This is a genomic window from Paenibacillus sp. MT86, from assembly GCF_058792535.1.
The window spans coordinates 6,635,856-6,866,541 of record NZ_CM179499.1 but is presented as its reverse complement, the minus strand read 5'-3'; the positions used below and the strand labels follow the sequence as shown (position 1 = coordinate 6,866,541).

The following is a 230,686-nucleotide window of genomic DNA, read 5'->3' as shown; positions in this document are numbered from 1 at the left end:
GGAGGATTCGCGAGCGGTTTACGCTCACGGAGCTCCCTGTGCTGCTGCTTACTGCAAGAAGCCAACCGAAAGACATCCAAAGCGGGTTTCTGGCGGGGGCTAACGATTATGTGACCAAGCCGGTGGAGGCCTTGGAAATCAGGTCGAGGATTGAGGCCTTAACGACGATTAAACAAACGGTCCGGGAGCAGCTTCGACTGGAAGCGGCATGGCTGCAAGCGCAAATCCAGCCTCATTTTTTATTCAATGCTTTAAATGCGGTGACGGCCCTAAGCGACGTTAATTTGGACAAGATGCGGAATCTGCTTGAGGAGTTCAGCAACTTTCTGAGATATAAATTCAGATTCCAAGACACGGCTGGACTTGTACCGATCGAGGAGGAGCTGAGCCTGGTGCGCTCGTATCTTTATATCGAGCAGGTTCGGTTTGAAGAGCGGCTGCAGGTGGTTTGGGAGGTAGACGACTGCGGAGCCTTGCAAATTCCGTTCCTTTCGATCCAGCCCTTGATCGAAAATGCGATAAGGCATGGCGTCATGAAGCGCACTTATGGGGGAACCATACATATTCGAATTTCCGTCCATGCCACGCATGCCGAGATAATCGTTCAGGACGATGGGATCGGGATGGATGAAGCTCAATTGCAGCGAATCCTAGAGAGAACAGCAAATCATCAGTCCGGGGTCGGATTGATCAATACGGACCAGCGATTAAAACGGCACTTCGGAACAGGGCTTCATATTCAGAGCAGGTTAGGCGAAGGAACCCGGGTTACTTTTCATGCACGCATCTAAACCTCGGGATAAAACGATATCAGGCGGTGAGATGAATGGAGAGATTGAAAAACAGCGGATTTTATAAACTGAAATTTTTAATAACGCCGGAAGAATTCAACCAAATGTTGGCACGCTTTGAGCAAAAACAGGCCAAATTTCATCGTACGAACCATGACATGACCCAGCATGATCTGGATCAGGTGCTTGAGGCGTATCGTATCTATTATCAGTATTTTACGGCGCAGGACCGGCCCGATTACCACCCTTTCTTTGTCTATTCTATTTCGATTGCTGAGGGGGATGAAAGCTCCGGATTCTTTGTCAGAAATGAAGGTGTCTCATTCCCCTACCGGGGTCAGTGGGCAGAAGATGAATTACCCTATATCTTGCTCTCCCTTCCAAAGGGAATTCGAATCGATGCAGAGGATGAACGAGGAAAGTATTATCTATATGAGGATATTCGGGGACACCGGCCGTTGACGTATGTTTTTTTCGAAGAAATGGCAGCATCCATGAAAAAAATGACCAAGCCGCTTCGTTTCTCGGTACAAGCCGCAAACGCTATGCAAGAGCAGAAGCCGGCTGTTCGCATAAGTCAACAAGAAGTGAATGATCTGATTGACTCGTGGGTCGTTAAGAAATATGGGCTGGTTATGAACAACTAGAGGGACATGTCAGGCACGTATAGAGCGTAAGGCAATCTAGCCTTCCAGAAACACCCGGTCCGGATACTTCACTTCCGGGTATTCCTCCGAGGGAACGGTTAGAAGCTTACTCTCCATTCCGCGCAAATGCTGATTAAAGAATTCCAGCACGTAGCGGTTGACGATCTCGGCCCCCCTTGATCCATTCATGCTTCCGGTCATGCCGGTCAGGCGGGTAAGCGGAGAATACAGCTGAAGATCGGTGAAATTATAGTGTCCTGCGCCTTCGATATAAAGGGTCCGTCCTAGTCCCTGTTGAGATAAGCGATCCATCAGCTTCAGTTCCAATTCCCGATTCGCCAGAATCATGTCGAATTGTTCTCGCGTTAACCCCAGTGCTTGGAGCTCGGCTTCCGTAGCCGGGGTTTGGCGATACTTCGCCTGCTGTTCGTTCACCTTCATAAAATCCTCCGATTCCATGAACATAAACGGTTTCTCCATGTCGTCCCGGTCCTTCGTTATGAATAGCGTTCCGTCCATATTCACGCCGGCTTTGATCCGCGGGTTGGAATAAACGGCTTCAAAGGCTGCAGCCCCGCCGAAGGAATGGCCCATCATGCCGATGTTGTCCAGATCTAAGGCTCCTTTAAACTTGCTGGCGACGGCGCCTGATTGAAGCCTCTCCAACTGATCCGTGACAAAGGCGATATCCTCATTCCACACCTTCAAAATAGTGCGGCTGTCCTCGAATAATCGCTCCTGGGATTGTTCCGTAAGAAAACCGGTTACGCGCCCATCGGGAAATGCGGTGGCGGCCGTGCTGTACGTATGATCGATGGCAAATACGATATAGCCGTGGCTGGCAAGATGTTCGGCCTGGGACGAATGCAAAATTCTGCCGACCCCCATGCCGTGCGACAACAGCACCACCGGATACGGATTCTCCGCCAGCCGCAAACCGGCATGGCCGATAGCGTTGGCCCGGCTGTATTTCCAATAGTCTAACGCGGACGCGGGAAGGCCCAGATATTCGGAATATGCTTGCATATAGGTGTGAAAGAGCCTTTTATCCTTCGGAAACAACGTAGCTTTCTCGGCGCCTTGGCCAGACGCCGCGGCCGGATACCATACCTGAACGATAACCTCACGTTTGTCGCCTTTTTGTTCGGTAAACGTTTCTTCCCGGTCCGCATCAACGAAATGGAGCGTATCCGTTCCCACCCTGAACTCGCCCGAGGGCGTCGGTAAATGGAAAACCGGCAGCAGTGCCGATAAGGCAGCCGATCCGCCCAGCAAAACGACCGAAAGGCCCCATATCGTGTACCGCAGCGGTTTCTTGACCGTTCGGCGTCTGAACAGAACCAACACAAAGAGCAAAGCGGTGACGATGTAGGCCGGAATCATCTGCCACCTGTATCCCTCGACCAGCAGCTGCACGGCGAACAGCAAACCGCCAGCGATGCCGACGATCGCGCCAGCCTTCCGATTTATTGTGTTACGGCTCAACAGTATTATCAGCATCGCAACGCAGGCTGCAACCAACAACATTTCCAGAACTCTCATACGCACGCTCGCTCCTTGTTATCGCAATTATTTGTATGATAACCGATCAAGGTTAAAACGAGCGGAGGGTTCCGTTTAAAAAAGGTTTAAATCCGTGCTGTCCTATGTAGGATTCTCCGGTGTCGGTACCGGAGGCTCGCGCTTTTTGCCGAACCTGCATGTTTCTACATATCGGCATCTTTCGGCTCGAGCAGTGCCAGCAGCTCCGAAATGGAGTCGGCATGCTGATCGCTGCTGTTCATGATCGCTCGGAAAACAGGAGCCGCTTCCTGCAGCAGCACATAACTGAAGTAATAATAACTGATGAAGATTTCCGCTTCATAACCGGGGGGTTCCTCTTCTTCCCATCGCAAATCGTCTTCTTCGTCGTCTTCCGGCCATAAGTATCTTTCGTCCAGCAGCTTATCCATCGTTTCAACCGTTTGTGCCGAATCCATATATCCCACGGTTATGGCTGAAGCTACGGATAAGTATAATTCCATTTCTTCTGAAGAGACCTGCTCCGGTTTCTGTTTAGCAAGCTCCCGCAGGAGCATAAGCAGGGCCCATGGCGTCGTCTGCCACAGGGTGCCTTGGTGCTGGATCAGGCTGGCCAATTCTTTATATTGTCGTGTTTCCAATAGCAGAGGAATATCCGTGCCTCTTCCATAGGCTGTCGTCAACCGCTGCCACGGCACGCTGGCTGTCGTATGGGTCAAAGCGTTCATCTCCTTCACCTCCTACATATGTATCCCGGGGAGTTTACAGCCACCCTTTATCTTCAGCGATCGTGACGGCCTGCTGCCGGGAATCCGCCTCCAGCTTCTGGATGGCGGAGGACAGGTAGTTGCGCACGGTTCCCCTTGTCAGAAACAAGGCTTTGCTGATGTCGCCGGTAGTCATGCCTTCCTTGGTTAACCGGAGCATTTCGATTTCCCGTTCGCTGAGCGGATTCTCCTCCTTCATGAAGAGCGCGGCCGCCAAGTCGGTGCTCACGACCCGCTCGCCCTTCATGACCCGCCGGATGGCCTCAATCAAGAAATCGATGGGCTCGTCCTTTAACAGATAGCCCTCCACCTGCGCATCCATCGCTTTTTGCAAATAACCGGGACGTGCGAAGGTCGTGACGATCATGATTTTGCAGGATAGGCCTGCTTGACGTATGGACTCGGCCAATTCCAGGCCGTTAATATGAGGCATCTCGATGTCGAGCAGGCACACGTCCGGCTGATGCTGCCGAATCGCGTCCCAGGCGCGCTGCCCGTCCGGCACCTCGGCCACCACCTCGATGTCGTCTTCGAAATTGAGCAGTGAGGCGAATGCGCCGCGAAGCATTTGCTGATCTTCTGCAATGACGATTCGAATCATGATGCGTCCTCCTTTTCATGCCGGCGAAGCGGGAGTTTCAGGTACACATTGGTGCCCCCCTGAGGCAACGGGTCGATGGCGGAGGACCCGCCCAGCGTCTTCATCCGCTCCATGATCGACGGAAGGCCGTTTCCGCCGGCGTTCCCCGCAAGACCCACGCCGTCATCCGCGATATGGATCCCGAAGGCATGATCCTTCGTTTCCAGTTTGACGGTGCACCGCTCGGCCCGGCTATGCTTGATAATATTGGTCATGGCTTCCCGGACGCAGAGCGCCAGCATCGTTTCTTCCACGCTGGATAACAGTGGAGGCTTCTCCGGATTCTCGATGCTCAGCGATATTCCTGCCGTATGCAGCAGCTTGGCCGAATGCTCCAGCTCGCTTGCCAGCGAGATGAACTTCATATCGGATACCAGCTCCCTTACCTGCTTGAGGGCGGTTCTGGAGGTATCCAGAATCTCGCCTAACTCCCGTTTGGCCTGGCTCGGATCCTTATCCACCCATTTCGTTGCCAGTTCGCTCTTCATTTTGATCATCATGAGGGTCTGCCCCAAGGTATCGTGGAGATCCCTGGCGATTCGCTGCCGCTCCTCCTGCTGGATATACTTTGCGATCTGCTCGTTGGCTTCATCCAGCTCCCCCTGCAGGCTTTTTGCTTTCTCCTTGATGTAGATGACGATCGGATATACCGACTGTATGATCATGATCGGAAGGTAAATGGCATTGGACGTTTCGAGCAGCGGTTCCTTTCGGAAAACGAACACGAGCAGGAATGATAGGGCAATGGCCGCACAGCCGATGGCGATATGTACCTTGGACTTGGACCGGCCCAGCAAATCGGCAAAAATGATCCCGAACAGCAGGGTGCTCGGCCCCGTATACACCCCGAGTACGCCTACAGCGAACAGGCCCGCCAGCACGGCAGCCAGCAGCCAGCCGCCCCGACGCCATAATGTGACATAGAATGAAACAAGGAACAGCAGGAGCAGCAAAAGGCTGCCCCACAGTCCCAGCGCCGTATCCGAACGAAACACCTGGTAGCATAAGAATACGGTCAGTATGATATCGATGAGCAAATAACTTTTGATCTGATCCCTCGGGTACAACTTATAGAACATATCAAGCCTCCAATTTCGGCTATCTTGATTCGAAGAAACCTATCGCCTGTTTGCGGGCGGTCTCCATGGGCCCCAGCTTAAAGCGGCGGAGCCATAGGGACGCCATGCCCAGCAGAAATGCGGAGATAACCAGCCAGATGGCGATAGTGGCCGCTGAATTCAGCTTGCCGGCAAGCCCCAACCCCCAGCCGTAAAAGATGGTGGATGCGATGATGTTCTGGAGTACATAGCAGCTCAGTGACATTTTTCCGACGTTCTCCAGGCGGCACCATAGCCATTCCCATTTCGTATATTGTATCATTCTCGCAATGATTGCTATATACCCCATAGACATAAGTGGAGCGAATAAATAGCGCACCGGTAGATCGAAAGCGCCGCCGGGAACGAATATGAGCAGGTTGAGCGGCACGCCGACATATATACCCAGCTTGAATAGCCTTTTTCGCAGCCTTTTGCCGTTGTCGTCCGGGGCGAATACGCCTGAGCGCATAAAGCGAACCCCTAGCAGAAACAGAAACACGTTCGTCGGGATGACGAGGATGGCCTCCGCTCGCAACGGGATGAAATTCGCCAGCCGGTACCGGACCTGCTCGATCCAAGTGCCTTCCTGATAGAGAGCAGCGACATCGTCAAAGCTGCCCAGCGATACGCTGGCCCCGCTTGCCAGCATGAGTCCCGCAAGGGCCAGGATCGCGATGGCAAAGATACTGCCGATTACATACATCGTGCGGGCGATGAGCCGGTCGCCGCCCTTTACGATAAAGGCTGCAATGATGGCGGTAATCCCGTAACTCATCAAGATGTCATACTCCATGACTAATATAAAATGCAGCAGGCCTTCGAGGATTAAAAACAAAACGGCCCATAAATAAACGCCAGGCCACGGCTTTCCTTTGCGCTTGGCCTGCCGGTACTTCATTTCCAGACCGACCCCGAACATGATCGTCAGCAGTCCGAGCAGCTTCCCGTTTACCAGAAACAAGACGATCATCCGGAGAAGGTCGTCCGCTCCCCACCAGCCGGAGTGATCAAAGGTGGTAATGTAGCGTAGATCCCCCGCATGTGCGAAGATCCAAATATTCGTCCCGAGCGTTCCCAGGATCGCGAAGCCCCGCAAAATATCCAGCAGGCGAATTCTGCCCGTACGTTGTTCCATTCTTCCATTCCTTCTTTCTTCTAGGTTCTCTTGTCTTTTTATTGTAGGTACGATCTCCCTGGCGCAACATTCACACCTGTAAAGAGATCCGTATGACACGTGTCATAAAAGCAGGGAGAACGAACGGAAGAAGTCGGATGGGGTTCTCGTCATGGCTTGAAAATTGTGGAATAATAGAAGAAAACAGGAGGAGTGATCATGTACATCGTATCGGGACCGAGGCCGCTGTCGGATGGCCAAAGTCAAGTGCTTGGAAGAGAGGAAGAGGGGGTTTATCCGCCGGGCTACGTCCGGTTTATGCAGCAATTCGGCGAAGGGACTTACCGCGGGTGGATGAATGTCCAGCAGCCGGATAGGGAGGTGCTGCAGCCTTTTGCCGAGTACGGGTTATGGGAGCATGACGATGACAGTCCCATTACGGAGCCGCAGATTGCAGAGTGTATCGCTATAGGCACAACGGTGGACGGTGATTTTCTGGCGGTGCATCCCCAGACGGCTCAGTTGCTCTGGCTGCCTCGGCATGCGGACCATATACAGGCAATCTTGCTGCAGTCACGGGAGCGGAACGATGAAGGCCTGTACGCCGCGGTGCTGGATGAAATATACCGTCAGGTGTATGGAAGCAGCCAAGAGGGAGTCGTCTATTACGAACCGTGGACGGGTACGCGGAGCCATCTCTTTTTGCGTTTGCCGCCAGGGGAGGAACAGCCTTCGCTGCCCGAGCTGGCCGGTATGTGTCAAGCGTCCTTTTCGCCGGATCTGTGCGTGGAAAACGAATATACATGCAGCTTGTTCTACCGGGAACTGGGCGGATATGTACGATTCAATTATGCTTATCAGCAAGAGGTAGCCGTCTTCTATGAACAGGATGCAGGGCAGGCATTTGCCGTTATAGAGGCATGGCTCCTGTCGAAAGGGTGCGAAAGGGTATCATAACGCTTAGATCCATATCGGTACTCATCAAGTGGGGAACTGCGTTTAAGATAAGGGGGGACATGGGATGAAGCTGGCTTTTTCGCTGGATGCACACGGAACGTGCGTAGGTCAATTAAGGGACGAGCTGCTGCCGTTAGGGGAACTGGCTGCCGCCTGGAAGTTTCCGTTCGATATCTTTGTCGTATTTCGCGTTTTGCCGGAAAGTTATGGCCGAAAAACATCCAGACGTTTTGATAGCTGGGATGATACCCTCGACTTGGATATCAGTTTAAGTTATGAGCAGTACCAACGAATGTCCAAACACGAGCAGCGCGAGGCACTGGGGAGTTATCTCTACGACTATCTGTCGGAGTCCGTTGCTAAATATAAAAAGCACGCAGATGCGGAGACCCAAAAACAGCTTCTGGACCGCGTGAAAGAATGGATGCTCGAACACGGTTGGCTGCATGGAAAAATCCATCAGGCACGGGAGCTTCTGGCGCAGGACATCGACCTCTATGAAATCAGCCGAACGCTGCAAATGCCGCTGGAAGAAGCGGAATATATGTATCTCCGCATGAATGGACATGAGCCTGCAGACGTTCATCCCGATAACATCGCAGCAGGAAAAGCCCCGCCATATCCTTTGTAGGCGCCTAAGGAGCGAAGCTGTTCGTGTGATAGGAGCGTATCAAGCGGCAGGGCTAGAGCTGTCCCAAATCTCGAACTGCCGTCTCCAAGATCAGCCGCGTATCCTCTTTAGGCTTGTCATTCAAATGCTCCCCGATGTAAGGGACAGCCGTTTCGCCGAGCTCAATCAGCCAATTATTGAAATAAGGAAGAAGCATACATACACAGGATTTACGCAGGGAGGAATATCGATGATCGTTCTGAAAGATATCGGCAAATTCGAGGAATTACCGGAGATTGCGATGCACATCTACCAAGGGAACATTCCGGCTTTGCAGGAGGCAATAACCGCAGGCTGGGATATCGAGGAGGGCATCGTATTAAGCAGATATACGACGTTAAGCCCGCTCGATCTGGCGTTGGTCTCGCAGCGAACGGATGTGGTGAAGTTGCTGGTCGAGCACGGCGTTAACCTGAATGTCCATCATAATCCGGCTTTTTTGCGAGCGGTGCGGTACGGCAAGGAAGATATCGTTCGTTATATCGCAGCGCAGGGCGCCGAGCTGGATAAACTCAATCAAACCGGTTCAGGCGCATATGAACAGGCCTATTACGGCAACAAAAAAAACATCCCGCTCATTCATGAGCTGGGATTGGATCTCAAGCTGCATGGCAGCGCGGTGCTGCGCCAAGCCGTGTCGGACCATGATTATAAGACACTCGATTATCTACTCGATCATGGGGCGGACATCAATTATAATCAGCCCGATATGGTCTATCCTTATCAAGCGACTCCGCTAACCGTGGCCACGCGGATGGGGAATCAGCGCATGGTCAAGCATCTGATTGAGCGCGGCGCTGACGTGACGTTGGCGGAAAAGGACGGCGAGCGGCCGTATACGATTGCGGTCGGCAATAAGGATACCGTCCTGGCCGACTACTTGAAATCGCTGGAGCCGGCCGAGTTTCATAGCTTAGAGAACAAGAAGTATGCGCTGAAAAAGTATAAATTGACCGATGAATTGGTCCGTTTTCTGACAGGAGACCAGCTGCGGCTTAAGCTGCCGGAGAATGAATATGAAATCGGGTATATCGATTTCTTCACCCTGACAGATACGATCGAGATGAAAGTCGGCCGACAAAAGTTTCTGCGCCTGTCAGCCGACATTGACAATTACTCCGATCTGCAGCTCGTATGGAATCCGAAGAAAAAGGGACTGATTGGCTGTTACGATGTGGAGCATCAGACGTATGCCGATCTATGCAGCTTTACCGAGTTCCTTGCGCAGCCTGAATCGTACCTCATCCGTTTTCTTGAGGGAGAGCTGTAATCGAGAATTCAGGGTCAAGGTATATAGGCGCCTACGACCTCGAATTTCAACTCATTGTCTATGGTCATATGCCTTACTTCGATGATATTGCCTCGTTGGAACGTGGGGATGCTTATGATCGGGATAACGGTTCTTACGACGGTATGGATCGTCTCGCCATCCGGTTTGGTGACGCTTAGGTCCAGCAACACTTCGGGTTGATCGTCAACCTGCACATTCGTTTGCCGGATCGAGTTGATCTGTGCTTGAGCGGGCGTACCGCTCGCGAGAATCGCCTTGCGCTGCACGTTTCGGTTGTTGTTCGCCCGTAATTCCTTGGTGAATTTCGCGATGAAGAAGGACGGCGTGATCAGTGAGAAAATGACGATGATCACAATAAGGGTCGTCAATGGCTGCACCTCGCTTTCCAATCATGATCGGGAATTCGAAAATCGTACGGCTTCCATTTTAAGTTTATTTTAGCAAAAAAGATAAGTCTAGGGGTTTCGCTTTTTTTGTTCTAGTCCATTTCTGCAGGACTGGCTATTAAGCCGAAATCACTTGGCATTGCATGAACTAAATCAGCAGGAGGAACGGGTCCTTTAACCGGATTCATATCATATGTATGGAAAATTACGAGAATATTTTAGCTGAGCGCGAGGACTGTATACTGTATGAGGCCGGTCGAGGTCCATCTACAGGACAAAGTACGGGCTGGATCGGCGGCAATGCCCCGGCCTATTTCGACGACAAAGCGGATGTCATCCAAGAAGGTGACCTGGGCTATTACTTCTATTTAAGTCTTATTCATCCTTTCAAGCCTGCCTCTATGATCTCTATTTTCATCCCTAATGACTATGAAAAATACGTAGAGCACAATCAATATCCTGATTGCTCTATCAAGGTAATGGAGCACCCAATGACTGGCGAGAGCTTGAGCGATCATTTTGCGCACCCGGACCTGATCAAGCATCTTATTTCGCATCGAGAGACATGCAGCGACCTCCATTCGATGGATCAGTCTTTCCTGATCAAATTCGGCGGGAGCCCGAGACTGGTCCAAGATGAAGCTTATTATTCGGCCAAGCTGAGGGAGGAAGGATTCTCCTTTTTGTTTCAGGTGGACGAAGATGGGTATCCCGAGACACTGCTCCGAGAGGACAGCAGTTATCCTTTTGGCTTTGGAGCTCTGTATATTTACGCCAAAATCACCCCAAATGACGTTCAGGACCCGGTAGCGGGCTTCTGGCAGTTCTCATGAAAATGAATAACACTAACCAAGGAAGCGATTGCCGGGACTGCGGCGGTCGCTTTTTCATCATGATGAAGAGTGAAATCATTCCTCATTTTCCAAAGTCGTAATACTTTCGCCCTGTTGGCCGGCTGCAAGGTATGGGATGATGGGTTCATCAAAGATTTGAGGTCATGGACTTTGAACCTTTGGCCTTCAGGCTATTGCGATCCTTCCTTCTACTTCATTTGGCGAACCTAGGGTCGCAGCTTTCCTGAGGGAGTTTGTTTCAAGAGAGGAGGCGTCCAGGCTATCATATTCCTTCCTTCTATAATTCTTTCAATGACATTAGGGATATGGCTTTCCTGGACTCTTGATATGATGAACTCGATTTATTTACGAAGAGCGAACAAATTGATGGTTGATGCAGAGAATGAATCGGATCGTCTCCCAAAAGCTTATCTGGCGACGGCCGTGAAGAATATCGAGCAGCTTGGGTATACGTTCTCGTATCCATTGCTGCACGCCGTGCGAGCCTTATCCAAAGAGCAGTTGGAAGCGCTTTATCAACCGCTGATTGACGATCTAAGGGTGATGGTAGGCGCGCATGTAAAATATGTGCCGATGTATCCCGCGTTCCCGATGCAGGTGATGGAGGAGGACGATGCGGAGCTGTACCTGAATGCCATCTATCATGATCTGACTTGGGATTTGCCTGCATATGAGCATGAAGAGAGACCTCCGCTGCAGGATGACATCAACCTGAAAACCATTGATCTGGGAAGCAAGGCGGATTTCTATGCCATGATACGCCAGCTGATCCAAGCTAAAGGCTCCATCTCCCCAACGGATAAAGGGGATATTGAGGCCGTTATTGAGCTTGTCGACCCCGAGGAACTGGATGTCATTCTCCCTTCAGAGATTCCGTTCAAGGAGAATGCGGGATTCGTGGCAGCTGCGTTAATGAAGCATGACAAGGGGAACGTCGAGCGGATCGGGCGTTATTTCAAAACCGCAACCGATGTCCTTCGTCTAGCGGTGGCTTGGTCAGGCGGAGATGTCAGCCTGGCGGAAGCCACCCGGTTTCGCAAATTTAAGCGGCGCGAAAGACGGCTGCTGCTGGGGTTGCTGGAACGTTGTCATCCGATAACGGAGGATATGCTCAGATTTAAGGACCGCTGGATTCGTTTGGGCGAAATCCTCCATCCTTCCGAATATAAGCACCGGTATAAACGCTGCGAGGAAGCCTTTGATATTTTGCGGAATCACAAGCCCTTTACCACCTATAACGGGAGTGTCGAGCTTGCATTTCAGTACGGCCAGGTCTGGAACTTGATCGATTTGTTGATGCAGCGTCCGGGCGAGTTTGCCCGTAGATTGGATCAGTTGCTGCGATCCACCGAACATACGGAGTATGTCGTTCTGGCGTTTGGCGAGGTGGCGAATCAAGTATCGACGCCGGTCTTGCTGCAAGTGAAGAATCATTTTGCCCGCCGCCGCCAGCCTCAAGAGCTGCGCGTCTTTTTCCCGAAAGGAAATGTGGCTAAAGCCTTTGCCGTACCCCATACGCTTCCGGAGATCGATGAAGCGGCATGCTGAGATATCGTGCAGGTATGCGAGCAGGCGTTGATCCAGCGGTTCGCCGCGCTGCCGCCCTTGGGGAAGGCCTATGTCGATAAGCGATTGAAGGACTATCATGTGCCGTTCTCGCAGAGATCGGCAAGCAAAGCCCTGCATACGTTGGTTCGGGGAAGCAGCGTGCCGATGGCGGAAGGGGATACCATCCGTTTCTTCAGCTGGTGGAAGGAAGGACGCGTGAACGGAGAGCCTACGGGCCGCGTGGATATTGACCTGTCCGCCGTCATGTATGATCACGACTGGCAGTACGTCGAGCATATTTCTTATACGAATCTGCGGTCCTCCCATTACAGGGCCGTGCACAGCGGGGATATCGTGTCAGCTCCTCAAGGAGCATGCGAATTCATTGATCTGCATATTCCAACCATCGTCCAATACGGCGGACGTTATATTGTGGCGACTCTTCATTCGTATACAAATCAACCGTACTGCAACCTGCCGGAGTGCTTCGTGGGCTGGATGATGCGGAAGAAACCCGGTTCCGGTGAAATATTCGAGCCCTCGACGGTGGCAAATAAAATCGATGTCGCCGCCGATACGCAGATCGCTATTCCCGTTATCTTGGATTTGGTGGAGCGTACGGTCATCTGGACCGATCTGTCCCTAACCAGACATCCACACTACTACAACAATGTAGAGGGGAATCAGAAGGGGATGGTCTTGATGGGCAAAGCCATGACAGCCCTGCGGAAGCCCGATCTGTATGATCTGTTCATGCTGCATGCCAAGGCAAGAGGAGAGTCCGTAGATCATGCGGAACAGGCGGAAACGATCTTCTCGGTGGAACATGGGGTGACCCCGTTCGATATCGAGCATATTATGGCGGATTATGTTGTGTAAGTTCATGCGGATGCCATGTAGATGGATAAGGAGCAGCTTAGGCTGCTCCTTTTTTGCTGGATCGAAGAGTGAAGTAGCATGCTTCTGGTTACCCCTGGATTCTGGAATTCAGTATCTCTAGGTAATGAGCATTGTACATGATGCCTAGTATGTTGCCGAAGGGGTCGGTGACGGATGCCGTAATGAATCCCTCCCCGCGGTGGGTGAGCGGTTCGTATTCTTGGGCACCCATGGATTTCAATCGGCTGAGGGTGGCCTCTATATCATCGACATGCCAGTACATGATCGCTCCGCCGAGGCCGGACGTTGGCTGACCAGGGGCAAAACGGCGATCGATGAGACCCAGCTCGTGCTGGTAGTCCCCAATCCGAAATTCGGCGTAAGCCAGTTTCCCGTCGGGACCTGACCTTTCGAAGTATGGCGCAATACCCAGCAGGTCGGAAAACCAAGCCTTTGCCGCTTCCATATCATCTGCCCAGTAACTGATGGTCGCAAATCCCCGCAATGTTTGGTTTGTGTTTATCATATATTTCCTCCTAAGACGTTTAAGATTGGTTTTATGGCTATTATGAGCGGTGATGACTGACGTCTTTATGTCAGTGTTTTGGTTTTTTTCTAAGCGTGGGAGTTTTTGGTTAACACGATAGGAGCTATCATTTTTATGATATGGGGATGTAAAATGACGATTTTCATGACAGCAGTCACTATTTTGAAAGAAATGGACGATATACAATAGAAGGCGGTTGGAATTTGTCGATAAAAGTAATTCACATCATATGGAATATGGCGTAAACTGCGATAATTCCGACGGTACGTACATAATTTGATAGATTGAGGAATTTATCCACTATTAGGGGAGGCACATATGCATTTTGCCAAGAAAATAGGGCTGTTATCTCTAATCGTATCTATTGTAGCGGGGTTGTTATTTCTCAAGCCGACCGGTGTAGTCTATGCATCGTCTCCAACATCCACGATCATGGTTGCCGATACGTCGCTATCGATTGGAGAAACTTCATTGGTAATGATCACGTTCTCGGAAGCGGTAACAGGCTTTACGCTAGCAGATCTGACAGTAGCGAATGGCACATTAAGCGGTTTGAGCACGTCCGACAATATCACGTATACGGTGACGTTAACGCCAGACGCCGGCATCACAGATGCAACCAATGTCATTACGCTGGACAACACGGGCGTACAGAATGCGGCAGGTAATGCGGGAGTGGGTACCACGGATTCTAACAATTACGCGATCGATACACAGCGGCCGACCGCCACCATTGTAGTAGCCGACACGGCGTTATCTATTGGAGAAACTTCATTGGTAATGATCACGTTCTCGGAAGCGGTAATAGGCTTCACGAATGCAGATCTAACGGTGGCAAACGGTACGCTGAGTGCCGTGAGCTCGTCCGATGGTGGGATCACCTGGACGGCGACGTTGACGCCAACTTCTGGCATCATAGATGCAACCAACATCATCACGCTCGATAATACGGGCGTGGCCGATTTGGCGGGCAATGCGGGTGTTGGTATCACTAGCTCCAACAATTATGCGATTGATACGACACAGCTGACGGCCACGATCGTGGTTGCCGATACGGCGCTATCGATTGGTGAAACTTCATTGGTAATGATCTCGTTCTCGGAAGCGGTAACAGGCTTTACGCTAGCAGATCTGACGGTAGCGAATGGCACATTAAGCGGTTTGAGCACGTCCGATGGCGGGATCACCTGGACGGCGACGTTAACACCAACTACTGGCATCACAGATGCAACCAATGTCATTACGCTCGACAATACGGGCGTACAGAATGCAGCAGGTAAAGCGGGTAAGGGTACCTCCGATTCGAACAATTACGCGATCGATACACAGCGGCCGACCGCCACCATTGTAGTAGCCGACACGGCGTTATCTATTGGCGAAACTTCATTGGTGACCATTACATTCTCGGAAGCGGTTAGTGGCTTCGCCAATGGGGACCTGACGGTGGTAAACGGTGCGTTAAGCAGCGTTAGTTCATCTGACAACATCACATGGACTGCAACGCTCACGCCGAATTCCAATGTAAATGCTGCGACGAATAACATCACGCTTGATAACTCGGGGGTGACCGATTACGCAGGCAATGCGGGAGCAGGCTTGACGGAATCCAATTCGTACTCAGTGTTCACGGTGCCGGCATCTGCGGATTTGAGCAGTGTGGCGTTATCGAACGGGACACTAAGCCCTGTCTTTGCTTCTGGAACTGAAGTGTACACGTCAAGCGTGCCTCACTCCGTTTCCGTATTAACCGTAACGGCGACTGCACTCGATAGTCATGCTACGATAACGGTTAACGGTACTTCAGTACTAAGCGGGCAAGCAAGCTCCAATATACTGCTAAACGTGGGATCGAATACGATCACGATTGTTGTAACGGCAAGCGATCAATCGACCAGAATCTACACGATTACTGTGACCCGCGAGAATAGCTCCTCTAACGGTGGCGGTTCTTCTAATGGGGGAGGTACAGCCAGCGAGGGCGGTTCGTCCAAACCATCGGCTCCCATGGACAATACAGTTACCTCATCCGATGGAAAAATCACGCTGCCAACAGGAAGACCTGGGTTGGTTAGCCTGGGGAAAGAAATCATCATCTCCATTCCGTCAGGCGCCACACCTCAGGAGCTGAAATTATCGATAGAGAAAATACAACATACCGAAGCTCTCTTAAAGAATAACGAGGTTTTGGCAAGCCCGGTATTTGAAGTTCTAACAAACATCTCGGGGAATTTTAACAAACCCGTGAAACTGAGTTTAGCTTACGACGCCGCAAGCTTAAAGAGCGATCAAACAGCGGCCGTCTTTTACTTTAATGAAGTGAAAAAGGCATGGGTGAAAGTCGAGGGCAGCATCATACAGGAGAATTATATATCCGTAGAGGTCAATCACTTTACGAAGTATGCAGCACTCGTAGTAAATAAAGCCAACGGAATGCCCGTTGTCGACAAACCAACAGACCCGTCAACGGAAATTTCCTTTACCGATATTTCCGGACATTGGGCCGAAGTAAGCATTAAGGAAGCGGTGCGTGAGGGTATCGTGACGGGATATCCGGATGAAACGTTCAAGCCGGGCAACACCGTGACGCGTGCAGAATTTTCCCTCATGCTGATGAATGCGCTGAAGTCGACAGATGCTGGAGCGGAGTTGATATTCACAGATACAGCTTGGATCGGTGAGCTAAGAAGGCAGTTTCGCAGGCCGTCCAGGCTGGCATTATTCGAGGCTATCAGGATGGCTCTTTCCGTCCAAATGCAAAAATGACGCGTGCTGAGATGGCAGCAATGATTGCGAATGCGCTCGAGCTATCCATCAAGGACATCCCCACAACCTCTTTTTCAGATGACAAGGCAATTCCTGATTGGGCGAAAAGCTCTGTTGAAGCGCTGAAGGAACTTGGTATTGTTAAGGGAATTGGCGCAGGCGAGTTTAATCCAAGCGCTCAAACCACGAGGGCAGAGGCCGTAATCGTTCTGATGAACATGTTAGGTCAATCCAAATAAAGTTTAGCGATGAATACAGAGGACGCCGAAAAAGTGTCCTCTGTATTTGTATTGAACGTAATAACCGCAGGTGTGCTTGCTTGTTGTCATATACTCGATCAGTTCTGTAGCTTCCATGCTGGAGAGGGCTATGCTGGAATGGTATAATTTCAGAAAGGATGAATAGAGTGGGAGGCATGAACGATGAATGAGGAGCTTTTGGAGCAGCTGGAAGAGTGGCATGAAGAGGACGAGTTTGAAGAAATCGTAGATGCGATTTCGGAGATCCCGGAGGAAGAGCGGGATTATGCGCTGATCAGCCATTTGGGCCGGGCGCTGAACAATCTCGAACGCTACGAAGAGGCGGTTGAGCAATTTCTGTCCATTCAGGAAGAGGGCAAGGACGATCCGCTGTGGCATTACCGCATTGGGCTCGCATATTACTATTTGGATCGTTACGAAGATGCTCGCAAAGCGTTCGAAGTGGCCGATCATTTAGAACCTGGAGATGAGGATACGCTGGAGTTTCTGGAATGGATCCGGAACAAAACGGCTCCGAAGCCAGCAGAGAAGTCCAGTGCCGCCGTGTCTTATACGGATCCTGACGTACTGAATTTCTGGGATGACGGCGCCCCGGAGGCCGATAAATACGTCTCTGCTCCGCCTACGGACGAGCTGATCGAATCCGTGGAGGAAGCGCTGGTCTTCAAGCTGCCGGCATCTTATATTCAAGCCATGAAAGTACATAACGGGGGGATTCCCCGAAACCGGAAATTCCCTATAGAGGGTGGAGCACAGGATTTTATTGAAATATCAGGTATTCTGGGAATCGGACGAGACAAGAAAAAATCCTTGTGCGGCAGCCTGGGCAGCCGCTTTATGATCGAGAACGGCGGATATCCTGAGATTGGCGTGGTGATCTGCGATTGTCCTTCCCCGTCCGAGGTCGTGATGCTGGATTACCGTTCATCGGGGAACGATGGAGAGCCGGAGGTTATTCATGTGGACAAGGCCAGCGATTACAAAATCACCCGTCTTGCCGCGAACTTCGAGGCCTTCATTAGTGGATTGGAGTAAAAGATAGGCAAGGCGAATTCACGATCCATGATCTCGCTTCTAACAAAGAAAGCATCCCCTGCAGGAGATGCTTTTTTTCTTTTTGCATACCGTTAGTTTCTAATTCGGTTGGATTCGTCCGTAATGCAATATTTTGCGTATCCTAAAATATTCCAACCTATGTTAAAATGGATATAAAACAGACTGTTAGGGAGGCAATTTATTTGATAGGGCGCAGTGGAAATCCGACACTCAACGAAGAAACCTTTGAGAAGAGTGGGTATTACAACAATCAAGAAACGATGACGATTGGCGGAACGGTGAACAAATCGTTCATGCTGCTCGCGCTGCTGATCGGGGCAGCGGTCATTTCTTGGGTTATGTTTTTTAACGGGTATGAGGTATTCCCGTTCATGATCGGCGGAGCGATCGGCGGTTTTGTCCTGGCGCTGATCATCAGCTTCGTGCCGAAGGCAGCGCCGTATCTGGCGCCGATCTATGCGATCCTGGAAGGCTTCTTCCTGGGTGCATTATCCGCGCATTACGAATATCTGTACTATGGCATTACTTTGCAGGCGGCTTTACTGACGATGTGCATATTCCTGGGCATGCTGCTCGCGTATAAGACGGGTCTGATCCGGGCGACGCCAGGCTTCAAAAAGGGGATCATCGCGGCAACGATCGGCATTGCGCTTGTCTACCTGTTTAGCATGGTTCTCGGCCTGTTCGGCGTAACGGTACCTTACCTGCATGACAGCACACCGATCGGTATCGGAATTTCCGTTGTGATCATCATCATCGCCGCTCTCAATTTCGTGCTGGATTTTAACTTTATTGAAGAGGGCGCGCATCATGGCGCACCTAAGTATATGGAGTGGTACGGCTCGTTTGGTTTGCTGGTAACACTCGTCTGGCTGTACATCGAAATTATCCGGTTGCTGGCGAAGCTGGCGAATCGGGACTAAGGATTCGTATGAACCAAACATCGCTGTCGAGGATTCTCGATGGCGATTTTTTTATGAATGCAGCAATTAACCAGCAGAATAATAAATTTCCTTCAGTAAACCCTACAAAGAGCGACTTGTGTTTAAATAATAGGTAGATACCGTCATCATCAAACTGCTTGAAGAAGGAGATCCCATGACCAACCGGAAAGCTTTGAACGATATAGGATGGAATTTTGACAATAGTTACGCGTTATTGCCGGCATCTTTTTTTACCAAGCAAGATCCCACGCCGGTGCGCTCGCCGGAACTGATTGTTCTAAACGAACCGCTGGCAGCGTCGTTGGGATTGGACGCCGATGCCCTGCAAAGCCCGGAGGGAGCGGCAATGCTTGCTGGCAACGAGATACCCGAGGGGGCCGAGCCGCTCGCTCAGGCATATGCCGGGCACCAATTCGGATATTTTACGATGCTGGGCGACGGCCGTGCGATTCTGTTGGGTGAACAAATCACGCCGCAGGGAGATCGCATGGATATTCAGCTCAAGGGCTCGGGCCGGACGCCGTATTCCCGGGGAGGCGATGGCCGGGCTGCCCTGGGTCCGATGCTGCGCGAGTATATTATCAGCGAAGCCATGCATGCGCTGGGCATTCCGACTACCCGAAGCCTGGCGGTTGTGGCGACCGGCCAGCCTGTCACCCGTGAAAGAGATTTGCCGGGCGCCATCCTGACCCGCGTGGCCTCAAGTCACGTAAGAGTGGGGACGTTTCAATATGTTAGGGGAGCGGGGACAACCGAGGATTTACGGGCTCTGGCGGACTACACCCTGCAGCGGCATTACCCGAAGGCAGACCTTGGTGACGGTGCCAACCGTTATCTGGTGTTGCTTCAGGAGGTCATCCAGCGTCAGGCGGTCCTGATCGCCAAATGGCAGCTTGTCGGTTTTATCCACGGGGTGATGAATACCGATAATATGACCCTCAGCGGCGAAACGATAGATTATGGGCCTTGCGCCTTCATGGATGCCTTTGACCCGAATACGGTATTCAGCTCCATCGACTCTCAAGGGCGCTATGCCTATGTCAACCAACCGTATATTGCAGCTTGGAATCTCGCAAGATTGGCGGAAGCCTTGCTTCCGCTGCTGCATGAAGAGGAAGAGCAGGCAATCAAGCTGGCCGAGGGGGCGATTGGGTCCTTCACCGATCTGTATCACGAGCAGTGGCTTGCAGGCATGAGAGCCAAGCTGGGGATCTTCCATGAAGAGGAGGACGACGAATCCCTGATCGAAGACCTTCTCAAGATGATGAAAAATTATCAGGCAGACTATACCAATACCTTCCGTGCGTTAACGTTTGACAAACTCGAGGACACGCCTCTAAACGGCACGCCGGAATTAGCTTCCTGGTACGAGCGCTGGCAAGCAAGACTTGACCGCCAGCAGGAATCCAGGGACCAATCCCATCAGCTGATGCGCAGCAGCAATCCTGCGGTCATTCCGCGGAACCACCGGGTGGAGGAAGCGCTGGAAGCCGCGGAGAACGAAGGGGACTACAGCGTGATGAAAGAGCTGCTGAACGTTCTGTCTGATCCATACGCGCATTCCCCGGAACAAGAGGAATATGCGATCGTGCCCGAGCGTTCCCGTCCTTACCGTACCTTCTGCGGCACGTAAGGGAAGGATTGCCACCCGTGGAACGTCCCGAAGATGATGGATGGATAGTTGATCATCGTGTACCACGGGCAGCGGATGCGAGATCCGATATCCGAGATGCATCAAGACCAAGCAAGAATGACCTTGCTTGGTCTTTTTTATATATAAAACACATCAAAAAAGCCCCTGGACCAAGCGTCCAAGGGCTATAAATCGTATGGCTGTTTTATTCGAGACCTAATTCAACATCATAGCAGAGCCGAAAGAAATAGTCTATATTTTTGCCCGGAAATGCCATAGAGTGGGGGAGCCGGCAAAAACAATGGAATGGAGCGTGTTTTCATGAGTTGGACTTGTCACCTCGATGAAACAGATGTACAGGAGCATGTCAGGAAGGTTTTGGGTACCGGATATATTGTCGCGGATGTAAAGAAGATGCATGGCGGAGCGCAAAAGGTGGTCTATAAAATTCACTGTCGCAATGGATTTGCCTGCGTGCTGTATGTGTGGGATTTGACGAAGAATTATTTTCAGGAAGAAATAGCGAACGAGCGTGTGCATGAACGATCCTTTGGCGGACATTCGTTCGAAACCAATAACCGATGGTTAAGGAATCATGGTATTTCTACGCCTGCTCTATATGATCTTCACACGGGACAGGAACGTTACCCGTTTGACTATGCTCTTGTTGAATGTATTGAAGGACAGAAGGCAGAAGCTTGCCTTCAGGACCCGGACCAACGGGTCCGGGATGAGGTCCTGGAACGGATAGGCAGCATGATCGAACGCATGCATGCAAACCACAGGCAGAGTTACGGAAAGCCCGATCAAAGCGGGAACCAACGGGAGCGATGCCATCTTGTACAGCTGGAAAATGCCAAGGAACAGCTGTCCTACATCGTCCTGCATAACGAGAGTATCCGGAAGAATCACGACAGGCTGCTCGCTGTGTTGCATGAACTGGAATCCAGGATAGATTCACGCAAGCGATATGGCTTTATCCACGGCGAGTTGGGACCCGACCATGTCCTGGTCACAGACCGTTTAGAGCCCTATCTCATTGATATTGAAGGTGCGCAATTCTTCGACATCGAGCATGAGCATACATTTCTGGAGCTGCGATTCGGGAAGCATTATCGGTATTTCCAACAAAACGGGCTTGATCCGAATCGGATGCTATTTTACCGTCTGCATCACTATATCTCATTAACCTCGGGCGGCTTGAAGCTTCTTCACCGTGGATTTCCGGATCGGGTCTTTGCTTCGAATTTGGCTGATTATCATGCTCGCAACACCCTGCGATTCATGGAGGAATGGCAGCTCGATAACTAGACTTCATGAGCTAGGCTGGAAACATCACGAACCCTCCGCTGCATAGGTTCTAAGATTTGACTGCGAACTCTTGCTTATAGATTAGCTCGATCGTGCTAAGCAGCTCTGCACCTTGGCTTGAGAATTTTAAAGGCGTTGCTTTACCCTTGTTGAGAAATGCCCCCGTCGATTGTCGGGATTGACCTAGCGCTGCTTCATACAGGCGTGAAGCTCCTTCACTGGGATGGGAGAAGAACAGGTTACGGATCGGGATCATAAATTTTGGCATCCCGGCGTTTGTGGTCATGGTTGTTTTATTCCCTCCCGGACAGACGCTTCGGATCGTAATGCCATCTGCCTGCATGGAAGGGGCGATCTCCTGAGTCCACAACGATAAGGCTAATTTGCTCGCAGCATAAGGCCCAATCAGCTTCTTGAACCCGACAGGGGACGCCAAGGTACGGTGATCGAACTGTTTGAGATACAACAACGCATTCGAAGACGTATTGATTACCGTCTTGAAGCTGCCCTTCTCAAGAAGCTCCTTCAGTTCCATCAAGATGATATAAGGGACGATAGAGTTTACTTCAAAATGCATCTCCCGTCCTTGTTGGGAGTAGGATAATTCGCCGAAGGAGACGCCTACGCCTGCGTTATTGAACAGCAAGTCAATATGACTCTCGTGTTTCTTGATCTGATCCAGCGAGGCTTGGAGATCCGTGAAATCCGATAAATCAGCCTTGTACGTTCTGAGCTGCCGCAATCGCAGTGCATCTTGAATCCGTGCATCGTCTGTTGGAAAGGCAGAACGGATCAAAGCGAGGACTTGCCAGCCTTCGGATAACAATCGCTTGGTTAACTCCAAGCCAATGCCGGAGCTTGCTCCCGTGATCAAGGCGACGTTATTCATTCTTTTCTCTGTCATGTGTAAATCTCCTATACTTCAGATTCTTTGCTGGCCGCCTTTTCGGGATTAAGCAGGGACTGATTTTGGTTCAACTTGTCATCGATGAAACGCAGAATGCGCTGCAGGTCCGAAATCTGACCGGTAATTTTTTGACGGTAATTCTGGAGCATGGCATTCAGCTCCGGAACGGATTGAATATTTTCCTTAAAGGGAAGATGCACATAGGCTTTCATATCCTCCAGCGACATTCCTGTCTTCTTCAGGCATGTGATCAACTCCATAATTTCGGCATCCTCTATGTGATAGACACGATGGCCGTTATCCTTTCTTTTGGGAGAGGGGAGGAGCCCGATTTTTTCGTAATAGCGAATGGCATCCTCGGTCAATCCGGTTCGTTCAGACACTTGCTTGATGGAGAATGTTTCTCCCATGTTGGAGCCGTCGTTGATGATCATGATCTCATAGTTGCGGTAGCGCAAGCCCGCCATGGCATCGATGCAATTCCGGATGGTCAGCTCTTCGTTGTAAGCGGGGACGAGCACCGTGATTGATTTTTCGGCGAGATCGGAATTCAGTTTCTTCACCTTGCTGCATAGCAGCGGTATGAATGTGTAGAGGGCCTGAAACACGAGAAATACGCCGGCTAATCCATAAAAAAAGTACTGCAAACTCCTCACTCCTCTCTTCTCTGTCTTTTTGTGATGAAGACCAGTATGGTGCGCTGTGGGCCTGCTCTATGAGTTGCGGATTAGGCGAGCGCTTTTTCTGTCCATTCGATGTCAAGGGATAAAATCGGGCATAGAGGGATAAAATCATATATTTATAACCTCTAATTCCATATAAATACAAATGACATCCTATGTAATAAACTATCGCAATCGTGCTAGAAATGTAAACCCGCTCCATGGATCAAGAAAACGAATACATAGATGCTTTTCGAGAACAGTCTCTGTATAGGTTCGTCTTTCTATATTTTAGGCGGCTAAAGCGATTAAGCATCTATGTACATGGAGCCCGTTCATCTTTCGCCTAACTTCGGTTCAACTCGTCTTAAATCGACAAACATTCGGCAAAATGACTTGAAATTTACATAGGGTCCCTTAGAATGGAGAGAAAGAAGGAAGAGCATAGAGGAGTTTATGTCATGAATGAGGTTATTGCACGGAATCACGTGAAGGTGCTGGGGACAGGGGAGCGTACGCTCGGGCGGTTCTAATTTGTCGGCGTATACATCGGAGAGGTACGGCAGCCTTCGCGGTTATGTGCAGGATGTGCTGGACATTGTGGAGGCGCTGGAGCTTCGGGACGTGATTTTTATAGGCCATTCGGTCAGCTCCATGATCGGGATGTTGGCATCGATCGAACGTCCGCAGTATTTCGCTCAATTAATCATGATCGGGCCATCTCCGCGATATCTGAATGATGACGGGTACGTCGGAGGATTTGATAAAAGCGATGTGACGGAGCTGCTGGATATGATGGAGATGAATTTTGCCGGATGGGCAAGCTTCCTCGCGCCGATCGCGATGAAGAACCCGGAGATGCCGAAGCTGACCCAAGAGCTGGAGCGCAGCTTTATTTCGGCGGATCCGGCGATTACGAGGGAGTTCGCCGAGGTCACCTTTTTCTCGGACTGCCGGCAGGCGTTATCCCAAGCCACGGTTCCCTCGCTGATCCTGCAATGCTCGGATGACAGCATCGTCCCTATTGCCGCAGGCGAGTATTTGCACAGTGGATAACAGTACGTTCCGGTTGATGGAGGCGAAGGGGCATTATCCGCATATCAGCCATCCCGAGGAGACGATTGCGTTGATCAATGACTATCTGAAATCTGAAGCGGCGTATACAGGCTAGCGGGAATGTATTTGGAAAGGATCGATCGATAAGCAATGGATGAACGATTGAACTATGCGCCATGCGGATATGTCTCCATCACCCACGAAGGCATGGTGGCGGAGGTGAACCAGACCTTCCTCGACATGATGGGATATCGGCTGGAAGACGTGGTGCAGAAGCATTTTGAAGCTATGATGTCGACGGCGAACAAGCTTATATTCCACTCTTACTTCTATCCGCATATCAATCTGGACGGGCATGTGGAGGAGCTGTTTATCCGGCTCAAGAACAGCCGGGGAGAATCGGTGCCGTTTATATTGAATGGACGTAAATTGGAGCGTGAGGGCCAGGAACGGCTGGACTGCGTATTGGTGCAGATGGGCAAACGCATCGATTATGAAATGGAGCTTCGGATGGCCAACAAGCAGATTGAGAAGGCCTATTGGGAAAAAGACCAGGCATTGGCCGAGCTGCAGCAGATCCATGCCGAGATTGAACGGAAGCAGACGGAGCTCATGGAGATTAACGCGGTTCTGTTGGAGCTGTCGAATACCGACAAGCTGACCGGATTGAAGAACCGGAGATTCTTACAGGAGAAGCTGGAAGAGCAGCTGATGCAGTATAACCATAACCGGATTCCGCTCTCGTTGTTCATCATCGACATTGATCATTTTAAGCGCGTGAACGATACTTGGGGACATGGGTATGGGGATGAGGTTCTGTTTAATGTAGCAACCATTCTGAAGACCTACGCCATCGAAGGGGAGACGGTGGCCCGCTATGGCGGAGAGGAGTTTGTCATGATCCTGCCGGAAACGGATGCGGAGAAGGCAAAGGCCGGCGCGGAGCGGTTACGGCGGGCAGTCCAGGATTTCAGCTGGAAAACGGGCAGCATGACGATCAGTATCGGCATCATCACGGCCACTCCGGACGCCAATGAAGCGACGCTCCTGCAAAAAGCGGACGAAGCCCTCTATGCCTCCAAGCAAAACGGACGAAATCAGGTTTCCCATTATGAGGATTTGAGGCTCCAGGGATATTCGACTTAATACGTTCTATTCATGAAAAAGCCATAACCAAGTTGAGCCTAAGCTCGCATGGTTATGGCTTATAGAGGTTCAGGCTCCTGAGCCTTGTTAACCTATTTTTTGCGTGAGAGGCGAAACTACATAAAATCGTAAAAGTAACGGATGAAATGAAAAAAGATCGGCGAGGTATACGTCAGGCTGTCGACGCGGCTCAGGTAACTTTTCTTCAAAGCATCGAATCGTCCGTCATCCCCGATTAATAAATCGCGCTTCAGCACGGAAACCGTCAAGCTGCCGAAGAAGCCGGCGAGGCTGATCAGCATGCCGGACAAGAGGCCAAAGGTCGGGCTTAGCGGCGTCAGATAGGGATAGATGAGATAGGAGCATCCGGTGGTAACGAGAAACGCGCACGCAAAGCCTTCCCAAGTGAGATTCGGGTTCGATGTCGGCACGATTCTCCGTTTGCCGAAATAGAGGGAAGCGATCGTGTGCACCACATCGTTCAGCTGCGTTAAGACGACGAGAAACAGCACGAGCCCAGCTCCATACTGGGGCGTGGCAAATTGAAAATAGGCCAGGTGGCTGAGACCGAATACCATGAGCATGAGTCCCCACTGGGTCGAGCTGACGCTGCGCATAAATCCGACGGTGCCCTTGTTGATCAACCGTGGAAGCGGCAGCACCAAGAATACATAGATTGGAATGAACACGATGAACATCCCGTACCATTCGATATAGATCCAATAGAATTGGACGGGGATGGTTAGATAAGCCCACAGAAATAAACGGCGATCGGCCTTCCGGGTTTTGATCATCGAGAAATATTCTTTGAGCGTAAAGAAGGTCAGCACCATAAGGGATATCAGGGATACGACGGGATTCAAAAGGGTCGCCAAACAGAAGATGACGAGCATGCCCCACCAGGTTTTGATGCGGAATCCTACTTCGGTATAGTCGATATTCGGCTGCGTCTTACTCATCACGTAATACAGGAGCTGGATGACCGATAAGACGGAGAATATAAGGATCAAGGTTAAAAGCGAGCTTTCCATATGCCTGTCATCACCAACTTGTCACGGGGTACGATTCTTGTTCTACTAAAAGAATCATATGTTATTATGAAGGAATAATTCAATACGGATAAGGGGAAATTTCGTAAATGGTAGACGATCAATCGGTCTTTATATTGCTTACCAATACCGGAACGCTCTTTACGAAAGTCATTCAGGGCTATACGAGAGCGCCTTATAATCATGCCTCGATCTCCTTTAACCGGGAGCTGTCGGAGTTATATAGTTTTGGGAGGAAGAATCCGAACAACCCCCTGAACGGCGGGTTTGTAAAAGAGGATTTGAAGACGGGAACGTTCAGCAAGTACCCCAACACGACCTGCGTGATCTATGAGCTTCACGTATCCGAACGCGACATCGCGAAGATGAAGCGGGTTTTGCAGGCTTTTATCCGAAAGGATAAAAAGTATTTCTATAACATATTGGGCGTCCTGGGCATCGCCCTGAAGGAACCGATCGAATTCAGCAATTCCTATTTCTGTTCGCAATTCGTGGCCGAGATTCTGCAGCGTTCCGGAGTAAGGTTATGGGATAAGCTGCCTGCCTTGGTGACGCCGGACGATTTTCGCCAAAGCGAGCGCCTGCAGTTGATATATGAAGGGAAGCTGAGCGAGTATGAGCCTTGAACTTCACAAAGCATTGTCGGCATCCTACGGACATGACCAACTTGTAAGGCGCACGGTTGCTAAGACATTCAGCTTCAAGCGCATCCATTTATGCTCGGCAGTGTCAGCTTGTTCCATTCGAATTACCTTATTACGAAATAAGGAAAAAGCCCGCTTAGTCTGCATCCAGATGAGGCTGGGCTTTTTGCAGTTCGTGGATGATGAAGGTCGGGAGCCCCTCCCAGCAGCAAGTACTGGAGATTAAACAGCATTTGCTATAAAATGGAGTTATGAAAATGAAATGAAGTTTCATCTAATGAAACGAAAGGGTGTCGTAGTCAGGATTCGCTTATATCTTGGATGGGAGCGTGGTTTAGGATGAACAGCAAGGAACGGTTTTCGAATCGCGTGGATTCGTACACGAAGTATCGCCCTAGTTATCCGCAGGAGGTCATGGATTATCTGTATGACACGGTGGGACTGCATGGCGATATCGCCGATATTGGCGCAGGGACGGGGATATTCACGAAGCTGCTGCTGAAACGGGGGAGCCATGTGACCGCCGTGGAGCCCAATCAGGCGATGCGGGAAGCCGCCGAGTCGGACCTTGGCGGCGAGCCCGGCTTCCGCATGGTTTCCGGTTCGGCCGAAATGACGGGGCTGCCCGATCAATCGGTGGATCATATCGTGAGCGCCCAGGCTTTTCACTGGTTTGACCGTCATGCGGCCCAGTCGGAGTTTCGGCGGATTCTGAGGCCGGGCGGGAAGGTTGCCCTGATATGGAATTCCAGGCTCACGGAGGGAACGCCGTTCCTGGGGGCATATGAGCAATTACTCCTTACCTATGGCACCGACTATAAAGAAGTGGACCAGAAGAATATTGGGCATGAAACGCTGGCGGCCTTTTTCCGTTCAGGAGATATGAAGGAGGCGAAATTCTTCAATCGGCAGACATTCGATTATGAAGGCTTATGCGGTCGCCTTCACTCGTCATCTTATGCTCCCCTGCCCGGGCATCCGAACTACGAGCCGATGATGAAGGAGCTCCAAACCATCTATGAGCGGAATGAGCAGGATGGCTGCGTGTTTTTTGACTACGAGACGAAGGTGTACTGGGGAGAGGTTTAAGTCCTTTCGGAGGTAAACATAGAATGAACAAGACCGATCGATTACTGGCCATCCTGCTTGAGCTGCAGCAGCGCAAGGTTATGCGGGCCGAAGATTTGGCATCCCTATTCGAAACGAGCGTCCGGACCATCTACCGGGATATTCAGGCTCTTAGTGAAGCAGGCGTACCCGTGATCGGAGCCCCCGGGCAAGGATACTCGTTAATGGAGGGGTACTTTCTGCCGCCCATCATGTTCACGGCAGAGGAAGCCGTGGCGCTGCTCATAGGAACGGATTTCGTCGAGCAGCGCTTTGACGCAGACTATGGCGAGAAGGCTAGGGCTTCCCGCAAGAAGATAGAGTCCATTCTGCCGGACCGTGTCCGCGCAGACGCTGCCCGGGTTCGAAAGACCATGAGGCTCCTTGCTCCCGGCAGCAAGGCAGCTTTAGGAGAAGAGAGGGATTATCTGGAATTGGTTCGTAGGGCCATACTTGAGGAACGGAAGATAGAATTCCATTACGCGAAGAACATGCCGGATTCCAAAGGCAACCGAAAGAGCTTTCGCTCGGCGGCCCCTTATGGCCTCGCCTTTCTTCAAGGCTCATGGACATTGATTGCCTGGTGTGACCTCCGGCAAGGCATTCGTCATTTTCGGTTGTCCCGCATGAAGGACCTGGCGATCCTTGAGGAGCGCTTTGAGATGCCGCCGGATTTTCATCTGGAGAATTATCGGCCACCGGATGACCGCAATCTGCTGGTGCGGGTTCTGGCAAGTCCTGGCATCGCGGATCGAGTGAAGGAATCCGGCAACTATTATATGGAGAATTTAGAGGAATGCGAGGAAGGACTGCTTGTGAGCTTTCGCGTCCGCCGTCCGGAGGAGATCCTGCATTGGGTGCTCGGCTGGGGATCGGATGTCGTTGTGCTTGAACCGCAATCCTTCCGAGACCGAATCCGTGACGAAACGGAGAAGATGTTTAAACGCTACTGACATGACGTTGTCAGTAGCGTTTTTGTATATTCGGTACAAAGACGATGAAGGGGTTGTTGATATGAATACAAAGGAAGCATTGCAGCGCTTGGAAGAGACAGTAAAGGTATATGTGCAGGAGCTGGATGGATTCAGCGAGGAGCAATTAAGATATAAGCCAGCGGAGGACGAGTGGTCGATCGGGCAAATGTACCAGCACTTGATTCAATCCGCACTGTACATGCATCTGCGGAACATCGACCAGTGCTTGAACATGAATGGAGATGCGGCAGCTTCCCCGGCCGGAAAAACGGAAGTGGGAGCGGCGATATTCGAACAGGGCAGTTTCCCGCCCATCCGCATTCAGGTTCCGCCGTCTCCGCAGTATACCCCGGAACAGCCCGCAGACAAGGAGCAGCTGATTCAAGGCTTGAACGCCGTCCTCCATCGGGTGAAAGAAACCGAACCGAAGCTTGGTGAGGCATCCTTGCAGCATACCGTCCCCCATCCGAGTTTCGGAGGATTGCATGCCAAAGAGTGGTTTTTGCTCATTGAGATGCATTATCGTCATCATGTTCGGCAGCTGAATCGGTTGAAACAGGCGTTAGAGCAGCGGGGATGATGACATATCAAGAATATCGTTTTTCTTGCAGGAAGATTGTTTGAGACACGCTCGGCCCGGGTACTGGTACACGAGTGAACAATGAATCGAAAGGAGCGGATGACCGTGGAAGTACATGTCAGATCATTTTTCGTGAATGACGATGGAGAGGTTCCCAACAATCCCGACCTGCCCGTCATTGTGTACAATGGGGTATTCGCGGATGACCCGAGCGGGTTGGAGGCAGCCTTTAACCGGCATCGCTGGAGCGGCAGCTGGTCAGGCGGCGTATACGATTACCATCATTATCACAGCAATACGCACGAAGTCCTTGGCGTGCGTTCCGGAAGCGCGACCGTCCTTGTGGGCGGGGATGCAGGGGAGCGGCTGGAGCTTGCTACAGGTGACGTGATCGTCTTGCCGGCGGGTACTGCACATATGAAGCTTACCAGTACGCCCGACTTCGAAGTGATTGGTGCCTATCCCGAAGGGAATACGCCGAACATGAGGGAGCGGAATCCGACGGATCGGGCCCAGGCGATCAACGAAATCCAAAGCGTGCCTGTACCGGAAACGGATCCTGTCTTTGGAGAGGAAGGGCCTCTGCTGCATAAGTGGGTGAAATAACCTAAGCATGCGACATTATTAGAAACGAAAAGACTCCCGTCTGCCGCAAGCAGACGGGAGTCTTTCTGCGCGTTACAACAGCACGTTAGCATCATGCCGGTTCACGCACGACCTCTATAATGCTTCCTGCTCCACACTCTGCTCAAAGTCTTGTGCGGGTCAACCCTTTTTGGAAATTGTAATGCACCCGTGCCCATGCTATGGTAAAGGATAGAAGGTCAAGTTGCAGTCAGTCTTCTCATTATTGCTACCGGAGGTGCAGTTTATGAAAGCGTTGTTTATTGGAGGAACCGGAACGATCAGCACGGCGATTACGAAGCAGCTGCTTGAACAAGGCTGCGAGTTATACTTGCTCAATCGAGGGAACCGAAACGACACGTTGCCCGAGGGCGCACATATTTTGCAAGCCGATATTCATGACGAAGACCAAGTAGCGAAACTGATTGAGCATCTCGATTTTGATGTTGTGGCCGACTTTATTGCATTCGAGCCCGCCCATCTGGAAAGGGATTACCGCCTGTTTGCAGGAAAAACCAAACAGTTCATCTTTATCAGCTCGGCCTCAGCCTATCAAACGCCCCTATCCGATTATCGCATTACGGAAGGGACGCCTTTATCCAATCCATACTGGGCGTATTCCCGAAACAAAATAGCCTGTGAGGATTATCTGATGAAGCAGTATCGGGAGCATGGCTTCCCGGTGACTATTGTAAGGCCAAGCCATACGTACGATGAGCGGTCCATTCCGCTCGGCGTGCACGGCAGCCAGGGAAGCTGGCAGGTCGTAAAACGCATGCTGGAGAATAAACCGGTCCTTATTCATGGAGACGGGACGTCGCTGTGGACCCTGACGCATAACCGCGATTTTGCTAAAGGCTTCATCGGCCTGATGGGCAATATCCATGCCATCGGGGAGTCGGTGCATATTACCTCTGACGAGTCGCTTACCTGGAATCAAATTTATGAAATCATTGCGGATGCCCTTGGCGTACAGCTGAATGCGGTGCATGTCTCTTCCGAGTTCCTGGATGCTACCAGCACGCAGGATTTCCGCGGGTCGTTACTGGGAGACAAAGCGAATACGGTGGTGTTCGATAACAGCAAGCTGAAGCGGCTGGTCCCTGAATTCGTGGCAACCATCCGTGCCGATCAAGGGATCAAGCAGACCGTGGACTATATTTTAGCCCACCCGGAACATCAGCGGGAGGACGCAGAGTTTGATGCGTGGTGCGATAAGGTCATCTCCGCGCTGGAGAAGGCCAAGTCGATCATTACGGGGTAAGGCTTAATCTTTCAGGGGCGGAAGTATATAGCGGACATCTGTTTCGAATATAGGGTATAGTTAATGTAAAACGAATGGAGAAACGAAACGATGTCTACTTTGCCGAATTGCCCGAAATGTAATTCAGAATATACGTATGAGGATGGGAACCTCCTGATTTGCCCCGAATGCGCTCATGAATGGACCCCGGGGTCCCAAGCGGAGCATGAGGAAGATGCGAGGGTCATTAAAGACGCGAACGGAAATGTATTGGCCGACGGCGATTCCGTAACGGTAATCAAAGATCTTAAAGTAAAAGGCAGCTCATCCGTATTAAAAATAGGCACGAAAGTGAAAAATATACGTTTGGTCGACGGCGACCACGATATCGATTGCAAGATCGAAGGATTCGGGGCCATGAAATTGAAATCGGAATTCGTTAAAAAGAGTTAAGATGTGTTAGCACGGTTCCATCATGAATAGCAGCAGCAAAAACCCTCCATCAAGGAGGGTTTTTCTCGTCTAACCAGGGTTTTTGCAGCCTATTGCGGCAACAAATGAGGAGCAGTCTTGTGATGGCCTTATGGTACAATGACAGGATGGCCTTATGGTACAATGACAGGATGGGCTTGCTTCGTATAGGAGCTCCCCGAATAGGTGAAGAAAGCAGGTGCAGCGTGGATATCATACTATTTGCGGTTATCATATTCGTGGCGTCGATTCTCCAGACCAGTACCGGTTTTGGGTTCTCCATCCTGGCTACGCCGTTTCTGCTGTTGTTGTTCCGGCCCGCCGAGGCCATTCAGATTAATCTGATTCTATCGCTTGTCATATCGGCTGCCCTGATTGCCAAAATCCGCAAGGACATCGACTACGGCATCCTTAAACGATTGGTGATCGGAAGCGCGGCAGGTCTCCCTCTGGGCATCGTTATTTTTTCGCTCATCGATATCGGCTATCTGAAGCTGGGCGTCAGTCTGATCATATTGGCCCTGACCGTCATGCTGATGCTGAAGTTTAGAATAAACCAAAGCCGCGGCAGGGACTTGGCGGTGGGAGGACTCTCAGGCTCTCTAACGACGAGCATCGGCATGCCGGGTCCGCCCCTGCTGTTATATTTTTCGGGCACCGATACGCAAAAGGCCAAACTGAGAGGGACGACCCTGGCCTTCGATTGAACGCCTTCAGCAGGGCATCGAGGATTCGCAGATCATCGCCTAACGCATTGGTTGTGACTTCGGATTGACCGTCCGGTCTGAGCTTCCATTGGATATAAGGCTCTTGCTCCTGATTAAGAAAATAGGTGGTAAGAAGCTGGACGCTGTCGTCGAACCGGGCTCGATTGCCGGATACCACGGCAGTCTGCATCCAAAGCCCGAGCGACTCGGATAACGCTTCCCGACCGGCAACGATGTCCGGATTCTCGGAAGCAGCGGGTTTAAGATAGGTGGCAATGGTACCGTTATCGTTTGTCATATGCTCTTCAATGAACGCTGCGGTCAAATCAGGATGTCTCCTTGTTCTGGATGATCCAGCAGGCTAAGAGGACGATGCCGGCAAGGGCAAGAACGACGATGATTGCAAGAATGGATTTCTTGCGCGTTGGAATCCGGTTTGTCATAGGTTCACCTCGACCATACTATTTCGATATTCAACAGGTTAAAGCCTTCAAGAAAGACTGGGCGGCGGTGAACATAGCCCCCGGCTGTAGGAACGGTTATACTTCACTAAAAAAGGCTGTACCTGATGTTGGAAGCTCCAAATCATCAAAGGCACAGCCTTTCTTGTATAAGCGTATAGCGATTATTGCAGACTGACGATGGTTAGTCCTTGATCCTGCAGGCTCTTAATGATCTTCGGTAACGCATCCACGACCGCCTGGGATTCATGCAGGAGAATAATGGAGCCGGAAGCTTCGATGTGCTGGACATAATCCAGGATTTTGTACTCGTCGCGGGTCAGCCAATCCTCGGGATCCCGGTTCCAGAGCACCACTTTATTGCGTTGCTGGCGGCTTAACGCCTCGGTCCGGTCATCAAAGGCACCGTAAGGCGGACGGAAGAGCACCAGCTTCTCATCGGTAATATGCTCAATGAGATCGGCTGCGCGGGTCAGTTCCGCCTTTTGTTCTTCATAAGTAAGGCTTGGCATCTGGCTATGGGTCATCGAATGGCTGCCGACGGAGTACCCGTTGGCATGGATGGCCCTGACGTAGTCCGGATGTTTTTTCACATTGGTGCCGACAAAGAAGAACGTCCCGCCAACCTCGTGTTTCTTCAAGACGTTCATGATATCCATGGAATGCTTGGATGGCCCGTCATCGAACGTAAGGGCGACATACCCTTTGGGGATGCTGTAGGAGATGAAATCCTTAAGCTCCAGCTGTGGAACGGCAGCCGAAGTCTTGATCTCCTTCCTCGGTTTGCTATCCGCTTCCTTCTCCACGGAGGCGGCTACAGGTTTGGCGATCATCGCATTCCGGTTCTCGGCAAGCAATTGGATGACCGTTTCGACCTCCGCTGCGGCGGTTATAGCAGCTTCATGCCGGATGTCACTCGGATACGAGTAATTAAATGAACTTAGCAATACCACAAAAATCAAGCTCATCAAGGTTGCGCTTGCCAGCTTAAGCGGAAGACGATGCGGCTTCCTTGCAGAGCGCGTGGTGTTTCGATTTCCATCGGTCTGCACCTCTTCGGCCGGACCCGGTTCGGATGGAGGCGCGGACAGGAAGGACAGGGTAGATACATCGTCCAAATGCCGGATAGCCTTGATCGCCTCTAATTCGTTCCTGAAGTGAACGGAGCAAGCAAATGAAAGTCGCTCGCCGTGGTCACGATATGTACGCGTAATGGAGCCTATGTATTGCTGTTGGATGGCATCCCATGTTGTATGTAAAGATAATCGGTATTTGTGAACCCCGTTAAATTCCGACACGGTCGTTATATTCGCTATGGTTTCATGATCGGTTAACCACAACAGCTCCGCCGATTCCGAGAAGGATAGCTTGATTCGCAGAGCGAAAGCCCCGGTATCCGTCTCGATCGCCAGCAGCTCAATGACTTTTCCATAGGAGTCAGACATGACGGCCCTCCTTTCTCTAGATGTTCATGCAGTGATTATGCTTATTCCGATGGTGTGTTGGGAGCCGATGTTTTTGGCGAGAAGGAGAAGGACATCTTCTCGGTAAAATCATTGATGGTCTGCATCAATTTGGCTTTATCGTCCAGAATGTTCTGGTACTGCTCCGCATACTTCTGGTTTGCAATCTCCAACTCGCGCACCTTCTCTTCAAGCGCGTTGATCTTGAGCATGCTCTGATATTGGGTGTTGTTAGACTCTTCGTAGAGCTTGTTGTACTTGGCGGTTTCGGTCTCCAGCTGGTTGGAGAGCTTCTCGTACGCCAGGTTCGATGTCAGCTGGTATTCCTTGTAATCCTCCAACAGCTGGTCGTAACTCATCTGTTTGTTGGTCAGCACGTTCTCGAGCTCGCGGATTTCCTTGTTCTTCTCCTGGACCAACTGATCGCGCTTGATCTGCTCATGCTTATACCGGTTGATCGTTTCGTTGGCGGTAAATAGCTGATCCTCCAGGCCCTTGTTCTTATAAGACAGCAATTGCCGCTCCTTCAGCATGTTCTCGATCGAAACGATGACGTCGAGGCCGATTTTGTCCTGGTTGTCCTTGGAGAAAAGATGTTTGCTGCTCTCCGCGGCGGGCAGTTCAGGCTCCGCGGAATATGCCGGCTCTTCTTCGACGGTTACGGCAATTTCCTGGTGTTCGGCACTGTTCTTCTCGGGTTGGTTCTGGTTCGAGCGGGCATTCTTAAACCAGGCCATTCCCTTTTTCTCTGTTTCCCTGGCCAAAATATCAACTCCTATATATTTCAATGAATACAGCATGAATTTAGGATAAAAGACCCTATTAATAGTCATCGGTAAAAACACCCTAAAAACTTTGCCCTTTGACCCTATGAAAATAAAAAAAAGCCCCGCAAGCGAGAGGGGGCTTTTTAGAGGGCGGATCTTCCGGTTTATGCGGCCTTTCGACCCGCCTATATTCATGAATTGAAACGAACGCGATGCTTCGACTTATTCCCTCTTCTTTATGGTCAGCTCCGGGGCGATAACGTCGACCCGGTTCGTCCAAATCCCGCCGCTGTAGTCGTCCGGCAGCCTTTCCAAATCCGCTACGGAGTCAAAGCCTTCCGACCAGCCGCCGTCCCCGGCCACGAGGATGACCCGCGTATTGATGCTGTCCATCCGGTTTAGGAATTTATCCGGCCATCCCCATAAGTAACGGGCATATTTCTCTGGTATATGGAGCTGGGTGTTGCGGCAAACCGATGGAAGGTAGCCGCTCCAGCCGGCCCCGGCGTAGGATACGAGACAGCTTTTGAGCGTATTCATGGACATGACGCGCAGCGAGGGGAGCTGCGATTTTAACGTGCGGATCGGCTGGTCATCCCCGTAAACGGTCAGCTGGCTGAGACGCTTCACCGGCAGACCGGACAGATAATCGGCCAGTTGTTTTCCTTCTTCAGGGTCCGTGCTTTTGATATGGATCAGAAACGCGCCGTCCGGGAACGCCTCCAACACCTCGCCTAACGACGGAATCAGCCCGACTCCCTTTCCCCGAAAAGGATAAGTCGCTCCCTGGTCGGCCGTGTAGCCGTACCCGATGTCTATGTTTTTCAGCTCGTCCATGGTATAATCCTTGACCGAGCCCTCCACGTTGGTGCGGCATTCCAGCGTCCAGTCATGGAACACGGCGAACTGGCCGTCCTTGGTCGGTTTGATATCCAGCTCCACAATATCGGCACCTGCCTCGAAGGCGGCTCTCATGGACGGTATGGTGTTCTCCAGGTAAGCGTGCTCCGGCACATAGATGCGGGAGGCGGTACACGTGTCGGCTTCAATGCCTTCCATCGTAAAGGTCTGCCCAAGCCCGCGATGCGCCAGCAGAAGCGGCTCGCCGTCACGGTCTTTGGTGAACAGGGATGAATTGTTAACGAACAAAAACACGAGCAACACAACAAAAAACAGTATGATTTTCTTCCATCTTTTTAGTTTTCGCATGATCCAATCCCCCAAAATCGTATACAATATGCAATAGTAGATTTATATTTTTCTCTTTCTCTAAACGAAGTTCTCTATTTATATCCTTCTTTATTCAATCTTAGTGATTTTGGGCGCATACTCAATGGCTGGAACATAACAATTGCATAATAACGAACTAACAAATACGAATGAGCGAGTATATGGGAACAGGAGGGAGCATGATGGACAAATCCTCCTTTTTGATGGTGGAGCGGGGAAATCCCTACGAACGCGGGGACGTTATAGCTTTGACCAAACCGATCACGGTGCTTGGCCGCAAGGGCCAGCATTTTGATCCGGATATCGCGTTTGACAATATTTTTGTGTCCCGGCGGCATGCGGCGCTGCTGCATCGAAACGGGAAGTTCAGCATCAAGGATCTGAACAGCAAGCATGGCACCTTCGTTAATCAGGCACGGCTGGCTCCCCATGATGAAATACCCCTTCAGCATGGAGATACCATCGTGCTTGCGGGAGATCTGATCGTGCTGTCCTTCTCCATCCTCAGCATGGATGAGACGATGGACATTACCCCGCTGATCAAGCAGCTGGCGGCGGTTGAGGGCTCCGGCGGGCTTAAGCTGAATCCTTTCAAGCAGGAGCTGGTATACGGCGAGGACGTGTACGTTTTTTCGGAAAAAGAGTACAAGTGCATGGAGCTGCTCGTCAATCACCAAGGACAGTTCGTGTCCAAGGAGCAGCTCAAGGCATACGTTTGGCCCGAGCGAAGCCACGGGACGGACGAAGTGCCCGATGTGAGCTCGGAGGAGCTGAATGCGCTGATCTACCGGGTCCGCAAGAAGACGAGGGGTATTTTGGCCATTGAGAGCATCCGGGGAAAAGGCTATATTTTGCAGTCGACGGCTGAATGACGATCGCAAAAACGAAAACGCAATGAAATCCAAGGAACCATACAAACGGCAGGCCCTTCCTCCATGCAGGAAGGGCTTGCTTGCATGAACAGGACAAATTCGATGGCGGTGAGAGGGAAATGGCAGGCCCCAGCGAACTGTTATAGCATGGAAGTTTCGAATGAAACGACAATCGAAAGGGATGTGCAGAGCAGATGAACATGGAGCAAGTGCAGCAAAACGGCATTGCCGTTAACCAGTTAGGTTATCGGGGCCGGGACGCCAAGATTGCCGTCATTGCCGGTCAGGGCGGACGGTTTCGCATCGTCAATGCGCGAAATGGCGAGGTCGTATGGCAGGGGCAGACGGCGCCTGCCATAGAGGATGCGTCCAGCGGACAGACGGTAAGCAGAGGGGATTTTACGGCATGGGAAGCACCCGGTACCTATCGAATCGAGACGGAGGATGGGCAGTCGTCGGTACCATTTGCCATTGCCGACGATGTATATGAGGATGCCCACCGAGCAATGTTGAAAGCGTTTTATTACTTCCGGTGCGGGACGGCTTTGGATGAGCCGCATGCGGGGCCTTGGAAGCATGAAGCCTGCCATCTCACGCCGGCCATCGTTCATGGACATGAATCGCGGCGGGTGGATGCTTGCGGAGGATGGCATGATGCCGGGGATTATGGCAAGTACGTCGTGCCTGGCGCCAAAGCCGCCGCCGACTTGCTGCTGGCCTTCGAGCTGTACCCCGAAGCGTTTGCCCAGCCGCTGCCGCTGCCTGAAAGCGACGGCTGCATGCCGGATGTGCTGCATGAATGCAGGTATGAGCTGGACTGGCTGCAGCGCATGCAGGATGAGGAATCGGGGGGCGTGTTCCATAAGCTCACGACGCTGCGGTTTCCAGCGGGAGACGTCATGCCGGAGGACGATACGGCCCCGCTGTACTTGTCGCCGATCTCCGCAACGGCAACCGGATGTTTTGCCGGTATCATGGCCATGTCGGCACGGATCTATTCTCCCTATGATGAAGCCTTCGCCGCGAGCTGCCTGAAGGCAGCGGTGCGGGCTTGGGCATGGCTGGAGGAGCATCCCGACGAGCCGGGTTTCCGCAATCCGGCTGATATCGCTACAGGCGAGTATGGCGATGGCCAGGATGCGGACGAACGGTACTGGGCAGCGGCAGAGTTATACCGTACAACGGGGGAGACGCCATATCATGAGGCTTTCCAAGCTTTAGCCAAGCAGGACTCTTTCGGAAAGTACGAGCTGGGATGGGCGGACATGGGCGGTTACGGGACGTTTGCCTATCTGATGTCGGAGCGGGAAGAAGAGCCCGAGCTGGCGCAAGAATTGATGGCGGGCCTGTTACGGCGTGCGGATGAGCTTGCTGCTGTCAGCGATCGGGACGGCTATGGCCTCTCGCTTCTGCCGGATCAATATATCTGGGGCAGCAATATGCTGGTCATGAACCACGCGATGCTCCTGCTGGTGGCGGGAAGACTGTCGGGTTCCGAGAACTTTGAGCGGCATGTGCACGAGCATGTGCACTATGTATTCGGGGCGAACGTGATGGGGACAAGTTATGTTACCGGATATGGGGCGAGGCCGATTCGGCATCCCCATCACCGTCCTTCCGAAGGCGACGGCGTGGAGGAGCCGGTTCCGGGCCTCGTCTCCGGCGGTCCGAACAAGGGGCTTCACGACGATTATGCGCGTGAGCACTTGGCCGGCAGGGCGCCCGCAGCCTCTTTTGCCGATGTGATGGAGAGCTATTCCACCAATGAGGTGGCTATTTATTGGAACTCGCCGGCCGTGTTCGTGCTGTCTCATTTTGTATAGAAGGATAGAGAGCATTACATAGAAAAAGAAACGCCGAGAGATTCTTGACGTTTCTTTTTTTGTAATGGACTGAGGATTCTTCCATCTCCAAAGAGTCGAGTTAAGCATGGGCTTAATTTATCGTGATCGCTCGGTGAGGCTTGCTGTAATGGCTTGTTCCGCCCCCGCCGACCAGAACTTTTCCTCCTCTTCTAAACACCAGCAGCTTGGTCAGTCCGCCTGCCAGCAGCACCTCGACTTTGGCATGGTTCGAAGTAGCGATATAAACGACATAACCGCTTTTCGAAAGCACGGTTCTCCAGTTGCCGTCAAACTCTGATCTCAAGACGCGGCTCGAGTATACCTGATTTTCAATTCGACCCGATGACGTTGTTCTCAAGGCGTACACCTCCACTTCATTCATGAAAAACGTGGGAAATGACCGTGCTGTCGCTGCATCATCTCCTATCTATTCTATGCAGCTGCAGATGATAGGTTTGGATGCTAGCCTCTTAATTTCCCCTTCACCAGCGTATGAAGCAACGTAGCAGCAATGCCGCAGACGCTGCCGACGACCGTACCGGTCACGATGCTGCTGATGAAGGCGAAGGTTCTGGTCAAAAAGCGGTTGGCTGCTGCAGGGAGGTCGGCCAGATTGCCCCCTAGAGCCGGCGGCGTTTCGAAGGCCATATTCCATAACAGCTGATGCGTAATGCCAAGAAAGAGCCCATAGACGGCTCCGATGGCCATTAAGGGCAGAAAAGGATGTTGAACGTGATGCCGCTTGCCGAGTACATAGAGTATCCAGACGATCGGGGGAATGAAGACAAGCAGCCGATTGATGATCCCGTGGGGATCGACCCATTGCAAATCGTGGGCAATGACGCGGGGAACGCCGAGCAATGCCAGCAGTATGATTGAGAGCATCGGCAAGCCGTTGTTATTTCTTCTTTGTATGTTCATCTCGCAATTTACCTCCGTAACCTTGAATTTAGATTCCCGATGTTAGCCGAGATGGTTTTAGTTTACCGAAGGCATGTTGTGAACTTATGACGAGGGTATACGCAATCCGTGAAATTACGCCGCTTCGGCTTGAAACTTGGAATATACAGGATCAAGGGGCGGGCTTGTTCTACGAATGAAACCGCGTCAGGACTGCATTTTCATAATGATGACATGATCCATTTAAAATTTGTCAACAATATTCTTGACGAAACCCGCTTTTCCTTTCGTTGAGCCTTTTGCCGGGCTGACTTAACATAGAGGTGTCAGATGAAAGCAACACTACAACATTCAGCTTTATTTTCAAATATGACTAGGAGGTCAGTACGATGTCCAACGAGACAAATACAAACGCTTCCAAAGGCATTCGCGTAAGGGTTCAGCAGCTCGGCCGGCTCCTTAGCGGCATGGTGATGCCGAATATCGGTGCGTTTATTGCTTGGGGCCTGATTACGGCTCTGTTCATCCCGACCGGCTGGTTCCCGAACGAGAAGTTGGGAGCTCTGGTTGACCCGATGATCAAGTATCTGCTTCCGCTCTTGATCGGTTATACGGGCGGACAGATGATCCACGGCAAACGCGGTGCGGTTATCGGTGCGGTTGCCACGGTCGGCGTTATCGTCGGTGCAAGTATTCCGATGTTCCTTGGCGCCATGATTGTCGGCCCTCTGGCTGCATGGGTATTAAAGCAGTTCGACAAGCTGATCGACGGCAAAATCAAATCCGGCTTCGAGATGCTGGTGAACAACTTCTCGCTGGGTATTATCGGCGGTGCGCTGACGCTGCTGGCCTACACCGGAATTGGTCCCCTTGTGCAGGGCATTACCAAAGTTCTTTCAGCCGGCGTTGACGTACTGGTCGATGCCAACCTTCTGCCGCTGGTCAACATTATCATTGAACCGGCGAAGGTATTATTCCTCAACAATGCGATTAACCACGGGATTTTCAGTCCTCTCGCTACAGAGGAATCGGCTCGGATCGGTCAATCCGTCCTGTATATGCTGGAATCCAATCCGGGACCCGGGCTGGGCATTCTTCTCGCCTTTTGGTTCTTTGGACGCGGTTCTGCCAGATCCTCTGCTCCGGGGGCGGTTGTGATTCACTTCCTGGGCGGTATCCATGAGATCTACTTCCCGTATATTTTGATGAAGCCGGTCCTCATCCTGGCCGCTATTGCGGGCGGCGTGGCCGGAACCTTCACCTTCCAGATTCTTGGAGCGGGACTCGTGGGACCTGCGTCGCCAGGCAGTATCCTTGCTTATTTCGCCATGGCGCCTAAGGGCGGCCTGGTTCCGGTGCTGGCCGGTGTCCTTGCTGCGACGGTCGTTTCCTTCGTGATTGCGGCACTGCTGCTCAAAACGGGTAAACAAACAGAAGAAGAGCCGAATTTGGAAGAAGCATCCGCCAAGATGAAAGAAATGAAAACCGGCGGCATGAACGACCAAGTTGCCCCAGCTTCTGCGGCTGTGGCCAATCTGGACAAAGACAACGTGAACAAAATCGTGTTCGCTTGCGATGCCGGCATGGGCTCCAGCGCGATGGGCGCCTCGGTATTGCGTAAGAAACTTCAGCAGGCAGGCGTCAACATTACCGTTGTGAATTCGGCGGTAAGCGAAATACCGGATGATGCGGATATCGTCATTACCCAGAAGACTCTCACCGAGCGGGCCATCGCCAAGAATCCGAATGCCGAGCATATCTCGATCGACAACTTCCTGAAGAGTCCGAGATATGACGAGCTGGTGGAACGACTCAAAGACTAACATAAGCTTGAACCATATGACACGCTGGCGTAATCACGCCGGCGTTGTCTCCATTTCATGAAGAAGGGAGCCATGGATCTGGGACACATTACTGCCCGCCAGCGACAAATCCTTCTGCTCCTCATGAGCAGGACCGATGGCATGACGGCTGCAGAAATAGCCGCTGACGTTGGGGTCAGCGTCAGGACGGTTCACCGGGAAATGGAGGAGATCGAGAAAGACCTGCAAGGTACGGGCGTTGTGCTTCTCAAAAAGTCGGGAACGGGCATCCGGCTGGAAGAAGAGAAGCCCGAAGGGATGTCCCTGCTGCGACGATCCCTGCTTGCGGGGAAGCCGGCCGATTATTCCGTGGAAGAACGCAAAATCCTCATGCTGTGCGCTTTGCTTGAGGCGGATGAGCCCGTCAAATTGTTTGCTTTGGCCCATAGTTTGAAGGTAACCGTCCCGACGGTGAGCAATGATCTGGATGAGCTGGAGCCGTGGATGAAGCGGTTTAACCTGAAGCTCATACGGCGCCGGGGCTACGGCATCGAGATCGACGGCGCGGAAGGGGTAAGGCGAAGGGCGATTGGCAGGCTCGCCGAGGAATATCTGGATTATTCCGATCTTGTCGGTGACGGATACAGCGACACGCGGGAGCCGGTGACGGCCCGGCTGCTGTCCATGATCGATAAACCGGCTCTGCTGGATGTAGAGAAAACGTTGTGGGATATGAATTGGGATTGGACGGAGGATCTTAGCGAAAGTGCCTACACTTCCACGCTGATCGCGTTATCGGTTTCCGTAAACAGGATCAAGCGGGGACGGGACATGGAAGCTGCCGATATTGCGAGCTACCCTCCTTCCTCTGTTTCCGTCGAGGAGGCGCGGGATTTTGTTGGTCGCCTCGGCGAGAAACTGGAAATGAATTTCCGCGAATCAGAATTGATCTATATCGCCCAATTGTTTGAGGCGGCAAAGAACATGTCCGAGGTCAGCGAGCTGGTTCATGCGGACGTCGAAATGGTGGAGATCGCCCATCGCCTGATTGAACGGGTTCAGGGGCGCACCGGCATTCCGTTCCAGGAGGACCGCACGCTGCGGGCAGGTCTGGTGGAGCACATCGGGGCTGCACTGAATCGGATTCGGGAAGGGACCCGGATCCGAAATCCGCTGCTCAGTCCGATTCGGAAGGATTATGAGGAATTGTTCGGGATCGTCCGGCGCTCGGTCGACGAGCTGAAGCTGGATTTAAGCATCCCGGATGAAGAAATCGGGTTTCTGGTTATGCATTTTGGAGCATCGAGCGAACGGCTGAACCAGCCGGAACACCATCTGAAGGCCATCCTGGTATGCTCCAGCGGTCTCAGCTCCTCCAGACTTCTCGGGACAAGGCTGAATAAGGAGATGCCGCAGATCGAGGTGCTCGGCAACGTATCGTGGTATGAAGCGGCTCGGATCCCGAAGGAGCAATACGATCTCATCATATCGACCATTGATCTGCCGCTGCCGAAGGATCGATATGTAAGACTAAGCCCGCTGCTGACGGCGGATGATAAAGAGGCGCTGCTTCGATTCATCCAGAGCACATCCTTCGAGCCGGCCAGCAGCAGGGCTGCCGTCAGCCGAATCGAGGAAGATCGTAAAGCTGCATCTTTCGAGCGGCTCCGCATGCAGGCCGCCCTGATGAACGAAATCGTATCGCTTCTGGACGGCTTCCATGTCTACCATCTGGATAATCTTCAGAATGATTTGCAGGGAACTTTGAACGAGGCCTTGGCCAAGGTATATGAGCAAGGGGCTCTCCGTGATGCGGAGATGGTGAAGGAGCGCCTGCTTGAACGCGAACGGATGGGTACCCAGCTTATTCCCGACACGACGCTGGCTTTATTCCATACGCGAAGCCGCTATATCACCTGGCCTTCGCTGTCCCTGTTCAGGCTGGCGCATCGAGCGCCGCTTGAGGATGGGGCCCAGGCGGGCGTCATTCTGCTGATGCTGGCACCGAAGCAGCTTCCGAAGGAAAGCCTGGAGGTGCTCAGCGAAATCAGCGCCATGCTGCTTCGCTCCGAGCTGATCGAGCTGATGGAGCGGGGCGGCGAGGAAGAGATTCGATCCTATTTGGCGGAAGAGCTTCAGCATTTTTTCAATCACAGACCATAGAAAGAGGGAGACTAACATGAATAACATACTGTCCAAAGATAAAGTCGTACTGAACGCAAAGGCTGACAGCAAGAGTGAAGCCATTCGCATGGCGGGGAACCTTCTGGTACAGGCAGGCCATGTATCGGCCGATTACGTGGATAAAATGCTGGAACGCGAAGAAATTGCGTCCACTTATATGGGCGGAGGACTTGCAATTCCCCATGGCACCAAAGAAGCGAAAGGCATGGTCATCTCCACGGGATTGTCGATCGTCCGCTTTCCGGAAGGCGTGGATTTCGGCGGAGACGAGCCGGCGTTCATCGTCATTGGCATCGCGGCTGCCGGCGGCGACCATATGGAGATTCTGACGAATGTGGCCATGATTTTCACGGATGACGAGAGCATCGAGAAGGTCATGAACGCTTCCAGCGAAGAGGAGATTCAGGCCATCTTCGAGGGAGGAATGGGCGCATGAAGGCAGTCCATTTCGGCGCGGGCAACATCGGACGCGGTTTTATAGGGCTCTTGTTGTCACAGGCCGGTTATGAGGTTTGTTTTGTCGACGTAAACGAAGAGCTGGTTTCAGAGCTGAAGGCGCGCGGGGAATATCCCGTAACCCTGGCCAGCGAAGGGCAGGAGACCACGGTGGTCAAAGGCATCACCGCTCTCAATAGCGCCTCGGAACCGGAAGCTGCCGCGCGCGCGGTAGCGGAAGCGGATCTCGTCACGACGGCGGTCGGCGTCAACATCTTGAAATTTATCGCCGGCACCATTGCCGAGGGGCTGAAGCTTCGGCTGCAAACGAACTCGGCATCGCCGCTTCATATTATTGCATGCGAGAACGCCATCGGCGGCAGCTCGCAGCTGAAAGAGCATGTCTATGGGAAGCTTGATGACGAGACGAAGCGTAAGGCTGATCGGCTCGTGGCTTTCCCGGATGCAGCCGTAGACCGGATCGTGCCGCTGCAGCAGCATGAGGACCGTCTGAAGGTCGTGGTGGAGCCGTTCTATGAGTGGGCTGTGGATCGCTCGCAGATGTTTGAGGATTATGTCCCCGTTGAAGGCATTCACTACGTGGACCGCCTGGAGCCGTACATTGAACGCAAGCTGTTCACGGTGAATACCGGACACTGCTCGGCTGCGTATGTAGGCTTTCTGAAAGGCTATGAAACGATCCAGGACGCCATGAAGGACGAGGCGGTGGCAGGCCATGTCCGCGCGGTGCTCGAAGAAACGGGAGCTGCGCTCATACACAAGCACGGCTTCGGTCCTTCCGAGCACCAAGCATATATTGACACCATCCTGGAGCGGTTCCGCAATCCCGCGCTGACCGACGAGGTGTCGCGCGTTGGCCGCTCCCCGATCCGGAAGCTGTCCCCGGGCGACCGCCTGGTCTCGCCGGCCATGCTGGCTTTCGAGAGCGGACTGGCGTATAAGAGCCTGGCGAAGTCCATGGCGGCAGCCCTGTTGTTCGATGTTCCGGAAGATCCGGAAAGCGTGGAACTCCAAGCCTCCGTTCGGGATATCGGCGTAAGCGACACGGCTTCCCAATATACCGGCATTGCCGGAGAGCATCCCATCATGGGTGAGGTAATGGAGCAGTATGAGGCCTTGAAGGCCGAGCTCGAAGCGAATGCATAATCATTGGAAATATAATGATGAGCCCCTGATCCTCTTCGCGGAGATATCAGGGGCTTTATGCATAGCGGGGAGTTCCTCATGCTTCAGGATGTTGTGCGCTTTGTTGGCGCTTATCGTTGGAAACTACAATATGGAACCAAATTCCAAATATTCCATCCATAATATTTCAGAAAATTTTCGCTAATTTTCGAAATAAAGAGTACACTAGAAGTAAGAATCTACAAATTGGATGTGATGAGCATGGCAGAAGAATTGATCTTGACCCAGGAGGGCTATGACAAACTCCAGGAGGAACTTGACGATCTCAAGTATGTAAAACGCAAAGAATTAGCGGAACGGATCAAGCTCGCGATCAGCTATGGTGACTTGAAGGAGAACAGCGAGTACCACTCAGCCAAGAACGACCAGGCATTTATGGAAACGCGCATCATCATCCTGGAAAAAACGCTTAACAGCGCCCGGATCGTCGACGCTAAGGATGTAAGCTCGACCACGGTTAACGTCGGTTCGAACGTCGTCCTGAACGACATCGAATTTGGCGAGAAGCTTGAATATCAGGTGGTAGGCCCCGCAGAAGCCGACGTATCCAATAACAAAGTTTCCTATGAAAGCCCGCTCGGCAAAGCGCTGATGGGCAAAGCGGTAGGCGACCAGGTCCATGTGGAAGCGCCCATGGGCATCGTGAAATACGAATTGTTGGAGATCAAGGCGCTGTAATCGCCGATGGATCAACGAATATATAGATGCAAAAGGCGTAACCGGGTGCTACATGTCCGGTTACGCCTTTCTTATGCTCGTCCCGGTTAAGGGATCGCCTTTTCATGCCTGTTGGAGCCCTTTAAGCATTAGCCGTCACAGCCTTGCGCTCATACATATAGCAGGCTGCTCCCAGAATGAAGGCGAGCCCTACCAATCCGGCGCCCACCCAAGGCAGGGCCGTTAAGCTTAGATGCGTAATGACCAATCCCCCGATAAAAGCGCCCGCCGCATTTCCGAGATTGCCCGCGGAATGGGTTGCTGTGGAGGCCAGTGCAGGAGCGGATTGGGCCAGACTCATCACGCGCACCTGCATTCCCGGCATAACGGCGAAAGAGGCGGCCCCCCACAGCACGATGGTCAGCACAGCCGTGACCGGGTGATGGATGGTCACCGTGAGGATGGTCAGAATGACGGCCGTCGCAAAGTAAACGCCCAGGATGGAGGGCAGCAGTTTCCAGTCCGCCAGCCTGCCGCCTACGATGTTGCCTACGGTCACGCCGATACCGAACAGGATCAGAATCCAGGTGACGCTGGGTTCCGCTAAGCCCGTGATCTCAATCAGCAGGGGCGCGATATAAGTGAAGACGGCGAACAGGCCGGCATTGCCAAGCGCGCCGATCAGCAGGAAGAGAAGAAGCTGGGGTCTAATGATGGCCGTGATCTGCTGAACGATGCTTGTCGCTTGCTCCTGCCGGATCTTCGGTATGAAGATCAGGATGCCGATCAATGCCAACACGCCCATGACGGCAATCGCGCCGAATGAAGCGCGCCAGCCCATCGTTTGGCCGATGAAGGTACCGATCGGAACCCCGATGATATTGGCTATCGTTAATCCCGCCATCATGATGGACACCGCTCCGGCACGCTTGTCCGGCCGCACCAGATTGGATGCGATGACAGCGCCCACGCCGAAGAAGGTCCCGTGCGTCAGCGCGGTCAGCATCCGGGCTCCCATCAGAACGGCATAGTTCGGAGCGAAGACCGAGATGCCGTTGCCCAGGATGAACAGGCCCATGAGCAGCAGTAACAGCTTTTTCTGCGGAATTTGGTTAGTAAGGACGGTCAGAATAGGGGCTCCTACGGCTACCCCGAGGGCATACATCGTAATCAGCTGCCCGGCAGACGCGATGCTGACATTCAGATCATCGGCCACATTGGGGAGGATCCCCATAATGACAAACTCCGTCATGCCAATGGCAAATGCACCCACGGTGAGAGAGAGTATCGAGATGGGAAAGGGTTCTTTGCCGCTTTTTTCCCCAGTGGCATGTTGCGAAATATCCATGGTGTTCAAGTCAACCTTTCTGCTCTGTATGTTAAAGATATAATCCCAATCTTCATTATCGGTTTTATAGAGGGACTGTTACATATTATTTAACGTGGCGGGAGGATAATCAAGAACTTTATTTTTCGTAAAACAGGGGTATCCTGTTAAGGTAGACTCTTCCATGAACAGGAGCTTGTCCGTCATGTAAGAGCTTAAGAGCGCCATTGCAGGCGCTCTTCCCATAAGCAGGCGCTATAGAGGTGCCTGTGGGAGCGGATTGACCCATTCCTTTTGATATAAGAACATCAGAAACAGGTGAACGACTCGATACTTCTTAAGTCGAGCCCTGAATATACCCACATCCATCCCGTCCAGCGGAAGCCGGCCACCGAGGTGCGGCCCACAAAAGTCGGGTAAAACCAGAAGCCGGGTCCACGTGTGGGCCAAATATAGGTATTTCTGAACAAACAGCCCCTGATCGCTCCAGGATCAACTGCGAAGGTACTGGCCATAGGCTGTTGGGGGACAGATGTTGGAGGCGGGGATGAGGGCCCTTGCATCGGTCCCTGGGGTCCTTGCGGCGGCATAAATGCCATGAGGATTCACTCCTTAATCGGGTTTTTAGGTTTGGAAGTGCGCGGGAGACTTGCCGAACTACAATGTAAAGCCCTTCTTCTAGATGTAAAGCAAGGTGATGACAAGCAATTCGAAGAGGACAAGTGGCAGGATTACATTGTTATAGTAACTGGGACCGAAGCCGCGCTGGTTTCCGTATCCGGGCATGCTCAAATACAGAATCCCTTTCTCGCAGTGCATAATAGTGCCTTCAAAGACATCGCCGTCAAGCGTTTCGACGCGAACCAGCTGATTCGCATGCTGCTTGCATAGATGGTGGATATGATCGCGAACCGATTTGATGTTGTGCTTCATGCTGGGTTCAGCTTGATATAAGGTTTGTTCCTGGTGTCCGGGATATTGAATGCTCATATGGAAAAGACCCCCATCGTGAATTAGTCATACATAATCCCATCCTATGCAAATGCCCAGAGAAGGGTGTTAAGGGTCTGTTGAATTTCCCGCATGGGCAAATGAGCCGATCAGTGATACGATTTAGGTCAATACATTGAATAGAGGAAGTGAACGTTAGCCATGATCGATATAACCATCCCCAAGCCGGACGTCACCATAACCAAGCAGGATGCTCCGGAACTGAGCCATATTTACGGATTTACGGATTTCCACCTGATTCCGAGAGACCGGGGTGGGATTTTCATGTTCTACAACAGCAAGGAGGAGCTTCTGTTCGTTGGCAAAGCTAGAAAGCTGAGACCTCGGATCAAGAAGCATTTTGAAGATAGCGTCTCCCCGATCAAGGAGCATCGGAATGAAGTGACGAGCATCGAGGTTTGTGTCATTGAAGACGCGGTGCATAGAGAGATATATGAAACCTATATCATTAATGAATTCAAGGCCAAATACAATGTGGACAAGGTGTTCTTTCGATAAGGAATACGAACGGTAAAGCGAAGAGGGGCAATAAGCGAGGTCAGGTAAGGAGCCGCGTTTGTTGCTTTTTTTGCGCTGTAATAAAAATAAATTGAAAAAACATCTAAATATTCCTTTACAGGAATATTCCCTTTGTGGTATATTTAAAACAAGAAAAACGGCAGCAAAAAAAGAAGCCGAAAAAAGAGGTGATGATGGTGACGGGAACAGAGAGAGTTGACAATCGCCGTAAACGCCATAACAGCGGGTCTGTACCGGTCATCACGACAAGATGGAACTGACAACATTTAACGCATTAGCCGAACCAAGCCGTTTTCGTATCGTGAATCTCCTGCAGAAGGGGCCGCTTACGGTAGGGGAAATCGCCGAACGTCTCGACATTCGGCAGCCTCAAGCCTCGAAGCATTTGAAGGTACTGCTGGATGCCGGACTGGTCGAGGTAAGGGCGGATGCGAACCGACGGAATTACATGCTGCGGTCGGAGCCGTTTCAGGAATTGGACCGTTGGCTCGATAATTACCGCCGCATATGGAACGAACGGTATGACAACTTGGATGATTACTTGGAGAAGCTGCAATCGGATATGAAGAAACAGGAGTAAACACCATCTAATTCGAGGAGGAATATATAATGACAAGCAAAATGATTACACGGGTAGAAGGTCAAGTGATCGTACTGGAGCGCGTATTTAATGCACCAAGAGAGCTGGTATTCAAGGTGCTTACCGATGGAGAGCATCTGAAGCAGTGGTGGGGGCCTCGCGGATGGGACATTACGGTATCCGACATGGATTTCCGTCCTGGCGGCCAATGGCATTACTGCATGAAGTGCATGGATCAGAATCAAGGGGATTTCTACGGCATGGAATCCTGGGGCAAATCGGTCTACCAGGAAATTGAGGAGCCGGAGAAAATCGTCTACATCGACTATTTCTCGGATGCGGAAGGCAATATTGCGGAGGGCATGCCCGCAACCACGGTGACGATGACGTTTGAGGAAGTGGATGGAAAGACCAAGCTGGTCAATCGAGGTGTATATGAATCCGCTGAAGCGCTCCAATCGGTATTGGATATGGGAATGGAAGAAGGCATTACCCAAACCTGGGATCGCTTGGAGGAATACCTGGCATCGAAACAATAAGCCCATTTCAAATGCATCGTTAAAAGGTAAAATGCATGGCCGGAATCCGTATGGATCCCGGCCATTTTTGGATTCCATATGCATCGAATCCACCGATTTCACGTTATCAGTTAACTTGTAACTTGAAAAATCCGAACCAAAAGTTCAATATAAAGATAATTGCAAGATGATTAACGATATGGACTGCCCTAGGCGGGAAGCATCGATAACCTTTGCCGGCGGTTCTGACCGCGGCAAAGCATAATAGGAGGAAATCATAATGGAGATTGGGGTTAGCTAGTTCGTGGAGACGTGGCCGGATGTGAAGACCGGCGAAGTGATAAGCCATGCGCAGCGGCTGCGCGAGGTGGTTGAGGAAATCGTCCTGGCCGATCAGGTGGGATTGGATGTGTATGGCGTAGGGGAGCATCACCGCAAGGATTATGCGGCGTCTTCGCCTGCGGTCGTTCTTGCCGCGGCTGCGTCGCAGACGAAGTGGATTCGGCTGACCAGCGCGGTGACGGTGCTGTCTTCCGCTGACCCGGTACGGGTCTTTCAGGATTTTGCTACCTTGGACGCGATTTCGAACGGACGCGCGGAGATTATGGCCGGCAGGGGTTCGTTCATCGAATCGTTCCCGTTATTCGGCTATGATCTGAGTCATTATGACGAGTTGTTCGAGGAGAAGCTGGAGCTGCTGCTCAAAATCCGCGAGTCGGAAAAAGTCACCTGGCAGGGCGAGCATCGTCCGGCGATCCATAACTTAGGCGTCTATCCTCGTCCGGTTCAGAACCCGCTGCCGGTGTGGATCGGAAGCGGAGGCAATTCGGAATCGGTCGTGCGGGCAGGCCTGCTCGGCCTCCCGCTGGTGCTGGCGATTATCGGCGGCAGTCCCCTGCAGTTTGCGCCGCTGGTCAAGCTGTATAAAGAAGCGGCAGCTCATGCCGGGCATGATGTGTCGAAGCTGCCGATCGGCTCGCATTCCCACGGATTCATTGCGGAAGAAACCGAGCTGGCCGCGGACAAGTTCTTCCCTTCGACCCAAGCCAGCATGAACGTGCTGGGACGGGAGCGGGGCTGGGGGTACTATGACCGGGCAAGATTCGATGCGGCCCGCAGCTTCGAAGGTGCGCTGTACGTAGGGGATCCTGAGACGGTCGCCGAGAAGATCATTCACCTGCGCAAGCATGTGGGCATTACCCGCTTTATGCTGCATGTGCCTGTGGGAACGATGCCTCACGACGAAGTCATGAGAGCCATCGAACTGCTGGGAACCGAAGTCGCCCCTCGGGTCCGGAAGGAAATCGACCGCTGGGAAGCGGCTGGCGAGCCTGCGGAGTAAGCAGAATTACTTTTTGACGATATGAAATGAAGACGCATGTAACTTTTTCCGGCACGAGTTCGTCTATGACATAAACAGGCGGGGCGGTGTACATCTTGCGGGTGGCCAGATATTTTGTGTTGTGGTTCGTCTTTATGTTTCTGTTTACCGGAGCTGTCGTAGGCTTGGAGTATATCGAAGGATACAAGATCACGACGACGGAATATTTCGGCCTTCGTAATGCGGGTTTTGTTCTGATGATCATTCCGATTCTCATATCCTCGCTACTATACCCGGTGATCGTGCTCCCTTTATCGTGGCTCATGGGCATGATTCGATGGGTCAGAGCTTCACTCATCCTGTATGCCCTGCTGTATGCCGTGATGTGGGCTGCGGTCGGGACAGTGCTGTTCTACGAAAGCTATGATGACCGATTCATACAGGAATATGAACTTCATGTCAGCACCGCAGTCATTCTGTTTGGTGTAATCGGCTTGATCTACGGCGGGATCGAGCGGAAGGTTCTGCGTAATCATCCGGCCGGCTCGGTTAAGGTTCAAGAAAAGACCATGGGAAGCCATTAGGGCATCCGATGGTCTTTTGATTAAAAATATACTTATTCGTCTCTCCTGAACTGCATCTCGACGGACTCGCTTGCCGGCGGCAGCTCCATGCCTTGTTCCCAGATCAGAACCCGGTCATCCGGCGTCCCCAAATAGAGGGCCTTGATCTGAACGCCGTCGCCAAAGCTCTTCTCGTAGGCATTTCGTTCTTCAATATCGTTCGTATAGTACATATTGGACAGTCCCATATCCGCGAATTTTTTAGATTTGATGATGGGACGCTTGGGTGTCACATAGAAGTTTCCTTCCTCATCCGTATCGTAGCTGGCTTGGTTGACATGATAGCCGTCGGTCATCTTCACGTGATAAGCAATGCGCCCATCCTTCAGCTGGCTGATATCGGATACCTGCATCACGCGGGTCGGCACGCTTGTAATGTTCCATTCGAACAGACCCGCATATGCCAGGAACAAGAGACCGACTGCTAAGCAGCTGATCAATAGACCTTTGGTAAACGAGATCCATTTGGTGCGCGACCACTGGGCTGCAACTTGCCTCAATCCGGCTCCTTCATCCTTGTTTTGCTCCATCGTTTGGGTGGGCAGCGACATTGGGGAGCTCATATGGCTCAGCACCTCCCGGCATTCCGGGCAATCCGCCAGATGCTCTTCTACCAAGGTTTTGGTGTCTGCGCTGCACACATCATCATGGTACAAAGGCAGCAAATCCTGAATAATCTCGCACGATATTCGGCTCACGATTGATTCCCCTCCTTGTACAGGCTTTGGATTTTTTGCTTGGCTCGAAAGAAGGTGACTCTTGCCCAGCTCTCGGTTTTTCCAAACAGCCGGCTGATTTCGCCAAAAGACAATTCCCCGAACACTCGGAGCGTAAACACCTCTTTATACGGCTCGTCCATCCGGTGCAGGATTTGATGGATGCGAAAAGCCTCAGCCCTTTCCACGGTTTGCCATGCGATATCCTGACCGCTGCCGTGGTCGATCTGCGGGGCCGGCTCATACCGCTTTTGTTTATCAAGATAGGAGAAGTATGTATGTTTAGCGATTTGGCATAGCCACACGCTCAGCTTGCATGTGCCTTGAAACGAATCGATATGCTTCAGCGCTTTGAAAAACGTCTCCTGCGTGAGTTCTTCCGCAACATGCTCGTCTCTGCTGAGCGACAGCAGAAACCGATACACGTCTTGAAAGTGTTGATGGTAGATCTGGTGCAAATCCGTCACCTGTTCACCTCCTTGCCTATATGACCGGGTCATGGCCGATTCGTTACAATAATCCGCGAAAAAAGTTTCGGCCGGGCGATCTACTCATAGCGGATGCCGTTCGAGGCCGTCTCCATCGCGTTCCAGTCCAGAATGCGGAGAGTCTGTCCGTTTCGTTCCAGGATCCCCCTTTGGGCGAAGGCATGCATTACCCTATTCAAGTGTCGGTGCGTGGTGCCAAGCAAGGTGGAGGTAAAGCGGGCGTTCGTCATTTCATGCTGCCTAATATAATCAAACGACAGCCCGATGAACAGGCATTCGATAAGGGCTTCAATCTGGGATTGGACAGGAACGTCTCGAACAATGCTGCATCATGAAGTCGTTTCATGGGTTTCTTTTGCGCTCCCTTCTCAACTGGACAATTGTCCTTCTCATTATACGATCAACTGCTATGATAAGAGCAATGAGAAGATACAGAAGGAAATGGACATGAAATTCGTATGATAAATGGATTTTACTTAGGGTGGGGGCATTCCTCATCCTTTTTTGCTTAGGCCGGAATTAACAAAAAATGTTTAATATTCCGCGATCGTACACAGGAAATCCATGATTCTCGTGTAATTATTTATATTAACTCGCGAGTAGGTTCGACCGATAAATTAATTATTCCATGATCGATAAGGAGGTAATGGTGTTGAAGAAAAAACGGCTGTATTTTGCGGCAGCAATGTTGCTCACCTTGAGTTTAGCGATCGCACCCGTCACGCAAGCGGCAGGCATCACGATGCAAGTCAACGGGATAACCAAGCCTGTGGATGTTGCCCCGGTTATGGTTAAAGGCAAAGTGCTGGTGCCCATTAAGCATGTAACCGAAATATTGGGCCTGTCCATTCGGTGGGATGCTTCTGCCAAGAAGATCACAGCCGTTCGAGGCGATGTCTCTGCCGAGCTGGTTCTGGGCAGTGATGTGGCTACGGTGAGAAACGACACTATCGTCACAAAAGTGAAGCTGGACCAGCCTGCCAGACTGTTGGATAACAGGGTGATGGTTCCGCTTCGTTTTTTGGCGGAAGTGTTTGGGGCTAAGGTGCAGTGGAACCAACAAAAGCAGCTGGTTAGCATTGCGTATGGCAGTGGCGGGGGAACTCAGGAGCAGGGGCAGCCGGGTCCGGCAGGCCCGCAGGGTCCAATAGGCGACCCTGGCGAAATGGGCCCGCAGGGTCCACAGGGGCCTCAAGGGCCCCAAGGTCCGCAAGGTCCGTCCGGGTCTTCAGGATCTTCGGGCTCCCAAGGCCCAGCTGGCCCAGCCGGGCCTAAGGGCGATCCAGGCCCCGCGGGAGCCCCGGGTCCGAAAGGCGATAAGGGGGATCAAGGCGAACAAGGCCCGGCAGGTCCGCAGGGTGAAAAGGGGGATCAAGGGGATCCTGGACCTCAGGGAATCCAGGGCGATAAGGGCGACCTCGGCCCGGTAGGGCCCCAAGGTCCGCAAGGGATACAAGGATCTCCGGGACCCCAAGGCCCCGCAGGTCCAGCGGGGCCTGTTGGACCTGCCGGAGGGAGTTCAACAGGGACTTATGCTTATGCAGGGAATATGACAGGGGCTACGGTGGCAGTACTTCTCGGTGGGACCCTGGTTCCTCTGCCGGACAATCCGAAGGCAGCAGGAATCACAATAAATGGAGCTACAGCAACTTTTACGGTTCATGAAACAGGGACTTACTATATTTCTTACACGATTAATTTAATGTCAGATTTGCTTATGGGCTCAAGGATTACTCGAAACGGTATCCCAATTATGCAGAGTGACGAAGCTCCAATTAAGTCGAAATCGCATTTTCAAGCCCAATTTATAGAACAATTGAATGCAGGCGATGCGCTTAATCTTCAATTGTATGGTGTATTAGGTGCTGCTACCCTTGCACAAGGCAACGGCGCCTCCTTAACGATCATCAAATTAGCCGATTAGAATTCGGGTCCAGCCAACCACCGGCTGGGCTCTTTTTTATTTGCGTGGATGGTGGTGCGCAGAAGGATAATCCGCAGCCTTCGAGAATATCATGTGGCATAGGCGTGAGGGAAACGGGAAGGTGTTGATGTAGGGGTGTCGACATACGAGTATTATAAAGAGATTTTCGCGGAGATTCCGAAGCCGTTCGCTTTGGTGGATCTGGACATGCTGGACGACAATGCCGAAGCAATTGCACAAGCGGCTGGGGGGAAGAAAGTGCGGCTGGCCAGCAAGTCCATCCGCTCCGTGGACGTGTTGAACCGTATCCTTCGTTCGAACCCGATCTTTCAAGGAATCATGTGTTATACGGCAGCGGAGGCCGTATTTCTGGCGGAACAGGGCTTTGACGATCTGCTGCTGGGATATCCGCAGTGGGAGCCGGAAGCCATTCGCTCCATCGTGAATCTGGTCGGCGAAGGTCGCAGCATTACCTTCATGGTGGACAGCGTGGAGCATGTCGAGCACATCGAACAGTTCGCCAAACAACAGCGGACCGTGATTCCACTATGCATCGATGTGGATATGTCGGTCCAATATCCAGGTCTGCACTTCGGTGTATGGCGATCGCCCGTCCATTCGTGGGAGGGCATGTACCCGATAGTGGAGCAGATTATCCGCTCTCCATGGCTCCACCTGGACGGCATCATGGGGTACGAGGCGCAGGTAGCAGGCGTTGGGGATAACGCAAACGGTAAGCATATGAAGAATACCATGGTCCGGTGGCTGAGAAGCCGCTCCATCGTTGAAGCGGCCAAGCGGAGGAAAGAAGCCGTGGAGCGGCTTGCCGCCATGGACCTTCGGCTCCGCTTCGTGAATGCAGGGGGAACCGGAAGTTTGGACAGCTCCCGGGAGGAAGCTTGGGTAACCGAAATTACGGCCGGCTCAGGCTTCTATGCGCCGGGTCTGTTCGATCATTATGCCTCGTTCCGTTATAAGCCGGCAGCGGCCTATGCCGTAGAGGTGGTTCGCATCCCGAAGGCAGGGATCGTGACCTGCATGGGAGGAGGCTACACGGCATCGGGTACGGCAGACAAGGATAAGCTGGCGAAGCCTTACTTGCCTTCAGGATTGAAGCTGTTCCCGCTTGAAGGGGCCGGGGAAGTGCAGACGCCGCTGCGTCTGCCTGCCCATGTGGAGCTTGGCCTGGGAGACCCGGTGTTCTTCCGCCATGCGAAGGCCGGCGAGCTGTGCGAACGGTTCAAGGTGCTGTATGCGGTCTCGCAAGGCCGCATCGTAGGCGAATATGCAACCTATCGCGGAATGGGGGAGTGTTTTCTATGAAGCAGGTCCAGTGGTCGAATTGGTCGGGATCGGTACGAGCCAATCCAAGAACGGTGTTGTATCCTGCCTCCATAGCGGAAGTCGAAAAAGCGGTCCGGATGTGCCGGCAGGAGGGCAGGCGGCTGCGAGTGGTCGGTTCAGGGCACTCTTTTACCCCCATTGCGGCATCCGAGGACTGCCTGATCTCCTTGGACAGGATGCAGGGCCTGGTCCATGTCGACGCCGAAGCCCGAACCGCCACCGTGTGGGCAGGGACGAAGCTGAAGCTGTTGGGCGAGCTGTTGTTTCGGCAGGGGCTGGCCCAGGAGAACCTGGGGGATATTGATGTTCAGTCCATTGCCGGCGCCATTAGTACAGGGACGCATGGTACGGGCCGGGCCTTCGGGAATATATCCACGCAGGTTGTCGGAATGACGGTGGTCACCGGTACGGGCGAGGTGCTGGAGTGCAGCGGGGAGTCGCACCCCGATTGGTTCAAGGCGCTGCAGGTATCCTTAGGTACGCTCGGCATTATCGTGCAAGTGACGTTGAGGCTTGAGCCGGCTTACAAAATCGAATATGAAAGCCGGAGAATACCGCTCGACGAATGCTTGGAACAGCAGGCGCGATTGGCGGAGGAGAACCGTCACTTCGAGTTTTATTGGTTTCCTTACGCAGAGCCGTGCCAGATCAAGCTGATGAACAAGACGGACCAAGAGGTGAGGGAGCATCGGATCAAGGATTATATCAGCGACGTGTTGGTGGAGAACACCTTCTTTGGTCTGATCTCGGAGCTGTGCCGCAAGCTGCCCAAAGCAAGCCCGCATGTGAGCCGTCTCTCGGCGTCGCAGGTTCCGCTGGGTCGCAAAGTGAATTACAGTCACCGGTTATTCGCGACCCGGCGGCTCGTTCGTTTCAACGAAATGGAGTATAACATTCCCGCGGAGTCGATGAACGCGGTCATTGAAGAGATGCGTGAAGAAATGTCGCGAAACAAGTACCATGTGCATTTCCCCGTAGAATGCCGTTATGCCAAGGGCGATGATATTTGGTTAAGCCCCGCCTACGACCGGGATTCCGCCTATATTGCGATCCATATGTACAAAGGCATGCCGTATGAAGATTACTTCAGTGCGATGGAGCACATCTTCCTGCGGTACGGCGGCAGGCCGCATTGGGGAAAAATGCATCATCTCGAGGCTGCTCAATTGAAGGAGCTGTATCCCATGTGGGAAGCATTCCGCGCGGTTCGGCAAGAGCTGGACCCGGACGGTATCCTGCTGAGCGATTATACGGGCAGACTGCTTGATGTATCCGGGCCGATTTCCGATTCGTTCAGTGATATTGGATAGAATTCACAACAGATTTGATACCCAATTGAAATTGCCGCATAGATCGCATGCCTGGTTCGAATCGCCCTTGAGATGGCAGCACCACCTTCCAACGCCCCAGGGCGATTTTTTTTGTCCACCGCTACTTGTAATAAGCGGCAGAAACGTGAATAGAGCCATTCCTAAACAGGGAGAATAAGCGTCGGTATGCTGTCCGCATCAGTTCGAACTTGGATTTGGAAATCCATTCCGGATGGACAAGCAGAAGGATCTTCTTTATAATCAATAAATAGTTACCCAAGGTAACTAATTTGAACGGAGGTCTCGAATGGACGCCCACAGACACTTTTTTCATAAATACTTTACGTTGTATCGCCCTTTCGTCAATGAGCTTAATCGTAAGCTCGAAGACTACAACCTGTATTATGCCCAGTGGTCCATCATGTACTATCTGGATTTTTATCAGTCGATGACTTTGGTGGAGCTGTCCAGAATGCTGTACGTGGAGAAGCCCACCGTCACCCGAACCGTCAACGCGCTGATCAAGCTGGACTATGTGGAGCAAATCCCGGTGCGGGATAAACGGGAGAAGCGCATTCAGCTATCCAAGGCCGGAGCTGACGTCTTCCTGCAAATTCGCAAGATATTTGACCAATATGAACAGGAGATTATGGAAGGCGTTTCTGAAGAGGATCAAAGGGCGGTCATCCGCGTGATGGAGACGGTCAGGGACAACATTATTAGAAAAGGTGATTAACTTGGAGCAAGCAGACTCGCGAGAACGATTGTGGAGCAAGGACTTTTTGATTGTGTTCGGCGTCAATTTCCTGCTCTTTTTATGTTTTTACTTATTAGTGGTGATCATGTCCTCATATGCAAAGAATGAGTTTCACGCATCGACGGGAATGGCTGGCCTGGCTTCCAGCATTTTTGTCGTCGGCGCATTGATTGGACGGTTGGTCGGAGGCAGCATCATAGAGCGGGTCGGCCGCAAAAAACTGCTGTTTACCGGTCTGATCGCCTTCAGCGTTCTCATCGGTTTGTACTTCGTCGTAAACAGCTTGAGCGTGCTGCTCGTTGTCCGTTTCTTTCACGGTATCGCCTTCGCCCTTGCCTCAACGGCAACAGGCACGATTGCGGCCAGCCTGATTCCGAATTCGAGAAGAGGCGAGGGTACAGGCTACTATGGCGTGAGCATTATTATCGCTTCGGCAATTGGCCCTTTTATCGGCCTGATGATTAACGAGCATGCTTCGATGATGGCAAACTTTACGCTGTGCGCCGCGCTAGGGGTGCTTTCGCTGCTGGCGGCTTTCTTTATGAACATACCGAAACTGAAACTGACCGCGGAGCAGAAGAAGGATCTGCAAGGGTTGAAGCTATCCAACTTTATTGAGCCGAAGGCGGTGCCGATTTCGCTGGTCAGCTTTGTCATGGGGTTCGGGTATTCCAGCATTTTAACGTACCTGATGATTTTTGCCGGGCAGATCAGTCTGGCCCAAGTGGCAAGTTATTTCTTTATTGTCTATGCGATTGTGGTCATTCTGTCGAGACCGTTCACGGGTCGCTGGTTTGACCAGAGAGGGGCCAATGTGGTGATGTACCCGGCCATTCTATCGTTTGCGATCGGGATGGTTCTGCTCAGCCAAGCCCATCAGGGCCTGACCTTGCTGCTCTCGGCCGTATTCGTCGGTCTGGGCTACGGCACGACGCAGTCCAGTGCTCAGGCCCTGGCCATTAAGCGTTCGCCGGCGCACCGGATCGGGCTTGCGACATCGACCTTTTATATTTTCGTGGACGTGGGCATCGGGTTTGGCCCCTTTATACTCGGCTTCCTGACGCCGCTTGTCGGTTTCCGGGGCATGTATATCGCGATGGCGGTCCTGCTAGCAGCGGGAATCGTCCTCTATCATATCCTGGTTGGGAAAAAGGAAAACGACGGGAACGACGGACATGCGGTCGTGCATTCATCAACGATTTAAACCCATGAAAGACTGCCTTTGGGCAGTCTTTTTTTGTATAGGCAGGTACGAGGCTGCAATCGGATTAAATAGGATCGAAAAGGAGACTCTAAATAGAAAAAACGAAAAAGGTGAACGCGTATGAAGCCACGATTCTTCATCTGCCTGCTGCTCTCAGGCGGATTGATTCTATCAAGCCCGGGAAGCAGCACAGCTTATGCAGGGCCACAGGACAAGCCTAGAGAGCAGCAGCTTGAGAAGGCCATGCTGCAGCAGCTATATCCGGTTATCCGGTCGTCCCTTCAAGACATATATAAGGAGACGTATCCTGTCTTTGGCTGCGAACGGATTCTATCGATTAACGAGCGGACGACGATGAAAGAGGATAACCAACAGGCCAGTCCGGTTGATGCGGTGCACGGGGCAAGCTATTTTGAGATTACGGTGGGCCTATGCAAGGGAAGCGGGGAGAAGATCGAGCTGCGTTTCAAGAACGATACGCCAACGGCGCAGTATTATTTGGATTTGTTCCATGTGAGGTAGAAGTTATTCCAGACGTGGCGAGCCGAGAAAGAATGATTTTAATCATTTTTTGCGAATCACAGGGCTTCATCCTATAGTAAAATTAGTCATGATTTGTGATGCTGCCCATTACCGGGCGCATGAAGGAGTGAATGACCCATGGCGCATGCAAATGATGTATTAATGAATCAGCTGTTAGCGAACGCGAACGATCCCAGCTGGCACGTCCCGTTCCAGCAATCCGTGGAGGAACTGACGGAGGACGAAGCGTTTTGGACGCCGGCCAATGGCAGCCACAGCATTGCAGAGATCATACAGCATCTGTTGTATTGGAACGAAACGTGGCAGACGCGGTACCGCGAATCGCAAGTCGATGCCGTTCCTTCGATTGGAGACAACCATAATAGCTTCATGATTCCGGATAACGCGACTTTTGCCGAGTTAAGGGACCGGCTGCTTGAGGTTTTGCTTCAATGGCAGGAGCTGTTGTCGGCGGCCAAGCTTGAGCAGGAAGTGAACGGATTCCCAGTACCGGCCAAGTGGTGGGAATTGGTGAGTAATGCGGCCACGCACAATGCTTATCATATCGGTCAAATCGTGTATATCCGGAAGCTGCAGAAGAACTGCAGCCCGTTGGAATGGTAACCGCGTTTTTTTCACGCCTGCGCACGAAAAAATGCATGGATGGTACCCGAATCATCCCTGGGCCCAACCATGCACCTCGTTTACAACGCTTCTTTAATTACCCGTTTATAGAACATGACCGACAACAAACCGAATATGGAGTACAGCGCCGTATACAGGAGCATTACCATAACCATCGGCAGCCACAGCTCGGTTCCGAAGAAGAACCAGCCGGATTTCACGGCGAAGTAACTGTGGGACAAGCCGACGACCAGCGGTATGCCGAAGTTGAACAGCTGCTTGATCTGAATCCCCGTAAGCAGGTTCCCTTGAGTGAATCCCAGTTTTCGAAGGATCGTGTAATTCGGCTTCTCCTCTTCGCCTTCGTCCATCTGCTTAAAGTACAGGATACATCCTGAAGTAATCAGGAAGGTGAGTCCCAGGAATCCCACAATAAACATCATCAAGCCCATATTGCTCTTCTGATTGAAGATCATTTCCGCCTGAGAGAGGTTCCCTGTTCGCTCGCTAATGCCGAGATCTTTAAAAATTTGATTCGCCTGATCCATGGCGATCGGATCCACGATATCGATGCCGTGATAGACATTGGTTTTCTTCTGGATCTTCGGATCCAGATCCTGAACCAGCTGATCGAATACGGTCTGGTCCACAATCGCCGTCGGCAGCCCGCCGCTTGCATAATAATAGGATACGTAGGCTTCCTTGTCCAAACCGATCAGCTTCTGCTTAAAGCTTTGTTTAGGGCTTATGAGCTCAATTTCCCCTGTGGTCTGAATCGCCATGAATTGCTGGATCGCGTCACTGTATCCCGTGAACAGCGTCTCACCGGGGGAAACATCCTTGCCCTTCACGCTGGCATCACTGATTACCGGGATGATCATGGAACTGGAATCCACTTGCCCAGATACCTCCAGGCTGGCCCCAATAATCTGGGATATGTCAGCACCTACCTGAATCACGTCGCGGTTGGTCTGCTTAAATTCGATATCTTCGTCGGTTAGCGCCTGCATGAAAACTGCGAGATCGTTTTGATCCGCTACCGCAAAATGATTGGGCACGCTCTGCTCGGCCGATTTCTCGGCGGAATAGTACGAAATATAACTAAGAGACAGCAGTCCGATCGCGAGCGCGGACACGGTCGTAATGATCGTTAACAGCAGCGCGTTCGATTTCATGCGGAACATGATGGAGGACAGGGACAGCACATTATTCAGGGACAAGTAACCGCCCTTGCTCTTCCGGATCGCGTTGAATATAAAGCTGACCGACCCTTTATAGAACAGATAAGTCCCGATGATCACCGCCCCCAGGATCAGGATCATGGCCATGAACAGCTCGTTCATGGTGGTGAAATCTCCGCTGAACAGCTTGGTCGACACATAGTAGCCAAGAAGTATGAGTCCGATGCCGAGCAGGCCGAGCAGCATTTCGGCGAAGGACATTTTCTTAATTTGGTTCTCGGTCGTCGATACCGCGCGGAAGAGGGATAGAATGCTCTGCCTTTTGATGAACGTATAATTCATGATCATGATCAGCACATAGATGACGGCAAACACAATCACGGTCTGGATGAGGGCCTCGGTCGAGAAGGAGAGGGCTGCTTGGGTGTCTACGCCGGTCACCTTGAACAGGATCATCAGAATTAAGCGCGAAGCCGCGAAGCCGGCAAAGATGCCGATGACCATGGAGCCGAAGTACAGAATCAGGTTCTCCGCACTGAGGATCCGGAAGATCTTGCCCTTGGTCAGTCCGATGAGCTGAAACAGTCCGATTTCCTTGCTGCGCCGTTTGATGAAAATCGTGTTGGCATACAACAGGAAGATCGCCACGATGGCCACGAGCAGCACGGAGGCGGCTCCAAGCGCAGCAGCTCCCTTTATGGAGCCTTTCGCTTCATCCATTGCGGGATCATATTGCAGCGTGACAAACGCGAAGTACAGACCCACGCTGAAGATCAGCGCAAATACATACAGATAATAGTTCTTGATATTCTTCTTCAAATTCCGGTAGATCAGATAATTAATGTTCATTCTGAACACCGCCTAGCACGCCTTGAGTCTTGATGATGTCGTTGAAGAAGGCCTGCCGGGATTGCTCACCCTTGTTCAGCTGGGTGTAGATCTGTCCGTCCTTAATGAAGACTACCCGGGTGCAATAGCTGGCCGCTACGGGGTCATGGGTAACCATGATGATCGTGGAGTCGATCTTCTGATTTAATTCGCTCAGCTTGTTCAACAGATCGGATGCGGACTTCGAGTCCAGCGCTCCCGTCGGCTCATCGGCAAAAATAATGCTCGGATCGTGGATGAACGCGCGGGCCGCGGAGGTCCGCTGCTTCTGTCCCCCGGAGATTTGGTTCGGATATTTATCCTTGAGTTCGTAGATGCCAAGCTCGGTCGCGATTCTTTGGAATTTCTGATCGGCTTCTTTTTTGGATACCTTCTTAATGGAGAGCGGCAGCAGGACGTTTTCTTTGACGGTCAGCGTATCCAGCAGGTTATACTCTTGGAAAATAAACCCGAGATGATGCTTGCGGAACTCGGCCAGCTCCTTCTCCTTGAGGCCCGTAAACTCTTTGCCCTCGATTTTGATGCTGCCGAGGCTCACTTTATCGATCGAGGAGAGCACGTTCAGCAGCGTGGTTTTCCCGGAGCCCGAAGCGCCCATGATGCTGACGAACTCGCCTTTGTCCACGCGGATGTCGATGCCCTTCAGCACTTCCTGTTTATTGAATTTGTTGCCGTAGCTTTTATGAATTTGGTTTGCTTCAAGAATTGCCAATTTCACTCACTCCTTTGTTGTCTGTCCTTATCATAAAGGAGTCGAGGGCCCTTTTCCTTCGATTCGCCGAACAAAGCGCAAAAGCATGTGACATTGTTGTCACATGCCGGTAATGCTTACGAAATCATTCCGTTTCGGAAAGATCAAGGTAAAGGTTGTGCCGATGCCCGGCTTTGATTCTACCTGGATCCGGATCATCAAGGCCTCGGCTACTTTTTTCGTCAGATAGAGCCCCATGCCGGTTGCGGCACTATCCTGATGCGAGGTGGTGGACGTGAAGCCTTTATCGAAAATCCGGGGCATGTCCTTCGGATCAATGCCGCGTCCGGCATCCCGAATGATGAGTCTGACATGGTCGGCCACGAGATCGCTCTCGATGCTAATGTCCGAAGCGGAGCTGTATTTGACCGCGTTGGTCAACAGCTGGCGGATGATAAAGCCCAGCCATTTGGCGTCGCTCAGCACTTCCGCTGCCTGCAGGGAAACGTCAAAGCCGATGCCCTTTTGCATGCACCAGGTTTTGAGCCCGCGGATCTCCTGAAAGATGATCGGCTCCAGGGCGGACACCTCGATCAGCAGATCGTTCTGGATAAAAGGGATGCGCTTCTGGTGCAGCTGCTGGTCAAGCAGCAGGTGAATTCGGAGCCATTCATACTGGAGCTGCGCTTTCAACGTTTCGTCTTCCATGCGTTCGATCATCAATTGCATCGTGGTGAGCGGCGTTTTCACTTCATGAATCCAGGATAACAGCTCGTCCTTCTCCCCTTGCATCTCCATCAGGCGCATGGAGGATTCCTTCTTGAAACGCTCGGTCTGCAGGGAGAGCATGTCCATGGCGATCGCCTCAAAGGGGTGCTCCGGCTCGCTGATGGCGGCTAAGTCGTAGGTGTCGTCCCATGCCTGGAGACTTTTGTAGAACTTGGTTTCCCGGTTGTATCTGACGAACAGAAACACCAGGAAGAACAGCGTCGACAGAAACACGATATAGAGGATGGGCAGGAACGGGATTTGGGCGTCCACCGCGGCTATAAACAGAAGCATCACCTGCAAGAACACGAATAACAGAATCCAGCTTAGCCGTTCCCGGATATAGGCCATCATCATGCGTGGGCCTCTTCCGTGGCGATGTAACCTTGTCCCACCTTGGTTTCGATGTAAGGGTCAAGTCCCAAGGGCTCCAGTTTCTTGCGAAGACGATTCACGTTGACCGTTAACGTATTATCGCTGACAAAATGCTCGTTGTCCCAAAGGCTCTTGATCAGGTCCTCCCGGCTGACGATCTTGTTCTTCCGCTCCATGAGGATCTTCAGAATGAACATTTCATTCTTTGTCAGTTCAGCGGTGCCCTGAGGGCTGCTTATCGTATTTTTGCCGAATTCGACGGTGGCTCCGCGCCAGGTTCTCAGCTCGGTCCGCTCGGTGTTGTAATTGTATACCCGGCGCAGGGTGGCCTGGATTTTGGCAATCAGGACATCGAAGTGAAACGGCTTCTGAATGAAATCGTCGGCGCCCAGCTGCATCGACATCACCATATCGGTGGGATGATCCCGGGAGGACAGGAATATAATCGGGACGTTGGAGTGGGAACGAATCATTCGGCACCAATGGAACCCGTCGAATTTCGGCAGCTGGATATCGATAATGACCAGGTCGGGCTGAATCGCCGTGAACTCCTGGAGTACGGCGCTGAAATCGCGGACGCCATAAACGTCATACGACCATTGCGAGAGACGCTCCTGCACTTCATGGAACAGGGTCACGTCGTCTTCGATCAGCATAATTTTAAACAAGAGATTCACCACGCTTTAAAAGGTTGTTCAAACCGCACTTCATGAATGTGCGCTGTTCCGTCATGATTTTCATTCCCCAGTGTATAGCAAAAAGTCGATATATGCTATCTTGAGGCGCCTTCCCATGCGCATACATGACGAGGCTTAAATACCTATTTACAAACATTTCCTCCCTTCCCATAATAGAAATGAGCCTATGACCTGGGAGGGGACGAATATCAAAATGTATAAGAAGTTCAAATGGTTGACCTTACTCATTGCAGCCGTGTTGGTCGTTATGACAGGATGTCAGGCCGTCGGGGGACTGGATATCAACAAGGCGATGCTGACCAGTCTTGATGTGAAATCCAGCGAATCCAGCGCAAGTATTCGATTCGAGGTGGTGCCTGCGGACAAGGCCCTATCGTCTGAAGATAAAGAAGCGATTGATCTTATTAATTCCTTATCCTTGAATATCGACCATGCCATCGTGGAGGATAGCAATACGGTGTCCATTCAAGGCAGCGTTCATTATTCGGACAAGAAGATTCCGCTTCATCTGTCCATGGATGCCAAGGGAATGGCGATTCAATTGGACGGCGCCAAGCAGCCGTTCTATCTGTCGATGGATACAACCGTTCCGGGAATGCCGGACACCAGCCAGTATGAGCAGGCGATTCAAGATGTCGTGAAGAAGGCGGCAGGACTTGTGCTGAAGCATTTCCCGAACCCGTCCAAAGTTTCGGTGAAGCCGGTCCAGGAGAAGGTGAACGGAGAGAGCTTGAACCTGACGCATCTTCAGATGGAGCTTACGGGCGAAGAGATTTTGAACATGGTTAAGCCTTTCGCCGAAAGCCTGCTTAAAGACGAAGCCGGCTTGAAGCAGGTAATCGGTGATGGTTATGACGCCATTTATCCGATGATAACCAGCATCGGCGAGGCATACGGCGAAGACGTTGAACTCCTGCCGCAGGAATCCAAGGAAGAGGTCGTCGCGTCGCTCTACGAGATGGTGCATGGCGCACTGACCAAATTTACGGAGAATTATGATGAACAGAAGGAGCAGTTATTGGAGGAGCTTCCGGGATCCGAAACCGTCTTCGGCAAGGATACGATCCTCAAACTGGACTATTACTTCGACGAGCAGCTGAATACGCGCAAGAATGCGCTGGAGCTGACCGTCGCGCTTCCGGCATCCGAGGACCTGCCATTGAAGGCCTTCAAGGTGTATTCCGAAGGTGAGGTCTGGAATATCGGCGGCGCAGTGAAAGCCAATAAGGTCGACACGTCCAAAGGCGTGCTGGACGTCCTGAATGAATCCGTGACGCCGGGTCAAGTGCTGCGGAACTTCGAGAAGGATTCCCTCATTTATAACGTGCTGAAGGATGACCTGAAGATTACGCAAAAGTCGATGTATTTGAATATCTCGAACGAGGATTATGGATACGGCGCCATCAAGAAGAACCATCAGAGCTTCGTTCCGCTCCGTTACTTGGCAGATCAGCTGGATGCCGAAGTGAAGTGGACCAAAGGCTCGAATAAAATTAAAGTCATCAATGATTTGACGGGAGAAGAAATCGTGGTGACCGTAGGCTCCAAAAAAGCCAGCGTTGGCGGTAAAAGCGTGACGCTGCCGGAAGCGCCATTCGTTCATAGCAACGGATCTACCTACGTTCCGCTCCGGTTTATGGCCGAAGCGCTCGGCGCAACGCTTCATCTCGAGGGCGATGGCTGGATTTCGGTCGAACGCGATTAACGGTTTTTATATCGATAACGGGGTCGGCAACGCCGGTGACTGTTATGAAAGAATTTGAAGTATAACGGGGCTGTTTCCCGTCATCCCCGGATGACGGGAAACAGCCTTTTTGTTGTTACCCTCCTTCATCGCGCTAACTGTACCGGTACAGTTAGCGTTATTTCAAATCGTAACGAAGTCTTTCCTGCCGTAAGATAAGTAACAAATGCACCGGCCCTCTAGGTTAGACATAAAAAAGAGAAGATGAAGGAGATACACAATCATGAATATACCGCATACAAGCCGTGCCTATGCCGCCGCTTTGGGATATACGGCCATCATTGGTTTTTCGTTTATGTTCGTAAAGCTGGCCCTGGTCCATGCTAACCCGCTGGATACGCTGGCGCATCGGTTTACCATTTCGTTCTTAGCCGCATCGCTGGGGCTCCTCATCGCCCGCAGAAAGGTCCCGATGGATCTGAAACGGCTGCTGACCATCGTGCCGCTGGCCATATTCTATCCGTTCCTGTTCTTTACGCTGCAAACCTTCGGGTTAGTCTATACCAGTTCGGCCGAGGCCGGAATTATCCACGCTACCGTACCGATCTTTACGCTGATCTTGGCGTCGCTGTTCTTGAAGGAGTGCTCCAGCTGGGCACAAAAGCTGTTTACCGTGTTGTCGGTAACGGGAATCATCTCCATCTTTGTGTTGAAAGGCGTGTCCTTCGAGCAATCGAGCACGCTCGGGATTGTGCTGATTCTGCTCTCTGCGCTATCCAATGCCGTTTACAGCGTGATGGCCCGCAGGATGACGCAGAAGCAGTCGGTACTGGATATCACCTTCATCATGTCGATGATCGGATTTGTGCTGTTTAACCTGATGTCGGTCGCTCAGCATGCGGCGCAAGGGACGCTCGTCCATTATTTTGACCCGTTTATGCACTCATCCTTCGTGTGGGCGGTTCTTTATCTCGGCGTCTTGTCATCCCTGGGAACATCGCTCCTGTCCAACTATGCCTTGTCCCAGATCGAGGCGTCCCGGATGGGCATCTTTAACAATCTGGCTACCGTTGTCACGATTTTTGGAGGCGTCGCCTTCTTGAATGAAAAGCTGGCTTACTATCATGTCATCGGAGCAGCGCTCGTCATTGTCGGCGTGATCGGGACCAGCCTTGCAGGCAGAGCCGGGAACGCTAAGAAACAGCTGGCCCGGAACGAATCCAAGCCTGCTTAAAATATCTCTTCCGATTAAGTGTAAGCGAAGGATCATCAGGACCTCTAGAGCACCACTGTTGTCAAACCCCAAAGAAATGGGCTTGAGATATTAGGCATTACCTAATAAAATTAGGTATGAGCTAATATTTTGAGAACGGGAGGGTGACCCTTTGCTCGAATGGATGTTACGTAACGTGATGGCAGAGAGAGGGATATGGTCGGGAGCGGCTTTGGCGCGGCTGATGAAAGAGAAGGCGGATTACAGCCTGTCGGCTGCTTCCATTAGCGCATTGCTGACGAACCAGCCCAGGCAGATGAAGGCAGAGACGTTAGATGCCCTTTGCACAACCTTAGAGTGTACTCCAAGTGACTTATGGGTGCATACACCTCCTTCCAAAACTAAGGGGGCTTAAGTGAATGACGGTAAAACCTATTGTGCCATTCGGCGATCCCATCCTGCGCAAGGTGGCCCGGCCGGTCGATTCCGTGAATGCCAGAGTATTAAAGATACTGGATGATATGGTCGAGACGCTGTACGACAGCGATGGGCGCGCCGGCCTTGCAGCACCGCAAATCGGCATTTTGCGAAGGCTTATTGTCATGGACTGCGGAGAAGGGCTGATCGAACTGATTAATCCTGAAATCGTGGAGATGGACGGGGAACAAATGGGCCCTGAAGCGTGCCTCTCCTATCCGGGCTACTACGGATACGTGAAGAGAGCCGACAAAGTGACGGTGAAGACATTGAACCGGCAAGGCGAGACGATAATCCTGAAAGGCGAGGATTATCTGGCCAGATGCATGCAGCATGAGATTGATCACCTGAACGGCATTTTGTTTGTGGACCATGTTCGGGATGGATGGTTGTATCATGAGGAGACGCATCGACGCATCGAGCTGCTGCCCGTCATTGGTTTATCCAATACAGGCTCATAGGTCCATAGAGACCAAGGGCAAAATGAATAGAACGGCCGGATCGATATCCGGCTGTTTTTTTATTGGTTATGGCTGAGAATGTTGATGCTTGACGGAATAGGAAAGCCGTGATATTATTATCTTAAATTAAAGATGTTTTAAATCGAAATAATAAATGAATCAGATTCGACACACACTTTACAATATAAGAGACGGAGGCGTTTAACTATGAACGGATTAAAAGGAATTCACCACGTAACAGCCATTACGAGCAGTGCCGAGAAGAACTACGAGTTCTTCACCTATGTGCTGGGCATGCGGCTCGTGAAGAAGACGGTTAACCAGGACGATATTCAGACATACCATCTGTTCTTTGCGGATGACAAGGGCAGTGCAGGCACGGATATGACCTTCTTCGACTTCCCGGGTATTCCGAAGGGCAGACACGGTACGGACGAGATCTACAAAACCTCGTTCCGTGTTCCTAACGATGCGGCGCTGGAATATTGGGTCAAGCGATTTGATCGGATGGACGTGAAGAATCAAGGCATTCAAGAGTTATTCGGCAAAAAAACACTCGCTTTTGTTGATTTCGACGATCAGCAATATCAACTCATCTCCGACGAGAACAATGAAGGCGTGGCTTCGGGAACGCCTTGGCAGAAGGGGCCGATTCCCTTGGAGCATGCGATTACAGGACTTGGCCCGGTCTTTGTGCGGGTGTCCAATTTCGATCATTTCAAAGAAGTGATGGAGAAGGTGCTTCAGTTTAAGGAAATCGGCAAGGAAGGCTCGCTTCATCTGTTTGAGGTTGGTGAAGGCGGCAACGGCGCGCAGGTGGTTGTCGAGTACAACGCCGTGCTCCCACGGGCCCAGCAGGGCTTCGGTACCGTTCACCACGCGGCCTTCCGGGTAGAGGACCGTTCGGTGCTGGAGCACTGGATCAAGCGTCTGGACGACTTCCAATTCCATACGTCGGGCTTTGTCGACCGCTATTTCTTCCAGTCCCTGTACGCACGCGTCGCGCCGCAAATTCTGTTCGAGTTTGCCACCGACGGTCCGGGCTTCATGGGGGATGAGCCGTATGAAACGCTGGGCGAAAAATTGTCCCTGCCTCCATTCCTGGAGCCGAAGCGCGAGCAGATCGAGAGCATGGTTCGCCCGATCGATACGGTGCGCAGCACGAAGGAATTCGTGAAGGAATGATGCAATGAATCTCAAGAAGCAATCCGCTTGTTCATGACAAGGGCGGATTGCTTTTTTTGTGCCACCGAAATAACGGATCTTACGGTCATTCCCATGTATCCGAACCGAAAGGATGGTCCACGATGTACAGCCAGCTTCCATCGGGCTGTTGTCTCACGATCTCGGAGGTATGTCCTTGCAGCACCAGCGGTTGGCCGTCCGGGTCGGTCGTTTGCAGGGTGAACCGAGCGCGCAGCATAGCGATATTTTCAAACGGGATACAGTATACATTGGTGGAGACCATGGCGCCTTTGAGCCGCAGCAGTTCCTCCAACGTATGGCGGAAGGAATGGGTTCCGATTTCCAGGCTTCCGTTTCGGTGGACATGAACGCCGTTCGGTTCATACAGTGCCAGCAGTTGATCGATATCCCCGCTATTATACGCGTCTGCAAAAGCTGCATTCATATCTTCCGGCCTCCGGACTGGTTTTGAAGGATTTGATGGTTTCATTGTATCTCCTCTTTCTGTAAGATGATAATCAATAGCCTATCTGAAAAAGAAAGCCATGGTAAGTACGCAGAATATGGTGACCTAGTCATCTATTCATGACCAAGGGAGTTGAGGAATAGCAATATGCCCTATCAGGATGAGAGTTTTGGGTGTCGGCTGAAGTCGGCCTGCACATGATTAGCGGAAAGTGGAAGCCTCGAATACTATATGAGCTGTTTCAGGAAACCCGCCGTTTCGGTGAGCTACACCGGAGAATACCTGAAGTATCACGTCACGTGCTGACCTTGCAATTACGGGAGTTGGAGGAGAACGGCATTGTGAAGCGGACGGTGTTTCATGAGCTGCCTCCCAAGGTGGAGTATTCGATAACGATGTTTGGCCGACAGTATGAAGCGGTGTTGGAGCAGATGGTCATTCTGGGCCAGCGGTATATCGGATCTCAACAAGATTCTAAGGGGAAATAACAAACGATAGCTTTGATCGGATGAGTATCCGATGCAGCACGCATTCAGCGATTAAGTACATCAATTCTGGTTTAAATACAAATACTGTATGGGAAAACGATGACTTATTTGCTGAGGTGGGGCTTGTGAAAGGAAGTTTACTGAAGAATATCGTGTTTTCGGTATCAGCTGTCATTATTGCCGTGTTGGCTATTCTGGGGGCCGTCAAGCCCGGGGCTTTCGGTGAAGTGGTGGGGCGTGGCCGAACCCATGAGCCACTTTTTTAAGACGCCCTTCGGAGGCGTCGAAGCACAAGGCGTCGAAGCGGCACGCGTGGCTATGGGCTATTCCTTTTTTCACTGGGGGATAAGTCAATGGTCCGTGTTTGCCCTAGTCGGGCTTGTGATTGCGTTTCTACAGTTCCGTAAGCAGAAGGATGGGCTGGTGTCTACCGCGCTGGAGCCTGTTACCGGTTCAAAGCGCAGCGTCAAGAATATGATTGATATCCTGGCGGTCATTGCAACGGTCATGGGTATCGCTACTTCGATCGGACTTGGCGTTCTGCAAATGAGCGGCGGGTTGAATACCATTATGGGAATTAACAATGGCGTAGGGCTGCAGTTATTGATGCTGGGGATTATTTTTGTCGCTTACATGATCTCGTCGACGACGGGATTGGACAAGGGGATTAAATACTTAAGCAACCTGAACCTCGGGATGGCGCTAGCCTTTTTATTGTTTGTGTTTATCTGCGGCCCCTCCGTATTCATCTTGGAGACGTTCACATTAGCGCTTGGCGACTACATTACGAATTTCGTTTCGTACAGTTTAAGGCTCCAACCCTATGCGGAAGGCACATGGGTACGGGAATGGACGATATTCTACTGGGCGTGGGCCATTGCTTGGTCGCCGTATGTGGGAGCCTTCGTGGCGAGGGTATCCAAGGGAAGAACGGTTCGCGAATTCATTGTGGGCGTGATGGTTGTACCGCCGGTCATTGCCTGTCTCTGGATCGCCGTGTTCGGCGGAACGGCCATCTGGTTTGACCTGCACGAGAACACCGGGATAGCGGCAGCCGTTAACGCGGATGTCACGTCGGCGCTGTTCCAATTGTTCAACCAACTGCCTTTCGCTTCCGTCATGAACGTGCTGGCGATTATACTTATACTGACGTTCCTGGTAACGTCCGCGGATTCGGCAACGTATATATTAGCCAGCATGACCACTTATGGCAGCTTGAACCCTCCCCAAACGGCAAAAATCGTGTGGGGCACGCTGATGGCAGCCATTGCCGGCGTCCTGCTGTATGCAGGTGGCCTTGAAGCCTTACAGACCGCTTCGCTGATTGCGGCATTGCCGTTCACCGTACTGCTGCTTCTGATGATCGTTGCGGTAGTGAAACTGCTGAGCCGAGAGCCGCTTCCGATTCGCAAAGCCGATCTGAAACGGTTTCGCCGTCTCGAAGAGGCAGCAAACCGTGGGAAGAAGTGAGACAAGCGCGAGGTACAGCAAAGTTCAGAAGAATTGGATTCAAGAGGGCACTCATGCGGTGTCCTCTTTATTTTTATGAAAATGAGCCCGGATATGACAGCAGCCATAACCAAACCCATATAACACAGAATCGAAAAAGCCCCCATCACACCCGCGGGCGTGCAATGAGAGCTTTGGAAGTTCGGCATAAAGTATCCGTAAATCCATGTTGACCCGAGTGCAAGCAGATCGCCCGCGTTGGAGGTTAACACAATCTCACGCGCGGCGAATTGGCGGGCACCTCAAGCGGGGCCGTTCTCGGACTCATATGTAATGGTTCCGGGATTGCCGCAGACGCTAAGAATGAACAGCAGTGCGATAAACGGGGTGAGCAGCTTCTTCGTAGTTGTCGTTATGTTCCGCCGTTTTGAGGATGTCCTCTTTTTCCCCTTTTAATAGATTGTAAGTGATGCAGATCGGCTTCGCCGTGCGCGGATCGCGGCCGATCTCTGCGTCGATATGGAATACTTTCTTTAATACTTCGTGCGAAATGACGGATTCCGGATCGCCGGCCTGAATGATATCTCCATCCTTCATTGCGATAATGTAATCCGCGAATCGGGCAGCCTGGTTCAAATCGTGCAGAACCATGACGATGGTCCGCTCTTGTTCGATATTGAGCCTCTCGAGCAGTTCCAGAATCTCCAGCTGATGCGCCATGTCCAGATACGTGGTCGGCTCGTCGAGGAAGATCATTTCGGTCTCCTGCGCGAGTGCCATCGCAATCCATACCCGCTGGCGCTGTCCGCCGGACAGGGCATCCACCGAACGGTATTTATAATCCTGGGTGCCGGTAACCTCGAGTGCCCAGTCGATGACGTCCATATCCTGCTTGGTCAAGCGGCCAAAACCGCGCTGATGGGGATAGCGCCCGTAGGATACGAGTTCGCCCACCGTTAATCCGCCCGGACCTTCCGGAGTCTGGGGCAGAATGGCCAGCTTCTTCGCCAGAAGCTTGGTGTTCATCTTGGCGATTTCTTCCCCGTCCAGAATGGCTGCACCGGATTGATAAGGAATGATGCGGGTAACAGCCTTCAAAAGAGTGGATTTGCCGCAGCCGTTAGGCCCAATGATGGTCGTGATTCTTTTATCGGGAATATCTACGTTAAGACGATTCAATATCAGATTCTCGCCATAACCGACGCTTATTCGATCTGTACTTAGGCGAATCATCATTTCACCTCCAGAGTAGTTAGCTATCAAACGATAATGATTCTCAATTTCATCCATAAATATAATGTGAGGCCGCACCGTTGTCAATAAATATCTTAATGGAAATTTCAAATAATATTCATGTTTCAGCCGAAAAATACCCATATATAGTTCAGTGGAATATTACAGGCCTACATCTAGGCGAAATTGTGACAAAATGAATTTTTTCTAAATGTTTGATTGTAAAAAGGGCAAAGGCAACGTATACTAATTGATAATGATAATCATTTACGTTACAAGGTGATCACAAACAGCCTTTTAATTTATAGACCGGGAGTGAAACGCATGAGTGGGAATGAGATATTTGATGTAACGGTTATTGGCGGAGGACCAGCGGGATTGTATTCCGCTTTTTATAGTGGACTGCGTGGCATGAAAACCAAGATAATAGAATATCAGCCCATGCTTGGCGGAAAGGTTCACGTGTATCCGGAGAAAATGATATGGGACGTCGGCGGATTGACGCCGATTCCGGGCGCGAAGCTGATCGAGCAAATGGTTCAGCAAGGCCTGACGTTCAATCCCGAAGTGCTGCTGAACGAGAAGGTTGAATCGATCGCCCGCAATGAGGAAGGACTGTTCGAATTACATACCGCGAATTCCGGCGTGCATCTGTCCAAAACGGTCATCGTGGCGGTCGGCGGAGGCATCTTGAATCCGCAGAAGCTGGAGATTGAAGGCGCCGAGCGGTTCGAGGTGTCGAACCTGAACTACACCGTGAAATCCCTGCAGCATTTCAAGGGCAAAACCGTCATTGTGTCCGGCGGAGGGAATTCAGCCGTAGATTGGGCGAACGAGCTGGAGCCTGTGGCGAAGAAGGTCTACCTGGCCTATCGCAAGGACGAATTGTCAGGCCATGAAGCCCAGGTCGAGCAGTTGATGAACAGTAAGGCGACCTGCCATCTTAATACATCGATCACGAAGCTCATTGCTTCGGATAATCATGAGGTGATTGAGCGGGTAGAATTGACCAATAATGCGACAGGGGAAGTTTCCTATTTAGCGGTAGACGAGGTCATCATTAACCATGGCTATGAACGGGATATGTCGCTATTGGAGAACAGCAACCTTGATATTCACCGGGTGGATGACTACTATATCGCGGGCAACGCAAGCTGTAATTCTTCCATACCTGGACTGTATGCTGCCGGCGACATCCTGCATTTTGACGGGAAGCTGCACCTGATTGCGGGCGCCTTCCAGGATGCCGCGAACGCGGTGAACAGCGCGAAGCAGTTCATTGAGCCGGATGCCAGGAAGTACGCGATGGTCTCTTCGCATAACGAGGTATTCAAGGAGCGCAATCGCGAATTAGTGAAGCAATTGATCAATTAGAACACGGGCATGCGTGTACATGCATGTAACGATAGAAGAGAAGCGAGGGAATCCCCGCTTCTCTTTTTTGCGTGCCCTTATTGTTTTTGGGTAATCCCAAATCCCTGAAGTGATCAACGGGCCGTAATTGATCAGCTGCGTCATCATGATGCCCATCTCTCTTGCGGACTTGTTCATCCCGGACTCGATCCAGTGTATGACCAAGCCGATATTGGCGGAGATCATATAAGCGATCAGGTAATCGCTCGGAATGATCTGATTCCCGCCTGTGGGCATTCTGAACGCATGCTTGGCAAACATATGCTCCTTCATGAACTCCCTGAATTGCCGAACGAAGGAAATGTCCCCATTCGGGCCGACAATAGCCTTGAAGAAGTCGGCATGCCGGACGAGCTCCTCGAATATTTGTTCTGACGCCGGATAAGGCTCTCCCTTTTCCGCATAGTCCCTGGAATCCCTGGGATCGATATGAACCACGATGTTCTCAATCTTTTGAAGCACCTCTTCTTTGATCTTATCCAGCATATCCGGCACATCCCGATAATGCAGGTAGAAGGTACCACGGTTGATATTGGCGCGATTGGCGATATCGGTCACGGTAATGGCATCTATCCGTTTCTCCTCCATAAGTTCAAACAGGGTTTGCCGCAACAGCTGATTGGTCCGGATTTGCCGGCGATCCGTCTTTTTGGTCAAGGAATTCCCCCCAGTACGAATGTGAAGACTTAATCAACAGAAGGCTCGTACACTGATGAGTAATGAACACTCCGCTGAAAGCTGATGATTGAACAAATCACTCCCTTCATTATAATTAACGCTGTGATCATTAATCAACAGTCTGTTCATTAACGAGGAGTGGTGGATATGGGGTTCTTAAGACAAAAAATGCTGTGGATCGGCGCATTGGCTGTCCTTCTGGTGCTGGCCATCTTCGGCGTAGCCATGATGGGGTCGATCGCGGGAGCGAAGCCGAAGTCGCTTCCCGTTGCGCTTGTCGCCTTGGATCAGCCGGTTGAGTTGCCAAGCGGCGAAACCCTCGCTGTCGGTGACATGATGAAAGGAATGCTGCAGGCAAACTCGCAGCTGCCCATTCATTGGGAGATCGTGAATTCGGAAGCGGAAGCGCGGGAAGGGCTCGACAGCCAGAAGTATTACGGCGCCCTTGTGCTGCCTGAGGACTTAAGCGCCGGCATCTTGTCGCTGCAGTCGCCTGCTCCGAAGCCCGCTGTGGTGCAGGTGCTGGCGAATGAGGGGATGAGCACGCAGGCATCCACTGCGGTGAGACAGATGCTGGGGCAAGCGATGAAGATGGCGGGAGCGGAGCTCTCCAAGCAGGCGTTGACCATGATCGGCTCGCAGACGGATATGCTGCCGGTCACAACCGCGCAGGCTCTGCTCATCCCGTTCGAGGTTCATGAGGAAGTCGTTCATCCTGTAGGTGCGAACCACGCAAGCGGCAATGCGCCGGGAATGCTGATACAGATTCTATGGATCGGCTGCCTGATCCTTAGCGTGTTCCTGTTCCAGGCGCTGCAAAAAGCAGTGAATGACGGCAGCAGCAGGGGAATCGCGATTGTGCTGCAAGGCGCTGCCGGTTTGCTGCTGGCGGGTCTGGTCTCCGGTTTTCTGGTATGGATGGCTTCCTCCTGGTATGGCATGGAGCTTGCGAACGGAGGCAGCGTATGGCTGATGCTGTGGCTGGCCGGGTCGGCATTTTTCCTTCTTCAGTCGACCTTGCTGAACTGGATCGGGCTCCCGGCCATGGGCATCTTGGTGCTCCTGATGTTCTTCTCGATGCCGCTTCTCAATATGGCGCCGGAGTTTCTGCCGCAGGCGACGCAGGATTGGCTGTACTCCTGGACGCCGCTGCGTTTTGCCGCTTCCGCTCTCCGGGATGTGATGTATTTTGACGGGTACGCGCCATCTTCTTCGCATTCTGCGGTAATGTGGTTCATAGCCGGAGGTTTTCTTGTTCTGCTGCTGGCCTCGACATTCAAGAAAGGGAGTCATTCAGACCCAAGAAAATCGATGGCCGCTTCTTAATAGAATAGGTTGGCGCCTAAGCAGTGCGGGGTTTATCCCTGCACTGCTTTTTATAGTTTGCTCAAGCCGACCGGTTCATGTGGAAGGGATCATGGCCAAAGTCGCAGCATCAGGACGTTGCTCCCTTTATTCAAGTGAATAAAATACTATCGTTCTTCAGGATGGCAGCCTGTATAATCCTGAATAAGGGAGCGTGAGCGTAAATTGAAGATTAAAGTGATCATTGCGGACGATAACTCATTTATCAGGGAAGGCATGAAGATCATTCTGGCGACGTTTGATGAGTTCGACGTGGTGGCGACCGTTGAAGACGGACAAGAAGCGGTCGCCTATTGCAAAGCGCATGAAGTGGATGTGGCGCTGATGGATGTCCGGATGCCGAACCTGAATGGCGTTGAGGCCACGAAACAGCTCACGGAGCTTACCAAGACCAAGACGCTGATCTTAACGACGTTCGACGACGATGAATACATTACCGATGCGATCCTGAATGGCGCCAAGGGTTATCTGCTGAAGAATAACGACCCGGAACGGATTCGCGATGCGATCAAAACCGTATACCACGGCCATCATGTGCTGCAGGACGTCGTACTGGATAAAATCAAATCCGGGCTGTCTCCCGGAAATCCTGATAAGACAGACAAGGCAGACAAGTTCGACCGAAGCCTATTCACCGAAAGGGAACTGGATATTATGGCGCTCATCGCCAAAGGACTCGCCAACAAGGAAATTTCGAAGAAGCTGTTTATTTCCGAAGGCACGATTGCCAATCATATTACTTCGATTCTTAGCAAGACGGGTCTTGAGCATCGGACCCAGATTGCGATTTTTTATCTGACGGGGGAAGTGAATAAGTGAGCGAACGCCGAAATTATGCCGAATCGTGGATCATCGGGTTAAAAGCCATACTGTTCCTGTATGTTATCGGCCAGTCTTATGCATCTGGCCATGGGATAACCCCGTGGTATATATTAGTCGTTCTTCTCTACCTGTCCGTGAATGTATCCGTCTATATTTTCAAGAACCGGAATATACAACCGTACCTCATGCTGCTTGCTGTTCTTGTCGTCGCGGCTTCCTCACTCTACATCCATCCGCTGTTGTTCATGCTGCTTCCCGTGAATCTGTACGAGCTGTTGTCGCTTTACGTCCGCAGGAGCTGGATGATCCTGATCCCCTTGCTGGTTCCAGCGTTTATCGTGCCTCAGTGGCTCGTCATGCCCTATGTTTATACATCCGTATTATCCTATATTTATCTTACGATGCTCAGAACCTTTGTTAACCGGGCCGCATCCTACCAGGAGCAGAACGAGCAGATGCATCGCGAACTGGATCGGTTGACCCAGCGGCTGAGCGAAAATAATGAGTACATTCGGCAGTTTGAATATATGTTCAAGCTGGAAGAGCGAAATCGGCTGTCCCAGGAAATTCATGACAAGATCGGGCACTCGATGACGGGAGCGTTGATTCAGATGGAAGCGGCCAAGCGCTTGATGACATCGAATCCGGACAAATCCGCCGAGCTGCTGCAAAATGCCATATCCATCTCCAAAGAAGGCATTGAGAGCATCAGGCTGGTTCTAAAGAACGTAAAGCCTCCGACGGAGCAGCTCGGAATCAACCGAATGCGTTTATTTCTGGAGGAGTTCTCCGACCAGCACTCGATCAAGACCGTACTAACGCATGAGGGCAATATGGATGTGATTACGCCGCTTCAGTGGAAAATCATTCAGGATAACACCCAGGAAGCGTTAACCAATACGATGAAGTATGCGAATGCAACGGCAGTCTCGTTACATATCGAAGTTCTGGGCACCATGATCAAGGCCAAGGTCAGCGACAACGGCAAGGGCATGCAGAAGGTAATCAAAGGCCTTGGGATCATAGGCATGGAGGAACGCGCCGCGGTCGTGAATGGAACCGTGATCGTGGATGGCTCCAGCGGCTTCTCGGTGACCACTCTAATTCCTTATAGCTAAAGCTGGTAAGCGCATTTGGCGGGTTAGGGATAACGGGTCAAACAAGACATTCCCCACAAGGGTGAAGATTTGGATCATCAATAACATGAATATTCTCATGGGTAAGGATGAACTTGTGCACTATCGCAAGGGCATCCTTTTTTCGTACGATAAATGCAGATCAAGTCCACCGGCTGATGCGTGGATGGAATATGGAGGCGAAAAACGTATGAACGTGCTGGAGATCAAAGGGCTCACGAAGAAGTTTGGGGATTTCATAGCGGTAGACCAGCTGTCGTTGAACATACGGGAAGGCGAGATTTTCGGCTTCCTGGGCGCGAACGGAGCAGGCAAGAGCACAACCATCAATATCATATCGTCGCTCATGCCCATGACCAAGGGAGAGGTTCATGTCCTGGGCAAGAATCTGACGAAGCATCGAAAGTTCGCGAAGCAGCAGATCGGCATGGTTCCGCAGGAGGTTGCGATTTATGAGGATCTGACCGCATATGAGAATGTTCATTTTTTTGCCGGATTGTATGGACTGAGAGGATCGGAGCTTAGGAGCAGGACCGAAGAGGCGCTTACCTTCGTCGGACTTAGCGACAAACATAAGATGTACCCGAAAAGCTTCTCCGGCGGCATGAAGAGACGACTGAATATCGCTTGCGCGATTGCCCACAGACCGAAGCTGATCATCATGGATGAGCCGACCGTCGGCATCGATCCCCAATCGAGGAACTATATCCTGAACTCGGTCAGGAAGCTGAACGAGATGGGCAGCACGATCCTGTACACGAGCCACTACATGGAGGAAGTGGAGGAGCTCTGCACCCGGATTGCCATTATCGACCACGGCAAGATCATAGCGGAGGGCACGAAGGCACAGCTGAAGGCCATTATTACGGACCAGAAGGATATCGGGATCGAAGTGCAAACGGCCGCCCATCTTGAAGCGAACAAGTTGAAGGAGGTCGCGGGCGTCAAATCGGTTGAAGTGAAGGAGAATGTCGTGCACATCAGCTCCGACGCAGGGGTCAATAACCTGAATAAAATCATTCAGCAATTCATGGCGCAAGGCATTGAAATTCGTTCCGTTCAAGCGTCAGAACCGAATTTGGAAACGGTGTTCCTGACGCTGACCGGCCGGAGCCTTCGGGATTAGCAGACTTAGGAAGAGGGAGGTGGAAGTACATGAACGTGCTGAGAATCGCGCTGAAGGAGATGAAGATCGTCCGGGAGCCACAGATGCTGGTATTTATGCTGGCAACCCCGGTGCTGCTCATTCTGATCCTAGGGACGGCGCTTTCGAATGCTTTTAACGGCAGTACCACGATTGGAGGCATTCGGGTGCTATACCATAACAATGGAGCAGAACCCGCGCTTACGGAGCAATGGCAGGCATTCATGCAGGAGGCGGAGCGCTCATCGGGCATGGCCTTTGAGCAGATCGAGGAAGGCATGGACGGAGGGCGGGAAGTGAGAAACAACCGGTACACCGGTTACGTGGAAATAGACGGCCAAGGCATCCGATATGAGGGAAACAGCCGCAGCAGCCTGGAGAACGGGATTGTGCAGGGGATGCTGTCCGCCTTTGCCGACCGGTATCGGCTGTCAGCGGAAGCCGCGAAGATCGATCCGGAATATGAGAGCAAGCCGCTTGTTGATGATGGAGGGAGCTATGTGCTGGAGTCTTCCATTCAGGGAGCGAGGCAGCCGGGTTCGCTTGATTATTTTTCGATTGCGGTCACCACGATGATCATCCTGTACAGCGCCTTGACGGCAGGCGGACTCATCGATAGTGAGCGAAAGCGAAACACCGCACAGCGCCTATTGGCTTCACCGGTGACGAAAGCCGAGATTTTTGCCGGAAAAATAACGGGCACGCTTGCAATCAATGCCGTATTTGTCATCATCGTCGTGCTGATCAGCAAATATATGTTCAATGCCTACTGGGGGGAGAACCCCATCATGGTATTCCTGGTGTTGTTCACCGAGATCCTGTTTGCGCTCAGCCTCGGGCTCGGCATCAGTTACGTGCTGAAGGGCAATGCAGCCGGAGCTGTCATCATGGTCATTATTCAACTGGCTGCGTTCTTTGGCGGAGGATATACGCCGGTTGCAAGCACAACGGGATTCATGAGGGAGGCGGCAACGTATTCTCCCTTGCATTGGTCCAATGAAGCTCTGCTGCAGCTCATTTATTCAGGCAGTGGGTCGGCAGCCATGCATGCGATGATGCTGAATATCGGTTTTTCCATCCTGCTGCTGGCGGTAGCCATGATTTCGATGCGAAGAAGGGAGGGGCTGTAATGTCGAAGGATATGCTCTGGCTCATTCGAAAGACGATATTGACCTCGTTGAAGGATTATAAAAATCTGCTGCTCGTTATTGCGCTTCCCATTGTCGGCATTCTGCTATCCACCTTAATCTACAAGGGCTCCGGCGATACCTCCGTTACCATTGGCATCGTGAATCACGATATTGAACAGAAGGTCACGCAAGATACGATCGATTTTGTTGCTCAATTGGAGCATACCGAGGCATCGGTCATTAGGGAATCGGAAGCGGATGACTTGGTTGTGTCGGGTGAGCTGGATGCGGTGCTGATCTTCCCCGAAGGGTTTGCGAAAGGCGTAATTCAGGGGACACCCGAGCCGGTCCGGATCGAGTCGATTAAGGGCGCTCAGGTTACGGGATATGTCAAATCGTATCTGAACGCGTACGTCCAGAATATTTCATCCATGGGGGTTATAGCGGGTGGCGACGCCGCCGCGTTTAACGAATTATACAGCGGTTACCGCAGTTCTACGTTTCAATTGTCCACGACTATGGTTGCGGATCAATCGGCCAATCATGATATGACCAACCGGACGATCGGTTACTTGGTTGTGTTCATGCTATTCTCCGCCGTGAATCTATCGGCATTGACGATCCGGGATCGCGAGAACCGTACGTACTATAGACTCTTATCGTCGCCTATTACGGCCCGCAGTTACGTCTTCTCGAATGCCATCGTGAACATCATTCTGATGATGATCCAGATTGCGGCCACCTTGTTCGTCATGACCCGGTTCTTTCATATCGAGCCAGGCATTCCATTATGGCAGATGTTTCTGATTCTGTCGCTGTTCGCTCTGGTCGCGGTTAGTTTATCGCAGGTCATTGTCGCGTTCTCGGACAGCACCATGATGGCTAACGGAATCCAGACGATGGTGATCATGCCGACATCGCTGCTGGCGGGGTGTGTATTCCCGCTCTCCGTGATGCCCGAAGCGATTCAGCGAATCGCCGATTTCCTGCCGCAGTATTGGCTGCTCGATACGTTCGGCAAGCTTCAGCAAGGAAGCGGCCTGACCGACGTGATTCTGAACGTGGCGATTCTGCTGGCTTTTGCCTTGGCCTTATCGCTGATTGCAACCTACAAGTTCGCAAGAAACAGAGATACGCAGAGCTATATTTAAATTTAATGGCAGGGTCTCCTTGTACTGCACATAGGATGGCCGGCTATAAGCGATCAGGGGCTTGCTTGAACAGCAAGGCTCCTTTTTTCATTAGTCTAGAACCCGTTCTTCCGTCGAAAAATCTATTGGAAAAAATGAACAAAGCTATTCCATCTGGAGTTACTCCATGGTTTACAATGAGTTCAAGATACAGGATCTGGTTGAAACGTTGAACGATCGGGGGATGGTAAATGTTAGGTAAAGCGCGAAGTGCCTTGCGGCAAGCCTTTCGCTTCACTGCTACCGGACTGACTCTAGGGGAGAAATGGCGTCTGGCTCTTCCTGGTCCGATCCTGTCAGTCGGAGGAGTGCTCATCCACAATGTGTTCTTGAAGTATTACACGGATATCATCGGCCTCAGTCCGAAGTATGTCGCTTGGGTGTACATTATCTATAACATCTGGAACGCGATTAACGACCCGGTGCTTGGCGTATGGATCGACCGAATGAGGCATCGAGCGCAGCGTGGGAAATACGTCTATATCATGAGAGTGACGGTGCCGTTCATGATCGTTTCCTCCTTCCTCATGATGCTGTCTAATCCGGCATGGGATCAGTGGTTGATCTTTCTGCTGTATACCGCGTTGTTATTTATTTACGACACGGCTGCAACCGCTTACAGTATAGCCTATCAATCGTTTATGCTGATCGCGGCTCCAACCAAGGAGGAACGCATCGATGTTGGTGTGATCCAGAACTACTTATCCCAGGGGATGTCATTTCTGATCACCTTGATTCCGACGCTGCTCCTCGTCGGGGACGGAAAGCAGGAGGTGATCATCCCGATCTTCTCTGCCGTAATCGTGGCGGAAGCGATATTCTTCACCTGGGCCCTGAGGGGACTGAGAGAAGATGCGTTAATGTACGAATCACTGGATAAGCAGCATACCGATACAAAAGAGGTTTACAAAGAAGCCTGGCAGATCATCAAGTCCAGACCTTTCCTCACCTTCGTTATATTTTCCATTGTCACCGGCCCCGTGTTTTTCTACTTTACGCCGTTTCTCTACTACATGGACAGCGTAGTGCAATCAACGGGTATCGAAGCTACCGTCATCGATGTGAGTACGCATGTGATCGCGCTCCTGTTCTTGCCGGTCATGGGATCTATCGTCAAGAAAAATGGAACGAAGAAGAGTGTATACCTGGGGACCATCTTTGTGGTGCTCGGATACGGCGGGATCTTTCTTGCTGACGGCATATGGACCGCGGCCGCATCCTACGTTCTGATCGTCTTCACCGTGAACTATCTTCGAACGGCAATATCTCCGGTCGGGGCGCTGCTCATCGACGAGAATGAGCGCACGACCGGCGTGCGGAAAACCGGGCTGTTCAACGGATTGTTCTCGTTATTCACGGTCGCCTTCTCCAGCCTGCAGACGGTTATCTTCATTAATGTGATCGGGGCATACGGATATGACGGTCTTGCGGCGGAACAGTCCGAGTCCGCCATGCTCGGCATTCGGGTAGCAACCGGCTTGATTCCATTAGCCGCTTTTCTCCTCGGATTAATTCCGCTGGCGTTGTATCCTTTTGATAAGAAAAAAGAGGATGACATCTCCGCGTTCAGCAATAATGCCAGAAGAGGGGGGGTGAAGATGTGAAGGAACCGGCGTTAAATTTGAATTTTACGATTGGCGAAGTGTCCAAAATTCTGGATATCCCGATCGATACCTTGCGTTATTACGATAAGATCGGACTGCTTCATTCCCGCAATCGGGACGCCAACAAGTACCGCTATTATGATCTTGAGCAGTTCGATTCACTTATCACGATTCGAATGCTGCGGGCAATGGATGTGTCGATCGAGCGAATCCAAGCGCTGCTTCGGGACAACAGCCTAAACGCTATGCGCAGGCTGCTCTCCGACAAGCGACAAGACATCGATCGCCAGCGGACTTATTTGAAACATTTGTCTCACAAGCTGGAAGTGCTTAATGTTCAGCTGCAACGGTTCGATAACACGGAGGTCATTGAGCTTGTACTAAGCCATCCGTGCTGGGTGCTCCTTACCGATTCAATCATGGAGAGCGGTGATCAGGGACTCGGGAGCAAAGTGCAGCAACAGATACGCAGAATCAATGCCAAGGAATGGCTTGCATTCTGCCATACCATATCGATTGTGTCCCAAGATAACCTTAACGCAGGCCGTTATCACAATTACCTGTACAATGGCATTCTGTCCACCTTCCCGATGGAGGATGACTCTTCCGTCTTTCAGAGACTGGAGCCTCGCTACTGTGCCAGAAAATGCGTGATTATCGGCAGGGACGACTACGCCAAGATGGACCATCACTATGATCAGATGAAAGCTTTCATTCGCAATCGCGGACTAACGATCGCAGGCCATTCTCTTGAAGTCAATCTCTATAACCAGTACGACAATCATTACATTGAAATTTACATTCCGGTAGAAGAACGGTAGGGGGAAGCAGACATGAAAAAAATAGTGGTCGACGGACAACGATTCTTGAATGAAGACGGCGCTCAAGTGATCCTGAACGGCATCAATCTCGTATGCAAGGACAAGGCAAAAGGATATGTTGAGCCCTGTGATGCCTCTTTGTTCGCCTGGTTTCGCGAACAAGGCTTTAACGTTATCCGTCTAGGTTTAATATGGGATGGCGTCGAGCCGGAGCCTGGGGTCTACGACGATGCATATCTGAGCAGAATCAAGCAGCAGGTTGTATGGGCTGAGCAGCATGATCTCTATGTTTTTCTGGATATGCATCAGGATTTGTACAGCGTGCACTATGGCGATGGGGCTCCGGCGTGGGCGACCCTCTCCGATGATCTTCCTCATGTTACCGGACATATATGGAGTGACGCCTACCTGGAAAGTCCGGCTGTGAACCGTGCTCTGGATCACTTCTGGCGGAATACGCCCGCTTCCGACGGGATCGGCCTGCAGGATCACTATGCAGCGATGTGGAAGCATGCGGCACAGTTTATGGCTGATTGCCCGAATATTATCGGTTATGACCTGATGAACGAGCCGTACCCCGGAACAAGCGGACAGGAGGTGCTCGGCACCATTATTGCCGCATATGCGGGTCATGTGATGGGAATAGCCGACCCGAACATGGAGCAGCTTGCCGGACTCTGGTTTGACGAGGAAAAGAGGCTGGAGGTTCTTGCCGGGATGGCAGAGATGGATACGTACCGCATACTCGTCGACAGCGCCAGAGAAGTATCGCAAATCTTCGAACGGGAGGTTCTCGCGCCCTTTTTCAACAAGACGGCGGCAGCCATTCGCTCCGTTTCCCCGGACGGATTTTTGATGCTGGAAACGAGCTATTTTTCGAACATGGGGATCGAGTCCGGCTTGCAGCTTGTGCAGGATCCAGCCGGTCAAACCTTACACCATCAGGTGTTCGCACCGCACGGCTATGATCTGGTGGTCGATACGGAGCATTATGACATTTATAATCAGGATCGCGTCGAGCTGATTTTTGCTACCCATCGCAAGGTGCAGGAACGGTTGAACGTGCCGGTCCTGGTCGGGGAATGGGGAGCTTTCTCCCAGCATCCGGCAACCTTTCAGCTTTCCAGGCAGATCATTGCGATATTGGAGCGGTATCTTTGGAGCAATACATACTGGTGCTGGTGCGACGGCTTCAAGGAAGCCCCATATGCCAAGGCGTTGAATCGCGCGTATCCGCAAGCGACAGCCGGCGTGCTCTCAGCATACCGTTATGATCATGATACCGGCAGTTTAAGTATAGATTTCGTTTCATCCGTTGGAGAGACATTGATTTACCATCCCCATCTGGAGTCGATATCCAGGAGCGACGTGGCGGTCGCCGGTACGGACGCCAATCAAATCGAGCTGCGTCCTTTCCCGGATTCGAAGAGCGGCATCTTGGCGATCACCGTTCCTGATCAAGGGAATAAGATTACGGTTACGATAGGGAGATGATGTCAAGGGGGCGACAGCGACATGGCAGGCATCTCAATAAACAAGTCGGGAATCAGAAGAACCATGGGTTTATAGCGAGGCAGGACAGACTAAAGCGGTGAGACGGTTATGTACAACATAAAAAGGCCAGCCGACAAAAATAAGCAGGGCGTCCCTTGTTCTGATTCCCGATAAGGATCAGTAATTAAGGGGACGCCCTCTCGGTTCTTTCAGAACGTGACCAATCCCATCGCTTTCTTGGCGGCAAGCAGTGTCGGGACTGCGGTTTCGGAAGCCCGCTTCGCTCCGTCCATCAAAATGCGATCAAGCTCGGAGGAATTCACGATTTGATGGAACCTCTCCTGGATCGGTTGAAGTTTCTCGATGACCACTTCGGCTAATTCCTTCTTGAACGTACCGTATCCTTGGCCTTCATACCGTTTCTCGATGACGGAGATGGCTTCCTCGGAGAATACGGAATATATTTCAATCAGATTGCTGACCGCCGGCTTCTGCTCCCAGTCATGCCGGACCTGGCCATCGGAGTCGGTAACGGCCCTGGAGAACTTCTTGCGGATATCCTCCGGCGTATCCATCATGTGGACGCAGCTGTTCTTATTCGGGTTGCTTTTGCTCATCTTCTTGGACGGATCATCAAGCCCCATGACGCGGGAGCCAATATCCTGAATGATCGGCTCAGGCACCGCAAACGTGCGGCCATACCGGTTGTTGAAGCGCTCGGCCACATCGCGGGTCAGCTCCAGATGCTGCTTCTGGTCGTCGCCGACAGGCACGTGCGTTGCCTGGTAGAGCAGCACATCGGCAGCCATCAGGACCGGATACGTAAACAACGCGGAGCTTACGGTATCCTTTCCGTCCGATTTCTCCTTGAATTGGGTCATGCGCTTTAATTCACCAAAATGCGCCTGCGTCTCCAGCAACCACCCGAGCTCTACATGCGCGGGGACCTGCGATTGCAGAAAGATCGTCGCTTTATCGGGGTCAATGCCCGACGCAATGTACAGCGCGGCAATGTCGCGCGTGCGCTGGTGCAGCTCCATGGGATCCTGATAGACCGTGATCGCATGCAGATCCGGCACGAAGAAATAGGACTCATACTCATGCTGCAGCTTCACATATTGACGGAGGGCACCTCCATATCCGCCAATATTCAAATCTCCGCTCGGCTTGATGCCTGACAATAATCGTTGCATAATAACCACCTCCTAATTTGTTTGCGAACAACACAAAAACACCTCATCCCTCTATGGGACGAAGTGTAACTTTCGCGGTACCACCCAAATTCGACTGTACGGTCGCTCTTTAGCATGACGCGGAAATGGGGAAAAGCACCATTATCCCTGCCATATCTCCCAAAGTAACGGTGGAGAGCCGTCAAGGCCTACTGTTCCGGCACAGATCGGAGGTTCGGGTTGAAGCGAGAAGATCCATTCACTTATTCCGGAGTACCGGGCCTCGCACCAATCGCCGGTTCGCTTGGACCTCAAGAGATAAGCTACTATTTCTTCTCATAGCCGTGTGGTATGTTGTTCTTAAATTCATCTATGCAGCTCTGTTCGAATGTGAATAGAGAACAAGATGATTTGATGAGTATCATCACACAGATGTTAGGTGAATGTCAAGAGGGATCGGGGGGGCAGGATGAGCGATAAGGACAGAGCGATTCTTGGGGACGGATTATCCATACTGTCGCAGTGCAGAATGCTAACAGGGGATATTTGGCAGGCTCATTACGGAGCGGCCGCGATCGCGGGTTATTTTTTTGTAAAGGCAAACCATTTGCCCGGGAAGGTCGAGGAGGCCGTTATGGCGGAGAACCAAAGGATGATCGCCAAGTATTTGCAGTCGGGAACGGTGACAGGGGAAAGCTTGAGTGTGAAAAGTGCCGAATCAAGGATTCTTGCGGCCCTTGACGATACGATTGATGGGCTGCACTGGGTCGGGCACAATGTGATCTATGCCGCAATAAGCCTGGCTGCACTCCACGAGCTTGGAGGCGGTCTACGGCATGAAGCAGCCGATATCGCGGAATTAATAGCCTCTTTCACGAAGACGGTTCCGGGAAGGTCCTGGATCGGATATTCTGCTGCCGAAGTCAAACGGTTGACCCTGGATGAACTTGACGGGATATCGGAAATAACGGACGGCGATCAGCTGTCGGCCTTCATTTTAAACGAGCTGGCCTCTTATTCGGTGATCTACCGCGCAGAAGCCCATCATGACTTGATAGGGCATATGCTGACGTACTCGCATGCCTTAAACATCTTGTACGATCTCGGCCATCATGATTATTTCCACAGAGGCTTGCCGGGTCTGCTCAAAATCGTGAAGGTGCTCCGTGCCAGCCGCCAGCTGGATCCTGCAGAGCCGATCCGAATCGTGTCTCCGGTGGATCGGCTGCCACTCGTGGAGGCTCCAAGATCGGCTTGGCTGCCGCATCACCCGGAGTACTGGACGGGTATAGACGGGGATGTAATCGACTGGGATTTCGGCCATCTATTTAAATTCCCGTTCAGTTTCTACCATCATTGGAACCGTGTTTCGGAGACTCCGGCGAAGGCCATGGAGAATTTTCGATATATCATCCATCCGGTGCAGACGATCATTTCCTGAAGAGAGGTAACCTTTTTCATTTAGATCGGCACTTAAGGGATAGAGACACCGGAAGGGAGGTGAAGTGAGCGTGATCCAGTGGATTGAGGAAGCCCGGAGAGGCAGTGCCGAAGCTCAGGAAAGCCTGGTCCGGCATTTTACCGGCATGGCGCTGGCCGTGGCCTACGATAAGCTGCAGGATCCCCATTTGGCGGAGGACGCCGTGCAGGAGGCCTTTACGGAGGCCTTTGCGAATCTGCATAAGCTGCAGGATCCCCGGCGTTTCCCCGGATGGTTCAAAGTGATCGTGGAGCGGCAGTGTTACAGAGACTTGCGCCGCAAGCAATTGCAGACGTTTCCGCTGCATGAGATAGAATTGCCGATGGGAGATCCGCGAAGCTTGGAGTCGGTCGTGGAAAAGAGAGAGCTGATCGGTCAGCTGCATGCCACGATCGCGGACTTGCCACCCGGCATGAGGATTGCGGTCCAGCTCTATTATTTTCAAGGCTACAGCCTGCGTGAGATCTCGCAATATTTGGACATTTCCTTGCCGGCTTTGAAGAAACGGCTTTTTGATGCCCGGCGGAAGCTCAAGAACACGCTGCACGTAGCCGACTTTGTATCGGTGTTCACCGATCTGTATGAGGGGGGAAAACGCATGCTGCATATCGTTAACGGGGATTCGGTAGGGGATAAGCTGAAGCAAGGGAACATTCAAGGAGATATCCTGGTGTGGAGGGAGCTTTATTCGTTTGGTCCGGTCTATACGAAGATGGACGAGCCGGATCATCGGAGAACAAGAGCTCAGTATTTGGAGCAAACGCTGGGGATTCCACAGAATGAATATATCGGGACCTGCGAGTCGCAGGAGAGGAAGCTCCAGGATTTTCGAAAATATGACGAAGTTGTGCTCTGGTTTGAGCATGACCTGTTTGACCAGACCATGCTGGCCTACTTGCTGCATTGGTTTAAGGAACAGTCACTGGGGAATACGAAGCTGAGTCTGTTGTGCATTGGCGCATACCCGGGCATCGAGCTTTTTCGCGGGCTGGGGCAGCTTAGCGCAGAGCAGCTCGAGACTTTGTCGGGCACATGGCACGCGATTGGAGACGAAGAGCTTATGCTGGGCAGCATGTTGTGGGAAGCCTATACCTCGGATCTGCCGGTGAAACATCAGCGCATGCTGGAGGTGGATTCCTCGGTGCTGCCTTTTGCGAAGGATGCATTCGAGGCCCATCTGGCACGGCTGCCCTCTGTGAGCCATGGACTCGGGATCATCGAGCAGACGACGTTAGAGGCTGTAGCGGGCGGAATCCATACGCCGTATGAGTTATTTCGCAATGTAGGTGACCGGCTTCATACACTCGGAATGGGAGATCTTGAATTCTGGCACTATTTGAAGAAGATGACGGAGGGATCGGATTCCTTGCTGGTTATCGATGGCACAGCGTCGTTTCCTGACTTCAAACTGGCTGTACCCCATTTTCAAGAGCGGGTGCTGCAAGTGACGAGTTTGGGGCATGAGGTGCTGGCCGGTAAGACCGACTATGCTTGTACCGGATCGATCGATAAATGGGTAGGAGGCTTGGAGGTGAGGGGGAAGGATCCGTTATGGCGCTGGAACCCGGAGCGGAAGACGGTTGTGCGGATAGCTGAAGCCGATTAACCGAAATAGGAAAAGAGCGATATTGAGCAGAGTGACGAATCCGATGAACAGTAGAATACAGCAAAAGAGCTATCCTTTCTGGCGTTAATGCCAAGCAAGGATAGCTCTTTTCATAGTTACAGATGAGAGCCGCCGGTTGCATCGACCATCTGTCCCGTGACCCAGCGCCCGTCACTTGATGACAGAAACGCCACGACGTCCGCAATATCCGACGGCTGACCGATTCGGCCAAGCGCTGACATCTCTGCGGCATGCTGCTGCCCTTCCGGAGTATGAAGCCATGCAGCATTCACGTCCGTATCCACGATGCCCGGAAGAACCGCATTCACCGTGATCCCGCGTGGACCCAGCAGCTTGGCGAGGTGCAAGGTGAACGTATTGATGGCTCCCTTGGTGATGTTGTAAGCCATAATATGCGGATAGGCGATACGCGTCACACCGGAGGAGATGTTGACGATGCGCCCGCCGTCACGCAGGAGCGGCAGAGCCTGTTGGACCAGAAAGAACGGTGCTTTTACATTAACGGCAAGCAGCTCGTCGAAGCTCTCCTCGGTCGTCTCTTCAAAGGTCTTTGAGGTTCCGATGCCTGCGTTATTCACCAGAATATCAAAATGCTGGTCCCCCGTTACATGCAGCAGCTCCTCCTTCAGCGAATGAATAAGCCCCTTGGCTCCATCTACCGATTCCAGCCCAGCACCTAAGGCGATTGCTCGCCCGCCTTGAACCTGTATGGTCTGCACAACCTCAACCGCAGCATCCCGGCGGTTTCCGTAATGAACAACGACCAGTGCCCCTTCTTCCGCCAACCGAAGCGCGATTCCTTTGCCGATGCCTCGGCTTCCGCCTGTAACCAATGCAACTTTGTTTTCCAATCGTTTCATGAAACTCCACTCCTCTTGTTTGATTTAAAGCTACTGTACACTCTCCGGTTAGGGGGAGAGTCAAGAGGTTGATTTAGAATTTTTCGAGAGTTATTCATGAACAACAAAGACATGGCGATAACTGCTGCTGCAAGTACGGATGGAGGCGATGGAGGCTGGGCAGAGGCCCGCTCCGACAGCCTATCACGATAAGGATGGGTTACAACGCGTTGCCTTGTAAGGGGATAAGCAATTCCGCGGGGCGCTTCTTGCCATAGATATCTTTATCCGAGGTGAGATAGATTTCGCGGATCGGCTCCCGATCCGATTGAACAAGGCCTTGGGACGAAATCCATGCTTTGAGCTCGGGTGCAACAGGACAGCTATAACCGTACGGATCACAACGATGTACAAGAGATGCGGCGGATTGAAGCAACGGCAGGTAGACCACACGAACACGGCCATTAACAGGTATGTCCCTGGTTATGGGGATTGCGACTTCGATGTCGGCGATGTCGGCATTCTCGCTCCCGTGATCATGCCAAAGGATGGTTAATTGGCTAGCTTCCTCTTCTCCATAAGAGGTCGCATATTTGGTAATCTCATCAAGCAAGAGACATAGCTGGCTGCGGGGGACTTGGTCGCGAATCGATACGGCGAGCTGGGATGGGACTTCCCGGATACGGATGAAGCCTGCCGGATCACCGGCTTCCGATGGCTCCAAGCGCGACATTCTGCTGTTCACCTCATCCAGCTGCAGCTGGAGGGTCTGCATCGCATGTCGAAGCTCCGTCATTTTATCCGCAAGTTTGTTCTTTACGGCATCGGTTCCTATATCCTCTTCAAAAAAATACTTGAGCTGTTCCAAGGTAAACCCCTGTTCCTTGTAGGCGGCAATCCGCTTGACGGTCAGAAGCTGCTCCTCGGAATAGTAACGGTATCCGCTTTGCTCATCAACATGGGCCGGCCTTAACAGGCCCAGCTCATCATAATAACGCAATGTTTTGATGGAAATGCCGCTGACCTTGGCAAAAACGCTGATCTTCATCATACCGTTTGCTACCTCCTTTACGATTCGGTCTCTCGTGGATAACGATATCATATCCCGCTCTCCTGCCTACGTAAAGAACGCAACTCGCCGGATCAGAAGGAACAACTCGGTCCCAAGACCGAGTCTGTTTTCATCCCGGGGCGGGAATTCAGTTCGGCCGGATTATCGTACAATGTGTTCAAAGAAGATTCGTGATCACGCTTAAGAGCAAGAAAGGAGATAAGGCTGATGAACGGAACGCACGAGGATCGTCAGGCGATCCTAAGATTATTCGATTCGCTGTCCAAGGCGTGGGGAGAAGGGAATGGCCGGGCTTATGCGGAATGCTTTACGGTTGATGCGGATTACGTAACGTTTAGCGGGCAGCACTTGAAGGGCCGCCAAGAGATCGATGAGGTTCATCAGAAGCTGTGGGACGGGGTGCTCCGCGACTCCAAACTGGTAGCGGGACCGACCCCGACGCAGCTGCGTTTCCTGACCCCGGAGCTTGCGATAGCCCAGGCTACGGGAGCGGTGCAGCTCAGATTCCATAAGAAGCCGCCCACCAGCCGCTTCTCCATTAATACCAACGTGCTGGTCAAAGTGAACGGAGAGTGGAAGATATCGGCATTTCATAACTGCCGGATTCAGAAGCCAGGCTGGATTCAGCGGATGATGATGCGTTCGAATTCAAAATCCAGCTGACATAAAGATGTGGAGGATGAGCTTTTGAAGAAGGGTGCGCTGATTGGAAAAGGCAGGAGTGCAGAGGTCTATGAATGGGGAGAGTCTCAGGCACTAAAGCTGTATTATGAAGGGTATCGCCCGGAATGGGTGACGTATGAGGCGGAGATGGGACGCATCGTTGCGGAAGCGGGGGTTCCCGCCCCTTCCGTCTTTGACATGGTGGATATTGAAGGACGTACGGGGCTGGTATATGAACGGATTACGGGCCCTTCGATGCTGCGTCAGGTTCAATCGGCACCGTTTCAGCTAACGAAGTGCGCCCGGGATATGGCGCAGCTCCAACATGCGACGCACAGCTGCACGACCAGCCTGCTGCCGCCGCAAAAAGAAAAGCTGGAACACGCGATTCTTGATGCAAGCGGCATCCTGCAAGAAAAAGCGCAGGCCATATGCAAGGTGCTGGATTCATTTCCGGAAGGCGATTCCATCTGCCATGGCGACTTTCACCCGGACAATGTGATCGTCGCGGAGAACGGATGCCGGGCGATCGACTGGAACAATGCCCATGTGGGTAACCCGCTATGCGACGTCGCCAGGACATCGCTCATGTTCCAATCGCCGTTTAACCCGGTCGATCAGCCGGGCATCCTGGTGCTTCCGCTTCGGATGGCCCGCATGCTGTGGAATAGAGTATACCTGAGCGAGTACTGCCGATTATCCCGTGCGAAGCTGGAGGATATCGACCGGTGGATGCTGCCCGTAGCGGCGGCCAGGCTGAGAGAGGATGTTCCCGGGGAAAGAGATTGGCTGCTCGGGCTTATTGAAGACCGGCTCCGTGCTTATGCTTAATGAAATTCCTGCGGAGGGAGAGCAGCTTCCATAATATAGGGCAAGTTCCCCGGTCGCCGCATCCGGATTTACATGCCTGTCTTCGCATGATATACGGCGGATGAGGTTCCCGTCCGGTAATAGGGGTAGCTCATATCCGTCTGGACCCGTTCCGCCGTCGCTGCATCGGTTAGCCTTTCGAGCACATATAAGCCCAGATCAATGGACGATGACACTCCGCTGCCCGTAAAGAGACGGCCGTCCTGTACAATGCGTGCTTGAACAACTTCCTTGCAGTAGGGTGTCAACAGCTCGTAAGCCGAAGCGTTGGTGGTAGCCCGCTTGCCCTCCAGCAAGCCGGCCGCGCCCAGAAGCAGCGATCCGGTGCAGACGGATACGAGATGTTTGGCTTCCCGGGCGGTCTGCAGCCAAGTCAGCACATCGGGGTCGCACCTCAGCTCCCTCGTGGTAAAGCCGCCAGGCACGAAGACCAGATCGTATTCCGAAAGATCCGGTTTGACCCGGGATACGACATACGCCAATCCGCGATCATCGGTAATTTGCGTGCTCAGCGCGCAATAATCCCAGGATATATCCGCTTCGGGACGGATGCGGGCAAGCCGGGTCATGACTTCGGTGAAGCCGATCAGGTCCAGGGCCGTCATGCCATGGAATAGAATGAAAGCCATTTTCATCAAAAACACCTGCCTATAGTGATTTTTTTAAGTTGGCGCCGCCCGGCTGACCTGGAACGGAACGCCTTCGATTCAGCGCACGATGAATCCGGTAATAGCCCATGGCCGACAGAGCGCTGAATATCAGGTTGATCCCGATCAGCGCTTGGTAGCTGTTCGTAAGGTCATACAGGAATCCGCCGGAGAAGGAGCCGAGAACGGCGCCCGCCTGATGGAAAATAAGCAGCGTTCCGGCCTGCAATCCAACGGAGCGATGGCCCATGGCCTCGCCGGCTACCAGAATACCGCCCGGAATGGCTCCTAAATAGCTGGCTCCGAAGATGATCGAGAAGAGGATCGGAGAGGCGCTGAAGTGCAGATACAGCACCATAAAGGCCACGATTCGAAATACGTACAGGAAGGACAAGGCCAAACTCCTCGACATCCGGTCCAGGAGGAAGGCAAACAGCAGTCCGCCTGTCAGCTCAAGCAAACCGAGAATACTCAGTGAGGACGTGAACATTACCGAACTGATCTGATGATGGCGATGGATGGCCATCAGGTGCATTTCAACCGTTCCCATGCTGAAGCCGCATGTGAACAAAGCGAAGACCACCAGAAGCACGGTGCGGCTGGTTACCATCTCCTTGGCGATCGGGAGGATCCGTGGCCTCCCAGCCGATGGGGGCGATTCAGCAGCGGAGGGGTCGGCCTCGTGCTCTTCGCGCTTTCGTTCTTTCATGATAAGCAGGGTGAGCGGTATGGATACAAGCGTGATCCATAAGGTGAACGTGAATGCCGTTGTCCAATCGAGCCAGTCCCGGTTGCTTACAAATAGAGGCGTCAGAATGGCCAGGCCGAGCGAGCTCGCGCTGGTCATGATCATGAGTGCCTTCGCTTTATGGCGGCTGAACCAGCTTGTAACCACGACATAACCTGTACTTGCAGCCATGCCGGAAAGGCCGGAGAGCAGCCCGAGCCCCAGGAAGAATCCCGCCGGATGACGAAACGTAAGCACGGTCAGCATGGACATCACGCCAAACAGGGCGTTCAGGAGCATCATTTTTTTGGGACCGTATCGATCGGTCAACCATCCGCCGAGCGGAGAACAGATGGCGGCAACGGCAATGTTAACGGACCAGGTGAAGCTGATAAAGGTAAGGTCGACGCTTAAATCCTTTGCCATTTCGTGCTGGTAATAAGACATGACAAACCGGCTGATGGCCGCCGCAAACCCTAGCATCCATAGAAATATGAGAATGACCCATGCATAACCCCGGTCTCTTTTCATCGCAACCCCGTCAGCCCCTCTCCCAAGTCTTTACTTCCGCTATGTCATGCAATAAGCTAATTTTAATCATGGAATCGGAAATGAACAGGACAATTTAGAGCAACTGTATCAATACAGGGGGAGAAGCGGGATGGACACGAAGCACGAACAAATTGTTGCCCATATGATCCGTGAAGTGGAGAGGGGGCATATCCGATCAGGTCATAAGCTTCCATCGGTCAGAGCCTTGGCCAAAATGTTCTCCTGCAGTCCCAATACGGTCGTTCGTGCGTATCAGACCTTGGAGCGCGATGATATCATTTACCCGGTGCCCAAAAGCGGATACTATCTCGTGGAGGGGAGGGGCCGAGCCTCTGCGCGGACGGAAAGCGGGCCGATTGATTTCGCCTCAACGACGCCCCGGGGCGATTTTTTGCCGTTTCAGGAGATGGAGCACTGCCTGCGCAAGGCGATTTCCTTATACAAGGAGGAGCTGTTCGGTTACACCGATCCACAGGGGATCTTTTCGTTAAGGCACGAACTGAGCAGGTATTTTCACGCGCAGCAAATGTTCGCTAAACCTGATCAAATCGCTGTGGTGACCGGGGCTCAGCAGGCCTTCTCGATCCTGACGCGCATGCCTTTCCCGGGTGAGGAGGGACGGGCGGTTCTGGTGGAGCAGCCGACGTATTTCGGTTTCTTGGCGGCGGCGCGCGTTGCAGGCTGTCCGGTGATCGGCATCCATCGGGATGAGCATGGTATCGACCTGGAGGTGCTGGAGTCTTATTTTCGCAGCGGACAGATCAAGCTGTTCTACACGGTGCCGCGATTCCTCAACCCGTTAGGCACCTCGTATTCGCTGGAGCAGAAGAGGCGTATCGCGGATCTCGCCCGGCAGTATGATGTCTATATCGTGGAGGACGATTATCTGGCGGACCTGGAGGAGGATTCGAAGGCGGACCCGTTGTACGCACTGGATCAGTCGGACCATGTCATCTATGTCAAAAGCTTCTCGAAGACGATCCTTCCAGGCATTCGGATGGGCGCCGTCCTTCTTCCGGATCGGCTGTTGGATCCATTTATTAGGCATAAAAACGCCGCAGACATATCGTCGCCGATCCTCTCCCAAGGCGCGCTTGAACTTTATATCAAGAGCGGCATGTACAACCGCCATGCAGCCCGCATCCGGGAGCATTACCGGGAGAAGATGCGCTATGCCATCGAGGTATGTGCCCGTGTCTTCGGCAGCGGCATTCACTATACGTGCCCCTCCTCCGGCGTGTTCATCACCATCCGGCTGCCCCAGTATGTAAAGGCATCCGCACTTCAGGATCGCTTGCTGCTGAGAGGTATCTCGATTACGAACGTGGATCAGCATCTGCTGCCTGAGTATCAGGGCAACGACCGGATTCGGTTATGTATCATCGGGGTGGAGAAACCCCGAATCGAGGCGGGTATGATTGTGATCGAGGAGGAAATACGGCGTTTAGAGCGGCGGATGAGGTAGAAGGAATGACGGATCAAGCTGGGCAGCAGCTTGGGGAGAACACTTGGAAAACCTGCAGCACGGCTGCTTCCGGAATTAAGGATTATCATCGATTCCGTCATCGGGCAAAGACAAACCAAACAAACAGGAGACCTATAGGTCTCCTGTTTGTTTGCGAATCGGCACGAGGGTCCAATAGGTACCGCATCGCCACAACCATTCCAAAGGTCCGTATTGGAACCAACGCATCCACAGTTGGCTGGCTATGATCTGGAATATCACAATACCCAGGGAAACGAGCGAGGACACGACATAAGTCGTCGGTGTGGTGTTCAGCATGAAGCGCTGAATGCCTACCAGAAAGACGGTTTGCCCAATGTAGTTGGTAAGCGCCATGCGCCCGTATGCCTGTAACGGATACAGCATCTTCGCACCTACGCGGGTACGTCCAAGCATTAAGAGAGAGCTTAGATAAAATACGGATACGAGAGGGCCTGTCGCCACCCCGATATGTGCCAGAGTGAAGGCGGCTTCCATGGTTGGCGACGGCGACTCGCCTGCTACCTCGAACAGAAACGATGGCATCGGCTCGGAAGGCGCTACCCACCACATGATACCGATGACCAAAATCGTTCCTAACAGAGACGGTATCCAAATCATGCGCAACGAGCGTAATCTTAATCCCTTGTTGATCGCATCGAGTAATCGATATTGGCCAGCAGCTAGACCTAATACGATCAGGAAAGGGATGGTGAGGAGTTTGACGCCCATAACGGCCGCCAGAACAAACCCCGCCGATCCGATGAGAAGGTTAACCCTCCGCGGAGCCCAGTAGAGAGGAACCGTAAGAAGGCCAACAACCGCGTAATAGAATAATGCTTCCCCCGATTGATACTGCTGATGGATGAAGCCGATCAGCACCAGAATCGCTAACCGGCGAATATACAGCCGAAGTCTTGGCTTTCCGCCCGTTGTAGCGCTTCGTGATAGAAACATGTAGAATCCAAGTCCGAACAGAAACGTGAAGATGGTATAAAATCGGGCTTCCACAAAAAAGTTAAGTCCTCGCTGAAGCCAATAATCAGCTGCCGTTTCGGGTGTGGCGATGAGCCAGAGTCCCAACACGTTGACAAACGGCAGTCCAAGGAGGGCAAATCCCCTGAATTGGTCCAAAGAGTACAAGCGCGTCTTTTCAAGGGAAGGGCCATACCGAGTCGCGGCGTCGTGTTGTCCTGCATGCATGATCACACCATCATCCTGTTCACTGATTTAATATAACGGGCTCTGGCGATCAGGAAATAAATCATTTGGGCGACTAAGAATGCCGATGAGGCTGCCATTACAGGTCCGTTTACATTCGGGACATCCAGGTAGCCTAGAATCGGGTCGAGCACGACCAAGGACTGCAGGGCTGCAACCAGGATGGGAATAAAGAACAGCACGGCAATCTGAATGGTTGCGGAGATGTTCATCTCTCGCGCGCTGAGTCCGATCTTGGACAGGGAACGGTACATCGCCTGATCGGCCGAAAGCTCCGTATGCAGTTTGAAATACAGGAAGCTTGCGGTTGAGATCGAGAAGATCAGGGCGACAAACACCCCGATAAAGCTGAATAACGAAAATCCCTGTTTATTGACGTAATAGCTCTCCGCCCTGGATTCAATATAGCCTTCGCTGATTGCACTTCCGTTCCACTCCGACAGCTCGAGACCGAGCTTGGTTTCGGGATCATCCTTCTCGGGGAGTCCTTGGGAATCGGGAAGAATAAACGGATACGTATGATTCACACTGATTTCATTTGCTTTGTTCCCGCCCCTCAACTCTTCAAACATGGTGTCCGTAACGACCAGCAATCTGCCGCTATATACCAAAGCCGCAATCCGGTCTGTGCGGTTCTCCAGGATGAAAGAGTAGGGTTGACCGGATAATTCGATATCTGCTTCCGTTAGCTTCCCTTTACTCTTCTTCGCTGCATTCGGGGTTTCCGTCAATAAGGCTTCATTCTCGCCGAGTGTCCCGGCCGGCTTGGTATTCATCATAGCAGCCAAACGGTCGTATTGGGATTGCGGCATGATGTGTAAGGAATCCTCCCCATTCGCTGACAAGCGATAGTAGATGGTTTCGACCTCCGCCCGTTTATACTCCAGCCCTTCTGTCTGCAGGCGATTGTCAATCAGGGCCAATTCTTCCTGCGCCTTAATCTCGTCGGTATTGTTATAGTAGGTGTAGCTGAGCGCGTACGGGTTATCCAAATATACCGATTTGATCGATTGCTGCATGGCCAGTACGAAACCGGTGCTCATGGAAGCCAGCGCTACCACAACCGTGACCAGAAACAGCATGCGGGCATTATCCTTAATCTTGTAACTCATTTCGGAAATCCACAGCAGGTTTGTTCCTTTCCAGGTGGTCCTGCGACTTCGCTGCAGCATGCGGACAATCCACACGGACAGCTGGGAGTAGAAGAAATACGTGCCCATAATTCCGGTTGCCGCAGCGATTATCAATCCCGCAGGGTCTAACGCTTTGACACGAAGGACGGAAAAGCCGATGGTAAGCAGCACCACGCCTAAGAGGGCCAGGAACAGATTGGCTTTCGGTTCGGTTTTCGGTTTGCTGGTGCCTTTGAGAAGCTCCAGAACTTGATTCTTCCGGATAAATAACAAGGTAAAGAGCGAAATGACGAGAAACAGCGCAGCGAACGCACCTGCGGTCAGCAGCATCGCTTTGACCGGCCAATAGAACGGCAGCTCGTCCATATCGATCACCTTGGTGCTGATGAGCAGGAACACCTTGGATAACAGCATTCCGCTGGCGATGCCCGTTACGATGGCAATGGCGCCAATCAGAATGTTCTCCAGGAAAATCAGCCAATTGATCTGTTTGGCTTCCGCTCCCAGAATCGTCAGAATGCCGAATTCCCGATTTCTCGACTTCAGGAATACGCTGATCGAATACAGCACGAACAAGAAGGCAAACACATAGACGATCACCGTGGCAATTGTCATTCCCGTACGCGTCATCGCGCCCATGGGCGAATTCTCGATGGCCGGATGGTAGATGAATACCGCGTACGTAAAGAAAATCATGACCATGAATGAGCTGCTCAGCAGGTAAGCGAAGTATTGGCGAGCATCCCGCCGGACGTTATTAAACGCGAATTGAGGAAAGCTCACTTGTATTCCCTCCCCAGAACGATAGCGTATCGATGATTTTTTGAAAAAAGGCCTGCCGGTTCTCTCCGCGGTGAATCTCGGCGGCAAGCTTGCCGTCTTTAATAAAAACGATGCGGTTGCAATAGCTTGCGGCCAGGGGATCATGCGTAACCAGCATTAACGTGGTACGATCCCGCTCATTGATCTCGGCGAGCGACTCCATCACGATCCGAGAGGAGTTGGAATCGAGCGCTCCCGTAGGCTCATCCGCAAGCAGCAACAGGGGCGAGCCGATGATCGCCCGGGCAATCGCGGTGCGCTGCCTTTGGCCCCCCGAAATTTCGTACACGCGTTTATTCAGAATTTCCCGGATGCCAAGCCGCGAAGCGGTTTGCTGCAGCAGCGATTCCATGTCCTTGAGCGGACGGCGGTCCAGCGTAAGCGGGAGCACGATATTCTCGGCAACCGTTAGCGTGTCGAGCAGATTGAAATCCTGGAACACGAAGCCGAGCTGCCTCCGGCGGAAGTGGGCAAGCTCGCTTTTTTTCATTTGGTATGGATTGCTGCCCCCGATCTTGACCTCGCCCGAGCTTGGACGGTCGATGGTGGATACCATGTTCAGCAGGGTGGTTTTGCCGCTGCCGGATGGCCCCATGATGCCGACGAATTCTCCTTCTTTGATGGTGAGATGAATATCGGTAAGAGCTTGTGTCGCCACTTTGCCCGCATATACTTTGTTTAAAGCCTTTACTTCAAGAATATCCATAAATCCATAGGCTCCTTTCTATAACCTCAGTGTAGCCTAACTCTACCGCATTCCGACATGCTCCTGCTATGGATTTAGGTGAAACGGAGCTTACATCTGCCATAAGGTTATGTTCGCATATTCTGTTCGTATCCTGAGATGCCGGCATGAAGTTTAAGCTTAACCGCCCATGAAAATAAGGCACACCTATGAAAAAGATGTGCCTTGGATTGCTGCAGTGCGCAGCGTTAAGATAACGGTGGTTCCCTCACCGAGCGTGGATTCCAGTTCGACGGAATGGTCAAGCTTATGGGCGATTTCACGGACTAGATACAGGCCCATGCCGGTGGATTCATGATATTGCCGGCCGCGCTCGCCGGTGAAGTAGGGATGGAATACCCGGTTGATGTCCTCCGGTGCAATGCCGATCCCCTCATCGCGGATACGAAGTTTGATGTGTTTCCCTGCTTCTTCTGCAGTGAATTGAATCTTCTTGCCGGGGCTGCCGGAGTAGTTCACGGCGTTCGTCAGAATTTGACCCAGCATAAATCGAAACCATTTGGCATCCGTGTAGACGGAGATCCGATCATCGATGCGAAACACCGGGGTAATCCCTTTGCGAATGAATAGCTTTCGATTCTCCACGACGGATTCGCTGACCGCGGCACGGAGTCCGACGGCTTCTACCGCGAAGTCCTGCTCGAACCGGTCCAGGCGTGCAGTATACAGCACCATTTCGAGGCCTTTGCGTATTCGTTCAAGCTCTTCCCGTATATGTTCGGCGGGTGCTTCTTCGACTTCATCGAGCGTTAATTGAATCACCGACAGCGGGGTCTTCATCTGATGAACCCAGCGGTTGACGAAGGCCAGATGCTGGTCGGTTCCGCTTTGATGCCGATGCAGCTGTTCCCGGTATAAGCGTTCATAATGGCTGATCCGCTCGTGGATCGCTTCCGGCAGCGGCGCATCGCCCAGAGGAGGATTGGAGAACTCCTCCGAAAGTTCCTGGCTGGAAAGCTCTTGATACATCGTGCGATGAGAGAGATACCGGTACACCAGATAGACCAGCAGCACGACGCTGCTCAACAGTACCCCGTATAGTACGACAGTAAAGGGTCTGCCTTCACCGGTAAGCCAGTACAGCAGGGGGACAAGCAGCATTTGAACGGCAAAAAACAGCATGAGCGGGAGGTGCTCCCTCAAAAAAAGTTTCATAGGGTCTCCTTGCCTGCCATGAACCGGTAGCCTGCTCCCCGGACGGTTTCGATGAGATCCCCGGCTCCGAGTTCACGAAGCTTGCGGCGAACCCTCGTAATATAAACATTCAACGTATTGTCGTCAATGAAGTGCTGATCTTCCCACATGAGGTCCAAGAGCCGCTCGCGGCTGACCACGCGGCCGTCTTTTTCCATGAGCATCGTCAGCAGGGCAGCTTCCTTCTGGGTTAACTCGGCCGACCGGTCTCCATAGGTCACGAGGAGTCGCTCTGGATACAGGAGGAGACCGGCGCTTTCAACGGTAGGCTCCTCCTCCTGGCCGGAGGCATAGGCGCCGACCGCGCGGCGCAGGTGGCTGCGGACTTTGGCCAGGACAAGCTCCATGTCAAACGGCTTCGTAATATAATCATCGGCCCCGTTTTCGAGCGCCATGATCTGGTCCATGCCGCTGTCGCGTGCCGAGATGAAGATGATCGGGCAGTGGGATTGGGTGCGGATTTGACGGCACCAGTAGAATCCGTCGTATTTCGGCAGATTGACGTCCAGCAGAACCAGATCCGGCTTCGTCTCCGCAAAGATGTCCATCACGCGGTCGAAATCTTCGATGATCCGTACGTTGAAATCATATTTGGAGATCGCTGACCTTAGTTTATCCGCGATTCGTTCATCGTCTTCCACAATCAGAATGGTATACATGTCATCAACTCCTTTAACGCAAAGCAGGGGCTTGCATTCACTATACCACACCCTTCCCGGAGATCCGTAAGCGTATGATAAGTACGGGGCATGAACCCTTGCCCAGGCCCATGCATAAGATGTAGTCACACAAAACCTGCTGCCTGGGAAAGGGCGTGGCTTCATATGGGAATTCATCTAACCGCGATTCACTGGGTTTACCTGGCGTTTATCGTATTGATCATGACGCTGTTGATCCGGCGGCGCGATACGACGCTGGTTTGCATTACCGGAATATTCGCGCTCGGCATTCTGGCAACGGAGACGCTGAGCGGCTCGGTCTCCGGCGTATTTAATTCATTTATCTACGCGACCAAAGAGCTGATGGGCACGATCATGATTATTTCCATTATCGTGGCGATGAGCCGGGTCTTGATCAAGACGGGGATCAACGAGACGATGGTAGCCCCGTTAACCCGTTTTCTCCGAACTCCGGCTATGGCTTACTGGGGCATCGGCATCATCATGATGGTGACCTCCTTTTTCTTCTGGCCGTCACCGGCGGTAGCGTTAATCGGGGCGGTCCTGCTTCCCGTTGCCATCCGGGTCGGCTTGCCTGCTCTGGGAGCAGCCGTGGCGATGAATCTGTTCGGGCACGGCATCGCGCTATCGGGGGATTATATCATTCAAGGCGCGCCTAAATTGACTGCCGATGCAGCCGGATTGCCTGTAGCCAGCGTCATGGCCGCGAGTGTGCCGCTCGTGATCGTGATGGGGCTGGTGACGACCGTGGCGGCATTTTGGATGATGAAGAGAGATCAGCGCAATGGCAGCTGGAGGGATGGATTGGTCTCCATCAAAAGCACGGGAGACGCGCTGACCACGCGAACCGATGAGGATGATACCGTTGCAACCGTTTCTCCCGGCATGAAAAAATGGCTGGCCATCGCGATCCTGCTCCTGTTCGCGGCAGACGTCGCGGCCATGTTCATCTTGAAGCTGCAAGGCGGAGATGCGACGGCCCTGGTAGGCGGAACAGCCGTCCTGATCCTCGGCGTCATTGCGCTGGTCGCTCATCGCAACCGCGGTTTGGAGAAGGTCACCTCGTATTTGATCGAGGGCTTCATGTTCGGATTTAAGGTGTTCGGTCCCGTCATTCCCATTGCGGCTTTCTTCTATCTGGGGGATGCTGCGTTCAGCGATCTGTTCGGCAAAGTGCTTCCGGAAGCATCCCATGGGATCGTGAACGACCTGGGGGTTGCCCTTGCGAATGCAGTACCGCTGAACGGCGCCGTGGGTTCGGTGACGTTGACGATCACCGGTGCCATTACGGGTCTGGACGGTTCGGGCTTCTCCGGCATATCGCTCGCCGGCTCGATCGCGCAGTTGTTTGCCACGGCCATCGGCTCAGGTGCGGCTACCTTGACCGCGCTCGGCCAGGTTGCCGCCATCTGGGTAGGCGGCGGGACGCTCATTCCATGGGCACTGATTCCGGCCGCAGCCATCTGCGGGGTCAGCCCGTTCGAGCTGGCAAGACGGAATCTGAAGCCGGTGCTGCTAGGCCTTGCCGTGACGACGGTCGTTGCGATGTTTTTGGTGTAAGCCAAGGCAAAAGAGCGCTGACGATATTGCGTCAGCGCTCTTTAATCCGTTGAGGAACCGAAGTCCGTGATCTTCATGTCGACTTCATACGTAATGGGGATATGGCTAAAGGTTTCATCCCAATCCTTCTCTACTTTTTTCCACAATTTTGGATATTTGATTCGGATCTGATCGGCAAAGCCCCCAACGTCTACATGATAGACATGCTGCATTTTATCCAAAACCTGTTCGATCTGTTTACGGGCTTCTTCTTCAAACAGTCGTTCCAACTCTCTCATATATTGCTCGGTTGTGGGAATCTCCGGAAAGCTCCAATCCTCAATTAATCTGCCTTCCGAACGGACCTTGATATGAAATGATATTTCGTCTCCCTGAACCTTGGGGATAATGGTGCTGTGGGAATTCTTGGGCTCATAAATAACGGTATGTCCGGTTTTATGCGCGTACGTTTTCAGCGCCCCTCCCTTCACGTCCTCCTTGATCCAGGATAAGCCTTCAAGATCATATTGGCTTAGTTCCCCGATAAATTTCTTGGTATTGCCTTTGAATACGGCGGCACCCGAGAATTTATGCTCGCTTTGCGCGGTAACGACATTTTGCAGCAGGAAGCTCTCTCCCGACTGCATGGTGCTATCCAGCTTTATGAGTGACATCGGGGGAAGGATTTTGTTGGAACGATAGCGGTTATCCACAAGACCCATCAAGTAGAAAGCTGGGATCTCCCCAGGTTCGGTGGAGCTCAACGCTTCAAGTGCACTCCGGTGGCTCACCACTACCAGGCAGCTGGGGCGGATATCATTATCCCGGAGAATAAAATCAAGAATCTGCTCCAGGCTGTACCGTTTGGCGAGTTCGCTTGAGACGACGATGACCTTGAGATGATGGCCGATCAGCGGACGGTCTCTTCGCAGAGCAAACTGGCGGAAGATCTGAATAAGGGAATCTCCCGTTAATTGTTCATTCAGATAGGCTTTGCTGGGTGAAGACGAGCTGGATCCGCCTTGTTTCTCGCTCTTGCTCGTAATCGGGGGCACGATCTGAACCGTCGCCGTCAGCACTTTCCTTTTGGGGTAGGTCGCCCCTTGTTGGTTGATCTCCCGTTCGAATCGGGATTCATTCGCTGCATCCAGTCCTAAACCTACATAGACGCTGACATCCTCGATCTCGTTGCTGCTCCAGCATCCGGTTGTCAGCAGCAGCAGGACGCTGGCCGTTACTATCGACACGCATCGTTTATATCTGTTCATTTCGGCTTCCCCCCTTTCTTGCGGGCCTTACTGATCAATAATAGGATGAGCGGCAGTCCCCCGAATAAATATATCGACATATAACCTACGGTATCTCCCAGCTTGAATGTCTCCGACACATCCTTCGGCACCATGGCGATCAGGAAGATCACCGGAAGCATGATGAAGAGGATGGGGCGTATATTCTTCTTCAGCAGCTGGGAGAGCCCTAGCGAGGCTGCGTAATGCGCGACCGTAAAGGTCGAGAATATTTGCATGATCCAGATGACAAGCAGCAGGGATTCAAAGCGCTCGAATATCAAGCCCTGCATCTCGAAACTCCGCATTAAGTCCAGCGTGGGCCAGGTTCTCTTCTGTACGCCGTGAATGGAGAGCCCGCCAATGACCATGATGACGGTGATCAAATAGATCACCATGGGAACCGTAATACCGACGAGCATAGCCTTGGTGCCTTTCTTGGGCGACTTCATGAACGCCATGGCAACAAACATGATCTCGTAACCGGTGAACGATAACAGCGAGGGTTTAATCCCTTGCAGCACGGGCATGATGCCCGAGCCAAGCACCGGCCTTAAATTTTTGACGTCGAATATGTTGCTGCTCAGCAGAATTGCAATAATGAAGAACAACAGCGTAATGGGCAAAATGATCTCGTACATTCTAGCGATGCAGTTGATCCCTCCTGTGGTCAAATACAGACCGATCCACATAAACGTCATCACGATGATCCATACGGGTGTGCCCTCAAGCAGGTATAGCCCCGTAACTTCCGCCATCACCCGGATTTCAAAAGCAGAAATGGTAATGAGATAAGCAATGACCAGCAAGCTCAACAGGAAGGCCACCCATTTACCAGTGATTTCGGGCACGAATTGAAAATAGGTTTTTCCCTGAAATCTGCGGCATAGCGTTACGACGATGAATCCGGCCAGCATGATGATCATGCCGGAGATTAGAATGGATATCCATACATCCGGGGTTTTGGCAGCCTCTACCGTCGTTCTCGGGAGCGTGAGAATACCGGCGCCCAGCATGTAGTTAATGATCATGACGGCAGCCTGGGAAGTGGTAATTTGGTCTTTGGTCTGTAAACTGGAGCTGCTCATGGTCCTCACCTCGTTTCGTGCTTGAAATGATTAGTTTCGACGATCGGGATCCTGCGGTTTTAACAGTTGGGGGCGTTTCTTCATCACCTTCAAGGGGAAGCGGATGAGGAAATCCTTCAAGTCGTTGATACCGTAAGGCACCATGGGGCTTGCGTAAGGCACGCCAAAGCTCTTCAATCTGACCAGATGACTGCACAGCAAAAGGAAGAACATCACGACGCCGAACAAACCGAGCACTGCCGCAAAGAACATCGCGGTAAACCGGAGGACGCGCAGTGTAATGCCGGCACTGTAGACCGGGATCGTGAAGGAGGAGATCGCGGTTACAGCTACGACAATAACGAGAAACGGACTGACAATTCCGGCATTTACGGCAGCATCGCCAATAATCAGACCGCCCACGATGCCCATCGCAGGTCCAATGGGTTTCGGAAGCCTGATCCCGGCCTCCCGCAAAATTTCAATGGCGATCTCCATGATGAGCGCTTCGATGATCGAGGGAAAGGGCACGCCCTGCCTCGTCCCGATAATAGTCAACGCCAGCTTGGTGGGTATCAGCCCGGGATTAAACGAAATAAACGAAATGTACAGTGCGGGTGCCAGCAGCGCCAGAAGGGCGGAGAGAAAGCGCAATAAGCGGACAAAGGAGCCCGAGATCCATCTCTCGTAATAGTCTTCAGGCGATTGGAGCAGCATGCTGAACGTGACCGGCACGATTAACGCGTAGGGCGTGCCGTCAAGAAGGATGGCTACCCGCCCCTCCAGCAAAGCGCCGATGACCCTGTCCGGTCTCTCGGTATTTTGGATTTGCTGAAAAGGACTCATGACGTTTTCTTCAATCAATTGCTCGATGTATCCCGATTCCAGCGGGTCGTCGATTTCGATTTTCCGGATGCGCGTAACGACTTCATCCACCAGATTGGGGTCGGCGATGTCCTTCATGTAGGCGACGACCAGATCTTTTTTTACCCGGTTTCCGACCTCGAATCGGGTGAGCTGAAGACTTTCATTTTTTCCATGAAGCCTAAGCAGGCCTGTATTGTCTGACAATCTTTCGGTAAATCCGATACGGGGACCTCGAAGAAGGGCTTCCGATAGAGGCTCTTCTACGTTTCGGCTTTTTCCCTTGGCCGACCCCACCAAAAAGGCTCCTTGCATTCCATCCACCAATAAACAGGGCGTGCCTGCAAGAACGGCTTGTACAAGGTCCAATAATTGACGAACATGCTTAATCTCACATACCGGCAGCATCTGGCTGCTGATGTAGGCTTTGATGGCATCGCTCGAATCATTAAAGTTGTCGTGCTCCGTTTCCGGAACCCCCTCCAGCATCAGGGGTCTTATAAGATGGGTGTCGATGAGGTCGCTATCCAGCAATCCGTCCACATATACGACGACCGCCCGCGTTCGCGTGCCCCGTATCGTAAATTCCCTGAATTCCACGTCCGCATTGTCACCGATCGCTTGGCGAACCGACGTGATATCCGTGTCGTAAAGTCCCGTTAGGGAAGCGTCTGGCGAAACGCTATCCTCCCTCACGGGTGAAGAGGGGATGTTGGGCTTTAGGGAAAAGCTTGAGTTGATTGACTTGTGAAACCATTTGGAGAACAACAGCATCACGACGGGGACAAAAAAGAGCAGAAAGGCTTGGAAAAATATCGTCCACTTCGGAATATAAGACGCAATGACGGACCACACCGATAATCACCCCGCAGTTTCTTAGCAATTGGGTCATAATGCGAATCATGTGTATTGTTACCCGAGGCGATCTTGAAAATTCCTGTATTTTCAATATTAGTGAAGGGGACCCACGGGTCTGCCTTCCAATGATGACGAATGGGCGCTGGAAAACTGGATACGCAAAAAAAAGGCATCCCCCAGGCCGCTGACCTGATGGGATGCCCTTATGATGCGAGTTAAGCTGAAGCTCTTACTTCTTCGATATCGAGAACGGCAGTTCCTCCGCACTGTAATGACGGTAGCTTGGAGCCAATCCAAGACGGAAATCGAGGGATTTGCCTGCCAGAATATCCTCATGCGTAATGTACAGTTTAGTGTAATCCTGTCCCTCCAATTGCACGTTCGCCACGAAATTGGACTGCGGATTGTTGTTGTCGGTATGAATCAACATCTGTTTGCCGTTTGGCAGCTCAATGCTCACGCTGTCGAACAGCGGGATGCCGAGCACATATTCATTGCTGCCCGGACATACCGGATAGAAGCCCATGGAGCTGAACACATACCAGCCGGACATGCTGCCGTTATCCTCGTCGCCCGGGAAGCCGTCAAAGCCGCTGTTGAACAGGTTCGACATCAGCTGTTTGAGGATCACCTGGGATGATGCGGGCTGCCCTACATAGTTGAACAGATAAGGAATATGGAAGCTCGGCTGGTTGGAAATCGCCAGCTGGCCATAATCGATGGCGGCCATCTCGCTCATCTCATGAATTTCAAAGCCGTAGCCCCTGACGTCGAAGTCTGGCGCTTTGTTGCACAATTCGGTAATTTTGTCGAAAAAGCGTTCTTTCGAACCATACGCTTCGATCAAGCCTTGGAAATCCTGGAATACGGCAAAGCTGGTTTGCCAAGCGCTTCCCTCGGCATAATCGAGTCCCCAGCTCGTGTCGTTGAAATTCGGACGGAACTGGCCGTTCTGATCCTTGGCCCGCATGAAGCCGGTCTCCGCATCAAAAATATTCTGATAGTTGAGCGCGCTTTGTCTGTACTGAGCGGCTATGTCCGACCGGCCCAACACATCGGCCACGCGGCTGATGCAATAGTCGCTGTATGCGTAATCCAGCGTGTGGTTTACGCTCTCATGATAGCTGCTCGGAACGTAACCGTACTTGATGTAGTCCAGCGTTCCTTGACGTCCATAACAATTCTGTCCGCTCTGCGTGGTGGCTGCGGTCAGCATGGCCTCCAGCAGTTCCGGCAGCAGATGCTGGGCGAGTCCCTTTGCCGCCGCATCCGCGATGACCGCGTCAATAAGCGTGCCCGGCATCAGTCCGCGCTCATCCGGGGACAGCCATTTTGGCAGGAAGCCGGTCTCGCGGTAAGAATTCAGGAAACCTTCCAGCATTTCCTCATATTCCTTCGGCGCGATGATGGAATAGAGCGGATATACGGTTTTGTAAGTATCCCAGAAGCCGTTATTGGTATAGAGCACGCCCTTCTTGACGGATCGGGCCGTTGTGTCGTAATGAACCGGCTTCATATCGGCATCGAGCTCATAGAATTTTTGCGGGAACAAGAACATGCGGTAAAGGCAGGTATAAAAAGTGCGCATATATTCCTCGTTCGGGTGAGTGACCCGGATTTTGTTCAGGTAATGATTCCAGGCTTCCGCCGCCAATTCTTTCTGTTCGTCCAAGGTTGTGTCGAGCTCGCGAGTCAGATTAAGCTCCGCTTGCTCCTGGCTGATGAAAGAGGTCGCCAGCTTAACATCCAGGGTGCCCTTTTCACAGTCCTTGAAGCGAATGACGACATGCTGGTCCGCATTGACGAAAGCGACCTCCGGGAAGAACTGGCCTTCGGCGTCGTAGTAACCGGTCGCAGAGAGATCCATGTCCTTGCTGAAGCTCATGGCCACGTACATGCGGAATCCTTTATCGTGACAGTCTGCGAAGTTGCTGACATAACCGGTCATTTTGCGCTGGGCAGCATCCACCCGGAACTCGCTTTGGCTTTGGACGTTTAGCACAAGGCCAGCCTGCTGCCCGGAATTGTATTTGATGCGCAGCGACGCGCCATAGCAGCTCGGTACCAGCTCCGTGGTGATGTTGTAGCGCTGCTGCTTCACTTTTAGATAATGAGGCTTGAATATCGCTTCCTCCGGCCGGTACGAGCTTTGGCAGGTGAAGACGGAGCCCCTGATTTTGTCGTCTGCGATCGGAGTCATCAGGAAGTGGGCGAAGTCGCCCATCCACGGACTCGGCTGGTGCGTCAGGCGAATGCCTTGGAAGATGCGGTCATTGGGGTTGAAGAACCAGCTTCCTTCGTTTTTGGTCTGCACGACATAGTGGTTCATACCGAACGGCACACCCGTGTAAGGGAGTGCATTCCCGTTGGAAAAGGTATATTGGTTGTTGGTGCCCTGTCTGGTATCGACATAGTTCAGCATGTAAAATTCTCCTTTGTTATTGAGGAATAGGCGGATTATAACTTCTTCACGGTCTGGCGTTCCATGAGGCGAACGGGAATCACCACATTCTCAAGAGGGTGTTCCAGAGGGTGCTCTATGAGGGATATGAGGTTCCGTGCAGCCTGATATCCCATCTGTCCAAAGTCCTGCGATACGGTGGTCAGCTTGGGTTCAACAAAGCTCGCGAGATGAATGTCGTCAAAACCGACCACGGAGAAATCGTCCGGAACGGACAAGCCCAACTCCTTGGCGATTTGAATGATTTCGATCGCAATGAGGTCATTCTCTGCCACAATCCCCGTAATTCCTTGGTTCACGACGGACTGAATAAACTGAATATAGTATTCTCTGCCGTTGTCGTGGTCATGGGTTAAGTAACGGTCGGTCAAGTCATTGACGCTGTAATCGATCAGGCTGTAATCATACAGAGCCTTCAAGTAACCGAAATACCGCTCCCGGATGGAAGAGGAATTCTCTACCTTCAAGGAGGAGATAAAGGCGATTTTTTTGTGATTGTTCTCGATCAGATGTTTGGAGGCTTGGTATCCGCCGCCAAAGTTATCGGAGACGACCGACAGGAAGGGGATGCCTTCAATGCACTTGTCGATCGTCACAAGCGGGTACTTTGCCAGGTGATATTGATACAGAATGCCAAGGTCCGAGATGCTGCTGATCGGGTAGAGGATCAATCCGGAATGGGCGCTTTGAAGCGCAGACTCCAACAGCTTGCGCTGCCCGACAATCGTGTTGGACTGAATGTTCAAGCTATAGTCGGTCGTTGCGAGATATTCATTGATGCCTTTCTCGTAATCGCCGAGTCCCGGATTATGGGCGAACGGGAGAATCAGCAGAATCTCTTTGCCGGTCTTGCTCAATGGTCGGTGATCAACCTTAGCGTCGCTTACGAAGCTCCCCTTGCCCTGGATCCGGTAAATCAGCTTGGCATTCTCCAGCTCGTTCAGCGCTCTCTTCGATGTAATCCGGCTGACCTTATATTCCTTGGAAATCTCGGCTTCGGTCGGAAGCTGGTCTCCAGCCTGAAGCTCCCCGGATTCAATCTTGGCTGTTAGAGCGTTGACGATATGTTGATATAGTGGAATTTGTTCCATATGAGATCACCTCGCTAAATTTGATATATCATTTTTCAGGGGGAATGTCAAAGTTTAAAGATGCATTTGAATAAGATGATACGGTTGTTATGGTTGAGCATACGGAAAGGCTGGATTGGAAATTCCCGATATGTGTCAGACGGGATTATTAAAGTATGGTTGTTATTATAAGGATAGTCTCCCTGGTTATACTTCGGAATGAAACGTCCGCCGAGCCGCTAAATAGAGAAGATGAGCACTGAAATATCGATTAAATGATATGTCATTTGATCAAAAATCAGGGATATTTGATATATCAAATATAAAGTTGTATGTATTCAGCGGGTAGGACCTGCATCCGGCACATTTATTATTCCCGTAATCCTGCTGACCCTCGGCATATCGCATCTTGGCAGCCTTGATGCTGGCTGGTATCAGCTTTATGTACATGATTTGACAGCATATCATTTGAGTGATAAATTGACTGTGATTACGATAGAGGAGGTCAATGGAATCAATGAAGCAATTGGGATTTCATCAGGAGAACCGGTTAGCCATGCTGTCATGGATTCGGATCACCCGGTTTCAGCAGATCGGCAATCACATCTCGAATGAGTTTTTGCAGCCTTTCTGCATTACCGTTGCCCAATTCGACGTGCTGATCCAGGTCATGGCCCACCAACCTCTATCTCAGCAGGAGCTGGCCGAATATCTGTCCATCAGCGGCGGCGGCGTTTCCCACATGGTGAAACGGCTGGAGAAGCTGGGCCTGATTGTCCGCAAGCAGGATTGGAAGGTGAAGTACATCTCGCTAACCGAGAAGGGACAAGCCTTGCTGGAAGAAATCATCCCGCTGCTGTCGGATTTTCAAACCTCCATGTTTGATGTTTTGGATGACCAAGAATTACAGCAGCTTTACAAGACCATGAGAAAGCTCCATCAGTATAACTTAAAGAAGAAGTCGGCAAACCCTCGGATTCGCGTCGAAGAAGAGTAGCGGAGAGGAACCATCACTGCTCTTATAGCGATACCCGGATGGGCGATCAGCCATGATAAGGAGTCCCCTTAAGAGCGGATTCCTTTTTTTGCGTGGAAGGGAACTCCCTCCTTAAGAATGAGACACAAATTTTGATATACAAGTCGGGAACAAACGTTCTATAATGGAAAGGGATGATTATGATCTGTACGGGAGGTTGTTATAGTTGAAGAAGAGCGCGCTGTTGGTCATTGATGTACAGAATGAGATGTTTCAAGTAAATGATCCGGTGTACGAAGGAGATCGATTGCTCCACAATCTCAAGCAGCTGATCGCAAAAGCCAGAAGCGGCGGCATTCCTGTTATTTACATCCAGCATAATGACGAAGGGTTGAAGGCAGGTTCGGAGGCGTGGAAGATTAATCCTGAGATCACGCCTGCGATGTCGGATACCGTCATTCAGAAGACAAGACCGGATTCCTTCTACCATACGACGCTTGAGGAGGAATTGAAGAGGCAGGGCATCGAGCATGTAATCCTTGCGGGCATGCAGAGCGAATTATGCGTGGATACCACCTGCCGGAGAGCATCCAGTTTGGGCTATGATGTCACGCTGGTGTCCGATGCCCACAGCACCTGGAACAATTCGGCGTTAACGGCGCAGCAGATCATCGATCACGTGAATGCAACGCTAAGATGGTTTGCGGACATCAAGACAACGGAAGAAGCCCTTTGTACAGAAGAAGCCGGCGCGTAAACGCCGGCTTTTTATTTGGAGTTAGAGTATGCCTTCGGGCACTTTTCCCTCCCAGCAAGGCTGAGCGGGCAGTCCCAGGACGTGACCGATGACGACGGTCGTGTCCATGATGCCGATCGGTGCTTCGATAAGGCCGGGCTTTACGCCTGGGCCCGTAATTCCCCAAGTAATGGTCATATCCATGGGGTGATCACTTCCGTGATCGTTAGGATGTGCGCCTCCTCCGCCGTGATCCGTGACCGTAAGGATCCAGGTGTCTTCCAGCAGCTGCTGATCTTTGAGTGCTTTGACTATCATGCCTACGTACTGATCGGTTACGGCAATTTGCTCCAGCTGCAGATCCGTACCGAATCCGTGCTTGTGGCCGGCGCCGTCGGGGTGATCCAGCTGAATGAACATCAGCTTGAAATCGGGCTGTTGATGAATATAATCGACGATGGCCTCCGCCAGCTCGGGGTCCGGTCTGGATTCCATATGAACGTTAATCGTATTCTCAATGATTCCCGTGTTGATCGGTGCCCAGCAGCTGAATGCAGACAAGGGGGCATCCGGCCATTGCCGGCGAGCCAGCTTGAACAGCGAGGCATAGGGGAAGTCCTCCGGAATCCTGCCGTGGATCGCCCGGTCATTATCAAGACCATGTCGATCCGGTTTTACGCCGTATAACAACGAGCCCCAACATTCGGCACTAATGCTCGGATATACGGTCTGAGCATCGTAAGAGTATGCTCCTGCCTTCAGCAGAGCGTGAATATGCGGAGCATCCGCGTTTTGAATGAACCCGCCTGCTCCATCAATTCCAAGAATAACGACACGGTTAGCCATCGATAGATCCTCCTCGGTATGAACATTTTGGTCTTCGTGAATTCATGCAGCCGATTCCTACCCCCATAGGGCAATCGTGATGATGCCTATCGTGATGAGCGCCGACATGACGATTCGCCGCCAGCCTTGCTGTTCGCGCAGCACGATGATGCCCAGAACGGTGCCGAACACCGTGCTGATTTCACGGACCGGGGCAATGTGCGCAAGCGGGGTGAGCCGCATGGCAAACAGGAACAGCAAGTACGAACCCGGTGCCAGGATGGAGCCCAGCAGAATCGTGCGCCAGTTCACCGACCATTCCCGTGTCAGCTGCCTGGACAGCGCCACGGGAACGACCAGGGCGACGAAGTAACTGATGTTGGATAACTGGATCAGCGAGACGGGGGAGACCCCTGCATCCAGAATGGCTTTGTCGGTCAGGGTATATCCGGAAATGCAAAGCCCGACCAGACAAGCATATAGCAAGGCTTTGGGGTTTACGCTGGATTGGCCCCTGAGCCTCAAACCCGATAAAGCGAACAGCGAAAAAATGATAAGACTCAGCCCCATATAGCCTGCCGTGCTTAATTGTTCATGAAACAGCACGAGGCTGCACAGCGAAGTCAACATGGCGCCAAGCCCCCGCATGAAAGGATACACTTGAGACATGTCGCCATGGGTATAGGCTTTGGAGAGCAGCGTGATATAGCAGCCTTGAATGGTCATGGACAGCAGCATAAGACCGTAAACGGGCAGTTCCAGCCGCAGCCCCGACATCTCCACGACAAAATAAGGCATCAGAAAGACCAACGTGACGGAGTGGATGCACCACAGAAATACCGATTTATGAATGCTTCGCTTCGTAAACAGATTCCAGAGGGCATGGGTCAGTCCGGAAGACAGCACCAGCAGCAGTGACAGCAGCTCCATCGGCTATTGTCCTATGAGCACTTCGATGCCGCGGGCGGACAGATTATCCATCCATTCCCGTGAGCATCCTTGATCCGTGATGATCATGGAGATATCATCCAGCTTGGCGAGCTTCGAGAACGTGGTTACCCCAAGCTTCGTATGGTCCGCGAGAACGATGCCTTCCTCCGCACGCGCAAGCATTTTTCGCGAGATAGAAGCTTCGTCCAGATCATAATCGGTAATGCCATCGGTTAACGAGATCCCGCCAACCGAGATAAACGCTTTATTCACCTTGAACTGCTCCAGCAGCATTTCGGTAAGAGGTCCGGTTGACGCTTGCTTGGTCCGGTCCATATCTCCGCCGATAAAAATAATCCTCCCCTGAAACATCTCCATCGCGAGGTTCAATATAGGCAGCGAATGGGTGATGACCGTGACATCAGGCCGGTCTTTAAGATAGCGCATGACCTCAATCGTGGTCGTCCCGTTATCGAGCAGAACGGTTTCGCCATCCTTGACAAGGGAGGCGGCGAGTTTGCCGATCGCCGCTTTTTCTTCCGCGCATGTCTGGGAACGGCTGGTGAAGGACGGCTCGATATGTCCGGATCGCGATTTGACGGCGCCGCCGTAAACCTTGCGCAGTTGGCCTTCTTTTTCTAACCGGTCCAAATCCCTCCGGATCGTTTCGGCGGATACCTCCAGCTGTTCTGCTAAGGCGTGGACCTTCACCTTGCCTTCAAGCTCCAATTGATTCAAAATCTTCCCTCTGCGCTCCTCATAGGTTACGGACATAAATGCATTCGCCTCCATGTGATATATGACTGATGATGACCGAAGTTGTGGATTCGATCTTATATTAGGATGGATAATTGACAATGTCAACAAAAATCATTGACTTCGGGGCGTTTTCTCCTCTAATATACACATAAAACCACAACAACCAACATGAAAACCACATGTCCAAGTAAAAGGAGGCAATGTGCGATGAAGCCGATTCTTCGATTCGGAGACGATCATACCTTCAAGATCGTGCAGTTTACAGATATTCATTGGAAGAATGGGGAGCCGGAGGATCTGATGAGCCGGCGCTGCATGGAGACGGTGCTCGACCTGGAGCAGCCCGATCTGGTGGTGTTTACGGGCGATCTTATTTATTCCGGCGAAGCCGACACCGGTTATAGAAAGTGCCAGGATCCGGCGCAGGCCTTCAAGGATGCCGTGTCTGCGGTGGAGTCCCGCGGAATCCGCTGGGCCTTCGTATTCGGGAACCACGATACGGAGGGCGAGGTCACGCGCGAAGAGCTGATGGATGTTGCCATGCAGCACGCTTATAATTGCGCAGAGCACGGCTCGCCGGATATTCATGGCGTAGGGAATTATACGCTGCCTTTATACGGCAGCAACGGGGAAGAGACGGCGGCCGTTTTGTACTTCTTCGACTCAGGGAGAGAGTCCGAACACTCTGCCGTTCCGGGGTACGATTGGATCCGGCGCGACCAGATCCGGTGGTATGAAATGGCGTCCCGGGCATACAGCGCCAAGCATCAGGGGAACCCGCTGCCGTCATTGGCTTTTTTCCATATCCCGCTGCCGGAGTATCTCGAGGTGTGGGAGCGTAGGACGTGTTATGGCAGCAAGTTTGAGAAGGTGTGTTGTCCGGAGGTGAATACCGGGCTGTTCGCGGCGATGCTCGAGCGAGGGGATGTGATGGGCACGTTCGCAGGACATGATCACATCAATGATTATTGGGGCGAACTGCACGGCATCCGCCTCTGCTACGGCAGAGCGACCGGGTATGGCACATATGGCCGCGAAGGCATGCTCCGGGGGGCAAGGGTCATTCGCCTGCATGAAGGACAGCGGCAGTTCGACACCTGGATCACGCTGAGCGACGGCTCGCAGATCCGGGAGCAGGAGAAGCATGAACCCGGGGCGTCTGACTGATACACGACACGCACGGCAGTAACAAACACACCTCTTATGAACATGGCGGTTATGAACCCGGCCATTTCATGAGAGGTGTGTCTGTTTGCGTTATTTTCCCTGTCCGTTCGTAAGCATGCGCAGCAGCAGCTCCGCTCTAGGAGGCGCATAGCTCGGATCCTCCTGGGACTTCAGCGTCATTAATCCCGACAGCACGGATAAATAACAGGCCGCCAGTTCTCTCAGATCGCCAGCCGCGATCTCTCCTGCCTGCTGTCCGGCTTCGAACAGCGGCATGAGCTGATCCACGAAGGCATGGATGGAATAGCTCTCGATAATCCGTTTGGCCTCTTCCGGCACGCCATCCGAGGTGCGTGCTTGCTGAATCAGCATGAAGTGCGAATTATCGTCCTCTTGAAGAATCATGGAGGTTAGCAATGTAATTTTCTCAAGAGGGGTACCGGGCACGTCATAGATGTCGGAGAGCGCGTGCCGTGCCTCATCCATTGACCATTGTACGAGCGTAATGAACAACTCGTCTTTGGATTTGAAGTAATGATAAAGCAGGCCGTGACTGACCCCGGCTTCGCCGGCGATCATGCTCATTTTGGTTCCGAAAATACCTCTTTTTGAGAATACTTTGATGGCTGCTCGCATGATTTGTTCTTTTCGTTCGTCGCGTATTTGATGCAGTTGTTCTTCATTCAACGGGGCCATTTCTTGTCAATCCCTCACCATGGTATTCTCTTGCTGATATCCACAATAACGCATTTGGATTATTCGGGCAATCCCATGGTTAAGGGCAGGAATTCCGTATTGAAAGCGGGGATGATCTGCTCCAATAGCTCCTCCAGCGGCATGCCGGCCTCTTCCAGCACTTGATGGAGCCAAGCGTTGCCCTGTCCGGAACGATCCGCATTCACGATGGCGGTGATGCTTTTAGCATTAAACAGATCATTAGGCGAAGCGAACAGGCCGGTGACCATCATGTACTGCTCAAATACGGCCATGTCGTGGTGGCTGTAAGCCAGTTCCTGGCATATGTCGAACAGCCTCTGGGCAAAAGAAAACCCTTGGGCGGACAGTCGGCCTTCGTATTTCACGCCTGCCCATCTTAGATCAGCCGCTGCACTAAGCCACCATGCAGGTTCTATGGCGGATTGAATCTCCTGAAGTGCCGAACGCTCGAATCCCTGTTCAAGCAGGACTCCTTCCTGCTTAGACTCCAAGCAGCGGTCCAGCGTGTCTGCCTGGATAGCCGCCACCGTCATGCCTTGGCCGAATATCGGATCGAAGCTGCAGAAGGCATCGCCAAGCACTAGAAGACCGGAGGGCCAGTCCTCCATCTCCTCGAAATGCTGTCTCACGCACTCTTCGATCCGGTAGCCTCGCGGACTCGAAACAGGCTCCAGCTGCTCAAGCAAGTTTCCGATGGCGGGTCCGAATAGATCTTGGGCTTCCTGATTGTACAGGTCGCTTTCGGTTGTCGGATAAGATGCCCCTCCCGCTCGATACAGCACGATCTCCGCAAGCTGATTCTCGATCGGATTGAAGACGGCCGTGCCGATGCCGAGAGCGGGGTCTCCTTCGTTCACGATGGTGCTCCACGCCGCATGGATTTCCTCAGGCACCTTATAATGCCGCGTGCTGTAGCCAAGAGAGATGTGCAGCCGTTCAGCCTCCGGTATCGCATAACCGAGGTCCTGCAGCCAATCAGCCAGCTTGGACCCGCGACCGCTTGCATCCACGACGATATCCGCATTCATATGAAGGAGCGCCGGCTCCTTGACGTTCCTGTCCCGGAACACAACGCCGGTAACGGCCTTCTTGCCGGCGTCAAACAGCAATTGTTGCGCCGTCAGTTTCGGTAAGAGAGTAACGTTTGGCAGTTTGGCCACTCTGCTGCGAAGGGTCCACTCCAGCAGGGATCGGCTGCATCCCGCATTAGGCTCATCGGGCAGTTCCAGCGTGCCGAAACGGTTGGTCATTTTAACGGACTTTTGCGCTCGGGGGTGAGCACCCTGCTGAAGCAGTTCCTCGGTTATGCCAGGGAACCATCGTTCAACGATCATTTTACCGCGTTCAAGAAAACGGTGGGGATGATAAGCCTGCGGCGTACCGGCTCGATTCTCCGGACCTGCGGGAAATTCATCCCGATCGGCGATGACCACCTCCTCATAATGCCTCGATAACACGTTGGCAGCGAATAGTCCGGCTATGCCTCCACCAAGAATCAGCGCTTTTCCTTTGGAATTCATTTGATTACCTCCAATGTAGATTGATTTAATCAGTCAATATTAAACAAAAAATACCATCTGGTTTTCTGACTTGGACGAAGGTGACGGACTGACTGGGAGTGAGCTCCCTAAGCATAAACGAGAAGTTGTAGTTCTTTCCGTCTCCCTAAATTATGATTGATTAAGTCAGTCAATAATAAGATAAAGGAATTTCCTGGATATGTAAATCCCGTTTTGTGTCAAAGAAGCGTGAATTGCCTATAACTCCCCTTGTGTTCCCCTCGGAATTTTGGGACAATAAGGAGTGGACTATGAATAGAAAGAGGACCAATCAATGAACAAACCATCCATTTATGGATTAACATTAGATCAGTTGACGGCTTGGCTAGGCGAGCGTGGACATAAGAAATTTCGGGCAACGCAGGTGTGGGAATGGCTGTATCGGAAGCGGGTAACGTCTTTTTCCGATATGACGGATGTGCATCCGGAATGTCTGCAGCTGCTCGAGGAACATTATACGATCCTGACCTTGGAGGAGCATACCAAGCAGGAGTCTCTGGACGGCACGGTTAAGTTTCTGTTCAAGCTGGTGGACGGCAACCTGATCGAGACCGTATTGATGCGGCATAAATTCGGATTGTCGGTGTGCGTGACCACACAGGTCGGGTGCAATATCGGCTGCAGCTTCTGTGCCAGCGGGTTGCTGAAGAAGAGCCGGGATTTGTCCGCAGCGGAAATCGTGGAGCAGGTCATGCAGGTTCAGCTACACTTGGATCGGAGAGGCAGCAGCGAACGGGTAAGCCATCTCGTCGTAATGGGGATCGGGGAGCCTTTTGACAATTATGAGAACATGTCGGATTTCATTCGCGTGATCAAGGATCATAAAGGGCTTGCGATTGGCCCTCGTCATATTACGGTATCGACCAGCGGGCTGGCTAACAAAATCGTCGAGTTCGCGGACAGCGATCTGGGCGTGAACCTCGCCATTTCCCTGCATGCGCCGAACGACGAGATCCGGACCCGCATCATGAAGATCAACAAAGCGATTCCGATCGAGAAGCTGATGGCAGCGATTGATTACTATTTGGAAAAAACGAATCGCCGCATCACGCTGGAGTACATTCTGCTGAAGGATGTGAACGATCAGCGGGAGCATGCGCTCGAGCTGGCCGAGCTCGTGGGCGAGCGCCGCAATCTGGCGAACGTGAACCTCATTCCGTACAACCCGGTGGATGAGCACAGCCAGTACCAGCGCAGCACCAAGGAATCGATCACCGCATTTTACGATACCTTAAAGAAACAGGGCATCAGCTGCAGCGTGCGGCTGGAGCATGGCACGGATATCGACGCAGCCTGCGGACAGCTGCGCAGCAAGCAGATCAAGAAGGCTCAGTAACAAGCAGACAACGGGCATCTCTTGGAGGCATTACCAACGCACCATGGGTTGCCTAGAAGTAAGGGCGTATCCATTCGTATGGGTATGCTCTTCTTAAATTGGGGCAGGTAGGTGGCCTATACGAATCCATCGCGAGAGGAATGAGCAGAAATGCCGGAGATTCATCCAATCATCAAAAAGCTGCAGTACAAGGACCTCGGCCAGCCGGTTCTGATGCTTAACGCACCGCAGGCCTATCAAGAGGTCATCAGTTCCCTGCAGGGAGATGTTCATACGGAGCCTGTGCAAGCACCTTACGACTTCGTGCAGGCCTTTGGGACAAGCAATGAAGAATTACGGCGGCTGGCCGAGATTGCAGCCGGCTCCGTGGCGGATAACGGCCTGCTCTGGCTGTGTTACCCCAAGAAAACGTCCAAGACGTATAAGAACTCCGATTGCAGCCGGGAGAGCGTTACGGGCATCCTTGCCGACGAAGGCTATGAGCCCGTTCGGCAGATCGCCATCGACGAGGATTGGTCCGCCTTGCGTTACCGCAAAGCGGAGCTGATCAAGACGATGACCCGATCGTTCGCCGCAACCGCGAAGGGGAAGGAACGGACCGGTCAAGAGGACGGCAAGTGATCGGCTTCAGGGATATTTTTATAACCCGAATCAGCAAAATGACCCCTGCGGAGGGTCATTTTGTCTTCCTAATACGTGCTCTTCTTGGGTGGTCTTCTTTTTTACCGTAAGTGAGTTCGGTGCAGCTCGTTAAAGGTATGCGCTGATAGAATCGTAAATTGGGGAACGGCCCTGATTTTCCGGCAGAGGCAGCCTTTGAGCAATTAGAAAGAGTGTAGGGATGGGCGCTCTCTTGTGTATAATAAGCAGAGTGATAGAAAGGGTGGGAATATGTTAACGATCAAAGAATACAGCGTCGAACAGGTGAAGGACCCGTTTGGAATCCTGACCGGCAAACGCTTTGAGTTTGTATGCGATTTGGACGTGCCGGAGGATGACGAGCTCTATTCGGAGCATGGCGTCTACCTGCGAGTGATCTACCTGGATGATGAGGATGCTTCGCGTATCGTCAAATACGATTTCTATGAGCGCACAACGGATCAGTATTTGGATTTTGATATGGAGCCCGAGGAAGAGGAAGAACTCACGGCTTTTTGCAGGGAGCATTTGCAGGAAGAAGCCTAAGGCAAGATGATGCGGTTAGAAAAGCGCCATTGAGGGCTTCATTGCTCATCCCGTGTGAACTTGCGTGTTATGCGTCGCCTTAAAAAGGCAGCAAACTGCTCAAGAAGTTCTTGCAAAGATTTCGTGGTTTTGGTAAAGTTATACACAACTTAGGATGAACGGAGGGTTACGTATGTTGGATTATTCCCGATTGAGATCTTTTCGCGGCTAATGAAATAGCGCTAAAGAGACCTGCACAGTTGCAGGGTAATCGGGATGGGTCCGTCATTTTTACGCAACCCATTTTTATGATATGTCTATAGGAGTGCATGTTTTTTCATGTGCGGGATAAGAGGTGTCTTCACCTTCCCGTATTTGAACGTGTATTCGAGTAGGCATTTCCAGGAACGGTGGACGGTAAGGTCCCGTTTCGGTTACCCAGCACAGGCAGCTCGTTGCCTGTGCTTTTTTTGTTGTGATAACGGCCTATTACGATATCAATGAAATATGGAAGGGATGAATTCCTTATGACAATAGCAAAGCCCAATGACGATTATACGCTAGTGATCCAAGAGATGCTGGAGATAGCCGGTAAGCACGGGGTGGATTTGAGTCCCGAAGGCATTGAGATGAATGAATCCGGGATGGACTTTCTCGTTGGATTTGCGGAGGAGGCCAAGACCGGGGCAAGGTGGATCCTGCGTAAGCCGAGAAGAACGGATGTGCTGGACAGGGCGGATAATGAGGCGCGGGTCCTGAAGCTGATCCAATCCCATCTGCCGGTCGACGTGCCGGATTGGCGCATATATACGCCGGAGCTCATCGCCTACCCGCTGCTCGGCGGGCAGCCTGCCGCTTCCGTCAGCATGGAAGGATATGCATTTAATATGGATGCCGAGAATCCGGGTGAGCCGTTCGTTCACTCCCTGGCTGAGGCACTGGTCGCCCTGCACGGAATCGACCACGATGCAGCCCGAGCCGCAGGCCTGCGGGTAAAAAGCCCCCAAGAAGTTCGCGAGGAGACTGCCCGAAACATGGACGACATCAAGGACCGCCTAGGCGTTTCCGAAACGCTCTGGGAGAGGTGGCAGAAGTGGCTGGGAGACGATTCTTACTGGCCAACGCATTCCGCGCTGATCCACGGAGATCTTCATCCGCCGCATATCCTGATTGATGAGCGCGTGCGGGTTACCGGGCTGCTGGATTGGACGGAGTCGGAGGTAGCCAGTCCCGCCAAAGATTTCGTGCTGTATTACGCCATATTCGGCGAGCCTAATCTTCGTGTCCTGTTGGATCGGTATGAACAAGCGGGAGGAAAGGTATGGCCGCGCATGTTCGACCATATTGTCGAGCAGCATGCGGCTTATCCCGTGCTGATCGCCCAGTTCGCGCTCCTTACGGGTCAGGAAGAATATATGACGATGGCGCGGAATGCGCTGGGCTTGACGGAGCAAGCTGGTTCGAATTAACAGGACGGGGATGGGCGAGGTGCCCGATCCGATCCACCCTGATTCCGCAGAAATTAAGGAGCCAACCGACGCATACATTCGGTTGGCTCTTTGCATGATATAAATAACAGAATTCAACATAATTTTGGATGAGCCGTAGGACATATAATGAAATCGTGGTGAAATAAGGAGTAGGTTTAACGTATTTAACTCCATTTCGTAACGCAATTTACATACCTGTAAACCTCTTGGAAGAGTAAATATGTTATCCTAGACATACTAAACTTACATACATCATTCATTAAGGAGGGATTGACCGTGAATATTGAGGTACGTTTATGCCCGAAGGAACAGTCATTTATTCTGCATAACATATATCCGCTGTACTTGCATGACATTGCTGAGATATGGGGGGTCCGTCCTAACCGGTTCGGTGTATTTGAAAAAGAGGATGTGCCGACCTTAAGCGAGCAGAGCAAGCAGCTCGATGTGTGGTGGGAGCAGCCGTCGGTTCTTTTTCCTTATCTGATATCCGTAGATGGCATTGCGGCAGGGTTGGCCCTGGTGGCGACCACGCCCTACATTCCATCGCCGAATATCCAGTACTACTTGAATGATTTTTTTGTGCTTCGGACTTTTCGAAGACAAGGTGTAGCCCAACGAGCGGCTGAGCTTGTGTTCGATCAGTTCCAAGGCGCATGGGAGCTTCAGACGAATCCGACCGAGCGCAATATGAGCACCCAGATTTTTTGGCGCAAAACGTTAAACACGTACACGGGCGGACGGTATACGGAGCATGATGGCGTCCATCCGGAGAAGGGGGATATGCTGGTCTTCCGTTTTAATAACAAATAAGACGGGGACTTAAGCATCCTAGTTGGAATAGGGCTTGACAGCCGGATGATGCCGGGATAAACTGAGTTAAATTTTTCGAAAAATGCTTGGATGAGGACGCCAAGATCGCAAAGGATGCTGAATCAGAGAACTGCTGGGCGGTGCGAAGCAGTCAGCGGCGATGAATTGGCCATCACCTCGGAGCAGATCCGCCGATTTATGTTGAGGCGTATCCGGGTTTACCCAGCCGTTACCATGGGGCATCATTGATGGATGATGACAAGAGTGCGTGCCCGGCTAGCCGGCACGAATCAGGGTGGTAACGCGGAGACAAGGCTCCGTCCCTACAGGGGACGGGGCTTTTTTGTGTTCTCTGGGATGCCGGAGACGCCAAAAGGCGGCGGGGCCGTGCCGATCGGTCCACCACTTGGGTCGGCAGGGAAAGATCATGGGAAGAGGAGAGGGATGAATCATGTTAACGAAGCTGATGCCACAGGACGAGGCGCTGTGCCGGGAAGAATTTATTCGGGATGAGGTATCGTACAACCTGATCCATCTCATTGCGGGGTCGCCGCAGCGCATAGGCCTGAAATCGCCGGACGGACGCATGATCTATGCGCAGTCGCCCCGCGGGAACGCCTGGTTATGGATATCCCGGGACGTTGCCATGGATCGGCGGCAGCTTCTGCTTCGAGAATTGGTCAGCGAGCTGGGGGAAGCAGCCCTGCCGGGCGTAACGGGAGAACCGGGCGTGGCCGAGCAGTTCGCCAGCTGCTACGCAGAGGAGCGCCATGGGGCCTACCGTCATCAGATGACGATGGAGTCTTACCATGCCCCCGCCGTCAAGAGCCCTTTAGGCGTCGAGGGGAGGTTCAGACGGGCCGCTAAGGAAGATATGCAGCAGGTGGCCCGGTTTCTGGTCGGATTCTCGGAGGATGCTTATGGGGTCCGAGCGAATGCGGCAAGCCAGGTCGAGACCGCCCAACGACTCATTCAGCAGGGCGGGTTATATGTATGGATGGCCGGCGGCCACACGGTGTCGATGGCCAACATTGCGCACCGGTCGCCAAGGCACGGCCGCATCAATGCGGTGTACACACCCAAGGAGGAACGAAAAAAAGGGTATGCCAGCGCATTGGTTGCAGACCTTGGATCTATCCTGCTGCAGGAAGGATTGGTTCCCGTGCTGTACGCCGACCAGGCCAACCCGGACTCCAACCGGCTGTATCAACATATCGGATTTACCCGATGCGGGACGATTAGCGACCTCAAGTTTGTCCACAATGGATAACGAAGACCCGATGCGGCAAGGCTTGGACAAAGCTGGGGAAGACGAGGGGCCTCAACAAGTGTTATTCTATAAAGGTAGCTAAAAAATGCCGGGCCCGATTGGACAGGACATGATCCCTGAGCCAAACAATGCCCACGTCCGATTGGAAATCAGCGCTTGTAATGGACAGCGTCCGGATGTCGGGAATCGCGAAGGAGGACATGACCGACTCGGGCAAAATGGTGGCGCCAATGCCTTCGGCTACCAAAGCGACGATAATGGCAACGCTGGAGCATTCGCATATGACGCGCGGCTCAAGCTCGCCGCGTTTGAATTCTTGAATGACCCGCTCATGCATCCCGATCGTCTGATCGGTTTTTAAGGACAGGAACGGATATTCCGCCAGCTCGCGCATCGAGATTTCCGAATGGGAGGCAATGCTCTCCCAGCTGCTTGGAATGACCGCGACGAACGGGTCGGAGGGCAGGGGCTGAACGGCATAACGCTCGGGCCCGAAGCTGGATTCGAACGGAAGCCGGGTCACTGCGAGCTCGATATTACGCTTGTCGAGCTGATCGGCCAGCAGGGAGTGGTCGCCTTCCCGAATCTTGAAGGTGACCTCGGGATATTGCTGCCGGAAGATATGGATGCGCTGAGGCAGGAGCGAAATGCAGGAGACGACGGCACCGATGGAGAGCATGCCGCGGACTCCCGCGTGGATCTCTTTCACCTCGGTCAGCGTTTCATTGAACTGGTTCAGCAGGGAGGCGGCCCTGCTCTGCAGCAGCTCGCCTGCATGGGTGAGCTGAAGCTGCTTGCCGCTGCGTTCAAACAGCAGGACGCCGAGTTCTTCCTCCATCAGCTTCAGCTGACGGCTTAATGGAGGCTGCTCCATGTTAAGCTGTTTAGCCGCACGCGTGATCTGTCCTTCCTGGGCGATCGTCAGGAAATAACGCAGCTGCCGAATGTCCATTTTTCATACCTCCTCTCCATACCTTAAAGGTATGGTATCCCTATAAATCAGATATTTTTAATATAGGGCATCGATTGATATGATTCAACTAATAACGTTTGCAAAATAAGGAGATGTGTGCACATGACTTACGCGATATCCGTGGAATTAACGACCACCCCGAAGGAGAAGCCGAGCCATCATAAACAGGCTTTCGGCACGGTTTTTACGGATCATATGTTTATTCTGGACTATGATGCTGGCAAAGGCTGGCACGACCCGCGCGTCGTCCCGTACCAGCCGATCGAGCTTGACCCTGCCGCCAAAGTATTTCACTACGGCCAGACCGTATTCGAAGGCCTGAAGGCTTACCTGACGGAAGATCAGCGGATCCTCATGTTCCGTCCGAACAAAAATATTCAGCGGCTGAACCTGTCCAACCAGCGCCTGAGCATTCCGACATTGGACGAAGGGCTTGTGATGGAAGCGCTCAAGCAGCTCGTGCTCGTGGATCGCGACTGGATTCCTTCCGAGCCGGGCACATCGCTCTATATCCGTCCGTTTGTCATCGCAACCGAGCCCGTGCTCGGCGTAGCGCCGTCGCTGCAATACAAGTTCATGATCATCCTGTCGGTGGTCGGTTCGTATTATGCGGAAGGCATCAATCCGGTCAGCATCTACGTGGAGCCGAAATACGTGCGTGCCGTTGCCGGGGGCGTGGGCAATGCCAAGACGGCCGGCAACTATGCGGCAGGTTTGAAAGCGCAGGATGAAGCCACCCTCAAGGGATATTCGCAGGTGCTGTGGCTCGATGGCGTGCACCGCAAATATATCGAGGAAGTCGGCAGCATGAACGTGTTCTTCAAGATCGGCGATAAGGTGATAACGCCTGCGCTGAACGGAAGCATCCTGGATGGGGTTACCCGGAACTCCGTCATCCAGCTGCTGCAGCATTGGAACATCCCCGTGGAGGAGCGGGCCCTTTCCATCGATGAAATCGTGGAGGCTCACCGCAGCGGCTTGTTGACCGAGGCTTTCGGCACCGGCACGGCAGCGGTGATATCGCCGATCGGTTCACTGGAATGGCAGGAGGAGCAATTGGTGATTGGCGAGGGAGCGACCGGCGAGCTTTCCAAACGCGTTTATGATGCCATCACGGGCATCCAGCTCGGAACCGTTGAGGATCCGTTCGGCTGGACGGTTGAACTTCCATTATCTTAATGCACCTGTAAGGATCCGCCCCAGGCATACTTGGGGGCGGGTCCTTTTTTTTTCACGGGCAAGAATAAGGTTTCCGTGGTTTACCTTCTATCTCGCCGCAGCTTGCGGTTTAATCATCTGAGCGTAAACGTCGCTCCATGTTTTTCTTAAGAGAGGCGCTCATGTTACGATGTGAGTACATCGTTGACACGTTATTTACGAGGCATGGAGGTGCAATTGAAGTGAATCGTCCGCAAAGCGTCGTTCCGGACGCCATAGATTTTACGAACGCTGCCTTTCCGTTTACCGCGTCGACCACGCACGGCATATTCGCCGGAGCCCAGCGCCTGCATTGGCATCATGCGTTGGAACTTAACTATATTCAAGGCGGAACCGGTTTTATTCTGATCAACGGGATGAAGCTCCCGTTTCGGCAGGGGGATATCATATTCATCAACAGCAATGATTTGCACCGCGCGTATGAGACCGAGAACCTGGTCATGGACGTCATTATGTTCGAGCCTTCCCTGCTGTCCATCGATCTCAAGTTCGATCCGGACCTGATGGCTCCCTTCCGCTCGCTCGGAAACGTAGACAGGCAATCTCCGGTGCACGATGAACTCGCCCGGCTGCTTCGGCGCATGATGGAGGAGTATGAAGCCCGGGGGACCTCTTATATGAGCCTGATCCGTTCGGATCTCATTCGTTTCCTGAGCTTGGCGAACCGTCATCTGTCGTCTCCGGCTCAGGAGCACAGGCCGATCAAGGGCAGGGGGATGCACGCGTTAAAAGAAGTCCTGCGCACGATGGAGCTTCATCTTGACTACGGCTGGACGCTGCAGGAGCTGTCGGATTTAACGCATCTGAGCCCTTCCCGGTTCAGCGCCCTGTTCCAGCAGGCGGTCGGAACCTCACCGCATCATTATCTGATCCAGCTGCGCTTGACCCATGCGGTGCACCTGCTGGAGACGACGGACCAGAAGATTATCGAGATCGCGGAAACCTGCGGGTTCCGGAATCTGTCCAATTTCAATCGTTTGTTCAAGCAGCATGTCGGGTCTTCGCCAAGCGAGATCCGGGAGCGCGCTTATGCAGGCAGTCCCATGATCCCCTCCGCCACGAGTTCCAAGAAACAGTAAGATAGTATCACTCCTTGATCGTATAACAGTAGATGGCAACCTGTGGAAGCGGTATCTTAAACATATACCACCACATGACGCCGCCGTTAGGCGGGTAGGAGTGAAGTCCATGAGTTTGTATCTGGGTGTGGATGCCGGCGGCAGCAAAACACACGCCGTCATCTGCGATGAACAAGGGAATATCCTTGGCAAGGGAGCGTCCGGCAACGGCAATCACCAAATTCACCGTGAGCATGCGGCCCATAACATTGAGGAGGCCTGCAACCGGGCGCTTCAAGAGGCTGGAGCTGCCAAGGAAGATATCAGCTATGCCTATTTCGGCCTGGCCGGAGCCGATCGGGAAGCCGATTACGAGATCCTGCGCCCGATGATCGGGGCGCTCGGATATCCGAGACATGCTATCGCATGCGATACCATCATCGGGATGAGGGCGGGAACGAGCCGTCCGTATGGCGCCGCATTGATCTGCGGTACGGGCTTCAACAGCGCCGCCCGTAACCGTGCGGGGGAAGAGCTGCAGTATGGCGGCTTCGGTTTCTTGTACGGAGATGGATATGCAGGCGGATCAGGGTTTGCAACCCTGGCCTTCCGGGCGGTTATTCGAGCCTGGGATGAGCGGGGACCGGCAACCTTGTTGACGTCGCTCGTTCTGGAGCAGATGGGATATACATCCGTCGAACCGATGTACGAGGATGTCCTCTACGGCAGGACGAAGGTTCCGCCAAGTCTGGTGAAGACGCTGTTTCAGGCGGCTGAAGCGGGCGACGAGGTGGCTACCTGGATCCTCGAGAACGAAGGCGAGGAGCTGGCCAATGCGGTATGCACGCTGATCCGGCGGCTGGACATGGCGGACGAAGCCTTCGACATCGTCTATATCGGCAGCGTGCTGAACAGGCCGAACAGCTCGATCCTGACGGATGCAATCGAACGGATCGTTGCGGTCCGGGCACCCCATGCATCCTGCGCAAGGCTAACATCCGACCCGGTTTCCGGCGCGCTGCTGTGCGCGATGGATGCCGACGGTCATGCCGTTGATGTTGAGACGGAGGCCAAACTGAAAGCATTTACGTTTGAGCAGGCAACCACAGTCTGATCAGCAGATTGTGGTAATAGAGGGCAATAGATCCGGATCGAAACGGATTGATATCATACCTTGGAGGCGATTAACGTGGCAGCAGGATTGAAGATAGCGGTCATCGGGGGAGGTTCCTCCTATACCCCGGAAATTGTAGAAGGTTTCATTCGCAATTATGAGCAAATGCCGATTCGCGAACTATGGTTCGTTGATATTGAAGAAGGTAAGCATAAGCTGGAGATCGTGGGCAATTTGGCCAAACGCATGGTCAAGGAGTCGGGTCTGCCGATCGAGGTTCACCTGACGCTGGATCGGAGGCAGGCGATTGCGGGTGCCGATTTCGTGACGACCCAGATGCGCGTCGGCTTACTGGCGGCACGCAAGCAGGATGAGCATATTCCGATTAAACACGGCGTCATCGGCCAGGAGACGACGGGCCCGGGAGGCATGCTGAAGGCGCTGCGCACGGTACCGGTGATTCTGGACATTTGCCGCGATATCGAAGAGCTGGCACCGAATGCGTGGATGCTGAACTTCACGAATCCGGCAGGCATCGTCACCGAAGCGGTTGCGAAGCACAGCAAGGTCAAATCCGTCGGTCTGTGCAACTCCCCGATTAACTTTCAGAAGTTCCTGGCGGCGGAGTACGGCGTGTCGGAGAGGGACGTTCTGGCCGAGTTTGTCGGGATCAACCATCTCCATTGGGTGACGTCGGCGATCGTCAACGGTGAAGAGAAAATGCCGGAGCTGCTGGACGGCGGGAAATCGTATACGGCGAAGAACGTGCCGACCTTCGGCTGGGACGCGGATTTTATCCGTTCGCTTGGGGCGATTCCGACCTATTATCTTAAATATTTCTACATGACCGATACGATGTTCGCGGACATGAAAGCCTCGCTGGAGAAGGACGGAACCCGGGCGGACGTGGTCAGCCGGGTAGAGGAGGAGCTGTTCGAGCTCTACAAGGACGAGAATTTGGCCGTGAAGCCGAAGCAGCTGGAGCAGCGCGGCGGCGCATATTATTCCGAAGCGGCCGTCAACCTGATGACGTCCATTTATAATGACCGCCATGATATCCAGACATTGAATGTCGCAAACGGCAATATCTACGACTTCCTGCCTACGGATGCCAGCATCGAGATCAACTGCGTGGTTACGGGCCAAGGGCCAATACCGTTGGCGCCGCAAAAGGTTCCTTCCCATGTGAAGGGACTGATGCATGCGGTGAAAGTGTACGAACAATTGACGATCGAAGCTGCCATTACCGGCGATCGCGGGATTGCGCTGCAGGCGCTGGTGCATCATCCGCTGGTGCCGTCCGTGACCGTAGCGAAGCAGCTGCTCGATGAAATGCTGGAGGCGAACAAAAAGTACTTGCCGGCTTTTTTTAAGCCGGAGGCCGTGGTCTAAGGCGGAATGAAATCAAACGTGCGGTTATAGAGCTATGCAAACCCCTCTTCGTATTGAAGAGGGGTTTTATTGAAATCATCAGAAAGTATAACTTCGAAGCTTGTGGCTTCCTGATATATTATAGGAGTCCTGAACTCATGAATGACATTACTTTTCGGTTTGGACCTTCATTCTTGTCACATCTCGATGCCCTCGCCCGTCATACCCGTATAAAACGAAAAAGGGATGATGACGGATGCTACAATATGACGTTGCCGTTGTAGGTGGAGGCGTAGCGGGTTTAACAGCAGCAATCTATGCGGCTAGAGCCGGAAAGCAAACGATACTCGTTGAAAAGCAGGAACGTTTGGGGGGGCGGGCCATGACCCATAAGAAGAAGGGAGCCTACTTCAATCTGGGCGGGCATGCCTTATATCATGGAGATGCCCTTCTAACCTTTCGCGAATTAGGGCTCCAATTGCCGGGGGGTCGACCTTCGGTTGACGGGTACGGTATTTGGAAAGGGAAACTAAGTCCGTTACCCATGGGCGTGAAATCTCTATTCACCACCCCTCTATTATCCTGGAGGGGCAAGATGGAGCTCGGTGCTTGGCTTGCGAAATTAGGTAAACTGGATACGCAGGTGTACGACAAGATGAGTGTGCGCGAATGGATTGAAGGCAACGTGCAGGATCCCATGGTACGAAATTTATTCTATTCGCTATTGCGTACGGCGAGTTATGTGGTAGCCCCTGACCTGCAGGCGGCCGGTCCCGTACTGCAGCAGCTTAAGCACGCGCTGAAGGGGGTATTGTATCTGGATCGGGGCTGGGGGGCCATGGTCGATGAATTAAAACAAAAGGCTCTGGAGCAGGGAGTTCAAATCGTAACGAAGAATAAAGTCATTTCGGTTGATCATCACGAGGGAAAGGTACGGCACGTCCTTTGCGGCGATGGCATGAAAATAGAAGCCAATCATATTATTCTTGCCACGCCTCCAGCTGTCGCCCACGAACTGGTGCCCCATGCAGAAGAAACCGCTCTGCATACGTGGAAGGAGCAGGCGGTCGAAGTGACAGCGGCTTGCTTGGATGTAGCCCTGCGTCGTCTTCCGGAGCCGAAGCAGCAGTTTGTGTACGGCCTCGATCAAACCGTGTTTCTCTCGAATCAATCCCGAGCGGCTTACCTGAGCGAAGACGGCGCGCAAGTCATAACCTTGCTTAAGTATCAGGGCAAGGAGAAGGATGCAAGAAGGGATCTGCAGGAGTTAGAAGAAACCTTAGACTTGGTGCAGCCGGGTTGGCGCAACGAGCTCGTTGAGAAACAATACCTTCCTAACATCACGGTTTGCCATGATTTTATGCATCTGAAACGCCAGGAGAACCCGGGTCCAGCCGTCCCTGAAATCATCGGGTTGTATGTAGCGGGAGAATGGGCAGCGCATGGCGAACTCTTGGTTGATGCTGCAACTGCAAGCGCCAAGCGGGCCGTACAGCATATACTCTCGCTTGAAAGTGAGGAAAGGACCCCGAATGAGCACAGAGTCATTGTATAAAAGCTATCGATCCGCTCTTTTCTCGTTAGCTTACCGGATGCTGGGAAGTGTGATGGATGCGGAAGATATCGTGCAGGAGGCCTTCATCAGCTATAACCAATTGCCCCATCCGGAGGACATTCGCAATGAGAGAGCGTTTCTGTACAAAATCGTAACGAATCGCTGCTTGGATTTGCTGCGCTCTTCTGCCAAAAAGCGCGAGCTGTACGTCGGTCCCTGGCTGCCGGAACCCCTGATCGAGAATATGGCGTCAGAGACGGACCCTTCTCTTATCGTAGAGCAGCAAGAGTCCATTTCTACAGCATACCTGCTGCTGCTTCAGCAGCTTAACGCGGTGGAAAGAGCCGTTTTTCTTCTCCGCGAGATTTTCCATTATTCCTATGACGAAATTGCTGAAATCCTGGGAAAAAGCAGTGCAAATTGCCGTCAAATCTTCCGCCGTGCCAAGGGCAGCATTCATTTTGATCCTGATCAGAGACCATCGATCTCGGTGGCGGAGGCGCAGATCAAGGATTTTGTGGATTCCCTTTTACAGGGAAACACGAATAAGCTGCTGGAGCTGTTAAGCGAAAATGTCGTGCTCTACTCGGACGGCGGCGGTAAAGTCAGAGCGGCGCAAATACCTGTGGTTGGAGTCCATAAAGTGATCCAATTGCATCTGAACCTGCTTAAAATGTATGAAGGACAATATGTGTACTCTTATCTTACCGTCAATGGTCTGCCGGGAATACGGATCCGGTTGGATCACGGTGTCCAATTTATTTATTCTTTTGCTTTTAAAAACAATCGAATCGAGACGATGTATACCGTGGCAAATCCGGATAAACTCAGACATATACAGTTGCCGTGATACAAAAAGCAGGGCTGATTTAAGATCATAGAATCTTAGTCGGCCCTGCTGCTGTATAAGGCTGAGGAATTCTCAGGAGATACGCCTCGCAGAGTCACTCCAGCATTTCATCTGCTTACGCATCATGGTCCAGCCAGTCAAGCTTATGACTGACAGGCTGCTGCTCTGCAGCATAGTACTCCGTTATACGCCTGAATATGCCATGAAGCCGCCGTCCACGGGAATTACCGTTCCCGTGACGAAGCCGGAGGTCTGATCGTCCACGAGCCAGAGCAGGGTGCCCAGCAGATCCTCCGGCACGCCGAAACGCCTCATGGGGGTATGGGAGATGATTTTATGAGAGCGCTCGGTTAATGTACCGTCGCTATGAGTCAGCAAATTGCGGTTTTGCTCGGTCAGGAAGAAGCCCGGCGCAATCGCGTTCACGCGAATGCCCGATTCCGCAAGATGAACGGACAGCCACTGCGTGAAGTTGTTGATGGCCGCTTTGGCTGCGCTGTAAGCCGGTACCTTGGTCATCGGGCTGGGTGCGCTCATGGACGAGACATTCAGCACGACGGCCCCGGGACGCCCCAGCATCCCTTCCGCGAAGACTTGCGTCGGTATCAGCGTGCCGATGAAGTTCAAATCGAACACGCTGCGGAAGCCCGGCACGCTTAACCCGAAGAAGGTTGTCACATCGGGCTGCCCCACATCCTCCGGACGGAAAATCTCGTTGGTTGTATTCGCGTCTTTCCGGTTGCCGCCGGCTCCGTTAATCAGGATATCGCAGGGTCCGAAAGACTCGCGCACAGCTTTTTCCGCTTGCCTGACGCTTTCCACATCCGTTACATCGCAGGGAACGGCAATCGCCGTACCGCCGGCAGCCGTAATTTCATCGGCCACCTGCTGCCCTTTCTCGGCCGTACGGTTCAAGACGGCCACCTTGGCACCTTGCCGCCCCAGCTCAAGAGCCATCGCCCGGCACAATACGCCGGAGCCGCCCGTAATGACAACCGTCTTCCCGTTTAATGACGGATGAATGGGAAGGGATGGTGTCGCTTGCGGTGCGGATTCAACAGAAGCTCCGCTTGATCCGGCTTCGGATGTACCTGCTGCATGGATATTTACCTCACTCATTGTACGGCCTCCTTCAGCTCGGCCGGACTTCCCGCGCGTTCCCGGCTGTAAGCGTCCCACAGCCCCCAGAGATACATAATGCCCAAGGCGCGGTCATACAGGCCGTAACCCGGACGGCACTGCTCGCCCCAGATATGCCGCCCGTGATCGGGCCTTACGTATCCGGTGAAACCGTTGTCATGATAGGCCTGCACAATGCCGGAAATATCGACGGTGCCGTCCTCGGTACGATGGGACGTTTCGATGAAATCGCCGTTCTCGTAGACGCGTACGTTCCGGATATGCGCGAACGGAATCCGGTCGTGGAACTCATGGATCATGGAGACGATGTCATTGTCCGGATTGGCGCCAAGCGAGCCGCTGCACAGGGTCAGGCTGTTCGCCGGGCTATCGTACAGCTGCAGGAATCTCCGGAGATTTTCCTGGCTGGTGATGACCCGCGGCAGGCCGAAGATCGGCCAAGGCGGATCATCCGGGTGAATGGCCATTCGGATGCCGTTCTTCTCGGCAGCCGGGATGACGGCGCTCAAGAAATATTCGAGGTTGCTCCACAAGTCTTCCTCGGTAACGCCGCGGTACGCTTCGAACAGGGAGGTCAGATGCGCCAAACGCTCCGGCTCCCAGCCCGGCATGGTAAGCGCGCTGTTCCGGTTGATCGTCTGAACCAGCTCCATCGGATCGATGCCGTGGATTTTGGCCTTCTCGAAGAAGAGGGCCGTCGAACCATCGGGGGTCTGTTTATGAAGATCGGTTCTAGCCCAATCGAACACCGGCATGAAATTGTAGCAGATGACTTTGACGCCGACCTGGCCCAATTTCTCAATCGTCCGGATGTAGTTGGCTATGTATTGATCCCGGGAGGGAAGGCCGAGTTTGATGTCCTCGTGCACATTCACGCTTTCCACGACGTCAATATGAAGCCCGTACGCTTTGGCCTGGTCCGCAATTTCCTCAATTCGCTCCATCGGCCATTCCTCGCCGACAGGAATATCGTGAAGTGCCCATACGATGCCCTCCACGCCGGGGATTTGTCTAATCTGATCCAGCGAGACCGTATCGTTGCCCTCGCCGAACCATCTGAATACCATGCGCATTTCTTCACCGTCCTTTACAAGTTTAAGGAGTTAACGCACTGCTGGGAATTTTGCAGTTACGAGTGTAACGCCAAGATGAAGCCGTGACGAATAAGGGTCTTTCGCGGGTAACGGCTTATTTGAAATAATCGGGATGCTTCTCTTTCAGCACGGCCAGATTGGAGATAATCAGGCTCAGATGCTGCTGCATTTCACGTTCGGCATGATCGGCGTCATGACGCGAAATCGCGTCCGCGATCTCCCGATGCTGCTCGTACAGGTTGGTCCAATTCGGATCGGCAGACAGCCATAACATTCGGCTCCGGTTCAGATGAGCGTTCATCTGCTGCAGCACGTTCCATGTGCCGACCTTGCGGCAGCCTTCAAACAGAATACGGTGGAAGGCCTCATCCAGCTCAAACATGTGCTTGCCGTCATGCTTCTCGATGCTCTCGCGCTGCTCGGACAGATTTCGCTCCAGCTCGGCGAATTTCTCCCCGGGGAAGCTTTCGCAGGCAAGCCGGACGACGGCCTTCTCCAGCTGCTCGCGCATGAAGCGCGCTTCCTCGACCAGCTCCGAATCGATGAGCGAGACGCGCGTGCCGCGCTGGGGAAGCACGACCACAAGGTCTTCCTGGGCCAGGCGGACGAAGCTTTCCCGCACCGGCGTCCGGCTGACTTCGAAGGAAAGGGAAACCTCCTTCTCGGACAGAGCCGTTCCCGGGGGCAGCTCGAGACTGACAATCTGCTGCTTCAGCCGGGAGTACACGATATGTCCGGCCGATCCTGGCTGTAATCGCAAAGATTCTACCACTGCATCACCTCCTAATGTATTCCATACTACCATACTTGTATGGTAGTATGGAACTGAAAATCGAAATAAGAATCGGAGGGGAACCACATGAGCCGTTTGGACACGGAGAATCTGCTGCTGAACAGCAACAGCGCGAAGAAACTTTATTATGATTATGCGGAAGGGATGCCGATATTCGATTACCACAACCATCTGAACCCGAAGGATATTGCCATCAACCGGCAGTTCGATAACCTGACGGAGCTATGGCTGGAGGGGGACCATTACAAATGGAGGGCGATGCGCTGGCTTGGCGTCGACGAAGAGCTGATTACAGGCAGCGCCAGTCCTGAAGCGAAGTTCATGGCCTGGGCGGCATGCGTTCCGCGATTGGTCGGCAATCCGCTCTATCACTGGACCCATCTGGAGCTGACCCGCTATTTCGGGATTCAAGAGCGGTTGACCGCGGAGAATGCCAAGGAGATCTGGGACGCTTGCAATGAGCAGCTGAAGGCTCATGCCTTGCGGGCAGGCGGAATTTTGGAAAAATTCAAGGTCAACGTGGCCTGCACGACGGATGATCCCGTCGATTCGCTGGAGTTTCACCGGGCCATTCGGGATCAAGGGGAATTGTCCACCGTCGTGGCCCCTGCATTTCGGCCGGACCGGGCACTGGATATCGCGAACGCGGACTTTCCCTCATATGCACGGACGCTGGGAACAACGGCCGGTATAACCGTGGACACCTATCAGGGATTGCTGGATGCCCTGCAGGAGCGGATCCAATATTTCCATGACCATGGCTGCCGCCTGTCGGATCACGGCTTTGGCGCTTTTCCTTATGAACAGGCAGACGTTAAAGAAGTTGCGGACATTTACGGCAAAGCCATCGACGGAGGCAGCTTAACCCCGCTCGAGGAACGGAAATACCGCACCCATACCCTGCTCAAGCTGGGGGAGATGTATCATGCCAAGGGCTGGACCATGCAGCTGCACATTGGGGCGATTCGGAACAATAATGCGCGCATGTTCGCGAAGATCGGCAAGGACAGCGGGTATGACTCGATTCTCGATTTCCATCTGGCGGAAAGCCTGAACGGATTCCTGAGCAGTCTCGACAGGAATGATCAGCTGCCGAAAACCATTGTGTACAGCCTGTATTCCTCGCATTACGAAATGATCGCTACCACGATCGGGAATTTCCAGTCGGCCGGTGTCGAGGGCAAGCTTCAGCTCGGTTCCGCTTGGTGGTTCCACGACCAGAAGGAAGGGATGCTGAAGCAGCTCACCGCGCTGTCTTCCATGGGGTTGATCAGCACCTTTGTGGGCATGCTGACCGATTCCAGGAGCTTTATGTCGTTCCCGCGGCATGAATATTTTCGGAGAGTGCTGTGCCGTCTGTTCGGAGATTGGATCAAGGAAGGGGAACTGCCCGCGGATTATGAATATATCGGTGCCATCATCCAGGATATTTGCTACCACAATGCCGAGCGTTATTTTCAAATTCATTGACAATTGCGTACAGAGCATGAACAATAGATTTACTATATGAAAGCGTTTGCTGATGAACAGATAAGATCTGTGACAAGCAGATGTGCGCGAAAAGGCGAGGGGGACATACCGTGCAAGGGAACCGGGCGATATTGGTGGATGACGAGGTGTTTACGCGCAAAGGGCTTCTGAAGCTGATTGATTGGGAAGCCTGCGGCTTTCACATTGTGGATGAGGCGGATAACGGGGAAGACGCGCTGGAACTGATTGAACGGCTTCGGCCGGATGTGGTCATCACCGATATCCGCATGCCGGTGCTGGATGGACTCGAGCTGATCCGACGCGTCGTCACGGACGATATCGTGAAGCCGTATTTCATTATTGTAAGCGGATACGATGACTTCAACTATGCCCAGCAGGCTGTCCGTTACGGGGTGCATGATTTCATTCTGAAACCGATTGACGAGACGGAATTCAGTCAGGCGCTGGTCCGGCTCAGCGAAAGGCTGGAGTCGGACCGCGAGGCACGCTCGCGGGAAGAGAAGCTGTTGTCGGGCGCCTTGATGGAATCGCTCATTATAGGGGAGGCGGATGAGAGTCTGCTGCAGGAATGGGAGCGGCGTCTTGAACTCCGGCCGGAAGACCGTCTGTTCTATGTTTTTGTCGAACGGAACGACCATCCGCCGGCTTCGGCTAACGACAATGACGGAGGCGACTTCAAGGACAGGGTGGAATCGGCGCTTCTTGCGATCTCGAATGGAGAACAGCCCTTCTATCTGCATGAGCACCGCAACCGGATCGGCATCATCGTTCCTGGAAGCATCTTGCAATCGTTCCAGGGGTGTCAGCGGGGATTTGCCAGGCGCCTTCAGCAATCGCTCGCCGATTCGAAGCATGAAAGAATCTTCGTCTATTTTGGCAGGCCGGTTTCACGTCTGTCCCTCGTCCAGGATGCCTACGAAACGGCCAAGCAATCCCTCCTATACAAGTACATCTACGATGAGAGCGGCATCGTGATCCATGAAGAAGCCGCGGTGCATGATCTGCAATACATCGGACTGGAGGAGCGTCTTTACCAGCAGCTGCTGGAGCAGATCGAGGAGCTGCATTTCGAGAAGCTGGAGGAGACGATTCGTTCGCTGTTCGAATCCTTCCAGGAGAAGCTGTATGCTCCCGAAGCGGTGAAGACGGCGATCAACCAATGCGTGCTGGGCGTGGTCCGTGTGCTCAGCAGCATGGACGGGGATCAAAGCCGGCTGTCCAGTCTCGAGCCGATGACCGAGTGGCATGACCGCAACTTGTCGCTTCAGGGGCTGAAGCGGCTGTTCACGGATTTTGCGATTGAGAGCGCGAACTATATCGGACAGCTGCGCAAGGAACAGCACAAAGGCGGAATCCAGAAGATCCGGGCTTATATCGAGGCCCATTATCATGAGAATATCAGTCTGAAGGGCATCGCCGGGAAGTTTTACATGAACCCGGTTTATCTGGGTCAGCTGTTCAAAAAAGCGTACGGCATGTATTTTAATGATTTTTTGCTCCAGCTGCGCGTGAACGAAGCCAAGCGTTTGCTGCGCCAGACGGATCTGCGCATCTATGAGGTGGCGGAGCGGGTCGGCTTCGGCAATCCGGACTATTTCGTGACGCAATTCGAGAAGATTGAGCGGATGACGCCAAGCGAGTACCGGAACCGCTTGATGAAGGAGGCAGCGTCCGAAGGGACGAATGCATGAAGCCGAGCCTGAATAATGTCCGTCTGCGGGACAAGATGCTGCTGCTTTATTTCCTGGCCGTCTTTTTGCCGATCCTGATTACCAACCTCATCTTCTACAATGTGACGTCCGGCAGCGTAAGGGAGCAGCGGATCCAGGATATTACCGTAGCGCTTGAACAGATGAAGAACGAGTTCCGTCGTGAAGTCGAGGACGCCTTGGAGATCTCCTCGGTCTTCTATACGGACGTTCAATTGAACGAGATCGTGGAAACGGTGTACGATCATCCAGCCGATTATATCGAGGCGTATGATACTTATCTCCGCCGCATATTGAATTCGGGCAGCGCCGTATACAATTCGGTCAGCGAAATTGCGGTGTATGTCGACAATCCGACCCTGCTGTATTCCGGCGGCATCAATTATATCGATGGCCAGGTGAAGGAAGAGGCTTGGTACAAGGCGATTGCGGGCAAGAACGTAACCCAGCCGATCGTGATGCGTACGGGCAAGAACGGTCAATTGGACAGCTTCAGCATCATCCGGAGCATGAATTATTTCAGCTCCCAGGATGATCACACCAAGTATCTCAAGATCGATATGCGGATGCCTTCGATCCGCCAGATCATGAGCAATCTGAATGTGCAGGGCAAAGTGTATCTGCTGAGCGGGGCAGGAAATATCGAATACACCACGGATCCGAAGGTCGATGTCACGCAGGGCGCTGTACCGTACAGCAGCATCGCGCATGGCGACAGGTTTCTGGAGTTTCATACCGATACGTTCACGACCAACAATCTGAACACCTGGACGATCATGGCGGTGACGCCGGAGGATGTGGTGCTGCGCGACGTGCATCAGTCCTTGCGGTTCGTCATTGTGCTGACCTGCCTGAATTTTCTGCTTCCGAGCCTGGTGATTGTTTGGATCAGCCGTTCCCTTAACGTACGACTTGTACGGATTCTCAAACATATGAAGAAGGTGAAGAACCAGAATTACGACACCATCCAAGAGGCTGAGGCACGTGACGAGATCGGTCAGCTGACGGGTGAATTCAACCGGATGACCTTGCAGCTCAAGAGTCTGATCAATGACGTGTACGTGGCGGATATCCAGAAGAAGAATTTGGAGCTGCAGCGGCGGCACGCGCAATTGAATGCGCTGCAGAGCCAGATTAATCCGCACTTCCTCTTTAATGCCCTGGAGACGATCCGCATGCGCAGCCTGATGAAGGATGAGGATGAGACGGCAAGGATCATTCATAATATGGCGAAGATCTTCCGCAATTCGCTCGTTTGGAAAAAAGACATGGTGACGCTCAAGGAGGAAGTGGAGTTCATCCATTGTTTCCTTGAAATCCAGAAATACCGATTTGGCGACAAAATCGATTATTCGGTTCATGCTCCAGCCGAAGAGGGTCACCTGCAAATACCGAAAATGGCCATCGTCACGTTTGTGGAGAATGCCAGCATTCACGGCATCGAGCCGCTCAAGCACGGGGGGCGCATTGAAGTTCGGGTTGTGCGCGAGGGCCAATCCCTGATCTGTACCATTCAGGATAACGGGGCAGGCATGCCCGCGGAGAAGGTGGAACGCATCTACCGTTATCTCGAGACCGAGGACGAGATGGGAGAGCGGATCGGCATTCAGAATGTGATTTACAGGTTAAAGCTGTACTACGGCAGCCGGTTCCGGTTTGAAATTGACAGCTCGCCTGGACAGGGCACACGGGTCAAACTGTCCATTCCCATTGAAATATAAGGACGGCAAATCCTGCTGTGGCATTCCGAATCGGAGTGACCCTAGCAGGATTTGTTCGTTAGTCGGCGGAAGTGCAGGGGAGAATCCTGGCTGCGGAGCTGCCATTTTTCACGGCTAAGGATACGGTTCTATAGTTTTCAAAGTATCACCTAAAGATTGACGGGTGAAAATCGTCCCAGAGCTCTCTTATAATGAAAGTGCTTACAAACTAACGAGACCGAAAGGGGTAGGTCAAGAGCATGAACAAGAAATTTTGGCTGAGCTGTCTGACCGTGGTTATGATGGTATCACTTCTGGCAGCATGCGGCGGCAGTAAAGAGGCAGAGGATAATACACCGGCAGCCGGCGGCGAAGGCGAGAAGAAAGAAGAGAAGGTCACCTTCACCTATTTCAACGCGGCAGCCGGTAAAGACAAAAATACGAACGAAACCACCATCGGTAAAATTTTCGAAGACCAAACCGGCGTGAATTTTAAAATGGAGCATTTGGTAGGAGACGAGAACACCAAGGTGGGAACCTTCATTGCCAGTAACGACTATCCCGATGTGATTGTACCAGGGAGCTCAATCGATAAGCTGGTCGGGGCGGGCGCCTTCATTCCGCTCAATGACCTGATCGATAAGTACGGCCCTAACATCAAGCGGGTGTACGAGCCTTATTACAACCTGATGAAAGCCGAGGACGGCAACATCTACTTTCTGCCGCTGAGTGCGGTTGTTGGAGAGTACACGTCGGCTCCGAATATCGAGCAAGGAGCATTCTGGATTCAACGCCGCGTCCTGAAGGAAGCGGGTTATCCGAAAATCAAGACCTTCGACGAGTACCTGGCCCTGATTCGCGACTACGTGAAGAAACATCCGGAGGAAGGCTTGACCGGATATCTGGCACTGACGACGCAGGATAAATTTTTTGCCCTGACCAATGCCCCGATGCACTTGGCCGGCTATCCGAACGACGGCGGCATTATCATCGACATGGAGACTCACGTAGCGAATGATTACGCGGACGACGACATTACGAAGCGGTACCTGCAGGAGCTGAACAAGCTGAATGCGGAAGGCCTGTTCGATAAATCCTCTTTCGTGGACAACTATGATCAATACCTTGCCAAACTGACTTCCGGTAAGGTGCTTGGCTTCTTCGATTATCGATGGCAGGTAGGCCAAGCGATGAACAATCTGCGCGAAACAGCCAGTAAATCGGGTAACGACGATCTCGAATATATGGCGCTGCCGATCGTATACGATGAGAATACCAAGGATCAGTATCTGGATCCGCCATCCTTTGTGAACAACCGCGGCGTCGGGATCTCCGTCAGCGCGAAGGATCCGGAGCGCATTGTGAAGTATTTCAACAACCTGCTGACGGACGAGAACCAGATTCTGTCGAACTGGGGCATCAAGGACGAGACGTATTCCGTCGATGAGAACGGCCGCTTCTACCGTACGGAAGAGCAGATTGCACAGACCAATACGGAAGCCTTCCGCGAATCGTTCGGTTTCAAGTACTTTGAATACAACTGGCCTCGTTACGGCAACGGATCTACGCTTCCTGACGGTAATTCCGTGGGTGCGGGACGCCAGCCTGAGGTTGCCAAAATGTCCTACTCCGAACCGGACAAGAAATTGCTTGAAGCATACGACATCGATTCCTTCTCGCAATTGTTTGCGGCACCGGACGACCGTCCTTGGTACCCGGCTTGGAGCATTCCGATCGATCAGGGCTCGCCGGCCCAAATCTTCACGCAGAAGAAAAGCGATTTGCAGCGTAAATACTTCCCGAAACTGGTTCTTGCCAGCCCTGCGGAGTTTGACGGCATCTGGAACGAATACGTGGGCGAGTTCGGCAAGCTGGACGTGAAGGGATACGAGGATCTGATCACCGAGGAAGTAGCCAAGAAAATCGCAAATGCCCAAGGACAATAATAGAAGAAGGAGAGGCGAACAAGGGCGGACCGCCGAAATGGCCCAGATCCGTCCCTCCTCTTCTAGGGCTGGATAGGAAGGAGAAGAAACCGTGGATAAGGCGAACCCGATTGGACCTGCAGAGACCACGGCGCTACGTGAAGCGCCGGCGGTATCGAAAGGTTTCTTCAATAAACAACGAAAAAACGATACCGGTTTGAATCATGAACGGCCATCAGGCGAAAAAAGCTTCTTCCGGAAGCTGCTGCAGCAGAAGGCGCTGGTCTTCATGTCGATTCCTTTTTTGATATGGTTGTTTGTCTTTAAGTACATGCCGCTGTGGGGCTGGACCATCGCGTTTCAGGATTTTAAACCGGCGAAGAAGATATTCGATCAGGAATGGGTAGGCCTGCAGCATTTTACCTTCCTGTTTCAGGACGAACACTTCCTCCGGGTCATGCGCAACACGCTCGCCATGAGTTTCATCAACCTTGTCTTAGGGTTCGTGACGGCGATTGTGTTAGCGATTCTGCTTAATGAACTGCGTAATTTGATGTTCAAACGGGTCGTGCAGACGATCAGTTATTTGCCCCATTTCATCTCTTGGGTTGTGGCTGCGAGCATTATTTCGACGGCCTTGTCCGCAGACGGCGGGATTATCAATGAACTCCTCATGTGGTTCGGGATCATTAAGGAGCCGATCCTATGGCTTGGGGAAGGAGAATATTTCTGGGGAATACTCGGTGTTTCGGAAGTATGGAAGAATGTCGGCTGGAACACCATTATATATTTGGCGGCCATGACGATGATCGACCCCTCGCAGTACGAGGCGGCGGAAATCGATGGCGCCGGGCGCTTTCAACGGATCTGGAACATCACCTTGCCGGGTCTGAAGCCGGTATTCATCATCCTGCTGATCATGAATATCGGCAACCTGCTCGAATCCGGTTTTGAACCGCAATACTTGCTTGGCAACGGCATGAACGTGGATTATTCCGAGAACCTGGATATTTTCGTGCTGAAATACGGTATTCAGATGGGCAACTTCTCGCTCTCGATTGCAGCTGGCATGTTCAAGACGGTCGTCAGCTTCATACTCTTGTTCACGGCTAACCATATCGCGAAGAGACTGGGCGAAGACCGATTGTTCTAAGCGAAAGCTTGCGAGAACCGTTCTCTATCAGAAAACGTACAGGAGGATTCATATGGCGAAGATTTCAGATGCACCGCGAGCCCATGCCCGGTTCAAGTCTCCCGCGGACCGGTTATTCGATACCTTTAATATAGTCTTCATGATCTGTCTCATGATTGTCACGCTGTACCCGTTCATCAATACGCTCGCGGTTTCCTTCAACAATGCGACGGATTCGGTGAAAGGCGGCATTTATTTATGGCCGCGGGATTTCACGTGGGAGAATTATAAATATGTATTTAACGAAGCCACGATATTCCACGCTACCTTCATCTCGGTTCTGCGTACGTTGATCGGTACGATCACTTCCGTATTCTGCTGTGCCATGGTGGCCTACACGATCAGCCGTCCGGAATACGTGCTGCGCAAATTCGTGTCGATCGCCTTCATTTTGACCATGTATTTCAGCGGCGGTTTGATTCCGAATTTCCTGCTGATTCGCGAATTGGGCATGCTGGGCACCTTTTCGGTGTACATCATTCCTGGCCTGATCGGCGTATTCAACGTCATCGTCATCCGCTCCTTCATCGAGGGATTGCCTGAGGGGATCCTGGAATCGGCCCGGATCGACGGCGCCGGCGAATTCACGACCTTCCTGAAAATCGTGCTTCCGCTGTGCGTGCCCGTGCTTGCCACGGTATCGCTGTTTACGGCAGTATCCCAGTGGAACTCCTGGTTCGACGTGTTCTTGTACAACTCCTCGTACGGCGAGCTTAGCACCCTGCAATACGAGCTGATGAAAATACTCCAGAATTCGAACTCCTCGCTGAATTCGGGCAACGATTATGCAAGCCAGTTTGCAAGCTCGGAAAGCGGCGCGAATCAGGTCACCCCGACCTCCATTCGGGCGACGATGACCATTGTGGCCAGCGTGCCGATCATTCTGGTGTACCCGTTCCTGCAAAAATACTTCGTGCAAGGGATGACCCTTGGCGGGGTGAAAGGTTAAGCTGCGGGAACCGCTAAAGATGCGCCGTGCGCACTGCTCCATGGTGCACACGGTGCGTGGTCCGCGGCATGTCTGGATGTCCGTCGACCAACGGATGCCGCCGCATCACGATCATCAACGATCAATTTTGCTATTATCTTTAATTCTAAGGAGGGATTGGATATGTCCAATACGCAGCGAAGTGAACCCAGGCTTAAGGAGATGTTCGCGGATGACTTTCTCATCGGAGCGGCCGTGAACCCGAGGACGATCGAAACGCAGGAGGAATTGCTAGCGTACCATTTCAACAGCATTACGGCGGAAAATGAAATGAAGTTTGTCAGCGTGCACCCGGCGGAGGATACGTACACGTTCGAGGACGCGGACCGGCTTGCCGCTTTCGCCCGCAAGCATGGCATGAAGATGCGCGGCCATACGCTGGTATGGCATAACCAAACGACCGACTGGCTGTTCGAGGACAAGAACGGGGGCCTGGTGGATAAAGCCACGCTGTACGAACGGCTTAAGTCGCATACCGACACGGTCGTGAAGCGGTACAAGGACGATATTTACGCCTGGGACGTCGTGAATGAGGTAATCGCCGATGAAGGCGCCGAACTTCTTCGTCCGTCCAAATGGCTGGACATTGCGGGCCCCGACTTTATCTCCAAGGCATTCGAGTATGCGCATGAAGCCGATCCGTCGGCCCTCTTGTTCTATAACGATTACAATGAGTCCCACCCGAATAAACGGGACAAAATCTACACGCTGGTCAAGTCTTTGCTGGATCAAGGAACTCCTGTTCACGGCGTTGGCTTGCAGGCCCACTGGAATCTGTACGATCCGGATCTTGACGATATCCGGGCGGCGATCGAGAAGTACGCGTCGCTCGGCCTGCAGCTTCAACTCACGGAGCTCGATGTGTCGATGTTCCGGTTCGACGACAAGCGGAAGGATCTGACCGAGGCGCCGGAGGAGCTGCTGGAGGCTCAAGCGAAGCGGTATGAGGCGATGTTCGGCATATTGAAGGAATACCGGGATTATATTACGTCCGTGACCTTCTGGGGCGCTGCCGACGATTACACCTGGCTGGACAATTTCCCGGTACGGGGGCGGAAGAATTGGCCTTTCCTGTTCGATGAGCGGCATCAGCCGAAACCGGCGTTTCATCGCTTGGTGGAGCGTATGGTCAAAGTGTAAGGATTTTAGGGGGTTGAACCCATCATTTTAGATAACGACAGCAATAATATAGGCGGCTGAAGCGCCATCAGCTTGTCATCTAGCCGGTCCTTGTGACCGGCGTCTGCATGTTAGTCCTTAAGGAAGCAGGATTCGAAAACAGTGAGATGCTGGGGAGAAACGTTAACCTTGGCCCAAGAAGGGGGAAATTACGTTGAACAGCGCTTTATATCAAGCGTGGCTGCAGTATGCGCCCATTAAGGACGAGGAGCTTGCTTCCGCGTACAGCCGACTGTTAGGCACCGTGGTTGCGGATTTGCAGCAGTCGCGGGTGGCAAACGCTGCGATCCAGGAACTGAGGCATGCATGTCGATCCATGCTCGGCATCGTACCGTCCATCACATCCGAGGCCAAGGCTTCATCCTATTTCGAGGTGCGTATTCATGCGGCAGACGCCGAAGAGGGCACGGAACAGATTGGGGAAGATTCGATGGGCGCGGGGAAAGCCCGGCTGGGCGCAGAGGGTTTTCGGCTGGAGCATACAGGCCATGGGCAGCAGGAGAAGCTGATCCTGACCGGCGGATCCGGGAAAGGCGTGTTATACGGGGTGTTCCATTTATTGAGATTGCTGGCATCCCACCAGCCGTTGACCGGTCTAAACATAACCGAGCAGCCTGTGAACGGAGTGCGGATGATAAATCAATGGGATAATGCCGACGGCTCGGTTGAACGGGGGTACTCGGGCAACTCAATTTTTTACGAAAACGGACGGTTCACCGAAAATCTGGATCGCGTAAGAGACTACGCCCGTCTGTTAGCTTCCGTGGGCCTGAATGCCATCTCCATTAATAACGTCAATGTGCATGAAATCGAGACGAAGTTCATTACCGCGGAATATTTGCCGACGATTGCAAAGATCGCGGATATCTTCCGGGAATATGGCATCACACTGTACCTGAGCATAAACTTCGCCGCTCCGCTGCATATCGGCGGCGTACCCACGTCGGACCCGCTAGATCAAGAGGTTCGGCAGTGGTGGAAGGATACGGCGAATGAGATCTACGATCATATACCGGACTTCGGCGGCTTTGTGGTCAAGGCGGATTCGGAGCACCGTCCGGGCCCGTTCGCCTATGGCAGAGACCACGCCGATGGCGCCAATATGCTGGCCGAAGCGCTGGAACCGCATGGCGGGCTTGTCATCTGGCGCTGCTTCGTCTACAACTGCATGCAGGATTGGCGGGACCGCAGCACGGACCGCGCGCGGGCGGCCTATGATCATTTTACCCCGCTGGACGGACGGTTTAAGGACAATGTGCTGCTGCAGATCAAGAACGGTCCGATGGACTTCCAAGTACGGGAGCCGGTATCCCCGCTGTTCGGCAGCATGAAAGAGACCAATCAGGTGCTGGAGTTTCAGATCGCCCAGGAATATACCGGACAGCAGCGCCACGTATGCTATTTGGTGCCGCAGTGGAAAGAGGTGCTGGATTTCGATACCTACGCGAACGGAACGGGGTCCGAGGTTAAGAAGATCGTGGACGGTTCGCTGCACGGCATGAAATACAGCGGGATCGCCGCCGTTTCCAACATCGGGAATGATGAGAATTGGACGGGACACACCTTGGCGCAGGCGAATCTGTATGGATACGGCCGGCTGGTTTGGAATCCGGATATGTCCGCCGAAGGGATCGCGGAGGAATGGACGAGGCTGACCTTTGGCAATGATGAGACGGTGGTTGCCGTGGTGTGCGGCATGCTGATGAAATCGTGGCCGATTTATGAAAGCTACACGTCGCCGCTCGGGGTGGGCTGGATGATTACGCCGCATACGCATTACGGACCGGATGTGGACGGTTATGAATATTCAAGGTGGGGCACCTACCATTTCGCGGATCGGGATGGTATTGGGGTGGACCGCACGGTGGCGACGGGCACGGGGTACACCGCACAGTATTTCGAGCCGAATGCGGCCCGATATGATTCGCTGGAGGATTGTCCTGACGAGCTGCTGCTGTTCTTCCATCATGTGCCGTACTCGCATGCGCTGAAATCCGGTAAAACGGTGATTCAGCATATCTATGACACGCACTTCGAAGGTGCGGAAGCTGCGGCCGGGCTCCTGAAAGCCTGGACATCGCTCGAAGGCAAGGTCGATCTGGAGCGTTTAACCCAAGTCACCGAACGGTTAGCTGATCAGGCCGAGCATGCCAAGCACTGGCGGGATGTGATCAATACGTATTTTTACCGCAAATCCGGGGTGCCGGATGCGCAGGGGCGGACGATTTATTAAGGGAGCTCAGGTTTTTCCGTATGCAAAAATATAGGGGGGTGCCCCATCAGGCTGCTGGCCTGATGAGGCCCCCTTTTTCATGGCCGAAAATTATCGCGGGTACAAGCATATACTATAGATGACATGCCTCCACGGCAAAATGATCCGCAATCTCATTACCATAAGCTGGGCTTTATAGGGTGGGGGGCTATATGATATACTAGGGTTAGAATAAGAAGAAGTAACGTGATCAAGGGGGGAATGGGTATGACAACCGAGAACCATGCACATGATGCATGCGCAGTAACCGGTGAAAGGAAGAGCCACCATTCGGACAAAACGAAAAGCAATCTCATCAGCCGGTTGAACCGGATTGAAGGGCAGATTCGCGGCGTGAAGGGCTTAATTGAGAAGGATACGTACTGTGACGATGTGTTAAACCAGATCTCCTCGATCCAGTCGGCCTTGAACGGCGTCAGCAAATTGCTGCTGGAGCATCATATGAAGAGCTGCGTGGTGGAGCGCCTCCAGGAAGGCGACGATGAGGTCATTACCGAGCTGTTAACCACCATGAACAAGCTGATGAAGTAACGAAAGTTCCCTGCTGGGGCTATCCGATTACGAAGAATATCCATGGAGCTGCCACCTTTGGAAGGTGGCAGCAATTGTTTGTTGAAGTTGATAAATACCGCACGGTTATGCGGTTTAATCATAACGCGGCCATGTTTTTCAAAAAAAATGAGAAAACCCATTGACTAATTATAGGGTAGGGGGGTATACTAACATCAAGAAATGAGAACAACGAGTTTGATAACTCATTCGGGCTTGGCTGTAACAGAGCCCTAATAAATCCAATACCTAAAGGAGAGATTGATTATGGAACAGGTAACAATAAAAGTAGAAGGCATGTCCTGCATGCATTGCGTGAATTCCATCGAAGGAGCTTTAAAGAATGAGAACATCGAGGGACATGTGGATTTGAAGGCAGGCACGGTCTCCGTGAAATATGACGCAGCCAAAGTCAATTTGGATCAAATCAAAGAAATTATCGAGGAACAAGGATATAACGTAGTTTAACCAAACGGCACGAGGATGAAGAGGGGTGAGGAGAAGATGGGAGCAGAAGCAACAATGGAACAGAAGAAAACGTCGCTGCAGTTAACGGGTATGACATGTGCCGCCTGTGCGAATCGGATTGAGAAGGGTCTTAGCAAAATGGAGGGCGTCCAGGAAGCGAATGTGAATTTTGCGCTGGAAAAAGCGTCGGTTACATTTGATCCGAGTGTGGTTACCGTCCAGCAGATGGAAGAGAAAATCGAAAAGCTGGGTTACGGAACAGCAAAGGAAACGGTGGACCTTCAGCTGATTGGCATGTACTGCGCGGCCTGTGCTACGAAAATCGAAAAAGTGGTTAGCCGGATGCCAGGTGTTAATCAGGCCAATGTCAATTTTGCACTGGAGACGGCCCGGGTGGAATTCAATCCCGCCGAGGTCAGCCTTAGCGATATTCAACAGCGCGTGGAGAAGCTCGGGTATCAGGCCGTTTCCAAACAGGAGACGCTTGATCAGGAAGGTCACCGCAAGGAGGCCATCACCAAGCAAAAGCGGAAGCTGCTCCTGTCAGCGATTCTGTCGCTGCCGCTGCTCTGGGCCATGGTAAGCCATTTCTCCTTCACCTCCTGGATCTGGATGCCCGATCTGTTCATGAACCCTTGGTTCCAGCTGATCCTGGCAACGCCGGTACAGTTTTTTATCGGGAAACAATTCTATGTGGGAGCTTATAAGGCTCTCCGCAACAAAAGCGCCAATATGGACGTTCTGGTCGCACTCGGTACCTCGGCAGCCTATTTCTACAGCCTGTATTTAACGATCGATTGGGCCGCTGCCGGAGCAAATGCACACCATGGGCCTGAAATGTACTATGAAACGAGTGCGGTGCTGATCACGCTGGTCATTATGGGGAAACTGTTCGAATCCCTGGCCAAAGGCCGCACCTCGGAGGCCATTAAAACCCTGATGGGTCTTCAAGCCAAAACGGCGCTGGTCGTTCGTGACGGTCAGGAGATGACCATCCCGGTGGAACAGGTCCTGGTGGGTGATTTAGTACTGGTAAAGCCGGGTGAGAAAATTCCGGTGGACGGTAAAGTCGTGGAGGGCACGTCGGCGGTAGACGAGTCGATGCTGACCGGTGAGAGCATTCCGGTTGAGAAAAAAGCGGGCGATGCCGTCATCGGCGCTACGATTAACAAGAACGGACGCTTGACGCTTGAAGCGACGAAGGTGGGCAAAGAGACAGCTCTAGCCCAAATTATCAAGGTGGTTGAGGAAGCGCAGGGCTCCAAGGCCCCGATTCAGCGGGTGGCCGATGTCATCTCCGGCATTTTCGTTCCGATCGTGGTCGGGATTGCGATTGTTGCTTTCCTCGTATGGTACTTCTGGGTAACGCCCGGTAATTTCGCGCAATCGTTAGAAATTGCCATTGCGATCCTGGTTATTGCATGTCCGTGTGCGCTGGGTCTGGCTACGCCGACCTCGATCATGGCGGGTTCGGGCCGTGCCGCAGAGCTGGGCGTTCTGTTCAAGGGCGGGGAGCATCTGGAGTCCACGCACAAAATCGACGCGATTATTCTGGACAAAACAGGAACGGTCACGAAAGGCAAGCCTGAACTGACCGATGTGGAAGTCGATAACATCGATCAGGAGCTGTTCCTGCGTTTGGTCGGAGCTGCCGAGAAGAGCTCCGAGCATCCGCTTGCCGAAGCGATCGTGGCCGGGATTGAGGCGAAAGGGACGAAGCTTCCGACTGCCGAGCATTTTGAGGCGATTCCGGGCTACGGCATCCAGGCCAGCGTGGAAGGACACGAAGTTCTGGTCGGTACTCGCAAGCTGATGGCACTGCATAACGTGCCGATCGATGCGGTCCTGGCCAGAATGTCGGAGCTGGAAACCGAGGGTAAGACTGCTATGCTTACCGCGGTAGACGGCCGATATGCCGGTCTTGTGGCCGTAGCGGATACCATCAAGGAGACGTCTAAGGCTGCTGTAGCACGGCTGAAGCAAATGGGTATCGAAGTGATCATGATTACCGGCGACAACGAACGCACGGCTCAGGCCATCGCCAAGCAGGTTGGCATTGACCATGTGCTTGCCGAGGTACTGCCGGAGGGCAAAGCGGATGAAGTGAAGAAACTCCAGCAGCAGGGCAAGAAGGTCGCCATGGTCGGCGACGGCATTAACGATGCCCCGGCCCTTGCGGTTGCCGATATCGGGATGGCCATCGGCACAGGTACGGATGTGGCCATGGAAGCCGCCGACGTTACGCTGATGAAGGGCGACCTGAACAGCATTCCGGACGCCATCTACATGAGCCGCAAGACGATGAGCAACATCCGTCAGAACCTGTTCTGGGCCTTGGGTTATAACTCGCTCGGCATTCCGATTGCCGCCATCGGGCTTCTGGCGCCTTGGGTGGCCGGGGCTGCCATGGCACTTAGCTCCGTATCGGTCGTGCTGAATGCCCTTCGTCTGCAGCGGATGAAGGTATAACGGGAGGCAGGCAGGCCTTTTATATAGAGTATGTTGGTAACCAAGCAAGAAAACGATTAGGGTGACTTGATGGGAGTGTAGACATTTGGCCATGCAAAAATTTGCTGTGACCCCCGGCTTTGAAGTGGGCGGAACGCTGTTCCGCCCGGATCAGCTGGCCGTATTGGGGTCCATCGTAGGCGATGATGCCCGCATCGAGATGACAACCTTCAAGCAGCTGTACGTGGAGATGGATGAAGAGCGGGTGGAGGAAGCCAAGGCGAAGCTGGAAGCCGCCGGACTGGAGGTACATCCCGCCGGCTTCGTCTCCAAGAGCCTGATTACCTGCAACTTTTGCCGGGGGGCGGAGGATTCGGGACTGGATGTTGCCAAGATGCTGGATGAAGCTATCGCCGACCACCCCGTACCCAATCCGCTAAAGATCGGGTACGCAGGCTGCGCGCTCGGCACCAGCGAGCCGCTGCTGAAGGATATTGCCGTTATTAAGATGCGAAATACCTATGATATCTATGTAGGCGGGGAGCCGAGAGGCTTGAAGGCTTCGCTGGCGAAGCAGCTGCATGCGGATTTAACGCCGGAGCAGCTGGCTCCGATCATTCTGAAGCTGATCGCCATCTACCAGGAGCACGGCAAGAAAAAAGAGAAGTTCTCGCGTTTCGTTGAGCGCATGACACTGGATCATCTCCGCCAATCCACGCTGGATGCGCGGATGGATACGGCAGGATGAACGAAGGACAATGAAAGGCATCACCTCAGGGTGGTGCTTTTTTTGTCGGTGGAGGCTGGATACTGGAGCTCTTCCCATCCGTCGGAGTCCAGTTGGGCGCCACCAAGACATCTTCTTTATTCTTCAAGGTAACATGTGTAGTTTAGAGGGTTACGCCGAAGCAACGATGGATATACTTTCAAGAGCACCTGCGGGTGCTCTTTTTCTATTTGGCAGATTTGTAGTGCAGCAGCATCTTTGCCCAGCTTGGCCAATTCGAATCATTTTTAATATAGACGGGTTTCCATCGGGCGTAAATGTGGGAATAACCACCAAATCGGGCATTTTATCGTGGTTGACGAGCAATGTGAAAGGGTATACAATTTTAATTGTTAAAAGCTTTTAACTATTTAAATTCGTAATATATAAGTGTGGGACTTCGTTAAGCATCGAGGTGATGAAACTGGATAAGCGGGAGCATTTATCTAACATGGTAGCCCGTCAGATGATGACGCTTGTGGCGAACTATGCCAAGATTCTGGACAATGATTTGACCGGCCCCCAGTATTACGTGCTTCAGACCTTGGCGTATGAGGGGCAGCAGACCAGCTCGTATTTTGCCAATGCCCTGAATGTTACGCTGTCGGCTGTCACCAACTTGAGCAACAAGCTGGTGAGCAAGGGTTATATTGAACGGGTACCGTCGAGCGAGGACAGGCGTCAAGTCTATCTTAGGATCACGGAGCAGGGACGCGAGGTGGAAGCCCGGATGATTGCGAAGTACCGTGAATTGAATGAAGGCTTATGGTCGGATTTCTCGGATCAGGAGATGGATGTCTTGATCGCTTCGTACGAGAAGATGATCGAGCATTTGCAGCTTAAGATCGGGCAGTCCCATATGGACAGCCAATCCAACGACTAACATTAGGAGGTATTTATATGGGAAGATTAGACAATAAAGTAGCGATTATTACGGGTGCGGCTGGAGGCATGGGTAAAGCTGACGCTCTTTTGTTTGCGCAAGAGGGGGCCAAGGTTGCGATTACGGACCTTCAGGAGGACAAAATCAAAGACGTTGTCGCTGAGATTGAAGCGCTCGGCGGCGAAGCACTGGGAATCAAGCATAACGTTGCTTCCGAAGAAGATTGGGTCCGCGTCGTGGACGAGACGGTTCAAAAATTCGGCAAAATCGATATTCTGGTCAATAATGCCGGTGTCTCCAATGCAACGCCGTTCATGGATTTGACGGTCGAAGGCTGGGAGAAGACGATGTCGATCAACGTCACGAGCATATTCCTCGGCCAAAAATATGTCATTCCGCACATGATCGAAGCCGGCGGCGGCTCCATCGTCAACATCTCCTCCATTGCCGGCCTGACGGGCGGAAGCGGCGCCGGTCCTTACACGGCAAGCAAAGGCGCGGTACGCATGCTGACCAAAGCCACGGCCGTTGACTTTGCGAAGCATAACATCCGCTGCAACTCGGTTCACCCGGGCTACATCGAAACGCCAATGACCGTGGATCTCTTCAAGGACGAAAAAATGATGCAGTGGTTCCAATCCCAGACGCCGTTGCCACGACTCGGCAAAGCGGAAGATATCGCGCGCGGCGTGCTGTTCCTGGCATCCGACGAGTCCTCTTATATTACGGGCGTCGAGCTGCCGATCGACGGCGGGTATTTCGCGAAGTAAGCCGGACATTCATTCAGCTTGTTCATAAGCTGTCGATGTTTTGAATCATAAGGACACAAGCTCAGTCAGACGCTATATTTATTTTCATCAAGGGGAGTGTTGTTTCATGTCCGATAACCAACAGATTGCTGTCATTACCGGCGCGGCCAGCGGGATCGGCAGAGCCGCCAGCCTGAAATTGGCAGAGAGCGGTGCCGCGGTTGTGCTCGTGGATTTCAACAAGGAAGCCGGCGAAGAGACGCTGCGATTGATTAAGGAGCAGGGCGGAGAGGGAATCTTCGTGCAGGCGGATGTGACAAAAACCGAGGATGTACAGAACTATGTGAACAAGGCGGTTGAAGCTTACGGCCGAATCGATTTCTTCTTCAATAATGCAGGTATCGTGCAGAAGTTCTCCATGCTGGACGATATCGACGAGAACGAATTTGACCGTCAAATGTCCGTGAATGTGAAGGGCGCTTTCCTTGGCATGAAGTATGTTTTGAAGGTCATGAAGGAACAGGGCAGCGGACATATCGTGAACACGGCTTCCACGGCGGGCATCCGCAGCGAACACAGTGCCGCCGCATATTCGGCAAGCAAGCATGCGGTTGTGGGCTTGACCAAGGCGGCTGCCTTGGAATACGTGAAGCAGGGCATTCGCGTGAACGCCATCTGCCCGGGCGGCGTTCAGACGCCGCTGACCGCAGCGGTGGCCAAGTCCTTCATGGAAGGCGGCTACGTGCCTGAGGAAGTGGGCAACATGCGGATGGGCCGTCCGGCTGAAGCGGACGAAATCGCAAACGTGGTTGCCTTCCTGGCTTCCCCGGGCTCCAGCTACATGACGGGCTCGCTGGTTACGATTGATGGCGGGCTGACGCTGTAATATCCGGATTGAAAAAAAGACCAGTCAGGCACCGGAGTTTCGGGCTTGACTGGTCTTTTTGGCATGACGTTTATTTAATGCCGACGACTTCCGCCAGCAGCTCATAAGAACGGAGGCGCGCTTGATGATCATAGATCGCGGCCGCGACAATGATTTCGTCCGCGTCCGTCGACTGCTGGAACTGCTCCAGCTGCGCGCGGACGGTTGCGGGACTGCCGATGGCGGAAAAACTGAGCTGGCGCTTCACGATAGCCTGCTCCTGCAGGTTCCACAGATCATCCATGCTGTCCACCGGCGGACTCAGCTGGCCGGTGCGGCCCCGGATGATGTTCAGGAACTGCTGGTAGGGCGAGGTAGCCAGGCGCTGCGCTTCCTCATCCGTGTCGGCGCAGATCACGTTCACGCCGATCATGGCATACGGCTTGCTTAGCTCGGATGAAGGGCGGAAGCTGGTCCGGTACAGATCGAGCGCTGCCATTAGATAGTCCGGAGCAAAGTGGCTAGCAAAAGAGAACGGAAGCCCCAGCTGACCCGCAAGCTGCGCACTGAAACCGCTGGAGCCGAGCAGCCAGATCGGAACATGCAGGCCTTCCCCCGGAATCGCCCGGATGCGCATGGACGAGCCGGAGGTAGGCTGGAAGTAATTCCGCAGCTCGCCGAGGCGGTCTGGGAAGTCCTGGCCGTCGCTGCCCGGGCCGCGGCGGAGCGCTCGGGAGGTTAGCTGATCCGAACCCGGCGCACGGCCAAGACCTAGATCGATCCGGCCGGGATACAGGGATTCGAGGGTGCCGAACTGCTCGGCAATGACAAGCGGAGCATGGTTCGGCAGCATAATGCCGCCGGATCCGACGCGGATCTTGCTGGTGCCTCCGGCCACATGGCCTATGACCACCGAAGTGGCCGAGCTGGCGATCCCCGGCATGTTGTGATGTTCGGCAAGCCAGTAGCGGTTATAGCCCCACTTCTCGGCATGCTGAGCCAGATCAAGCGTATTCCGCAGCGACTGTGCAGCTGTGCTGCCCGCTGTAATCGGCGCCAGATCGAGGATGGAAATCGGAATATCGCGAAGCGTTTTGGACGCTGTATGGTCAAGATTTGCTTCTGTCATACGGTATGACCTCCTTATTCGTGCACGGCACGGTAAGTATTCTATATAGAGACGGGCACCCGGTCGAACGGACGCCGGACATGAAATCCATCTATCGAAAAATGGTATCTCTATATAACGAACATTATATACCTACTTAATCCATAAGAAAAATGTACATCGAAGAATCCCACAGAAGCCAGACCGCGTTTAGCGGAAATTTTTCTTGCGATGATCGAATGGTCCGGCTTTGCTGAAAGCTTATAGATTCGATCATCTAAAGAAAAATGTACATCGAAGAATCCCCAGAGAAGCCAGACCGCGTTTAGCGGAAATTTTTCTTGCGATGATCGAATGGTCTAGCTTTGCTGAAAGCTATTAGATTCGAAATCGGCATGCAGCTCATCCATATAGTATATGCTTTTTAAGCTGGTCTAAGTATCGCTAAACCCTATTCATGCATTTTTAATGAAGGAGTTTCGATGCACAGCTTCTCACATAATATGAGTTTAAAAAAACCAAACAACGCAGCCATCAAATGGCTGCGTTGTTGAACGTTAGATAATAAGCTGATGGTGTCCTTATTCCGCTCCGTTGGGCAGCTCAATCCGCTCCATCCCGTTCATGTAAGGCCTGAGCGCCTTCGGAATGAGGATCGAACCGTCGGGCTGCTGGTGGTTCTCCAGCAGCGGGATGAGAATTCGCGGCGAAGCCACGGCCGTATTGTTCAGGGTGTGACAGTAGCGCAGCTTGCCTTCCGCGTCCCCGTAGCGGATGTTCGAGCGGCGCGCCTGGAAGTCGAGCAGATTCGACGACGAGTGGGTCTCCCCATAAGCTCCGCGGCTTGGCATCCATGTCTCGATGTCGTATTGTTTGTATGTTTTCTGCGACATGTCCCCGGTACAGACGGCAACGACCCGGTAAGGCAATTCGAGCTTCTGCAGCAGCTCCTCGGCATTGGCCGTAATCTCTTGCAGAAGCAGCTCCGAGGCCTCCGTGCTGGCTTCGCAGAGAACGACCTGTTCCACCTTCGCGAACTGGTGCACCCGATAGAGGCCGTGGACGTCCCGGCCGCCCGAGCCAACCTCGCTCCGGAAGCAAAGCGATGCTGCTGCCAGGCGAATCGGCTCCGCTACATCGACGATTTCCCCGCTGTAGAACGATACCAACGGCACCTCCGAGGTACCGACGAGCCATTTATCTTGCTCCGTAATTTGAAAAGCCTGATCCTGACCGAGCGGGAAGAAGGCGGTATTCTGCATAGCCTCCGTCCTTACGGTTAACGGTACGTCCATAAGGGTGAAACCCTTGGCGACCAGCATATCCACCGCCAGCTGCTGAACGGCCCGATGGAGCATTGCGCCGATGCCTGTCAGGTAGTAGCTGCGCGTGCCAGCGGTTTTGACGCCGCGGGGAATGTCGACCATGCGGTGCAGTTCCCCGAGCGTGACATGGTCCCTGAATTGATAATCAAACACGGGGAGCTCGCCTACTCGTCTGATCTCCACGTTGTCCTCATCCGAGGCTCCCACAGGCGTGTCCGGCGAAACGATATTCGGTACGAGTATAAGCAGCTCGCTATAAGCTTCGTTAACCTCCCGGTATAACGTTTCCTGCTGGTCTAGTTCCTCGTTGATGGTTTTGACCTGCTGTTTTTGCCGTTCCGCTTCATCCGGTTTGCCTTGCCGCACCAGGGCACTGATCTCCTGCGAGATGGCATTACGCTGCTGACGCAATGCTTCCACGGCCAACAGCAGCGTACGCCGCTGGTCATCCAGCCGGACAAGCTCGGCAACCGAAAGGGCGATCCCTTTCCGGTCAGCCACCTGCTGCAATTCTTCCTGATGATCCGCGCTCTCCCGGATCCATTTCATATCTAACATAATCACCGCGCTCCTTTGCCCTAAAAAATAAAAAAGCGTCCTAGTCCATATGGGACGAGGGACGCTTATGCGCTCGCGGTGCCACCCAAATTGATTGAACCGTAACCTGACCAAGGAACATGTCGGCCTGCGTTCAATCCACTTTGATTCCGCGGTAACGGGCGGGTCCGGTTAACTTAGGGGGACGGCTGATCGGGTGTAGATCGAATCCCCTTGACGAGAACGCCTCAGAGTTGGAAGCTCATCATCGGCCTGATACTGATATTGTTGTTCAGTATACCGCATGAGATGTCTTTTATACAAGGGGTTAACCGGATTTTTGTACGCCGTTACGTCGACGCCGCTTTCTTCGCGGATCCCTGCCTCCAGCTGACAGGCTGCTCTGCGTCCCAGCGGAAGGTCCACGCCGCCGCTCCGAGAATGAGGATCGTAAAGCCGGTCAGGATGAGGAGCGGCATCCATATGCCGACGAAATCTCCCTGCGGATGGACTGCGATCGCCATGGCATCGACCAGATGGTGAAACGGCTGCAGCTGCCCCAGGGTGACGACCCATGATGGGGCATGTTCCAAAGAGTAGAAGGCTTCGCTGGTCAGCAGCATCGGAAAGCTCATCAAGTTCGAGATCATGTTGACATTGCCTTCGTCCCTGGACAGATTGGCAGCCAGAAAACCGAGCGCGGTAAAACAGACGGTGCCGATCAGCAGTACGAGCAGCATCAGCGCCAGTCCCGTGAGGCTCAGCTGCACCCCAAGCAGAAGCAGGCTCATGAGAATCACGCAGGCGCTGACGAGCAGTGCCAGCACGGTTCGTGCCCCTGTCATTGCGGCAATGAAGGAGACGGTTCGAAAGGGCGTCGCCCGCAGCAGCTTGTAGATGCCCCGGTTGCGCTGGGCCATGACGTTAAAAGCGGTGACCATAGTAGCCCCGAACAGGATGTTGGTTGTCAGCACGCCTGCGAGAAGTCGGTGGGAGTAGGCCGCATCATGGAAGTAAAGACCCAATCCGACCAGCATGGCGATTGGAAAAACGATGTTCCAAACCAGGGTGTGGGTATCGCGGAACATGCTCCGCAGCATCGTTGCCATAATCATACGCATATCGATTCCTCCTAAGGTTTCTTTTTACTTGCATTCTCCATTTTCGAGTTCCTCGGTCAATTGGATATACAGCTGTTCCAGGCTGTCCGTGCCGTAACGGCTGAGCAGCTCATCCGGCGTGCCGGAGGCCTGCACCTTTCCACCGCAGATAAGCACCAGCCGGGTGGCGAGTTTATGGACCTCCTCCATGTCATGCGAGGTGAATACGATGGAGGTGCCGGTATCCGCCAATGAACGGATCAGCTCCCGGATATCCCGGCGGGCCCGCGGGTCCAGCGCTGCGGTGGGCTCGTCGAGGAACAGCAGCTTGGGGTCGTGGACCAGCGTCATGGCAATGGCGAGCCGTTTCTGCTGCCCCCCGGAGAGTCTGAGCGCATCGGTCCTGGCAGCCTCCGCAAGTCCGCATCGGTCCAGGTGCCGGATCAGCTCCGCGACGCTGAGACGTTTGCCGTAGAAAGCCGCGAACATGCGCAGATTCTCCATGGCGGTAAATCCGGGAAAGAAGGGTGTGGACTGCAGCTGAAGCCCGATGTGCGGCGAAGGATCGGATGTCCAGTAGGTGACCGTACCGGCATCGGGGCGGCGCAGACCCAGCACCAGATCCAGCGTCGTTGATTTCCCCGCGCCGTTCGGCCCGATAATCGCCAGCACTTCGCCTTCCCGTATGTTCAGAGTCACATCCCGTACGACCGTCCGCTGCCCATAGGTTTTTCTTAATCCCTTCGCTTGAATGAGTGTAGTTAACGTCATTTTCGTTGCACGCTCCTTATTTGTCCAATGTTATATATCCAATATTGGATATTTGCCGGAAATGAAAGCCGCAGCAGAAGCTGAGGCTTATTCTTGAACGATTGCGATGATCTTGTGGAGAAAGGCGATATCCTGTTCCAGGATCGAAATCGCATTATCGAAGGTGGCAAGGGCGATCTTGGATAAGCCGTACTGGCCCTTGATTTCCTTACCCGAACGCCACTGGGCCAACGATTCCTCCACTTGCTTGAGATTCTGCTCCAGCAATTCCACCGCTTCCTCCTTAGGAATGTCCTCGATCCAGACCAAACCGAGCGAAAAGTCGGATTTGACGGTGTGGGGAGGAAGCGTCAACGTCTCGCGGATCATCTGCTGGAATAGCTTCTCGCCTTCATCCGTGATGCTGTAAATTTTGCGGAGTCTCGCGCCGGTTCGCTCTTCGGCAGTGGCTGCAATCAACCCGTCGCTTTCCATCTTGTTCAGCGCGTAATAGATCGAACCGGACAGGATATTCGTCCACAGGTCCATACGGCTGGCCTGAATGAGCTGCTGGATTTCATATCCGTGCATCGGACGCTGGCGAAGAAATGAAAGCAGGATGAGGTTGGTCATGTAGGATCACTTCCTTAGGATGTGTGTGTAGAATGATGAATTCCATTGCTGAATATCCAACGTTGGTTATTCGATGATTGTAATTATAAAGACGATGGAATCATTTGTCAACGATCCCCGATGAAATAGATATATGACATATGGATTGAATGAAAGCGATTTAACGTTTAGTCTAGTAGTGTGAACTAGTATGGCAGTTGGATGAGGAGGCTATAACGTCGATGAATTACAGACAATTGGGAAATACGGAGCTTCACATTAGCGAGGTCAGCTTCGGCACATGGGCGATCGGAGGCTCATGGGGGCAGACCGATGATCAGGAAGCCTTGAAGGGATTGGACCGCGCCATCGGCGAGGGCGTAAACTTCTTCGATACGGCCGACGTCTATGGAGACGGGCATGCCGAGGATTTGCTCGCGCGCGCAACCAAAGGGAAAGAAGATACCGTGCATGTGGCCACCAAGTTTTGCCGCGCCGGTGATATTCATGATCTTCAGACCTATTCCGAGGCGTCGATCCGCCGTTATTGCGAGGGCAGTCTGAAGCGGCTGCAGCGGGAGCGGATTGATCTTTACCAGGTTCACTGCCCTCCCTTCGAGGTATTAAAGGACGGACGGGTGTTTGAAGTGCTGGACAAGCTGCAGGCCGAGGGGAAAATCCGGCATTACGGCGTCAGCGTGGAGACGGTGGAAGAAGGATTGTTCTGTCTTGGGGTACCGGGGGTGAGGTCCCTTCAGGTGATTTTCAATCTGTTCCGCCAAAAACCGCTGGCCCAGCTGCTCCCGAAGGCCAAAGCGTCGGGCGTCGGCATATTGGTGCGCTTGCCGCTCGCCAGCGGTTTGCTAACCGGAAAATTTACGGAGAGCACTACCTTCAGCGAGGGGGATCACCGAAATTTCAACGCGAACGGCGAGCAGTTTAACGTAGGCGAGACTTTTGCCGGCCTCCGATTCGAAAAAGGTGTCGAGCTCGCCAGAGAGCTCGCCTGGATTGCCGAGGGCCGAGGCGACATGGCTCGTGCATCCATGCGCTGGATTCTGGATTGCCCGGAGGTCACTGCCGTGATTCCCGGCTTCCGCAACGTCCGCCAGATCGAAGACAACCTGGGCACGCTGGACGTGCCTTCGTTCAGCATGGAGGAGAAAGAACGCCTTGCGCTTTTCTATCAGGAGCAGGTAGCCACGCACATCCGCGGCGCCTATTAAGCCGATTTCGAGAATAATAGGAGAGAAGCCTCCCGGTCATCGGGAGGCTTCTTGTTTAGGGCGATGAGATGGAATCAAACGAACGGAAGCTGCTGCAGCGCTGCTTTAAAGCATATCCTATGCTTTATCATGGAAATGATACTATAATATAGGCAAAGATTCTGAATCGGAATGTGTTCAGCGGGAGGATTGTCGATTTGAATGATTTGTTGAAGCGGGAGCATGACATTATCAAGGTCTGCTTGTTAGCAGGCAAAATCATGCTGCAGAGCGGCGCGGAGACCTATCGGGTCGAGGATACGATGATGCGGATCGCCGCGGCTTTCGGCGTTGAGAACAGCCACAGCTATATGACCCCGACGGGCATTATCTTCTCGGTGGAGGAGCCGCAGCATATTACGCGGCTTATTCGTATTTCGGATCGGACAACCAATCTCCATAAGATCGATCAGGTCAACAGCGTGTCCCGGAGCGTCAGCCTCGGCGAGCTGACGATGGAAGAGGCTTACCGGGCCCTGGAGCGAATCGAGCATGAGCAGGCCATTTATCCCACATGGGTGCTGATTCTACTGTCAGCGATCGCAAGCGGGTGCTTTCTCATCATGTTTCGCGGCATCTGGCCGGATTTCGTACCGGCGGCCGTTGCGGGCGGTCTGGGCTTCTCCTGCTTCGTATTCATGCATCGGGTCATTCCCGTCCGGTTCTTCGCCGAATTCTCGGGTGCGCTCGTCATCGGCATAACCTCCGTTTGGATGGTCAGATTCGGATTCGGCCATCAGCTGGATACGATCATCATCAGTTCCGTGATGCCGCTGGTACCGGGCTTGCTGATCACGAATGCCATCCGCGATCTGATGGCGGGGCATCTGATATCCGGCTTGTCCAAAGGGGCGGAGGCTTTTGTTACGTCCTTTGCCATCGGCGCGGGCATTGCGTTTACTTTGTCATTCTAAGAGATGGGAAGGGTGGAGGGATAATGGTGGCAACCTTTTATATACAGCAGCTTATTACGAGTTTCGTTGCTTCGGCGGCCTTCGGGATCATCTTTAACGTACCCAAGAAAGCATTGCTGCAGTGCGGGTTTGCCGGCATGGTGGGCTGGCTGCTCTACATCATGCTTCAGGATATGAGGGTTGAGCCGGTGACGGCCACCGTAGTCGCGGCTTTTTGCGTGACGATGATCAGTCATTTTTTCGCCAAAAAATACAAGACTCCCATCATCGTGTTCAGCGTGTCGGGGATTATTCCGCTCGTACCGGGCGGTGTCGCCTATAATGCCCTTCGCCATGTGGCCCAGAATCAATTCGATCAGGCCGTCCAGCTGGGGGCCCAAGCGTTCATGATTTCAGGCGCCATCGCGCTGGGGTTGCTGCTGTCGGAGGTGACCAATCAGGTCATAAGGAAATGGTCGATAACCCGATAAACCAGTAACCCTGAAACCCGAACCCCGTCAACCTGAAACGAACCCGGTTTATATGCGAAGCATGCGCTTCGATCCGGCGGGAAAATGCCCATGCTCCGACTCGTTATCATCCGGGGGAGGGACACCTATGCGTGTGTAATTGAATTGATGAACCAGCCGTATGTACGCATTTTGCGGGATACGGTTTTTTACGCGCTCGCCAAGGCGTGAATATCCTCCCCTCCTTCATGCATTTTTTTACATTAGTTTCATGTTATGCCTTTTTATTGTCCAAATCCTCGACATGCTATATAATCTTTCTTGCAAAAATGAAACCGTATTCAAAGGTGTTCTTCCCGTATCTACAGCGTTACCGAACGTCAGATGAAGATTCGATTCGATTCGAAGTCCATCAAAAAAAAGAGGGATGTCCATGCAGGAGCTGACGCTGCATTTGTTCGAACGGATGGGCATGCTGCTCATCCTGACTTTTATACTGACGAGAATTCCGCTGTTCCGCCAATTGCTGGACCGCAAAGAGATGTCCGGCATGCGGATGTTCATCTATTCCGGCCTGTTCGGGCTCTTCGGCATCCTCGGGACCTATGCGGGCGTTGTCGTGGAGAACGGCGAGTCCAGTTCCTCCTTCTGGCTGATGCGGCTGACCGGAGAGCAGGCCCTGGCCCACTCCGCCCTGGTCGGGGTGGTGATCGGCGGACTGATCGGCGGTCCCCGCGTTGGCATCGGGGGCGGGCTGCTGGCAGGAGCCCACCTCCTGTATATCGGCGGTGCCACAGGGCTGGCAGGCGCAATCGCCGTGCCGTTAACGGGAGCGCTGGCGGGAGGCGTGGCCCGATTCTTCTCGCAGGAGCGGGTCATCTCGCCGGCGAAAGCGTTATTCGTCGGCATGTTCGCTCCGATCCTGCTCATGGGGATGATTTTGATCTGTGCGGATGAGCCGGATCGTGCAGTGGAACTGGTCAACCTGATCGGCCTGCCGATGGTGCTGACGAACAGCATCTCCATTGCAATCTTTACGACGATGCTGCGGGTCGCGCTCACCGAGGAGGAACGTGCAGCCGCGTATGAGACGGAGAAGGCATTCCATATCGCCGAATCGGCGCTCCCGCATCTGAAGCAGGGACTGACGTACCGTACGGCTCAGGCCGTGGCGGCCTTGCTGCTGCGAGAGCTGAAAACAGCGGCCGTCGCCATTACCGATACGGAGCGGTTCCTGGCCCATGCCGGCACAGCAAGCCGTATCCTTGATCCCGGAGAAGAGATCCAATCGGACTTGACCAAGAGCGTCATCGCGACCGGCGAGCTTCGAGTCATCGAGAATGCGGAAGAGATCCAGCCCCGGCATCCGGCGCTCGGCGCCGCCATCCTTGTCCCGATCATAGAGGCGGGCCAGGTCGTGGGCGTCATTCAATTCTACTTCAAGCGGCCGGAGGATATCCGGCGCGTCGAGCTGGTGATGGCCCAGGGGCTGGGACAGCTGATTTCCTATCAGCTCGGGGCCACCGCACACGAGAAGATGAGCCATTTAATGAAAGAGGCGGAACTCAAGCTGCTGCAGGCGCAGATCAATCCGCACTTTCTATTCAATACCCTCAACGCGATTCATTCGTTGATTCGCACCGATCCGCTGCTGGCACGACATGCCACAATGCAGCTGGGGGCGTTCATGCGCCTGAACGTCAAGGTCATGGCGTCCCTCAGAACGACCATTCGCGAGGAGATGGAGCTGTTGAATGCCTATCTGGACATTATACAGATCCGGTTCGAGGATCAGTTCGCGTTTGAGTGCCAGCTCGATCCCGCGCTTGGCGAGCTTATGATTCCGCCGGCAACGCTGCAAATGCTGGTGGAGAACAGCATTAAGCACGGTCTGCGCGACAAAGCGAGCGGAGGCGTCATTCGGCTGAGCCTAAGCCGGGCCGGTGATATGGCGGTTGTTCAACTGCGGGACAACGGGATCGGCATTTCGCCGGAAGTGCTGGACAGCTTAGGCGATCAACCGATCATCGGCAGCGAGGGTACGGGAAACGGCATTTACAATATCAATCAGCGTTTAATCAGCATGTTTGGCAAAGAGGCCAGACTTATCGTGGAGAATCTCGCAGAGGGCGGCTGCAGCATATCCTTCAGCATCCCCTGCAGCTTGTCGGAAGGGAGCCGGTACCGTGAAGCGAATTAAAACGATGATAGCGGAAGACGAACGATTGGCAAGGGAGGAGCTGGCTTACCTGCTGGAACAGGAGCCCGATATCGAGCTGCTTCCGCATGCCGCGAACGGACGGGAGCTGCTGGAGCTTGTCCCCTTGCGGCAGCCGGATGTCGTCTTTCTCGACGTTCATATGCCGGAGCTGGAAGGGTTGCAGGCGGCGCGCATGCTGAAGGCCTCCCCGATCTCGCCCTTGATTGTGTTTACGACGGCCTACGACGAGTATGCCGTTGAAGCGTTTGGCCTGAACGCGATCGATTACCTGCTGAAGCCTTACAGCCATATGCGGTTGAAAGAAACCCTGCAGCGAATTCGAAGCAGGATTCAGGAAGGGAATGCCTTCCCGAAACAGGAGGCTCACGATGCTATACAGGCCGCTCCCTATCCATCCACGGAGGCCGCCGCCCGCAGCATGCGCGGCAAACTTCTGTTCGACGACGGGGATAAACATGTGCTGGTTGATCCCGAGGCGATCCTGTACGCGGTGCGCGAGGAACGTGTCATTCGCGTATGGACGGCGGAAGGCCAGCGGATTACGAGCAAAAGCACCCTGCAGGAGCTGGAGGAGAAGCTTGCGGGTTACTCCTTCTTTCGCCCTCATCGCAGTTATCTGGTTAACGTGAACTGGATCGCGGAGCTCTCCCCTTGGCAGAATGGGGCTTATAATATCGTGCTGAAGGATGAGCAGCGGTCGATGATTCCATTGTCCCGGGAGGCTGCACGGGATTTGTTCCGGTTGCTTAGGGAGGCTTGAAAAAGGACAAAGAATAGCGTTCAAGTATGGCGGTTGCCTCCCGGTTCGGGCGGCATATCCGCCCTTTCGCGCACCCTGCCGGACGTTTCGCGCAGGAGCTGTGGTCGATGTCGATCCTCCCGTATATAATCATTCTAAAGCGCTTTCATTGATGAAAGACGCAATAGATCCTGATCGTTAATGGAGGGAAAGGCAATGGAAGAAAAAAGCTATACCGAAGTATGGCATTCCGAAAAATTCAAAACGCTGCTCTCCCGCAAGAAACGGTTCATTATTCCGATGACCGTCTTTTTTCTTCTGTTTTATTTTGCGCTGCCGATCCTTACTTCGTACACCGACGTGTTGAATCACCCGGCGATCGGCCCGATCACCTGGGCCTGGGTATTTGCCTTCGCCCAATTCGTCATGACATGGGTTCTGTGCATTCTCTACTCCCGCAAAGCGGCCCAGTTTGACCGAATGGTAGACGATATCAAAAAGGATATGGGGGCGTAATCGACATGGCCATTGCGTTGTTTTGCGGAATTGTACTGCTTACGCTGATCATTACGTATTACGCTGCCAAGAAAACGACCAACACGAGCGATTTCTATACGGCAGGCGGAGGACTCAAGGGCTGGCAGAACGGGACAGCCATTGCCGGCGACTATATGTCTGCGGCCTCCTTCCTCGGGATCGCAGGCTCGATCGCGTTAGTCGGCTTTGACGGCTTCTTCTACAGCATCGGGTTCCTCGTGGCTTACCTGGTGGTGCTCTACCTTGTCGCCGAGCCGCTGCGGAACCTCGGCAAGTATACGGTGGCGGACATGATTGCCGCCCGTTTCTCCGACAAGAAGGTGCGGGGCGTGGCGGCGCTGAACACGATCTCCATCTCCATCTTCTACATGATCGCGCAGCTGGTTGGGGCGGGTGCGCTGATTAAGCTGTTGCTAGGCCTGGACTATGTCACGTCCGTATTGATTGTGGGCGTGCTCATGACCATCTACGTTGTTTTCGGGGGTATGCATGCGACAAGCTGGGTTCAAATCTCGAAAGCCGTGCTGCTCATGGCCGGCACGTTCATCATCTCGCTGATCGTATTCGCCAAATTCGATTTCAGCCTGACCCAGATGTTCCACCATATGAAGACGGCCACCCCGCTGCAGGAGGCCTTCCTGAACCCGGGGAATAAATACAAAATCCCGCTCGAGACGCTGTCCCTCAACCTTGCCCTGGTACTCGGCACGGCAGGTCTGCCGCATATTTTGACCCGTTTCTTTACCGTTAAGGACGCCAAGACGGCGCGCAGCTCCGTGGTGTACGCCACCTGGATTATCGGCATCTTCTATGTCATGACGATCTTTCTCGGATTCGGGGCAGCCGCTTTCGTAGGCGCGGCCGATATTACCGAGGTCGATAAAGCGGGCAACATGGCAGCGCCGCTCCTGGCCAAAGCGATCGGCGGCGACTTCCTGTTTGCCCTCATCTCGGCGGTTGCCTTCGCGACGATCCTCGCGGTAGTGACGGGGCTTGTGCTGTCCGCGGCATCGGCCTTCGCCCATGATTTCTACGGCCAAATCGTGCGCCGCGGCGAATCGTCCGAGAAGGAGCAGCTGAAGATGGCGCGCTACGCTTCGATCGGCGTATCCGTCGTCTCGATCCTGCTTGCGTTGTTCGCCCAGAAGATGAACGTGGCGTTTCTGGTCTCGTTGGCCTTCGCCGTTGCAGCCAGCGCGAATTTGCCGGTCATTCTCTTCACCGTGTTCTGGAAGAGATTTAATACGACGGGCGCGGTCACAGGGATGCTGACGGGTTTGATCAGCACCGTGATTCTCGTGGCCCTTAGCCCGAATATATGGGATCCGGCCGGCAAAGCGATTTTGGTAGGCGATCCGATCTTCCCGATGAGCAACCCGGGCATTGTCTCCATTCCGCTTGGCTTCCTGGCAGCCTATGTCGGCACGCTGCTCTCCTCTTCCAAGGATGAGGCGAAGTATGCCGAAGTGTTGGTTAAAGCGAATACGGGCGCGTAAACCCAACAACGGCTTCTTATGGAAAAAAGGGTGTACTCCGCTGGTTAACAGCGAAGGGAGTCGCCCTTTTTTTGCCATTCTATCGTAAAATAAAAAGCAACAACATTTTGGGGCCATGGCGGAAGGAGGCAGGCAAGTGAACATATCCGGCATCGTTTTTTTTCTGGCGATTGTGGTCGGCACGTTAATGATTACGTATTATGCCGCCAGGCGGACAACAAGCACGAACGATTTCTATGCCGCAGGCAACCGTCTCAGCGGGCTGCAGAACGGCCTGGCCATTTCCGGCGACTATATGAGCGCGGCGTCCTTCCTTGGCATCGCGGGCTCCATTGCGGTGTACGGCTTCGACGGCTTTTTCTATTCGATCGGCTTCCTTGCCTCCTATGTGATCGTGCAGTACATCATAGCCGAGCCCCTTCATAACCTGGGCAGGTATACGATGGCGGATGCGGTGGCGGTCCGGTTCGGCGAGAAACGGCTGCGCGGATGCATCGCCGTCAATAACATGATGATCACCGTCTTCTATATGATCGCCCAGCTCGTCGGCGCCGGGTGGCTCGTCCATTTGCTGTTCGGGCTGGAGACGTCGCTCGCCATCTTGCTGGTCGGCGGCTTAATGACCGTCTACGTCACGTTTGGCGGCATGCTCGCGACTTCCTGGGTGCAGATCGTCAAATCCATTTTGCTGGTGAGCAGCACCTTTATCGTGAGCCTCATCGTGCTGGCAAGGTTCGATTGGGATCTGCTCGGTTTATTCGAATCCATGAAGAGGGCGACCCCATTACAGGAGCGTTTTCTGATGGCGGGCAACATGTTTGACCACCCGCTGGACATGCTGTCGTTTAATATGGCGCTGGTGTTAGGGACAGCGGGACTGCCGCATATTATTGCGCGCTTTTACACGGTCAGGGACCCGCGTACGGTCCGTGCTTCGGTCAGAACGGCGACGTTTACGATCGGCGTCTTTTACGCCATGACGATTTTTCTTGGCTTTGGAGCGGCTGCCTTCGTAGATTGGTCCATATTGTCCGACCGGGTGGAGCTGGCGGCCCCGCTGCTCGCAAGCGAGCTGGGCGGCGAATTCTTAATGGCCTTTGTATCCGCCGTTGCCTTCGCAACGATACTGGCCGTGATCTCCGGGCTTGTCCTCACGGCCTCCTCGGCGTTTGCCCATGACGTCTACAGCAGCATCTTCCGCAGCGGACGGGCGACCGAGGCGCAGCAGATGAGGGTGGCCAAGCTTTCGGCCATCGTCGTTGGCGCGGCTTCGATCGTGCTAGCGCTCGGGGCACAGACGCTAAACGTGGCGTTCCTCGTGTCGTTTGCTTTCGCGGTTGCCGCCTCGGCTAACCTGCCGGTGCTGCTGTTCACGCTATTTTGGCGGAAATTTAATACGCAAGGCGCCATATCGAGCATTACGGCCGGCCTCTCGTCTTCTTTGCTGCTCATGGCTGTCGGGCCCAATGTAATGGACCCAGTGGCAGGCTGGATTCGGGCGGAAGCGATCTTCCCGCTTAAGCATCCGGGCATCGTCTCCATTCCGATCGGGTTCGCCGGCGGCATCGTCGGCACCCTGCTATCGCGTAAACGGGGTTCGAGCGGCCATTTCGAGCATATGCAGGCCGTTGCCCATGTCGCGCCGGGTGAAAACCGTTCCCGCGAATGGGGATAACTGCTAATTGCATATGAATTTTAGTTTGGGCCACGATCGTTTCCCTGTACCGTTCATTGTGCATGTGCACAATAAATACCGTTATGGCGTCAATAGGATTGAACGCGACATTCCGGTTATACTGTATCCCGTAAGCGCAATCATAGTTTCATAAGGCATGATTACATCATTGTTCACAAGCTATATTGCTTAAGGAGGCATTCACAACATGGATGGGACAGTTATACATTGGGGCGGAGCCGTTGCCGGACTGATTATCGCCATTGTCTTGATTTTTAGAAAGGTGAACCCGGTCTATGCCTTGTTTGGAGGCGCTGTCATTGGAGGCCTGCTGGGCGGAGCTACCATTGATCTTTTAAGAGATCGTACTGTGGAGTGAAATATATAAGGATAGGCAGGGGATAACCATGAAGCAGGATTATGTTATAGTACTCGCGCCCGATTCATTCAAAGAGAGCATGACCGCAAAGGAAGTCTGCGAAGCGATGGAACGCGGCATCAAGAAGGGAAACCCGAATGTGACGTGTATCCATGTGCCCATGGCTGACGGCGGTGAAGGTACGATGCAATCCCTTGTGGATGCTACGGGCGGTACGATCCATACCGTCACCGTGACGGGTCCGTTGGGTGATCAGGTGGAGGCATCCTACGGCATTTCAGGCGATGGCAGCACCGGGGTACTGGAAATGGCCAGCGCCAGCGGAATTCATCTGGTCCCGATCGCACAGCGGAATCCGCTGGTGACCACCACCTACGGGACGGGCGAGCTGATCAAGGCTTGCCTTGACCACGGCGTAAGCCGGCTGCTGATCGGGATCGGCGGCAGCGCGACGAATGACGGCGGTGCCGGGGTGGTTCAGGCGCTAGGCGGCAAGCTGCTGGATGCGGAAGGGAAGGAGCTTGCTCTTGGCGGAGGGGAGCTGGGTCGTCTTGCGCGCTTGGACTTAAGCGGCTTTGATCCGCGGCTTCAGGATGTCGAGGTCGAAGTGGCCTGCGACGTGACCAACCCGCTCTGCGGCGAAACGGGAGCCTCTCATGTATTCGGACCGCAGAAGGGAGCTACGCCGGAGATGATCGAGCAGCTGGACAGAAATCTCCGGCATTACGCCGGGGTAATGAAGCAGCAGCTGGGCAAGGATATCATAGACTATCCAGGCGCTGGCGCGGCCGGTGGTCTTGGCGGCGGGCTGATGGTCTTCCTGAACGGGACGCTGAAGAAAGGGATCGATATGGTCGTTGACTATACGGGACTTGAAGAGAAAGTGCGCCAGGCGGATATGGTATGGATCGGCGAAGGCGGGATGGACTTCCAGACGCAGTATGGCAAAACTCCGTTCGGTGTCGCGAGAGTGGCGAAGAAGCATGGCAAGCCTGTCGTTGCTCTGGCCGGCCGGGTTGGTGACGGGATCGATGTGCTGTATGATCAAGGGATGGACGCGATTTTCGGCATCTTGCCGGGTGCTGCCACGCTGTCGGAGGCGCTGGCGAACGGCGTGCAGAACGTGGAGAGAACATCCGAGAATATCGTCCGTCTCATGGCTTCTTTGAACAAGTAATCATACCCCTTAAAGAGGATGCAAGGGAGCTGACCTGCCGGGGGCGGCTTCTTTTTTCTCTGCGGGCGGGATATGGATCGGCAGCCGGATGTGCACACTAGGAAAAGATTTTTTTCCTATGGAGTCTACAATGTCATCATATTGGTAACACATGACAGGCATGTTAGGAGGGGCATCATGCATGAAACTATCACGACCTTTGGCGGAAAATATCGCAAGAGAAATGATGCGCGTCATTCCTTACAACATTAACGTGATGGATGAGAACGGAATCATTATGGGCAGCGGGGACCCCGCGCGGATCGGCACGCTGCATACAGGTGCACAGAAAGCCATACAAACCGGACGGATCTATGAGGTTTATGAAGCCGGCGGCGGCATGAAGCCCGGTGTGAACGAACCCATTGTGGTGGATGATGAGGTGATCGGCGTTGTTGGTATTACAGGTCATCCGGATGAGGTGAGACCGCTCAGCAATTTGCTCCAGGTGACCGTTGTGTTATTGATCGAGCAGGAGCGTCAGAACAAGGCGATGTTAAACCAACGTCAAAACCGGGAGAAGTTCTATCATGAGCTATCCTATCGCAAGGCTCCTTATGATGAGCCTTTTATGGAGCGTGCTGAAGCCTATGGGCTTGACCTGACGCGCAAATGCCGGGTGCTGTTAGTGCAGAGCTCGATGGGCGAGAAGGCGTTCCGCCATTTGCAGCAAGTGTACCCCCAAAGCTGGAACTTGGAGAATGATAAAACCGTATTTTTCGTGACGGATGTCTTAAGATTCGGGAGTCTTCTGGACAGGCTGATCGACCTGGACGAAGTCCTTCGCATGGGGATCGGGGAGCAGGAGGAGCTCGCTTCTACCTCGCTGGAGCAGGCGGTATCCGCCCTGGAGCTGGGAATGAACATCGATCCCCATCGCAAGGTGAATTTTTATAAGGATTTAAGGTTTCTGATCGGACTGTCCCATACTTCGGATGATGCTCATGCCTCGCTGTATCCGTTGCTGGAGCAGGGCGGAGACAAGCTGGATCTGATAGAGACGCTTCAGGTCTACATTGCCGAGAACGGTGATCATAACAGCACGGTCAAAAGACTCAACATTCACCGGAACACCTTGAACTACCGCTTAAACCGGATCAAGCAGCTGACTGGCAAAAATCCGCGCCATGTGCTGGATTTGTTTGAATTGCTGTGCGGGTTGATGTGGAGAAGGTGATGGCCGCTCAAGCATGGGCGGCTTTTATCTCCATAATCTTTTGTGGATGATTACCACCCCGCATTCTTCGTTCTTCACGTTCAAAAGGGCAGTTCCAAGCGTCGAGAGACCTTGGGCTGCCCCTTCTGTTTATTTAATGCCAAGCCGCATGCGGTAGCTGAGCATCACGGGAAGCGACCGCCCCTGGAAATGCTCCTCGACCAGCGCATGGAACTGCGCGATGTTGTCGTTCAATTCGTTTGGTTTCAGCTTGAATACGGTCTGGATGCCGCCTTGGCTGACGGCAAGGCCGGTATACCGGTCGGCGGTGAACGGCTCCATATGGTGGAACACGATCTCTTTGGAGAACCGGAACAGTCCGCTTTCCCGGATATGCTTCAGATGCTCGTTCTTATTTCCTTTATAGGCCTGCTCCTGAGGCTCCACATGGTCGTCGATGATGGCCTCTGCCCGTTCAATCAGCTCATGGTAGGCTTGCTCCACCTTCCAGGTCAGGCTCGGCGGCCAATCGCAATCATATACCGCGAATATCCCTTCGTCACGCAGAACGCGGGAAACCTCCTTCAATGTGCTGGCCGGGTCCATCCAGTGAAAGGATTGGGAACAGGTGATGATGTCGGCGGACTGATCCTTCAGCGCCAATTGGTTGGAATAGCCGGAGACGAACTTGATGTCGGCGATATCCGTGCCGCTGCTGCGTGCTTCCTGTTCCAGCGTTTGCAATTTGGCGACGGCTTTGCCGCGCATATCATCATTCGGCTCAACCCCGATGACTTGATCCGCCGCGTCTTTCCATGCAAAGGAGGAAAGCCCCGTTCCGCATCCCAAGTCGACGACGACAGAGGGCTTGCGTTCCAAATAGCCTGTCAGCAGGGCGACAACCTCCTGGGGGGCTTCGGGGCGATGCTGGTCGTAGGTATCCTCAAAGCCGGTAAAACGATCCACGTTGCTGGCACGGTTTCCCTCGGGAACAAAATCCTTGCTCCACACTTCGGTCATATCCTTGGTCATCGTTACTCATCTCCTTATCCGGGTACATGAATCAGGCATTAGGCATCAGGCATAACAAAAGGTGCTTTCTTGGCTTGCGCAATTATGGACGAAGGCTCCAATCGCCGTTTTCTGCCGCTGTAATGCCATCATATCATAGGAAAGGAACTTATTAACAGACGGGCTTGACCCGGGTAGTGCCGATGCGGGTACAATAGAGGAATCGAATGAGGAAGAGGGATGAACATGAAGACACCAACAGCAACGAAGGGGATTTTCTTCGATGTGGACGATACATTGTATGACCATCTGGCGCCTTTTCGCGAGGCCGTGCAGGAGATTGCCAATCCCGATGAGGCGTTTCCTTATGAAGCCGCCTACCATCGGATGCGCTATTACAGCGACAAGCTGTCCGTCGAGCTGGGAGGAGCCGGAACGGCAGCTTACGGGGATGCGGTCGAGGATATGCGCAGACGCCGGTTTCAGTTAGCGTTGGCCGAATTCGGCGTGCGACTGACTCTTGAGGAGGCCGAAGCGGTACAGCAGACGTATCTGGACCTGCAGTATAACATCACGATGTTTGAGGGCGCCCGGGAGCTTCTGATGAAACTGGCGGATGCCGGGCATGTCGTAGGCTTGATTACCAATGGACCGGCCGAACACCAGATGAACAAAATCGCGGCGATGAAGCTGGGCGGCCTGATACCGGAGGATCGGCTATTCGTATCCGGTGCCGTCGGCTGGGACAAGCCCGATCCGCGGATCTTCCACCATGTGAACAGGCAGACCGGGACGAAGCCGGAGAACTCTTATTACGTCGGGGACTCATGGCGCAATGACGTGGTCGGAGCCCTGGCTGCGGGCTGGCATGTAATTTGGTTCAATCACCGGAGCGTCGGGCCGGAATCGGAGCATCGGCCGCAGCATACCGTTGCGAGTTACGAAGAGCTCGAGCGGCTGCTGGAAGAGATTATCGGATAACAATATGGGCGGTCCCCCTGATCCGCTGCCCAAGCGGGCTGCTGCCGCATTGTTCGAAAGGCTATGGTCAGGCTCTTTAAACGAAGGGCTTGGCTTTTTTTGTTCTATATTCAACTGAATGGTTGACTTTATGAAATTCGCCCATTATAGTTAACCATATGGTTGAACAAAATAATGAAGAACAACTGGATCACATCTTCCATGCTCTGGCTGACCCGACCCGAAGAGAGATGGTGCGCATGATCGCATCGCAGGAACGGACGGTATCTGAGCTGGCTGAACCGTTTGACATGTCGCTTGCGGCAGCCTCCAAGCATATCAAGGTACTGGAGCGCTCCGGCCTGCTCGAACGGTCCATCCATGGACGGACGCATACCTGTCGTCTGAATCCGAACGTCATGTCAAGAGCGATGGAATGGCTGCAATTCTACGAACGATTCTGGGACCGGCAATTTGATGCGCTTGAACGCGAGCTGAACAAAGCGAAGAGGGAGGAGCACTAGAAGAATCCTTAGGAATACCGCTGAACATTCTGGACAACGATGAGTAACGTAGGGAAATAGACGCAATACCACTTTTGATAAGAGAAGGATGATTAACATTGGATAACGCCTCCACTACCACGCTGATCATGAAACGCCAATTTGAGGCAGCGCCGGAAAGAGTATTTGATGCCTGGTTAAATCCCGACATGATGAGGAAATGGTTGTTTACGATGGAAACAACGAACAAAATCGCCCGCAACGATCCGCGCGTGGGCGGAAGCTGGGAGATTGTTGACGTGAGGGAAGGCAAGGAGTACCGGGCCATTGGAGAGTATCTGGTCATAGACCGGCCGCGTAAGCTGGTGCTCACCTTCAAGATGCCCCAGTTCAGCGACACCGTGGACCGCATTACGGTGGAGTTCAAAGCCGTAGACGCGGGATGCGAAATGACGTTCTCCCAGGAGATCGTTGTCCCTCATGAGGAAGACTGGACCGCAGAGGATATTGAAAAAGCGCTGACCGAATACCATGACCAAACCGAGCATGGCTGGGGTTATATGTTTGAGGGGCTGAAGCAGCTGTTAGAGACAGGAACGATAAACTACCCATCTTAAACCGATGAATAAGGGAGCGTGTGTTATCGATGAAGAGTGTGACCCCGTTTTTAATGTTTCAGGGCAACGCGGAAGAAGCTATGAACCATTACATTTCCATTATTGAGGATTCCGAAATCATCAGCATTACCCGTTATGGACCCAATCAGCCGGGAGCCGAGGGAAGCGTCATGCATGCGGCCTTTTCGTTGAAGGGACAAACGTTTATGTGCATCGACAGCAACGTGAAGCATGAGTTTACGTTCACGCCTTCCTTCTCCATCTATCTGACTTGCGAATCCGAAGCCGAGATCGAGAAGGTGTACGGTGCTTTGATCGATGGCGGAGGTGCGATGATGCCGCTGGATAACTATGGATTCAGCCAAAAGTTCGGCTGGATCGCGGACAAGTTCGGCGTATCCTGGCAGCTTAATCTGCCAAGCGAAGCGTAGCCTTGAGCAGTTGATTAATCTTGGGACGGGCCCGGAAGGGGCCTGTCCCTTTTTGCGCTGCGCTGCAAGGAAGGCATTGCGCAACTTGATGCTCTCGATCAAGAGCCGTGCTGTCCCTCACCGCATGCCCAACGGAAGAATATAGCAATGCGCAGCCGCAAATCCCATGCCGCTGCGTATGCTGCTTATTCCGTGTACTGCTTTCGGAATTGCAGCGGCGACAGGCCGAAACGGGCGGAGAAGCGGCGGGAGAAATAGGGCGGGTATTGAAATCCCACATGCTCCGCGATCCGGGCCATGGACCACTGGGTAGTCAGTAGCAGCCGCTTCGCCTGGTCCAGGCGGTACTGCAGCAGGTATTCCGTTGGCGTCAAGCCGTGCGAGGCCTTCATGCAGCGCGTCAGGTAATTGTAGTGGAAATGCAGGTCAGACGATAAACGTGCGTTGCTGATGGGCTCGCGGTAATGCATTTTGATATAGGATTCCACCTGCTCCGCGACTTTGCGCACCCGCGATTGCTCCTGATCGGACCGCGACGGATCCAGCAGCTCCAGCAGCTCGATAAACAGGGTCTGTTCGCGCCAAAACGCCGCAGATCTCGGCTCCGTAGCCTGAAGGTGCAAGGAATCGAACAGCTGATAGGCTTGCTCCGGATAAGGGATATGGCCTTGCCTGGGCAGCTTGATATTGTGTGAGATCGACGCATGATCGGTTGTGCTCGTTGCCGCCGATTGAAAATGCAGCCAATAAAAGGAGGTTTCCTCCCGGCACTCTTGCACAGCGTAGTGGTGCGCGTCCGGCATCAATACGGCCATATCCCCGGCACGTAGTGCCCAATGCAGGTTCTCCTCGCCCAGAAACAAGCAGCCGCGTTGAACGAGGATGAGGTCGAAGACGCCAAGGTTTCTCCGGTTCGGATGCGATTCGCCCGGCATGTAGTGCGTTTTACCGGATTCAAGGAAGTAGGGCAGCGGCAGAGAGGTGAAGGAAAGCACGCTTTGTTCCGACATGGTAACACCTCCAAGGAAGTGTGAAATCGTATAAGAAATTAGGTCGATTCTGTTATCGTTTTCATCCTATCATAGATCGTAGAATGGGAAGTGTCGAGGCTTTATCCTATTCGAACCCCAAAAGGAGTGTATATCCGAGATGATGACTCTTACTACGCGTTCAGCTGCCGTGCCTCTTAAGCAAGTGAAACTGACCGACCCCTTCTGGTCGAGTTACATAGAACTGGTAAGGGAAGTGGTGATTCCCTACCAATACGAGGCCCTCCATGATCGAATTCCGGGCATTGAGCCGAGCCATGGCGTATCCAATTTTCGCATCGCTGCCGGCAGGGACGAGGGTGAATACGGGGGCATGGTGTTTCAGGACAGCGATGTCGCCAAATGGCTTGAGGCTGCGGCTTATTCGCTGGCCACTCATCGGGATCCGAAGCTGGAAGAACAGGTGGATGAGCTAATTGATCTGGTTGCCGACGCCCAGCAGCCGGATGGCTATCTGAATACGTATTTTACGGTGAAGGAGCCGGAGAAACGCTGGACCAATCTGACGGACTGCCATGAGCTGTACTGCGCCGGTCATATGATTGAAGCCGGAGTTGCTCACTACAGGGCGACGGGAAAGCGGAAGCTACTGGATGTGGTATGCCGCTTGGCGGATCATATCGATAGCGTTTTTGGACCGGAGGATGGGAAAATCCATGGGTTTGACGGCCATCAGGAGATTGAGCTGGCCCTGGTGAAATTGTATGAGGTGACTCAAGAGCCGAGATATTTGAGCCTGAGCCAATATTTCATCGATGAGCGCGGGACGGAACCCCACTTCTTCCTTCAGGAGTGGGAACAGCGCGGGAAGAAATCCTTCTATCGTTCGGTGCTGCACGCCCCGCATTTGGCTTATCATCAGAGCCATCTGCCCGTTAGGGAGCAGAAGGAGGCCGTCGGGCACTCGGTCCGGGCCGTATATATGTACACGGCGATGGCGGATCTGGCCGCCAGAACGAAGGACCCGGCTCTGCTTGAGGCTTGCGATGCCTTGTGGCGCAACATGGTCCATAAACAGATGTACATTACCGGAGGGATCGGGTCCACTCATCACGGCGAGGCGTTTACGACGGATTACGATCTGCCGAATGATACCGTGTATTCCGAGACCTGTGCATCCATCGGCTTGATCTTTTTTGCCCAACGTATGCTCCAGCTGGCACCTAAATCCGAGTATGCGGACGTGATGGAGCGCGCGCTGTTTAATACGGTCATTGGCAGCATGGCTCAGGACGGGCGGCATTTCTTCTATGTAAACCCGCTTGAGGTATGGCCTGCGGCCTGCAGCCATAATCCGGGCAAGGCTCATGTGAAGCCGGTTCGGCCGGGATGGTTCGCCTGCGCCTGCTGCCCGCCGAACGTGGCAAGGCTTCTGTCATCGCTGGGCGAATACGTGTATACGATGAATGACGATACGCTGTATGCCCATCTGTACATCGGCGGCGAAGCGGAGGTGCGGTTCGGGGACGTGCCTGTGAAGGTAATGCAGAACAGCGCGCTGCCATGGGACGGGGACGTTACGCTTACGCTTCAGCCTGAGCAGGCTGTCGAGTGGACGGTGGCCCTTCGCATTCCGGATTGGTCGCGCGGCAAAGCCGGCTTGCGCGTGAACGGGCAAGAAATGAACGTGGAGGATATTACTCAAGACGGCTATGCCTGCGTGAAGAGAGTATGGGCGCCGGGAGACACCGTGGAGTTGGCATTCTCCATGGAGATCCATCAGGTCAGAGCCAATCCGAATATACGGGGGAATGCCGGCAAGGCCGCGATTCAGCGCGGGCCGCTCGTATACTGCCTGGAAAGCGTCGATCATGGAGTGCCTGTATCCTCGCTATCGCTTGCGGGCGATCCGAAGCTTCGTTCGCGATTTGATCCGAATCTTCTCGGCGGAGCGGTTGTCATTGAAGGAGCCGGGTGGCTTGAAGAGTCTGACGATTGGGGCGATGAGCAGTTGTATCGTTCTTCTCCCAAAAAGATGCTTCCCGCATCATTAAAGGCTATTCCCTATTATTTATGGGGCAACCGCGGCGAGAATGAAATGGCCGTCTGGGTGCGCGAGCAGCCGCGCCCGGTATAAAGATCGTACAGACGGCCTATCCGGATAGAGATTGGAAACACAGCCGGAAAATGCTGCGTACCATAACCATGACGATGCCAAGCATCATAACATAAAGGGCTTGCCCAAGGTCGATGGACCTCGGGCAAGCCCTTTTTTAGGTGACAAGCAAACGGAGAATGGATCCTGTCCTGCATCGGTTTACAACAGCTTCTTGATATCCTCTTCCATCTTCTCCGGAGTGTCCGTCGGTGCAAAGCGCTTGATCACCTTGCCGCTGCGGTCCACCAGAAATTTGGTGAAGTTCCATTTGATCGCCTTGATGCCCAGTGCGCCGGGGGCTTCGCTGGTCAGATATTTGTAAAGCGGATGAGCGTTCGTGCCGTTCACATCGATCTTGGAAAACAGCGGGAAGGTGACGCCGTGATTAAGCTTGCAGGCCTCTTCGATCGCGGCATCCTCCTCCAGCTCTTGATTCATGAATTGGCTGCTGGGGAAGCCGAGAACGGCCAATCCCTGGTCGCGGTAGGTTTGGTGCAGCTTCTCCAGACCGTCGAATTGAGGGGCAAAGCCGCATTTGGTCGCCGTATTGACGATCAGCATGACGTCGCCTTTATAAGATTCCAGCGTTTGGGATTCGCCGCGTATCGTTTTTACTTCATATTCATAGATCGACATCGCCGTAGAAACCTCCTCCAATGAGATGTATTAAGTTCAGAGTATATCCTTTTACGGCGGATTGCAATTTGATAGGGCGACATCCAGGGTTTATGCCAGCGGGTACATGGATATATGAATTTCAATACCTGATGCGGAAATATCAAAAGTAAAATTTTGTATTTTCATCTGGACTTATTTAGGAGATGTATGATAGTAGTAGAATAAGTGCTTAATCGAATGAACCAAGAGGGGTACTACTGAAATCATGTGTGGGAGGACGGTATGAGATTAAAAACGCAAATGCTCAAAACAACGGTGACCAGCCTGCTGGCTTTTATGTTCATCGTCCTCATCGTCCTGGTTCCAAGGGATCTGAATCTGTCGCTGGACAGCAATTTATGGGTGACAAATTATTCCTTTGATCTGGGTGAGTATGTAACGCATATCCGGGATTATTTTGCAGCGGCGATTCAGAACGGTACGCTGGGGGAATCGCGATATAACGGCCAGTCTTCGGAAGCGGCCGCTTTCGGAGCCGTCGGCAAAAGCCTGCTCGTTATTGTATCCGCTTTATTCATAGGATTCGTGTTCGGCATTCTGAAGGGAGTCCTGGACTACAAATTGTCCAAGACCAAATTTAGCGCGCTGGGGCACTGGACGACATGGCTGTTCCAGTCCATTCCGGATTTTTTCCTGATGCTGATCGCCCAGTGGGTGCTTATTAAGCATGTTCCGGCTATCCGTTATTTTGCGGTTGATGGTTGGGAGGCCTTCGTGCTGCCTTCGCTGCTTGTCTCGATTTACCCGATTTTCTTCATTGCCCGAATCACGTCGGCCTCGCTGCTCGCACAGGAAGGCAAGATGTACATACTGCTGGCTAAAGCCAAAGGTCTGAGCGACCGGAAGGTTGTCTACAAACATATGCTGCGCAACGGCATCGCGACCATCCTGACCCATCTTCCGGGCCTGCTTGTCTTCATCTTATCCAACCTGCTCGTGGTGGAATATTACCGCAACTATCCAGGGGCGGCGTGGAGATTGTTTCTGGCACTGGATTTCAATACGTTCAGCGGCACCGGCGGCAATTATGAACCGGGTGTCATTATTTATATCGCATTTTCCTTTATGGTGCTGTTCATGATCATCCAATGGATCAGTCATTCGGCACGCAAGTACTTTGATCCACGATAAAGATACGAGGTGAGTCGTCTTGAAGAACTTTCCTTTATGGATAGGCAGTATTTTGCTTGCTTTCTTTGTTTTCGTTATGCTGGCGGGGCCTTACATGCCCTTCATTGATAAGGATTTAAAGAAGGAACCCTCCAGATGGGTCATGAAGGACGGGAAGCAGAAGCTGACCCTGCCGCCCTATAAGCCTTCCTCGAAGAATTGGCTTGGATCGGACAAGCGAGGGGTCGATAACCTGAGCAAGCTGGTTGTGACCGCCAAGGATACGATCCTGCTGGTGCTCGCGATTACGGCTGTCCGATATGCGATCGGGGTGCCCCTGGGATTGATTGCCCGCAAGAAAAAGGGGTTCACCCACCGGTTCATCACCTTTTGGAACCAGTTATGCTCCTATTTGCCGCCGGTCTTCGCATCCGCGCTGCTGCTTGCGCTTCCGTTCTTTCTCTTCTCCCAGCAGCGGATGGGCTGGGCCATTCTGATTCTGGCTAGCGTCGAAGCCGGGCGGGTGGCCATCACGATTCAGCAGCAGGCCCACAAGATGGCAAGCGAGCCTTATATGGAGGCCGGAACCGCGTTAGGTCTTCGCACGAGGACGCTGACGAAGAATTACTATATCCCGGTCATGTTCCCCGAAGTGATCGTCAACTTCTGTTTGGATATGGGAAAGGTCATGCTCCTGCTCGGCCAGCTTGCGATCGTGAACATCTTCCTTGGTCATGAATGGAAGGAAGTTAATTATTACGTCATGGAATTCGTGGAGACGGGTTATAACTGGGCGACCATTCTGTCCAAGCATCGGGCAGACATCTGGCTTGGGAAGTTCCAATTCGTGGTCTATCCGGCGTTTGCCATGATGCTGCTGATCATCACGTTCAACCTGTTAGGCGAGGGTTTGCGCCGCCGTTTTCAGGTTAAGGGCTGATTGAGGGGCTCTGGCTGTTAACGCAAAAAAACCGGAAGAATGAAAGCTTATGCAGGTGCTTCCCATAAGGAGGCAAGCTTCTGCCGAAGCCGATTTCTTCCGGTCTTTTTATGTCCATGCCGAATGCGGTTTGTCACGCTTCTACGGGGATATCCGGGTGAGCCCAGACGGACACGCTGCCGCCGTTCACCGGGAACAGGCCGAAGCCGTCCTCGCCGATCGTTACGCGATCCTTCCGGGTGCGGGTCAGATCCACCCATACCTCTCCGGCGCGATGCTCGCCGACAAACATTCGCTTATCCCCGGCTTCGCCGTTGGCGATGACCACCGCGCAGCCGGAACATTCGATTTCCGGAATGCCGCGGCGGACCCAGCCTATCGTATTCGGGTGGTCAAAATAATCATCCTGCTCGCCGTACGCCCGATTCGCCCTGGCATACAACAACGGATCAATCGCTTCCCGTTTGCCGGGAATGGGGTTCTCGCCGCCGATTCCGTAATAATCGCCGTAGAAGACCGAAGGATAACCGTCCTTCCGCAGCAGGATCAACGCATAAGCGCTCTGCTTGAACCAATCCTCCACCCAGGATTCCAACGATTCCTGCGGCTGCGAGTCGTGATTGTCCACAAACGTGACGGCATTCATCGGATGCGATTGCACGAGCGTATCGTCGAAAATCGTCCGCAGATCGAAGGAGCGGCCGGCTTTCGAAGCCGCTTGGAGTTTATAGTGAAGAGACACGTCGAACAGATCGATTTTATAATCCACCGTATCCAGGAAATTCCGGCAGTCCTGAAGCTCGGGGTTCCAGAACTCCCCCACGATGTAAAAATCATCGCCGCGCTTTTTTTTCATGGCTGCCGCAAATTCTTTGATGAAGTCATGATTGATGTGCTTGATCGCATCCAGCCGGAATCCGCTGCATTGCAGCGTATCCACCAGCCATTTTCCCCATGCAATCATTTCCTTGCGCACATCCGGATGGCTGTAATCAATGTTGGCAAACATCAGGTAGTCGTAATTGCCGAATTCATTGTCCACCTTGTCGCTCCACGATTTATTCTCGCCGACGATGCGGTAAATGCCGGAACGTTTGTTGATTTCGTCGTAATCGGTCCCGTTGAAATGAGTGAAGTTCCATTGGAAGGCAGAGTATTGGTCCCCCCGGCCCGGGAACGTGAATTTGGTCCATCCCTCGATCTCGAACGGCTTCGAAATATCCTTGGTCCGATCCATCTCGTCGACCTGTACCACCCGGAAACGTTCGGTCTCATCGGCGCCCGCCTTATGGTTCATCACCAGATCCACATAAACCGCGATCCCGTTCTTCTGGCAGGCCGCGATGGCATCGGTCAATTCCTGCTTGGTTCCGTACTTCGTGCGAACCGTTCCCTTCTGATCGAATTCTCCCAGATCATACAGGTCGTAAACGCCGTAACCATTGTCCTCGGCGGACGATGCCTTTGTCACCGGAGGAATCCAAACCGCGTCGATCCCTGCCTTGCTCAGCTCCGGCGCTGCGTTCTTGAGCCGGTTCCAGTGGGAGCCGTCGGCTGCCACATGCCATTCGAAGAATTGCATAATCGTATGATTTCGCTGCATACTTCCATCTCCTCTATCCTGATCGCTCTGCATGATGACTGTATACTAAGCTCAAATACCCAAGAAAGCGGGGGAGCTAAACCGTCCCCCCAGATCGGACAACCCCGCTCTTTTAGTTTTACCCTAAAATGGAAAGAAAAAGACGGGGTGGCCATGCTGCAAAAACCGGAGTCGGTCTGAATCCAAAGTCCGGAGGATGGAAAGGGATTGGAGGCATTCACCGCCAAAAAGCCATCCCCCGCGAGCAGGGAATGGCTTTTCGTTTCGTGCACTGGGCCGTCACCTGATTGCTTATGCCATGGCATAAGTCAGCAGGATCAGAAGCACGGTGGTGATGGCCATGGCCAGCAGCGGCCGCCAGGCGCCGCGTATGTCCTTCAAGTGGACATTCAGGCCAAGTCCCACCATCGCCATGGCAAGGATGAAGGAGGCTGCCTGGGATATCGTATCCTTGATCGGCAGGGGAATGATCGGTTGTCCGGTAAATTCCCAGCTTCCCAGCAAGCTCGCTGCGATGAAGCCAAGCAGGAACCAGGGAAACTCCATCCGCGTTTGGCTCTGCAAACGTCCGGTCCGCTTCATCCAGACCATTAGCACGATGCTGAGCGGCACGAGCAGAAATACGCGGCCAAGCTTGGCAAGCAGGCTGATGGCAAGAGCATCTTCGCCTGCCGGAGCGGCTGCGAGTGCCACATGGGCGATCTCATGAAGACTTACGCCCGACCAGATGCCGTATTGGGTATCCGATAAGGGAAGCAGCGGCTGGACGAGGGTATAACCGATCGCGACGATGGTTCCGAGAAAGGCAATAAGCCCTGCTCCAAGCGCGGTATCCTTTTCCTTGGCTTTCACGATCGGGGACACGGCGGCGATGGCCGCCGCGCCGCATACGCCTGTTCCGATCCCGAGCAGAAGGGACAGGGACATATCGGCCTTCAGCCATTTGGCAATCAGCAGTGTAAGCCCGATCGCAAACACGACGCTGATGACATCTCTCAGCATTAAACCCAAGCCTTGCTGGAATACGACGCCGATATTCAGCTTTAAGCCATATAGAATGATCGCTAGGCGCAGCAGACGCTTGGCCGTGAATTGGATCCCGATGCGCAGTCTCTCCGGGTAACCGCGGAGCTGCCGGTATACAGCGGCGATCAGAATTGCCCAGGCAAGCTGGCCAAGATAGCCAAGGCCCGGCACGCTGGCTAATCCGTAACCGATAAGGGCGATGACAAAGGTAAAGGCTACGCCGCCAGCAGTGGCGGGCAGCGAATGCTGCGTCCATCGAACCAGACGATGGACATGCTCTTGAGATTTGGAATATGCGGGTTCAGCCATAAGACATAACCTCCGATTCGTTCGGTTGGTCTGAACCCATCGTATCCCATTGCTTAGAATAAGAAAAATAAATCATTATGATGATCATCATAAGTAATTTATTATGGTAATATAACGCATAACCAAATATGGATCTGGAACGAAGGGGGCTAAAAGCGTGGATCAAGCACTGGAAGTATTCGTAGCCGTCGTAGACAAGGGGAATTTTACCCGCGCGGCCGAGGAACTGCTTATGACACAGCCGGCGGTAAGCCAGTATATCCAGGCGCTGGAACGTTCCGTTGGCACCAAGCTGCTGGAGAGAACCAATAAATACGTCCGGCTTACGAAAGCGGGAGAGATCGTATACCATCATGCGAAGGACATTTTGGGCCTGTACACCCGCATGAACGCCCTTGTGGACGATTTGATGCATCGGGCAAGCGGCCATCTGTCCATCGGCTCCAGCTATACCTTCGGGGAGTACATGCTGCCGCATTTGATCGCTTATATGAGGGAGCGTTATCCCTTGATCCGCCCGTCGATTACGATCGGGAACACCAAGGAGGTGGCGGAGATGATATTGCGACATGAGGCGGATATCGGGATCGTCGAGGGCGACTATCAGGATGAGAAGCTGCATATCGAGGCTTTCGCGGAGGATGAAATGGTGGTGATGGTCCCCCGTGACGGGCGGTATGACCATCTGCAGGAGGTGCCGCTGTCCCAGCTGGCGGATGAGACCTGGATTGTCAGGGAAGCCGGTTCGGGCACCCGCGAGGCAACGGAGCGGATGTTCTCCCGGTATCATGTTCATCCTAAGCATATCGTGGAGTTCGGAAGCACCCAGTTGATCAAGGAATCCGTGGAGGCAGGCCTTGGCGTTACGCTGTTGTCGAGGTGGGCGGTGCGCAAGGAGATTCGACTCGGAACGCTGCATATGCTGGTACCGGATGGCAAGCCGGTGGCGCGCCAGTTCTCATGGATTACGCAGAAGACGCCTTATCACACCAAGGCCGTTGAGATCTTTCTGGAGCTTCTGCGTCAACAGCGTGGATTTCCTAAGGAAGTGTAGGGGAAGAAGGCGATTTCGAATCGAGTATCAAGGACATCCCGCTTAGGGATGTTTTTTTGTCCGGTCATGATTATAAATGCAATTGTTGGTTAAAAATAGTTACCAGAATCTATTGTATAAACCATATAAGAAATGACATGAAAAAAAGGGCGTAAGGAGGGTTAAACGATGAGAACATTTAATACCATCGCATTGCTGTTATTGATTATCGGAGGCATCAACTGGCTGCTCGTGGGTCTGTTTCAATACGACCTGGTCGCTGCATTGTTTGGTGGGCAGAGCTCTGTAGGCTCCCGCATCATCTATACGATTGTCGGACTGTGTGCACTGTACTCGATCCGCTTCTTCGGTGACGTTACGAATGACGACCGTTCAACAGCTAAGTAGGTTATATTTAGTGACATAAACATAACGCAAATGACAAGAAATGCCCGGGTTTGCATAAGCCAAAAAGCCGGTCCCTATTGGGGACCGGCTTTTTTTAATGTCCAATACTTTGAAACTGTCCGTGTGGCGGCATGCTTATGTGAGGTGCAAATTCAACATATGCAGTATGAATTTCCCAGTATAAATAAGGGTTTTCGTGCTCTATAGTTATAGATAAAAACGACATATTTACGGGATCCGGAAGGAACCCATAGAATGAAGCCAAGTCATTGCAGCGCAAGAAGATGAAGTCAACTGCATGTTATATAAAATAACGTGCAGCTCGTCTATCATCAGCTTTTCTAAGACATGATGAAGGGAGTGAATCTGCTGCAGCTCGTGCTAGCTCAGCCCCGCTAAGAGCGCAATGCTTTGTACAAGGCATCCACCAGGCTGTGCGTCGCATCGCAGCTGTATTCCCAGAACATGATGCCGGCCAGCCCCTGCTCCTGTATGTATTTGCATTTATGGGTCAGGGATTCGGCGTCGTCGTATGTGATGAAGCTGCTGCCGTCGAATAAATAAGGCGCTTTGGCTTCGTCGTCCCAGTACCTCTTATAGGAAGGATTGCTAAAATACTCGGCAGCGAGCTGGGTATAGGTCGGGCCGTAACCTCCGGGGGAAGGAGCGACCTGGAGGTATCCGTTGTTCACGTCCGGCACATCGTTCCACTTCCTGGAGTAGAATGCGGCCCCGATCACGATTTTTTCGCGCGGCACACCGGCTAGGGTAAACAGACGGACCGATGCGTCGACGCTGATTCGGAACAGATCGCCGGTGGAGGTGTACGGGTTGGTGTGGTGGCCCGTCAGCGTCTGGAATCCACCGCGCATGTCGTACGTCATCAGCTGAATGAAGTCGAGATAGGGGTGGATGTCATTGATTTCGGTGCCGTCGATATAATATTGATCGGCTCCGGCCGCGATGGTCAACAGATAGTGTGTCTCGCCCCGCCCGTACTGATCCAGCGTTTCCCGGAGCTCCTTCAGCATCAGCGTAAAGTTTTCCTTGTCGTTTGGCGATGCCGCCGTTCCGGCGATCGAGTAGCATGGATACTCCCAGTCCAGGTCAATGCCGTCGAAGGGAAACTCTTGCAGCAGCTTGATCGCCGATTCGCACACGCTTTGTCTACCTTCCGACGTGGCTGCCGCTCTCGAGAATCCGTCGGAGCCCCAGCCGCCAACGGACAACAGTATGGTTAATTCGGGATTGACGGCTTTCAAGCGTTGGATCTCGTGAATGGTGTTCGTGTCGGTATACGTAATCTTGTCTTCTTGGATATGGGCAAAAGCGATGTTCAAGTGAGTGAGCCGCCGGGCATCTTCGGCCGTGATCTCGGATAAGACTTTGCGCCCTGCGTAGCCGGCTAAAATCCAGGATGATGGCTGCATGCATAATACCTCGTTTCTTTTAGAATATGTCAGTTTTGCTTTTACGGTTTATTTTTCCAACTTACGGTCAGATATGACATCTGTCAAGGATCATCCCGTTAACGAGGATGACAATTTACCGTAGGGTAAGGGGTCAAAAACCACATGTTTTCCTGCCCGAAAAATGACAATTCAAGACTGGGAAGGACGTGAAAAGCCCGTCATACCAATGGATGGCGCTGTTATAACCGGACAATTGAAAATGACATATTTACGGATGATGCCGCGATCCATACACTTGGGATGTAAGCGTTAACAATTCTGAAGCGGGCAAAGCCGCACGCTAAGGATGTGTGGTCAGGAAGGCTCTTTCTTTTACATTGAACAGGGGTGCTTTTCCGAAAAAAATGGCCGGATTTTCATTAGAAAAGGAGGGGGCAACCTATGCAGCAAGATGGTCAATCCGCCCTGACGCAAAGCTTATCGGTGAACACGATGCCGAATCGTAAGAAAAATACATTATGGAGGAGGATGATTCGAAACTGGGAGCTGTATTTGTTTATCGCTCCGGCATTTCTGTATTTTGTCATTTTCCATTATGGCCCGATGTACGGGATCCAAATTGCCTTCAAAAACTTCATCCCGACGTTGGGAATAACGGGAAGCCCGTGGGTCGGATTCGACCATTTCGAACGCTTCTTTAACTCTTATTACTTCTGGGACTTGCTCTGGAATACCTTGAGCATCAGCTTGTATGAGCTGGCGATCGGCTTTCCGCTTCCCATCATCCTGGCATTGGCCTTCAATGAAGTGAAGGATTCATTCTTCAAGCGTACGGTACAGACCGTCACGTATGCGCCGCATTTTATATCGGTTGTCGTTATGTCCGGCATGATCATTACCTTCTTGTCTCCTTCGTCGGGCATGATCGTTAATTTTGTGGAAATGCTCGGTTTCCAGCCGCCGCAATTCTTGACGGACCCTGCCTGGTTTAAGACCGTGTACGTGCTGTCCGGCGTGTGGCAGAGTGCGGGCTGGGGCACCATCATCTATCTGGCCGCATTGTCGGGCGTCGATCCGCAGCTGCACGAGGCAGCCGTCGTGGATGGTGCCAGCCGATTCAAGCGCATTCTGCACATCAATATTCCGGCGATCGTACCTACGATCACGATCCTGTTGATTCTGAATATGGGCAGCATTTTAGGGGTTGGATTCGAGAAAATCCTGCTGCTGCAAAACCCGCTGAACATGAGTTCATCCGATGTCATCTCGACCTTCGTCTACCGGTCCGGTCTGGTCGATGCCCAGTACAGCTTCTCCACGGCCGTCGGATTGTTCAACTCGGTAATTAATGCGATACTGCTGATCGCGGTGAACCAAATTGCACGCCGCACCAGTGAAAACAGCTTGTGGTAGAAGGGGGAATAACATATGCCATCCACGGTAAGGGAAAGCAAGGGGGATAAATTATTCCTGCTATGCAACTACATCTATTTGACGATTGCACTGATCATCGTACTGTACCCGCTGCTGTACATTGTCAGCGCTTCTATCAGTGATCCGAAGTACGTAAGCTCAGGTGAAATGTGGCTGATTCCGAAAGGGATAACTTTTGATGGATATGCCAGGGTGTTTGAGAATGCCAACATTTGGATTGGCTATAAGAACACGATTATTTATACAGTGATAGGTACGATCGTGAATTTGATTGTCACGCTGCCTGCAGCCTATGCGCTCAGTCGCTCAGATTTTGTGGGCAGAGGATTTTTTATGGCAGTGTTCCTGGTTACGATGTTTTTCGGCGGGGGACTGATTCCGAGTTACCTGCTCGTGAAAGATCTTGGCATGGTCAACAGCATGTGGGCTCTTATACTGCCGGGAGCTGCGTCCATATGGAACATCATTGTGTCCCGGACGTTCTTCCAATCGACCATTCCGAAGGAGCTTCAGGAAGCGGCCCATATCGACGGCTGTACGAACTTCCGGTTATTCGTCAAAATCGTATTGCCGCTCTCGATGCCGATTATTGCCGTCATGGCACTTTTCTACGGCGTCGGACATTGGAACAGTTACTTCAGCGCCATGATTTATCTGAACGATGCGGCGAAGTATCCGCTGCAGCTCTTCCTGCGTCAAATCCTGGTGCTTCAGGAGATGGCGGCTCAGGGCGGCGGGGCGATTGACGCCTCATCCGCTGCAGCGATGAATTCCAAAGCGGAAATTGCCGCACTGGTCAAATATGCGGTCATTATCGTTGCGACACTTCCGGTTATTGCTGTTTACCCGTTCCTTCAACGTTATTTTGTGCAGGGTGTTATGATTGGTTCCGTTAAGGGCTGATCTTAAACCATACAATCCACACCAAAAAAGGGGAGTTGTTGTCATGAAAAAGCTTCGCAAGGCATCATCTATTTTACTCTGCCTCACCCTCTCAGCAACAATGCTTGCAGCCTGTGGTTCACCTAAAGGAGATGGCGCTGCTACAGCACCGTCCGGGACAGCCAGCACGGAAGGGGTAAAGAAGGAAGGTTTCCCGATTGTGGATGAGCCGATCACGCTGACGGTCATGTCACAGGATGCCGGTGTAGCCGATTGGAATACGATGCCCGTACTACAAGAGATGGAGAAATTGTCAGGCATCAAGCTGGAATATCAGCTTTCTCCGATTGACAGCTTTGAAACAAAGAAAAATCTGGTGTTTGCGAGCGGCGATTTGCCCGATATGTTCTATGCGGCGGATCTGAAGCCGGCTGAGCAGGTAACTTACGGCAGCCAGGGCATCCTCATTCCGCTGGAGAAGTACATTGACGAGGGTTATGCACCGAACATCAAAAAGATTTTTGACGAGAACCCGGATGTCCGCAAATCTTTCACAACCCCGGACGGACATATTTACGCCCTGCCGTTCGTTGACAAGGCTGCCGTATGGTACAGAGGCCCGATGTGGTACAACGGCAAGTTCCTAAAAGCGCTAAACGTGTCCGAACCTAAGACTACTGAGGAATTATATACATTCTTGAAACGCGTCAAGGAAGAAGATCCTAACGGAAACGGAAAGAAAGACGAGATTCCGCTGACTTCCGTCAAGCTGGATGACCTGCGTATGTACTTCTTCGGCTTCTGGGGCATGTACAACGAAGGCATCTATTCCGACAAGGATGGGAAAGTACACTACCCTTATCAGGAAGAAGGCTACAAAGGCTATCTGACGTTCATGAACCGTCTGTGGAAGGAAGAACTGCTGGATCATGAAACCTTCTCGCAAACAGGCGATCAGAAAAAAGCCAAGGGAGAAAACAATCAGCTGGCTCTGTTTAACGACTACCATGCGTACTTCACGCTCGGCGGCGAGCCTAGCAGCGAGCATCCGCTCATGACGCCGGTGAAGAGTGAAATCGCCGACTCTCCGGTATACGGCATGCATCCTGGCATGTCGGCAAGAGGCACATTCGCCATTTCGAGCAGCAACCCGGCTCCGGAAGCGACCATGCGCTGGATCGATTACCTGTACAGCTATGAAGGCGCTACGCTGTTTAACCAAGGACCGGAAGGCACCCTGTGGAAATTCAAGGATGAAGCTAACCGCGTGAAAGAATGGCTCCCAGTGCCGGGCGGCGGCGATCGTGAGGAGTATCGCGGCAAAATCACGCCGAACTACGGCATTCTGACGCCTGGCGTCAATGATCCGGATGTTGCGAAAGGTCTTCGCACCGAATTCGATGAGTGGATCGACCAGCAGAACCAAGAAAAGCTTGTGCCGATCGGTAAATCGCCGTTCCCTAACGTCTACTTGACGAATGAAGAGCAAAGCGAAGCTACCGCACTGTTGTCCGATTTGGAAACGTACGTGAAACAGATGGAAGCCAAATTCGTGACAGGCCAAGAGCCGCTTGAAAACTGGGATAAATATGTTGCACAAGTCAAGAAAATGGGCAGCGACCGTCTCGTCGAGCTGTATCAAGGCGCATACGACCGCTGGAATGCCGAGCAATAATCAGATGCATAGTTGAACAACAAAGGGCCAACGTATCCCGGTCGATTCTTGACCGGGGGTTGGCTATTGTTTTTAAAGGGCAGGCAAGGCTATACAAACGGTCTTCCTAGTACCGTTATCACAAATGAAATATGGAGGTACAACATGTCGGAGAACAAGCTGGTAGAGGAAGAGCAAGCGGTAGTGGAGCAGGGCGTACATAATTTCAGCAGCGAGGACAAGTGGGTCAAGCCGGAGGATCCGTTGCTCCTGGAGCGCCTGGAATGGTTCAAGGACCAGAAGCTGGGCCTGATGATGCATTGGGGGCCGTATTCCCAGCTGGGCCTGGTCGAATCATGGGCGCTGAGCGATAAGGACGCGGACTGGTCGCGCGACGGCATTGATTGGGATATCGATGCGGAGGAGCTTAAGCGGCAGTATTTCGATCTGAACAAGACGTTCAACCCGCTTCGGTTTCAGCCTGATCTGTGGGCTGACCTGGCAGCGGAGAACGGCTTCAAATATTTGAATTTTACGACCAAGCATCATGACGGGTTCTGCATGTGGGATACGCATACGACCGACTACCGCGTCACGGGGCCGGACTGTCCGTTCCATACGCATAAATACGCCGATATTACGAAGGAGCTGTTTGATGCCTTCCGTGCCAAGGGGCTCGGCATTTCCGCCTATTTCTCCAAGGCCGATTGGCATACGCCGTACTACTGGGCGCCGGGAATGGAAGCGGGGAGCTTTACGTCTCGCGGACCCAGCTACGATCCGAAGAAATATCCGTGGCTGTGGGAACAGTTCGTTCAGTTTACCCATGAGCAGATCATGGAACTGATGACCCGTTACGGCCGCATTGATGTGCTGTGGCTCGATGCAGGCTGGGTGAACGATTACCGGGACCAGAATATCCGATTGGGCGAAGCGGTGGAGAAAGCGCGCAAAATCCAGCCTTGGCTCCTCTCGGCGGACCGGACGGTCGGCGGGCCTTACGAGAATCTGATCACGCCGGAGCAGACCCTCCCTGAACGTGCTCTTCACGTGCCTTGGGAAAGCTGCATCACGATGGGAACCTCCTTCTCTTTCCGTTACGAAGATCGTTACAAATCGGTTCGTCAGCTCATCCATCTGCTGGTCGAGATCGTGGCCAAAGGCGGCAATCTCGCGCTGAACATAGGCCCTCAGCCGGACGGAAGACTGTCCGAGACGGCCATTTCAAGAATGAAGGGCATGGGCGCGTGGCTGAAGGTCTACGGAGAGGCCATCTATGGAACGCGTGTCTGCGAGCCGTATTCCTCCGGCGCGGTCCAGTTTACCCAAAAAGACGATACGACCTATGCCATTTATCTGTATCGTAATGAGCAAGAAGCCGTCCCTGAGGAGCTGTTCATTCCGATTCAGACGGCGTTCGGCCGAGTTGATCTGGTCGGGGGTCAGGAGGCACTGGATTATCGCCGCACGGACGATGGTGTCGCGGTCCGTCTTCCGGATCAGGAGCGTCAGGGAACGGCGCCGATCGCGCATGTATTGCGGTTTCGGTAAGAGGCGGACTGCATAAACGATTTCTCTCACGTATAACGACTTCAAGAAGAGGTGTGGACAGATATGCAGAAATGGTTCGAAGAAGCCAAGCTGGGGATCTTCATTCACTACGGCATCTATGCCGTGGACGGGGTCTCGGAATCCTGGTCCTTCTATAACGGGAGGATCACGTACGACGAGTACATGAAGCAGCTGGACGGTTTTACGGCATCGAAATTCAATGCGGAGAAATGGGCGGACTTGATCGAGAAATCCGGCGCCCGTTATGCCGTGCTGACAACGAAGCACCATGACGGCGTGGCCCTGTGGGATACGCAGTACAGCGATCTCAACGTGGTCAAGCGGACGCCGGCCAATCGGGACATCGTGCGGGAGTATGCGGAAGCGATCAGGGAGAAGGGGATTCACCTGGGCATGTATTTCTCCCTGATCGACTGGTCGCATCCGGATTATCCGAGCGTGTTCGAAGGAGGCAGGGTGCCGGAGGATCTCAGCGGCGTCAACCCGCACACCAGTCCCGTGGACGGCGTTCAGGATCAGGAGAAGTGGCAGAAATTCCTGGAGTTCAACAACAATCAACTGCGGGAAATCCTGACGAATTACGGGAAGGTGGATCTGCTGTGGTTCGACGGCGATTGGGAACGCAGCGCCGAGCAGTGGAATCTGCCGGAGTTCAAGCATTATCTGCAATCCTTCAATCCGGATATCATCATCAACTCGCGGCTTCAGGGCCACGGCGATTATAAAACGCCGGAACAGGGTATTCCGATCACGAGACCGGAGGGACCGTGGGAATTCTGCACCACGATCAACACCTCATGGGGCTACGTACCGACAGACCATAAATACAAATCATTAAACCAGATCATTCGGATGTTCTGCGACTGCATCTCCATGGGCGGCAATATGCTCTTGGATATCGGTCCCCGCGAGGACGGCACCATCGATCCAAGGCAGGAGGACATTCTGCTTGGGCTGGGAGCTTGGATCCGAACTCATGAGGAGGCCGTATTCGGAACGGGCGAAGGCATTATGACCCGCTATTATCTGGGAGGAAGCACGATCTCCGAGGATCGAAAGACATTGTATTTATTTGTCTATGATGACCCGAAGGAGAATGTGTGCATCAAGGGACTGTGCAATCCGATCAAGAAAATTACCGTGCTGCATTCGGGCAAAGAGCTTGAACATGAAATCCATGGAGGCGTGCCTTGGTTCAACATCCCGGGGACGACGTGGATCAAAATGACGCCGGAAGATACGCATGAGCAGGTGACGGTCCTTAAGCTGGAGTTTGACGAAGAGCTGGAGATGTACGGCGGCTCGGGAGCCGTCGTCACCCATAACTAACCATATCACGGGGAGATAAACGCTTGATGAGGCGCTTAGCCTCCCTCACGAAGCGGAGAGAATGACATGAACAGAAGTGGAGTGCCGGAGCCGAGGATTGAGTATGCTCCCAAGCATTACATATGCAGGCGTGCGGGACAGCCGCTCGTGCTGGACGGCCGCGTGGATAAGGCATTCTGGGATGCGGCGGAATGGACCGACGATTTCGTTGATATCGAAGGGGATCTTCGCCCGAAGCCGGCCAAACAAACCCGGGTTAAAATGCTGTGGGATGACGACTATTTTTATTTTGCCGCCGAGCTGATCGAGGATCAGATTTGGGCGACCTTGACGGAACGCGATTCGGTTATTTTCTATGATAATGACTTTGAAATATTCATTGATCCGGACGGGGACAGCCATCAATATTACGAATTCGAGATCAATGCACTGAATACGGTATGGGACCTGCTGCTGGTGAAACCGTACCGGGATGGCGGGCCGCCGGTTAACGGCTGGGATATCAGCGGTCTCAAGACAGCGGTGTTTATCGATGGGGAGTTGAATCGGCCTGGCGCCGATAATCGGAAATGGAGCGTGGAGGTCGCGATTCCTTGGTCCAGTCTGAAGGAATGCGCCGAAGACGGCCGCCCGCCGTTGCCGGGCGAGTTCTGGCGCGTCAACTTCTCGCGCGTCGAATGGCAGACCGAAGTGCAAGACGGGGAGTATCGCAAGGTGATGAATCCGGAGACGGGCAAGCCTTTCCCGGAGGACAACTGGGTATGGTCGCCCATGGGCATCATCAATATGCATTACCCGGAGCTGTGGGGTTATGTCGTATTCGCCGACGGCGAGGAGGGGCATCAAGCGTTCACGCTTCCGGAAGACGAGCGGATCAAATGGGAGCTGCGCAGGCTCTATTACCGGCAGCGTAATCACTATGAAGCCCACGGTGAATTTGCGCGGGAAATGAAGGAGCTCATGGGCGAGGATTCGTGGAGCATCCAACCCGTGATTGAAACGACCCGCAGCCTGTTCCAGATGAGCGCGCCTTCTTCCGACGGCACGGCTCTGATCTGCATTCGGGAAGACGGAAAGCTATGGAGGGAGTGAGCGGAGGATGACCAGCCAAACCATGGTGTTCTCGCTGGATTCGCAAACGCTGGAGCGGATCGAGCAGAAGTTTCAGGAGAAAATCGTTTTTGCGGAGGCCCGCAAGGATCAGCTGTTTCACGTATTTGAGCAGGAACTGACGGAAGAAGAGACTTGGGCCTTGAAATATTTGTTTGCTTACATGCCGGTGAACGACTTGGCCGACTACGATGGTGCATTGTTCTTAAGCCATGTGCGCCAAGCCTTGGACATCCGTAAGCGCGTGCCTTGGGGCGAGCGTGTGCCGGATCATCTGTTCCTGCATTTTGTGCTTCCATATCGGGTCAATACGGAAAATATTGAGGATTTCCGCGGTATCCTTTACAACGAGCTGGCCGAACGGACCGTGCGGTTATCGATGGCAGACGCCATTCTGGAGACCAATTACTGGTGTCATGAGAAGGCCACCTACATCGGCAGCGATCTGCGGACGATTTCGCCGCTGACGATGATCCGGAATGCGCGCGGACGCTGCGGCGAGGAGTCTACGCTGGCGGTGGCCGCGCTGCGAAGCATCGGCATTCCCGCGCGTCAGGTGTATACGCCGCGCTGGGCCCATTGCGACAGCAATCATGCCTGGGTGGAAGCATGGGCGGACGGCCAGTGGTATTACATCGGGGCATGCGAACCGGAAGCCCGGTTGAACCAAGGGTGGTTCAGTCCGCCGGCGCGCAGGGCCATGCTGATCAATACGCGAATTTTTGCCGATTACCCGGGGCCGGAGGATATTACCCTGAATGAGAAGGGATTTACGGAAATCAATTTGATGGAGAACTATGCGCCGGCTCGCACCCTTGACGTGATCGTGAGGAACGAGCAGGGAGAGCCCGTATCCGGTGCAAGCGTCCGGTTTGAGCTGTACAATATGGCCGAATTTTATCCCATTGCCGAGATCAGGACGGATGAACGGGGAGTGGCCTCCTTTAAGACGGGTTATGGCGATCTCTTGATTCGAGCGGTCAGCGAAGGCAAGTGGAGCGAAATCTTATATAAGGCCCACGATAACGAACGTATTGAGCTTGTGCTTGCTTCATCCGAACAGCCGGCAGGAATCGTGGATTTCGATATGGTTCCTCCGCCCGAAGGAGAAGGAGATGCCGCGTCGGCGCTGCCGGAAGAGATGATCCGGGCTCATAATCGCCGTCTGGAGGAAGGGTCAAAGATCCGGACCGACTACGAGGGGACATTCCTGAGCGAGGAAAAGGCATTCGCGGTGGCCAAGACGCTAGGGCTGCCACCCGAACGGGTGTGGGACGTTCTGCAAAAGGCCAGGGGCAACAGCCGCGAAATCGCCGCTTTCCTGGAGGAGCGATCGGGCGAATATGGCGAGTGGCCGCTGCGGCTGCTGGAGTCGCTGAACGAAAAGGATTTGATTGATACCTTCCGGCAAACGCTGGATGATCATCTGATGGGCGCGGTCTCCCGGCGCGGATCGTGGGATGAGGATACTTTCGTGAAGTATATCCTGTGCCCGCGGGTCTCTTATGAAATGCTGGTTCCGTATCGACGCGTATTCGACCATGCCTTTACGGCCGTGGAGGCAGAAGCGTTCAGGGAAAATCCATCGAAGCTTGCCGGTCATTTGGAGCAAGGCTATGCGTATCATGAAGATCTTCCCAACTTGAAGGGCAAGGGGAATCCGGCCGGCACGTACAGCCTAATGAAGGGAGACCAGCAGTCGCTGGATATCCTGTTCGTGGCGGTATGCCGCAGTCTGGGAATTCCTGCCCGGCTGCATCCGAGCGAGCAGAAGCCGCAGTACCTAGGTGATGGCGGTTGGGAAGATGCCGTATTCCGTCTGGCTTCCCATCGGAACCAGGAGGGATCGAGCTGGGGGATGCTGCAGCTCCTCAGGGATACGGAGGTTTCGAAGGACGTGCCAGCCGCATCCTATGCCGAGAATTTTACCTTCGCCCGCTTGGAAGATGGCGTGTACAAGACGCTGGTATACCCTTATGGCATGACCGATGTTTACGATGGTCCGTATGAGGTGGAGCCGGGTTCTTACCGCTTGACTTCGGGCGTCCGGCTGAAGGACGGAACGGTAAGCGTGCGCTTCACGTACTTTACCGTGCGAGCGGATGATACCGTAGCGGTAGCGCTGACGTATCGGGAAACGGCGGTCGACATTCCCGTGCTGGGCAAGCTCGAGACGGGCGGCGTTTTGACCCGGCTGGATGGAGCCGGGGCCGTTCTGAAGGGGCTGTTGGGATCAGAGGGAGCCATCGCTGCCTGGATCGAACCGGAGCGGGAGCCGACCAAGCATCTGCTTCGCGAGCTGAGCGAGCTGGCTGAGCCGCTCGACAAGCTGGGATTGCCGATTGTGCTGGCAATCGGAGATGCCGAATGGACGGCTTCCTTTGATCCGGCCGGCTATCCCAAGCTGCCGGCTCGCACGGTATTCGTGCGGGATTCCGGTTATGCTTCCCTATCGGGCTTCATCCCGGATCCTGCCGCGCATGAAGCCGGTTACCCTCATTTGTTCGTCCTGGACGGCCAGGACCAGATCCGTTATGCGGCTTCGGGATACAAGATCGGCACCGGGAAAGAAGCGCTGCAAATTGCAGCCGCGATATCACAACCCTAGAATGGATCGGAGTGAAGTGTAATGACGAAGTACATTGCGGCGGGATACGCCGTCGATTCGGCTCTTCCCGACATGACGCATGAGGATTTGACGAAATTGACGCATCTGAACGTGGCCTTCGGCCATGTCAAGAACGATGAGATCACGACCGAGCATCTGAAGAATGGCGAGGTTGTCCGGAACATCAAACGGGATCACCCCGGTCTTACGGTGCTGCTGTCCGTTGGCGGCTGGAGTGCGGGCGGTTTCTCGGAAGCTGCCTCAACTGAAGGGGGAAGGGGCCGCATGGCCGCATCCGCCATACGGGTGCTGGAGGAATACCCTTTTGACGGGATCGATCTGGACTGGGAATATCCTTGCTACGGGGAGGCCGGCATAGCGTCAAGTCCGGACGATAAACGGAATTTTACCCTTCTGCTCAAGACGATCCGGGAGGCTCTTGATGCCAAGGGCTCGCAAGACGGGCGTCACTACCTGCTTACGATAGCTGCGGGGGCCGACCAGTACTATGTAGACGGCACGGAGATGGCGGAGGTGCAGAAGTATCTGGATTTTGTCCAGTTGATGACCTATGACATGCGCGGCGGGTTTCAGATCCTGACCGGACATCATACGAATCTGTACACGCCCACCGGCGATCTGTTCCGAATCAGCACGGATGCTTCCGTGAGCCTGTTCGTCCAAGCCGGCGTCCCGAAGGAGAAGATCGTCATCGGTGCCGCATTTTATTCGCGCGTATGGAATGAAGTGCCGGACCGGAACAACGGCCTTCACCAAATGGCCGGCAGCACGGGCGGTTATGGTCCGGCTTTCGCGGAGCTGGCTGCCGAGTACATCAACAAGAACGGCTACATCCGTTATTGGGATGAGGAGGCTTGTGCGCCGTATCTGTTTAACGGCTCCAGCCTGATTTCTTATGACGATGAGGAATCGATTCGGTGCAAATGCCAATACGTGAAGGAGCAAAGCTTGGCCGGGATCATGTTCTGGGAATACGGATGCGACCCGACCCGTCGCCTGCTGACGGCCATGCATCAAGGACTTCAGAGCATCCCGGCCGGGAAATAGAAGATGCCGGCGCGGCGGGACGGCTGGCTGATAGCGCCTTAAAACATACGAAAACCTCCCTTGGACCCTAGGGCCCGAAGGGAGGTTTTCATTTATCCGGCGAAACCGTTACCCGATGCACTCCTCGTCGTCATCGTCCGTGGAATCGGCGGCGTTGGGACTGTGCATTTTGCGGTATTGGCCCGGCGTGTAACCCGTCTCTTTCTTGAATTTCCGGATGAAGTTCGGTGTATCCAGGTAACCGACCCGCGTAATGATATCCTTTAACGGGTCGGATGTGTGGAGCAGCTGCCGGATGACCTCGTCCATCCGCTTCTGCCAGATGTACTGCGTAAAGTTCATGCCGATCTTCTCTTTGAAGGAGCGGCTGAAATACGACGAGGAGATGGAGAACTTGGACGAAATCGTGCCGAGACTCAGGTCATAATCCGTGAAATTGGCATCGATGTAAGCGACGATTTCGTCCATCAGGGAGCTTTCTTCCGTCTCGCTCTTCGCCTCGACATGGGCGCAGATTTCGGCGGCAAGGCCTGCCAGCTTCTTCTCCAAATCCTCCAGCGAGTCATAGGAAGTAACGCGCGGCAGCTGATTAACCACATGATGGATGCCCAGCTCTGAAGCCGTCTTCAGCATCGTGTTCAGGATATCAAAGCATATGCAGCGCAGGAGCGGTACGGACGGCATTTCCGCCTTCAGGTTATTCAATGCGGTGGATACCATCTGAACCGCCACGTCGTAGCTGCCCTGCTTCAAGCTTTGTACCAGTTTCAGCAGCACATCCTTAGGGACCCAGAAGGAGGAATCCTGCGCACCGGAGCCCGAAAGAGCGTTAAAGAAGGTGCTGCTCCCCTGTCCATGCAGCATGGATGCTTCCAGCGCGGTCGTTGCCTCGATGAAGGACTGATTCAGCTGTTCCGGATAGCTGTAGCGGTTGCCTACCCCGATCGCGGGAGAGACGCCCGTGTGCTCGGCCGCGATCGATTGCAGCGCCAGGGCGATGGGCTCCATGCGAGCGTTAAGGCTCGCTTCATGGCCGGTTTCCGCATCGAATCCGACGATGAGGGCCAGCTGATCGGGCTGCGGCAGCTCCACGCCATAAGCATAGGCGGAAAAAGCGGTCAGCTCCACATCGTTCATCAGCTGCATGACAGGCCGCCGTTCCGGATTGTCGCCGATGGGAAGGGCATGCGACTCCCAGCCCATGGTCACGACAAAATAGTGGGATCGGCTGAAGCGGATGCCCAGCTTCTCCGTATACTCGGCGGGAAATTCCCCGGTATGGCCGTGCTTCAGCAGCATGAGCAGTATATGATTTCGGGCATAGGGCTCTTGAAGGTCGACGCGCTGGCTGTAATCATGCAGCGTCTTTTTGATCCATTCCAGCTCGTTGCTGGGGGTGGATGGTTCGGGATCATTCTTCAAGCGAATGAACTCCATCAAATCCGAAATCGGATGGTATTGCCTGCGGGCCAGCAAGATCGCCAGAATGGTGCCCATCATCACCACGAAGGAGAATACCAGAACGATAAAAGTGCGAATATGCACGATGCGGCCGAAAAATTGGTTGCTTGGCATCGCGGTGACATATGTCCAGCCCGTGTCGGATTTGACGGATACAACCGAATGGGGCTCTTGGTTCAACGAAAGGCTGTGCGTTCCCGGCTCAAGCGAGAACAGCGCGTTGACCTCCTGCTCGGTAATGGTCTCGCCTTTGTAATTGGCAGCCAGCACTTGTCCGTAATTATCGAAAATATAAGTCATCCCATGATAATCGCTGAGGATGGAGTCGATCAATCCCGTCAGATTCGATTCGTGGATGAAATACATGACGGTGCCGTGAGCCGGCGTATTGTTGGGTGCGATCGGCACAAGGTATGCCAGCATGGAATTCTGGGTTTTGGTCCCTTGCACGACTTGTTCCGCCGGACGCATGGTCGGGATCTGGACGGAGTTTAAATCCCGGACCATCTCCGTTTCGTTCCAGCTGTTGAATTTGTAGCGGTCGGTAAAAACGTTCAGGTTCTCAAAGCCTTGGGACGAGTAAATGCTGTTATCTCCGCGGAAGAAGAGGAACAGTTCATCGATGATGGAACTGGTCGCTTTGTATTTGACCAAGGCCCCGATGGATTCCCGGCTGTAGTACGGATGGTGGGTCCAATAGCGGGTCAGCTGCTCGTCGTAGGCAATTCGAAACGCGATGTCCTGCAGTTCCTTCATGCGCTCGTCGATGACGGTTTTGGCCTGGGTCAGCTGATTGACGTTGGTCTGCTCGATCTCGGAACGAAGCGTATCCACGGCATTGTGGTAAATGATGATGGTTAATATAACAAGAGGTATCAGGAAAATGGATATGTAGGACAGTGTGTATTTAAGCAGAAGCTTGGACTTGAAGTGATTCCATTTCATATCTGCAACCTCCCGGTATTTTAAGATTATGGAATGATAAGTTTATAGCAGAGCTGAACCATTCGATAATCGCAAGAAAATCTCCTCTGGGCATAAGTCTATCATCTGCGAAGGTGCGTCGATAGACGTTTGATCTTTTCTATTGTCTGATAGCGCTATCATAAATAAGGGCAAGGCTGTAGCTTTCACGATTAGCCGCCGGATGTTCCTAATGAAAATACTAGGAGAACTTGACTAATAAATCAATGGATCATGATTAAAATTAATTGGAAACATGCAAAATTTCAAAATCGCGATGTAAATAACGAAGGTAATGGATGCTTATAGGCCGTTCGCCGGGCTTCTATGGAAGCGCATGTCATATCATTGCATACGTTGCTTGAAAAAACCGGAGCCGCTGCGGCTCCGGTTGATTTGGACTAGGCTGATCAGGCAGGTATTAAGGCTTGGCGACAAGCGTTGGAGCGACGCGATGCTTCGTTGCCTGCTCGTAGTCGTAGGCCATGCCGAGCAAGTCGGCTTCGCTCCACATTTTGCCGACAAAGGCGATGGAGAACGGAGAACCGCTCTTATAATATCCGGCCGGCACCGTGACGAGAGGAACGCCCGCGATGTTGATCTCGGGAACGGTAGTGTCGGCGATTTTGTCCTCGCTGTGAAGCAGCGGCGTTTCCTTATACATCTGAGGGAAGACGAGTGCATCCAGCTTGTGTTGATCCAGCACGTCGTTAAAAATATGGAGATACTTCGTTCGGATTTCCGTGAATTTTGAGAGATCAGGGACGGAGCCGGGATTTTTCAAGGCTTCCGGGTACCTGGCGAGCGCCAATGGGGTCTCGCCCGTCTTCTCGATCAGTTCATCCACCGACTGAATGGCGGCATTCGGACCCAGGCGCTTCAGATACTGCTCCATATCGTACACGATCGATTCAATGCCGATGGAGCCTGCCGATTTGGCGAATTCGGCGAATTCCGTATCGGCGAACGGATCGGTAACCACGATGGCTCCCTGGCTCTCCAGTTCCTTCACGGCCCGGTCATATAGTTTCTGGGTCTCCGCCGTCAGCTCTTCGCCAAGCCACCCCGGGCCATAGAGACCGATGCGTTTGTTCTTGAGGGCCAACGGATTCAGCTTGGAGGTGTAGCCTTTCTTGGGAATGTTACCGATCGATGCAACGGTCTTGGCATCCTCGGCCGTGTAGCCTGCGATGACGTCCAGCATGACGGCGGCGTCGTGAACCGTGCGGGCATGCGGGCCGACAACGTCTCTGGTGCTTCCGGCGAGAGGCACGACCCCGGCATTCGGCACCAATCCGAAGGTTGGTTTGATGCCGACCAGCGCTTGGGCCGCCGCCGGATTCTGGATCGATCCGCCGGTTTCTTCGGCAATGCCGAGCACGGCAAAGTTGCCCGATATGGACATCGCCGTGCCGGAGCTGCTGGCGCCCGGGACCAGCTTCCGGTCGATGGCGTTATAGGTGTCGCCGGCCCAGCTGGAGCTGGCACGCGTACCGTCGGAGCTGAATGCCGGGATATTGGTCTTGCCCAGGATAATGGCGCCGGCCGCCTTCAAGCGGGCAACGACGGGGGCGTCCTTCTCCGGAATCAGCTCGATTCCGCCGAGCTCTTTGCTGAGCGGGGCCCAGCCGAAGGTGGACGGGAAGCCGGCGACGTCGACGGCTTCCTTGATGACAATCGGCACACCTGCAAGGGGGCCGAGCTTCTCGCCGGCCGCCCGGCGCCGGTCAACCTCGCGGGCTTCCTGAAGCGCGCCCGCATTCATCATGGTGAACGCATTGTAATTGGATTCATAGATGCCGATCCGGTCGAGGTAGGCCTTCACAACCTCTTCGGTTTTGAACGTTCCCTCCGCGTAACCCTTCTCAAGCTCCTTCAATGTAATTTCCTCATAGGGAAACCGTTCAGCTGCCGCAGCGGTTATGCTGTTCATGGCCAACCCAAGCAGGAGTGCCATGGACAACACGCGTTTGAATATCTTGGTTTGTTTTTTCATCATTCATCATTTCCCCATTCGTCGTTTTTTCGCATCTCCCATGCGATCTTAGAGACTATCAAGGAACTGAACTGCAATAATGTAAGTATTGATAACATAAATATGACAATCTCTAAGTGATTTAGAACATTTCACCTCCTGATTCATAACATTTTAATGACAAAATGGTGTTGGATTCTTTGTTAATTAGTAAAGTTAATGGTTTTTTTTGAAAGTGTCAATCATTTTATGAGATTTCGATAAAAAATAATGTAAGATAATCTTACACAAAATAGAACCCGTGTTCACGACAACCTGCTTGCTTAGGCTGTCTGGTTACGGGTTCTTGAAGGTTCCGTCCAACTTCGGGGGAAACGGACGTGGAATTAGGTTGCGCTGCCCTCCGCTTGAGCGAGCTGCAGCTGCTTGCGATAGATGAATCTGGAGATCGAAACGCTGATTTCGTACAGCAGGAACAGCGGGACGATCACGATCAGATCGGACATGATATCCGGCGGCGTAATGGTCACGGCCACGATGCAGAGCAGGAAGTAGGCTGATTTGCGCATCTTGGCCAGCCGGTGCGGATTCACGATGCCGAGCTTCGTCAGAAAAACGACGATGGCGGGCATTTCGAACAGAAATCCGAACGGTACGGTCATATGAATCATGAACGTAAAGTATTTTTGCGCGGTATACATCGTTTGGAAGGCCCCTTCGGCCATGCGCTGCATGAACTGCAGCACCATCGGGAACAGCACGAAGTATCCGAAGCAGATGCCGGTAATGAATAACACGCTGATGACGGGAATGAGCAGCATGGCGGAGCGGTGGGTTCCGTCCGGCAGCGCCGGCTGCACGAACCGCCATATTTGGTAAGCGGCAATGGGAAGCGTGACGGTGACGGCCACCACGCCCGCAATGATCATATACACCCACATCACTTCGGAGGGACCGAGCAGAACGAGCTGCTCGTCCATCCCGCGTACCAGCCAGTGATAGATCTTCTCGACGTAGATGAAGGCGGCCACCATCGCGACCAGAAACGCAATCAGCGTGCGGATCAGGCGCTTCCGCATTTCCTCCAGGTGCTCGATCGCGCTTTGGTCGTTCGGATTAGCTGTGCTGCTTATTGACCGCTGCAGCAGTCTGCGGAGCATCGTCTTTTTTCCCATTCTCGTCGTCTCCGTTCATCAAGCCGCGGGTTGCGCCCTTAAATTCGCTTAAGGTTCGCCCGAAAGCGCGACCGAGCTCGGGAAGCTTGGAGGGACCGAATATGATGAGTGCGATAATCAAAATAAGAATTAAACCACCGATTCCAATGTTGCCAAACGGCATGATCCTCGCTCCTTTCGATTGGTATTATTCCAGTTTGAAGCCGCTAATCGCCACGACCGCGCAGCGCGCCATCTTTTCGCCGGAGCGGTGAGGCCATGTACTGGTTGGTTTGCTGAGGTCTTCCGTATTTTCGCCCGGGTGTTGAACGGACAGGAAGAGCGTCTGCTCGTCAGGAGTGAAGAAAGGGCCTGTCAGCTCGGACTCTACCGGCCCGGAAGCGAATTGCAGCGCTACTCCTTGTTCCGGCCCGCTTGTTGGGATCACGAACAGTCCGTTGTTCATAAAGGATTTATGAACGCCTTTGTTCTGGCTGCTGCTGGAGATGTCCGTCACGACCCACAGGTCGCCGTTCGAGTCGAACGCCAGGTTGTCCGGCGAGCTGAATCCGGATTGGCGTCCGCCGGCAGCAAAGATCTCAAAGTCGAACTCCATGGCGGCCAGATCGTTGCCTGCTTCAAAGATACGCGTGATATGACCATGGATGTTGCCGTGATTGTCGTTGTTCGTATGGCAGACAAACACGGTGTTATCGAACGGCGAGATCTCGATGTCTTCCGGACGGTCCGTCGGCGTTCCGCCGACAAGGCGCGCAGCTTCCTGGCAGTAAGTCACAACGTCCCCTTGGGACTTGAATTTGGCCTGGAGCTCTTTATCTTCTGCAGTGGCCTTGGCTACGGCTTCAAGGGTGACCGGCTGCCACTTACCCGATTTGAGGTTGGCAACGTACAGGGTTCCGTCTTCAAGAAGCGCAGAGTTGGCGCGTCCTTTGCTCTTTTCGTATTTGTGCTTGCTGATGAATTTATAGACGCAGGCATCCTTCTTGTCGTCGCCCATATAGACAACGACCCGGCCGTCTGCGGCAAGGCCCATGGCGGTGTTTTCATGATTGAATCTGCCGAGGGCGGTATGCTTTTTCAAGAAGGATTTATCGAACGGGTCCACCTCGACGACCCAGCCGTAGTGCGTATCCGGCAGGTTCGAGACTGCCGCCGTGTCTTCGAAATTCTCTTCGCAGGACAAAACCGTGTTCCACAGCGTTACGCCGCCGGAGCAGTTGGCAAACGTGCCGGTCGCCGTCGTGGCGCCCTTCAGGGCAGGGATCCCCTTGGCCGGGCCGGTGATGTCGAATTTGCTGAAGCCGTTGATGCGGCGGGCATGGGTGGAGGTGGTGTCCATTTTCCATACGCCCTTCTCGTCGCGGTATACCTCAATGACCGACATGCCTTGGTAATACAGGTTTTTATGGATTTGATCCGCCGTCATTTTCCCGTCCTTCACAGGTCCGATCGAGAAGATGGTGGAATACTCATGATTGTTGACCAGGAGGCCACGGACATTGGAGCCCTTGAGCGGGAAAAATGCGTTGTAATCGCAGCCGGAGCCGAATTTTTCGCCAGCCGGATTGATTACGTCGTCGAATGCCGCAATGACATCATATTTAAAATTTTTAGGCAGGACGAGCTGGTCTGCTTTGGTTGGTTCGATTGGCTCGAAGTAGCCGCTGACCCGATTCGTTTTGAATCCGAACAGATGATTTGCGGTTCCGGACATGGCAGAGGCCTTTCCTTCCAATACGCCTAAGCCAGCGGAAGCGGCTGCCAATGCGGTTGCGCCCGTACCCAGATAAGACAGAAACGTTTTGCGATCCATCGTTTTATTCAAGCTTATCCACCCCTAATGTATAAATTGCCATCAGGACAAGTTTATAGGGGAAATGTTATGGGAATATCATCGGTGAATGGTGGAAATGTAAAAATAAAGTAATCTAGGGGGCTATCGCCGCCCCCGAACATTTTTGGACTTGCGGGATTTGGGGATGGTGCCGGGAGGAGTCTTGCGGATCCAGCGGATGAAGGACTGCAAGGCCGGATCCTGTTGCAGTGCCGCCAAGGTCGTTAAGCCTTGATCGACGAGCTGTTTATTGGTATAGAGATGATGGATTTGCTTGTGGCATGGAATGCACAACAGGGCGGTGGGAAGGCGAGCGCCGCCATACTCCCGGGGAGTCAGATGGTGAACGGTGGTTTCCACTCCGGTCCTGCCGCAGCAAGCGCACCGATTCTCTGTATCGTCCAGAGGAGCACCTCCTTCATGGTTGCGGGATCGAAGCTAAATCCGCTTTATTGGTTTGCCTCAAATGGGGGGGCGTTTATACCGCTGACGCATCTGATCAGCCATAATGCGGATATCCTCGGCCCCAGGCATCGTAAACCTGGAAGCCGCTTCGGCCAAATCCTTGCCTGCCTGCCATCCTCGAATGACCCCTTTAACGGCTGCCGTAAATTGACGCACCGCGTCGAAGCCGATGCCGATGTCGGTCAGTTCCTCGAGGCTCGCGGTGCTGTCAGCTTCTACTAGAGGATAATGCTTGGGATCGGCTCCCTCAGCTGCGATATCATAGAAGGAACGAACCAGCCGGGCGCGTTCGCTGCCCGAACCTTCGGCAATGATAAAAGCCTGGATAATGAAGGCTTTCCGCTGCCGCCGCTGGGCAATGCCGCAAAATTTGAGGCCGCCGATGCTGAGATCAAACGTACCGGGGCAGAAGGCGCCGGCGATTTCGCCGGTATCGACGTTTCGGCCCGTGCCGCGGAGGGCTTCCCGGATCAGCTCCACCATAATTTCAAAGTCCTGATGGAAATCAGGTGCCGGTCCGGCTGAGGAAAACGGAAGGATGAGGGAGAGGTTCACCACGCCTGCGTCCAAGGGTACCGCGGCACCGCCCGAATGGCGAACGGCGGTGTCATAGCCGAGGTAACGAAGGTGGGCCTCCCCTTGCAGCGCCTCGGGCAGGCGGCTGTCGCGCACGCCCATGACAAAGGCTCGCGGATGCCGCCACAGATGGCAGATGGCAGGCCCGCCCTCTCCGGTCAGCCTGCATAAAAGCTCGTCCAGCGCAAAATGATACAGCACGTCCTGATGCGCTAAATTATCGGTCCGGTCAAGCAGCAGGACGGGTTGGTCTTCTGGTAGTATCAGCGGCGGAATGTTCACGCTTGTTGCGCCTCCTTAATAGGGATAGGGTAAAGTAAAGCCCGATCAAATCTTGTTCCATGAACAGCATACCATAAATTCATGATCTTCCTGATATCGCAAGAAAAACTTCATCTAACTGCGGTCTGTTATCTGTGAATGTACGTCGATCAACGTTTTTGTTTAGATATCAGAGAGTATAAACTTCGAAGCATGATCTTCCTGATATCGCAAGAAAAACTTCCTTTAAATGCGGTCTGTCATCTGTGAATGTACGTCGATCAACGTTTTTGTTTAGATATCAGAGCGTATAAACTTCAAAAGCATGTTCTTCCTGATATCGCAAGAAAAACTTCATCTAACCGCGGTCTGTCCTCTGCGAATGTACGTCGATCAACGTTTTTGTTTAGATATCAGAGAGTATAAACTTCGAAGCATGATCTTCCTGATATCGCAAGAAAAACTTCATCTAACCGCGGTCTGTCCTCTGCGAATGTACGTCGATCGACGTTTTTGTTATAATCCGAGTAAGCTTATTGTCTTTGTGAGTCATATGGTTTGATTGGAGAATGACTTCACTTCATATATAAAAGGAGAAGATCAACATCATGGAGATCTATAATAGTGTGGTTGATATGATCGGCCAGACGCCAATGGTGAAACTTCGGCGGCTAGTGCCAGAAGGATCAGCCGACGTCTATGTAAAGCTTGAGAGATTCAATCCTTCCGGCAGCGTGAAGGACCGCGCGGCCTACAATCTAATTCATACCGCGGAGGAGCAAGGCCTGCTCCAACCGGGCGGCACCATTATCGAGCCGACGAGCGGGAATACCGGCATCGGCTTGGCGATGATTGCAGCCGCCAAGGGCTATCGGGCCATCTTGATTATGCCGGACAACATGTCCAAGGAACGGATTAATATCTTGAAGGCCTACGGTGCGGAGGTCGTGCTGACACCGAGCAGCGAACGCATGCCGGGCTCGATTGCCAAGGCGCTCGTGCTTAGGGAGCAGATTCCGGGCAGCTTCATTCCGCAGCAGTTCGAGAATGCGGCCAACCCGGACATTCACAGGGTGACGACAGCACCGGAAATAATGGAACAGATGGAAGGGCGGCTGGACGCCTTCGTGGCGACGGCGGGAACGGGCGGCACCGTAACCGGAACCGGGGAAGAGCTGAGGAAGTCTTTGCCGAACCTCCATATCGCGGTGGTCGAGCCGCAGGGCTCGCCCGTGCTCTCCGGCGGACAGCCGGGACCGCACAAGCTCGTGGGCACAAGCCCGGGCTTCGTACCAAAGATCCTGAATACAAGCGTATATGACGAGATTATCCAGATCGCCGACGAGGATGCATTGCAGACCGTTCGGAATTTGGCCCGCAAGGAAGGAATACTGGTAGGCCCATCCTCCGGCGCATCGGTATTCGCGGCCCTTCGCGTAGCGAAGCGGCTGGGGGAAGGGAAGCGGGTTGTCTGCATTGCCCCGGATACGGGAGAGCGGTATCTCAGCATGGATATTTTCTAAGCGGGAAGGACCTCCGGTTAACCGGAGGTCCTTTCTTGGTGTTCTATGGAGGGCATCCGCTGTTTAAGCTCCTGCATGAGTTGTTCAGGGCTCCTCACGACGACCACTTTGCCGGGATAATCCGCAAGCGTGTCCTGGATCTGATATCTGCCCTCCCGCTGATAGGAGGCGCTCCAATCGAACATTTTTTTGAGCATGTCCCAAGTAGGGGTATAGTGCGCTTGTTCAAGTCGCAGTCGTTGCTTGATGAACCTTGTGATGATCCGGTAGGTTATTGTGGAGTAGGACGGGTTCAGAAAAACGATGAGATCCGCATGGCGGAAGCTGGGGCTGACCCATTTCAGATGAGCGCCCTCGATGATCCAGCCATTCGTGTTCACGATGCTTAGCAATAGCGCGTCCCGATCCGCCTCACTCCTCCTGATATCGTCCGGCTGGGCCCGCTCCCATACGACATTGTCGAGCTCGTAATAAGGGAGATTAAACTGGGCGGACAGCTTCCGGGCAAGCGTTGTCTTGCCGCTGCCGACGGAGCCGATAATATGGATCCGGTTCGGGATCTTAGTGTCCATAAGAGATCACCGCATTCATGAGAAATGGTAGTTAATCATTTCGGTACCGGAGCGGGGATGTCCTTGTTTCGTTAGTCGTAAAATTATAGTGCCTCCTGCGGCGAATCGCAAATCTGCTTGAAGAAGGCCGTGATTTGCTCGGCAATCCAGGAGGGTTGTTCCGCGGCAATGAAATGCCCGCCCGCATTCAGGTCCTTCCAGTGGATCACATTCGGAAATATCCGCTCCACGAATGTCCGGGGCGGACGCTCATTCCGCTGAGCGGTTAAGGTGACTCCGTGCGGTACAGGCGAAAACTCTTCGGGCCCCGGCCACCTCGTATGCTTGCCTTCATAATAATAACGGTTCGAGGCATTGATGCTCTGGGTCAGCCAGTAAATGGAGACGTTGGCCATGAGCTGCTCCTTGCTGAAATGCTGCAAGACGTTATCATCCTCGGGAGAGGTCCAGTAGTGCCATTTTTCCAGAATGAACGCGGCCAGCGCTACGGGCGAATCATGCAAACCATAGGCCGCGGTCTGCGGACGTGTGCCCAGGATATGGGCGTAAGCGCCCTCCTCGCGTTCCCATTGCTTCTGATATTCGAGGAACGCGGTCTCCTCGTCGGACAGCGTGGAAGACGAATCCGCATAGGGACTTGGGTTCCCAGGCGAGGTGGTATGATAGCCGATGAACCGGTCGGGATGGTCAAGACACATAAGTCCGAGGATGCTGGCACCGATATCGTAGCCATGTGCGCCGAATCGTTCATAACCAAGCCCTGTCATTAATTTCATGAGCAGTTCCCCGGCCTGACGGTCCTCAAAGCCCGGACGCAGAGGAATGCCGGAGAACCCATGGCCCGGGATAGACGGTATGACAACGTCAAAGGAAATTTCCGCATGACCGCCGAATTGCCCAGGATTCATAAGATATGGGATAAGTTCCAGCATTTCATAGAAGGAGCTCGGCCAACCATGAGCAATGAGGAGCGGGACGGAGTGTTCGCCGCTGCCTTTGATATGTATAAAGTGAATATCGATTCCATCGATTTGGGCGATATAATTCGGATAAGCCTGAATGGAGCGCCGGAAGGCTCCCCAATCGAATTCATGCCTCCAGTAGGCGACCATGTCCTTCATGAAATCAAGGGGGATGCCATAATTCCAATTTCCGCCGGGGATTTCGTCAGGCCACCGGGTCATGTCCAGGCGCCGATATAAATCGTCGATGGCAGCGGACTCGATTTGAAAAGAAAACGGTTGGATATTCATTCGCTTCACCTCTTAGGAAGAATGGGAGTCTGGTATACTGATACCAGCAGACTTGCAGCAGAATAGATAAAAATGGAGCAGGGGTGCTTTCTTTTAATGTGATGACCATTAAAATATTATAAATGGTTAGCTAACCGATAAATACACTTTACTGGTTTGTTATAGGGAAATCAATAGGAGGTTTGTTTGTTGTGGGAAATGAATTTGAGCAGCTCGAAATCATCGCCGATTTTATCAACACCCATGATAAACGGATGCGGTATGAGGGGGACCCGGGTTTGGAGCTGCTTTCTACCGCGGACGATCTGCGTACATGGCTGTTAAAAAACGGCTTTATTCTGAAACGGGACACCATATCCGAAGAGGATCTGGCTTTGGCCCGCGATCTGCGTGGCGGCTTAAGGGCAGCCATTCCGAATAATATACATGACCATAAGGAAGCCGGCTTTCAAGCGTTAAACCGTGCAGCCGGCCGATTCCGGTTCGCCTATCGCTTCAGTGAAGCCTCTGACGCCATTGAGCCAGTGGATGCACAAGGAAGAGGGGGCTTGGCCCGGCTGCTGATTCTGGTATTCCGGCTTCGTGAGAACAACGTGTGGAACAGATTGAGAGTGTGCACAGCCGCGGATTGCCAGTGGGTATTCGTTGACCGCTCCAGGCCGGGAACGGGCAAGTGGTGCTCAATGAAGGCCTGCGGCAATCGGGCAAAAAATAAGACGTATCGGGAGCGGGCGAAGTCCATGGGATGAACTGCCTGCCATAGGAACGGGCTTGGATAAGGATCATCGCCCCTCCATCGACCAATCAAGCGTTTGTCTTGATCGGTCTTTTTTTCGTGGAGCCGAACGTTTTCAACAGGAATACACGGTCCAATAACGAAATGGTTGTTACTTATTATTTTTTTTATTGAAAAATGTGAAGCGTTTGTCGATTAGGGGAAACTCTATTCGTTGGTTAAACATAGGACGAAAAATTTAAGCGAAAGCAACGATAACCAGGAGGGGAAGAAACATGAGATTTATGATGATCGTGAAAGCAACCGAGGATTCCGAGGCCGGCGTGCTGCCAAGCGCAGAGCAATTGGATGCCATGATGAGGTACAACATGGAGCTGGCGAGGGCCGGCGTGCTGCTTGCTGCGGATGGGCTCCATCCAAGCTCGGGCGCCATCCGGATTTCTTATCCGGAGCCGGGAGGCAAGCCGAAAATCACCGATGGTCCCTTTACGGAAGCGAAGGAACTGATCGCGGGGTACACCTTGATCGAAGTGAAAACGAGGGAAGAGGCGATCGAGTGGGCCAAACGCATGCCCGATCCGCACGGCTTCGGCGCGGGGCAGATCGAGCTCCGTCAGGTATTCGAACCGACAGAGTTAACGCAGGACCCGGAAGCGCAGGCCAAACAATTTGAAATGCGCGAACACATCCAAAGGCAGAATCCGTAATGTCGGCGGCCGATACCCATCGTACGATCGAGGCCATCTGGAGAATCGAATCTTCCAAAATCATTGCCTACCTGACCCGGATGGTCCGTGACATCGGCCTCGCCGAGGATCTGGCTCAGGATGCGCTCATTGCCGCGCTGGAACGGTGGCCGAATGACGGAATACCGGATAACCCCGGCGGATGGCTTATGACCGCGGCAAAGCGCAAAGCGCTGGACCTGCTGCGCCGGAATAAGGTGCGCGATCGGAAGTATGAGCTGTTGGGACGCGAAATGGATTCCCGAATGGATTCGGATATGGAGGTGCCGGAGGCGGGAGAAGTGAACGACGATCTTCTGCGGCTGATCTTTATGACCTGCCATCCGGTTCTGTCCCCCGAGGCGCGCGTAGCCCTGACGCTGCGTCTGCTCGGCGGATTGACGACATCGGAGATCGCCCGCGCTTATCTTGTGCCGGAACCGACGATCGCGCAGCGAATCGTTCGTGCCAAACGGACGCTGTCCGCGACCCGGGTTGCATTCGAGATTCCTCAGGGAACCGAACTGAAGCCGCGATTATCATCCGTCCTCGAGGTCATCTACCTTATGTTTAATGAGGGATACGCCGCTTCATCAGGCAGCCAGTGGATTCGTCCGCTGCTGTGCCAGGAAGCGCTTCGGATCGGACGGGTTCTGGCGGAGATCGCGCCGACGGAGGCCGAGGTGCACGGATTGGTCGCGTTGATGGAATTTCAGTCCTCCCGGTTCAAGTCACGGGTCAATGCGCAGGGCGAACCTGTGCTGCTCATGGACCAGAATCGGGCATTATGGGATTATTTATTGATCCGGCGCGGTTTTGCCGCTCTGGAGCGAATCGAGCGGTTGGGTGGAATGACCGGTCCTTACGCTATTCAGGCAGCCATCTCCGCATGTCATGCCGGTGCGCCCAGTGCCGCAGAGACCGACTGGATTCGGATCTCCGCGCTGTACGAGGCATTGGCGCAGGTTTCTCCCTCGCCGATCGTGGAATTGAACCGGGCCGTGGCCCTCTCCATGGCTTTCGGCCCGGAGATCGGGCTTGAGATCGTGGACGTTTTGCGAAGCGAGCCTGCCTTGAAGGGGTATCATCTTCTCCCGAGCGTGAGGGGTGACTTGCTCTTTAAGCTGGGTCGCCTGAACGAAGCCGGCGCGGAGTTCAAGCTGGCCGCATCGCTGACGGATAACCAGAGGGAGCGGGCGCTGCTCCTTGACCGAGCGGCAGAATGCCTGTCAGCAGGCTCTTAAGATGCGCTTCAGAAAAATTTTTAAAAAATTCCGAAAAAAATATGAAATTCATGTCGATTACGTCAAATCCCGTTCGTCATTTAGATATAAAACAAAAAAATCGAACCGAGAGGAAGATGAACATGCAAGCACAAATGGTACCTTTTATTATTTCCGAGGATGCAAGAGGCCAGGCCGAATTCTACATGCAGGCGATTGGCGGAGAGATCGGTTTATTGACTACATTCAAAGACATGCCGGGAATACCGGAAGCCCATCAGGATAAAGTCATGCATATGTCGTTAACGCTGGCCGGCGGCAATCAGCTGATTCTCTCCGACGCTTTTCAAGAAACCGGCAAGAGCACGAGCATGGGGCTGGTCATCACGTTCGATAACGAGGAAGAAGCCCGCGCAGCTTATCGCAATCTCAGCGACGGGGGGACCGAGAAGTATCCTTTTGCCCTGCAGCCTTGGGGAGCCTATTACGGCGAAGTGGTAGACCGGTACGGCATGACCTGGCAGATGGTTCATCGGGCTTGAGTACTAGAGCTCCCGGAAGCAGCAATCCGAAACGGAAATCCATATCCATTTGAAAAATACCATACTACGATACAGAAGGAGCCAATAAGATGAATCAAGAGGTAACGGATTACATGGCAGCCATCAGCGATACCTGGAAGGTCGAAGTCAGCGAGCGGCTTCGGGAGCTCGTGCACAATACGATCCCGGACGTCGCGGAACGGCTTCAATATAAAAAGCCGCATTTTCTGAAAAACGGAAAATACGCGGCGGTGATCAGCGTCGCCAAGAGCGCCGTGAGCTTTACGATTTTCAATGCGGAAGGGCTGGAATGGCCCGAGACGCTGTTCGAGGGGCCGCCTGAGCGGAAGACCATCAAAATATCGGCCGGGCAGCAGGTCGACTATGCAGCGCTGGCTTCCTTGCTGAAGCAGGCATCCGTAGGCCTGTAATCCATATGTAGTAGGGGTGCGACACGGGTAGTAACCGTACCGCAGGAGCGCCCCGGCATCTAAAGCCGCGATCCTAGGAGGATCGCGGTAAACGTCATTCTATTTCTTGGTGCCGTGCTGTTTGGTTGGCAGCTTGTCGCTTGGCGTTCCTTTGCCGTGATTCTCTTTGTTGCGACGGGCTTTCTCCGCGTTCTCATTCATTTTTTCCACGAAATCATGCGTGCTTTCCATAGGATATAGACTCCTTTCATATAGAATGTTGCTTGCCTGATCGTGCTTAATATAACCATTTCGTTGTGATCCTATTTGAAGATTTTGAAGACTCTGGAACGGGTAGGGATTGTGAGATTTTCGTATTGGGGGGATGAAGGATGTCCAGTAAACTCGTGTTGATCATGGTGGGAATGCTCGTTGTTCTGGGTATCGCCGGCTGCAGCGGAATTAACGAGGATACCGGATCCGCGGACCAACGACTGTATTCGGTCAAGAAACTGATGAAGCTGGACGCAGCGAAGGTAACAGCCATTCAAGTCGTGTATGGGGATGGCACGCGGATGGTGCTCGACCAGGAACAGGACATTGAGCCGATCATGAAGCGGGTGGATACCCTTCAAGCCAAACGGATGGCGGGTAACGAGGAACCGGGGTTTCTGTTCTTTATGGATGTCGTGCAGGGCGAGCAGCAGATTCGCGTGGCGAGCGAGTTTGAGGTGGATGGGGAGTCGTATATATTGGCAGGCCCGGAGCTGCCCGAACTGAACGCGTACATGGTGGAGCTGGGACGCTCCCATAACCCCGAATTGCTGCCGGGATTAACGTTTAACGAATAACTTCCCCGTGGGGAGCTTTGCCGCGAATCGTCAGCTTGCGGAATGGATGCCAAACGGTCAATTATACGCAAAAAAAGATCCAGCCGGGCCAATGCCCGGGCTGCATCTTGTTCGCAGGAGTCTAAAGACAGCCTAAATCCCGCTGCCGGATCCAACGTCTCGCTTACTTCTTGTGACTGATCAGCAGCTCGTATTTGTTCAAGGATGCACCCAAAATATTCTCGTTGCGGCCCTGACCGTGGGATTGCCGGAACGATTCGCTGGAAGTCCAGCGCTTGAACGCTTCCTCGTCTTCCCATACCGTAGAGATCTTCAGTTCCTCGGCCTCTGCACCTTCCTTGGCTTCATGCCATACTTCCATCCGCACGAATCCTTCAATCTCCTGAACGCCCTTCGCTTCAGTGAAGCGCTGCGCGATTTCTTGTCCGAAGCCCGGTTTGACCTTGATCGAGTTTGTAACAACCAGCATATACGTGATCCTCCTTCGGTTTATGAACGGAATAATTCCCGACATGTCTTGTTCTTTCTTGTACGTCCATTATACATGAACGAAGGAACCGATTTCATCTCAGGGGACCGGGATAACCTGGCTTCATGCCCGAAGAGAAGGAAAACTCAGGTCGCGGGGGGACCTTCAGCAGGGAGCTCTGCCGCAGGTACGGCGGAAGCCGGGGCGGCCGCTTTAGGTTTTGCCCTTCCGCTCCACGACCAGTAGGTGCCTATACGGAGCAGCCGTTCAACCGGTCCGCTGCGGAACCGTTTCAACCAGAGCAGGCTGGCCGTTGCCAGTACGGCATAGATGAGGATCGCCAGCAGAGCTCCCTGCAGCACGCCGAGTTTGCCGAACATGCCCAATCCGAAACCGTAAAATATCAATACGCATACAACGCTTTGCGTCAGATAGTTCGTTAACGACATTCGCCCCACCGCTTCGAACGCCCGGATCACCACCGATTGTTTGGACGAGAAGGCGTATAAGGACGCGAACAGGTGGAGATACCCTAGCGCGAGCAGGGGGCCGCCGAGCATCATCAGGACGCCGCTCCAGTTGTTCGTGGATTCGAGCATAACGCCTGCGGTTTTCAGTCCAAGCCCGACCGGAATGAGCAGCGACCATCTTAAATACAGCTTGATCTCCATGGACGGATGGAGGAAGCGCCCGCGTTTCGCGGCGACCATGCCAAACAGGAACATCGGCGCGCTCATGAGAGGGGCAATCAGGATCACCAGCAGCATCAGCCAGTCCGGGAGGTCGATGGGCATTTCCTCGGTTGACCGGAAGTTTAGGATCTCGCTATACGTGCCGCTGCCGTAGACTTCGATGGACTGCTTCACATAGTTCTCCATGCGCTCCGCTTCGCCTGCCGCAGGCTCCATGGAGCCGTACCCCAAGACGGCCATCAGCGCGAGCAAGAGAATGCCCCAGATCAAAATCGTTTTGGCCTTCCGTTTCACAAACAGCACCAGGAAGAGGCCGATCCCCCCATAGAACAGCAGAATATCGCCTTCCCAGATGAATATGGAATGCAGCAGGCCGAGTACGATCAGAAGAACCGACCTGCGGAAGAAGCTGCGTCCGTATTTGAGCCCCTTGCCGATCAGGCTTTCCCGCATCTTGATCATGCTGTAGCCGAACAGGAACGTAAAGATAGGCATGAAGCTGCCCTCTACGAACACCTTGAGCATGTCATGACTGATCAGGTCCAGCGTGGAAGGCTGGAAGAAATGCAGCTCGTCTTTACCGAACATGCCGTACTGGAAAATAAGCATATTGGCCATCAGGATGCCGAGCAAGCTCAAGCCGCGAATCGCATCCACGGCGGTCGAACGTTTATTTGAATTCATGTCAATCACCTCTGACACCAAGTATAAAGCTCCAAACGAAATAACTCGGAAACGGCATCCTAACTTTTTCTTAACACTTCCAGCATTTGTTTAACTCCTGTTAAGGTTGCTGTGCTAGCATAAATGTCGGGTGAGGATAAAATGGATCAAACGCGAATTCTAATCGTAGACGACGAACCTTCCATTGTGAAAATGCTGCAGATGGTGCTGCGCAAGGAAGGCTTTAACCGAATATACACGGCTTCCAGCTGCAAGGAAGCGCTCAGCGAAATCGCTGCGCACGGAGCGGATATCGTGCTGCTGGATGTCATGCTGCCGGACGGCACGGGATTTGACCTCTGTCCGCAGATCCGTTCCTATGGCAGTCCGCACATCCTGTTCCTGACGGCCAAGGCGTCGGATCTGGATGTGCTGACCGGTTTTGCGATGGGCGGGGACGATTATGTCACCAAGCCCTTTAATCCGCTGGAGATCGCTGCAAGGATCAAGGCGCGTCTGCGCCGGGGCGGCTTTGGACCGGCTGCTGCGGCAGAGCAGCAGGCGATTCAGCGCGCATGGGATTTCGGCCGGTTCAAAGTCGACGAATCCGCAGGCGAACTGACGGTGCTGGGAGAGCCCGTGCCTTGTCCGGCGCAGGTCTTTCAGCTGCTGCTGTATTTTTGCAAGCATCCCGGGGTCGTATTCTCCAAGTCGCAGCTGTACGAAGCGGTGTGGGGCATCGACGGCATGGGCGAGGACAACACCGTCATGGTGCATATCCGCCGCATCCGCGAGCGCATCGAGGAGGATCCGAGCAACCCGCAGTATCTGCTGACGGTCCGGGGACTTGGCTACAAGCTGATCAAGGAGAAAGCGCGATGAGGCTGCGCAGAAGGCTTGCCTTCCATTTTACATACCAATTAATTGCATTCTCGGCGTTTATGTTTTGCTTTCTAATCGTGCTCTTATTCTTCCTGATCAAACATATCAGCGACGATGAGATCAAGCGCAACTTTCCGACAGGCGTCTTGAACAGCATCGTGACCGAGACGGTGACGGAGAATGGCGAGGTGCAGCTGGAGGAATATTGGAAGCTTCTGCTCCAGGAGAAGGATATGTGGCTTCAGGTGGTGGATATGGAGGGAAACGTGATTCACTCCACCAACACGGCTTCGGATGTTCCGTTGGCGTACTCGGTGAGCACCTTGCTTGAGATCAAGGAGAAACGCCGCCTCGGCGAGTACACGATGGATTGGCAGATGGATCTGACCTATGAGGAGCCGCTATTGTTTCTGATCGGACGCATCGATGAGAGCTCGGATCATCTTCGGGAATGGGTTGCCCGTTTTCAGGACGGCGGAAAGGTGAGACCGGAGGATGAGGCCGAGCTGGGACGCGAATTGGCCGATCTAGGCGGTTATTTGCATGTGATTGATCGGGACGGACGCGTTGTCCAAGCGATTGGGACGGGTTCCGACAATAAGGCGAGCTACCACCCGCTGGAGATCATCACCATGCAGGAGCAGCCGGGCACGTATTCCACGCATATCGCGGTTTACCGCGATGCGGACAGCGGCAACACCTGGGTATATCACACGCCTCAGGACGGGGCGCTGGAGAAACGGCCAATGATGAACGAGCTGATCCGCGTGGCGCTCTGGACGATGATCTGCGTGCTTGTGCTGTCGCTTGGGGTGGCGATATGGCATGGATACCGGTACAGCCGTCCGCTGCTGCTGTTTACCGGATGGTTCGAGCGGATGGGCAGCGGAGCTTATGAGGAAGTGCTGACGCCGAAGGACCGGAAGCGGGTATTCCGCAAGAGTGGAAAGCTGCGCATGCGCTACAAGCTGTACAAGGAAGTCATCCATTCCTTTTATAAAATGGCGGAGCAGCTGGCTGAAACCGAACGGGAACGGGAGCGGCTCGATCGAAATCGGGAAGAATGGATGTCCGGGATATCGCATGACCTGCGCACGCCGTTATCCTCCATTCAGGGCTACGGTTATATGCTGGAGAGCGCGCCGCAGGATTGGAGCCAGGAAGAATTGCGGGAGATGGGAACCGTGATCCGGGAGAAAGGCGACTACATGCTGGAGCTGATCAATGACTTCTCGCTCGTCTTCCGTCTGAGAAGCGAAATCCGGCCGCAAGAGCTGATCCGGCTTGACCTGAATGAGCTGGTGCGCCGCTGCGTGCTGAAATACGTCAACGATGCCACGCTGGATGCCAACTTCAACTATATCGGCGGCGAGGAGGAGCTGCCCGTCGACGGCAATGCCAAGTGGCTGCAGCGGTTAATGGATAACCTGATCACGAATGCCGTGAAGCATAATCCGGATGGGGTAAATGTTGAGGTCCGGGTGGAAAGGCGTCCCCGCGGCGCGGCGATCGTGGTTGCGGACCAAGGCGTGGGGATGGATGAAGAGACCCGCTGCAATCTGTTCGAGCGTTACTACCGGGGAACGAATACCGAAGAGAGCATGGACGGCTCGGGACTCGGGATGAGCATTGCGAAAGCGATTGTCGAGGCGCATCGGGGCCGTGTAAGCGTATGGTCGGAGGTGGGCAGGGGAACCACCATTACCGTTCTTTTGCCTGAGGCTGCGGCGCAAGAAGATGAGGGGCCGAGTTCGCGCGGGTAGCGTAGCCTGGGGCTTGGATCCGCAGATTTCCAATCGCTTCAAAAATCCTGCAACTTTCCTATCCTGCTCCCGCCCCGGGTGCGCTATAATGGCTAGGCAACGATTATACTTCATGTCCGGAGGATATTATGGGTTCAACTTCGTTTCGGCAATTGACCGGCAATGCGCGGGGCTGTCTCGTCTACGAGCCGCTGTTTCTAATCCCTTACAGCATGTTCACGACGTACACCTCCATCTACATGTACCAACTGGGGGTAACCGAGACGGGGATCGGCTGGATTACCTCGATCGGTCTGCTTGTGCAGGTGCTGTCCTCGTTTCTCAGCGGGTATTTAACGGACCGTTTGGGCCGAAAAAAAGCGCTCCTTTACTTCGATGTGCTGAGCTGGAGCGTGGCCACGCTGCTCTGGGCAGTCTCCCAGAACTTCTGGTTTTTTGTGATCGCCGCCGTCATCAACGGCTTTCAAAAGGTGCCGCATACCGCCTTTTACTGTTTGCTGGTGGAGGATACGGCGCCGAAGGAGCGTACCTATGTCTTTACGCTGCTGCAGCTGATTAGCGTCGTCGGCGGATTGTTTGCACCGCTCGGCGGGCTGCTGGTGTATCATTTCTCGCTTGTGCCCGGGGTGCGCATCATGTTCGTCCTTGCCTGCATCCTGATGACGATCCAGTTCATCGGACGCCATTATGCGACAAGGGAGACGGAGATCGGATACCGCAAAATGAAGGAAACGAAGGCGATGGGCCTGCGGGAAGGGATGTCCGACTATGTCCAGGTGATGAAGAGCATGCTGGGAAACCCGCTGCTGCTGATGATCTTCGGCGTTTATATCCTGTTTAATTTTCAGATGACGGTGAAGACAACCTACGTCTCCATCTTCATGGTGGAATATTTGCATTTGGGCAGCGGCCTGATCTCCGTTTTTCCAGCCTTCTCCTCCGTCATTATGCTGATATTCATGCGGTGGATCATGCCCCGGATCGGGGAGCGGCACGTGCACCGGACGATGGTATGGGGCTTTGTCATCTCGGTATTGTCCAATGTCATGCTGGTGTTTGCACCGCAAGGAGATCTGCTGGTGCTGAGCCTGAGCACCGTCATTGCCGCATTCGGCACGATGATGACATATCCGTATCTGGAGACGGCGGTGGCCAATGCCATCGACGACGAGAACCGCGCCAAAATATTCGCGCTGCTCCAGGTGCTCATCCTCATCGTCATTTCGCCTTCCGGCATCATTGGCGGCTGGGCGTACGGCATCGATCCGAGAATACCGTTCCTGCTTGTGGCCGGCGCATTTGTCATCAGCATTCCGCTCATGCTGCTGTACAGCAACAAGGTAAAGGCCGCTCCCATCGAAGCGGGGGTTTAGCTTGGATAGGAGGGCCAAGCCCAAGACGGGCATGCGTCTTTAGCGATATATACGAAACGTAAAGAGTACGCACGAAGAGAGGCGCCCTAAGTCTTGGGGGGCCTTTTTTGTGCCTCTTATTGCAATTTGGTTAGTGTTCACTTATGATATGAGCATGAAAAAGAAACCTCATTTCGACAGCAAGAAGAAGGAAATTTTGCAGGCAGCCATGAAGCTCTTTGCCGAGAAGGGCGTGGACGGCGTATCGGTGAAGGAGATCGGCGCGGCGGCAGGCGTGACGGACGCGGCGATTTATAAGCATTTTACGAATAAGGATGCCGTTGCCGCGGAGGCGTTCAACGAATATTGCGGCAGTTATACGCGCTTGGTGGATGAGTACGCTACCCGGCCCGGACCGTTTGCAATGAGGCTATCGGCTCTCGTAACCCGCGTATTGGAATCGTATGACGAAGATAAATACGGCTTGCTGCTATTGTCCCAGCATCACGAGCTGTTTACGGAGGTGGTCAAGAGCAGGGGACGGCAGCCGCTTGATGCTTTGGAGGAGCTACTCGAGCAAGCGGTGCTGCAGCGGGATATTCCGCCGCAGAATACGCGGTTAACCGCTGTGCTGATCATCGGTGCATTCAGTCAGCTTGCGATTTCCACGATGCAGGGGGAGCTGGAAGAACCGCTGTCGCCGCTGGCATCTGAAGTGACGGCGCATTTATTGGCATTAACCGGTTTGGGAAAAGGTCAGGCGTGACCTTTTCTTTTTGCCATCAGGTTAGTGATTGTTAACCAAATTATGAGGGGGAAGACGCATATGAAAAAGATTTTAATCATCCAAGGCAATCCCATTGAAAACAGCTATGGCCGTCAGCTGGCAGAGGCCTATGCGAGAGGGGCGGCCGAATCCGGTGCGGAGGTGCGGCAGCTGGTGCTTGCGGAGATGGAGTTTGACCTGAACCTGTCCGGCGGTTATAAGGGCAAGCAACCGCTCGAGCCCGATCTGCAAGAAGCACAGGAGCTGATTGCCTGGGCGGACCATCTGGTGTTTGTGTACCCGAATTGGTGGGGCGGCATGCCGGCGCTGCTCAAAGGGTTCATCGATAGGGTTTTTCTCCCCGGATTCGCCTTTAAGTACCGCCGGAACTCGCCTTTGCCGGAGCAGCTGCTCAAAGGGAAGACGGCTCGTCTGATCGTCACGATGGATTCGCCGTACGTTTACTACCGGTTCTATCTCGGACAGCCGGGACATCAGATGATGAAGCATTCCATTCTGAAGTTCTGCGGCGTGGGCACCGTCCGTGCCACGAACATTACCCAGCTTCGCAAAATGCCCGAGACGGCAAGAAGCCAATGGCTCGAGCGCGTGCAGAGAATGGGACGGAAATTGGCGTGATCGGGTAGTAGGGGCGATGTGCAGTTCCTTCCAATGGCTTGACTTCTCGGGCAGGAGGATTATAATTCATACAACAAATGAAACGACCAAAGAATTGAATGGGTCATGGTTCAAAATCAAATCTTGATGTATATGCCGGGGAATAGGGCCCAGGCGTTTCTACCAGGTTACCGTAAATGACTTGACTACATGAAGGTTGAGAATCCGCTCCCCAAGCCCGGCTTTGCATAAACATCGAAGCCGGGCTGCAAGATCGCCTGAAATGGGATCTAAGCACGTTTTAACGGATGGGGTGATGTGCAGACTATTAGCAATGCATGGCTGCCGCGCGGACTTCTCTTCCTCAATGGATATAGTTGCAGGCAACCCGGGCAGATACGCTGTCCGGGTTGTTTGGCGTGTTACGCAAGATCGATTTTGTGCTTTTACAGGTTCATTATAAGAAAAACGTCTACCGACGACCGCAGTAAGAAGAAGTTTTTATTGCGAGATTAGGAAGTCACAAGCTTCCGAGTTTATACTTTCTGATATCTAAAAAAAGGGGAGCGTGCAATCATCATGAGTTCAATCCAGAGACAGAAACGATACGAGGTCAGCCGGCAGCTGGGGAAGGTTGCTTTAGGACAAGAGCCAGCCGATCTGGTCATCAAAAACGGCACGCTGGTCAATGTGTTTACGGGCGAGCTTCAGGAACGGATAGACGTGGCGATGGCGTGCGGGCGCATCGCTTATATCGGCAGCGCCGATCATACGATCGGAGAGGGGACGCAGGTGATCGAAGCGAATGGGCGCTTCATCTCGCCGGGTCTGCTGGACGGCCATATGCATGTGGAGAGCACGATGCTGACCGTAACGGAGTTTGCCAAAGCGGCCATCGTTACGGGAACGACCGGGGTTTATATGGATCCCCATGAGATCGCCAACGTGTTCGGCATGGAGGGCGTGCGCTGGATGCACGAGGAAGGGCAGCAGCTGCCGATGAAGGTGTTCACCACCATTCCTTCCTGCGTACCGGCGACGTTCGATCTGGAGGATGCCGGGGCGCAGTTGGGCGTAGCCGATATCGAGGAAGGGCTGACCTGGCCCGGCGTCGCGGGGCTTGGCGAAGTGATGAACTTCCCGGGCGTCGTATACGGCGATCCGACCATGATCGGAGAGATCGAAGCCACGCTGCGTGCGGGCAAGACGGTGACGGGGCATTTTCCGGCCGAGGACGACCGGATGCTACAAGCCTATCTAGCAACCGGCGTCAGCTCCGATCATGAGACGGTAACGAGAGAGCAGGCTTTGGAAAAGGTTCGCCTCGGTATGCATCTGATGATCCGCGAAGGTTCGGCTTGGCAGGATGTGAAGGAAGTGATTAAGGTGGTAACGGAGGACAAGGTACGTACCGACAATATCTCCTTGGTCACGGATGATGTGTATCCGCAGACGCTGCTGCGGCTCGGCCATATGAACCATGTGGTCCGCCGCGCCATGGAGGAGGGCGTGGACCCGGTTACGGCGATCCAGATGGGCACGATCAACGTGGCTCGATATTTCGGCATGGATATGGAGCTCGGCAGCATTTCACCAGGCAAAACGGCTGATATTTTGCTCATTGACGATCTGAAGAGCATGGTGCCTTCGGTGGTGATCACGGACGGCGAAGTGGTCGCGGAGAACGGCCGTCTCGTGAAGGCGTTCCCGGCGTATTCGTATCCGGAAAAGGCCTTTCAATCGGTTCGGCTGCAGCGTTCGCTTACCGCCGACGACTTTTTGCTGCGCAGCAAGTTCGATGCGGCGCGTACGGAAGTGAACGTGGTGCGCGTCATCGAGAACAGTGCCCGTACCGCCAAAATGACCGCGGTGCTCGCCGTGGAGCAGGGCGTCATCCAGCCGGACCTGGGCCAAGACGTGGTTCAGCTGGCATGCATCGAGCGCCACGGCGCAACCGGGCAAATCTCGCTCGGCTTTGCGAGCGGCTTCGCACTACAGTCCGGCGCGGTTGCTTCCACGGTGGCGCACGATAGCCACAACCTGCTTGTGATGGGCACGAACGCCGAGGATATGGCGCTTGCGGCGAACGAGCTGGCAGCATGCGGAGGCGGCATGATCGTGGTGCAGAACGGCCAGGTGCTGGCGAAGGTGGCGATGCCGATTGCGGGCTTGCTGGCGGACCGTCCAGTCGAGGTCGTGGCCGAGGAAGTCGCTGCCCTGGAGGAAGCGTGGAAACAGCTCGGCTGCTCCATCCATGCGCCGTTCATGACGTTCTCGCTCATTGCGCTTCCGGTCATTCCGGAGATCCGCATTACCAATCGCGGGATTGCGGACGTGACGGAATTCAAGCTCATCGAGACGGAGATCGGTCCGGTTCAATAAGGTGGCACATACATTAAAGCAGGTTGGCCTACATGGCTAACCTGCTTTTTTGGTGCGTAAATACTGGGCTTAGCCTGTGAGTGGATGCCGCAAGCCACGCTCCCATGGATAATCCTCACATAATCCATTACCTACTTAGTGATTTTCGTCACAAATTGATAACTTTTTCACCTATTTCGGCCATTATATTGTGATGTTTATCACAATCCTTTAGGACGCGGTCTGCGACAATACAAAAAGAATCAAATTTGAAGTGATCACGTGAGCTAAAGGAAGGGGTATCTTTTATGGATCCGGTTATGCTGGCGCGAATTCAATTCGCATCGACAACCATTTTTCACTTTATTTTCGTACCGTTATCCATCGGATTGGCGTTTCTGATCGCCATCATGGAGACGATGTATGTTGTCAAGGGCCAGGAAGTCTACAAGAAAATGGCCAAGTTCTGGGGAAAGCTGTTCCTGATCAACTTTGCGGTCGGGGTTGTGACAGGGATTCTGCAGGAATTCCAGTTCGGGATGAACTGGTCGGATTACTCGCGCTTTGTCGGGGACGTGTTCGGCGCACCGCTTGCGATCGAAGCCCTGCTGGCGTTTTTCCTTGAGTCGACGTTTATCGGGCTATGGATATTCGGGTGGGACCGGTTATCCAAGAAGGTCCATCTGCTCAGCATCTGGCTGGTGTCCTTCGGCACCCTGATGTCCGCCTTCTGGATCCTGGCAGCGAACTCGTTCATGCAGCGTCCGGTCGGTTTTGAGATCAACAATGGACGGGCGGAGATGAACGATTTCTTCGCGCTGATCACGAACGGTCAGCTGCTGGTGGAATTTCCGCACACGATCTTCGGGGCACTGGCAACCGGGGCTTACCTGGTAGCGGGGGTAAGCGCGTATAAACTGCTGAAGAAGCAGGATTTGGATTTCTTCAAAAAATCATTCCACATCGCCATCGTGGTGGGTCTCATCACCTCCATTCTGGTTGCGGTATTCGGCCACCAGCAGGCGCAGTATCTGGTGGATACGCAGCCGATGAAGATGGCCGCCGCCGAGAGCTTGTGGGAAACGAGCGACGATCCCGCGCCTTGGACGGTCATCGCCGCCATCGATCCGGATAAGCAGGAGAACACGATGGAATTCAAAATCCCGTATCTGCTCAGCTTCTTGTCCTACAGCAAATTTTCCGGCGAAGTCATCGGGATGAAGGAGCTGCAAGCCCAGTATGAGCAGGAATACGGCCCTGGAGACTATATTCCGCCGGTCCGCACCACCTTCTGGAGCTTCCGGATTATGGTGGCCGCCGGCAGCGTCATGATCCTCATGGGATTGTACGGAGCGTGGCTGATGCTGCGCAAAAAAGTTGAGAAGGCCGGCAAATGGTTCCTCAGACTGATGCTGTTTGGCATTTCCCTGCCGTTCATCGCCAACACGTCGGGATGGATCATGACGGAGATCGGCCGCCAGCCTTGGACGGTATTCGGGCTGATCACCACGGAGAACAGCGTTTCGCCGAACGTAAGCGCAGGCTCGATCCTGTTCTCGCTCATCATGTTTACCGCCATTTATGCGGTGCTGGCAGCCGTGATGGCCTATCTGTTCATCAAAGTCATTAAGAAAGGACCGTATGCGGCGGAGGAAGACGATCACCACGCAAGCGATCCGTTTAATAAGGAGGACTACAATGCTGTCTCTTAACGAACTGTGGTTTGTGCTCGTCGCCGTGTTGTTTATCGGGTTCTTCTTCCTGGAGGGCTTCGATTTCGGAGTCGGGATGTCCACGCAGCTGCTGGCCAAAAACGATACCCAGCGCCGGGTGCTGATCAACTCGATCGGCCCGTTCTGGGACGCCAACGAGGTCTGGCTGCTGACGGCGGGCGGCGCGATGTTCGCGGCCTTCCCGAACTGGTATGCCACGCTGTTCAGCGGGTTCTACATTCCGCTTGTCTTTCTTCTGCTGGCCTTGATCGGGCGCGGCGTGGCATTTGAATTCCGCGGCAAGGTGGGCGATGTCCGCTGGAAACGGGTATGGGACGGAGCGATCTTCACCGGAAGCGTGCTTCCGCCATTCCTGCTCGGCGTAGTGTTTGCCTGCCTGATCCAGGGGCTTCCGATTAACGAAGAGATGCAGCTGCATGCCGGATTCTTCGATGTCGTGAATCTCTATACCGTGGTCGGCGGGTTGACGATGGTGATGCTCTGCCTGCTGCATGGCTTGATGTTCACGACGCTGCGCACGCTGGGGGATCTCCAGGAACGGGCGCGCCGCATGGCCCGGAGACTTCTGATTCCTGTTGCGGCCCTGTTCGTGGCGTTCGGGGTGATGACGTATTTCATGACCGATATCTTCGAGAAGCGCGGCGTGGCGTTAACCGTCCTGCTGGTGCTGGCCCTGCTTGCATTCCTGTTGGGCGGATATTTCATGAACGTCAAGCGGGACGGCTGGGCTTTCGGGATGACCGGCGCGGTCATCGCACTCTTGGTAACGTCCGTGTTCGTGGGCTTGTTCCCGCGCGTGATGGTCAGCTCCATCAACGCTGCATTTGACCTGACCATTTATA

At 53.1% G+C, this 230,686-nt stretch carries 208 protein-coding genes, 6 pseudogenes, 1 riboswitch and 1 other annotated feature (2 of these 216 only partly in view); of the genes and pseudogenes, 139 read left to right on the top strand and 75 right to left on the bottom strand.

Annotated features, from left to right (window positions below):
* Positions 1-791 (top strand): annotated as a pseudogene (locus AC3RCL_RS31315) (ATP-binding protein); it begins 1,232 nt to the left of the window's first position.
* 35 nt (positions 792-826) lie between these two features.
* The gene (locus AC3RCL_RS31310) at positions 827-1,438 is read left to right on the top strand and encodes a hypothetical protein (protein WP_492533892.1); all 612 of its coding nucleotides are present in this window, start codon (positions 827-829) and stop codon (positions 1,436-1,438) included.
* 36 nt (positions 1,439-1,474) lie between these two features.
* Here the strand turns inward: AC3RCL_RS31310 and AC3RCL_RS31305 are convergent, their stop codons facing one another.
* The 5 genes from AC3RCL_RS31305 to AC3RCL_RS31285 all read right to left on the bottom strand — a co-directional run bounded on the left by AC3RCL_RS31305 (position 1,475) and on the right by AC3RCL_RS31285 (position 6,601).
* Positions 1,475-2,980, bottom strand: a complete 1,506-nt coding sequence (locus tag AC3RCL_RS31305; RefSeq protein ID WP_492533890.1) for an alpha/beta hydrolase family protein — start codon at positions 2,978-2,980, stop codon at positions 1,475-1,477.
* Positions 2,981-3,144: 164 nt separating this feature from the next.
* On the bottom strand, positions 3,145-3,687 hold the full coding sequence (locus tag AC3RCL_RS31300; protein ID WP_492533888.1) for a hypothetical protein: 543 nt from the start codon (positions 3,685-3,687) through the stop codon (positions 3,145-3,147).
* A gap of 34 nt (positions 3,688-3,721) precedes the next feature.
* Positions 3,722-4,327: a response regulator transcription factor gene (locus tag AC3RCL_RS31295; protein ID WP_090909640.1), complete on the bottom strand. Its 606-nt coding sequence runs from the start codon at positions 4,325-4,327 to the stop codon at positions 3,722-3,724.
* A complete protein-coding gene (locus AC3RCL_RS31290) occupies positions 4,324-5,445 on the bottom strand; it encodes a sensor histidine kinase (protein ID WP_492533886.1) in 1,122 nt (373 codons plus the stop codon). Before AC3RCL_RS31290 ends, AC3RCL_RS31295 begins: the two co-directional genes overlap by 4 nt.
* 19 nt (positions 5,446-5,464) lie before the next feature.
* Positions 5,465-6,601, bottom strand: coding sequence for a DUF418 domain-containing protein (locus AC3RCL_RS31285; RefSeq protein WP_492533884.1), 1,137 nt, complete (start codon positions 6,599-6,601; stop codon positions 5,465-5,467).
* Between the two features lie 198 nt (positions 6,602-6,799).
* On the opposite strand from AC3RCL_RS31285, the gene AC3RCL_RS31280 reads away from it, so the two are divergent.
* From AC3RCL_RS31280 to AC3RCL_RS31270, 3 genes are all read left to right on the top strand, one after another.
* Positions 6,800-7,537 (top strand): hypothetical protein, encoded by a 738-nt coding sequence (locus AC3RCL_RS31280; protein WP_492533882.1) that lies wholly within the window; start codon positions 6,800-6,802, stop codon positions 7,535-7,537.
* Positions 7,538-7,601: 64 nt separating this feature from the next.
* Positions 7,602-8,168, top strand: coding sequence for an Imm44 family immunity protein (locus AC3RCL_RS31275; RefSeq protein ID WP_492533880.1), 567 nt, complete (start codon positions 7,602-7,604; stop codon positions 8,166-8,168).
* Between the two features lie 229 nt (positions 8,169-8,397).
* Entirely contained in the window at positions 8,398-9,477 is a 1,080-nt protein-coding gene (locus AC3RCL_RS31270) for an ankyrin repeat domain-containing protein (protein WP_492533878.1), read from the top strand.
* A gap of 14 nt (positions 9,478-9,491) precedes the next feature.
* On the opposite strand, the gene AC3RCL_RS31265 is transcribed toward AC3RCL_RS31270, so the two are convergent.
* Positions 9,492-9,875 carry a hypothetical protein gene (locus AC3RCL_RS31265; protein WP_249732899.1) on the bottom strand — a complete coding sequence of 128 codons (384 nt, stop codon included), beginning with the start codon at positions 9,873-9,875 and terminating at the stop codon, positions 9,492-9,494.
* Between the two features lie 206 nt (positions 9,876-10,081).
* Between AC3RCL_RS31265 and AC3RCL_RS31260 the strand changes: the two genes are divergently transcribed.
* Positions 10,082-10,717, top strand: coding sequence for a hypothetical protein (locus AC3RCL_RS31260; RefSeq protein WP_492533875.1), 636 nt, complete (start codon positions 10,082-10,084; stop codon positions 10,715-10,717).
* A 348-nt stretch (positions 10,718-11,065) separates the two neighbouring features.
* A pseudogene (locus tag AC3RCL_RS31255) lies at positions 11,066-13,165 on the top strand (cytoplasmic protein).
* A gap of 88 nt (positions 13,166-13,253) precedes the next feature.
* On the opposite strand, the gene AC3RCL_RS31250 reads toward AC3RCL_RS31255, so the two are convergent.
* A complete protein-coding gene (locus AC3RCL_RS31250; RefSeq protein WP_492533873.1) occupies positions 13,254-13,691 on the bottom strand; it encodes a VOC family protein in 438 nt (145 codons plus the stop codon).
* A gap of 339 nt (positions 13,692-14,030) precedes the next feature.
* Here AC3RCL_RS31250 and AC3RCL_RS31245 point away from each other — a divergent pair, with 339 nt between their 5' ends.
* From AC3RCL_RS31245 to AC3RCL_RS31220, 6 genes are all read left to right on the top strand, one after another.
* Positions 14,031-16,475 (top strand): Ig-like domain-containing protein, encoded by a 2,445-nt coding sequence (locus AC3RCL_RS31245; RefSeq protein ID WP_492533871.1) that lies wholly within the window; start codon positions 14,031-14,033, stop codon positions 16,473-16,475.
* The gene (locus AC3RCL_RS31240) at positions 16,427-16,714 is read left to right on the top strand and encodes an S-layer homology domain-containing protein (RefSeq protein ID WP_492536507.1); all 288 of its coding nucleotides are present in this window, start codon (positions 16,427-16,429) and stop codon (positions 16,712-16,714) included. The genes AC3RCL_RS31245 and AC3RCL_RS31240 overlap by 49 nt, the downstream gene beginning before the upstream one ends.
* Before the next feature lie 183 nt (positions 16,715-16,897).
* Positions 16,898-17,770: an SMI1/KNR4 family protein gene (locus tag AC3RCL_RS31235; RefSeq protein ID WP_213580820.1), complete on the top strand. Its 873-nt coding sequence runs from the start codon at positions 16,898-16,900 to the stop codon at positions 17,768-17,770.
* 203 nt (positions 17,771-17,973) lie between these two features.
* Positions 17,974-18,714: a Bax inhibitor-1/YccA family protein gene (locus AC3RCL_RS31230; RefSeq protein WP_192570212.1), complete on the top strand. Its 741-nt coding sequence runs from the start codon at positions 17,974-17,976 to the stop codon at positions 18,712-18,714.
* A gap of 175 nt (positions 18,715-18,889) precedes the next feature.
* Positions 18,890-20,368, top strand: a complete 1,479-nt coding sequence (locus tag AC3RCL_RS31225) for a protein adenylyltransferase SelO (RefSeq protein WP_492533868.1) — start codon at positions 18,890-18,892, stop codon at positions 20,366-20,368.
* Positions 20,369-20,689: 321 nt separating this feature from the next.
* Positions 20,690-21,679, top strand: coding sequence for a phosphotransferase (locus AC3RCL_RS31220; RefSeq protein ID WP_492533866.1), 990 nt, complete (start codon positions 20,690-20,692; stop codon positions 21,677-21,679).
* 49 nt (positions 21,680-21,728) lie between these two features.
* On the opposite strand, the gene AC3RCL_RS31215 is transcribed toward AC3RCL_RS31220, so the two are convergent.
* The 3 genes and pseudogenes from AC3RCL_RS31215 to AC3RCL_RS31205 form a co-directional block, all read right to left on the bottom strand.
* On the bottom strand, positions 21,729-22,583 hold the full coding sequence (locus tag AC3RCL_RS31215; protein WP_492533864.1) for an SDR family NAD(P)-dependent oxidoreductase: 855 nt from the start codon (positions 22,581-22,583) through the stop codon (positions 21,729-21,731).
* An 11-nt stretch (positions 22,584-22,594) separates the two neighbouring features.
* Positions 22,595-22,786 (bottom strand): annotated as a pseudogene (locus AC3RCL_RS31210) (MerR family transcriptional regulator); the annotation flags it as partial.
* A 60-nt stretch (positions 22,787-22,846) separates the two neighbouring features.
* Positions 22,847-23,233, bottom strand: a pseudogene (locus tag AC3RCL_RS31205) (MerR family DNA-binding transcriptional regulator); the annotation flags it as partial.
* 528 nt (positions 23,234-23,761) lie between these two features.
* Here AC3RCL_RS31205 and AC3RCL_RS31200 point away from each other — a divergent pair.
* Both AC3RCL_RS31200 and AC3RCL_RS31195 read left to right on the top strand, forming a co-directional pair.
* Positions 23,762-24,419, top strand: a pseudogene (locus AC3RCL_RS31200) (alpha/beta fold hydrolase); the annotation flags it as partial.
* 35 nt (positions 24,420-24,454) lie between these two features.
* The gene (locus AC3RCL_RS31195; RefSeq protein ID WP_492533862.1) at positions 24,455-25,450 is read left to right on the top strand and encodes a sensor domain-containing diguanylate cyclase; all 996 of its coding nucleotides are present in this window, start codon (positions 24,455-24,457) and stop codon (positions 25,448-25,450) included.
* A 116-nt stretch (positions 25,451-25,566) separates the two neighbouring features.
* On the opposite strand, the gene AC3RCL_RS31190 is transcribed toward AC3RCL_RS31195, so the two are convergent.
* Positions 25,567-26,481, bottom strand: a complete 915-nt coding sequence (locus AC3RCL_RS31190) for a phosphatidate cytidylyltransferase (protein ID WP_492533860.1) — start codon at positions 26,479-26,481, stop codon at positions 25,567-25,569.
* Between the two features lie 107 nt (positions 26,482-26,588).
* On the opposite strand from AC3RCL_RS31190, the gene AC3RCL_RS31185 reads away from it, so the two are divergent.
* From AC3RCL_RS31185 to AC3RCL_RS31150, 8 genes and pseudogenes are all read left to right on the top strand, one after another.
* Positions 26,589-27,125 (top strand): hypothetical protein, encoded by a 537-nt coding sequence (locus AC3RCL_RS31185; protein WP_492533858.1) that lies wholly within the window; start codon positions 26,589-26,591, stop codon positions 27,123-27,125.
* A 357-nt stretch (positions 27,126-27,482) separates the two neighbouring features.
* Positions 27,483-28,232 (top strand): class I SAM-dependent methyltransferase, encoded by a 750-nt coding sequence (locus AC3RCL_RS31180; RefSeq protein WP_213580811.1) that lies wholly within the window; start codon positions 27,483-27,485, stop codon positions 28,230-28,232.
* A gap of 23 nt (positions 28,233-28,255) precedes the next feature.
* Positions 28,256-29,203: a helix-turn-helix transcriptional regulator gene (locus AC3RCL_RS31175; RefSeq protein WP_492533855.1), complete on the top strand. Its 948-nt coding sequence runs from the start codon at positions 28,256-28,258 to the stop codon at positions 29,201-29,203.
* 61 nt (positions 29,204-29,264) lie between these two features.
* Positions 29,265-29,804: a DinB family protein gene (locus AC3RCL_RS31170; protein WP_492533853.1), complete on the top strand. Its 540-nt coding sequence runs from the start codon at positions 29,265-29,267 to the stop codon at positions 29,802-29,804.
* Positions 29,805-29,909: 105 nt separating this feature from the next.
* The gene (locus AC3RCL_RS31165) at positions 29,910-30,410 is read left to right on the top strand and encodes a cupin domain-containing protein (protein WP_192570228.1); all 501 of its coding nucleotides are present in this window, start codon (positions 29,910-29,912) and stop codon (positions 30,408-30,410) included.
* Between the two features lie 265 nt (positions 30,411-30,675).
* Positions 30,676-31,692 carry an SDR family oxidoreductase gene (locus AC3RCL_RS31160; RefSeq protein WP_096775650.1) on the top strand — a complete coding sequence of 339 codons (1,017 nt, stop codon included), beginning with the start codon at positions 30,676-30,678 and terminating at the stop codon, positions 31,690-31,692.
* Positions 31,693-31,782: 90 nt separating this feature from the next.
* Positions 31,783-32,124, top strand: coding sequence for a zinc ribbon domain-containing protein YjdM (locus AC3RCL_RS31155; RefSeq protein ID WP_096775651.1), 342 nt, complete (start codon positions 31,783-31,785; stop codon positions 32,122-32,124).
* Between the two features lie 224 nt (positions 32,125-32,348).
* Positions 32,349-32,843: pseudogene (locus AC3RCL_RS31150) on the top strand (sulfite exporter TauE/SafE family protein); the annotation flags it as partial.
* A 631-nt stretch (positions 32,844-33,474) separates the two neighbouring features.
* Here AC3RCL_RS31150 and AC3RCL_RS31145 read toward each other — a convergent pair.
* From AC3RCL_RS31145 to AC3RCL_RS31135, 3 genes are all read right to left on the bottom strand, one after another.
* Positions 33,475-34,755, bottom strand: coding sequence for a polysaccharide deacetylase family protein (locus tag AC3RCL_RS31145; protein WP_492533850.1), 1,281 nt, complete (start codon positions 34,753-34,755; stop codon positions 33,475-33,477).
* Positions 34,756-34,796: 41 nt separating this feature from the next.
* The gene (locus AC3RCL_RS31140) at positions 34,797-35,537 is read right to left on the bottom strand and encodes a hypothetical protein (RefSeq protein WP_015738005.1); all 741 of its coding nucleotides are present in this window, start codon (positions 35,535-35,537) and stop codon (positions 34,797-34,799) included.
* Between the two features lie 225 nt (positions 35,538-35,762).
* Positions 35,763-36,749 carry a glycerophosphodiester phosphodiesterase family protein gene (locus AC3RCL_RS31135; RefSeq protein WP_492533847.1) on the bottom strand — a complete coding sequence of 329 codons (987 nt, stop codon included), beginning with the start codon at positions 36,747-36,749 and terminating at the stop codon, positions 35,763-35,765.
* A 200-nt stretch (positions 36,750-36,949) separates the two neighbouring features.
* Here AC3RCL_RS31135 and AC3RCL_RS31130 point away from each other — a divergent pair, with 200 nt between their 5' ends.
* Together AC3RCL_RS31130 and AC3RCL_RS31125 are read left to right on the top strand one after the other, a co-directional pair.
* The gene (locus AC3RCL_RS31130) at positions 36,950-37,642 is read left to right on the top strand and encodes an FHA domain-containing protein (RefSeq protein WP_492533845.1); all 693 of its coding nucleotides are present in this window, start codon (positions 36,950-36,952) and stop codon (positions 37,640-37,642) included.
* A gap of 194 nt (positions 37,643-37,836) precedes the next feature.
* Positions 37,837-39,465 (top strand): glycoside hydrolase family 9 protein, encoded by a 1,629-nt coding sequence (locus tag AC3RCL_RS31125; protein WP_492533843.1) that lies wholly within the window; start codon positions 37,837-37,839, stop codon positions 39,463-39,465.
* 112 nt (positions 39,466-39,577) lie between these two features.
* Here the strand turns inward: AC3RCL_RS31125 and AC3RCL_RS31120 are convergent, their stop codons facing one another.
* Both AC3RCL_RS31120 and AC3RCL_RS31115 read right to left on the bottom strand, forming a co-directional pair.
* Positions 39,578-39,868, bottom strand: coding sequence for a hypothetical protein (locus AC3RCL_RS31120; RefSeq protein WP_492533841.1), 291 nt, complete (start codon positions 39,866-39,868; stop codon positions 39,578-39,580).
* An 80-nt stretch (positions 39,869-39,948) separates the two neighbouring features.
* The gene (locus AC3RCL_RS31115) at positions 39,949-40,407 is read right to left on the bottom strand and encodes a hypothetical protein (protein WP_492533839.1); all 459 of its coding nucleotides are present in this window, start codon (positions 40,405-40,407) and stop codon (positions 39,949-39,951) included.
* Between the two features lie 368 nt (positions 40,408-40,775).
* On the opposite strand from AC3RCL_RS31115, the gene AC3RCL_RS31110 reads away from it, so the two are divergent.
* The 5 genes from AC3RCL_RS31110 to greA all read left to right on the top strand — a co-directional run bounded on the left by AC3RCL_RS31110 (position 40,776) and on the right by greA (position 46,691).
* Positions 40,776-42,209: a PTS mannitol transporter subunit IIBC gene (locus AC3RCL_RS31110; RefSeq protein WP_015738000.1), complete on the top strand. Its 1,434-nt coding sequence runs from the start codon at positions 40,776-40,778 to the stop codon at positions 42,207-42,209.
* Positions 42,210-42,281: 72 nt separating this feature from the next.
* A complete protein-coding gene (locus tag AC3RCL_RS31105; RefSeq protein ID WP_192570237.1) occupies positions 42,282-44,351 on the top strand; it encodes a BglG family transcription antiterminator in 2,070 nt (689 codons plus the stop codon).
* Between the two features lie 16 nt (positions 44,352-44,367).
* Complete coding sequence (locus AC3RCL_RS31100; RefSeq protein WP_492533837.1) at positions 44,368-44,808, top strand: PTS mannitol transporter subunit IIA; 441 nt, start codon at positions 44,368-44,370, stop codon at positions 44,806-44,808.
* A complete protein-coding gene (locus AC3RCL_RS31095; protein WP_192570238.1) occupies positions 44,805-45,974 on the top strand; it encodes a mannitol-1-phosphate 5-dehydrogenase in 1,170 nt (389 codons plus the stop codon). The genes AC3RCL_RS31100 and AC3RCL_RS31095 overlap by 4 nt, the downstream gene beginning before the upstream one ends.
* A gap of 240 nt (positions 45,975-46,214) precedes the next feature.
* Positions 46,215-46,691, top strand: a complete 477-nt coding sequence (gene greA / locus AC3RCL_RS31090) for a transcription elongation factor GreA (RefSeq protein ID WP_015737997.1) — start codon at positions 46,215-46,217, stop codon at positions 46,689-46,691.
* 121 nt (positions 46,692-46,812) lie between these two features.
* Here the strand turns inward: greA and AC3RCL_RS31085 are convergent, their stop codons facing one another.
* Complete coding sequence (locus AC3RCL_RS31085) at positions 46,813-48,018, bottom strand: MFS transporter (RefSeq protein WP_492533834.1); 1,206 nt, start codon at positions 48,016-48,018, stop codon at positions 46,813-46,815.
* A 657-nt stretch (positions 48,019-48,675) separates the two neighbouring features.
* Positions 48,676-48,987: a hypothetical protein gene (locus tag AC3RCL_RS31080; protein WP_096775663.1), complete on the bottom strand. Its 312-nt coding sequence runs from the start codon at positions 48,985-48,987 to the stop codon at positions 48,676-48,678.
* A 162-nt stretch (positions 48,988-49,149) separates the two neighbouring features.
* Here AC3RCL_RS31080 and AC3RCL_RS31075 point away from each other — a divergent pair, with 162 nt between their 5' ends.
* The 6 genes from AC3RCL_RS31075 (at position 49,150) to AC3RCL_RS31050 (ending at position 52,530) form a co-directional block, all read left to right on the top strand.
* Positions 49,150-49,506 carry a nucleotide excision repair endonuclease gene (locus AC3RCL_RS31075; RefSeq protein WP_015737994.1) on the top strand — a complete coding sequence of 119 codons (357 nt, stop codon included), beginning with the start codon at positions 49,150-49,152 and terminating at the stop codon, positions 49,504-49,506.
* Between the two features lie 61 nt (positions 49,507-49,567).
* On the top strand, positions 49,568-49,726 hold the full coding sequence (locus tag AC3RCL_RS31070) for a hypothetical protein (protein WP_492533832.1): 159 nt from the start codon (positions 49,568-49,570) through the stop codon (positions 49,724-49,726).
* 51 nt (positions 49,727-49,777) lie between these two features.
* On the top strand, positions 49,778-50,107 hold the full coding sequence (locus tag AC3RCL_RS31065; protein WP_015737993.1) for an ArsR/SmtB family transcription factor: 330 nt from the start codon (positions 49,778-49,780) through the stop codon (positions 50,105-50,107).
* Between the two features lie 29 nt (positions 50,108-50,136).
* A complete protein-coding gene (locus AC3RCL_RS31060) occupies positions 50,137-50,646 on the top strand; it encodes an SRPBCC domain-containing protein (protein WP_096775664.1) in 510 nt (169 codons plus the stop codon).
* A gap of 283 nt (positions 50,647-50,929) precedes the next feature.
* The gene (locus AC3RCL_RS31055) at positions 50,930-51,967 is read left to right on the top strand and encodes an LLM class flavin-dependent oxidoreductase (protein WP_492533829.1); all 1,038 of its coding nucleotides are present in this window, start codon (positions 50,930-50,932) and stop codon (positions 51,965-51,967) included.
* Positions 51,968-52,068: 101 nt separating this feature from the next.
* A complete protein-coding gene (locus tag AC3RCL_RS31050; protein WP_492536505.1) occupies positions 52,069-52,530 on the top strand; it encodes a hypothetical protein in 462 nt (153 codons plus the stop codon).
* Between the two features lie 32 nt (positions 52,531-52,562).
* On the opposite strand, the gene AC3RCL_RS31045 is transcribed toward AC3RCL_RS31050, so the two are convergent.
* The 3 genes from AC3RCL_RS31045 to AC3RCL_RS31035 all read right to left on the bottom strand — a co-directional run bounded on the left by AC3RCL_RS31045 (position 52,563) and on the right by AC3RCL_RS31035 (position 54,003).
* On the bottom strand, positions 52,563-53,267 hold the full coding sequence (locus AC3RCL_RS31045; protein WP_492533827.1) for a zf-HC2 domain-containing protein: 705 nt from the start codon (positions 53,265-53,267) through the stop codon (positions 52,563-52,565).
* Positions 53,264-53,752, bottom strand: a complete 489-nt coding sequence (locus AC3RCL_RS31040; RefSeq protein WP_096775667.1) for an RNA polymerase sigma factor — start codon at positions 53,750-53,752, stop codon at positions 53,264-53,266. Before AC3RCL_RS31040 ends, AC3RCL_RS31045 begins: the two co-directional genes overlap by 4 nt.
* An 80-nt stretch (positions 53,753-53,832) precedes the next feature.
* Positions 53,833-54,003: a helix-turn-helix domain-containing protein gene (locus tag AC3RCL_RS31035; protein WP_228468825.1), complete on the bottom strand. Its 171-nt coding sequence runs from the start codon at positions 54,001-54,003 to the stop codon at positions 53,833-53,835.
* Positions 54,004-54,419: 416 nt separating this feature from the next.
* Between AC3RCL_RS31035 and AC3RCL_RS31030 the strand changes: the two genes are divergently transcribed.
* From AC3RCL_RS31030 to AC3RCL_RS31000, 7 genes are all read left to right on the top strand, one after another.
* Positions 54,420-55,697 (top strand): BclA C-terminal domain-containing protein, encoded by a 1,278-nt coding sequence (locus AC3RCL_RS31030; protein WP_492533824.1) that lies wholly within the window; start codon positions 54,420-54,422, stop codon positions 55,695-55,697.
* Positions 55,698-55,832: 135 nt separating this feature from the next.
* Positions 55,833-57,020 (top strand): amino acid deaminase/aldolase, encoded by a 1,188-nt coding sequence (locus tag AC3RCL_RS31025; protein WP_492533822.1) that lies wholly within the window; start codon positions 55,833-55,835, stop codon positions 57,018-57,020.
* Positions 57,017-58,351: a D-arabinono-1,4-lactone oxidase gene (locus tag AC3RCL_RS31020; protein ID WP_492533820.1), complete on the top strand. Its 1,335-nt coding sequence runs from the start codon at positions 57,017-57,019 to the stop codon at positions 58,349-58,351. Before AC3RCL_RS31025 ends, AC3RCL_RS31020 begins: the two co-directional genes overlap by 4 nt.
* Positions 58,352-58,658: 307 nt before the next feature.
* On the top strand, positions 58,659-59,087 hold the full coding sequence (locus tag AC3RCL_RS31015; protein ID WP_192570246.1) for a MarR family winged helix-turn-helix transcriptional regulator: 429 nt from the start codon (positions 58,659-58,661) through the stop codon (positions 59,085-59,087).
* Complete coding sequence (locus tag AC3RCL_RS31010) at positions 59,080-60,312, top strand: MFS transporter (protein WP_492533817.1); 1,233 nt, start codon at positions 59,080-59,082, stop codon at positions 60,310-60,312. The genes AC3RCL_RS31015 and AC3RCL_RS31010 overlap by 8 nt, the downstream gene beginning before the upstream one ends.
* Positions 60,313-60,432: 120 nt before the next feature.
* Positions 60,433-60,834 (top strand): hypothetical protein, encoded by a 402-nt coding sequence (locus tag AC3RCL_RS31005; protein WP_277747343.1) that lies wholly within the window; start codon positions 60,433-60,435, stop codon positions 60,832-60,834.
* 138 nt (positions 60,835-60,972) lie between these two features.
* On the top strand, positions 60,973-61,458 hold the full coding sequence (locus tag AC3RCL_RS31000; RefSeq protein ID WP_492533815.1) for a DinB family protein: 486 nt from the start codon (positions 60,973-60,975) through the stop codon (positions 61,456-61,458).
* Between the two features lie 80 nt (positions 61,459-61,538).
* On the opposite strand, the gene AC3RCL_RS30995 is transcribed toward AC3RCL_RS31000, so the two are convergent.
* From AC3RCL_RS30995 to AC3RCL_RS30980, 4 genes are all read right to left on the bottom strand, one after another.
* Complete coding sequence (locus AC3RCL_RS30995) at positions 61,539-63,488, bottom strand: FtsX-like permease family protein (protein ID WP_492533813.1); 1,950 nt, start codon at positions 63,486-63,488, stop codon at positions 61,539-61,541.
* A complete protein-coding gene (locus tag AC3RCL_RS30990; protein WP_009591195.1) occupies positions 63,478-64,239 on the bottom strand; it encodes an ABC transporter ATP-binding protein in 762 nt (253 codons plus the stop codon). The genes AC3RCL_RS30995 and AC3RCL_RS30990 overlap by 11 nt, the downstream gene beginning before the upstream one ends.
* Before the next feature lie 99 nt (positions 64,240-64,338).
* Positions 64,339-65,343, bottom strand: a complete 1,005-nt coding sequence (locus tag AC3RCL_RS30985) for a sensor histidine kinase (protein ID WP_192570250.1) — start codon at positions 65,341-65,343, stop codon at positions 64,339-64,341.
* Complete coding sequence (locus AC3RCL_RS30980) at positions 65,340-66,029, bottom strand: response regulator transcription factor (RefSeq protein ID WP_492533810.1); 690 nt, start codon at positions 66,027-66,029, stop codon at positions 65,340-65,342. Before AC3RCL_RS30980 ends, AC3RCL_RS30985 begins: the two co-directional genes overlap by 4 nt.
* Before the next feature lie 223 nt (positions 66,030-66,252).
* On the opposite strand from AC3RCL_RS30980, the gene AC3RCL_RS30975 reads away from it, so the two are divergent.
* From AC3RCL_RS30975 to AC3RCL_RS30955, 5 genes are all read left to right on the top strand, one after another.
* Positions 66,253-67,764: a copper amine oxidase N-terminal domain-containing protein gene (locus AC3RCL_RS30975; protein WP_492533808.1), complete on the top strand. Its 1,512-nt coding sequence runs from the start codon at positions 66,253-66,255 to the stop codon at positions 67,762-67,764.
* Between the two features lie 268 nt (positions 67,765-68,032).
* A complete protein-coding gene (locus AC3RCL_RS30970) occupies positions 68,033-68,977 on the top strand; it encodes a DMT family transporter (protein ID WP_492536503.1) in 945 nt (314 codons plus the stop codon).
* 151 nt (positions 68,978-69,128) lie between these two features.
* Positions 69,129-69,371 (top strand): helix-turn-helix domain-containing protein, encoded by a 243-nt coding sequence (locus AC3RCL_RS30965; RefSeq protein WP_036659432.1) that lies wholly within the window; start codon positions 69,129-69,131, stop codon positions 69,369-69,371.
* A gap of 4 nt (positions 69,372-69,375) precedes the next feature.
* Positions 69,376-69,894, top strand: a complete 519-nt coding sequence (def, locus tag AC3RCL_RS30960; RefSeq protein ID WP_492533805.1) for a peptide deformylase — start codon at positions 69,376-69,378, stop codon at positions 69,892-69,894.
* A gap of 207 nt (positions 69,895-70,101) precedes the next feature.
* Positions 70,102-71,079 (top strand): ring-cleaving dioxygenase, encoded by a 978-nt coding sequence (locus tag AC3RCL_RS30955; protein WP_492533803.1) that lies wholly within the window; start codon positions 70,102-70,104, stop codon positions 71,077-71,079.
* Positions 71,080-71,164: 85 nt separating this feature from the next.
* Here AC3RCL_RS30955 and AC3RCL_RS30950 read toward each other — a convergent pair whose 3' ends face one another.
* On the bottom strand, positions 71,165-71,524 hold the full coding sequence (locus AC3RCL_RS30950) for a YybH family protein (protein ID WP_492533801.1): 360 nt from the start codon (positions 71,522-71,524) through the stop codon (positions 71,165-71,167).
* A 194-nt stretch (positions 71,525-71,718) separates the two neighbouring features.
* On the opposite strand from AC3RCL_RS30950, the gene AC3RCL_RS30945 reads away from it, so the two are divergent.
* Together AC3RCL_RS30945 and AC3RCL_RS30940 are read left to right on the top strand one after the other, a co-directional pair.
* Positions 71,719-72,033, top strand: coding sequence for a winged helix-turn-helix transcriptional regulator (locus AC3RCL_RS30945; protein WP_492533800.1), 315 nt, complete (start codon positions 71,719-71,721; stop codon positions 72,031-72,033).
* 222 nt (positions 72,034-72,255) lie between these two features.
* Positions 72,256-73,503 carry a BCCT family transporter gene (locus tag AC3RCL_RS30940; RefSeq protein WP_492533798.1) on the top strand — a complete coding sequence of 416 codons (1,248 nt, stop codon included), beginning with the start codon at positions 72,256-72,258 and terminating at the stop codon, positions 73,501-73,503.
* Positions 73,504-73,839: 336 nt separating this feature from the next.
* Here AC3RCL_RS30940 and AC3RCL_RS30935 read toward each other — a convergent pair whose 3' ends face one another.
* Positions 73,840-74,715 carry an ABC transporter ATP-binding protein gene (locus tag AC3RCL_RS30935; RefSeq protein ID WP_192572728.1) on the bottom strand — a complete coding sequence of 292 codons (876 nt, stop codon included), beginning with the start codon at positions 74,713-74,715 and terminating at the stop codon, positions 73,840-73,842.
* Between the two features lie 324 nt (positions 74,716-75,039).
* Between AC3RCL_RS30935 and AC3RCL_RS30930 the strand changes: the two genes are divergently transcribed.
* Positions 75,040-76,089 (top strand): NAD(P)/FAD-dependent oxidoreductase, encoded by a 1,050-nt coding sequence (locus tag AC3RCL_RS30930; protein ID WP_096775683.1) that lies wholly within the window; start codon positions 75,040-75,042, stop codon positions 76,087-76,089.
* On the opposite strand, the gene AC3RCL_RS30925 is transcribed toward AC3RCL_RS30930, so the two are convergent.
* On the bottom strand, positions 76,066-76,785 hold the full coding sequence (locus AC3RCL_RS30925; protein WP_492533795.1) for a TetR/AcrR family transcriptional regulator: 720 nt from the start codon (positions 76,783-76,785) through the stop codon (positions 76,066-76,068). The two genes, AC3RCL_RS30930 and AC3RCL_RS30925, sit on opposite strands and share 24 nt — an antisense overlap.
* A gap of 168 nt (positions 76,786-76,953) precedes the next feature.
* On the opposite strand from AC3RCL_RS30925, the gene AC3RCL_RS30920 reads away from it, so the two are divergent.
* From AC3RCL_RS30920 to AC3RCL_RS30880, 9 genes are all read left to right on the top strand, one after another.
* Positions 76,954-78,132, top strand: coding sequence for a YhgE/Pip domain-containing protein (locus AC3RCL_RS30920; protein WP_192570255.1), 1,179 nt, complete (start codon positions 76,954-76,956; stop codon positions 78,130-78,132).
* 255 nt (positions 78,133-78,387) lie between these two features.
* Positions 78,388-78,990: a response regulator gene (locus AC3RCL_RS30915; protein WP_492536501.1), complete on the top strand. Its 603-nt coding sequence runs from the start codon at positions 78,388-78,390 to the stop codon at positions 78,988-78,990.
* Positions 78,987-80,111 carry a sensor histidine kinase gene (locus tag AC3RCL_RS30910; protein WP_492533793.1) on the top strand — a complete coding sequence of 375 codons (1,125 nt, stop codon included), beginning with the start codon at positions 78,987-78,989 and terminating at the stop codon, positions 80,109-80,111. Before AC3RCL_RS30915 ends, AC3RCL_RS30910 begins: the two co-directional genes overlap by 4 nt.
* Before the next feature lie 208 nt (positions 80,112-80,319).
* Positions 80,320-81,255, top strand: coding sequence for an ABC transporter ATP-binding protein (locus AC3RCL_RS30905; RefSeq protein ID WP_492533791.1), 936 nt, complete (start codon positions 80,320-80,322; stop codon positions 81,253-81,255).
* A gap of 29 nt (positions 81,256-81,284) precedes the next feature.
* Positions 81,285-82,403 carry an ABC transporter permease gene (locus tag AC3RCL_RS30900; RefSeq protein ID WP_492533789.1) on the top strand — a complete coding sequence of 373 codons (1,119 nt, stop codon included), beginning with the start codon at positions 81,285-81,287 and terminating at the stop codon, positions 82,401-82,403.
* Positions 82,403-83,554 carry an ABC transporter permease gene (locus tag AC3RCL_RS30895; RefSeq protein ID WP_492533787.1) on the top strand — a complete coding sequence of 384 codons (1,152 nt, stop codon included), beginning with the start codon at positions 82,403-82,405 and terminating at the stop codon, positions 83,552-83,554. Before AC3RCL_RS30900 ends, AC3RCL_RS30895 begins: the two co-directional genes overlap by 1 nt.
* A 230-nt stretch (positions 83,555-83,784) precedes the next feature.
* A complete protein-coding gene (locus AC3RCL_RS30890) occupies positions 83,785-85,197 on the top strand; it encodes an MFS transporter (RefSeq protein WP_492533785.1) in 1,413 nt (470 codons plus the stop codon).
* A complete protein-coding gene (locus tag AC3RCL_RS30885; protein WP_492533783.1) occupies positions 85,194-86,018 on the top strand; it encodes a MerR family DNA-binding transcriptional regulator in 825 nt (274 codons plus the stop codon). Before AC3RCL_RS30890 ends, AC3RCL_RS30885 begins: the two co-directional genes overlap by 4 nt.
* A 12-nt stretch (positions 86,019-86,030) precedes the next feature.
* Positions 86,031-87,512, top strand: a complete 1,482-nt coding sequence (locus AC3RCL_RS30880) for a cellulase family glycosylhydrolase (RefSeq protein ID WP_492533781.1) — start codon at positions 86,031-86,033, stop codon at positions 87,510-87,512.
* Between the two features lie 209 nt (positions 87,513-87,721).
* Here the strand turns inward: AC3RCL_RS30880 and trpS are convergent, their stop codons facing one another.
* Complete coding sequence (trpS, locus tag AC3RCL_RS30875; protein ID WP_213580771.1) at positions 87,722-88,705, bottom strand: tryptophan--tRNA ligase; 984 nt, start codon at positions 88,703-88,705, stop codon at positions 87,722-87,724.
* 51 nt (positions 88,706-88,756) lie between these two features.
* Positions 88,757-89,033 (bottom strand) — a binding site (T-box leader).
* 120 nt (positions 89,034-89,153) lie between these two features.
* On the opposite strand from trpS, the gene AC3RCL_RS30870 reads away from it, so the two are divergent.
* Together AC3RCL_RS30870 and AC3RCL_RS30865 are read left to right on the top strand one after the other, a co-directional pair.
* Positions 89,154-90,125, top strand: a complete 972-nt coding sequence (locus AC3RCL_RS30870) for a hypothetical protein (RefSeq protein WP_492533779.1) — start codon at positions 89,154-89,156, stop codon at positions 90,123-90,125.
* A gap of 64 nt (positions 90,126-90,189) precedes the next feature.
* Positions 90,190-91,770, top strand: coding sequence for a sigma-70 family RNA polymerase sigma factor (locus AC3RCL_RS30865; protein ID WP_492533777.1), 1,581 nt, complete (start codon positions 90,190-90,192; stop codon positions 91,768-91,770).
* 116 nt (positions 91,771-91,886) lie between these two features.
* Here the strand turns inward: AC3RCL_RS30865 and AC3RCL_RS30860 are convergent, their stop codons facing one another.
* Together AC3RCL_RS30860 and AC3RCL_RS30855 are read right to left on the bottom strand one after the other, a co-directional pair.
* The gene (locus AC3RCL_RS30860; protein ID WP_492533775.1) at positions 91,887-92,651 is read right to left on the bottom strand and encodes an SDR family oxidoreductase; all 765 of its coding nucleotides are present in this window, start codon (positions 92,649-92,651) and stop codon (positions 91,887-91,889) included.
* A 199-nt stretch (positions 92,652-92,850) separates the two neighbouring features.
* Positions 92,851-93,681 (bottom strand): MerR family transcriptional regulator, encoded by an 831-nt coding sequence (locus AC3RCL_RS30855; RefSeq protein WP_492533773.1) that lies wholly within the window; start codon positions 93,679-93,681, stop codon positions 92,851-92,853.
* A gap of 228 nt (positions 93,682-93,909) precedes the next feature.
* Between AC3RCL_RS30855 and AC3RCL_RS30850 the strand changes: the two genes are divergently transcribed.
* Together AC3RCL_RS30850 and AC3RCL_RS30845 are read left to right on the top strand one after the other, a co-directional pair.
* Positions 93,910-94,365, top strand: coding sequence for an SgcJ/EcaC family oxidoreductase (locus tag AC3RCL_RS30850; protein ID WP_492533771.1), 456 nt, complete (start codon positions 93,910-93,912; stop codon positions 94,363-94,365).
* Positions 94,366-94,389: 24 nt separating this feature from the next.
* Positions 94,390-95,196 carry a phosphotransferase family protein gene (locus AC3RCL_RS30845; protein WP_492533769.1) on the top strand — a complete coding sequence of 269 codons (807 nt, stop codon included), beginning with the start codon at positions 94,390-94,392 and terminating at the stop codon, positions 95,194-95,196.
* Positions 95,197-95,264: 68 nt separating this feature from the next.
* Here the strand turns inward: AC3RCL_RS30845 and AC3RCL_RS30840 are convergent, their stop codons facing one another.
* A complete protein-coding gene (locus AC3RCL_RS30840) occupies positions 95,265-95,870 on the bottom strand; it encodes a DJ-1/PfpI family protein (protein WP_036659403.1) in 606 nt (201 codons plus the stop codon).
* A 13-nt stretch (positions 95,871-95,883) separates the two neighbouring features.
* Positions 95,884-97,140 carry an MFS transporter gene (locus AC3RCL_RS30835; RefSeq protein WP_492533766.1) on the bottom strand — a complete coding sequence of 419 codons (1,257 nt, stop codon included), beginning with the start codon at positions 97,138-97,140 and terminating at the stop codon, positions 95,884-95,886.
* Positions 97,141-97,270: 130 nt separating this feature from the next.
* On the opposite strand from AC3RCL_RS30835, the gene AC3RCL_RS30830 reads away from it, so the two are divergent.
* Positions 97,271-98,626 carry an aminotransferase-like domain-containing protein gene (locus tag AC3RCL_RS30830; RefSeq protein WP_492533764.1) on the top strand — a complete coding sequence of 452 codons (1,356 nt, stop codon included), beginning with the start codon at positions 97,271-97,273 and terminating at the stop codon, positions 98,624-98,626.
* A 132-nt stretch (positions 98,627-98,758) separates the two neighbouring features.
* On the opposite strand, the gene AC3RCL_RS30825 is transcribed toward AC3RCL_RS30830, so the two are convergent.
* The 5 genes from AC3RCL_RS30825 to AC3RCL_RS30805 form a co-directional block, all read right to left on the bottom strand.
* Complete coding sequence (locus AC3RCL_RS30825) at positions 98,759-99,847, bottom strand: DUF418 domain-containing protein (RefSeq protein ID WP_492533762.1); 1,089 nt, start codon at positions 99,845-99,847, stop codon at positions 98,759-98,761.
* 2 nt (positions 99,848-99,849) lie between these two features.
* On the bottom strand, positions 99,850-101,781 hold the full coding sequence (locus tag AC3RCL_RS30820; RefSeq protein WP_492533760.1) for an FtsX-like permease family protein: 1,932 nt from the start codon (positions 101,779-101,781) through the stop codon (positions 99,850-99,852).
* Positions 101,756-102,526, bottom strand: a complete 771-nt coding sequence (locus tag AC3RCL_RS30815) for an ABC transporter ATP-binding protein (RefSeq protein ID WP_096775703.1) — start codon at positions 102,524-102,526, stop codon at positions 101,756-101,758. Before AC3RCL_RS30815 ends, AC3RCL_RS30820 begins: the two co-directional genes overlap by 26 nt.
* Positions 102,527-102,712: 186 nt before the next feature.
* Positions 102,713-103,720: a sensor histidine kinase gene (locus AC3RCL_RS30810; protein ID WP_015737944.1), complete on the bottom strand. Its 1,008-nt coding sequence runs from the start codon at positions 103,718-103,720 to the stop codon at positions 102,713-102,715.
* Entirely contained in the window at positions 103,717-104,418 is a 702-nt protein-coding gene (locus tag AC3RCL_RS30805; protein ID WP_492533757.1) for a response regulator transcription factor, read from the bottom strand. The genes AC3RCL_RS30810 and AC3RCL_RS30805 overlap by 4 nt, the downstream gene beginning before the upstream one ends.
* 165 nt (positions 104,419-104,583) lie before the next feature.
* Between AC3RCL_RS30805 and AC3RCL_RS30800 the strand changes: the two genes are divergently transcribed.
* Entirely contained in the window at positions 104,584-105,999 is a 1,416-nt protein-coding gene (locus AC3RCL_RS30800) for a hypothetical protein (protein ID WP_492533755.1), read from the top strand.
* Between the two features lie 41 nt (positions 106,000-106,040).
* Here AC3RCL_RS30800 and AC3RCL_RS30795 read toward each other — a convergent pair whose 3' ends face one another.
* From AC3RCL_RS30795 to AC3RCL_RS30775, 5 genes are all read right to left on the bottom strand, one after another.
* Positions 106,041-107,246 (bottom strand): Ger(x)C family spore germination protein, encoded by a 1,206-nt coding sequence (locus AC3RCL_RS30795; protein WP_192570274.1) that lies wholly within the window; start codon positions 107,244-107,246, stop codon positions 106,041-106,043.
* The gene (locus AC3RCL_RS30790) at positions 107,243-108,352 is read right to left on the bottom strand and encodes a spore germination protein (RefSeq protein ID WP_492533753.1); all 1,110 of its coding nucleotides are present in this window, start codon (positions 108,350-108,352) and stop codon (positions 107,243-107,245) included. Before AC3RCL_RS30790 ends, AC3RCL_RS30795 begins: the two co-directional genes overlap by 4 nt.
* 30 nt (positions 108,353-108,382) lie before the next feature.
* A complete protein-coding gene (locus AC3RCL_RS30785) occupies positions 108,383-110,050 on the bottom strand; it encodes a spore germination protein (RefSeq protein ID WP_492533751.1) in 1,668 nt (555 codons plus the stop codon).
* A 232-nt stretch (positions 110,051-110,282) separates the two neighbouring features.
* Positions 110,283-112,475 carry a GH92 family glycosyl hydrolase gene (locus AC3RCL_RS30780; RefSeq protein ID WP_192570277.1) on the bottom strand — a complete coding sequence of 731 codons (2,193 nt, stop codon included), beginning with the start codon at positions 112,473-112,475 and terminating at the stop codon, positions 110,283-110,285.
* Positions 112,476-112,510: 35 nt separating this feature from the next.
* Positions 112,511-113,605, bottom strand: coding sequence for a GntR family transcriptional regulator (locus tag AC3RCL_RS30775; protein WP_492533749.1), 1,095 nt, complete (start codon positions 113,603-113,605; stop codon positions 112,511-112,513).
* 496 nt (positions 113,606-114,101) lie between these two features.
* Between AC3RCL_RS30775 and AC3RCL_RS30770 the strand changes: the two genes are divergently transcribed.
* Together AC3RCL_RS30770 and AC3RCL_RS30765 are read left to right on the top strand one after the other, a co-directional pair.
* Complete coding sequence (locus AC3RCL_RS30770) at positions 114,102-114,581, top strand: MarR family winged helix-turn-helix transcriptional regulator (protein ID WP_213580758.1); 480 nt, start codon at positions 114,102-114,104, stop codon at positions 114,579-114,581.
* 205 nt (positions 114,582-114,786) lie between these two features.
* Entirely contained in the window at positions 114,787-115,317 is a 531-nt protein-coding gene (locus AC3RCL_RS30765; RefSeq protein ID WP_096775711.1) for a cysteine hydrolase family protein, read from the top strand.
* A gap of 21 nt (positions 115,318-115,338) precedes the next feature.
* Here AC3RCL_RS30765 and AC3RCL_RS30760 read toward each other — a convergent pair whose 3' ends face one another.
* The 3 genes from AC3RCL_RS30760 to AC3RCL_RS30750 are packed head-to-tail and all read right to left on the bottom strand — an operon-like array spanning position 115,339 to position 117,825.
* Positions 115,339-116,142, bottom strand: a complete 804-nt coding sequence (locus tag AC3RCL_RS30760; RefSeq protein WP_492533746.1) for an alkaline phosphatase family protein — start codon at positions 116,140-116,142, stop codon at positions 115,339-115,341.
* A 57-nt stretch (positions 116,143-116,199) separates the two neighbouring features.
* Positions 116,200-117,051 (bottom strand): DMT family transporter, encoded by an 852-nt coding sequence (locus AC3RCL_RS30755; RefSeq protein WP_015737933.1) that lies wholly within the window; start codon positions 117,049-117,051, stop codon positions 116,200-116,202.
* 3 nt (positions 117,052-117,054) lie between these two features.
* Positions 117,055-117,825 (bottom strand): DeoR/GlpR family DNA-binding transcription regulator, encoded by a 771-nt coding sequence (locus AC3RCL_RS30750; protein ID WP_492533744.1) that lies wholly within the window; start codon positions 117,823-117,825, stop codon positions 117,055-117,057.
* A 192-nt stretch (positions 117,826-118,017) separates the two neighbouring features.
* Here AC3RCL_RS30750 and AC3RCL_RS30745 point away from each other — a divergent pair, with 192 nt between their 5' ends.
* On the top strand, positions 118,018-118,977 hold the full coding sequence (locus AC3RCL_RS30745; protein ID WP_492533742.1) for a metallophosphoesterase family protein: 960 nt from the start codon (positions 118,018-118,020) through the stop codon (positions 118,975-118,977).
* A gap of 90 nt (positions 118,978-119,067) precedes the next feature.
* Here AC3RCL_RS30745 and AC3RCL_RS30740 read toward each other — a convergent pair whose 3' ends face one another.
* On the bottom strand, positions 119,068-119,673 hold the full coding sequence (locus AC3RCL_RS30740; protein ID WP_096775714.1) for a TetR/AcrR family transcriptional regulator: 606 nt from the start codon (positions 119,671-119,673) through the stop codon (positions 119,068-119,070).
* 59 nt (positions 119,674-119,732) lie between these two features.
* Positions 119,733-121,214, bottom strand: a complete 1,482-nt coding sequence (locus tag AC3RCL_RS30735; protein ID WP_492533740.1) for an NAD(P)/FAD-dependent oxidoreductase — start codon at positions 121,212-121,214, stop codon at positions 119,733-119,735.
* A gap of 313 nt (positions 121,215-121,527) precedes the next feature.
* Here AC3RCL_RS30735 and rlmN point away from each other — a divergent pair, with 313 nt between their 5' ends.
* The 6 genes from rlmN to AC3RCL_RS30705 all read left to right on the top strand — a co-directional run bounded on the left by rlmN (position 121,528) and on the right by AC3RCL_RS30705 (position 127,326).
* Positions 121,528-122,589: a dual-specificity RNA methyltransferase RlmN gene (gene rlmN, locus AC3RCL_RS30730; RefSeq protein WP_015737928.1), complete on the top strand. Its 1,062-nt coding sequence runs from the start codon at positions 121,528-121,530 to the stop codon at positions 122,587-122,589.
* A gap of 150 nt (positions 122,590-122,739) precedes the next feature.
* Positions 122,740-123,210, top strand: a complete 471-nt coding sequence (locus AC3RCL_RS30725) for a hypothetical protein (RefSeq protein ID WP_015737927.1) — start codon at positions 122,740-122,742, stop codon at positions 123,208-123,210.
* Between the two features lie 270 nt (positions 123,211-123,480).
* Positions 123,481-123,774 (top strand): DUF6509 family protein, encoded by a 294-nt coding sequence (locus AC3RCL_RS30720; RefSeq protein ID WP_192570286.1) that lies wholly within the window; start codon positions 123,481-123,483, stop codon positions 123,772-123,774.
* A 506-nt stretch (positions 123,775-124,280) separates the two neighbouring features.
* Positions 124,281-125,222, top strand: coding sequence for a macrolide 2'-phosphotransferase MphI (mphI, locus tag AC3RCL_RS30715; RefSeq protein ID WP_492533737.1), 942 nt, complete (start codon positions 124,281-124,283; stop codon positions 125,220-125,222).
* Between the two features lie 297 nt (positions 125,223-125,519).
* Positions 125,520-126,056 carry a GNAT family N-acetyltransferase gene (locus AC3RCL_RS30710; protein WP_015737925.1) on the top strand — a complete coding sequence of 179 codons (537 nt, stop codon included), beginning with the start codon at positions 125,520-125,522 and terminating at the stop codon, positions 126,054-126,056.
* A gap of 451 nt (positions 126,057-126,507) precedes the next feature.
* On the top strand, positions 126,508-127,326 hold the full coding sequence (locus tag AC3RCL_RS30705; RefSeq protein ID WP_492533735.1) for a GNAT family N-acetyltransferase: 819 nt from the start codon (positions 126,508-126,510) through the stop codon (positions 127,324-127,326).
* Positions 127,327-127,387: 61 nt separating this feature from the next.
* Here AC3RCL_RS30705 and AC3RCL_RS30700 read toward each other — a convergent pair whose 3' ends face one another.
* On the bottom strand, positions 127,388-128,278 hold the full coding sequence (locus AC3RCL_RS30700; protein WP_015737923.1) for a LysR family transcriptional regulator: 891 nt from the start codon (positions 128,276-128,278) through the stop codon (positions 127,388-127,390).
* A gap of 123 nt (positions 128,279-128,401) precedes the next feature.
* On the opposite strand from AC3RCL_RS30700, the gene AC3RCL_RS30695 reads away from it, so the two are divergent.
* The 6 genes from AC3RCL_RS30695 (at position 128,402) to AC3RCL_RS30670 (ending at position 135,465) form a co-directional block, all read left to right on the top strand.
* Complete coding sequence (locus AC3RCL_RS30695) at positions 128,402-129,478, top strand: branched-chain amino acid aminotransferase (protein WP_015737922.1); 1,077 nt, start codon at positions 128,402-128,404, stop codon at positions 129,476-129,478.
* Between the two features lie 221 nt (positions 129,479-129,699).
* Positions 129,700-130,596 carry an AraC family transcriptional regulator gene (locus AC3RCL_RS30690; RefSeq protein ID WP_096775722.1) on the top strand — a complete coding sequence of 299 codons (897 nt, stop codon included), beginning with the start codon at positions 129,700-129,702 and terminating at the stop codon, positions 130,594-130,596.
* 109 nt (positions 130,597-130,705) lie between these two features.
* The gene (locus AC3RCL_RS30685) at positions 130,706-131,689 is read left to right on the top strand and encodes an N-acetylglucosamine kinase (RefSeq protein WP_492533732.1); all 984 of its coding nucleotides are present in this window, start codon (positions 130,706-130,708) and stop codon (positions 131,687-131,689) included.
* Between the two features lie 75 nt (positions 131,690-131,764).
* Entirely contained in the window at positions 131,765-133,081 is a 1,317-nt protein-coding gene (locus tag AC3RCL_RS30680) for a 6-phospho-beta-glucosidase (RefSeq protein ID WP_492533730.1), read from the top strand.
* A 235-nt stretch (positions 133,082-133,316) separates the two neighbouring features.
* Positions 133,317-134,615, top strand: coding sequence for a phytoene desaturase family protein (locus AC3RCL_RS30675; protein WP_492533728.1), 1,299 nt, complete (start codon positions 133,317-133,319; stop codon positions 134,613-134,615).
* Entirely contained in the window at positions 134,593-135,465 is an 873-nt protein-coding gene (locus AC3RCL_RS30670; protein WP_213580748.1) for an RNA polymerase sigma-70 factor, read from the top strand. Before AC3RCL_RS30675 ends, AC3RCL_RS30670 begins: the two co-directional genes overlap by 23 nt.
* 183 nt (positions 135,466-135,648) lie before the next feature.
* Here AC3RCL_RS30670 and AC3RCL_RS30665 read toward each other — a convergent pair whose 3' ends face one another.
* From AC3RCL_RS30665 to AC3RCL_RS30655, 3 genes are all read right to left on the bottom strand, one after another.
* Complete coding sequence (locus tag AC3RCL_RS30665) at positions 135,649-136,584, bottom strand: SDR family oxidoreductase (RefSeq protein WP_096775727.1); 936 nt, start codon at positions 136,582-136,584, stop codon at positions 135,649-135,651.
* Positions 136,581-137,678: a mannonate dehydratase gene (gene uxuA / locus AC3RCL_RS30660; RefSeq protein ID WP_015737917.1), complete on the bottom strand. Its 1,098-nt coding sequence runs from the start codon at positions 137,676-137,678 to the stop codon at positions 136,581-136,583. The genes AC3RCL_RS30665 and uxuA overlap by 4 nt, the downstream gene beginning before the upstream one ends.
* Positions 137,679-137,793: 115 nt before the next feature.
* Positions 137,794-138,471: a GntR family transcriptional regulator gene (locus tag AC3RCL_RS30655; protein ID WP_192570293.1), complete on the bottom strand. Its 678-nt coding sequence runs from the start codon at positions 138,469-138,471 to the stop codon at positions 137,794-137,796.
* Between the two features lie 87 nt (positions 138,472-138,558).
* Between AC3RCL_RS30655 and uxaC the strand changes: the two genes are divergently transcribed.
* The 15 genes from uxaC to AC3RCL_RS30580 all read left to right on the top strand — a co-directional run bounded on the left by uxaC (position 138,559) and on the right by AC3RCL_RS30580 (position 157,697).
* On the top strand, positions 138,559-139,962 hold the full coding sequence (uxaC, locus tag AC3RCL_RS30650) for a glucuronate isomerase (protein WP_492533724.1): 1,404 nt from the start codon (positions 138,559-138,561) through the stop codon (positions 139,960-139,962).
* A 110-nt stretch (positions 139,963-140,072) separates the two neighbouring features.
* Complete coding sequence (locus tag AC3RCL_RS30645; RefSeq protein WP_213580746.1) at positions 140,073-141,674, top strand: response regulator transcription factor; 1,602 nt, start codon at positions 140,073-140,075, stop codon at positions 141,672-141,674.
* A complete protein-coding gene (locus AC3RCL_RS30640) occupies positions 141,671-143,413 on the top strand; it encodes a sensor histidine kinase (protein WP_375121559.1) in 1,743 nt (580 codons plus the stop codon). The genes AC3RCL_RS30645 and AC3RCL_RS30640 overlap by 4 nt, the downstream gene beginning before the upstream one ends.
* A 239-nt stretch (positions 143,414-143,652) precedes the next feature.
* Positions 143,653-145,338: an ABC transporter substrate-binding protein gene (locus tag AC3RCL_RS30635; protein ID WP_492533722.1), complete on the top strand. Its 1,686-nt coding sequence runs from the start codon at positions 143,653-143,655 to the stop codon at positions 145,336-145,338.
* 91 nt (positions 145,339-145,429) lie between these two features.
* Entirely contained in the window at positions 145,430-146,470 is a 1,041-nt protein-coding gene (locus AC3RCL_RS30630) for an ABC transporter permease (RefSeq protein WP_492533720.1), read from the top strand.
* A gap of 52 nt (positions 146,471-146,522) precedes the next feature.
* Positions 146,523-147,458, top strand: a complete 936-nt coding sequence (locus AC3RCL_RS30625) for a carbohydrate ABC transporter permease (protein WP_036659372.1) — start codon at positions 146,523-146,525, stop codon at positions 147,456-147,458.
* Between the two features lie 162 nt (positions 147,459-147,620).
* Complete coding sequence (locus AC3RCL_RS30620) at positions 147,621-148,637, top strand: endo-1,4-beta-xylanase (RefSeq protein WP_486046343.1); 1,017 nt, start codon at positions 147,621-147,623, stop codon at positions 148,635-148,637.
* A 193-nt stretch (positions 148,638-148,830) separates the two neighbouring features.
* The gene (locus AC3RCL_RS30615; RefSeq protein WP_492533717.1) at positions 148,831-150,909 is read left to right on the top strand and encodes an alpha-glucuronidase family glycosyl hydrolase; all 2,079 of its coding nucleotides are present in this window, start codon (positions 148,831-148,833) and stop codon (positions 150,907-150,909) included.
* Positions 150,910-151,155: 246 nt separating this feature from the next.
* Positions 151,156-151,479, top strand: a complete 324-nt coding sequence (locus tag AC3RCL_RS30610; RefSeq protein ID WP_096775736.1) for a metal-sensitive transcriptional regulator — start codon at positions 151,156-151,158, stop codon at positions 151,477-151,479.
* A 285-nt stretch (positions 151,480-151,764) separates the two neighbouring features.
* Complete coding sequence (locus tag AC3RCL_RS30605; RefSeq protein ID WP_213580740.1) at positions 151,765-151,965, top strand: cation transporter; 201 nt, start codon at positions 151,765-151,767, stop codon at positions 151,963-151,965.
* Positions 151,966-152,001: 36 nt separating this feature from the next.
* Positions 152,002-154,434: a heavy metal translocating P-type ATPase gene (locus AC3RCL_RS30600; protein WP_096775737.1), complete on the top strand. Its 2,433-nt coding sequence runs from the start codon at positions 152,002-152,004 to the stop codon at positions 154,432-154,434.
* An 85-nt stretch (positions 154,435-154,519) separates the two neighbouring features.
* Positions 154,520-155,161 carry a nitrite reductase gene (locus AC3RCL_RS30595; RefSeq protein WP_452518838.1) on the top strand — a complete coding sequence of 214 codons (642 nt, stop codon included), beginning with the start codon at positions 154,520-154,522 and terminating at the stop codon, positions 155,159-155,161.
* Between the two features lie 469 nt (positions 155,162-155,630).
* On the top strand, positions 155,631-156,062 hold the full coding sequence (locus AC3RCL_RS30590) for a MarR family winged helix-turn-helix transcriptional regulator (protein WP_492533714.1): 432 nt from the start codon (positions 155,631-155,633) through the stop codon (positions 156,060-156,062).
* A gap of 17 nt (positions 156,063-156,079) precedes the next feature.
* On the top strand, positions 156,080-156,832 hold the full coding sequence (locus tag AC3RCL_RS30585) for an SDR family NAD(P)-dependent oxidoreductase (RefSeq protein ID WP_036659355.1): 753 nt from the start codon (positions 156,080-156,082) through the stop codon (positions 156,830-156,832).
* Between the two features lie 106 nt (positions 156,833-156,938).
* Positions 156,939-157,697, top strand: a complete 759-nt coding sequence (locus AC3RCL_RS30580) for an SDR family NAD(P)-dependent oxidoreductase (protein WP_192570302.1) — start codon at positions 156,939-156,941, stop codon at positions 157,695-157,697.
* Positions 157,698-157,767: 70 nt separating this feature from the next.
* Here the strand turns inward: AC3RCL_RS30580 and AC3RCL_RS30575 are convergent, their stop codons facing one another.
* From AC3RCL_RS30575 to AC3RCL_RS30555, 5 genes are all read right to left on the bottom strand, one after another.
* Complete coding sequence (locus AC3RCL_RS30575) at positions 157,768-158,805, bottom strand: LLM class flavin-dependent oxidoreductase (protein ID WP_036659353.1); 1,038 nt, start codon at positions 158,803-158,805, stop codon at positions 157,768-157,770.
* Between the two features lie 560 nt (positions 158,806-159,365).
* Positions 159,366-160,667, bottom strand: a complete 1,302-nt coding sequence (gene serS / locus AC3RCL_RS30570) for a serine--tRNA ligase (protein ID WP_492533711.1) — start codon at positions 160,665-160,667, stop codon at positions 159,366-159,368.
* Between the two features lie 329 nt (positions 160,668-160,996).
* On the bottom strand, positions 160,997-161,767 hold the full coding sequence (locus AC3RCL_RS30565; RefSeq protein ID WP_192570304.1) for an ABC transporter permease: 771 nt from the start codon (positions 161,765-161,767) through the stop codon (positions 160,997-160,999).
* A gap of 24 nt (positions 161,768-161,791) precedes the next feature.
* The gene (locus AC3RCL_RS30560) at positions 161,792-162,517 is read right to left on the bottom strand and encodes an ABC transporter ATP-binding protein (protein ID WP_492533709.1); all 726 of its coding nucleotides are present in this window, start codon (positions 162,515-162,517) and stop codon (positions 161,792-161,794) included.
* An 87-nt stretch (positions 162,518-162,604) separates the two neighbouring features.
* Complete coding sequence (locus tag AC3RCL_RS30555) at positions 162,605-163,129, bottom strand: PadR family transcriptional regulator (RefSeq protein WP_096775746.1); 525 nt, start codon at positions 163,127-163,129, stop codon at positions 162,605-162,607.
* Positions 163,130-163,350: 221 nt separating this feature from the next.
* Between AC3RCL_RS30555 and AC3RCL_RS30550 the strand changes: the two genes are divergently transcribed.
* The 11 genes from AC3RCL_RS30550 (at position 163,351) to AC3RCL_RS30500 (ending at position 175,176) form a co-directional block, all read left to right on the top strand.
* Complete coding sequence (locus AC3RCL_RS30550) at positions 163,351-164,334, top strand: aldo/keto reductase (protein ID WP_192570306.1); 984 nt, start codon at positions 163,351-163,353, stop codon at positions 164,332-164,334.
* A 197-nt stretch (positions 164,335-164,531) separates the two neighbouring features.
* Complete coding sequence (locus AC3RCL_RS30545; RefSeq protein WP_015737894.1) at positions 164,532-165,287, top strand: threonine/serine exporter family protein; 756 nt, start codon at positions 164,532-164,534, stop codon at positions 165,285-165,287.
* Between the two features lie 23 nt (positions 165,288-165,310).
* Positions 165,311-165,757 (top strand): threonine/serine exporter family protein, encoded by a 447-nt coding sequence (locus AC3RCL_RS30540; RefSeq protein WP_009592993.1) that lies wholly within the window; start codon positions 165,311-165,313, stop codon positions 165,755-165,757.
* A gap of 412 nt (positions 165,758-166,169) precedes the next feature.
* Positions 166,170-167,936 (top strand): LytS/YhcK type 5TM receptor domain-containing protein, encoded by a 1,767-nt coding sequence (locus tag AC3RCL_RS30535; RefSeq protein WP_492533705.1) that lies wholly within the window; start codon positions 166,170-166,172, stop codon positions 167,934-167,936.
* Positions 167,923-168,717, top strand: coding sequence for a LytR/AlgR family response regulator transcription factor (locus AC3RCL_RS30530; protein WP_081746233.1), 795 nt, complete (start codon positions 167,923-167,925; stop codon positions 168,715-168,717). Before AC3RCL_RS30535 ends, AC3RCL_RS30530 begins: the two co-directional genes overlap by 14 nt.
* A 195-nt stretch (positions 168,718-168,912) precedes the next feature.
* Positions 168,913-169,212, top strand: coding sequence for a DUF485 domain-containing protein (locus AC3RCL_RS30525; protein ID WP_009593006.1), 300 nt, complete (start codon positions 168,913-168,915; stop codon positions 169,210-169,212).
* 5 nt (positions 169,213-169,217) lie between these two features.
* Entirely contained in the window at positions 169,218-170,729 is a 1,512-nt protein-coding gene (locus AC3RCL_RS30520; RefSeq protein ID WP_009593011.1) for a solute symporter family protein, read from the top strand.
* Positions 170,730-170,865: 136 nt separating this feature from the next.
* Entirely contained in the window at positions 170,866-172,404 is a 1,539-nt protein-coding gene (locus AC3RCL_RS30515) for a solute symporter family protein (protein WP_492533702.1), read from the top strand.
* A gap of 208 nt (positions 172,405-172,612) precedes the next feature.
* On the top strand, positions 172,613-172,783 hold the full coding sequence (locus AC3RCL_RS30510; RefSeq protein WP_267132923.1) for a hypothetical protein: 171 nt from the start codon (positions 172,613-172,615) through the stop codon (positions 172,781-172,783).
* 28 nt (positions 172,784-172,811) lie between these two features.
* Positions 172,812-173,960: a glycerate kinase family protein gene (locus tag AC3RCL_RS30505; protein ID WP_492533700.1), complete on the top strand. Its 1,149-nt coding sequence runs from the start codon at positions 172,812-172,814 to the stop codon at positions 173,958-173,960.
* 181 nt (positions 173,961-174,141) lie between these two features.
* Positions 174,142-175,176, top strand: a complete 1,035-nt coding sequence (locus AC3RCL_RS30500) for a CdaR family transcriptional regulator (RefSeq protein ID WP_492533698.1) — start codon at positions 174,142-174,144, stop codon at positions 175,174-175,176.
* Positions 175,177-175,305: 129 nt separating this feature from the next.
* On the opposite strand, the gene AC3RCL_RS30495 is transcribed toward AC3RCL_RS30500, so the two are convergent.
* Positions 175,306-176,187 carry a class I SAM-dependent methyltransferase gene (locus AC3RCL_RS30495; protein WP_492533696.1) on the bottom strand — a complete coding sequence of 294 codons (882 nt, stop codon included), beginning with the start codon at positions 176,185-176,187 and terminating at the stop codon, positions 175,306-175,308.
* Positions 176,188-176,406: 219 nt separating this feature from the next.
* Between AC3RCL_RS30495 and AC3RCL_RS30490 the strand changes: the two genes are divergently transcribed.
* From AC3RCL_RS30490 to AC3RCL_RS30475, 4 genes are all read left to right on the top strand, one after another.
* A complete protein-coding gene (locus AC3RCL_RS30490) occupies positions 176,407-177,147 on the top strand; it encodes an HAD family hydrolase (RefSeq protein ID WP_096775753.1) in 741 nt (246 codons plus the stop codon).
* A 158-nt stretch (positions 177,148-177,305) separates the two neighbouring features.
* Positions 177,306-177,650: an ArsR/SmtB family transcription factor gene (locus AC3RCL_RS30485; RefSeq protein WP_192570313.1), complete on the top strand. Its 345-nt coding sequence runs from the start codon at positions 177,306-177,308 to the stop codon at positions 177,648-177,650.
* Between the two features lie 98 nt (positions 177,651-177,748).
* Complete coding sequence (locus tag AC3RCL_RS30480) at positions 177,749-178,246, top strand: SRPBCC family protein (RefSeq protein WP_015737883.1); 498 nt, start codon at positions 177,749-177,751, stop codon at positions 178,244-178,246.
* Positions 178,247-178,275: 29 nt separating this feature from the next.
* Positions 178,276-178,677 carry a VOC family protein gene (locus AC3RCL_RS30475; protein WP_009593028.1) on the top strand — a complete coding sequence of 134 codons (402 nt, stop codon included), beginning with the start codon at positions 178,276-178,278 and terminating at the stop codon, positions 178,675-178,677.
* Between the two features lie 185 nt (positions 178,678-178,862).
* Here AC3RCL_RS30475 and AC3RCL_RS30470 read toward each other — a convergent pair whose 3' ends face one another.
* Entirely contained in the window at positions 178,863-179,687 is an 825-nt protein-coding gene (locus tag AC3RCL_RS30470; protein ID WP_492533692.1) for a helix-turn-helix transcriptional regulator, read from the bottom strand.
* Between the two features lie 139 nt (positions 179,688-179,826).
* Between AC3RCL_RS30470 and AC3RCL_RS30465 the strand changes: the two genes are divergently transcribed.
* Positions 179,827-181,803 (top strand): glycoside hydrolase family 127 protein, encoded by a 1,977-nt coding sequence (locus AC3RCL_RS30465; RefSeq protein WP_492533690.1) that lies wholly within the window; start codon positions 179,827-179,829, stop codon positions 181,801-181,803.
* A gap of 180 nt (positions 181,804-181,983) precedes the next feature.
* On the opposite strand, the gene AC3RCL_RS30460 is transcribed toward AC3RCL_RS30465, so the two are convergent.
* A complete protein-coding gene (locus tag AC3RCL_RS30460) occupies positions 181,984-182,460 on the bottom strand; it encodes a glutathione peroxidase (protein WP_009592987.1) in 477 nt (158 codons plus the stop codon).
* Between the two features lie 264 nt (positions 182,461-182,724).
* Here AC3RCL_RS30460 and AC3RCL_RS30455 point away from each other — a divergent pair, with 264 nt between their 5' ends.
* Entirely contained in the window at positions 182,725-183,633 is a 909-nt protein-coding gene (locus tag AC3RCL_RS30455) for an ABC transporter permease subunit (protein ID WP_492533688.1), read from the top strand.
* 19 nt (positions 183,634-183,652) lie between these two features.
* Complete coding sequence (locus tag AC3RCL_RS30450) at positions 183,653-184,552, top strand: ABC transporter permease subunit (RefSeq protein ID WP_192570316.1); 900 nt, start codon at positions 183,653-183,655, stop codon at positions 184,550-184,552.
* Positions 184,553-184,685: 133 nt separating this feature from the next.
* Here AC3RCL_RS30450 and AC3RCL_RS30445 read toward each other — a convergent pair whose 3' ends face one another.
* Together AC3RCL_RS30445 and AC3RCL_RS30440 are read right to left on the bottom strand one after the other, a co-directional pair.
* Positions 184,686-186,155 carry an alpha-amylase gene (locus tag AC3RCL_RS30445; protein WP_192570317.1) on the bottom strand — a complete coding sequence of 490 codons (1,470 nt, stop codon included), beginning with the start codon at positions 186,153-186,155 and terminating at the stop codon, positions 184,686-184,688.
* Between the two features lie 291 nt (positions 186,156-186,446).
* A complete protein-coding gene (locus AC3RCL_RS30440) occupies positions 186,447-187,490 on the bottom strand; it encodes a YeiH family protein (RefSeq protein ID WP_096775758.1) in 1,044 nt (347 codons plus the stop codon).
* Positions 187,491-187,647: 157 nt separating this feature from the next.
* Between AC3RCL_RS30440 and AC3RCL_RS30435 the strand changes: the two genes are divergently transcribed.
* Positions 187,648-188,544: a LysR family transcriptional regulator gene (locus AC3RCL_RS30435; RefSeq protein ID WP_096775759.1), complete on the top strand. Its 897-nt coding sequence runs from the start codon at positions 187,648-187,650 to the stop codon at positions 188,542-188,544.
* Positions 188,545-188,712: 168 nt separating this feature from the next.
* Complete coding sequence (locus AC3RCL_RS30430; RefSeq protein WP_009593023.1) at positions 188,713-188,931, top strand: DUF378 domain-containing protein; 219 nt, start codon at positions 188,713-188,715, stop codon at positions 188,929-188,931.
* Between the two features lie 395 nt (positions 188,932-189,326).
* Here AC3RCL_RS30430 and AC3RCL_RS30425 read toward each other — a convergent pair whose 3' ends face one another.
* Entirely contained in the window at positions 189,327-190,361 is a 1,035-nt protein-coding gene (locus tag AC3RCL_RS30425) for a glycoside hydrolase family 18 protein (RefSeq protein ID WP_492533684.1), read from the bottom strand.
* Between the two features lie 423 nt (positions 190,362-190,784).
* Here AC3RCL_RS30425 and AC3RCL_RS30420 point away from each other — a divergent pair, with 423 nt between their 5' ends.
* From AC3RCL_RS30420 to AC3RCL_RS30385, 8 genes are all read left to right on the top strand, one after another.
* Complete coding sequence (locus tag AC3RCL_RS30420) at positions 190,785-191,756, top strand: ABC transporter permease (protein WP_071218755.1); 972 nt, start codon at positions 190,785-190,787, stop codon at positions 191,754-191,756.
* A gap of 15 nt (positions 191,757-191,771) precedes the next feature.
* Complete coding sequence (locus AC3RCL_RS30415; protein ID WP_096775761.1) at positions 191,772-192,680, top strand: carbohydrate ABC transporter permease; 909 nt, start codon at positions 191,772-191,774, stop codon at positions 192,678-192,680.
* Between the two features lie 43 nt (positions 192,681-192,723).
* Positions 192,724-194,334 carry an extracellular solute-binding protein gene (locus AC3RCL_RS30410; protein WP_015737871.1) on the top strand — a complete coding sequence of 537 codons (1,611 nt, stop codon included), beginning with the start codon at positions 192,724-192,726 and terminating at the stop codon, positions 194,332-194,334.
* 144 nt (positions 194,335-194,478) lie between these two features.
* On the top strand, positions 194,479-195,864 hold the full coding sequence (locus AC3RCL_RS30405; RefSeq protein ID WP_096775762.1) for an alpha-L-fucosidase: 1,386 nt from the start codon (positions 194,479-194,481) through the stop codon (positions 195,862-195,864).
* A gap of 63 nt (positions 195,865-195,927) precedes the next feature.
* Complete coding sequence (locus tag AC3RCL_RS30400; protein WP_015737869.1) at positions 195,928-197,214, top strand: alpha-L-fucosidase; 1,287 nt, start codon at positions 195,928-195,930, stop codon at positions 197,212-197,214.
* A gap of 66 nt (positions 197,215-197,280) precedes the next feature.
* Positions 197,281-198,306 (top strand): carbohydrate-binding family 9-like protein, encoded by a 1,026-nt coding sequence (locus tag AC3RCL_RS30395; protein ID WP_452518873.1) that lies wholly within the window; start codon positions 197,281-197,283, stop codon positions 198,304-198,306.
* A gap of 7 nt (positions 198,307-198,313) precedes the next feature.
* On the top strand, positions 198,314-200,932 hold the full coding sequence (locus AC3RCL_RS30390) for a transglutaminase domain-containing protein (RefSeq protein WP_492533680.1): 2,619 nt from the start codon (positions 198,314-198,316) through the stop codon (positions 200,930-200,932).
* Between the two features lie 21 nt (positions 200,933-200,953).
* Complete coding sequence (locus tag AC3RCL_RS30385) at positions 200,954-202,000, top strand: glycoside hydrolase family 18 protein (RefSeq protein ID WP_492533678.1); 1,047 nt, start codon at positions 200,954-200,956, stop codon at positions 201,998-202,000.
* A 108-nt stretch (positions 202,001-202,108) separates the two neighbouring features.
* On the opposite strand, the gene AC3RCL_RS30380 is transcribed toward AC3RCL_RS30385, so the two are convergent.
* The 7 genes from AC3RCL_RS30380 to AC3RCL_RS30350 form a co-directional block, all read right to left on the bottom strand.
* A complete protein-coding gene (locus AC3RCL_RS30380; protein WP_375121536.1) occupies positions 202,109-204,406 on the bottom strand; it encodes a helix-turn-helix domain-containing protein in 2,298 nt (765 codons plus the stop codon).
* Positions 204,407-204,845: 439 nt separating this feature from the next.
* Complete coding sequence (locus AC3RCL_RS30375) at positions 204,846-206,423, bottom strand: amidase (RefSeq protein WP_492533675.1); 1,578 nt, start codon at positions 206,421-206,423, stop codon at positions 204,846-204,848.
* 362 nt (positions 206,424-206,785) lie between these two features.
* The gene (tatC, locus tag AC3RCL_RS30370) at positions 206,786-207,559 is read right to left on the bottom strand and encodes a twin-arginine translocase subunit TatC (RefSeq protein WP_192572731.1); all 774 of its coding nucleotides are present in this window, start codon (positions 207,557-207,559) and stop codon (positions 206,786-206,788) included.
* Positions 207,516-207,737 (bottom strand): twin-arginine translocase TatA/TatE family subunit, encoded by a 222-nt coding sequence (tatA, locus tag AC3RCL_RS30365; protein WP_096775768.1) that lies wholly within the window; start codon positions 207,735-207,737, stop codon positions 207,516-207,518. Before tatA ends, tatC begins: the two co-directional genes overlap by 44 nt.
* 24 nt (positions 207,738-207,761) lie before the next feature.
* Positions 207,762-209,387: a PhoX family protein gene (locus AC3RCL_RS30360; RefSeq protein WP_492536499.1), complete on the bottom strand. Its 1,626-nt coding sequence runs from the start codon at positions 209,385-209,387 to the stop codon at positions 207,762-207,764.
* Positions 209,388-209,510: 123 nt separating this feature from the next.
* Positions 209,511-209,768 carry an HNH endonuclease gene (locus AC3RCL_RS30355; protein ID WP_492533673.1) on the bottom strand — a complete coding sequence of 86 codons (258 nt, stop codon included), beginning with the start codon at positions 209,766-209,768 and terminating at the stop codon, positions 209,511-209,513.
* A 102-nt stretch (positions 209,769-209,870) separates the two neighbouring features.
* Positions 209,871-210,731: a lipoate--protein ligase family protein gene (locus tag AC3RCL_RS30350; RefSeq protein ID WP_492533671.1), complete on the bottom strand. Its 861-nt coding sequence runs from the start codon at positions 210,729-210,731 to the stop codon at positions 209,871-209,873.
* A gap of 587 nt (positions 210,732-211,318) precedes the next feature.
* Between AC3RCL_RS30350 and cysK the strand changes: the two genes are divergently transcribed.
* Positions 211,319-212,233 carry a cysteine synthase A gene (cysK, locus tag AC3RCL_RS30345; RefSeq protein ID WP_096775771.1) on the top strand — a complete coding sequence of 305 codons (915 nt, stop codon included), beginning with the start codon at positions 211,319-211,321 and terminating at the stop codon, positions 212,231-212,233.
* Between the two features lie 17 nt (positions 212,234-212,250).
* Here the strand turns inward: cysK and AC3RCL_RS30340 are convergent, their stop codons facing one another.
* Both AC3RCL_RS30340 and AC3RCL_RS30335 read right to left on the bottom strand, forming a co-directional pair.
* The gene (locus AC3RCL_RS30340) at positions 212,251-212,805 is read right to left on the bottom strand and encodes a P-loop NTPase family protein (RefSeq protein ID WP_492533669.1); all 555 of its coding nucleotides are present in this window, start codon (positions 212,803-212,805) and stop codon (positions 212,251-212,253) included.
* Between the two features lie 83 nt (positions 212,806-212,888).
* Entirely contained in the window at positions 212,889-214,058 is a 1,170-nt protein-coding gene (locus AC3RCL_RS30335; protein ID WP_492533667.1) for an epoxide hydrolase family protein, read from the bottom strand.
* A gap of 191 nt (positions 214,059-214,249) precedes the next feature.
* Here AC3RCL_RS30335 and AC3RCL_RS30330 point away from each other — a divergent pair, with 191 nt between their 5' ends.
* From AC3RCL_RS30330 to AC3RCL_RS30310, 5 genes are all read left to right on the top strand, one after another.
* Positions 214,250-214,807, top strand: a complete 558-nt coding sequence (locus tag AC3RCL_RS30330) for a CGNR zinc finger domain-containing protein (protein WP_015737855.1) — start codon at positions 214,250-214,252, stop codon at positions 214,805-214,807.
* Between the two features lie 262 nt (positions 214,808-215,069).
* Positions 215,070-215,501 (top strand): YciI family protein, encoded by a 432-nt coding sequence (locus AC3RCL_RS30325; RefSeq protein ID WP_145039404.1) that lies wholly within the window; start codon positions 215,070-215,072, stop codon positions 215,499-215,501.
* Positions 215,501-216,763, top strand: coding sequence for an RNA polymerase sigma factor (locus AC3RCL_RS30320; protein ID WP_340969338.1), 1,263 nt, complete (start codon positions 215,501-215,503; stop codon positions 216,761-216,763). Before AC3RCL_RS30325 ends, AC3RCL_RS30320 begins: the two co-directional genes overlap by 1 nt.
* 122 nt (positions 216,764-216,885) lie before the next feature.
* Complete coding sequence (locus AC3RCL_RS30315; RefSeq protein WP_492533664.1) at positions 216,886-217,284, top strand: VOC family protein; 399 nt, start codon at positions 216,886-216,888, stop codon at positions 217,282-217,284.
* Between the two features lie 89 nt (positions 217,285-217,373).
* Positions 217,374-217,715, top strand: coding sequence for a DUF1801 domain-containing protein (locus AC3RCL_RS30310; protein ID WP_015737851.1), 342 nt, complete (start codon positions 217,374-217,376; stop codon positions 217,713-217,715).
* A 99-nt stretch (positions 217,716-217,814) separates the two neighbouring features.
* Here the strand turns inward: AC3RCL_RS30310 and AC3RCL_RS30305 are convergent, their stop codons facing one another.
* The gene (locus AC3RCL_RS30305) at positions 217,815-217,946 is read right to left on the bottom strand and encodes a DUF4023 domain-containing protein (RefSeq protein WP_009590359.1); all 132 of its coding nucleotides are present in this window, start codon (positions 217,944-217,946) and stop codon (positions 217,815-217,817) included.
* 140 nt (positions 217,947-218,086) lie between these two features.
* Here AC3RCL_RS30305 and AC3RCL_RS30300 point away from each other — a divergent pair, with 140 nt between their 5' ends.
* On the top strand, positions 218,087-218,545 hold the full coding sequence (locus AC3RCL_RS30300) for a hypothetical protein (protein WP_340969335.1): 459 nt from the start codon (positions 218,087-218,089) through the stop codon (positions 218,543-218,545).
* 163 nt (positions 218,546-218,708) lie between these two features.
* On the opposite strand, the gene AC3RCL_RS30295 is transcribed toward AC3RCL_RS30300, so the two are convergent.
* Positions 218,709-219,014 (bottom strand): antibiotic biosynthesis monooxygenase, encoded by a 306-nt coding sequence (locus tag AC3RCL_RS30295; RefSeq protein WP_015737849.1) that lies wholly within the window; start codon positions 219,012-219,014, stop codon positions 218,709-218,711.
* A gap of 146 nt (positions 219,015-219,160) precedes the next feature.
* On the bottom strand, positions 219,161-220,390 hold the full coding sequence (locus tag AC3RCL_RS30290; RefSeq protein ID WP_036659593.1) for a DUF418 domain-containing protein: 1,230 nt from the start codon (positions 220,388-220,390) through the stop codon (positions 219,161-219,163).
* A 141-nt stretch (positions 220,391-220,531) separates the two neighbouring features.
* Between AC3RCL_RS30290 and AC3RCL_RS30285 the strand changes: the two genes are divergently transcribed.
* The 8 genes from AC3RCL_RS30285 to cydB form a co-directional block, all read left to right on the top strand.
* A complete protein-coding gene (locus AC3RCL_RS30285) occupies positions 220,532-221,251 on the top strand; it encodes a response regulator transcription factor (RefSeq protein WP_015737847.1) in 720 nt (239 codons plus the stop codon).
* Entirely contained in the window at positions 221,248-223,014 is a 1,767-nt protein-coding gene (locus AC3RCL_RS30280) for a sensor histidine kinase (RefSeq protein WP_015737846.1), read from the top strand. The genes AC3RCL_RS30285 and AC3RCL_RS30280 overlap by 4 nt, the downstream gene beginning before the upstream one ends.
* A 128-nt stretch (positions 223,015-223,142) precedes the next feature.
* Positions 223,143-224,387: an MFS transporter gene (locus AC3RCL_RS30275; protein ID WP_015737845.1), complete on the top strand. Its 1,245-nt coding sequence runs from the start codon at positions 223,143-223,145 to the stop codon at positions 224,385-224,387.
* 154 nt (positions 224,388-224,541) lie between these two features.
* Positions 224,542-225,132: a TetR/AcrR family transcriptional regulator gene (locus AC3RCL_RS30270; RefSeq protein ID WP_186326503.1), complete on the top strand. Its 591-nt coding sequence runs from the start codon at positions 224,542-224,544 to the stop codon at positions 225,130-225,132.
* Between the two features lie 60 nt (positions 225,133-225,192).
* Positions 225,193-225,771, top strand: coding sequence for an NAD(P)H-dependent oxidoreductase (locus AC3RCL_RS30265; protein ID WP_036659300.1), 579 nt, complete (start codon positions 225,193-225,195; stop codon positions 225,769-225,771).
* A gap of 106 nt (positions 225,772-225,877) precedes the next feature.
* A riboswitch (purine riboswitch) is annotated at positions 225,878-225,979 on the top strand.
* Between the two features lie 350 nt (positions 225,980-226,329).
* Positions 226,330-228,132, top strand: coding sequence for an adenine deaminase (gene ade / locus AC3RCL_RS30260; RefSeq protein ID WP_145039394.1), 1,803 nt, complete (start codon positions 226,330-226,332; stop codon positions 228,130-228,132).
* A gap of 287 nt (positions 228,133-228,419) precedes the next feature.
* Positions 228,420-229,823, top strand: coding sequence for a cytochrome ubiquinol oxidase subunit I (locus AC3RCL_RS30255; protein WP_145039391.1), 1,404 nt, complete (start codon positions 228,420-228,422; stop codon positions 229,821-229,823).
* A protein-coding gene (gene cydB, locus AC3RCL_RS30250) for a cytochrome d ubiquinol oxidase subunit II (RefSeq protein ID WP_009590373.1) crosses the window boundary here: on the top strand, positions 229,810-230,686 show its 5' portion. 140 nt of this gene lie beyond the right edge of the window; the window shows 877 of its 1,017 coding nt (coding positions 1-877); the start codon lies at positions 229,810-229,812; the stop codon falls past the right edge of the window. Before AC3RCL_RS30255 ends, cydB begins: the two co-directional genes overlap by 14 nt.

What these genes read in the sequence shown, in the direction of transcription:
- AC3RCL_RS31310 (WP_492533892.1), top strand. Translation starts at nt 827, where the DNA reads ATGGAGAGATTGAAAAACAGCGGATTTTATAAACTGAAATTTTTAATA.
- AC3RCL_RS31305 (WP_492533890.1), bottom strand. Translation starts at nt 2,980, where the DNA reads ATGAGAGTTCTGGAAATGTTGTTGGTTGCAGCCTGCGTTGCGATGCTG.
- AC3RCL_RS31300 (WP_492533888.1), bottom strand. Translation starts at nt 3,687, where the DNA reads ATGAACGCTTTGACCCATACGACAGCCAGCGTGCCGTGGCAGCGGTTG.
- AC3RCL_RS31295 (WP_090909640.1), bottom strand. Translation starts at nt 4,327, where the DNA reads ATGATTCGAATCGTCATTGCAGAAGATCAGCAAATGCTTCGCGGCGCA.
- AC3RCL_RS31290 (WP_492533886.1), bottom strand. Translation starts at nt 5,445, where the DNA reads ATGTTCTATAAGTTGTACCCGAGGGATCAGATCAAAAGTTATTTGCTC.
- AC3RCL_RS31285 (WP_492533884.1), bottom strand. Translation starts at nt 6,601, where the DNA reads ATGGAACAACGTACGGGCAGAATTCGCCTGCTGGATATTTTGCGGGGC.
- AC3RCL_RS31280 (WP_492533882.1), top strand. Translation starts at nt 6,800, where the DNA reads ATGTACATCGTATCGGGACCGAGGCCGCTGTCGGATGGCCAAAGTCAA.
- AC3RCL_RS31275 (WP_492533880.1), top strand. Translation starts at nt 7,602, where the DNA reads ATGAAGCTGGCTTTTTCGCTGGATGCACACGGAACGTGCGTAGGTCAA.
- AC3RCL_RS31270 (WP_492533878.1), top strand. Translation starts at nt 8,398, where the DNA reads ATGATCGTTCTGAAAGATATCGGCAAATTCGAGGAATTACCGGAGATT.
- AC3RCL_RS31260 (WP_492533875.1), top strand. Translation starts at nt 10,082, where the DNA reads ATGGAAAATTACGAGAATATTTTAGCTGAGCGCGAGGACTGTATACTG.
- AC3RCL_RS31250 (WP_492533873.1), bottom strand. Translation starts at nt 13,691, where the DNA reads ATGATAAACACAAACCAAACATTGCGGGGATTTGCGACCATCAGTTAC.
- AC3RCL_RS31245 (WP_492533871.1), top strand. Translation starts at nt 14,031, where the DNA reads ATGCATTTTGCCAAGAAAATAGGGCTGTTATCTCTAATCGTATCTATT.
- AC3RCL_RS31235 (WP_213580820.1), top strand. Translation starts at nt 16,898, where the DNA reads ATGAATGAGGAGCTTTTGGAGCAGCTGGAAGAGTGGCATGAAGAGGAC.
- AC3RCL_RS31225 (WP_492533868.1), top strand. Translation starts at nt 18,890, where the DNA reads ATGACCAACCGGAAAGCTTTGAACGATATAGGATGGAATTTTGACAAT.
- AC3RCL_RS31220 (WP_492533866.1), top strand. Translation starts at nt 20,690, where the DNA reads ATGAGTTGGACTTGTCACCTCGATGAAACAGATGTACAGGAGCATGTC.
- AC3RCL_RS31215 (WP_492533864.1), bottom strand. Translation starts at nt 22,583, where the DNA reads ATGACAGAGAAAAGAATGAATAACGTCGCCTTGATCACGGGAGCAAGC.
- AC3RCL_RS31195 (WP_492533862.1), top strand. Translation starts at nt 24,455, where the DNA reads ATGGATGAACGATTGAACTATGCGCCATGCGGATATGTCTCCATCACC.
- AC3RCL_RS31190 (WP_492533860.1), bottom strand. Translation starts at nt 26,481, where the DNA reads ATGGAAAGCTCGCTTTTAACCTTGATCCTTATATTCTCCGTCTTATCG.
- AC3RCL_RS31185 (WP_492533858.1), top strand. Translation starts at nt 26,589, where the DNA reads ATGGTAGACGATCAATCGGTCTTTATATTGCTTACCAATACCGGAACG.
- AC3RCL_RS31180 (WP_213580811.1), top strand. Translation starts at nt 27,483, where the DNA reads ATGAACAGCAAGGAACGGTTTTCGAATCGCGTGGATTCGTACACGAAG.
- AC3RCL_RS31175 (WP_492533855.1), top strand. Translation starts at nt 28,256, where the DNA reads ATGAACAAGACCGATCGATTACTGGCCATCCTGCTTGAGCTGCAGCAG.
- AC3RCL_RS31170 (WP_492533853.1), top strand. Translation starts at nt 29,265, where the DNA reads ATGAATACAAAGGAAGCATTGCAGCGCTTGGAAGAGACAGTAAAGGTA.
- AC3RCL_RS31160 (WP_096775650.1), top strand. Translation starts at nt 30,676, where the DNA reads ATGAAAGCGTTGTTTATTGGAGGAACCGGAACGATCAGCACGGCGATT.
- AC3RCL_RS31155 (WP_096775651.1), top strand. Translation starts at nt 31,783, where the DNA reads ATGTCTACTTTGCCGAATTGCCCGAAATGTAATTCAGAATATACGTAT.
- AC3RCL_RS31145 (WP_492533850.1), bottom strand. Translation starts at nt 34,755, where the DNA reads ATGTCTGACTCCTATGGAAAAGTCATTGAGCTGCTGGCGATCGAGACG.
- AC3RCL_RS31135 (WP_492533847.1), bottom strand. Translation starts at nt 36,749, where the DNA reads ATGCGAAAACTAAAAAGATGGAAGAAAATCATACTGTTTTTTGTTGTG.
- AC3RCL_RS31130 (WP_492533845.1), top strand. Translation starts at nt 36,950, where the DNA reads ATGATGGACAAATCCTCCTTTTTGATGGTGGAGCGGGGAAATCCCTAC.
- AC3RCL_RS31125 (WP_492533843.1), top strand. Translation starts at nt 37,837, where the DNA reads ATGAACATGGAGCAAGTGCAGCAAAACGGCATTGCCGTTAACCAGTTA.
- AC3RCL_RS31120 (WP_492533841.1), bottom strand. Translation starts at nt 39,868, where the DNA reads ATGAATGAAGTGGAGGTGTACGCCTTGAGAACAACGTCATCGGGTCGA.
- AC3RCL_RS31115 (WP_492533839.1), bottom strand. Translation starts at nt 40,407, where the DNA reads ATGAACATACAAAGAAGAAATAACAACGGCTTGCCGATGCTCTCAATC.
- AC3RCL_RS31110 (WP_015738000.1), top strand. Translation starts at nt 40,776, where the DNA reads ATGTCCAACGAGACAAATACAAACGCTTCCAAAGGCATTCGCGTAAGG.
- AC3RCL_RS31105 (WP_192570237.1), top strand. Translation starts at nt 42,282, where the DNA reads ATGGATCTGGGACACATTACTGCCCGCCAGCGACAAATCCTTCTGCTC.
- AC3RCL_RS31100 (WP_492533837.1), top strand. Translation starts at nt 44,368, where the DNA reads ATGAATAACATACTGTCCAAAGATAAAGTCGTACTGAACGCAAAGGCT.
- AC3RCL_RS31095 (WP_192570238.1), top strand. Translation starts at nt 44,805, where the DNA reads ATGAAGGCAGTCCATTTCGGCGCGGGCAACATCGGACGCGGTTTTATA.
- greA (WP_015737997.1), top strand. Translation starts at nt 46,215, where the DNA reads ATGGCAGAAGAATTGATCTTGACCCAGGAGGGCTATGACAAACTCCAG.
- AC3RCL_RS31085 (WP_492533834.1), bottom strand. Translation starts at nt 48,018, where the DNA reads ATGGATATTTCGCAACATGCCACTGGGGAAAAAAGCGGCAAAGAACCC.
- AC3RCL_RS31080 (WP_096775663.1), bottom strand. Translation starts at nt 48,987, where the DNA reads ATGAGCATTCAATATCCCGGACACCAGGAACAAACCTTATATCAAGCT.
- AC3RCL_RS31075 (WP_015737994.1), top strand. Translation starts at nt 49,150, where the DNA reads ATGATCGATATAACCATCCCCAAGCCGGACGTCACCATAACCAAGCAG.
- AC3RCL_RS31065 (WP_015737993.1), top strand. Translation starts at nt 49,778, where the DNA reads ATGGAACTGACAACATTTAACGCATTAGCCGAACCAAGCCGTTTTCGT.
- AC3RCL_RS31060 (WP_096775664.1), top strand. Translation starts at nt 50,137, where the DNA reads ATGACAAGCAAAATGATTACACGGGTAGAAGGTCAAGTGATCGTACTG.
- AC3RCL_RS31035 (WP_228468825.1), bottom strand. Translation starts at nt 54,003, where the DNA reads ATGACGAACGCCCGCTTTACCTCCACCTTGCTTGGCACCACGCACCGA.
- AC3RCL_RS31030 (WP_492533824.1), top strand. Translation starts at nt 54,420, where the DNA reads ATGGTGTTGAAGAAAAAACGGCTGTATTTTGCGGCAGCAATGTTGCTC.
- AC3RCL_RS31020 (WP_492533820.1), top strand. Translation starts at nt 57,017, where the DNA reads ATGAAGCAGGTCCAGTGGTCGAATTGGTCGGGATCGGTACGAGCCAAT.
- AC3RCL_RS31015 (WP_192570246.1), top strand. Translation starts at nt 58,659, where the DNA reads ATGGACGCCCACAGACACTTTTTTCATAAATACTTTACGTTGTATCGC.
- AC3RCL_RS31005 (WP_277747343.1), top strand. Translation starts at nt 60,433, where the DNA reads ATGAAGCCACGATTCTTCATCTGCCTGCTGCTCTCAGGCGGATTGATT.
- AC3RCL_RS31000 (WP_492533815.1), top strand. Translation starts at nt 60,973, where the DNA reads ATGGCGCATGCAAATGATGTATTAATGAATCAGCTGTTAGCGAACGCG.
- AC3RCL_RS30995 (WP_492533813.1), bottom strand. Translation starts at nt 63,488, where the DNA reads ATGAACATTAATTATCTGATCTACCGGAATTTGAAGAAGAATATCAAG.
- AC3RCL_RS30985 (WP_192570250.1), bottom strand. Translation starts at nt 65,343, where the DNA reads ATGATGATGGCCTATATCCGGGAACGGCTAAGCTGGATTCTGTTATTC.
- AC3RCL_RS30975 (WP_492533808.1), top strand. Translation starts at nt 66,253, where the DNA reads ATGTATAAGAAGTTCAAATGGTTGACCTTACTCATTGCAGCCGTGTTG.
- def (WP_492533805.1), top strand. Translation starts at nt 69,376, where the DNA reads ATGACGGTAAAACCTATTGTGCCATTCGGCGATCCCATCCTGCGCAAG.
- AC3RCL_RS30955 (WP_492533803.1), top strand. Translation starts at nt 70,102, where the DNA reads ATGAACGGATTAAAAGGAATTCACCACGTAACAGCCATTACGAGCAGT.
- AC3RCL_RS30950 (WP_492533801.1), bottom strand. Translation starts at nt 71,524, where the DNA reads ATGAATGCAGCTTTTGCAGACGCGTATAATAGCGGGGATATCGATCAA.
- AC3RCL_RS30935 (WP_192572728.1), bottom strand. Translation starts at nt 74,715, where the DNA reads ATGATTCGCCTAAGTACAGATCGAATAAGCGTCGGTTATGGCGAGAAT.
- AC3RCL_RS30930 (WP_096775683.1), top strand. Translation starts at nt 75,040, where the DNA reads ATGAGTGGGAATGAGATATTTGATGTAACGGTTATTGGCGGAGGACCA.
- AC3RCL_RS30920 (WP_192570255.1), top strand. Translation starts at nt 76,954, where the DNA reads ATGGGGTTCTTAAGACAAAAAATGCTGTGGATCGGCGCATTGGCTGTC.
- AC3RCL_RS30915 (WP_492536501.1), top strand. Translation starts at nt 78,388, where the DNA reads ATGAAGATCATTCTGGCGACGTTTGATGAGTTCGACGTGGTGGCGACC.
- AC3RCL_RS30905 (WP_492533791.1), top strand. Translation starts at nt 80,320, where the DNA reads ATGAACGTGCTGGAGATCAAAGGGCTCACGAAGAAGTTTGGGGATTTC.
- AC3RCL_RS30900 (WP_492533789.1), top strand. Translation starts at nt 81,285, where the DNA reads ATGAACGTGCTGAGAATCGCGCTGAAGGAGATGAAGATCGTCCGGGAG.
- AC3RCL_RS30895 (WP_492533787.1), top strand. Translation starts at nt 82,403, where the DNA reads ATGTCGAAGGATATGCTCTGGCTCATTCGAAAGACGATATTGACCTCG.
- AC3RCL_RS30890 (WP_492533785.1), top strand. Translation starts at nt 83,785, where the DNA reads ATGTTAGGTAAAGCGCGAAGTGCCTTGCGGCAAGCCTTTCGCTTCACT.
- AC3RCL_RS30880 (WP_492533781.1), top strand. Translation starts at nt 86,031, where the DNA reads ATGAAAAAAATAGTGGTCGACGGACAACGATTCTTGAATGAAGACGGC.
- trpS (WP_213580771.1), bottom strand. Translation starts at nt 88,705, where the DNA reads ATGCAACGATTATTGTCAGGCATCAAGCCGAGCGGAGATTTGAATATT.
- AC3RCL_RS30870 (WP_492533779.1), top strand. Translation starts at nt 89,154, where the DNA reads ATGAGCGATAAGGACAGAGCGATTCTTGGGGACGGATTATCCATACTG.
- AC3RCL_RS30860 (WP_492533775.1), bottom strand. Translation starts at nt 92,651, where the DNA reads ATGAAACGATTGGAAAACAAAGTTGCATTGGTTACAGGCGGAAGCCGA.
- AC3RCL_RS30855 (WP_492533773.1), bottom strand. Translation starts at nt 93,681, where the DNA reads ATGATGAAGATCAGCGTTTTTGCCAAGGTCAGCGGCATTTCCATCAAA.
- AC3RCL_RS30850 (WP_492533771.1), top strand. Translation starts at nt 93,910, where the DNA reads ATGAACGGAACGCACGAGGATCGTCAGGCGATCCTAAGATTATTCGAT.
- AC3RCL_RS30840 (WP_036659403.1), bottom strand. Translation starts at nt 95,870, where the DNA reads ATGAAAATGGCTTTCATTCTATTCCATGGCATGACGGCCCTGGACCTG.
- AC3RCL_RS30835 (WP_492533766.1), bottom strand. Translation starts at nt 97,140, where the DNA reads ATGAAAAGAGACCGGGGTTATGCATGGGTCATTCTCATATTTCTATGG.
- AC3RCL_RS30830 (WP_492533764.1), top strand. Translation starts at nt 97,271, where the DNA reads ATGGACACGAAGCACGAACAAATTGTTGCCCATATGATCCGTGAAGTG.
- AC3RCL_RS30825 (WP_492533762.1), bottom strand. Translation starts at nt 99,847, where the DNA reads ATGCATGCAGGACAACACGACGCCGCGACTCGGTATGGCCCTTCCCTT.
- AC3RCL_RS30815 (WP_096775703.1), bottom strand. Translation starts at nt 102,526, where the DNA reads ATGGATATTCTTGAAGTAAAGGCTTTAAACAAAGTATATGCGGGCAAA.
- AC3RCL_RS30810 (WP_015737944.1), bottom strand. Translation starts at nt 103,720, where the DNA reads ATGAAACTTTTTTTGAGGGAGCACCTCCCGCTCATGCTGTTTTTTGCC.
- AC3RCL_RS30805 (WP_492533757.1), bottom strand. Translation starts at nt 104,418, where the DNA reads ATGTATACCATTCTGATTGTGGAAGACGATGAACGAATCGCGGATAAA.
- AC3RCL_RS30800 (WP_492533755.1), top strand. Translation starts at nt 104,584, where the DNA reads ATGGGAATTCATCTAACCGCGATTCACTGGGTTTACCTGGCGTTTATC.
- AC3RCL_RS30795 (WP_192570274.1), bottom strand. Translation starts at nt 107,246, where the DNA reads ATGAACAGATATAAACGATGCGTGTCGATAGTAACGGCCAGCGTCCTG.
- AC3RCL_RS30790 (WP_492533753.1), bottom strand. Translation starts at nt 108,352, where the DNA reads ATGAGCAGCTCCAGTTTACAGACCAAAGACCAAATTACCACTTCCCAG.
- AC3RCL_RS30780 (WP_192570277.1), bottom strand. Translation starts at nt 112,475, where the DNA reads ATGCTGAACTATGTCGATACCAGACAGGGCACCAACAACCAATATACC.
- AC3RCL_RS30775 (WP_492533749.1), bottom strand. Translation starts at nt 113,605, where the DNA reads ATGGAACAAATTCCACTATATCAACATATCGTCAACGCTCTAACAGCC.
- AC3RCL_RS30770 (WP_213580758.1), top strand. Translation starts at nt 114,102, where the DNA reads ATGAAGCAATTGGGATTTCATCAGGAGAACCGGTTAGCCATGCTGTCA.
- AC3RCL_RS30760 (WP_492533746.1), bottom strand. Translation starts at nt 116,142, where the DNA reads ATGGCTAACCGTGTCGTTATTCTTGGAATTGATGGAGCAGGCGGGTTC.
- AC3RCL_RS30755 (WP_015737933.1), bottom strand. Translation starts at nt 117,051, where the DNA reads ATGGAGCTGCTGTCACTGCTGCTGGTGCTGTCTTCCGGACTGACCCAT.
- AC3RCL_RS30750 (WP_492533744.1), bottom strand. Translation starts at nt 117,825, where the DNA reads ATGTCCGTAACCTATGAGGAGCGCAGAGGGAAGATTTTGAATCAATTG.
- AC3RCL_RS30745 (WP_492533742.1), top strand. Translation starts at nt 118,018, where the DNA reads ATGAAGCCGATTCTTCGATTCGGAGACGATCATACCTTCAAGATCGTG.
- AC3RCL_RS30740 (WP_096775714.1), bottom strand. Translation starts at nt 119,673, where the DNA reads ATGGCCCCGTTGAATGAAGAACAACTGCATCAAATACGCGACGAACGA.
- AC3RCL_RS30735 (WP_492533740.1), bottom strand. Translation starts at nt 121,214, where the DNA reads ATGAATTCCAAAGGAAAAGCGCTGATTCTTGGTGGAGGCATAGCCGGA.
- rlmN (WP_015737928.1), top strand. Translation starts at nt 121,528, where the DNA reads ATGAACAAACCATCCATTTATGGATTAACATTAGATCAGTTGACGGCT.
- AC3RCL_RS30725 (WP_015737927.1), top strand. Translation starts at nt 122,740, where the DNA reads ATGCCGGAGATTCATCCAATCATCAAAAAGCTGCAGTACAAGGACCTC.
- AC3RCL_RS30720 (WP_192570286.1), top strand. Translation starts at nt 123,481, where the DNA reads ATGTTAACGATCAAAGAATACAGCGTCGAACAGGTGAAGGACCCGTTT.
- mphI (WP_492533737.1), top strand. Translation starts at nt 124,281, where the DNA reads ATGACAATAGCAAAGCCCAATGACGATTATACGCTAGTGATCCAAGAG.
- AC3RCL_RS30705 (WP_492533735.1), top strand. Translation starts at nt 126,508, where the DNA reads ATGTTAACGAAGCTGATGCCACAGGACGAGGCGCTGTGCCGGGAAGAA.
- AC3RCL_RS30700 (WP_015737923.1), bottom strand. Translation starts at nt 128,278, where the DNA reads ATGGACATTCGGCAGCTGCGTTATTTCCTGACGATCGCCCAGGAAGGA.
- AC3RCL_RS30695 (WP_015737922.1), top strand. Translation starts at nt 128,402, where the DNA reads ATGACTTACGCGATATCCGTGGAATTAACGACCACCCCGAAGGAGAAG.
- AC3RCL_RS30685 (WP_492533732.1), top strand. Translation starts at nt 130,706, where the DNA reads ATGAGTTTGTATCTGGGTGTGGATGCCGGCGGCAGCAAAACACACGCC.
- AC3RCL_RS30675 (WP_492533728.1), top strand. Translation starts at nt 133,317, where the DNA reads ATGCTACAATATGACGTTGCCGTTGTAGGTGGAGGCGTAGCGGGTTTA.
- AC3RCL_RS30670 (WP_213580748.1), top strand. Translation starts at nt 134,593, where the DNA reads ATGAGCACAGAGTCATTGTATAAAAGCTATCGATCCGCTCTTTTCTCG.
- AC3RCL_RS30665 (WP_096775727.1), bottom strand. Translation starts at nt 136,584, where the DNA reads ATGAGTGAGGTAAATATCCATGCAGCAGGTACATCCGAAGCCGGATCA.
- uxuA (WP_015737917.1), bottom strand. Translation starts at nt 137,678, where the DNA reads ATGCGCATGGTATTCAGATGGTTCGGCGAGGGCAACGATACGGTCTCG.
- uxaC (WP_492533724.1), top strand. Translation starts at nt 138,559, where the DNA reads ATGAGCCGTTTGGACACGGAGAATCTGCTGCTGAACAGCAACAGCGCG.
- AC3RCL_RS30640 (WP_375121559.1), top strand. Translation starts at nt 141,671, where the DNA reads ATGAAGCCGAGCCTGAATAATGTCCGTCTGCGGGACAAGATGCTGCTG.
- AC3RCL_RS30635 (WP_492533722.1), top strand. Translation starts at nt 143,653, where the DNA reads ATGAACAAGAAATTTTGGCTGAGCTGTCTGACCGTGGTTATGATGGTA.
- AC3RCL_RS30625 (WP_036659372.1), top strand. Translation starts at nt 146,523, where the DNA reads ATGGCGAAGATTTCAGATGCACCGCGAGCCCATGCCCGGTTCAAGTCT.
- AC3RCL_RS30620 (WP_486046343.1), top strand. Translation starts at nt 147,621, where the DNA reads ATGTCCAATACGCAGCGAAGTGAACCCAGGCTTAAGGAGATGTTCGCG.
- AC3RCL_RS30610 (WP_096775736.1), top strand. Translation starts at nt 151,156, where the DNA reads ATGACAACCGAGAACCATGCACATGATGCATGCGCAGTAACCGGTGAA.
- AC3RCL_RS30605 (WP_213580740.1), top strand. Translation starts at nt 151,765, where the DNA reads ATGGAACAGGTAACAATAAAAGTAGAAGGCATGTCCTGCATGCATTGC.
- AC3RCL_RS30600 (WP_096775737.1), top strand. Translation starts at nt 152,002, where the DNA reads ATGGGAGCAGAAGCAACAATGGAACAGAAGAAAACGTCGCTGCAGTTA.
- AC3RCL_RS30590 (WP_492533714.1), top strand. Translation starts at nt 155,631, where the DNA reads ATGGTAGCCCGTCAGATGATGACGCTTGTGGCGAACTATGCCAAGATT.
- AC3RCL_RS30585 (WP_036659355.1), top strand. Translation starts at nt 156,080, where the DNA reads ATGGGAAGATTAGACAATAAAGTAGCGATTATTACGGGTGCGGCTGGA.
- AC3RCL_RS30580 (WP_192570302.1), top strand. Translation starts at nt 156,939, where the DNA reads ATGTCCGATAACCAACAGATTGCTGTCATTACCGGCGCGGCCAGCGGG.
- AC3RCL_RS30575 (WP_036659353.1), bottom strand. Translation starts at nt 158,805, where the DNA reads ATGACAGAAGCAAATCTTGACCATACAGCGTCCAAAACGCTTCGCGAT.
- serS (WP_492533711.1), bottom strand. Translation starts at nt 160,667, where the DNA reads ATGTTAGATATGAAATGGATCCGGGAGAGCGCGGATCATCAGGAAGAA.
- AC3RCL_RS30565 (WP_192570304.1), bottom strand. Translation starts at nt 161,767, where the DNA reads ATGCGTATGATTATGGCAACGATGCTGCGGAGCATGTTCCGCGATACC.
- AC3RCL_RS30560 (WP_492533709.1), bottom strand. Translation starts at nt 162,517, where the DNA reads ATGACGTTAACTACACTCATTCAAGCGAAGGGATTAAGAAAAACCTAT.
- AC3RCL_RS30555 (WP_096775746.1), bottom strand. Translation starts at nt 163,129, where the DNA reads ATGACCAACCTCATCCTGCTTTCATTTCTTCGCCAGCGTCCGATGCAC.
- AC3RCL_RS30550 (WP_192570306.1), top strand. Translation starts at nt 163,351, where the DNA reads ATGAATTACAGACAATTGGGAAATACGGAGCTTCACATTAGCGAGGTC.
- AC3RCL_RS30540 (WP_009592993.1), top strand. Translation starts at nt 165,311, where the DNA reads ATGGTGGCAACCTTTTATATACAGCAGCTTATTACGAGTTTCGTTGCT.
- AC3RCL_RS30535 (WP_492533705.1), top strand. Translation starts at nt 166,170, where the DNA reads ATGCAGGAGCTGACGCTGCATTTGTTCGAACGGATGGGCATGCTGCTC.
- AC3RCL_RS30525 (WP_009593006.1), top strand. Translation starts at nt 168,913, where the DNA reads ATGGAAGAAAAAAGCTATACCGAAGTATGGCATTCCGAAAAATTCAAA.
- AC3RCL_RS30520 (WP_009593011.1), top strand. Translation starts at nt 169,218, where the DNA reads ATGGCCATTGCGTTGTTTTGCGGAATTGTACTGCTTACGCTGATCATT.
- AC3RCL_RS30510 (WP_267132923.1), top strand. Translation starts at nt 172,613, where the DNA reads ATGGATGGGACAGTTATACATTGGGGCGGAGCCGTTGCCGGACTGATT.
- AC3RCL_RS30505 (WP_492533700.1), top strand. Translation starts at nt 172,812, where the DNA reads ATGAAGCAGGATTATGTTATAGTACTCGCGCCCGATTCATTCAAAGAG.
- AC3RCL_RS30500 (WP_492533698.1), top strand. Translation starts at nt 174,142, where the DNA reads ATGAAACTATCACGACCTTTGGCGGAAAATATCGCAAGAGAAATGATG.
- AC3RCL_RS30495 (WP_492533696.1), bottom strand. Translation starts at nt 176,187, where the DNA reads ATGACCAAGGATATGACCGAAGTGTGGAGCAAGGATTTTGTTCCCGAG.
- AC3RCL_RS30490 (WP_096775753.1), top strand. Translation starts at nt 176,407, where the DNA reads ATGAACATGAAGACACCAACAGCAACGAAGGGGATTTTCTTCGATGTG.
- AC3RCL_RS30485 (WP_192570313.1), top strand. Translation starts at nt 177,306, where the DNA reads ATGGTTGAACAAAATAATGAAGAACAACTGGATCACATCTTCCATGCT.
- AC3RCL_RS30475 (WP_009593028.1), top strand. Translation starts at nt 178,276, where the DNA reads ATGAAGAGTGTGACCCCGTTTTTAATGTTTCAGGGCAACGCGGAAGAA.
- AC3RCL_RS30470 (WP_492533692.1), bottom strand. Translation starts at nt 179,687, where the DNA reads ATGTCGGAACAAAGCGTGCTTTCCTTCACCTCTCTGCCGCTGCCCTAC.
- AC3RCL_RS30465 (WP_492533690.1), top strand. Translation starts at nt 179,827, where the DNA reads ATGATGACTCTTACTACGCGTTCAGCTGCCGTGCCTCTTAAGCAAGTG.
- AC3RCL_RS30460 (WP_009592987.1), bottom strand. Translation starts at nt 182,460, where the DNA reads ATGTCGATCTATGAATATGAAGTAAAAACGATACGCGGCGAATCCCAA.
- AC3RCL_RS30455 (WP_492533688.1), top strand. Translation starts at nt 182,725, where the DNA reads ATGAGATTAAAAACGCAAATGCTCAAAACAACGGTGACCAGCCTGCTG.
- AC3RCL_RS30445 (WP_192570317.1), bottom strand. Translation starts at nt 186,155, where the DNA reads ATGCAGCGAAATCATACGATTATGCAATTCTTCGAATGGCATGTGGCA.
- AC3RCL_RS30440 (WP_096775758.1), bottom strand. Translation starts at nt 187,490, where the DNA reads ATGGCTGAACCCGCATATTCCAAATCTCAAGAGCATGTCCATCGTCTG.
- AC3RCL_RS30430 (WP_009593023.1), top strand. Translation starts at nt 188,713, where the DNA reads ATGAGAACATTTAATACCATCGCATTGCTGTTATTGATTATCGGAGGC.
- AC3RCL_RS30425 (WP_492533684.1), bottom strand. Translation starts at nt 190,361, where the DNA reads ATGCAGCCATCATCCTGGATTTTAGCCGGCTACGCAGGGCGCAAAGTC.
- AC3RCL_RS30420 (WP_071218755.1), top strand. Translation starts at nt 190,785, where the DNA reads ATGCAGCAAGATGGTCAATCCGCCCTGACGCAAAGCTTATCGGTGAAC.
- AC3RCL_RS30415 (WP_096775761.1), top strand. Translation starts at nt 191,772, where the DNA reads ATGCCATCCACGGTAAGGGAAAGCAAGGGGGATAAATTATTCCTGCTA.
- AC3RCL_RS30410 (WP_015737871.1), top strand. Translation starts at nt 192,724, where the DNA reads ATGAAAAAGCTTCGCAAGGCATCATCTATTTTACTCTGCCTCACCCTC.
- AC3RCL_RS30405 (WP_096775762.1), top strand. Translation starts at nt 194,479, where the DNA reads ATGTCGGAGAACAAGCTGGTAGAGGAAGAGCAAGCGGTAGTGGAGCAG.
- AC3RCL_RS30400 (WP_015737869.1), top strand. Translation starts at nt 195,928, where the DNA reads ATGCAGAAATGGTTCGAAGAAGCCAAGCTGGGGATCTTCATTCACTAC.
- AC3RCL_RS30395 (WP_452518873.1), top strand. Translation starts at nt 197,281, where the DNA reads ATGAACAGAAGTGGAGTGCCGGAGCCGAGGATTGAGTATGCTCCCAAG.
- AC3RCL_RS30390 (WP_492533680.1), top strand. Translation starts at nt 198,314, where the DNA reads ATGACCAGCCAAACCATGGTGTTCTCGCTGGATTCGCAAACGCTGGAG.
- AC3RCL_RS30385 (WP_492533678.1), top strand. Translation starts at nt 200,954, where the DNA reads ATGACGAAGTACATTGCGGCGGGATACGCCGTCGATTCGGCTCTTCCC.
- AC3RCL_RS30380 (WP_375121536.1), bottom strand. Translation starts at nt 204,406, where the DNA reads ATGAAATGGAATCACTTCAAGTCCAAGCTTCTGCTTAAATACACACTG.
- AC3RCL_RS30375 (WP_492533675.1), bottom strand. Translation starts at nt 206,423, where the DNA reads ATGATGAAAAAACAAACCAAGATATTCAAACGCGTGTTGTCCATGGCA.
- tatC (WP_192572731.1), bottom strand. Translation starts at nt 207,559, where the DNA reads ATGCTCCGCAGACTGCTGCAGCGGTCAATAAGCAGCACAGCTAATCCG.
- tatA (WP_096775768.1), bottom strand. Translation starts at nt 207,737, where the DNA reads ATGCCGTTTGGCAACATTGGAATCGGTGGTTTAATTCTTATTTTGATT.
- AC3RCL_RS30360 (WP_492536499.1), bottom strand. Translation starts at nt 209,387, where the DNA reads ATGGATCGCAAAACGTTTCTGTCTTATCTGGGTACGGGCGCAACCGCA.
- cysK (WP_096775771.1), top strand. Translation starts at nt 211,319, where the DNA reads ATGGAGATCTATAATAGTGTGGTTGATATGATCGGCCAGACGCCAATG.
- AC3RCL_RS30340 (WP_492533669.1), bottom strand. Translation starts at nt 212,805, where the DNA reads ATGGACACTAAGATCCCGAACCGGATCCATATTATCGGCTCCGTCGGC.
- AC3RCL_RS30335 (WP_492533667.1), bottom strand. Translation starts at nt 214,058, where the DNA reads ATGAATATCCAACCGTTTTCTTTTCAAATCGAGTCCGCTGCCATCGAC.
- AC3RCL_RS30325 (WP_145039404.1), top strand. Translation starts at nt 215,070, where the DNA reads ATGAGATTTATGATGATCGTGAAAGCAACCGAGGATTCCGAGGCCGGC.
- AC3RCL_RS30320 (WP_340969338.1), top strand. Translation starts at nt 215,501, where the DNA reads ATGTCGGCGGCCGATACCCATCGTACGATCGAGGCCATCTGGAGAATC.
- AC3RCL_RS30315 (WP_492533664.1), top strand. Translation starts at nt 216,886, where the DNA reads ATGCAAGCACAAATGGTACCTTTTATTATTTCCGAGGATGCAAGAGGC.
- AC3RCL_RS30310 (WP_015737851.1), top strand. Translation starts at nt 217,374, where the DNA reads ATGAATCAAGAGGTAACGGATTACATGGCAGCCATCAGCGATACCTGG.
- AC3RCL_RS30305 (WP_009590359.1), bottom strand. Translation starts at nt 217,946, where the DNA reads ATGGAAAGCACGCATGATTTCGTGGAAAAAATGAATGAGAACGCGGAG.
- AC3RCL_RS30300 (WP_340969335.1), top strand. Translation starts at nt 218,087, where the DNA reads ATGTCCAGTAAACTCGTGTTGATCATGGTGGGAATGCTCGTTGTTCTG.
- AC3RCL_RS30295 (WP_015737849.1), bottom strand. Translation starts at nt 219,014, where the DNA reads ATGCTGGTTGTTACAAACTCGATCAAGGTCAAACCGGGCTTCGGACAA.
- AC3RCL_RS30290 (WP_036659593.1), bottom strand. Translation starts at nt 220,390, where the DNA reads ATGAATTCAAATAAACGTTCGACCGCCGTGGATGCGATTCGCGGCTTG.
- AC3RCL_RS30285 (WP_015737847.1), top strand. Translation starts at nt 220,532, where the DNA reads ATGGATCAAACGCGAATTCTAATCGTAGACGACGAACCTTCCATTGTG.
- AC3RCL_RS30280 (WP_015737846.1), top strand. Translation starts at nt 221,248, where the DNA reads ATGAGGCTGCGCAGAAGGCTTGCCTTCCATTTTACATACCAATTAATT.
- AC3RCL_RS30275 (WP_015737845.1), top strand. Translation starts at nt 223,143, where the DNA reads ATGGGTTCAACTTCGTTTCGGCAATTGACCGGCAATGCGCGGGGCTGT.
- AC3RCL_RS30270 (WP_186326503.1), top strand. Translation starts at nt 224,542, where the DNA reads ATGAAAAAGAAACCTCATTTCGACAGCAAGAAGAAGGAAATTTTGCAG.
- AC3RCL_RS30265 (WP_036659300.1), top strand. Translation starts at nt 225,193, where the DNA reads ATGAAAAAGATTTTAATCATCCAAGGCAATCCCATTGAAAACAGCTAT.
- ade (WP_145039394.1), top strand. Translation starts at nt 226,330, where the DNA reads ATGAGTTCAATCCAGAGACAGAAACGATACGAGGTCAGCCGGCAGCTG.
- AC3RCL_RS30255 (WP_145039391.1), top strand. Translation starts at nt 228,420, where the DNA reads ATGGATCCGGTTATGCTGGCGCGAATTCAATTCGCATCGACAACCATT.